Here is a 228,067-nt window from a genome sequence, read left to right on the forward strand (position 1 = left end):
CGTTCTTGACGCGCCGATCGGAGGGGCTCGGCTCGCGGCGCACCAGGCCGCGCTTTTCCAGCCGGTCGACGATTCCGGTCATGTTGGAGGCGTCGCAGGTCAGCGTGGTGGCCAGCGTGCTCATGGAGGAGGGTCCCCGGCGCAGCACGTTGAGCGTCTTGCCCTGGCTGGCCGTGAGGTTTTCGCTCGCGGCGGCGACCGTGAAGTCGCCGTAGTAGGCAGCCAGGGACACCGAGAGCAGCTCCATGAGCCGGGAGGTGTCGACGCGAGAAGGTGCTGTCATGAGCGTCACCTTACGCCTGAAAACTTGACGATCTCAAATATTGATGGCTACGGTCTCGCCCATTATTTGAAGTTCTCAAGCTTCGATGTTCTCAAGTAGTTCGTCGAGCTCTCACGTAGGGAAGAGATCCGTGCCTCACGCGCAGCAGACGGCGCCCCCAGGACGACCGCAGTGTCGGCCGACTTGAACCCGCAGTCTCCTTGAACCCGCAGTCTCCGAAAGGCATGTCACGATGACGACGTCCGACCACACCCAGCACGCGCCCGCTGCCACCTCGGTCGATCACCGCACCGCGGTCGCGGCGGAGACCGCCCGGTTCGTCGCGGCGGTCAAGGACGCCGACCTGGCCACGGCGGTACCCAGCTGTCCCGGCTGGACGCTGGCCGACCTGGTCAGGCACACGGGCAGCGTCCACCGCTGGTTCTCGGTCCTGCTGCGGGCGCGCATCCAGGAACCCCCGCGCACGCGTGACGTGGACCTTCAGCTCCCCGGCCAGGAGGACGGATACGTCGACTGGCTGGCCGAGAGCGCGACCGTGGCCGCGGACGCCTTCGCGGTCACCGACCCGGACCTGCCGATGTGGGCCTGGGGCGCCGACCAGCACGCCCGATTCTGGGCACGCCGGATGCACTTCGAGACCCTGCTGCACCGGGCCGACGCCGAGGTCGCACTCGGACTCCGGCCCGCGATCGACCGCCCGGTCGCGGTGGACGGGATCGACGAGTTCCTCGTCAATCTGCCCTTCGCCACCTTCTTCGCGCCCAAGGTGGCCGACCTACGTGGCTCCGACACGACCATCCGCTTCCGCACGACCGACGGGGACGACGCCTGGGTCGTCCGCCTGCGACCCGACGGCTTCGGGCTCGACTCGGCTCACCCGATCGCGGTCCCCACTGACGCGACCGTCCAGGGAACCGCGGCCGACCTGCTCCTCCTCGTCTACGGCCGACTGCCCTACCAGGCAGAGGCCTTCGCCCACGAGGGCGACGAGCACTTGCTGACCCACTGGTTCGCCAACTGCGCATTCTGAGCAGGCGCCGGCCCCCTCACACGCTCGCCAACTGTGCCTGGCGACACCGCCGTAGGACCAGGTGGAGCCCTTCGACATCTCGAAGTGCAGCTGCGGCCCGGTCGCGTTGCCGATGGCGCCGACCTTGCCGAGCTGCCTTCCAGTACTGACCTTCTGACCGGCCTTCACCTGCCGTTCCGAGAGATGGCAGTACGTGGAGATGTCGCCGTTGTCCGCGTGCAGCCGATCCATTGCCCGTAGGCTTTCCCGTCCGGTTCCGGCTTCCAGGCGTACGGACCACGTGCGTAGAAGCCGAAGGTGACCTTGTGCCCGAGCACGGGCGACGGCACCTGTGCCTGGAAATGGACGTGGTGGCCGAGGGTGGTGGGGGAGGTGCAGCCGGGGTTGCCGTCGGCGTCGGTTCCTTTGAAGCCCTGGGCGAGTTGTTCGGCGCGGCAGGCGGCGCGAGCATCCGCATGACCACCGTCCTGACCCGCCATCCCGCCCACGTCCAGCTCCGCGCCCTGGACCGCCGCGAGATCTCCGGCCGCGAGCTGTTCGATCTCCACCTCGATCGGGTCGACGCCATACCGTCAACGCCGCTGTCACTCGGGACGACGCTGCGGCCAGGGCTGCTGCCTGCGCTGCCGACGAACGCCGCGCCCGCGGTGAGAACACCGGCCTCCTTGGCGGACTCCCGCTCACGGTCAAGGACAGCTTCGAAACGGTCGGCCTGCGCACCACCGGCGGAGCCGAGGAACTGGTGGAATACATTCCTGACCGGGACGCCGACGCAGCCGCGCGACTTCGACACCAGGGCGCGGTGATCACGGGCAAGACCAACACTCCGGCGTACTGCCAGGATCTGCACACGGACAGCTGTCTGCGGGGGGCTGCGGCAGGACTCTTGATGACCTGATGCCGACTTTACTGACGCCCCGTCAGGCTGGGGTGAGGGGCTCCTTTCGCGGCTTCGGCGCTTGCGGAGGCGTTTGGGATGCCGGGTTCGGCTGCGTCCGCGACCGGCCCCCGCCTACGATCCGTCAGCAGGTCGGCACGCCGTGAGAATGCGGGAGGGCGCGGGGGATGCAGGAGCGGCAGCGGATCACCGCCTGCCGGAGCGAACTGGATGCTCTCGCCGAGGAGTTGGGCAAGCAGCTCCAGGAGGCAGGCCGAGCGGCACGAACTGGCGATCGCGGAGCGGAGTGTTGAACTGCCTGGCCGAGCAGGCCCGGGCCGACGCCGGGCTGTCGCTCCGGCATCGGCGAAGGTGGCCGGGCGGGCAGTCCTGCTCATCCCGCACCGCGGCGACGCGGCCGACGAGGGCGGGCTGCCCGGCGACTACCGCAAGACCCTGGCGATCGTGCGGGAGGCGGACGGCCCGGTGCAGGTCAGGACGGTCGGCGAGCGGCTGGGGCTGGACGCCTCGGCACACGGCAAGCTGGAACCTTTGCGGGCGAAGATGACCAAGCTCGCCGCCCGGGGCTGGCTGCACAAGCGGGGCGACGGGCGGTTCACGGCACGTCCGTAGGCGCGCGGGGCGGGCCCGTAACTGACGGGCTCCCGACGGCAATGGGGATCGCCCTCCTGCTAGAGCACTAACGGCCGCTGAAGAAGTCGGTGAGGGCGGCGGCGACGGCCTCGGGCTGCTCCTCGGGGATGTAGTGACCGGCGTCGGGCACGATGACGCCGGTCACGTTCTCGGCCCACGGGCTGATGGAGGCCGCCATATCCGGGATCGAGCCGTGGCTGCTGGAGATTCCGAGGACGGGCGCGGTCAGTCGCCGTTGCTCGAGTGCCGCGCGGTTCTTGCGCGCGGACTCGGCGGCGTCGCGGTAGTAGGCGAGGCCGGCGCGCAGGCCGCCATCGACGGCGAGGGCCGCGCCGTAGTGGTCGAGCTCTGCTTCCTCGAACGCGTCGGGCGCGAGGGACTTGGTCTTCAGGAACCAGCTGATGTACTCCCGCTCGCGGCCGGCTATCAGCGTCTCGGGAAGATCGGGCACCACATGGAACGCGAAGTGCCAGGTCTTGAAGGCCAGAGTCGGGTCGAGGGGGATCGCTTCCGGCATGGTGATACCGGGAATTCCGGCGTCGAGCAGCGCGACCCCGTGCAGTCGGCTCTCGTAGTTCAGGGCGAGGGAGAAGGCGACCCAGGCGCCGATGTCGTGCCCGGCGAGCCAGTAGTCCCGCACGCCGAGAGCGTTCACGGCGGCCTGGATGTGCGCGGCGACCGTGTGCGTGTCGTAGCTGAGCTCCGGATGCTCGGAATTGCCTTGGCCCGGCCGGTCGATCGCTATGACCCGGAACCGATCGGTGAGAGCAGGCATGACCTTTCGCCAGGCCCACCACGTCTGTGGGAACCCGGTGAGCAGGACGACGGCCGGTCCGTCCGGCCGACCGCCTTCGACGGCGTGCAGGCGGACGCCGTCGGCGTCGACCCAGCGGTGCGTGAATCCGGCCAGGTCATGCAGGGGCAGGGCGGGGACGGGGTTGGTCATGCGAATCCTCCATCGAGGCGGGTGGACCGTGACTCGACGCTAGCACGTCTTGAACTGATCAGTCCAAGATGAGAGGATGGGCCGCATGGCAGGCAAGAAGCAGTTCGACATGGACACGGTGCTCGACGCCGCGATGCTCCAGTTCTGGCGCTCCGGCTACGCCGACACCTCGCTCGACGACCTGTCCCGGGCGACCGGCTTGAACCGCAGCTCGATCTACTCCTCGCTCGGCGACAAGGACGCGCTCTTCCTTCGCTGCCTGGATCGCTACGCCACGCGCTACGGCGACAAGTTCGACGCCGCCCTCTCGTGCGCGGCCGAGGACCCCGTCGCCGCGGTCCGTGCGTTCTTCGATGTCACCCTGGGGCGCATCGCCGACCCCGCCGTGCCCGACGGATGTCTGATGGCTCAGTCGGTCATGGCGAGTCCGGCGCTGAGCCCGAGCGTCGCAGAGCGTGTCAAAGAGTTGTTCGGCCTACAGCGCCCGCGCCTGCGCACCGCGCTGAAGGCCGGCGGAATGTCCGACGAGAACGCCGAGGACTTCGCCGTACACGTAGCGGCCGTGAACCAGTCTCTCGCGGTGATGGGTAGGGCTGGGGCGAGCTCGGAGCAACTCCGGGCGATCGTCGGTGTGACCGTCGACGCGCTCGCGCGGGCGCTGAGACCGGTCGGATAGCTGGCATATCAAATGCTCGGTGGCCAGGGAGTTCAGCAGGCTGCTGACGATCTCGGCCGGATTCGATGCGGTTGCTGTGCCGTGCCAGGTCGCTGACCGGTCTTTCGTAGGGGCGAGGGTCCACTTGATGTCGTGGCCTTCGGCGTCGTGGTCGAACAGGGCGCGCAGGGTGAGTGCAACTGCTGGAGCCTGGCCGCGCATGGCTCGGTGGACTGCCGCTGCCGGACAGCGCCCGCCGGGCGGTGGCCGACCGGCTTGAGGTCATCAATGCGCTCCAGGTGGTCATCGACCTGCTGGACGCCGTGCTCGCCCCAGCTGGCGAAGGCGGACCCGCGGGTCAAGGCCGTCACCGAGCTGCCCGGCGTCGGCCCGCTCACCGCGCTGGTCATCGTGGTGGAGGTCGGTGACATCGCGCGGTTCCCCCGGCCCGCAAGCTCGCGTCCTGGGCCGGGCTCACGCCCACGGTCCGCGGTTCGGACGCACCGTGCGCTAAGGGCACATCTCCAAGCAGGGTGACCCCTGGCTGCGCTGGATCATGAACCAGGCAGCGCAGACAGACGGCCCAGCGCACCGGCCGTATGCGGCAGTCAGTTATGACATGGCCGATGGTGCCGCGGCGACAAACGGTCAAGACTCCACCGGCTGGTACTTCGACGACACCGGCTACCGGTGCCGTGTCGTGGTCAGGAACCACAACGACCAGGAGACTTGCAACGCCGGCCGAAGCGTCTGAAGCAGGCACACGACCACTGCCGACGCAGCGGCCCCTGCCTTTCCATGTTCCTCCCGCAGCCTGCCGCCGCGGGAGGAACGCACGCACCGGCCCGACGGGGTACGGCAACAAGCTCCGACTGCCAGCACGAACGCTTCCGTGATGCGCTTGGCCGGCGCCAGCCAGGTGTTGGCGCCGACGACGCCGTCCGGGGGAAGCTTGTTGCGGGCCTGGAAGGCGACCACGGCCCCGTGGGTGGCCGCGCCGAAGGCGCCGTCCACCGGCAACGCCGCGCCATGGGCTCTCAGCTCGGCCTGTACCGCGCTGACGGCGGGGCCGCGATCGCAGTGCTGGACAGTGGTGACCAGGGCGCGCCAGGTCCTGGCACCGACGTCATTCGACGGGCAGCGCGTGTGTGTGAAGTGCGCGGCGTGCACGCACACTTGGGAGGTATCGGTTTCCGGAAAGGACAGTGCATTCATGGGCCTGACCCGTCGGCTTCTCATGCTGCTCTTCGCACCCCTGCTCGCCCTGATGGTGGCGCCCGTGCTGGGGACCGGTTCGGCAGTCGCCGCACCGGAGGCGAAGACGATCTCGATCGCCCAGGCCCGCGGCCTGCCGGTCGGGACGGTGGTCACCGTGGCGGGCTCGGTGACGACTCCCTCCGGTGCCTTCGAATCCAGCTTCGGCGACAAGGGATTCGGGCTCCAGGACAGGACCGCCGGAATATACGTCAGCCTGCACAGCGACGTGCATGCGTCCCCGTACCGGTGCGCACGCATCACCGGCACGCTGCGGGACAGCTCCGGACTGCTGACCCTGGTCCCGGCAGATCCTTCCGATGTCGAGCTCGGTCACAAGGGCCGGCCGGTGAAACCGGAGCGGGTCGGCACCGCCGGGGTCGGAGAGGCCACCGAGGGGCGGCTCGTCAAGGTCGTCGGCAGGATCACTCAAGCACCCACGAGCGACCTCCCCTACGGGTACAAGCTGTCCGTCGACGACGGTTCGGGTCCCGTGCCGGTCTTCGTCAATGTGCAGACGGGCATCGACGTCTCCGGCCTGAAGCAGGGGCAGAGGGTGCGGGTGATCGGCTTCAGCAGCCAGTTCGGCACCCACTACGAAATCGATCCGCGGTCGCCGCACGACATCGCGGTGGTCGGGGCCGGCTAGGTCCTGTCTGGAGTTCGGATCACGCTTCGGTGGATCGTCCTGCGTACCGAGGCCCGGTCTTGACAGATTGTCAGTCATGGCGCGAGGCGATCTCACCGACGAGCAGTGGGCCCTGATCGAGCCCCATCTCCCGATCGCCGCAGTCGGGCCCATCTCCGACCTACGGAACTTCAGCGCGGTGATGTGGCGCTCCCGCACCGGCAGCCCCTTGGCGCGACCTGCCGAACGAGTTTGGGCCCTGGCAGAACACTTACGACCGCTTCCGCATCTGGGTGGGGCAGGGAGCCTTCCAGCAGTTGATGGAGGCGTTGATCGCCGCAGCCGCCTCGGACGCCTCACCGAAGCCCATGCCGCCACGGGTTGCCCGGCCGGCTCGGCGGCCCAGCGTACTGTGGCCGCCCCCGTCGGGCATGCGGCCGAGTTCCTTGACGACCGAGCCACCTGATGGCGCGTCAGCACCATCAGGGCCCGCACCGACGCCGTCGCGTACCACGGATGGATTCGCCTCTCGGTCAGGAGAGAACTGGTTGCAGGGCGGTAGCCCCTGGAGCCGCTCTCCGATAACGTACCGACTAGACGGTACGAATGGGTGTGCCCCACACGCCGTCGCGTGCTCGATGAACAGAAACGCTTCATCCGACACAGGACGGCCAACCCCTCATGACGCAGAACACGGACCGCGACAGTCTGGCCCTCGCACGCCAGACCTGGAGAATCCTTGAGCCCTACCACGGAGCCGTCTACTTCTCGCCCGAATCCACAGGCCAGTACGCAGAGTTGGGCGTCGACGCCAGGACGGGGTACTTCGCGTCCCGCTCCGCGGCACTCGGCGCCGCTCCGGCGGATCTGGTCATCGCCACGTTCTACAACTTCAATCCCCAACTGGTGCGCCGAGCCATACCCGCGGCATGGGAGGCCGCCACGCCGCAGCGGTTCGCCGCCGCCCGGCTCGCCGGGATCGACGCCACGCTCCGTCGTATCCTCGGCGCGGACATCTCCTCACCGGCGCTGGCCCGCGCAGCGGAACTGGCCCGTACCGCTGCTGAGGTGACCGTGCGCCATCCACAAGGCCGCCCTCTCTTCGCCGCGCACGCCGCACTGCCGTGGCCGAGCGCACCCCACCTCGTGCTCTGGCACGCGCAGACTCTGCTGCGGGAGTTCCGTGGCGACGGCCACGTGGCGGCACTACTGGCTGCCGGACTGAGCGGGCTCGAGGCTCTCGTCACGCACGCCGCCACAGGCGACATCGATGCAGAGGTACTGCGCGACTCGCGGGCATGGACGCCAGAGCAGTGGGGGCAGGCCGTCCAGAACCTGAGTGAGCGCGGATGGCTCGACGATGGACCCCACCTGACCTTGACCGAGGACGGTACGCGGCGCAGGGCGGAGATCGAGCACACCACGGACAGACTGGCGGCCCTCCCTTACATCACGCTCGGCCCTTCCGCCTGCGCCGAACTTCGTTCACTGGTGAGGCCGTTCAGCCTCGCGGTGGCCAAGGAGCTGCTGCCCTGGGCAGTCGACCGCCTCAGCGAAGAGAGCGCATGAGAGAAGAGAGGGAGGTCGGGAATTGTCGGCAGCGGCCCATCTCGCCGGCGCCATCTACCTGACCTGCCGCATCTGGGCCAACTTCACGCACTGGCTGACCAACCGGTCCCTCAGGTCGATCGCGAGGGCGACGTGGGCGTCGATGCTGGAAATCACGTGGGGTGTCGTTTCTTCTTCCGGTGGCCGCGCCTTCGGGCCCGGTCACCGGCGTGTGTGGAGTGCTATCGGGTTGCTCGCGCGGTGCGGGAGGCGGACCCGGCCGTGGTGATCGGCGGGCCGGCACGGGGGTTGGGCGTGGGACGCGGTCATGGAGTGGGGGCCGTTCCGGTGGTGTGTTGCCAACGGGTGCGGACCGCGCCGGTGCCGGCGAGGCAGCGGCGCGCGCCGACGACGAGCTGGCACGGGGTGTTCGCCGGGGCGTCGGCGTACGCCTCGATGTGCCGGCCGGTGAGATCGGCAGTGGTCAGGAGGGAACGCTGTAGGGCGCGCTCGCCCCAGTGCTCCACGGATCCAGCTGGTTCGGCCAGCATGCGGAGCACCTCGCCCGGGTCGCTGCAATGCCTGAGGGTTTGGCGGTTCGTGGTGCGCAGAACGGAGTGGTGGGCGGCGGGATGGTGGGTCCCCTGCAGCCGAGTCCTGGAAACGTACGAAGCTTCGAGATCTCGCCTGCGTCTGAGTGCTCCGATGCTGACTTTTGCTGACTTTGCGGGGCTCTCACGCTTCTGACCTGCGGAAACGTCGACATGCTCCGCTGCCTGCTCCGGAGCTGCCGCCTGTGCCGTTGAAGCCGCGGGGCAGAGTGCGTTGACCTGTAGGAATGCCTGCGTGTTGGTAGGCGCTGTCGAGTTGGGCGCAGCCGGGCAGTGCCTGCCGCGGTCGACCGCTTGCTGGAGGGCGCCGCCCGCCGGTCCCCGACGCGCGGGCCCAGGGCGCACGGTCCGCAGCCGCAGCCGCAGCCACACTCCGAGCGGTAGGCACAGCGCCGCAAACTACGTCGCGGCCGGCCCCGGCACCCTCCTGCGCTACCGAACCCGCGAAATCGGGGTCGAGTTCTGCTGCCGCGCTGCACAGGGAGCACAGCCGGGTACTGGGATGCTCTGCGGCGTCCAGCGCCTGGTCCAGGGTCAGCAGCGGTGTACCGGCGAGTGCTTCCTCGCGCTCCGGCGCCTGAGGGTGGTGGCTGTTCGGCCAACTCTGGCGCTGACGTCTCGCACGGCGCACTGCTGCACCAGGGTGCTCGCTGCGCCGTGCCCAAGGGAGATCATGAAGACCGCCGCCGCGTCACTGGAGATCATCAGCACACCGTTGAGGATCGGGGCCTTCCGCCGGAACACGTGGCCGGCATGGTCGTTGATCCGCGTCAGTGGTCCTGGCGTACCCGTCAGGAAAGACTCCACTGCTGGCTCGTCGCGCCCGTGCCCGTTTCCTGCTCCACGGCAGCCCCGCTCGTGGTCGAGGCGTTCGCGACACCGATTTCCAGGTCGCTGCCCACGCCGGCGAGCATGTAGGTGCTGCCGGTGTAGCTGCCGACCAGGTCGAGGAACCACTGCTGGTTGGTCCCGCCGTTACAGGTCCACTGCTCCAACTGGACCCCGGTGCCGGTCGATTGGTTCGGTACGTCCAGGCACAGGCCGCTCTTGACGCTCTTGAGCGTGTAGATGTTGTCCGCCACCCGAGTGAGGTTCCACTGCTGGTTGGTACCGCCGGTGGACGGCCACTGGATGATCTTGGCGCCGTTTGCCGTGGAGCCGCTCGACACGTCCATCAGCAGGGAGCTGTTGAGGTTCTTCAGGGTGTGGATGCCCTCAGCGGGGACCCCGCTGTCGGCAGTCCAGGTTCCCGCTGAGGTGTCGAGTGACCAGGTGGGGTACTGGCCGAGGTTCACCGTGGTGCCCCTGATGGTCAGGGGCAGCCAGATCAGTTTCGACGCACCGAGGTCGGAGGTGTTCCAGCGGTCGCCGGCGTAGATGTAGGTGGTGCCGGAGGAGCCCTGGACGGTGATGACGTTCGCCGTCTGGCTGCCGTAGGTGTGGGTGCCGGGTGCGGCCAGGTTCCGGAAGGACGACCAGGGACCGCCCAGTGACGTGGCGGTGGCGTAGATGTTGTCGTTGAGGCTCCAGCCCGTCAGGTGGGAGCCGAAGACGTAGTAGGTGCCGTCTTTCTTGATCATGGCGGGTGCCTCGACGCTGCCGCTGCTGCCGCCGCTGCCGAGCACGGTCACCGCGCTGTCCACGGACAGGTAGTCGGCGGACAGTTTGTCGATGCGCAGGCCGTTGTTGCGGTCCTCGCTCAGCAGATAGGCGGTGCCGTCGGTGTCCTGGAACAGGCCGAGGTCGCGGCTGAGGTTGCCCAGCGGCCGGAAGCTTCCCCGGTAGGTGTAGGGGCCGCAGGGGGTGCTGCTGGTGGCCACGCCGACCTTGGCTTCGGAGTAGTTACTGCTGTCGATGTGCATGTACATCACGTATGTGCTGGTCGACTTGTTGTAGATGACCTTGGGCCGCTCCACGACGCGGCTGGGGCCGAGGTCGCCGCTGCTCTGCCGGCTCAGGGCCTGGCCCTGGTAGGTCCAGTCGGCGAGATTGGTGGAGGAGTAGCAGGTGATGTCCTGGAAGGACGTGTCCGACGAGGTCTCGCCGGTCTTGTCCTCGCCGTAGCCGTACCAGGTGTTTCCCGCCTTGATGATGCCGAGGCCGTGCAGCTGCAGGGTGTTGCCGTTCTGGTCGGTGCGTGCGGCACCCGTGGTGAACGAGACCGTGGCCGCGTGCGCCTCGGTGGCCGGGAGCAGCAGCGCCGCAAGGCTTCCCAGGAGGGTCAGGAATGCTGCGGCTCCGCGCCGCCATCGTCCGGCGGGGGGCCGGGGAACTCCCTTGAACATGTGCGTCCCTCTCTGCCGAGGTTCGACGATGCCTTGATGTCGCGGGGACCCATGAGAGTCGTGGCACGTTCGTGGCGTCAAGAATCGCGTTCGACTTTGTTTAATCGTGACCGGCTCTGGGGGTGCCTATTGGGGCTTGTCGAGGTCGCAAGTCGCCCGGACTGTCCAGGATTTCGGACAAGTGGGCGGCATGTACGAGGGGGTTGACCTTTGGGTCGGGGGAGGCATACAAACATCGCGACGGTCAGAATCTGTTACTTGCTGGTTGAGTTTGTTGGAAACCATATCCAAGCGAGGTGGACCGACTGTGGACATGTCAGGGCGTCAGGAGCCTTCCCGCCGCAGAGTGCTCAAGGGCGCGGCCGTCACCGCCGCAACGGCCGCGCTGGGCATCGGCAGCACATATCCGGCCGAGGCCGCGGACGCCTCCGTCACCGCGACATCGCTCGACGGCACCACCAGCATCACCATGTCGCTGACGGGCGGCTCGCTCCGGTGGTCGGCCCGGCGTAACGGCGCGACAGTCGTGGCCAGTTCGGCCATGGGGCTGCGGCTGAGCGACGGAACCGCCCTCGGTACCGACGCAGTTCTGACGAACTATCAGCACTGGCACGTCGACACCACCTGGAACCCGTTGTACGGGCGCAACGCGACCGTCTCCGACGCCTACCAGGAGATGCGCTGGAACCTCCGGGACAACCGCACCTCCATCAACTTCGGTGTCCAGATCCGGGCCTACGCGACCGGCGTCGCATTCCGTTACGTCCTGCTGGACCCGGGCACGGCCACCATCGCCGACGAACTGACGACGTTCGTCTTCCCCGACGGCACACTCGTCTACAGCGCGCGGGACGAGGACGACTACAACCCGGTCGCGCCCGGCTCCATCCCGTCCACCGGAACCTCCTCCACGGACACCGGTCCCCTGACCGACCTCCCCCTCACCGCGACGTACAGTGGCGGGCTCATCGCCTGCGTCTGCGAGTCGGCCCGCATCAACTGCCCGAGGATGATGCTCAGTTCGGTCTCGGGACAGCCAAACACCCTCGCGACGTACCTGATGCGGCACACGGCCCGCGGCTCCGGAGCGGTCCAGACGACCTCCACCGTCACCACACCGTTCGCCACGCCCTGGCGCGCCGTGGTGATCGGCTCCACCCACGCCGAACTGGTCGACAACGCGGAGCTGGTGCTCAACCTGGCCCCGGCCGGCGCACTCGCCGACACGTCGTGGATCAAGCCGGGCAAGGTCTTCCGGTGCAATCTGACCACCGCGGACGGGCTGGCGGGCGTCGACTTCGCCGTCGCCCGCGGCCTGCAGTACATCGAGTACGACTCGGGGTGGTACGGCCCGGAGCACACCTCGACCGACGCCACGCAACCGATCTCCGCCATCGACATGCCCAAAGTCATCTCCTACGCCGCCGGCAAGGGAATCGGCGTCTTCCTCTACGTCAACCCCCTCGCAATGAGCAGCCCGGACAGCCTGTTCGCCCTGTATCGGAGCTGGGGCGTGGCGGGTGTCAAGCTGGGCTTCATCAACGACGGCACCCAGGCGATGACGAACCAGATCATCGCCTGGGCCAGGACGGCGGCGACGCACAAGCTGCTGATCGACATGCACGACGACGTGCGGCCGTTCGGCTACGAGCGGACCTATCCCAACTGGATCAGTATGGAGGGCGTGCGGGGCAACGAGCACTTCCCGACCGCCACCCACAACGTCACCCTGCCCTTCGCCCGCAACATCGGCGGGCCGATGGACTACACCATCTGCTACGGCCAGTCCCGCGACCGGACGACCAACGCCCACCAGATGGCGATGGCCGCCGTCTACTACCAGCCCCTGGACTTCCTGTACTGGTACAGTGCTCCCTCGCAGTACTCCACCCCCTCCAAGTGGCCCGGGCTGCCCTGGTTCGACGCCATCCCCACCGTCTGGGACCAGAGTCGGACCCTCGCCGGTTCGATCGGCGAGTACATCGCCGTTGCCCGGCGCAGCGGCACCACCTGGTACTTGGGGGCGATGACCAACGAGACCGCCCGAACCCTCTCGATTCCGCTGTCCTTCCTCGGTAGCGGCACCTACACCGCGACGATCTACGCCGACGGAACGCCGGGCAGCAGCCCGTACCAGACCCCCGTCGCCGTAAGCACACAGACCGTGACCTCGGCGACCACGCTGCGCGTAGCGATGGCCCCCGCGGGCGGCCAGGCGGTCGTCCTGAGCCATGGATGAGCGACCGTAACCTGGGATATCGCCGGATCGGGGCCGCCCCGGAGTCCTCGGCGTATCGCGTGCCTTGTGCCGGCTGGGGCAGCAGCTTTCCCAGTCGGTGGCCGTCACCCTGCGCAGTGCGGCCCTTCGGCTGACGCCTTCCCCCGCTGCGATGCGTGTGATCCTGCGGCATCACGGCTGTGTGATACCACGCCTGGCCCTCGGAGGGTCGATGCCGACCGGCAGGGCAGCCGCCGGGAGCGTCGACGCCTGGCGCGTAAACATGCCATGTTTAGGCAGGGAGAAAACGGAAGTTACTAAGCAGAAAGGGGCAAAAGTTTAGCCGAGAGGCGCTTTTCATCCCTGCACGCCCGTTGACACGGGCATGGTGAATGCCGCACCTTCATGCGTGACATCAGGCACACACAGCTCTGGGGTCTCCGAGAGGATCCGGGAACCGAAAGGGCACGCGGCGGTGCTGCGGTACGGGAACGGAGTGAGGACATGCCGTCGGGAAGCTGCTCCACGAGCCCCCTGGAGTCCGCAGACTCTGTCGCCAGACTCTGTCGCCGTTCGCAGCGGGTGACGCGCTCCATCCCCCCGGGCGCTCGCAGCAGACATCGTCGGCCCCAAGCCGTGGCGCCGCGTCAGCCGCCAGCTGATGGCGTCCGGTTCGGGGTGCGTCGCTTACGTCGCACTCACCGCCACCGGAAGTCCGCCCGCCTGGTCACCGGCCCTGGTCTCACACCACAGCTCTGACGGAGGTATCACCGTGATCAACAGACGCCAGTTTCTGGCGAGCGCCACGGGTGTCGCGGCGGCAGCGGTCGCAAGCAACGTCCTCGCAGCCGGCACCGCCCGTGCCGCGACCACGTACACCGCCACGTGGGCCTCGGTCGACCAGCACAACCCGTCTCCCGAGTGGTTCAAGGACGCCAAGTTCGGCATCTACTACCACTGGGGCGTCTTCAGCGTTCCGGCCTATGGGAACGAGTGGTATGGGCGCCGCATGTACATCAGCGGCGATCCGTGCAACCAGCACCACGTCGCCACGTACGGCGACCCGTCGGCGTGGCCGTACCACAACTTCATCAACGGCGCGAACGACCTGAACGGCAACTTCAACAAGTTCGCCCCGAAGCTGAAGTCCGCGGGCGGGAACTTCGACCCGGACGAGTGGGCGCAGCTCTTCGTCGACGCCGGCGCCCGGTTCGCCGGCCCGGTCGCCGAGCACCACGACGGGTTCTCCATGTGGAACAGCTCGGTCAACGAGTGGAACTCGGCTGTCAAGGGCCCCCGGCTCAACCTGCTCCAGCTGTTCACCGACTCCATCCGCGCCAAGGGGCTGAAGCTCCTGGTGGCCATGCACCACGCGTTCAACTTCAACGGCTTCTACGACCACGTGCCCGCGCAGTCCGACCCGAGCCTGCAGAAGCTGTACGGACAGTTGGGCACCACGGCCGAGAACCAGCTGTGGTACGACAAGCTCAAGGAGGTCATCGACCTCGCCCAGCCCGACATCATCTGGCAGGACTTCGACCTGAACAAGGTCGACCAGACGCAGCGGCTGAACTTCCTGTCGTACTACTACAACCAGGCCCAGGCGTGGGGCCGCGAAGTCGTCGCCACCTACAAGGACGGCTTGAACGGCCACGGCGAGGTCTTCGACTACGAGCGCGGCGGCCCCGGGGACATCACCGCCCCCTACTGGCTCACCGACGACAGCATCTCCAGCTCCAGCTGGTGCTACACGAACGGCATCGGCTACTACAGCATCCAGCAGATGCTGCACTCGCTGATCGACCGGGTCAGCAAGAACGGCAACATGCTGCTCAACATCGCCCCGATGGCAGACGGCACGATCCCCCAGGCCCAGAAGGACATCCTCCTCGGCATCGGCGACTACCTGCGCCGCTTCGGCGAGTCGGTCTACTCGACCCGGGCCTGGACCACGTACGGCGAAGGTCCCACGCACATGGGCGGCGGCGCCTTCACCGCCCCGAAGGTCGGAACGGCGCAGGACATCCGCTTCACCCGGAACAAGAACAACACCGTCCTGTACGCCACGGTCCTCGGCTGGCCGGGCAGCACGCTGACGATATCGTCGCTCAACTCGGCCCGGATCAACGCCAGTTCCCTGACCTCGGCGAAGCTGCTGAACTCCACCGCCGGCAGCTACACGGACCTGCCCACACCGACGCAGGACTCGGCCGGGCTAAACGTGACCCTGCCGTCGTCGTCGGCGCCGTTCGCCGCCCTCGCCTACGTCGTGAAGCTGACCTTCTCCGGCCAGATCCCGCCCCTGCAGCCGCTGTCCGGGGCTGTGCTCTACCAGGACGTCAACTACTTGGGCAACTCCTCCGTGCTCCAGCTCGGCAACTACACCGCCGACCAGTTGTCGCTCGCCGGCCTGCCGAGCCGCAGCCTGTCCTCGCTGAAGCTTGCCCCCGGCTACCAGATCATCGGCTACTCCGGTGACAACTTCACTGGCACCGCCTGGACCTTCACCGCCGACAACGCCGATCTGCGGAACACCGGCAACAACGACGCCGTCGTGTCGATGAAGGTGCAGTTCAACCCCTCGGCGTGGTTCAGGATCACCAACATCACCGACGGGCTCGCGCTGGACAGCGGCGGGAACGTCCCCAGCGGCTCCAACCTCAAGCAGTGGACCTGGAACGGCAGCACCAACCTGCAGTGGCAGGCCGTCGAGCTCGGCACCGGCTACTACAAGCTGGTCAACCGCGCCAACGGCATGGTCGCCGACGGCGGCGGCGCCACCACGAACGGCTCCCCGGCCCTGGAGGCGACCTGGACCGGCGGCAACAGCCAGCAGTGGCAGCTCAAATACCAGGGGGGCGACAGATACTGGATCGTCAACCGCGCCACCGGCCTCGTCCTCGACGGCGGCGGCAACGTGCCCTCGGGCTCCGTCACCAAACAGTGGTCCGGGAACAGCAGCACCAACGTGCAGTGGACCTTGACCAAGGTCTGAGCGGGCGGCTTCTGCGGGGGCCGGGGCAGTTGCTCCGGCATCGGGCAGGGTGACCTTGCGGGTGTTCCGTGCCGTGGGGACGAGTCGGCCGTTGCGAGCCCAGCAGCAGAGTTGCGAGGTGAGGCTGCTGAAGGGGCGCCCCGAGGTCCGAGGTGTCGTGCGATGTCGCGTGTGTGCATGGCCTGTTGGAGTCCCCAGCCAGGACCTGGCAGACCTGGCCCCGGCGACCGGAGGGGGCTCGGCCGGGATCGTGCGTACGGGCGAGGGCCGGTGGATGCACAGCGATCTCGCAGGCCGAACAACGGTTGAGGCTAGCCAGTGACGCGGTGGAAGGTCCATCGCTGGTTGGAGCCGCCGGTGTCGTGGTACTGGATCAGTGCGGGACCGTCGGCCGTACTGCCTCCGCTGACGTCGAGCACCTTGCCGCTGTTGCGGTTGACCACCAGGAACTCGCCACCGGTCTGCGGGCGCAGCTGCCACTGCTGGCTCGTCCGGCCGTCGGCGGTCGTCTGCACGACCCGCGCGCCGTCCGCCAACGAGGACCCTCCCACGTCGAGGACCTTGCCGCTGCTGACGCACATGATGGTGTGGTAGCCGTCCGACGTGGACTGGAAGGTCCACTGCTGGTTCGTTACGCCCTTGTCGGTCCACTGGAGCACGGCGGCGCCGTCCGCCCTGGAGGCGCCGGAGACGTCGGCGACCTTGCCGCTGCGCACGCTGACGCACTTGTAGGCCCTGGTGGGTGCGATGGTGTACTGCACCCAGTCCACGTCGACGTAGCCGGTGCCGTTGGGGTTGTAGGTGTAGAGCCCGACACGGTCGCCGCGGTAACCGCCCCACGTGAGCTGGTAGGTGCCACCGAACGAGGTGAACGAGCTCCCGTCGAGGCTGTAGGAGAACCGGCTGACCCCGTTGACGTCCCAGGTGGTGCGCAGCCACACGGCGTTCTGGGTGATCACCGGACCGTAGGCCAGGCTGCCGCCGACGTTGTGCGCGATCGTCGTGGTGGTCCCCGAACGCCGCACACCCAACCCGGCGTAGGTGGCCGCGTAGTGGCACAGCCCGGTGTGCTGGCCGTCGGCGAGGCCGGCCAGTTCGAGGCGGACGGTCACCGTCGCGCCGCCCGCCGTGCGCAGTGTGCGTTGGGTGAGGGTGTTGCCCACCTTGGTCAGGTTGTCGGCCGCGAGCGGTGTGAACGCCTTCAGCCGCAGGAAGCCGGGGCGTTCGGTCAGCGACCAGTGGTCCGCGCGCGGCTGGTAGTACCACTCCCACTGCGGCTTGAGGCGGGTGTCGGTGAACAGGTCACTGGCCACCACGGAGGGCAGCGCGTCGACCGGCGCACCGGGCGTGCCGCCGGCGGGCACCTGACCCGTCCACACCATGTTGCCTATGCCGTCCGCGCCCACCTGGCCCAGGATCGGCCAGCCGTCCACCCAGGTCACCGGCAGCAGGGACAGGGGACGCCCCTCCCAGTCGCCGTGGCCGTGATGGGTCACGAAGTACCAGTTGTCGTCCGGAGCCTGCACGAGCCCGCCCTGGTTGGGCTCGCGGTCCACCGAGACGTTGACGTGCTCCAACTGCCGGGTCTCGAACGGGCCGTAGAGGCTGGAGCCGCGGTTCATCATGAGCACCCGGCCCTCGGACTTCACCTCGCTGTACAGGTGGTAGTAGAGGCCGTTGATCTTGTAGAGCTTGTTGGCCTCGCTGCCCGGTGACTGGTGGATGACGGTGGACGGGCCGACCAGCGACTTCCCGTCCTCGGACAGTCGGAACAGGTGGATTTTGTAGCCGTCCGAGTAGTGCGTGGTGACCAGATAGCCCTGGCCGTCGTCGTCCCAGAACGGGCACGGGTCGTCCCAGCCGGAGGTCCGCCACACCGTCGTCAACGGCTCCCAGGGCCCGGTCGGTGACGGCGCCGACGTCATGAAGAAGCCTTCGTCGGGGGTGTTGAAGTACACCCAGTACCGCCCCGCATGGTAGCGGATGGCCCCGGCCCACACGCCGCGGCCGTAGCGGTTCATCCGGTCCCAGTTCAGCAGCGGTCCGATGCTGGTGAGATCGTCGACGGCGCCGCCCAGTGTCCGCCAGTTGACCAGGTCCTTCGAGTGCAGGACGGCCACGCCGGGCGAGTACCCGAACGTGCTGGTGATGCCGTAGTAGTCGGCGCCGACCCGGATGCAGTCCCAGTCGCTGAAGTCGCCCGGGAGGATGGGGTTGACGTAGGTGCCGTCGCCCTGGTCGCCCCATGTTCCTGCCGGAGGCACGGCTGCCGCCGCCGGGCTGGGGGGCAGCAGGCCCGGTAGCACAAGGGCCCCGGTGCCGACCGCGGCGAGTCGGCCGAGCTGTCGTCTGGTGATGTCCACGATGTCCGTCCTTGGTCAGGAGTCATCACTTGGATGGGCGGTGTTTCGGCGCGAGTACGCGGTACGCCGTGGTGGAGGTTGGCCGGGGACGGTGCCGGCCCGTGTTTCGCCGGCACCGTCCCCCAGGTCCTCAGTCCACGTTCACTGCCTGCCACAACTGGCTGTCGGCGTTCGTGTCCGTCGTCTGCACGAGCTGAGCGCCTGCTGCCGTCGACGAGCCGGACACCGCGAGCAGCTTGCCGCTGTTCACGTTCTTGATCTTGTAGTAGCCGTTTCCGGCGGCGACCAGGGTCCAGTGCTGGCTCGCACCGTTGTTGTCGGGCTGCTGGATGACGGTCGCGCCGTCCGCGGTGGACCCGTCGGTGACGTCGAGCAGCTGACCGCTGTTCTCGTTGACGATCTCGTAGCTGCCGCCACCGACCGCGGCCCACAGCCAGCGCTGGTTCTGCGCTCCGGTGTCGTTCCACTGGAGGACGTTCGCTCCGGCGGCAGTCGATGCGCCCGAGACGTCGATCGCCTTGCCGCTGTTCTTGTTGAGGATCTTGAAGAGCACGCTCGTGGCGGGGAAGGGGAGGGAGGCGAACGCGTCCAGGGCGCAGACGGTGTTGGAAGAGGCCGTGTTCTTCGTTCCGGCGCACACGACCTTGATCGTGTGGGGGCCCGCGGCGAGATCCGTCTTCTCGAACAGGGGTACCTGCTTCGTCACCGTCGAGGCATAGGCGTCGATGCCCGACTGCGCCAGGGTGCCGTCGACGTAGACGTCGACCTTGCCCATGTTCGGCTGTTTCATGCTGAGATACCGCACGCCCGAGCCGGTGAACGAGTACTGGACGTAGTCGCCCGCCCTGTTCGTGTACTTCTCGGATCCGTTGAAGTCGCGGGAGTCGTTCCAGTTCGACCAGCCGGAGGAGTAGGAGAGACCGGAGTCCTTGTCGTCGACGAAGGCATATCGCTGACGTACGAGGGACTTCGACGCGGGGGACGCGTTCCCCTGGGTGTCCACGACGTAGAGGCGGTAGTCGCCGGGCTTCGGCGGGACGGCGATGGTCGTCGCGGTTCCGGCTGCTTTCGTCATGGTGGGGCCGACGGCGAACGTCGTCGTACCGGAAGGAGCCAGCCAGAGAGCTTTGGTCGCGTCACCGAGGGCGCGGACCGGGATGGACGACACGCCCTTGCCGGTGAACGTGCTCGCGGGCAGGACGTAGTCCTGCAGGCCCAGGTTGCTGCGGGGGACGATGTCCTTGTAGGCGTTCTCCAGGCCGGAGTTCACGGCGATGTCGTAGGCCTGCGACGGCCACACGTTGTCCGGATACGCGTGCACGTCCTGGATGGTGCTGTTCGGGACGTTCTTGTTGGACATCTTGTTGACGGTGCCGTAGGTGTTGGTGATGCTCAGGTCGTGCTGCCGGCCCCAGGTGCCGGAGTTGATGGTGTAGGCCAGGCCCGGGTCGACGTCGAGCACGTTGTCGTGCTCGTTGAGGTAGGCGGAGCCTTCATCGGGGTGCATGCCGTACTTGTGGCCGGCCGGGACGCCCTGGATGTAGTTGTCGCTGATCTCGGTTCCCGGCTGGCTGCCCAGCGTGTAGATGGGAGCGGAGTCGCCGAGCACCTGCATCGTGTCGACGATCTGGTTGTGGCTGATGGTGTTGTTCTTCGCCGTGGTGGTCGGCACGCCCGGTTGGATCGAGTTCGCTGAACCGTCGAAGTTCCACCACCCCCAGCCGAGCGTGATGCCCGCCCACGGGGACTTCTCGATCCGGTTGTGCTGCACGGACAGGGAGTCGACGAAGTACGCCGACACGGGGCTGGACCCCTCGAACAGCACCGCGCTGTCGTAGAGGTAGTTGTCCGTGATCGAGATGTTCTTGCAGACTCCCTCGACGTTCGCCGGGTACTTCTCGTGGTTGGTCGAGGTGTAGTCCCCGATGTACACGTGCTGGGGATGCCCCACCGTGATGGCGGATCCGGCGATGTCGTTGACGTAGTTGCCGGTCAACTGCGTGTCCGTCACGTCGTTGACCATGTTGATCCCGTCGGCGCCGGTGTGCTGCACCGTGTTGCGCGAAAGAACGATCCCGTCGGCGTTCTCGATCTGGATGATCCCCGGCGGCAGGTCGACGTTGCGGTAGGTGTACGCGTGGAAGTTCTTCCTCGCGTACACGGTCGAGCTCGCGTTGCCCTGCTGGCCCTGCCGGAAGACGGAGCCCGCGACATTGACCAGGTTCCAGTCGGAGTGCTCGACCGTAAGCCCGGAGAACGTGATGTTCCGGGCGTGGTCGGCCGTGGACGTGCCGGCGATCCTGATGAGGGTGGACACGTTGTTCGGCGCGAACACCTGCGCCGACGTCATGTCCTCGGAGCCGGCCTTGTAGTAGTACAGCGTGTGCTTCGTCTTGTCGAAGTAGAACTCGCCCGGCTGGTCCAGGAATTCGTACGCGTTCATAAAGGTGTGGGTGCCGCCGCCGGCGTTGAAGTTGCCGTTCGGCGGTCCCTGGGCGATGGCGGCACCCGGCTGCTGGAACAGGGCCACGCGATTGGCGCCGTCGGAGCTCGTGGTGATCTGGCGGACTCCCACGATGGCCGTGGTCCAGGTCGTCGCCGATTTGATCTCCACGTCGTCCTGGTTGGAGGCGACGGCGGGCAGGTCGGAGAGGCTGTACTTGGCTCCGTCGCACTGCGAACCCGACTCCCAGGCCCAGGGAGCCTGGCCGGCCGTCACGGTGTAGGTCCCGTAGCACCCGGCCGAGTTGATCGTCTTCGAGGCCATCTGGGCGCGCTTGCCGTTGACGTAGAGCGCGCGGAGCTTGTTGTCGCGGTTCAGCGGGGCCTTCCAGATGTTCCCGCTGTGCTGTGTCCAGCCGGTGACCTGAACGCCTCCGTTCAGCACCGGCTTCTCGTTCTGGTAGGCGGCGTACACGACATGGTGGCCGTTCGTCCCGGAGTCGGCCGGCGTGAAGCTGATGGTGTTGCTCACCGGGTAGTTGCCGCCGCGGAGATAGACGTCGATGTCTCCGGTCATGTTGCTGTTGACGGTGCGCACGACGTCCCGTGCGTGCTGCAGGGTCTTGAACGGGGCTGTGATCGTCCCGGGGTTGGCGTCGTCGCCGTCGGGGGCGACGTAGTAGGTCGCCTGAGATGCGGCCGAAGCCTGGGTCGGCGTCGTGAGGGATGTCAGCAGCACCGCGGAGAGCGCCGTCGCAAGCACTGCTGACAACTTGCGGATGGTGGAGGTGGCGGGCGTCATAGTCTGCCCCTCCTGTTGTTTCGGACGGTTGGGGAAGCAATCATGTGGCGGCTCCGGAGTGTTGTCGGTGTGGTTGACGTGGCGTGGGCTGTGCAGTCGCTCGGTCGGGCGGCACAGGTGGTCGTGGCGCAGCAGGAGACAGGGCCAGGGGGTGGGGCAGCCGTACGAGGGTGGAAGCAGGCACCGTCCAGCGCACGGTCACCGCGTCGCCTCTATCGCCTCAGCACGGCAGGCATGCGCACCCAGGCGTCCAAGTCGCCGTGGACGCTGTGCAGATCGGTGCCGTGGATACCGACATGGGCGGGGGCCGGCTCCACCTCACCCGGACCGGGCGGCGAACCGGCCGCGTAACGCACGGCGAGGGTCATCGTCTTCTCCAGAGTTCCTTCAGCAGGAGCATCGACGGTCAGCGGCAGCCGGGAAGGCGGTAGAAGGCGGTCGCGGTGCCGGCGAGGAGCGCGTGGATCTCGTTCTGGGAACAGTCGGTGAGCAGTTCGTCCACGGTGGCGGCCCAGCGGTTCCAGCCGCCGGCGAGGTTGGCGACCGGCCAGTCGGAGCCGAACATCAGCCGGTCCGGGCCGAAGGCGGTGATCAGGATGTCCCAGACCGGGCGGATGTCGGCGGTGGTCCAGCTGTCGTGGTCGGCCTCGGTGATCAGTCCCGACAGCTTGCAGACCACTTGCTCGTGTGCGGCCAGCCGTTGCACCTGATGTCGCCAGTCCGCCAGTTCGTGCCGGGCGATGTCCGGCTTGCCCGCATGGTTGAGTACTTGGGGCAGCTCGGGGAAACGCTCGGCCAGGTCGACCGCCTGGTCGAGCTGGTGGCTGCGGACCAGTACGTCGTAGGAGAGCCCGCGGTCCCTGACCACCGTCAACCCCCGCTCCACGTCCGGGCGTTGCAGCCAGCCCGGGTCTCGCCCTGGACGAGATGGCGCAGGGAGCGCAGATACGCGCCGCCCGGTCCGGCGAGCAGCCGGTCGAGCACCTCGCCGATAGCCGGTGACGTCAGGTCTGCCCAGCCGACCACCGCCTCGATCAGCGGCTCCTGCTCCGCGAGGGTGAGCAGGTCCTCGGTCTCGGGCACGTCCGGCATGCACTGCACGGCCACCGTGCCGTGCAGGTGACGGCCCGCGATGGGACGGGTCGCGGTGGAGCGCAGTTCGCCGGAGGTGAAGGTACGGCTGATCGATGCCAGGGCGGGGTCGTCGAGCCAGGGCTGTGGACGCCGGTCGAGGTCCCACAGATGGTGGTGCGCATCGATGAGGACGGGGGCAGGGGCGGTGGTCATGGCGGGTTCCAAGTCGGGTCGGTCTGGCGTGGGCCCCTCAGTCGGTGGCGTCTTCGCCGGGCGGGCGGAGGTGCCAGATCTCGGTCAGTTCCGTCCACTGGCGTGCGTCGCCCCGGTCGGGCCAGGGTTCCTGGCAGGGGTCGGTGAGTTTCCACCATTGCTGGGTTTCGGGGTCGATTTCGAGGATGGCCATGTCGGCCTCGAAGTCCTCGCCGTGGTACTCGAAGTAGGCGAACAGCACATCGCTGTGGAGGAAAATGCTGTAGTTGCGGATGTTCGACCGGTGCAGGGCGGCTTGGACGCCGGGCCAGACGGCCGAGTGGAGTTCGAGGTACTCCTTGCGGTGCTCGGGTCGGAGCCTGATGGTCTGGGCTACGCGCTTCATGCGGTTTCTCCTTCCGCGCCCGGTGAGGGCGGGGCGGCCGGGGTGTCGAACGGGGTGCGGTAGCTGGGTGTGTTGGCGCGCAGCTGGAGGCGCAGGGTGAGCTTGACGCGGCTTGAGGCGGGCAGACGGACCATCAGGAAGGTGCTGTCACAGACCTGCTCCGACTCGGTGACGACGGGCTCGGTGTGGCCGTAGTCGTACATGTCCCCGATCCAGGTGTCGTCCTGGCAGGTGGTGTACCGGACGGCGGTGATGGTGTGCTCGGCGAAGGCGCCGGCCTGGACGATCACCGAGTGCTCGGTTTCGGGGGAGAGGTTCACCAGCTCGACGGTGGTCGCTTCGGGATCGATGGAGGTGACCAGCGCGGCCACGTCCGGCGGCAGGCCGGCCCGGCGGGCCTCGGCGTCGTGGTACCGCAGCCGGGCCTGCTGCAGGCCGCCGTTGTACAGCACCTGGGGACCACCCCAGGTCAACTGCACGAGGGCCTCGGTGACCACGGGGTTGCACAGCTGCCACACGTGGATGTCGGCCTCGGGCACATCCAGGTCGCGGTAGCGGTCGATACGCCGCAGGCGGTGGCGGACCTGGGCCTGGGCGGTGGTTAGGATCCGCTCGGGGTAGCCGGGGTCGTCGCCGGCGAGGAAGGCGAACCAGGCCTTCTCGTGCCCGGACTCCTCCTTGGCCCGGAACGGCCGGACGGTGCGCCAGTCGATGCCGTCGGCCTCACGCAGCCCCTCCAGCCGGGCGCGGTCGGCGTCGGAGGCCGTGTGGTGCCACAGGGCCACCGGGACCGGCGGGGTGGCAGGGTTGTAGTCGAACCAGCCCGAGTCGTTGTGCCGGAAAGGCAGGTGCGGAGTGGGGGTGTGCATGTCGGGGCCGAGTTCGACCGCCCACTTGGAGGGGAGGCTGGAGTCCGCCTCGGTGTGGGGCATCACCTTGCCGCGGCCGATGAGGGCGTCGAGCGAGGTCGCGACCATGGAGAGGTAGTCGTCGTCGCCGGTGACCGTGGCCGCCGCGAGCGCCGCCACACAGGCCGCGTGGCCCACGCTGTGCCAGCCGTGCGGCCAGGACCAGCCGTAGTGGCCGCCGTACCAGCGGCCCTCCAGCAGGCTGCCGACGACGCCGTCCGGACCGGCGTTGTCCGGGATGAGACCGCCGTTCGCCTCGGTGCGCTCCCGCCACGCGCCGACGTACTCGACGATCCAGTCGCGGTAGCGGTCCTCGCCGGACAGGATCCAGGCGTTGAGGACGAGTCCGGCAGCGGCGAGATTGACCGCGGTGTCGCCGACGCCCATTCGATCCCGCATCTGGGCGCCGAGGCGCGGGTCCGAGGAGAGTGGGTACGGGCCGCCGTCGGCCTCGGGGATCCAGTCGAGGGGGAAGCCGTACGTCTGCGCTTCCTTGAGCAGCCACGGGTAGACGTCGCCGTCGAACAGACCTGTTCGGTCGGGGTCGCTGCCGTTGTGCGGGCGGGTGATGACGCGGTGCTCGGGGTCGTAGTTGCCCTTGGCCGGGTCGACGTACAGCTCGGCAAAGCGCAGGGCACGTTCGGACCAGCGGTCGGGGGCGGCCATGCACAGGAAGTAGAGCAAGAGCAGGCTCTCGCCCTGGTGGAACCAGTCGTAGCCGCGCTCGAACTCGTCGTGCAGCATGCCGAGTTCGGTGAGCTGGCGGGTCACGCCCTCCCAGTGCTTCTCACTGGCGGGCAGCAGATCGTCGGCGCCGCCGAGGAGGTAGAGCTGGGGCCAGTTGAAGAACACCTCGTAGAAGGGACCGGCCGGCCGCAGGGGGCGTCCTCGGCCGAGGTGCGGTCCGCAGAGCTGTGGTCCATGGGAGATCTCCGTTCGGGTGGGCGGCAGGACGGCGCACGCCGGGGACGACGGCCGGGCGGTCGGGACGGGCCGCTATTCCTTGGTGGCGCCGGCGAGCATCCCGCTGACCAGGAAGCGCTGGGCGAAGAGGAAGACGATCAGCACGGGCGTGATGGCGACGAGCGTCGCCAGTGCCAGCTGCGGACGCTGGATCGCCAGGTCACCGACGGTCGGATTGAAGGACGGGACGTTGCTGAGCAGGGTGCCGACCCCCACCTGGATGGGCATCTGGCTGCTCTCGGGGAGCATGACGTACGGCAGGAAGTAGTTGGTCCAGTTGGCGACGAAGCTGAAGAAACCCACGAGCGCGATGACCGGGGTCGCCAGCGGCAGGGCGATGTGCCAGAAGACGCGGAACTCCGAGCAGCCGTCCATCCGTGCCGCGGCCAGCAGGTCCTTCGATACGGCCGTGGTGAAGTAGATGTACGTCAGGTACACGCCGAACGGGTAGAACGAGTACGGCAGGATGATCGACCACATCGTGCCGATCAGGTGCACCGCGTTGATCTCCAGGAACAACGGCACCACCAGGGTGGCGTTCGGCATGAGCATCACGACCAGGGTGGCCACCAGCAGGGTGTGCCGACCACGGAACTCGGTCATGGCCAGGGCGTATCCCGCGGGAACGGCCACACCGAGAGTGATGACCAGCGAGATCACCGCGTAGAGCGCGGAGTTGCCGAGCCACTGCATGACGGCGTCGTCCTGGAACGCCCTGAGCGCGTCCCAGTTGGCCTTGAGCGCGTGGAAGGAGCCGAAGGACAGCGGGTTGTCGTGGACCAGCTGCTGGTCGGTCTTGGTCGCCGCGAGGACGAGCCACAGCACCGGCAGCACGAAGAACACGACGAACACCGCCAGTACGGTGCCGGTCTGCAGCTGTGACGCCACGTGCCGCAGGGGACGGGGACGCCGCCGCTCCGGAGCCCGGTGATGCGTTCGGCTCATGACGCTCGGTTCCCCTTCCGCATGTGGGACGGCGACCGAGATGGCAAAGGACTTATTCGGCATCGAAGAACCCCGACCGTGCGACGAAGACGGCGGCGACCGACACACTGACGACCAGGAGCTCCACCGAGACGGCGGCCGCGCCGTTGATGTTGTTCATCTGGAAGGCGAAGTCGTACGTCAGCTGGTTGAGCGAGTAGTCGCGTCCGGCCACGCCCACGCTGGCGAGGGAGAGCAACTGGGGCTCGACGAACAGCTGGGCGCCGCCCGCGAACGCCAGGATCACCATGTACACGATCCACTTGCGGAGCATCGGGATCTGCACGTGCCAGGCGGTCTGCCAGGCGCCCGCACCATCGATGCGCGCGGCTTCCATCACGTCCGTGGGGATGTTGTTGAGCGCGCCGTACATGACGACGATCCAGCCGCCCGCGCCGGTCCAGAACGCGATGATCGTGAACAGCAGGGGCAGGTTGCCGGGCGCGATCACCTCGCCGAAGGTCTGGAACCCCAGCACGCCCAGCAGCGATCTGACCGGGCTCACCGTCGGGTCGAGCATGAACAGCCACACCAGCACGCTCGCGGCGCCGGCGAGCGCTCCGGGGATGTAGTAGAGGAAACGCAGGGCCTTGCCGGCCGGCCCGGAGGCCAGGCTGTGCAGCAGCAGTGCCAGGGCCACCACGAACACGACGAGGGACAGCAGCCAGAAGGCGAGGTAGACGGCGACATGGCTCACGGCGTCCAGGAAGCGGAAGTCGTGTGCCGTGCTGACGAAGTTGGCGAAGCCGGTGACCGTGCCGCCGGCGTCGGTGAAGGCGAAGTAGACCGCGTAGGCAGTGGGGAGCACGCCGAAGGCGACCAGCAGGACCACGTAGGCGGCGACGAAGGCCATACCGGCCCGGCTCTGCCGGGCGGTGCCGCGAGGGCGCCGGGTGGCAGAGCCGGCCCGCGAGTGGGTGAGGGTCACTGCGAGACCTTGTATCCGTTGGACTTGGCGTACTTGACGATGGAGTCCTGCCAGGCGGGCAGCATCGAGACGACGCTCTTGCCCTGGGTCAGGGCCGGCTTGACGGTGGCGGCCCAGATCGCCTCCTGGCTGAACTGGCCCGAGCCCCAGCCCGGCCAGACCTGGGAGGACGCGGTCTTGAGGGCGTTGAGGTCACTGGCGAAGTAGCCGGAGGCGTTCTGCCCCTTCAGCCAGACCTCGGCGGCCGGTGCGTACGCGGGGAAGCCCGGCGCCTTCTTGCCCTGATAGGCGTTGTCGGCGGTGACCCACTTCAGGAAGTCGGTGGCCGCCTTGACGTGCTCGGAGTGCTTGGACAGCAGCCAGGTGCCGCCGCCGACGTTGCCGGTGGACGGCGAGGTCTCACCCTGCCACTGCGGCATGGGCGCCACCGCGATCTGCTTGCGCCGCACTTGCTCGCCCACAGGTAGATCTCGGGGGTGAAGGAGTCGCCCGCGTCGCCCACCAGGTAGCCGGGGTGCTCCTTGGCCACCTTCTCGCCGAGTTGCTGGTACTCCTCCCAGGTCGTCGGAACCTGGTAGCCGAACTTCTTCAGCAGCGGCGCGTTGTACCAGAGCACTGCCTGCGAGAGGTCGTTGCGCAGACAGTAGACGGTGCCGTTGACGGTGCAGACGTCGTTGGCGCCGTCGGCGAAATCGGTCAGGGTCGCGGTGGGGATCAGGCCCTTGTTGAGGGGCGCGGCGAAGCCCGCGTCGACCGCCCAGGTCACCTCGTTGTTCTGGGAGCTGAAGACGACGTCCGGCCAGCCCTTGTGGGTGCGGTTGAAGAGCTGGACCTTGGTCTGGAGATAGTTGGAGCCGTTGGCGTCGCCGTCGTAGGTGACGATGTCCAGCTTCACGTCCGGGTGCTGCTGCTGGTACAGCTTCGCGGCCTCCACACGGGTCGCGTCCACCCAGACGGTCAACGCACCCTGCTTCTGCGGCACCTGGGCGAAGCCGTCCTTGGTCGTCGTACCTGTGGTGCCGCCGCCGCAGGCGGTCAGGGTCAGCGCCGCGGCGGCCGCGCAGCCGGCCAGCAACGCCCCACGACTCTTGCTGGACACCCTCTCCCGGCCGGACGAAGGCTTGTTGACGGTCATGTGCGACTCCACTGGTTTCGCAGGGCGCCCCGAGTGGATGAGCAGGTGGGGCGGGGATGGGCGACGCCGGCCGTACCGGTCGGGCGCCGAGGACCGCGGACGGCCGTCCCGCTTGCCGTCGCGGAAGAAATTAGCCGCCTTATTCAGGGGCCCGTCAAGGGTTTGTGCAGCCTTCTTCTCGGCGATTTGCGTGTGGCACGGCAAAGCAGAAGCAAGAAACACCCCAAAAGTCACCGTATAAAGTAGTTAGAGACCCCGCTTCATGATGTGGATCTACTGGCTTGATGAGTACGACTCATTGACGCTTGGGATACGATGAGCGCGGCTCCACAGCGATCAGCCGCCCAGTTGCGTCAGCCAGGAGGCAGGACAGATGAACGACACGCCCGCGGCCCGGACGGCCTCGCCGGCGCAGCCACCTCCCGTTGCGGCGGCAGCGGTGAACGGCGCGGACACGCGGCCCGACTACCGGCCCGGCTACGAGGTCGTGGCGGAGCGGATCCTCGAGTTCATCGCCGAGGCCCGGCTGGTGGCAGGTGACCGGCTGCCCACGGAGAACGATCTGGCGCAGAGGCTGAACACCAGCAGGGCGGTGGTGCGGGAGGCCGTGAAGATCCTTTCGGCGCTCGGCCGGGTCCGGGCGCACAAGGGGCGCGGACTGTTCGTCGCGGACGACGAGGGCATGCTCCTCACCAGCCGCTGGGGCGGCTTCTTCCGGCCCGTCGACCTCGATCACGTGCTCATGCTGTTCGAGTTCCGCCGGGTACAGGAGACGGCCGCGAGCAGTCTGGCCGCCACCCGTGCCACGCCCGCCGAACTGCGGACCATCGAGGTTGCCGTGCAGCAGTGCCGGCACGGGTTCACCCATGGTCAGGTCGACGTGTTCAACCAGGCGGACGAGGACTTCCACATGGGCGTCGCCGTCGCCTCGCACAACGCCTTCCTCGTCAGCGCGGTGCGTGACGCACGACGACTGCAGCGGCAGTCCAGCGCGATCGGCATCCACGACACGCTCGGTGAAGGCACCGAGTCCGCGGTCGTGGAGCACGAGGTGATCTACCGGGCCATTCGCGACGGCCGGCCCGACGAGGCGGCCGAGGCCACGGCGGCACATCTCGACAGAACACTCGAGGACTACCGGCGGGAGATCCAGCGACGCCTGTTCGGTTAGGTGACTGACACGATCGTGGGGCCGGGGCGGCCACCGCTTTCCGAGGCAGAAACCCGGGTACATCGGCGTATCGATGTCGTCGACCACGGGACACCGCTTTCCTGCCGGGAAGCAGGAGCCCCTCCTTCCCGGCAGGAAAGTCAGTCACCAAGCACGAGCCGAGGCTCCGTTCGCGCCCGTCGGCCCCCGCACGTCAGGCCAGGCCGAACCGCTCGGCGTGTACTTGCCGTTGGGGGACCTCCAGCCTGCGGAGGGTGCTGAGCACGGCAGAGGTCATCGCGGGCGGGCCGCACACGTAGACGTCGCGTTCTGTTACGTCGGGGACCAGGGCACGGAGACTGTCCGGCTCGAACGGCGATGCCCCCTCCCCTCTGGTGCCGGTGAGCAGGTGCAGCCGCCCGCCCCGGTCGGCGACCAGGTCCCGTACCTCGTCGACCAGCACGGCGTCGCTCTCACTGCGCACCCGGTAGAGCACGATGACGTCGCCGGCCGATTCCTCCTCCAGCAGGGCTCGAATCGGCGTGATGCCGATGCCTCCGGCGATCAGCAACGCACCGGACCGGGTTCGGTGCATCGAGGTGAACGCGCCGTACGGACCCTCGACGAACGCGCGGCTCCCGACGGGGAGGTGCCGCAGGCCGGCGCTGGTGCTGCCGACCGCCTTGGCGGTCAGGCGCAGCGTTCGGCCGTCGGGTGCCGCCGACAGCGAGAACGGATTCGCCAGCCACCAGTGGTTGTGCCCGGGGAACCGCCAGATGCAGAACTGGCCGGCCCGAGCAGGCAGCCTGTCGAGGTGGCGGCCGGTGACATGCACCGACACCACGTTGTCCGACTCCAGTACCACCGCCGCGACCTCGAATCGGTGGTGGACGTTGCGCCACACGGGCATGACGAACCGCCCCGTGACCAGGGCACCGAATGCGAACAGCCACAGGGCCCACCAGTAGATTTTCGCGGGCGCGGAGGAACTGAACGTCGTGGTCTCCTGCAACTGGTGGACTAACGCCAGCCCCAACGCCACGTACAGCAGCAGGTGCAGGCCATGCCAGACCTCGTAGCGCAGCCGCTGCCTCACATACCGGGCGGAGACCACTGCGACCACGACCACGACCGCCGCGGCGCACATCCCGAGCAGGGAGGCCGGCACGTCTGCCAGTGAGAAGAACGTCTTCGTCATCGACGTGTGACTGAGCCGCGCGAACCCCAGCACCACCAGCACGGCATGGCTGAGGATGGTCCACAGCAGGGTGAAGCCGACCCACCGGTGCCACACCGTCAACCTGTCCATGCCGATACGGCGGTCGAGCCACGGCAGCCGGGCCACCAGCAGCAACTGGAACAGCATCAGCACGGCGGCGTGCAGGCCGAAGAACTTGGCGACCGTGAGGACCCCGTTCTGGCCGGTCCCGGCGCTGAGGAACAGGACCTCGACGATCATCAAGTTGACGATGACAAACGTCCACAGCGCCCGGCGCGCCGCAACGACCGGAGGTATGGTGCCTTGCCGCACCTGGGTATATGTCGCTTCCACCGCTTCCTCTTCTTGTCTTATGACCCATTCGCGCCCGGCCTGCGAGATCGCGAGAAGCCGGGCGGCCTTGAACCTGTTCCGGCCCCGTTCGGCGCAAGAACAGAGAGTGCCGCTTCTGCCTGGCTGAGCCGAGGCGTGGCGGCCTGGGCGGCTGTACCGGTAACAGCCACCGTGAGGGCGCCTGGCGCGGTCGCGGCGAGAAACGTCCGGCGGTAAGGCGGGCCTCCTGCGGGCGTCGCAGAGGTGCCGTCGAAGGCGTCCGGCATCTGAGTGACTCCTCACCCGGCGGCCGGCCTCGGTCGCCTTCGCCGGGCAGGCTGGTTGATTAAGGTCTTAACCACAAGCCGTCGCAGGGTTGTTGGGAAACATGGGGTGCGCATGACGAGCTCGCGTGTCTGGCGGCGTCCCACGCTGGATGCCGTGGCCGCACGTGCTGGTGTGTCCACGGCCACGGTGTCGAACGCGCTCAACGGCACCGGGCGGCTGTCCGAGGCGACCAGGCAGCGTGTGCTGGCCGTGGCACGCGAACTCGGTTACGCCCCCGCCAGCACGGCCCGTGCCCTGGCCCGTGGGGGGACCGGAGTGCTCGGCCTGACCATGACCACGTACGGCGACCTGCCCGTCCCGTACACCGAGATCCCGTACTACGCACAACTGGTGCTGGGCGCCATGGCGGCGGCGCATGAGCGCGGCTTTCTGCTCCAGGTGATGCCGAGTTCGATGTCACCGTGGATGTGGCTGAACACGGCGATGGACGGCGTCATCCACGTCGCCCCGCGCGCGGACGACCCGGTGGGTGCCATCCTGCGGGAGCGCGGCATACCGATGGTCACCGATGGCCGGCCGCTCCAGCCGCACTGGTACGACGCGTGGGTCGACACGGACCACGAAGTGGGCCTGGGCCTGCTGCTCGACCACCTCACCCAGTCCGGCGCCCGGCGGATCGGGCTCTCCCTGCCCCTGCACGACGACGCCTACCCGCGCCTGATCGCACACGCCTACCGGTCCTGGTGCGACGAACACCGCATGCCCGCCCTCGTGGAGGAGTACGCCGCACTGCCCGACTACTTCACGTCCGAACAGGACGCGGTCGGCCGGCTGCTCGACCACGGTCCACGACCGGACGCCGTCATCGGCGTGTACTCCGACTCCGGTCACAACATCCTCGCCGCCGCTCGCCGCCACGGGCTGCGGGTGCCGCGGGACCTGCTGGTGGCGTGTATCAGCGAGGATCCGGACTACGCGACGACCACTCCGCCGGTCACGGCGCTCAGCCTTCGCCCGGACCGGATAGGCGCCGAAGCTGTCGACCTGCTGATCGCCGTCATCAACACCCGCAGCGGCGTGGAGCGGCGTCGGCTCGTGCAACCCGTGCTGGCTCCTCGCCGGTCCACCCGGCGCCCGGCGACGGATGCACGACGAAGAGGACGACCGGAGTGGATCCAGTGACCGCTGGAGTCCTGCCACGCCCAGCCGCCGCGGCACCGGCCTGATACGGCACAGCGGCGGCCTCGGCGCCGTGGGCGGAAGCCGCGGGCCGTGCACCATGTCAGCGCCAAGGTGCTCCGGCCCGCGACCTCCAGGTCGTCAGCTCCAGGGAGAGGCCGTGAGCCAACTGGTGTCCTGGGCCCAGAACTTCGTGGAGTCCCAGGCGTTGGAGCCGCCGTTGCCGGCTATGTAGCCCGTGTAGGAGTAGTGGCGGATGTACTTCGTCGGGAAGTTGACGGACTGGAAGGAGGTGCCGACCCCGCTGTTGCCCGCAGTGGGGCAGAAGGTGGCGTCCTTCGCGAACGAGCTGCCGCCGGTGTCGGCGCTCACGTAGAGCTGGGAGGCGGAGTGGCGCAGGAACTGGCCGGGGTTGTTGGCGGACTCGAAGGTCAGACAGCTGCTGTCGGCCAGGCCGGCGCGGACGATCCAGGTGGCGTCCGCCTTGTCGGTGGCGGAGCTGGAGGCGTTGATGCTGGAGATGACGACCTTGGTGTCGGCGTCGTCGTGGCGGAGGTAGTGGGAGGTGCAGCAGGGGGCGGTGGTGGCCCGGAGGGAGATCCGGGAGCCGGGGGTGAGGGTTCCGGTGCTGGTCGAGCCGCTGTTGTAGCCGGCGGCGGTGATGTTGGCCTGTACGGCGTTCTCGGTGGCGTCCGAGGGGTAGCCCGAGGTCATGACGCCTTCGTAGAAGGTGCCGGCGCCTGTGTTGCTGTTGTCGCCGCCGATGCCGAGGATGATCGCGCCCTGCTTCTTCATCGGGTTGTAGCCGGAGACGTTGGGGCGCACGCCGCTGTAGTAGGTGGACAGGCTGCCCGACTGGGCGTTGCCTCCGCGGATGGCCCACTGGTTCGGGCCGCCCTTGACGATGGCGGTCCGGAACCGGCTGTTGACGCTGGGGTCGCCCGCGTTGAACCCGCGGTTCACGCCGGAGAACAGGCCGTTCTCCAGGTCTGCCATGACCCAGGGGCCGTTGCCGCTGCCCCAGCCCCAGCCTTTGCTGTTGCCGAAGTAGATGGCCTCCATGGTGCCGTTGCCGTCGTCGTTGCCAGTGGTCTCGGCGTTGCCGTAGTCGAAGCAGCAGCCGGCGTTGTAATGCGTGCCGTCGAAGATCGCGTACATGCCCTCCGGCTGGTCGCCGGTCGCGATGCCATGGGTGTTGTTGTTGCGGTAGCCGGTGCCGGGGGCCACGTAGACGCCGTACGCCTTGTGTCCGCCGACGGTGACCGGCGCCTCGAACGCGTTGGCCAGGTTGTCGTTCCCGCCCTCGGCCGGGCCGGGCCAGTGGCCCTTGAGTGCCTGAGTGAGGTTGTTGCCCTTGCCGGACTGGTCGTAGAGGACGGTGATGACGCAGCTGGTGCCCGCGCAGAAGGAGTCCTGCGCGGCGGCGTCGGCGTATCCGCCGGCGCTCAACAGGCCGATGTCCTTGGTCGCGTTGTCGGAGGCACGCTTGACCTGGTACAGCGGGCCGTTGTACGTCGCATACAGGGCGCGGGTCGTGCTGTGTGCGGCAACGCAGGGGGTGCCGCCTGCGGCGTAGAGGTCGCATGGCTGCTGGGTGGCGGCCTGCGAGGTGGTGGCCCCGGCGGTGAGCAGGCCGGCGGCGAGGGCGGCGGTGGCACCGGCCGCGAGGAGCGCGCGTCTGACGCTGCGGACCCACGGTGGCTTGATCATGAAGTACTCCTTCACAGGGGTGAGGTGAGGCGTCGACGAACCCCCGCTGTCCGGATGGTCGGACAGTGTCCGACTGTCCGGACAGCGGGGGCGCCTTGACGCTTCCGGGTCCGGTGCGGTTTCGGCTCTCTCAGGCACCGGCACCTGCGCCGGGGCTGGCTGTTCGTCAGCTCCAGGGGGCGGCGGCGAGCCAGGTGCTGTCCTGGGCCCACGACGACGTGGTGTCCCAGGCGTTGGTACCGCCGTTGCTCGCGATGTAGCCGGTGAAGCGGTAGTGGCGGATGTACTTGGCCGGGTAGTTGAAGGACTGCAGGGAGTAGCCCGTGCCGCTGTTGCCCGGCTTGGAGCAGAAGGTGGCATCGGCGGCGAACTGGCTGGTGCCGGCATTGGGCTGGAGGTGGAGCTGGAACGCGTAGTGCCTGAGGTAGCTGCCGGGTGTGTTGGCCGACTCGAAGGAGACACAGCTGCTGTCGGCCAGGCCGGCGCGGACGATCCAGGTGGCGTCGCCCTTGTCGGTGGTCGAGCTGCTGGAGGTCACCGGCGCGATCACGACCTTGTCGTCGCTGGTGTCGTGCTGCAGGTAGTCGCCGGTGCAGCAGGAGGTGGTGGCCTGCAGCGACACCTTCGCGCCCGGGGTGAAGGGGTTGGACGTGTTGGTGCTGTAGCCGGCCGCGGCGATGTTGGCCTGGACCGCGGCGTCGGTGGCGTCGGAGGGGTACCCCTTGACCATGGCGCCCTCGTAGAAGGTGCCTGCGCTCGCGTTGCGGTTGGTCTGGCAGCAGTCGCCGCCGCTGCCAAGGATGACGGCACCCTGCTTGTGCATCGGGTTCCATCCGCTGGGCAGTGCGCCGCTGTAGAGCTGGGTCAGGCTCCCGGACTGGGCGCCTGCGCCCTTGAGCGCCATCTGGGTGGTGCCGTTGTTCTTGAGCATTGCGGTGACGAAGCGGCTGGTCTGGGAGACCTGGTTGGGGTTCCACGTCTTGCTGCCGCCGGAGAACAGGCCGTTCTCCAGGTCCGCCTGCACCCACGGTCCGGTTCCGCTGCAGCCGCCGAACCAGCATTCCGTGCCGAAGTTGATCGCGTCCATGGCGCCGTTGCCGTCGGCCTTGTGGTCGATCTCCGTGTTGCCGTAGTCGAAGCAGCAGCCGTTGTTGACGTGGGTACCGCTGGTGACCATGTACTCGCCCTCGGGTGAACTGCCGGTCGGCACACCCCCGGAGGAGTTGTACGCGAAGTAGCTGTTGCCGGGGTTGATGTAGAGCGCGTACGCCTTCTGGCCGCCCACGCTCACCGCTTCGGTGGTCGCGACGGCCGCTGTGTCGGCGCCGCCGGTTCCGCCGGGGCCCTGGTAGACCAGGGTGTTGCCGCCGCCGGTCTGGTCGTAGACGCGGGTGATGGTGCAGGTGGTGCCCGCGCAGAACGAGTCCTGTGCCGCGGCGTTGGCGACGCCTCCGGCCGACAGTACGCCGATGTCGTGCAACGTACTGTCCGACGTCCGCTGCACCTGGTAGAGCGGGCCGTTGTAGGAGGCGAACAACGCGCGGGTGGTGCTGTGCGCCGCGACGCACGGCGTGCCGCCCGCCGCGTAGATGTCGCAGGGCCCTTGTGCAGCGGCCTGCGAGGCGCCGCTGAAGGCGACGAGGCCGGTGAAGGCGAGCGCCGCCGCGGTCAGGCAGACAACCACCCCGCGGCGCAGTTTTCGGAATATGAGCAGCGCAGGCACCATGTACTCCCTTGTTCATCGTTACGGGGACAGCAAGCCGCGCCCCCAGCAGGGTTTGCCATGGGCTCTGGGGGCGCGGGTTGATGGGCTGAGGGCGGGCGGACGCGTCCGGGCGGGGAATCCACCGACGCGTCTGGTCACCCTGTCACTGGATCGTCCAAGCCTGGTTGGACTGGTTCAGCGGCATCCACTGACTGACGGCGGCTCCGTTGGCCGTCGATCCACCACCGACCTCCAGGACCTGCCTGCTCTCGAAGTTGCGGATGACGTACCCACCGCTGGTCGGCTCGAAGTACCACAGCTGGTTGTTGCCGCCGTTGTAGGTGTACTGCTGCAGCGCGGTCCCCGTCCGGTGACTGGAGGCGTTGATGTCGAGGGCCTTGCCGCTGTTCCGGTTCACGATCCTGTAGAGCTGACCGCTGACCGGAACGATGTTCCACTGCTGGTTGGACCCACCATTGCTCGGCCACTGGATGACGCTCGCGCCGTCGGCGGTGGAGTTCTGGTTCACGTCCATCAGTTGGCCGCTGTTGACGTTCTTGAACGTGTAGTACGTCGATGCGTTGACGTTCGGCGTACCGGTCGCGTCCTCCAGCGCACCGCCGGCCTGCTGCACACTGAAGTCCGCGATGAAGAAGTACGCGCCGTCGGTCTTGGCGACCCGCACATAGCGGAACTTCTGACGGACGTCGATGTTGCCCATGAGTGTCGAGGCGAGCGGCAGCGTGTCCGTCTGGCGTCCCACGACGGTGTACGTGGCGAACGACGGGTCGTTGGAGGCCCGGATTTCGAAGTGGCCGCGCGTCTCCGACTGGTCCAGGTCCTGACGGGTCGTCAGGGAGAACTGTCCGAGCTGGTAGGCCTGCCCCAGGTCGACCTGCCACCACGCCGAGGTGTCGCTGCCGGTCGGCGACCAGCCGGTGGCACCGTCGTTGTCGTTGGCTTTGGCCGCTCCCCAGGCGGAACTGCTCACCGAGGAGGAGGACGCCGGCTTGTTGTAGGCGAGGTTGAGCTTCGCCGCCAGCCCCCGGTAGGCGGACTCGAGACCGGAGGCCTTGATCACCGCGTCGCCGGACGTCGTGTTGTTGGTGAGCGTGACGTTGGAGCCGTTGCGGTTCTGGTTGATGAATCCGTCGGTGTGCGACAGCACGTTGTTCGAAAGGGTCATGTTGTTCGACCCCTCGTCCAGGTACATGCCGGACACGGCCGAGCCGCAGGCGGACGGCATGCGTATCACGTCGTGGATGTAGTTGCCGTTGAAGACCGTGCCCGGGTCGTTCGAGAGGTGGTAGACACCGGCGGAGTCGCAGAGCCGGTTCATCACGTTGCCGATCCGGTTGTAGCTGACGCTGTTGCTGCCTTCGGCGTTGGCCGCCGACTGCCAGCCCCAGCCGAGCGAGATGCCGGCCCACGGAGTGTCGGAGATGCCGTTGTGGTCGATGGTGGTGCTGTTGACGAAGCCTGCGTTGATGCCCGCCGTGCCCAGGTAGTCCTCACCGACCCTGGTGATCAGGTTGTTCTTGACGGTGACGTTCTTGACCACCTCCCGGGCGTCCTCACCGGCAGGTGAGGTGGGCGGGTTGTAGACGGTGTGGAACTCCACGGTCGGGTCGGAGAACTTGCCGACCATGATTCCGTTGCCGGCGATGTCGTGGACGAGGTTGCCGGTCACGGTGCTGTCGTGCACGCCGTGGTGCAGGTCGAGGGCGGTGGCGCCCAGCTGTGTGAAGGTGTTGCCGGTGAAGGAGAGGCGGTCGGCGTTCGACGCCTGGACCCCGGCCGGCGGGCGACCCACGTACTGGTTGTTGGAGGTGTCGGCCGACAGGTTGTAGTTGCCGCCCTGGCCGTTGAGGTAGCCGTTGTTCGTCGACTCCATCCAGGTGGTCCCGGTGAAGGTGAGCCCGGAGAAGCGCAGGTCGTGGGCGGGACTGTCGAGGTTCGTGCCCTTGATGTCGAAGAGGGTCTGCAGCGTCGGGGCCTGCACGCCGGCCGTGGACATGTCCTCGCCGGGGCGGGGCTTGTAGTACACGGTCTGCGCGGCGGTGTCGACGTAGAACTCGCCCGGTTCGTTGAGGAACTCGTGGGCGTTCTCGAAGTGCAGGGGAGAGCCGTTGGAGAGGACCGGGAAGGGGCGCGGGAAGAGGATGCCCGCCTCGTGGTCCTGGATCGACACGTCGGCGGTGCCGTTGGCGGAGCTGATCGACTTCAGTCGCAGGTAGCTCTCGCCCCACTGCGTTTCCAGCATCATCTCGACCTGGTTGAGGTGGCCCCAGTTGGAGACCTGTGAACTGAGCACCTTCAGCAGCTTGTTGGTCTTGTCGCTGCCCTGCAGCTGGAAGTCCGAGCCGAGGTCGGGGAAGCGGGCCCGGGTGGCGCGGACCCCGTTGACGTACAACTGCCGGAAGTCGAGGGTGCCAACAGGCGCCTTGTACTCGCCGTTTGCGGCCGCGGTCCATCCGGTGATCGCCTTGCCGCCGGTGATGACGGGCGTCTCGCCGTTGTACGCCTGGTAGACGACTGTGTGGCCGTTCGTGCCCGAGTCGCTGGTGCCGAAGGTGATCGGGGCGGTGAGGGGGTAGGTGCCTCCGCGCAGGTTCACGACGATGTCGTCGGACATGTTCGCGTTGACGGCTCGGACCGCGGCCTTGGCGGCCTGGATGGTCTTGAAGGCTGCGGCGGTGCTGGTTCCCGAGTTGCTGTCACTGCCGTTGACAGGGTCGACGTAGAAGTTCGTGGTGGCCGCGTAGGCGGGTTGAGCGGGCAGTACGGCCGCGAAGACGACAGCCGCCGCTGCGAGCGCCTTGACTGTCCCGGCTCCGATGCGTGGGGGTCTCATCTGTGGTGTCCCTCCTCCGAACCCCTGCTCCTATGAGTTGCATTTATCAATGCAAGGAAGCGGTGCAGTCAAGACGATAGGCATGCCTATTTTTCACTGGCGCAACACGAATGACATGCGGAGGCATCGGGATCGGCGTAGTGCGCACCACCTGCAGCACGGAATTATCCCAGGTGACGGCGTTATTAGTGCTGGCCATCGACCGCCGGGTGCGTCTCGCCCGGCCTATTCCAGCGAAGTCGCCGAGTCTCCGAAATAAGTAGTACTCATTTAGTGGGTCCTGTCGCTGTCAATCTCCTTGAGCGCCGCCGTGACCGTAAGTGCCGTGCCTGAACCTCCGCGGGGCCTATGGGGTATCACGCTCCGGCGCCTCTGCGAAACATGGCATGTCTCGGCAGAACCAATCGTCGCCAAGACGAATAAAACGGTTTCATCTGCGCTCACTCTAAGTACTTTCATCCACTTACCTGTTGACACAGAGCAGTGACGTCATCGAACTTCATGCGTAACTCACCCGGGAGTACACCTATGTCGTCAGGAAGAACACTGTCCCGTCGTAGCCTGCTGGGCGCCGCGGGCGCTGCTGCGGCCGCGAGCGCGCTGCCCGTGGTTCCCGGCTTCTCCGGCCTGCTCCCTCAGGCGGCGGCCGCCGCGGACATGCAGACCAATCTCAGCAACCTGGTGAACATGCGGTTCGGCATGTTCAACCACTTCAACATGGGCACGTTCACCAACCAGGAGTGGGCCGCCCCGAACCAGAACCCGGCTCTGTTCGCACCCACGGCGGTCGACTGCGCCCAGTGGGCGGCGGCCGCGGCGGCGGCGAAGATGAGCTACGGCGTCCTGACCACCAAGCACCACGACGGCTTCTGCCTGTGGCCCAGCGCCTACAACACCTACAACGTCGCCAACAGCTCCTACAAGCACGACGTCGTCGCGCAGTACGTGACCGCCTTCCGGGCCCAGGGCCTCAAGGTCGGCCTGTACTTCTCCATCTGGGACCGCACCTACAACGTGCAGGCCTACGACACCCGCCACAAAGTCGCCTCCGACCAGGCCGTCCAGCCCGGCGACATCACCTACATCCTCAACCAGATCACCGAACTGCTCACGAACTACGGCACCATCGACATGTTCGTCACCGACGGCTACGCCTGGCAGATGGGCCAGCAGGCCGTTCCCTACCAGCGCATCAGGGAACATGTGAAGTCCCTGCAGCCCGACATCGTGATGATCGACCACGGCGGACTGTCGGTGCCCTACCTCGGCGACGCGATCTACTTCGAGGAGCCCCTCGGCATCACCTCACCGACAGGCAACACCTACGCCTCGCTGCAGGGCCAGACGATCAGCAACGGGTGGTTCTGGCATCCGACGACGCCCACGACCGATCCGATGAGCAGGGACTCCATCCTCTCCCATCTGACGGACCTGGAGCCCAAGTACACCTCGTTCATCCTCAACTGCCCGCCCAACCGCAACGGTGTGCTGGACACCAACATCGTCAACCGGCTCGCCGAGGCCGGCGCCGCCTGGAGCGGCCCCAACACCTCCCGGCCGCCCCTGCCCGCACAGATGCTCCGCGCCGAACACCCGGTCACTCCCGTGGCCGCCTACGCCACGGATTACCACACCGGCGAAGGCCCGATGAACGCCATCGACGGCCTCAGTGACAAGAACTTCGAGACCTGCTGGTCCACCTGGAACCTCCCGCTGCCCCAGACCATCACCATCGACCTCGGCGGCGTATGGAGCAACATCTCCACCCTCGAGTACCTGCCCAAGCAGTGGAGCCGCACCAACACCACCGACGGTGACATCACCGCCTGCACCATCTCCACCAGCACCGACGGCACCGCCTTCACCCAGGTCGCCACCGCCCGCTGGGCCGGCGACCGCACCCCGAAACTCGTCGAATGGGCGGGCCGCAACGCGGGCTTCGTCCGTATCCAGGTCACCGCCGGCACCGGCGGCTACGCCAACATCGGCAACCTGCGCATCGGCGGCCGCAGCGCGACACCCGCCCTGGTCTCCACCCTCTTCCCCGGCGACAGCACCGTGTACCGCCTCGTCGCCCGCCACAGCGGGAAGGTCGCCGACGTCTCGGGTGCCAAGACCGCCAACAACACCGCCATTCTGCAGTGGCCCTGGCAGAACCACGCCAACCAGAAGTGGACCATCGCCCGGGCCGACAGCGGCTACTACAAGATCCGCAACGTCAACAGCGGCACGCTCATGGAAATCGGCGGGCTCTCCCGCGTGGACGGCGCTGGCGCCGATATCTGGGGCGACGCCAACGCGCCCCAGCAACACTGGGCCATCACCCCCACCGGCGACGGCTACTACCTGCTCACCAACCGGCTCAGCGGCCAGTCCCTCAACGTCGACAGCGGCTCCACCGCCGACGGAGCCGCCATCAACCAGTGGACCTACACGGCCATCCCCCAACAGCAATGGCAGATCATCCCCTCCTGACAGAGGATCGGAAGAAACGTGTATCCGGCGCACACAGGCGCCGGATATGCGCACTTCTCGGGCGACCGGTGCCGGTCAGTCCGAGTTCACTGCGTCGGGCCTGCCGGGTCGCCGCAGGCCGGATCATCGACGATCTCGGCCCCCGGCCTGGCAGTTCACGGCCTGGGAGGACCCGGCTCGGTCAACTCCCTGGCGGGGTAAGGGCGGTGGCCGGTGATGTCACCGATCCGCAGACGGTGAACGCGCTGGCCGAGGACTCCGGAGCGCACGGGATCGCTATCGCACCGGGCTGGAACTCCCGTCGTCGGGAACGACGGACAGGCCCGCATCTCCTACGAGGACTACGCCGCAGCCCTCGTCGACGAGATCGAAGGACTCGCGCCGTCTCAACCGGCGCTTCACCGCCGGCTCCTGAGCCGAGCGCCTGACCCGTGCATCCGTAGGGCCAGGCGCTCAGCTACCTGTCAGTGCAGGGGGAGCGTCCGGGTGTGTTCGATGCGTACGGCGTCCAGGGACTGGGAGTTGAGGCCCAGGAGCCGCAGGATCGTCGGGGCGATCTGCGTGGTCCGCACCGACTCGCCTACCCGAACTCCCTGCGGGGTGGCGGCGCCGGAGACGATGAGCGGTACGTCGAGGTCGTCGGCGTGGGCGCCGCCGTGTTCGGCGATCTTGCTCTTGCCGCCGGTGTAGACGACGCCGTACTGGGTGATGCCGAACAGGTCGGGAACGCGGGAGTCGCCCGGGCGGGCGTGGAAGTAGCGGGCGGCCTCGGCGCCCGCGTAGAGGGTCTTGAGGCCGCCGGCCGTGAAGGGCTTGGCCGTGCCGTCGATGCCGTTGCCGGTGCCGGACTGGCCGAGCAGGTACGTCTTGGTGAAGTCGGTGGCGGCCTTGGAGCGGTCGGTGAGCCAGAGGAGCATCGCGTCGTCGTCCACGGCGTGCGCTACCAGGTCGCCTGCGCCCGGGTGGGCGGCCTTCCACGCGGCGTTGAGCCCGTCCAGGAGGGCACCGTCGTCGATGCGGGTCAGCGCCTTCGGGTCGGTCGGCGACTGGCCGTGCTTGGCCGAGAGGATGACTGTCGTGCTGCGGTCCAGGTGCTGCTTGTGGAGTTCGGCGAGGAACGCCCCGACCTGCTGGTCTACGAAGTCGAGGTTCTTCGCCAGCAGCGGCCCGGGAACGCCCTTGGCCTGGTAGCCGCCCGTCAGCCCGTCGGAAGAGGGGAGCTTCTGGGCGGTCGACACCGACTGGAAGTTCATGCCGAAGACCGCCGGGGTACCGACCCGGTGGGTGCGGCCGTGGTCGTATCCGTCGATCTCGTTCAGCACGGCCTGCACCTTGTAGCCGTCGTACTGTTCGGTCGCCGCGTTGTCCTTCGTCCAGTCCTTCCCGGCGGGGTAGCCGATGGCCTGGCTGTTGATCTCGGGGGCGAACAGGTCCTGGATGCCGTTGCCGGCCGGGCCGTTGAGGATCTCGTACGCGACGTGCTTGTCGGACCACGCGGTGCGCAGCCCGGCCTTGCGGGCCACGTCGAAGACCGTGTTCACCTTCAGGTAGCTGTGCGGGTAGAGCGGCGTGCACGTCTTCGGGTCGACCGGCAGCTTCGACGGGTCGATGAGGCTCGCGGCGTCTCCGGTCATCTTGAGAATGCTGCCGGGCAGTCCCGCGAGGCCCTGGCCTGCGTCGAGGGAGTCCTTGTTCTTGTCGAGGTCCTCGGTGAGGTCGACTTCGGCACCCCGCTCGGCGCCCGCGCAGGAGGTGGTGCCGGCCGGGAGGAGCGCGGTGTCGTAGGTGTCGTCGTAGTAGACACCGGTGGTGCCCGGGTTGCCGCCGGTGAGCTGGCCGACCATGCCGGGGAACGAGTCGGACGGGACGGTGGTTCTCGCGTGGGTGTACTCCACACCGCTGCCGGCGAGTCGGGCGAGCGCCGAGTCGGGGTGGCGGTCGATGTACCAGGCCAGGTCGGACTGGTGCAGGCCGTCGACGGACAGCAGTAGGACGTGCCGGGCGCGAGCGTGTGCCTGCGCAGGCGCGTGTGCCGCGGCGGGTGCGGTCGCCGTGGCGGTCAGGGCGCCCGCGGCGGCAAGCGCGGCGGCGGCCGCGGTGACGGTACGGGCGGGACGGACTGGACGTCGGAACAACGGTGCTCCTCGGTTGTACGGCGCGGGGGGCGGCGAACCGTGCAACGACATGGGAAGGGCACAACGTGTACGGGAGCGGACGTACGTGCCGGGTCCTGCCCAAGAAACGCATCGGCGCACGCAAAGAGGTGCGCTGCCGTCAGGTTCCGGCCGCGCACGGCGCAGGTGCCGTCGGAGGACGTGACAAGGCGGACGGCGGCTCTGCCGTGGCCGCGCGGTCGAAACCCGCCATGCCCGGGCGGGAACAGCTCCTGACCGCAGGCCGACGACCACCACCGCGATCCCCAGGTGCCCGCTGGAGTCCGGACAACTCCCGTACGGCCGACGGGCCTTCCCGCATCGCCGCGAGCACGGCCGGCATCAAGCCGCCCAGCCGCCACGGGGTTGTGCCGCCCCAGCACCCGCACCGCGAGCACCGCACCTGATCAGCGGAGGGCACCGTTCACCTGGACCTCGATCGGCAGCGCCTCAACGGCCCCCTGGGAGCAGCTCGCCCGCGGCCCGTTCCACGTCGTCCTCCGACACGAGCACCAACTGCGCCGCCTGTCCCAGTGGGACGAAGCTGTCGACGCTGGTGACCCGTCGTACGGCGCCGGTGAATCCGGCGTCGATCAGGGCGGTGACGACTCCCTCCGAGACGCCTCCCGTGCGGCGGGTCTCGTCGACCACCAGGACGCGGCCCGTCGCATGGGCTTCCCGCAGCAGGTCGTCGACCGGCAGCGGGGCCAGCCAGCGCAGGTCGACGACCCGGCAGCCGATGCCCTGTTGCTCCAGTCGGCGTGCGGCCCGCAGCGAGATGCGCAGACCGTTGCCGAAGGTCACGAGGGTCAGGTCCGTGCCTGTGCCGTAGGTGCGTGCCCGGCCGATCGGTACGTGCTGTGCGGCGGGAGGGTAGGCGGTGAGCCAGGCATTGTCCCCGTCTTCGTGGAGATCCCGGTTGTGGTAGAGCGCGATCGGCTCGAGGAAGGCGCTGACGGTGCCGTCCACCTTCGCCGCCGCCACGCACGTGCGCAGCATCGCGGCGGCGTCGTCGGGGCGGGACGGGGACGCGATGACCAGGCCGGGAATGTCACGCAGGACGCCGACCGCGTTGTCGTTGTGGAAGTGACCGCCGAAGCCACGCTGGTAGCCGTAGCCGGCGATGCGCACCACGAGGGGGTTGCGGTACTGGCCCTGGGAGAAGAACTGCAGCGTGGCGGCCTCGCCGCGCAGTTGGTCCTCGGCGTTGTGCAGGTACGCGAGGTATTGGATCTCCGCCACCGGCAGCAGCCCGGACAGGCCCGCTCCCAGCGCGAGGCCGAGGATGGCCTGTTCGTCGAGGAGGGTGTCGAAGACCCTGGCGGTGCCGAAACGCCGCTGCAGGCCCCGGGTCAGTCCGTAGACCCCGCCCTTGCGGCCGACGTCCTCGCCGAACACGACCATCTCCGGGTTGCTGCCGAGCAGGTCGGCGAGTGTGTGGGTGATGGCCTGGGCGACGGTGACGGGCTCGCCCACGGGCGCCGCGGATGCTTCGCTCGTACGGCGTGCTGCAGCCGCCACTAGTTCGGTGCGGCGGGGTGCGATGGCGGCGGCGATCTGTGTCGCTGTGGTCAGGGGCTCGCTCTCGAGCGCCTCCTTGGCGACGCCGAACACCCGCGCGCCCACCTCGTCGTAGCGTTCGAGAATCTGCTGGGGACTGAGGACGCCTGCCGCCGTGAGCAGGCGGGCAGTGGCCAGCAGCGGGTCGCGCCGCAGATCCGCGGCGACGTCGGAGGGCATCCGGTAGGCGGCTTCGGCGTCCGAGCCCGCATGGCCGAGGAAGCGCACCATCGACAGGTGCAGGAACGCGGGTTGGCGGTGCTTGCGAACGTGGGCCACGGCCTCGCGCGCGGTGTCGTAGGCGGCCTGCGGATCACAGCCGTCCGCGGCGAAGTAGGCAAGAGCGGGCCGGTTGCCGTAGGCGCGCCGCACCCAGTCGGGCGGGGTCGGCACGCTGATGCCCAGGCCGTTGTCCTCGCAGACGAACAGGATCGGCATCGGCAGCCCCTGGTAGGCCGCGTGGCAGGCGCTGTTGATGGCGCCCGCCGCCGTGGAGTGGTTGACCGAGGCGTCACCGAAGGAACAGCACACGACTGCGTCCGCGGGCCAGGCGCACTCGGTACCGAGCCGCTTGGCGCGGGCGATGCTCCACGCCACCCCGACCGCCCGCGGCAGATGGGAGGCGATGGTCGACGTCTGTGGGACGACGGCCAGTTCGCGGCGCCCGTACACCTTGTGCCGCCCGCCGGCGATCGGCTCCTCGGCTCCGGCGGCCACCCCCAGCAGCATGTCCCTGACCGCGTCGACGCCGCCGGCCTGCCGGGCGCGGGCGCAGTAGAAGGCGCCGGAGCGGTAGTGCAGCAGCGCCGGGTCGGTGGGGCGCAGCGCGAGGGCGAGTGCGGCGTTGCCCTCGTGGCCGCTCGATCCGATGGTGTAGTAGCCGCGGCCCTGCTGCTGCATCCAGCGCGCGGCGGCGTCGGTGTGCCGGCTCTCCAACTGGGCGTCGAACAGGTCCAGTGCGGTACGGCTGTCCAGTGGGCCCGCAGCCCGGGCGGCAGACCGGAGACCGGCCACCGCCTCGCGGAAGTGCCGGTCCAGGTCCTCGACGCCGCTCACAGGCGGAATTCCATGTCGGGTTCGAGCGTGGCCACGTCCATCTGCGCCTTCTGCAGCCGGCCGGAGTGGTCCCAGTTCATCGACTGCCAGCGGGTGAACTGGTCGAGTACCCACTGCCCCGACTGGCGGGAGCCGTTGCCCGACTTGCCGTTGCCGCCGAACGGCAGGTGCGCCTCGGCTCCGGAGGTGGTGTTGTTGACGCTGACCATGCCCGCGGAGATACCCCGCCGGAACGTCCACACCTCGTGCGGGTCGCTGGTGTAGATGGCGGCGGACAGCCCGTAGCCGTGAGCGTTGGCCAGGTCGAGGGCCTCGTCGAAGTCCCGGTAGGTGGCCACTGCGACGATGGGTCCGAAGGTCTCGCTGAGGAACAGGTCGTCGTCGCGGCGCACTCCGTCGACGATCACCGGGTGGTAGAACATGCCCGCGTCGGGGTCGCCGACGAAGCCCTTGCGCGGGTTGTCGGCCGTGATCCGCCCGATGCCGTCGGAGCCATAGGTGCGGTGGTGGTCCTTGATCCAGCCGAGGAAGGTCTCGTAGCGCTGCGCGAACCGCTCGTCGAGCATCGGGCCGTAGAGGACGTCCTCGAACGCGTCGCCGATCCGGGCCGCGCGGCTCGCGCTGTCGAAGCGGGCGAGGAAGTCCTCGTGCACGGACTCGTGGACGAGGAGCGTCCCGAGGGAGGTGCAGCGCTGTCCCGCGGTGCCGAATCCGGAGAACAACGCCCCCTCCACGGCCAGGTCGAGGTTCGCGCTCGGCGTGACCACCTGGGGGTTCTTGCCGCCCAGTTCCAGGCAGGGGGTTTGAAGGTGGCGTCCGCACAGGGCGCCGATCTTCTGGCCGACGAGCGTGGACCCGGTGAAGCCGACCTTGTCGACCAGGCCGCCGTCGAGGGAGGCCTCCAGGCCGGCGTATGTCTGCTCCCCGTCGGCGAGTACGAGGTTGAGTACGCCGTCGGGCAGGCCGCCGCCGTGCACGAACAGCTCGAAGAGCGCCTTGGCGCTCGCGGCGGCGTACTCGGCGGGCTTCCACACCACGGTGTTGCCGGTGACGAGCGCCGGTACGAGATACCAGGCCGGCACGGCCACCGGGAAGTTGCCCGCGGTGATCACCGCGACCGCGCCGACGGGGTTGCGGAAGGTGAACAGCTGCTTGTCGGGCATCTCCGAGGGCACCGTCTGCCCGTACAGCCGGCGGCCCTCGCCCAGGAAGAAGTCGCAGGTGTCGATGATCTCCTGCACCTCGCCGAGCGCCTCCGCGAGCGGTTTGCCGATCTCTTCGGTCACGATGCGGGCGAGCCGGTCCTTGTTGGCCTCGACGAGCCGCCCGATCTTTCCGATCGCGGATCCCCGCACCGGCGCCGGGACGTCGGCCCAGGACCGCTGCGCCGCCTTCGCGGCCTGGGCGGCCTCGACGAACGTCGAGGCGTCCCCGAGCGAGATCTCGGTGACCAGCTCGGCGGTACGGCCGGGATTGGGGCGCTGAAGAGTCCCGCCGGGAGCGCCGGCGACCTGTTGGCCGGCAACGATCGAGGCGACGGAACGGGCCATGACATTGCTCCTTGTCCGCTGGGAGGCGGCGGTGTCCGCCGGGAGGGTCAGTGCAGGCCGGCAAGGACCCGGTCGAGAGCCCGCAGGGCGACTGCGAGCTCGTCCTGGGTGATGGACAGGGCGGGACGGAAGCGCACCGAACGCTCCCCGCACGGCAATGCGATCACCTGCTCCTCGGTGCGCAACCGGCGTACCGCCTCGTCACGGACGCCGCTGTCCGGCAGGTCGACGGCGCTCATCAGTCCGCGCCCCCGCGCGTTGGACGCCACCGCCGCGTGCCGGGCTTCCAGATCACGCAGTTCGGCCAGGAACCACGATCCCACGGCGGCGGCATGGGCCACCAGGTCGTCCCGCTCGATGATCTCCATGATGCGCCGGGCCCGCACCATGTCGACCAGCCCGCCGCCCCAGGTCGAGTTGATCCGCCCGGAGACCCGAAGGACGTTGTCGGGCACCTGGTCCACCCGGCGGCCGGCCATGATGCCGCCGAGCTGGACCTTCTTGGCGAAGGCCACGATGTCCGGCTCGAGGCCGAGTTGCTGGTAGGCCCAGGTGGTGCCGGTGATCCCCACACCGGTCTGCACCTCGTCGAGCACGAACAGCGCGTCGTACTCGTGGCAGAGCGCCTGCATCGCCTGCAGGAACTCCGGGCGCATGTGGTTGTCGCCGCCCTCGCCCTGGATCGGCTCGGCGATGAAGCAGGCGACGTCGTGCGGGTTGGCCTCGAAGGCCCGCCGCGCCTGTCCGAGGGCCCCTCGCTCGGCCTCCGCCACCTCGGCAAGGTGGCGCTCGAGGGGGAACCGCATCGCGGGGACGTCGATGCGGGGCCAGTCGAACTGCGGGAAGCGGGCCGTCTTGTTGGGCTCGGTGTTGGTCAGCGAAAGGGTGTAGCCGCTGCGGCCGTGGAAGGCGTGGCGCAGGTGGAGCACCTTGGTGCCGAGTTCGGGGGAGCGGCCCGCGGCCTCGTTGCGGCGGCTCTTCCAGTCGAACGCCGTCTTCAGGGCGTTCTCGACGGCGAGCGCCCCGCCCTCCACGAAGAACAGTCGCGGCAGCTCCGGATCGCCCAGCACCCGGGCGAACGTCTCGACGAACTCGGCGTAGTGCGTGGTGTACATGTCGGGGTTGGCGGGCTTGTTGGCCGCCACCTGCGCAAGCAGGGTCATGAACTCCGGATCGTCGACGATGCCCGGTGCGTTGAGCCCCAGCGGAGCGGACGCGAAGAACGAGTAGAGGTCGAGGAACTTCTCGCTGGTACGTGCGTCGACAATCCATGAACCCCGACTGGCGAGCGGGTCGAGCACCAGCTTGAAACCGTCGGTCAGCACATGACGGCCGAGTCTTTCGTGCACCTCGCCCGGGTGGATCGTCGACGCAGCAGCAACCGTCATGGGGCACCTACTCTCGATAGCCGCGAACAGGAGATGTTTCGTCAGTCACGAGGAGTAACGAAATTATCTTAGGTGTGCCGCCGAGATCGCCGCAAGATTTCGTGCACGGGGAGATATGGATGCCACCGGCAGCGGCATGTCCGGCGGCTCGGCCCCTGTTACCGATCATGACTTAGGCCGATTGTCAGTGGTGCGTCCTACTCTCGCCATATGACCTACAGCGTCTGGCACAGGGGCCTCGGCATCACGCTCGACCTCACCGAGGCGGACCTCGGGCACCCCGAATACCCGCGGCTGCTCGACGAGATCTACGGCAATTACCAGCCGGATCTTCTGTACTGCCTGGAAGCCCATGAGGACGAGGGCTTCATCTGCCCCGGCTTCATGGCCATCCGCAAGGTCAACGGCCGGCCGCACGCCATGCACGTGGCCAAAGGGGAACGCCCCGAGACGAAGGCCGAAAGCGATCTCCACAAGGCGCTCAGGGAATACACCGTCAAGGTCGCCTCGGGGGAGGGATTCCGGGTCACGGGAACGGAGGGGGCCGAGAGCGGAAAGCACCGCACGGACGTGACCGTCGAAGGCGGCAGGCGCCGGCTCGCGTACGAAATACAGCTTGCGGCCATAGCCGGCGGTTCCGTCGACGAACGCACCCGCAGCGCATTCCGGGACGGGCTCACCCCGCTGTGGCTCGTCAACAACGAGAACGCGATCCCCATCGACCGTGCGCCCTGGGCCCGGCTGAACGTACAGAGCTGGCGGGACGTGACCGACCGCGCGGCCCTGCCGGTGCGCGGCGGCATCAAGCAACTGCACATGTCCCGCTGCGACTGGAGCAATCCGGTCCCCTGCCCCCAGCAGGGCGCCGGCCGGTGCGGCGGTCGGCATGCGCTCTGGGAGCCCGTGCGCGGCCTTTACTACGACGACGTCATCCGGCGCACGGCCACGGGTGAACTCGTCTCGCTCTACCTGCCCCACCCGGCGGGCCGGCGCGGCTGGCACATGTGGGTCACCCCGACGGACAAGGACGAGTTCCTCGAAGGCCGCCCCGAACCCCTGCCCGGCCAGTCGGCGGTGCTCCGTGCGGGCGGGGAGGGTCTCGTGCCCGCGCCTCGGACCGGCGCGTGGGAGGCGGGTGACCACCTGGAGGCGGGTCTTCGCAGCGAGCTCACCCGGGCGCGTGACGACGAACGGCCCATCGACGCCTCGCTGTGGCACACCGAGCCGGGATCGTCCGAATTCTCGCGGCCCTTCACCGTGGGCGAATTCGTCATACCCGGCGATCTCGTCGCAGCCCGGCGGACCTTCACCCGGGCGCTGGAGCACTGTGCGGACATCGCAGCGCGCCTGCCCAGCGGCGCGGACATCGCGGCCGGGCGGGCCGAGATCACCGCGGAGCAGCGGGAGCGCCTCGCCGACGCGCGGGAGCGCTGCCGACGCCTCGCCGAGGAAATGCACACGCACCCCTGGTGGGAGACGGTCGGCGACCGTCATGCCGCACGGGAGGCGCTCACCCATGCCGCGACCCACGACACGACGTCCTGGACTTTCCGTCCAGAGGCTGGACCAGTAGTCTAAGCGGCATGGCTGATGAGCACGTCCACGACGCCGAGCGGGATGCGATCCTCGCGGCCCTGTGCCCCGTCGTCGACGGGATCGCCGCGACGTTCGGCCCCGTGTGCGAGGTGGTCCTGCACGACTACCGGAAGCCGGAGAAGTCGGTTGTCGCCGTCGCCGGCGAGGTGACCGGACGGGCCGTGGGCGGCGCGATGAGTGAGATCGGCATGAAGGTGCTCGCGCGCGGCGACGAGGCGGCCGACGACCTGAACTACATCACCCGCACCGGGACCGGAAAGCTGGTCAAATCGTCCACCATGGTGCTGCGCGACTCCACCGGAGCGGTGTTCGGCGCCCTGTGCGTCAACGTGGACATCAGCGCGGTGAACGAGGCCCACGCCCTGCTCGGCGCACTCGCCGGCCTCGGCTCCGGGCCTGCCGAGCCGCCGGTCACCGCCTTCGGCAACGACATCGACTCCGTGGTGGACGCGATCCTCGACGCCCACCGGCTCGGGCGGAACCAGAGCTGGGCCGCACTCGACCGGACCGAGCGCCTGGACCTGTTCCGCAGGCTCGACGAACACGGCGTGTTCGCCGTGCGCCGCGCGATCGAGCAGGTCGCCGCCCGGGTCGGCATCTCCCGCGCCTCCGCCTACAGCTACCTCGCCCAGGCCCGAGCCGCCACCGACCCGACCCCCGCTGGAGGACACGCGTGACGACCACCACCCCGCCGGTCACCCTCGACACCGTCCGCGACGCCGCCGACCGGCTCAAGGGCGTCGCCCACCGCACCCCCGTACTGCGCTCACGCACGCTCGACGCACTCGTCGGCGCCGAGGTCTTCCTCAAGTGCGAGAACCTCCAGCGCGTCGGCGCCTTCAAGTTCCGCGGCGCCTACAACGCGGCCTCCCGACTCACCCCCGAGCAGCTGACCCGCGGCATCGCCGCCTACTCCTCCGGCAATCACGCCCAGGCCGTCGCCCTCGCCGCCCGCGAACTGGGCACCACCGCCGTCATCGTCATGCCCGAGGACGCCCCACGCTCGAAGGTGGACGCCACCATCGGCTACGGCGCCGAGATCGTGACGTACGACCGCTACACCGAGGACCGCGTCGCCGTCGGCGAGGCCCTGGCCGCCGAGCGGGGCCTCGCCCTCATCCCGCCCTACGAGCACCCGCACGTCATGGCCGGGCAGGGTACCGCCGCGCTTGAACTCCTTGAGGAAACAGGGGAGTTGGACGCACTGATCGTGCCCGTCGGCGGCGGCGGACTGATCGCCGGGTCCGCCACCGCGGCCAAGGGCCTGCACCCCGCGATCCGGGTGCTCGGCGTCGAACCGGAGGCCGGGGACGACACCAAGCGGTCCCTGGAGGCGGGCCGGCGCGTCAGCATCCCCGTGCCGCGCACCATCGCCGACGGGCAGGCTCTCGACACGCCCGGCGAGCTGACGTTCTCCGTCAACCGGCGGCTCGTCGACGGCATCGTCCTCGTCTCCGACGACGAGATCCGCGACGCCATGCGGTTCGCCTTCGAGCGCCTGAAGATCGTCGTCGAGCCGAGTGGAGCCACTCCGATCGCCGCCCTGCTCGCCGGGCGTGCGGGTTCTCTGCCGCGCCGGATCGGTGTCATCGTCTCCGGCGGAAACGTGGACGCGGACCGCTTCGCCCGGCTGTGCGGCCGGGCGACGGCGTCATGACCAGAACTCGTTGCCCTTGTCGATGTCCGCTACGCACTCGTCGAGGTCGGTGATCTTGTCTCCGACGATCCGGAAGACGATGGCTCCGTCCTCGTCGATCCGCTTGTCCCCGCGCTGGGCGGTGAAGTGGTGCATGGAAACCGCGTGGCCGCGCCCGTCCACGAGGACGTTGCGCAGCTCGACCTTGAACGTGCCGCCCGTGTCCTCGTAGAGCCGGCGGTAGTAGTCGAGGACCGCGTCGATTCCCTTGCAGTCGCCGGACAGCTGGTGGCTTCCGGGTACATGGTGCGTGGCGTCGCCCGTCATCATCGAGCGCAGGGTGTCCATGTCGCCGCGCGAGAAAGCCTCGTAGCCCGTGCGGACGAGTTGTGCGTGGGGGTGTTCAGCCACGGTGATCGCCACCTTTCTGGTGGTTCGGCGAAAGCGGCCTCGCACCATTCTCCGCTTGTTCGACCGAGTTGTCCGCTCATCGACGTTTTCTCCGCATCCCGGATGGCGGTCCCGGCTGGACCGGCGGACGATGGTGTGGTGGGCGGGGCTCGCAAGGAAGGGAGCCGTCATGCTTGAGATCAAGGCCGTCGAGAAGCCCGACGAGCGGCGCGATTTCCCGCGCGGACACCTCGAAGCCGTACACATGACCGGACTCGACTTCGCGGTGGGGACCTTCGAACCGGGCTGGAAGTGGTCGGAGTCGGTGGCACCGATCGCCGGGACGGACACCTGCCAGGTCCATCACAACGGCTACTGCGTCCAGGGACGCATGCGGGTACGCATGGACGACGGCGCGGAGCAGGAGGTCGGACCGGGCGACGTGTTCGTGATATCGCCGGGGCACGACGCCTGGGTGGTCAGCGACGAGCCGTGCGTGGTGTACGACTTCGCGGGCCAGATGGCGAAGGACTACGCGAAGTCGAAGGGCTAGCAGTCACACCGGCAGCAGGCGCGCGATGAGCGCGCCGAGCTGCCGGGCGTTGCGGCACTCGTGCATCTCCACCAACTCCGCGTACTCGGGTGCGGCGGAGTCGCCCGTGCCCCACTGGGCGTGCGGCTCGGCGTTCAACCAGTAGACCCGGCGGGCCCGTTCGGCCACCTGCCGCACCGCCGCCAGGTTCGGGTCGCTCATGTTCGTACGGGCGTCGCCCAGCACGAACACCGTCGTGCGCGGGCCCACCGCGTCGCCGTACCGCTCCGCGAACTCACCCAGTGCGACGCCGTAGTCGCTGCTGCCGTGCCAGCCCGTGAGCGTCGCCTCCGCCCGGATACGGGCGCCCAGCCCCTCCGGGTCGGCCGCACCGTGTTCGAGGAGCCGGGTCACCTCGTCGAGCCGGTTGACGAAGGCGAACACCCGCACCTTGCTGAACTGGTCGTGCAGCGCCTGCACCAGCAGCATCGTGAAGTCCGAGAACCCGGACACCGACCCCGACACATCGCACAGCAGCACCAGTTCGGGCCGAACGGGGCGGCGCCTGCGCAGCACCGGCTTCATCGGCACCCCGCCCGTGGACAGGGAACCGCGCAGGGTGCGCCGCAGATCGATGCTGCCGCGGGCGGCGCGGCGCCGGCGGGCCGCGAGCCGGGTGGCGAGCTTACGGGCCAGCGGCTGAACCGTCCTGCGCAGCTCGGCGAGCTGGAGCTTCCCGGCGTACAGGAAGTCGACCCGGTCGGGCGTCGTGGCCACGGCACGCCGGGCGAGCTCGTCCCGGTCGCGCCGCTCGGCGATCCGGCGCCGCGCCTCCACCGCCACCTGCCTGCGGAACGTCTCGATGCGCCGCCGGATCTCCTCGTCGAGCAGCCGGTCGGCGAACCCGGAACTGCCGTTTCGCGCCTGGACGTTCTCGCGGACGCGGGCGAGGAGGGTCTGCGGGCGAAGCCGGTCGAGCGTCTGGTACGACGACCAGCCTTGCGATCCCGGGGATGCACCGTATCCGCCGAAGCCGTCGACCGCCTCCGCCGCCAGCTGCCCCATCAGGACGACGTCGCCCGCGGCGAGGGCGGAAGCGAGCCGTTCCCGCAGATCCTCCCGGTCCGCGGGCTCCGTCTCCGGCGCGCCGACGCCCCGCGGGAAGTACAGGTCGAAGACCGGGTCGAACACCTGCCGCTGCACCGTGCCGTGCAGCAACGTCGCGGCCAGTCCCTCCCGCAGCAGCTCACGGTCAGCCAGGCCCAGCGCCGCCACCGCCTGCGCCGCGTCCACGGTCTCGCCGGTGCCGATCCGTATGCCGTGCGCGCGCAGCGCCCCGACCAGAGAGGTGAGGCGCTCCGCCACTCCGGGGGCGGTCACACGGCGTCCAGGTCGAGCTTGGCGGCCGCCTTGAGGACGTCCTCCTGATGCTTGAGCAGGACGCCCAGGCTGTCGCGCACGACGCCCTCGTCGAGGGTGTCGGCCCCCAGCGCGAGCAGCGTGCGCGCCCAGTCGATCGTCTCGGCGACCGAGGGCGCCTTGCGCAGATCCATCGCGCGCAGCGCACCGACCACCCGCACCACCGAGCCGGCCAGCGCCTCGTCCAGACCGGGCACCTTCAGCCGTACGATCCGACGCTCCAGCTCCTCCTCGGGGAAGTCGATGTGGAGGAACAGGCAGCGACGGCGCAGCGCCTCGGACAGCTCACGGCTCGCGTTCGAGGTCAGAACGACGAAGGGGCGGCGGGTCGCAGTGATCGTACCCAGCTCGGGGACCGTGACCTGGAAGTCGCTCAGCACCTCCAGGAGCAGGCCCTCCACCTCGACGTCCGCCTTGTCGGTCTCGTCGATCAGCAGCACCTTCGGGTCATCGCCGCGGATGGCCGTGAGCAGGGGACGGGTGAGCAGGTACTCCTCGCTGAAGATGTCCGTGCGGGTCTCGTCCCAGGTCTCGTCGCGGCCCGCGCTGATGCGCAGCAGCTGCTTGGCGTGGTTCCACTCGTACAGCGCCCGGGACTCGTCGACGCCCTCGTAGCACTGCAGCCGGACCAGCCGCGCGCCCGCCACCTCGGCCACGGCCTTGGCGAGCTCCGTCTTGCCGACCCCGGCGGGGCCCTCCACCAGCAGCGGCTTGCCCAGGCGGTCGGCGAGGAAGACGGTCGTGGCGACCGCGGGAGAGGCGAGATACCCGGTGGCGGCGAGACGTACGGAGACGTCGTCGACGGATGAGAACAGCAACGGGGCCTCCAGCTCGGCAGGGATCGGACAGCTCGACACGGATCGCAACCACTATCTAAGCGCTTGTTCACCCACTCTGTCACGCGTCCGAAGGCGGCCGCCGAAGCAGCCGCCCCCTGGTGCGCAGATCGTTCTCATACGGCCAGAACCACCGCCCCGACCGCAGGAGCGCGCAGCACCCGCCGGGCCGTGACCAGGCTCGTCCCCAACTTCCCCTCCTCCTGGCCGACCACAGACACCTCCAGAACGCCGACTTCATCGTCCCGGTCGTCAACGCTCCCGCGAGGGCGGCGAGGACGCCGCCAAGGCACTCGGCAGGCTCAACACAGTCCGCACAACAGGTGACTTGGCGTCCATGAACCAACAGGTCGACAGCTGGGGCGGTCGGCGAAGGACGTGGCGCGGACCTGTCCGAAGGACAAGGGGCTGCTGATAGCAAGGGGCGCCGGTGGTCAGGCCGCAGAGCGGCGTCGGCCCTCCAGCAGGGGCGGCCCCCAGCGGGTGGGTGTGTGCAGGACGGCGCTGCCCAGCCGGTGGGTGCTGACCAGGCCCGCGTCCCGCAGGACCGTCGTGTGGTAGCCGGCGGTGGCCGGGGACATGCCCGTACCGCGGGCCAGCTCCGTCGTCATACGGCCCCGGCGACATGGCCGAGGATCTCCGCCCGGGTCCGCCCCAGCAGCGCGACCAGCGACTGCGACGGTGTCCTGCTGCCCTCGGCCGCCGGGTCGGCCACGTCCAGCGCCGCCTGGTGTGTCATGGGATAGACGACGACCGGGGGCAGACGGGCGTCCTTGAGCACCGTCGGTTACCGCCGGCAGAAGAATGACGGGAGCACAGCACCCCCCGCCCCCGCAGGTGCACGTCCCGCTCCACGCGCAGCCCGCCGATCGTCAGCACCGGCGACTGCCAGCGCAGTTCCGGGTGCAGTGCGCCCAGCAGACCGCCGGGGTCACCGTAGGCCGGCGGCCTGGCGTGGGCGGCGGGTTCGGTGTCGAACCGGGTGCGTACGTGGTGCCGGTACGGGGCCAGACCCTTCTGGAAGTAGGCCCGCAGATTGCCCGCCAGCCATGTCGGATACGCCATGTGAGGTCAGCGAGGAGGAAGTCCGTTGTCAGTGGCGCCTTGTACGTTGCGGGCATGGGGATCTATCTGGTCAGTGTCGATGCGCAGGAGTGGTTCGACGCCGACGAGGAGGAGGGCGGCCGAGGAGCCGTCGCCTCCGCGCTCGACGAAGAGTTGAGACGGCGCGGCCTGCCGCCGTACACCTCGGTGCCCGAGGAGTCGGAGTTCGTACGCGGCTCGGGGATGTCGTTCGAGGAGAAGCTGGTGCCTCCGATGGACGGCTTCAGCGCGCTGTGCCGCTCGCATCTGTCACGGGCGGAAGAGGAGGTGCTCTGCGGCTGGACACTGCTGGTGCCGCTGTCCCTCGACGAGGAGATCTGGCTGCCCGTCAACTCCGCCTACACGGACGAGACGATGGTCGCCGGCGCTCCCCAGGTGCTCCGCCTCGCCGAGCGACTGGCGAAGGCCGTCGAACTGCCGGTGGACGAGATACCGGCGACCAGCGACAACCTGGATCTGACCATGTGGTTCCTGGACGGACCGGCGAAGGACCTGGCCGCCGCCCGGCCCGGACCGTGGAGTGAGGACCTGGACGCCGCGTTCTATGTGGCGGTGTATCTGCGGGCCGCCCAGCACTCGCTGCGCCGCGGCTGCCCGATCGCGTACTGCTGACAGGTACGTCCCTGACAGGTACGTCCTGACGGGACGCCACGGTCCGTGACGTCGGTGACCGTGCCGGTGCGGTGGGGAGGGGCCCCGGGGGCGGGCACACATCGGTACACCTGGCGCACCGGACAACAACGGGGGACTCCACCGGTGGTGGAGCCGGAGCGCACCCGACAGTGAAGAGAATCCCGGGAGGGCGTTGAACGCCCTCCCGGGATCTCGTTGTGTCGGGTCATACGGGGTCGTAGGAGGGTTCCAGGTCTTGTTCGGCTTCTGGCGTGGCGGCGGGATCGCCGCGGGTGTTGGAGGCGCGCAGCGCGATGGCTCCGGCTGCCACGAGGCAGAGGGCGCTGACGAGCAGGGCCCGCTGGAATCCGGCGGTGAGTGCCTCCGGGGGCGGGGTGTGGGCGGCGAGCAGGTGGCTGGTGCGGCTGGTCGCGATCCCGCTGAACACCGCCAGGCCGAGCGCTGACCCGAGCTGGAAAGAGGTGGTGATCAGGGCTGCGGCCAATCCGGCCCGATCCTCCGGCACGCCCGCGTTCGCGGCCGTCTGCACGCCGGCGTACAGCAGCCCGAGCCCGGCTCCCATGACCACCAGCGGGGTGAGCAGGTTGCCGAGATAGGTGCCATCCACCGGAATGCGGGACAGCCACAGGATGCCACCGGCGGCGAGCAGCGCACCGGAGACGATGATCGGACGGGTACCGGTCCGGACGAACATCTTCGTCGCCACCGTCGACCCGAACCCGATGCCGACGCTCACCGGCACATACGAGAGCCCGGACTGCAGCTGGGAGTAGCCCAGGACGTTCTGCATGTACAGAGTGACGAAGAAGAACATCGAGTAGAACCCGGCCCAGGCGATCACCTGCGTGGCATCGGCCGCGGCCAGGCCCTTGATCCGGAAGATCGACAGCGGGACCAGCGGATGGGCGCGCCGCTGCTCATTGACCACGAACGCGGCCATCAGCACCGCCGATGCGGCCAGCCCGCCGACGGTGCGGCCCGCGCCCCAGCCCTCGTCCGGCGCCTTCACCAACGTGAAGATCAGCAGCAGCATGCCGGCGGTGACCAGCACCGCGCCGACCACGTCGAAACCGCCCGGCACGGACCGGCCGTGGTCGGCCTTCAGGATCCTGAACGTCCCGAACAGCACCAGCGCGCACAGCGGGAGGTTCACGAAGAACACCCACCGCCAGCCGAATTCCTGGGTGAGCAGCCCACCGAAGAGCAGGCCGACCGCCGAGGCCATCCCGCTGATCCCGGCCCACGCGCCCAGCGCCTTGTGCCGGTCCGAATCCTGGAAGGTGGTGGTCAGGATGGACAGCGCCGCCGGGGACATCATCGCGGCCCCGAAGCCCTGGGCGAGGCGGGAGCCGACCAGCAACCCCTGGTTCTCGGCCAACCCGCAGGCCAGCGAGGAGGCCGCGAACAGCGCGGTCCCGGCGATCAGCAGCCGCCTCCGCCCCAGCAGGTCCCCGGCCCGACCGCCCAGCAGCAGGAACCCGCCATAAGTGATCAGATAGCCGCTGACCACCCACTGCAGGTTCTGCACCGAGAAGCCCAGATGCGTACGGATGGTCGGCAGCGCGACGTTCACGATCGCGCCGTCCATGACGTCCAGGAACGTCACCGCGCACAGCAGCGCCAGCGTGACCTTGCCGCGCCCGGTGGCCAGGAACGACCCCCGCGGCGGTGCCGTCGATGCGGTCATGGCGTCGCTCACGACCCCGCGACTTCCATCACGGGGCCGACCTCGACCCCGCCGCCCACCCGCAGCACCGGGCAGTCCTTGGCCAGCGCCAGCGCGCAGCCCAGGTCCTCGGCGGACACCACCGAGTAGGCGACCATCCGGGAATCGCTCCCGCCGACCTCGCCGAGCGAGGCGTAACCGGTCACTGCGTTGCCCACGTCCACCAGGGCCGAGCCCAGCCCGCCGAACCAGGCCTGCCACTCGGCCGTCGTGCCGGCGTGGGGCTTGTAGTCGGAGGGCACACGGAAGGAGAAAACGTACTTGGCCATGTCTGTGGTCCTGTTCTGGGTCCGGGGCGCGCCCCGGACCGGGACCGCCTCCAACCGGGTAGACGCCGCCGCCCGCCGGAAATTGGTCGGCGCAGCGCCGCCCAATTCGCCGGACCGACGGCGTCTTCATCTCTGAGCGAGCCGAACGCACCCGACGGAGAGAAAAAGAGCGAGGATGCATGCCGATGGAGATGGACACGACGGACCTGATCGCTCGGGCCCGGGCCGGCGACCACCAGGCGTTCCGCGACCTGGTACAGGGCCACTCCCACGAGTTGCAGGTGCACTGCTACCGCATCCTGGGATCCCTGCAGGATGCCGAGGACGCGCTCCAGGAGACCCTCGTGTCCGCCTGGCGTAATCTCGGCGAGTTCGGCGAGCGGTCCTCGCTCCGGACCTGGCTCTACAAGATCGCGACCAATCGGTGCCTGAGCATGTTGCGCGCCGACAGCCGCCGCCCCCGCAGCGCCGCCCCGCTGCCCGAGACCGACCTGCCCGAACCCACCGGCGCCGGCGACGCCCCGGCCTGGCTGGAGCCCTACCCCGACGTCCTGCTCGACCACCTCGTCGACCGGCGCCCCGGACCGGAGGCCCGCTACGAGACCACCGAGGCCATCTCCCTGGCCTTCATCACCGCCCTGCAACTGCTGCCACCACGCCAACGCGCCGCCCTCGTCCTCCGCGACGTCCTGGGCTACCACGCCGCCGAAGTCGCCCAGATGCTCGGCACCACCCAGGAAGCCGTGAGCAGCGCCCTGAAACGCGCCCGCGCCACCGTCGACAACCACCTCGCCGACCCCAGCGGCAGCGGCAACGGCGGCACCGGCAGCCGCAGGCCTGCACCCCAACCCGACACCGCCGCCGAACAGCGGCTCGTCGCCCGGTTCACCGACGCCCTGGAACGCGCCGACCTGGACGCCCTGATCGAACTGCTCGTCACCGACGTCAGACTCTCCATGCCTCCGGCCATGCTGGAATACCGCGGCATCGAAACCGCGCAGCGCGTCCTGGCCGCCGTCACCTTCCGCCCCGGCCGCTCCTACCGCGCGGTGCCCACCCGCGCCAACGGCCAGCCGGCCTTCGGCTTGTACCTGGCAGACCCCCACGCCGGTGTCTACCGCGCCTACTGCCTCCTGGTCATCACCACCGCCGCCGACCACATCACAGCCATTACCAGCTTCAGCACCGACGTCATGACGCGCTTCGGACTGCCCCGAACCCTCCCCGAAACGGATTGACAGACTTCTGGCGCCACCCTGTTGTCCCACACCTGAAGGCGGAGCCCGGATGCCTGCCGCACGCTGATTCACCGAAGTTCCGGCGCGGGACGCCGTGGCGTCGCTGTCCCACCGGCGCGCCACGAACACGTTCAGCGCCAGACCTTCAGCAGCCGCAGGGCGGCGCAGGCCGCCGTCGGTCGCGTCCGCCTCCACCGACCGACGCAGCATGGCAGTCGTCCTGTCGCGGTCGGAGCTCCGCTCGTCAGCGGAGTCCCAAGACGAGCGGCGGGCTCCGTGTTGAACGCGAGCGCGCAGGGACGGCGACGGACCGCCGACTGACCCACCGCACCCGCCGACATTGCGGAGGCTACGGGTTGACGTCGGCGCTCGCCCGACCGCTGACCAGCACCACCTCCAGAGTGCGCGGACCGTGCACCCCCTCGACCCGGTCCAGCTCGATGTCGCTGGTCGCCGACGGACCGGAGATCCACGTCAACGGGCGGGCCGGGTCCAGGCGTTCGAGGGCCTGGGGCACGGACGAGACGACCTGCTCCGGGACCCGTACGACACAGATGTGGTGGTCGGGGACGAGGGTGATGCGGCGGCGGCCCTGGTCCGGGCTGCCGTCCAGGACGATGGTGCCGGTTTCGGCGATGGCGACCGCGCACCCGGTGACCACGCTCTCGACCTTGTCCAGCTCGTGCGGGGTGCTCACGGCGCGGTCGTGAACGCGGGTGGGATCGGCGGCCGACATCCACTCCGGCGGGAGTCCCGGGGGCACGAGCACATACTGGGGTCCGCGCTCGGCGAGCAGCCGCATGATGAGGTACGGCAACTCCTCCGGATCCGTACGGTGCACAATCGCCCGGTAGTCCGCCAGGTTCTCGGCCAGCAGATCCACCGTCTGTTCGACGCTCCGCGCCCCGTGCTCCCGCAGATAGTCGCGCGAGACAGCCTGCTCGTACTGGGGGTCCCTCCCAGGCCCTTCAGGCACTGGGGGAGTGTCGTCCTGTGTTACGTCCGCCAGTGCCCGCCGCACCCGGCCCAGGATCCGTTCCCTGCTGCTCACTTCGCGCCTCCCTTGCCACCCTGTGTGCGCTGCCACCAGTCGCGGAACGGTTCCGCCGGAACCGCCGGCAGATCCCGGGTGCCGCTCCACGCCTTGCCCGGCCCGGGCAGCGTCCGCGGATGCACCCGACGCGTGCGGGAAGCGAGCCGCTGGCCGGTGCGCAGGGCGCCCGGGTGCGTGAACGCCCAGCGTGCCGCGCGCATGGTCGCCCGCTCGGCCGCATGCCCCTTCGCGGGCTGCAGCACCACCTTGTTGCCCTCGCGGGTCACCTGCCCGCCCTCCACGACCCGCTCCCGCAGATGGACCAGGACCTCCGGGATGTCGATGGCGACCGGGCACACCTCGTAGCAGGCACCGCACAATGACGACGCGTACGGCAGGGAGGCGTCGATCTCGCTTGCGGTGCCCCGGAGTTGGGGGCTGAGGATGGCGCCGATCGGCCCCGGGTAGACCGAGCCGTAGGCGTGGCCGCCCGCCCGCTCGTACACCGGGCAGACATTCAGACACGCCGAGCAACGGATGCAGCGCAGGGCCTGGCGGCCGACCTCGTCGGCGAGGGTGTCGGTGCGGCCGTTGTCGAGCAGCACCAGATGGAAGGTGCGCGGTCCGTCGCCGTCCGTGGTACCGGTCCACATCGAGGTGTACGGGTTCATGCGCTCGGCGGTGGAGGAGCGGGGCAGGGTCTGCAGGAACACCTCCAGGTCCTGCCAGGTCGGCACGATCTTCTCGATGCCGACGACCGAGATCAGCGTCTCGGGCAGAGTCAGGCACATCCGCCCGTTGCCCTCGGACTCGACGACCACCAGCGTGCCGGTCTCGGCGACCATGAAGTTGGCGCCGGAGATGCCGACCTTGGCGCGCAGGAACTTCTCCCGCAGGTGCAGCCGGGCGGCCTCGGCGAGTTCGGCGGGCGTGTCGGTGAGGCCCTCGGGGGCCGGGCGGCCCCACTCGCTCATCTCCCGCTTGAAGATGTCCCGGATCTCGCCGCGGTTGCGGTGGATCGCGGGGACCAGGATGTGTGAGGGCCGGTCCTTGCCCAACTGCACGATCAGTTCGGCGAGATCGGTCTCGTAGGCGCGGATGCCCTCGGCCTCGAGGGCTTCGTTGAGGCCGATCTCCTGGGTGGCCATCGACTTGACCTTGACGACCTCCGACTCGCCGGTCGCCTTCACCAGGGCGGCCACGATCCGGTTGGCCTCGTCGGCGTCGGCGGCCCAGTGCACGATGCCGCCCGCGGCGGTGACCGACTCCTCCAGCTGCTCCAGATACCGGTCGAGATGACGCAGCGTATGGTCCTTGATCTGCTTGCCCGCCTCCCGCAGCGCCGCCCAGTCGGACACCTCCGCCACGGCCTTCGCCCGCTTGGCGCGGATGGTGTGCGTGGCGTGCCGCAGATTGCCGCGCAGCGTCGGATTGTTCACCGCCTCGTGCGCGGCCTTCGGAAAGGCCGGCATCCCCACGAACGTTCCGCTCATACGGCCGGCTCCTCCTCCGTGCTCGCCAGGATCTCCGCAATGTGCACCGGCCGCATACCGCTACTGAGCCGTGTCATCGTCCCGCCGATGTGCATCAGACAGGAGTTGTCGGCCGCACACAGCACCTCCGCGCCGGTCGACTCGGCGTTGCGCACCTTGTCCGCGCCCATCGCCGCCGACACGTCGGGGTTCTTCAGGGCGAAGGTGCCGCCGAACCCGCAGCACTCCTCGGCACCCGGCAGCTCGACCAGTTCCAGGCCCTTCACGGCCTGGAGCAGCCGACGGGGACGGTCACCGAGCCCCAGACCCCGCAGCCCGTGGCAGGTCGGGTGGTATGTCACATGGTGCGGGTAGTACGCGCCGACGTCCGTCACACCGAGCACGTCCACCAGGAACTCGGTGAGCTCGTACGTCTTCGGGACCACCGGAGCCAGCGTCGCCGCGAGCGTGTCCCCGCGCCCCTCGGCCCGCGCCCGCTCACCCATCCGCGGATACAGCTCCCGCACCATCGCCCCGCACGAACCGGACGGAGTCACGATCGCCTCGTACCTTCCGAAGACATCGGAGAAATGCCGCGCCAGCGGCTCCGCCTCATGCCGGTACCCGGTGTTGTAGTGCGCCTGCCCGCAGCAGGTCTGGGCCATCGGGAAGTCGACCTCGACGCCCAGCCTGGTCAGCAGTTTCACCACGGCGCGCCCGGTGTCCGGATAGAGCGTGTCGTTGACACAGGTCAGGAACAGGGCGACACGCATCGCGGCTCCTTGTGATCGATCATCGGATGAGTGAAGCGTAGTCGGGGGAGGAGGCCAGGGGGAGACCCTGCTCACCCTCCGGTGATCCGGGTCTGCGCCTCGCGCCACCGGGCGGTGTCGCCCCGCGGCTCGTAGCGGGTCAGCGGCTGGGTGCGCGTGAGCAGGCGCCGTCCTCCCGCGAGGTCGCCGACCAGCCCGTGCGTCCGGGCCTGGACCAGCACGTTCCCCAGTGCTGCCGCTTCCGTCGGACCTGCCACCACGGGCAGCCCGCACGCGTCGGCGGTCAGTTGGCACAGCAGCGCGTTGCGGGTGCCACCGCCGACGACATGGACGACGTCCACCGGGTGCCCGGCCAGCCGCTGGGCGTCCTCGACCGCCCGGCGGTGGGCCAGGGCGAGCGAGTCGAGAATGCAGCGCGTGATCTCCGCAGGCGATTCGGGCACCGGCTGCCCCGAGGCACGGCACGCCTCGGCGATCCGCTCCGGCATCCGCCCCGGCGCCAGGAACGCCGCATCCCCCGCATCCACCACCGACCGCAGCGCCGGCACCTTGGCCGCCTCCCGCAGCAGCCCGCCCAACTCCGGCTCACCCCAGGCCCGTACGCACTCCTGGAGCAGCCACAACCCCATGATGTTGCGCAGATAGCGGACCGTGCCGTCCAGCCCCAGCTCGTTGGTGAAGTTGGCGGCCCGGCTCTCCTCGCTCAGCACGGGCGCGTCCAGCTCGAGACCGGCCAGCGACCAGGTCCCGGTGCAGATGTACGCGAACCGCTCGCCGTCAGCCGGTACGGCGGCCACCGCGGACGCCGTGTCGTGCGAACCGACCGCCGTCACCGGCACCGGGCCCCGCAGCCCGGTCTCCTCCAGCACCTCGGGCTGCAGCACCCCGGCCGGATCCCCGGGCTGCCGCAGCGGCGCGAACAGACCCAGGTCGACGCCCAGCCGGGAGGCGACCCCGTGCGACCACCCCCGCGTCCGGGGATCGATCAGCTGGGTCGTCGAGGCATTGGTGAGCTCGGTGCCCTGCTCGCCCGTGAGCCAGTAGGACATCAGATCCGGGATGAGCAACAACCGTTCGGCATGGGCCAGTTGGGCCGTCTCCCGCGCCGCGATCAGCTGGTACAGGGTGTTGAACGGCGCGTACTGCAAGCCGGTCGCCGCATACAGCTGCTCGGCGGGCACGCTCGCCCACACCTTCTCCGCGACGCCCTCGGTACGCGAGTCGCGGTAGTGCACGGGATTGCCGAGCAGCGCCCCGTCCTGGTCCAGCAGCCCGTAGTCCACGGCCCAGCTGTCGATGCCGACGGAATCCACCTGCCCGGCCGCCCGCAGCCCGTCCAGGACACCCCCGTACAGGGAGAGGATGTCCCACCGCAGCCCCTCGGGCACCCGGACCGGCCGGTTGGGGAAGCGGTGTGCCTCGGTCAGCTCCAGGCTGTCAGAGCCGACGCGGCCGACCATGACACGCCCGCTGGACGCGCCGAGGTCGACCGCGGCGTACGACTTCACGAGCGCGTTCACCGCAGGAAGGCGGCCGCGACGCCGGCGTCGACCGGCACGTGCAGCCCGGTGGTGTGGGTCAACTCCCCGCCGGTCAGTGCGAACACGGCGTTCGCGACATGCTCCGGCAGCACCTCACGCTTGAGGATGGTGCGCTGGGCGTAGAACTCGCCCAGCTTCTCCTCCGGCACCCCGTACACGGCTGCCCGCTGGGCACCCCAGCCGCCCGCGAAGATCCCGGAACCGCGCACCACACCGTCCGGGTTGACCCCGTTGACTCGGATGCCGTGCTCGCCCAACTCGGCGGCGAGCAGCCGTACTTGATGAGCCTGATCGGCCTTGGTGGCCGAGTAGGCGATGTTGTTGGGCCCGGCGAAAACGGCGTTCTTGGAGGCGATGTAGACGATGTCGCCGCCGAGCTCCTGCGCGATCATCACCCGAGCCGCCTCCCGCGACACGAGGAAGGAGCCACGGGCCATGATGTCGTGCTGCAGGTCCCAGTCCCTGGCCGAAGTCTCCAACAACGGCTTGGAGATGGAGATTCCGGCGTTGTTGACCACCAGATCGACCCCGCCGAAGGCGAGCACGGCCGCCTTGAAGGCCGCGGCGATCTGCTCCTCGTCCGTCACATCCACGGCGACGGCGACGGCCTTGTCCGGGCCGCCCAACTCCTCGGCCACGGCGGCCGCGTTCTCCGCATTGAGATCGGCGACGACGACACACGCGCCCTCACCGACCAACCGCTCCGCGATGGCCTTCCCGATGCCGCTGCCCGCGCCCGTGACGAGCGCGACCCGCGTGGCGAGCGGCTTGGGCTTCGGCATCCGCTGGAGCTTGGCCTCCTCCAGCGCCCAGTACTCGATGCGGAACTTCTCCGACTCCTCGATCGGCGCATATGTCGACACGGCCTCGGCCCCGCGCATCACGTTGATGGCGTTGACGTAGAACTCGCCGGCCACCCGCGCGGTCTGCTTGTCCTTGCCGAAGCTGAACATGCCCACACCCGGAACCAGCACGATCGCCGGGTCGGCGCCGCGCATCGCGGGGGAGTCGGGCAGCGCGTGCCGCTGGTAGTAGGCGGCGTACTCCTCGCGGTACTCGGCATGCAGCTCCTTGAGCCGCGCGATCGCCTCCTCCAGGGGAGCGGCCGGCGGCAGGTCGAGCACGAGCGGCCGTACCTTCGTACGCAGGAAGTGGTCGGGGCAGGAGGTCCCGAGCGCGGCCAGCCGCGGATGCTCGGCCCGCGCCAAAAACTCCAGCACGACCTCGGAGTCATTGAAGTGCCCGACCTGCGGCTTGTCCTGCGAGGCCACGGCCCGGACGTACGGTGCGAGCGCGGCGGCCCGCTCCCGCCGCTCGGCCTCGGGCAGCGCCTCGTATCGGTCGAGCACCGACCCGAACGGCTCCGGCCTGCCCCGCTCGGCGAGGAACGCCTCGGCGGTGCGGATGATGTGCAGCGAGTTCCGCTCGCACTCCTCGGAGGTGTCACCCCAGGCGGTGATCCCGTGCCCGCCCAGAACACACCCGATGGCCTGCGGATTGGCCTCCTTGACCGCCGCGATGTCCAGCCCCAGCTGGAACCCGGGCCGCCGCCACGGCACCCACACCACCGTGTCGCCGAAACACTCGGCGGTCAGCTTCTCCCCGTCGGCGGCACAGGCGAGCGCGATCCCGGAGTCGGGGTGCAGATGATCGACGTGCGCGGCGTCGACCAGACCGTGCATCGCGGTGTCGATGGAGGGAGCGGCACCCCCCTTCCCGTGCAGGCAGTAGTCGAACGCGGCGACCATCTCGTCCTCGTGCTCCACACCCGGATAGACCCCCTGCAGGGCCCGCAACCGATCCAGCCGCAATGCGGCGAGCCCGGCCTCGGTGAGCGTGCCGAGGTCACCACCGGACCCCTTGACCCACATCAACTCGACGTCACCGCCGGTCACGGGGTCGGTGTCGGTGCCCTTCGCGGAGGTGTTGCCCCCGGCGTAGTTGGTATTGCGGGGATCAGCACCGAGCCGATGGGAGCGAGCCAGAAGAGCAGCAGCTTCGGGATGGGATGCCATGTCCATTCAGTCCTTCTGGAGATACGTGCGGATCAGCGCCCCGATAGGGGCGCGGGGCTGTATTGATGTGCGGCTTCGCCGCGCGGGCGCGACGAGCCCCGCAAAGGGGTGCGGGGCTGTGCAAATTGGCGGCTCCGCCGCGTGGGCGCGACCAGCCACATCCGGCCCGCAGCCGGCAAACAACAAAACCCGGCAGAGGAGTGGCAGCGTTCAGGCTCCCCATCCGGCTTGCTGCCCGCCGACCCGTTCCTCGACGATCTTTTCGGCCCATCCGGAGTGGCGGTAGGCGGCGATGGGATTGGGGTCGAGCCCCATCTCCTGGCGGACCTCGGCGAGCAGCGGGCGTACATCCGTGTTGTACGCATCCATCAGCACCGCATTGGCTTCGAGCACGTCGCCCGTCCGCTGGGCTGCCCCCAACGCCTCCCTGTCCACCAGCAGTGCCTTGGCGGTGGCTTCCTGGACGTTCATGACGGAGCGGATGATGGCGGGGATCTTGGCCTCGATGTTGTGGCACTGGTCCAGCATGAACGCGACCTTGTCGGTGTATCCGCCGCCGCGCACGACTTCGTACATGATCCGGAAGAGCTGGAAGGGGTCGGCGGCGCCGACCATGAGGTCGTCGTCGGCGTAGAAGCGTGAGTTGAAGTCGAACCCGCCGAGTTTGTTCTCGCGCAGGAGGGTGGCGACGATGAATTCGATGTTGGTGCCGGGAGCATGGTGGCCGGTGTCGACGACGACCTGTGCTTTCTCGCCGAGCTTGAGGCAGTGTGCGTAGGCGGTGCCCCAGTCGGGCACGTCGGTGGCGTAGAAGGCGGGTTCGAAGAACTTGTACTCCAGCAGCATGCGCTGCCCGTGCCCGAGCCGGGCGTAGACCTCGGCCAGGGCTTCGGCGAGTCGGTCCTGCCGGGCGCGGAGGTCGTCCTGTCCGGGGTAGTTCGTGCCGTCGGCGAACCACAGCTTCAGGTCGCTGGAGCCGGTGGCGTCCATGATGTCGACGCATTCCAGCAGGTGATCGAGAGCCTTACGCCTCACCGCCGCATCCGGGTGGCAGATGCTGCCCAGCTTGTAGTCGTCGTCCTGGAACGTGTTGGAGTTGATCGCCCCCAGCTTCACGCCGTGGTCCTCGGCGTACTTCGCCAGGGCACCGTAGTCGTCCACCTTGTCCCACGGGATGTGCAGCGCCACGGTCGGCGCCACTCCGGTGACGGCGTGCACCTGGGCCGCATCGGTCAGCTTCTCCTGCGGCGTGCGGGGGACACCTTGCTGTGCGAACACCTTGAAACGGGTCCCCGAGTTCCCGTACGCCCACGACGGCGTCTCGACTGCCTGGGTCTTCAGCGCGGCCTTCACCGCGGCGAGCTCGGTCACTTGAGGGCTCCTGTGACGTCTGGCCGGAACGGCAGTTGGATGAATCGATTCAGGACGGGAAGCTTAAAGCTCCCCGCAGGGGTGTCAAGCATTCCGGCAGAGGCTGTTGCCCGTGGCCTGACCGTGACCTTTGGCTCTCGAAGGGCTCTCGAAATTTTTTCGAGGCCCACCCATTGACGTGACATGGCCGACGCGCCTAACGTCCCGGCAACCAAGTTGAAACCTTTCACGACGTCGTGAGCCCCTTGTCGGCGTCGTCGAGGAGCCTCCAATGACCCACCCGTCCGACACGGGTCCGGCCCCGGTGCTGGCGCTCGAGGACATCTCGAAGTCCTTCGGCGCGGTGCGCGCCCTGCGGGACGTTTCCCTGGAGTTGTTCCCCGGTGAGGTGCACGCACTCGCTGGAGAGAACGGCGCGGGCAAGTCGACCCTGATCAAGACCCTTGCCGGTGTGCACCGGCCCGATGCCGGCCGGGTGCTGCTCGACGGTGAGCCCGTCGTCTTCCACGGGCCCGGCGACGCCCGCGACGCCGGCATCGCCGTCATCTACCAGGAGCCCACGCTCTTTCCCGACCTTTCGATCGCCGAGAACATCTTCATGGGCCGCCAGCCCCGGCGCGCCCTCGGCCGTATCGACCACAAGGCCACCCACGCGGCGACCCTGACGCTGATGCAGCGACTCGGCGTCGAACTCGACCCCGACCGCCCGGCCCGCGGCCTGTCCATCGCCGACCAGCAGATCGTCGAGATCGCCAAGGCCCTCTCCTTCGAGGCCCGCGTCCTGATCATGGACGAGCCGACCGCCGCCCTCACCGGCAGCGAGGTGGCCCGCCTCTTCGGCGTCGTGCGCACCCTGCGCGAACAGGGCGCCGCGGTCCTGTTCATCTCGCACCGGCTGGAGGAGATCTTCGAGATCTGCCGGCGGGTCACCACCCTGCGCGACGGGGCCTGGATCTCCAGTGAGCCGATCGAGGGCATGACCGAGGACGACCTCGTACGGCGCATGGTCGGGCGCGACCTCGACGAGCTGTACCCCAAGCAGGACGTCGCGCCCGGTGAAGTCGCCCTGAGTGTACGGCGGTTGACCCGGGAAGGCGTCTTCACCGACGTCTCCTTCGATGTGCGGCACGGCGAGATCGTCGGCCTCGCCGGGCTCGTCGGCGCCGGCCGTACGGAGGTCGCCCGAGCGGTCTTCGGCATCGACCGGTGGGACGCAGGCGAGGTCGAGGTCCAGGGGCGCAGGCTCACCAACGGCGCGCCCTCCACCGCCATGGCCGCCGGGCTGGCCCTCGTTCCCGAGGACCGGCGCGCCCAGGGCTTGGTGATGGACATGTCCATCGAGCGCAACATCGGCCTCACCGGACTTCGTACGACCGTGAAGGCGGGCCTCGTCGACCGCGGCGCCGAGCGCAGCCGGTCCCTCGACTGGGCCGTCAAGCTCCAGGTCAAGTACGCCAGGATCGCCGACACGGTCAACACCCTGTCCGGTGGCAATCAGCAGAAGGTGGTCCTCGCCAAGTGGCTCGCCACCGGCCCGAGGGTGCTGATCGTCGACGAGCCCACCCGCGGCATCGACGTCGGCACCAAGGCCGAGGTGCACCGGCTGCTCAGTGAGCTGGCCGCCGACGGCGTGGCCGTCCTGATGATCTCCTCCGACCTGCCCGAGATCCTCGGTATGGCCGACCGCGTGCTCGTCATGCACGAGGGCCGCCTCACCGCCGAGATCCCACGCGCCGAAGCCACCGAGGAAACCGTGATGGCCGCAGCCACCGGGAGGGCCGCCGCATGACGGTGACCACTCCCAACGAAACCCCCGTGGCCGAGGTGCCCAGGTCCAGCGGCACCCGGCTCGTCGACCGCGTCTTCAAGATGCGCGAACTGGCCATCCTGGTCGTCTTCCTGGTGATGATCGCCATCACCCAGATCGGCAACAGCGACTTCCTGTCCGAGCAGGGCATCAAGGACCTGCTGCTCAACGCGACCATCCTGGTGCTGGTCGCCACCGGCCAGTCCCTGGTGGTGATCACGAGGAACGTCGACCTCTCGGTCGGTTCCACGCTCGGCATCTGTGCCTTCGCAGCCGGTGACTATCTGCACGGCGGCGGCAACTCGCTGATCGCCATCCTGCTGGCGGTGCTGCTGGGCGTGGGCTTCGGCCTGCTCAACGGCCTGCTCGTCAGCCTCGGCCAGGTGCCCGCCCTCGTCGTCACCCTCGGCACGCTCTACATCATCCGCGGCGTCGACTCCATCTGGGTCGGCTCCCGCCAGATCACGGCGGCCGACCTCCCCGGCGGCTTCGTGAACTTCGGCTCCGGCGGCATCTCCGCGGTGCCGTGGCTGGCGCTGATCGCGCTGGCGGTGCTGGTGGCGACGGCGTACTACCTCAAGCACTTCGGCAGCGGACGCGAGCTGTACGCGCTCGGCTCCAACCCCGAGGCGGCGCGGCTCGCCGGCATCCCCGTCCGCAAGCGGATCCTGGCCGCGTACACCTTCTGCGGTGGCCTTGCCGGCCTCGCGGGCGCGATGTATCTGGCCCGGTTCGGCAACGTCGACTCCGGGACCGGCAACGGCTACGAACTCACCGTCGTCAGCGCGGTCGTGGTCGGCGGAGTCGTCTTCACCGGCGGCTCCGGGAGCGTGTACGGAGCCGCGCTCGGTGCCCTGCTGTTGACCTCCATCAACAGCGTGCTGCCCGCCCTCGGCGTCAGCTCCGTGTGGGTGCTCGCCATCAACGGCATCCTGCTCATCCTCGCCATCGCGGTCGACCGGGTCGTCGCGCTGCGCGTGGCCTCCGCCCTGAAGAAGAGGAACGCCCGCCATGCCTGAGTCACTGACGCGCGCGGTCCGCTGGGACACGGTCGTCGGCGCGCTCCTGGTCGTCCTGTTGCTGCTGTCGTTCAGTACGGTCGACGGGTTCGGCAACGCCCTGAACCTGTCGTTCCTGATCGGCAACACCCTGCCGATCGCCCTGATCGCCCTGCCGATGACCCTCCTCGTCGTCTCCGGTGAGATCGACCTGTCCGTCGCCTCCACGGCCGGCCTCTCGGGCGCGGTGATGGGCAAGCTGTGGAACGACGGCATGGCCATCGAGACGATCATCCCGCTGTGCCTGCTGCTGGGCGTGGTGTGCGGGCTCGTCAACGGGCTCCTCGTCACCCGGCTCGGGCTGCCCTCCCTCGCCGTCACCATCGGCACCCTCGCCGCCTACCGGGGCATCGCACAGATCGTGCTCGGCTCCGACGCGGTGACCGACTTCCCCACCCAGTACCTGGACTTCGCGGCCGGACGCATCGGGAACACCTTCATCCCGGAGGCCTTCCTGCCCTTCCTGGTCCTGCTCGCCATCGCGGTGGTCGTCCTGCACGCCACCCCGTTCGGACGCTCGCTGTTCGCGATCGGCGCGAACGAGGAGGCCGCGCGGTTCGCGGGCATCCGCGTCAGGCGGCACAAGCTGATCCTGTTCACGGTGACGGGGTTGATGGCCTCGCTCACCGGGATCTTCTGGGCCCTGCACTACGCAAGCGCCCGCTACGACAACGCCACCGGTCTCGAACTCTCCGTCGTCGCCGCGGTGTTGCTCGGCGGCATCGACTTCGACGGCGGCAAGGGCACGCTCGGCGGCGCGATCGCGGGAGTCTTCCTCCTCGGCGCACTGCAGAACGTGATGAGCCTGCTCAACGTCTCCGCACAGTCGCAGATTGTTGTGACCGGTGTGCTGCTTGTGATCTCCGTGCTCGGGCCGCGAGTTGTTCGGCAGATCTCGATTGCCAGGGCAGCTGCGCGCTCAGCTGGATAGGTAGTTCGTCGGCTGCGGGCCTGTTGTCGCTGGTCGCGCAGTTCCCCGCGCCTCTGAAGGCGCGCGTCTAGCTCACCCTCGTATCAAAGGACTCCATGCCATGCGTAAGTCATCGATCCGCCGCGCCTGCGCGGCCCTCGCCGCCGGAACCTCCCTCGCCCTTGCCCTCACCGCCTGTGGCGGCACCACCAAGAACAACTCCAAGAGCGACGACGCGGCGGCCACCTCGACCGCCAAGGCCGACCCGAATGCCGCGCTCAAGAAGGGCCTGACCGTCGGGTTCCTGCCCAAGCAGGTCAACAACCCGTACTTCACCTCCGCGGACAAGGGCGGCGAGAAGGCCCTCACCGAGCTGGGCGGCAAGTACAAGGAGGTCGGCCCCTCCAGCGCCACCGACACCGCCGGCCAGGTCTCCTACGTCAACACGCTCACCCAGCAGCAGGTCAACGCGATGGCCGTGTCCGCGCAGGACCCGGGCGCCCTGTGCACCGCGCTCAAGCAGGCCATGAAGAACAACATCAAGGTCGTCACCTACGACTCCGACACCAAGCCCGACTGCCGCAACGCGTTCGTCTCGCAGGCCTCCGCCGAGGACCTGGGCCGTACCGAAGTCCAGCTGCTGGCCCAGCAGATCGGCTACAAGGGCGACATCGCGATCCTGTCCGCCGCGCAGACCGCGACGAACCAGAACGTGTGGATCGACTTCATGAAGAAGGAGCTGGCGGACCCGAAGTACAAGAACATCAAGCTGGTCAAGGTCGCCTACGGCAACGACGACGCCCAGCAGTCCTTCCAGCAGACCCAGGGCCTGCTCCAGCAGTACCCGAACCTGAAGGGGATCATCTCCCCGACCACCGTCGGCATCAAGGCGGCCGCCCAGTACCTGTCCGGCTCCAAGTACAAGGGCAAGGTCAAGCTGACCGGTCTCGGCACCCCGAACGACATGCGCAAGTACGTCAAGAACGGCACCGTCGAGGGCTTCGAGCTGTGGGACCCGTCCAAGCTCGGCGACCTCGCGGCCCGTACCGCCGTCGCGCTGGCCTCCGGTCAGATCACCGGCAAGGAGGGCGAGACCTTCAAGGCCGGCTCCACCGAGTACACCATCGGCAAGGACGGCGTGATCACCCTCGGCAAGCCGACCGTGTTCAACGCCAAGGACATCGACCAGTTCAACTTCTGAGCCCTTCCACCCCTGCGGGAGCTGGTACTTCATGCAGCGCGTCTGTTTCCTCCTCAAGGTCCGCGAGGACCGGCTCGCCGAGTACCGCGAACGCCATGCCGCCGTGTGGCCGGAGATGATCGAGGCGCTCTCCGCCACCGGCTGGCACAACTACTCGCTCTTCCTGCGCGACGACGGCCTGCTCGTCGGCTACCTGGAGACCGAGGACTTCGACGCCGCGATCGCCGGCATGGAGGCCACCGAGGTCAACGCCCGCTGGCAGGCCGAGATGGCGCCGTTCTTCGAGTCGCTGGACGGCGCCCGGCCCGACGAGGCCATGAAACCGCTCACCGAGGTCTTCCACCTCGCCTGACGTCCCCTCGCCCCCTGCTGGAGCCGCTCATGAGAAGACGTACCGTGCTCGCGACCGCCATACTGGCGGCCGTGGCAACGCCGGGCATCGCACGGGCCGCCGATCCCGGCCCCTCCGTCAGCAAGAAGAGCACCACCCAACTCGACGGTCAGGCCATCTTCTTCGTCTCCTACGACGGCCTCGTCAACAACAACTCGTTCCAGAAGAACGGCCTGTTCACGTACAAGGGCTACCAGTACGCCGCCTGGTACACCTCCACCGGCAACGCGGTGGTCGGCCGACGGGTGCTGGGCGGCTCCAGCTGGTCGACCGTGACGCTGTCCCATGTCCTCAAGACCAGCGACTCCCACAACGTCATCTCCATGGGCGTCTCCAAGGCCGACGGCCGTCTGCACCTCAACATGGACTCCCACAGCGACGGCTACTTCTACGTGAAGTCGATCGCCGGCCTCCTCGACAACCCGGCGACCACGTCCTGGACGTCGTCCGTCTTCGGCGCAGTGCAGACCTCGCTCGACGGCCTCGCGCTCACCTCCCAGTTCACCTACCCCCAGTTCGTCTCCACCCCGGAGGGCAAGCTGCAGCTCAGCTACCGGGTCGGGATCTCCGGCAACGGCCGCAACGCCCTTGCCGAGTACGACGGTTCGACGTGGACGGCACTGGGGGAGTGGTCCAGCTCCACGGGTACCTACACCAGCTCGCACGGCTCGTCGACCGCCCGCAACATGTACCTGCACGGCATCGACTACGACGTCAACGGCCGGCTTCACTCCTTCTTCACCTGGCGCGAGCAGAACGCCGCAGTGATGTGCAACAGCGGCGGCATCACCAACCACGACACCGGCTACGTCTACTCCACCGACCGCGGCCGCACCTGGCGCAACGACGCCGGCACCGTCGTGGGCACGACCGGCAGCTCCGACACCGTCGCCGTCACCGACAGCGGACTGGTAGTCGACTCCCTCAACCCCGACCACTCGCTGATGAACCAGGAGAGCCAGTTCACCGACTCCTCCGGCCTCCCGCACGCGATCATCAGCTATGTCCCCGGCCGCTTCGGCCAGTGCACCACCAACTACGTAGCCGACCGCACCGCCAACGGCCGCGCCTTCCACGTCCGCAAGAACTCCTCCGGCACCTGGCAGAAGACTGAGATCCCCGTTGTACTGGGCTCCAGCCAGCGCACCAAGCTGATCCTGGACAAGTACGACAACGCCTACGCGATCTTCCCCTTCGGCCGTATCGTCGGCGCCTCGAAGGCCTCCGGATACACGGACTGGACGCTGCTGTACGACGGCAGCGATCTCAACGCCTTCGGTGAGGTCGTGATCGACGAGCTGCGGGTCAGGGCGGACAACGTCCTGTCGTTCATGTACCAGGAGAAGTCGAGCGGTACGACCCCCTCCCCGCTCCACGTCGTCGACTTCGCTCTGCCCGCGTGACCGGGCACGATGCGCCGAACGATGACGGTAATGTGAAGGCCTTCCGGCCGAATCACGTCCCCTTGGAGGTCCCTGTCCGATGAGCCAGTCGGTGGGTATCAAGGACGTCGCCCGCGCCGCCGGAGTCTCCGTCGGCACGGTGTCGAACGTGATCAACCGTCCGGACACGGTCGCCACGGAGACCCGGGCCCGGGTACTCTCCGCGATCGACCGGCTCGGCTACGTCCGCAGCGAGTCCGCGCGGCAGCTGCGCGCGGGCCGCAGCCGGATCATGGGCCTGCTCGTCCTGGACATGGGCAACCCGTTCTTCGTGGACGTCGCGCGCGGCGCCGAGCGTGCCGCGCGCGACGCCGGGCTCGGCGTCATGGTCTGCAACAGCGCCCAGAGCGCGGGCGAGGAGGCCGAGTACCTCTCGCTCTTCGCCGAGCAGCGGGTGCGCGGCGTGCTGCTCACCCCCGCCGACGCGACCGGCCGCAACATCGAGACGTTCCGCCGGCACAACATCCCCTTCGTCCTGGTCGACCGGGTTGCCGAGGGCACCACCGAGTGCTCCGTCTCCGTCGACGACGTGGCAGGCGGTGCCCTGGCCGTGCGCCACCTCGTCGACGCCGGGCACCGCACCATCGCCTACGTCAGCGGTCCGCCCGGCCTCAACCAGGTCCGCGACCGCCGCACCGGTGCCCTGAACGCCCTCGCCGAGGCCGGCCTCGGACCGGACTGCCTGCGCGAACTGCCCACCGAGCGGCTCGACGTGGCGGCCGGCCGGGACGCCGGCGCCCGTCTCCTCGGCCTCGCCGACCGCCCCACCGCCGTCTTCTGCGCCAACGACCTCCTCGCCCTCGGCGTCCTGCAGGCCATGTACGCGGCCGGCATAACGGTCCCCGACGACCTTGCCATCGTCGGCTACGACGACATCGAGTTCGCCGCCGCCGCGGCCGTCCCGCTCACCTCGGTACGCCAGCCCGCCGTCACCATGGGCGCCCTGGCCGCCGAGCTGCTGCTGGAGGAGACGGAGGCTGAGACCGGGACGAAGCGGCACGAGCACCGGCGTGTCGTACTCCAGCCGGAGCTCGTCGTACGACGCTCCAGCCTGTCCGCCCGCTGATCGCCCGGTCAGTAAGTTTCATGATCCCAGGGGTCCGCCGCCGGACGAACATGTGGTGAAGTGGGACGCGGCCCGAAACCCGTCCGTCCCTGGAGACCCGTTGACCGCCACCTACCGCCAGCCCGGCGTCGTCCTCACCGACCGCCACTTCACCGTGCCCCTCGACCACGACGACCCGGCAGGGGAGACGATCGAGCTCTACGCCCGTGAGGTCGTCGCGAGCGACAAGGCCCAGCAGAACCTGCCCTGGCTGGTCTACCTCCAGGGCGGCCCCGGCTTCGGCGCCAACCGCTTCGTGGGCAGGCAGTCCTGGCTGGGCCGCGCCCTCAAGGAGTACCGCGTCCTCCTCCTCGACCAGCGCGGCACCGGCCACTCCACCCCCGCCAACCGCCAGACCCTCCCGCTGCGCGGCGGCCCCGCCCAGCAGGCCGACTACCTGGCGCACTTCCGCGCCGACGCGATCGTCCGTGACTGCGAGGCGATCCGCGCCCAGGTCACCGGCGGCGCCCGCTGGACGGTCCTCGGCCAGAGCTTCGGCGGCTTCTGCACGGTGAACTACCTCTCCACCGCCCCCGAAGGCCTGACCGCCGCCGTGATCACCGGCGGCCTGCCCTCCCTCGACGCGCACGCCGACGACGTCTACCGCGCCGCCTACCCCCGCATCGAACGCAAGGTCACCGCCCATTACGCCCGCTACCCGCAGGACGTCGAGCGCGCCCGCCGCATCGCCGACCACCTCCTCACCCACGAGGTCACCCTCCCCGGCGGCTACCGCCTCACCGCCGAGGCCTTCCAGTCCCTCGGCATCGTCCTCGGCGGCAGCGAGGGCAGCCACCGCCTGCACTACCTCCTGGAACACGCCTTCGTCCGCACCCCGCAGGGCCCGGCACTCTCCGACGCGTTCCAGGAGGACGTCCAGGGCCTCCTGTCGTACGCCAGCCACCCCCTCTACGCCCTCGTCCACGAGGCGATCTACGGCCAGGGCGAGCGCCCCACCGCCTGGTCCGCCGAGCGCGTCCGCGCCGAGTTCCCGCAGTTCGACGCCGCGAAGACGCTCGCGGGCGACGGCCCGCTCCTGTTCACCGGCGAGTCCATCCACCCCTGGATGTTCGACTGCGACCCGGCGCTGCGCCCCCTGCGCGAGACCGCCGACCTCCTCGCCGCCCGCACCGACTGGCCGCCCCTCTACGACCCCGTGCGCCTCGCCGCCAACGAGGTCCCGGTAGCGGCGGCGGTCTACCACGACGACATGTACGTCGACACGACCCATGCCCTCGAGACGGCCCGCACCATCCGCGGCCTGCGGACCTGGGTGACCGACGAGTTCGAGCACGACGGCGTGCGTGCGGGCGGGCCGCGGGTGCTGGACCGGCTGCTGGCGCTGACGCGTGACGAGGCATGAGAATCACCGGGAGTGATGTCGGCGTCACGCACTAGTCTTCGACCATGACCGAGCCGAAGATCACCGAGTTGCAGCCCATGCCCGCCGACTGGCAGCGAGCCCTCGCCGTCGTCGCGCACCCGGACGACCTCGAGTACGGGTGCTCGGCGGCCGTCGCCGCCTGGACCGACGAGGGCCGCGAGGTCGTCTACGTACTGGCCAGTCGCGGCGAGGCGGGCATCGACACACTGGAACCCGCGAAGTGCGGGCCGCTGCGTGAGCGGGAGCAGCGGGCGAGCGCGGCCGTGGTGGGGGTGACGCAGGTGGAGTTCCTCGACCACAAGGACGGCGTGATCGAGTACGGCACTGCCCTGCGCCGAGACATCGCCGCCGCGATCCGCCGGCACCGGCCCGAGCTGGTGATCACCCTCAACCACCGGGACACCTGGGGCGGCATCGCCTGGAACACCCCCGACCACGTGGCTGTCGGCCGCGCCACGCTCGACGCGGCCGGCGACGCCGGCAACCGGTGGATCTTCCCCGAGCTCGTCGAACAGGGCCTGGAGCCCTGGAACGGCGTCCGCTGGGTCGCCGTCGCAGGCTCCGCCTCGCCCACGCACGCGGCGGACGCCTCGGCCGGAATGGAACGCGCGGTGCACTCGCTGCTCGAACACCGCAGCTACATCGAGGCGTTGACCGACGACGACCCGGAGACGTATGTCCGCGGATTCCTGACGGCGAACGCCACGGCGACGGGGGAGCGGTTCGGGGGCCGGCCGGCGGTCGCGTTCGAGGTCTTCAGCCGATAGGCACAGCCGACGAACATGGGGGAGCACATGAACGGCACAGAAGCACTGGCCGACCGGTTCGAGGAGCACCGGGGCCACCTGAAAGCGGTCGCCTACCGCATGCTCGGTTCGGTCGCCGAGGCGGAGGACGCCGTCCAGGAGAGCTGGCTGAAGCTGAGCCGCAGTGATGCGGACGGCATCCACAACCTGGGCGGCTGGCTGACCACCGTGGTCGGACGGGTCTGTCTCGACATGCTGCGCTCCCGGGCCTCGCGTCGCGAGGATCCCATCGACGAGACCTTCGTGCCCGATCCCGTGATCAGGCCCCTGTCGCAGATCGACCCCGAGCAGGAGGTGCTGCAGGTCGACTCGGTGGGGCTCGCGCTGCTGGTGGTCCTGGAGACCCTGGAGCCCGCGGAGCGGCTGGCGTTCGTGCTGCACGACATGTTCGCCGTGCCCTTCGACGACATCGCGCCGATCGTGGAGCGCACTTCGGCGGCGACCCGACAGCTGGCCAGCCGGGCCCGGCGCCGCGTGCAGGGCGCCACCCCGTCCTCGGAACCCGACCTCGGCAGACAGCGGCAGGTCGTCGACGCCTTCATGGCGGCCGCCCGCGCCGGTGACTTCGAGGCGTTGGTCGCGGTCCTGCACCCCGACGTGGTGCTGCGGGCCGACTCCGGTGCGCTGGTCGGGGGCGCCGCCGCGTCCAAGCTGGTGCGCGGGGCGAAGCCGGTGGCCGAACAGGCGCTGCTGTTCCGGCAGTTCGCGCAGTTCGCGCGGGTGGTGCTGGTCAACGGGGAGATCGGTGTCGTCAACGCGCCCGAGGGCCGGCCGCTGTCGGTCATGGGTGTCACCGTCGGCGACGGCCGGATCGTGGCCCTGCACATCCTGGCCGACCCGGAACGGCTCGCCCGCCTGGACCTCGGCGCGTTCGACTGAGGGTCAGGCGGCCACGGCCAGCGGACGGAGGGTGCGGTGCGGGTCCACGACCCGCCCGTCCGGCAGCAGTTCACCGGTGTCGTCGAACACGATCGTCCCGTTGCACAGCAGGCTCCAGCCCTGTTCGGGATGGGCGGACACGATCACGGCGCTGTGGTGGTCCGCGCTGTCAGAGGTGGGGCACGTCGGCCGGTGACTGCACATGATCTCTCTCCTCGATCCGTCTGGCTCCCGCCTGAAGTGGGCTCGTATCTGTGATAGCCGAGCTTGTTTTCCGTTGAATGAGGAGACCCCCACAGCGCCGGAAACTCATCGGTGAGGTTCGGTTTCCCACAGGTCGTTTTCGGCGGGATCCGCAGCGGAGTCTCTGTCACACCGGCGTGGGAGCGTGGGACATGGACAAGCAGTGCGCGTCGAGCCGAAGGGGGCCGGGTCATGGCCGACGTCGATTCGCAGTTCCTGCGTGGCCTGTTCGACGAGGAGGGCAGTCTGCACACCGCGGGCCGCACGGCACTGTACCGGCTGTACGGCCTGGAAGGCCTGCTGTACGTCGGCATCTCGATCTCCCCGCTCACCCGCGTGCGCACGCACCTTCGGGAGCAGTCGTGGGCGTCGCAGGTCGTCGGGATACGGATCGAGTACCCGGCCGACGCGGAGGCAGCCGAACGCGAGGCCGTCTGGACCGAGCACCCCAGGTACAACGTGATCTTCAACGGCCAGAGTCCGCCCGCCCCGCCGGACCGGGCATCGCGCCTCCGGACCGAACTCGCCCTCGAACGACGCCGGTTGGCGGAGTTCGAGTCAACCGTGCCCGAGTCGTCGGCTCACTTGAGGCTCATAGCCCGCGGAATCAAGGCGAAGCAGGCGAAGATCGCGAAGCTGGTCGAGAACATCGAGAACATCGAGAAGGCCGAGAACACCGAAGCCGCACGTCACCACGTCCCGTACCGGAGCAGGCGGATCGGGTCATGACAGCCGCTCACCGAAGCCGTTCTCCGCAAGGACCAAGGAGGCGACTCCACGCCCGACCTGCGCCAGCCCCACCAGCAGGTCGGCGCAGTCGATCAGTTGCGAGCCGGCCTGCTCGACGCGCGCCTCGGCCAGCGCGATCGCCTTGCGCGAGTACGGCGTCCAGGCGATCCGCTCGGCCGCCTGCGAGGCGCCCATGCTCAGCCGCTCGCCGACCGAGCGGTGGACGGCCTCCGCCGACACGCCGGACTCCTGCAGCAGCCGGGTGGCGCTGTTGCCCTCCGCGGTCAGCCCCCACAACAGGTGCTCGGTCCCGATGTAGTTGTTGCGGTGCTGCACAGCCGCTGCCTTGACGTGGGCCATCGCCCGCCGGAGGTCCTCGGTCATCGTCTCGGGGCTGTAGCGCTTGTGGGGGGCCTGGAAGCGTTGCTGCACCGCCTGCCGGGTCACCCCGAGTGCCGCTCCGATGTCCGTCCACGACACGCCGTGCATCCGGCAGTGCTCCACGTAGTCCTCGACCAAGTCATCGGCCAGTGCCTGGAGTTGGCCGGATATGGTGGCGGCGGCGGTCAGTAGCGCCAGCCAGTCGGGCTGTTCCTGGTCACCGGGGCGGTGGGCGGTGGCGCAGGTGCGGTCCACTTCGGCGATGAGCGCGTCCAGATCGGGGAGAGTCATGAGGCAAGTGCGCCTTGACAAAATCCATTTGTCAAGGCGCACTTGCCTCATGGGAGTTGAGGAGAGAACAGTGCGCGAGGACGAACAGCCGCTGTCGGGCGGGAACGTCAGCGACGGCGTCGTCCGCATCGGCGACACCGTGCGCCGGCCCGCAGGTCCGTGGACGCCCGCGGTACATGCTCTGCTCACGCACCTGCACGAGGCCGGCTTCCATGCGGCCCCGCGCCCCCTCGGGATCGACGACCAGGGGCGCGAGGTGCTGACCTTCGTGCCGGGCGCCGTGATCTGGCCCGACCGGTTCGCCCTGGTGGAGCCGACAGTGGGGCTGGTCCGCGTGGCCCGGCTGGTCCGGGACTTCCACGACGCCGTAAAGGACTTCACGCCGCCGCCCGACGCCCGCTGGCAGGTGCTCGTTCCCGCGGAGGGCGCAGACATCATCGCTCACCAGGATCTGGCGCCCTGGAACCTCGTGGTCGGCGGTGAGGAGGAGTGGGCCTTCATCGACTGGGACACGGCCGCCCCCGGCTCCCGCCTCTGGGACGTCGCCTATGCCATACGCGGCTTCGTGCCCCTGTCCGCCCATCCCGACTGGCGGAGCCCCGACGCAGCCGCCCGTCTGCGCCTTTTCGCCGACGCCTACGGACTCGACGAAACCGAACGGCGCACCCTCGTACCGATGCTGGGCCGCCGCACCCGAGCCATGCACGACTTCCTGCGAGACCAGTCGGACCGGGGACATCAACCGTGGGCGAGACTCTGGGCGGAAGGCCACGGGGACGCGTGGCGTGGCGATGCCGAATACATGGAAGAGCGCCAGGAGCGGTGGAAGCGAGCGCTGCTGTCCGGCTGACGGTCACGGATCGTCAGCCGACCGTGCCAAGATCCGCGGCGAACCAGTGCTCCGGCCGCATACGCACCACGACGTGATCGGCGAGTTCGTCCTCGGCAAAGGCCACGAACTCGTCGAGTGCCGCCCCCGACAGATAGCGCCCGGCCATCTCACGGTGCAGCGTGCCGCTTCCCTCGGCCACCTCGGCGACCGGTCCTTCGACCGAGACGTACCTGGTCGTCGGCTCCGTGCGCTGGACCATCAGACTGAAGCGGCCCGCCGCCCTGATCAGGGTCATCTTCCGGGAGTCCGCGCCGGTGAGGATCCACGGCAGTCCGCCGCGCTCGTAGGCGTACCAGATCGGCACCACCAGCGGCCCGCGGTCGTCACCGGCGGTGACACCCAGCGCGGCCACATGCGGCTCAGCAAGGAAACCTTCCCGTTCTTCGCGTGAAAGCGCCATACGACGACTGTACGTACGGCCACCGACAGCGGTCCGCCGCACCCGGTTAGGCTTGGCGTCATGCCAGATCAGACAGCCGACCGGGCCGAGCTGCGCGGCGACTGCGAGCGTTGCTTCGGTCTCTGCTGTGTCGCCCTGCCGTTCGCCGCCTCCGCCGACTTCGCGATCGACAAACAGGCCGGCACGCCCTGCCCGAACCTGCGGGAGGACCACCGCTGCGGCATCCACGCCCGGCTGCGGCAGCAGGGCTTCAGCGGCTGCACGGTCTATGACTGCTTCGGCGCGGGCCAGAAGGTCTCGCAGGTCACTTTCGGTGGACGGGACTGGCGCACGGGCTCGCGGGCGGACGCCCGGCGCATGTTCGACGTGTTCCCGGTCGTACGGCAGCTGCACGAGCTGCTCTGGTACCTCACCGAGGCCCTTGCCCTGCCCCCGGCCCGCCCCGTCCACGCCGATCTGCGCCGTGCCCTGGACAAGACCGAGGAGCTCACCCGCCAAGCCCCCGAGCAGCTGGCCGCGTTGGATGTGGGCGCGCACCGGCAGGACGTCAATACGCTCCTGCTGAAGACCAGCGAGCTGGTACGGGCGGGTTCCGGCGCCCGCGGCCGCAAGAAGGACCGCCGCGGCGCCGATCTGATGGGCGCCCGCCTCAAGGGCGCCGACCTGCGCGGTGCGAACCTTCGCGGCGCCTACCTCATAGCCGCCGACCTGACCGGCGCCGACCTGCGCGGCGCGGACATGATCGGTGCCGACCTGCGCGACGCCGATCTCACCGACGCCGACCTGACCGGCGCCTTCTTCCTCACCCAGCCCCAGCTCAACGCCGCCCGCGGCAGCGCCGGCACCCGGCTGCCGGACTCAGTCACGCGCCCCGTGCACTGGACAGCGCAGCTCTGACGGATCCTCGTCCAGGGCCTCCCCGGAAGAGACCCCGGCGGTGACGGTGCGCCGCTCCAGGTGCAGCCGCAGCCCCTCCGGCATCAGCGTGAGCCGCTCGGTCACCTTCAGCCGGTAGCCGGGGTCGGGGCGCAGGTCGTAGCGGCGCAGCAGCAGGCCGAGCACCAGCGTGGCCTCGTGCAGCGCGAACTGCCGCCCGATGCACGCCCGCGCTCCTGTCCCGAACGGCTTGAAGGTGTGCGGGGCCCGGGACCGTACGGCCTTCGGGTCGAAGCGGTCCGGGTCGAACCGCTCCGCGTCGCTGCCCCACACGTCCGGGTCGCGGTGCAGCATCGCGGTGAGGACCAGCGCCCAGGCGCCCCGCCGCATCGGATGGTCCCCGGCCAGCACGGTGTCCTCGCGGGCCTCCCGGGCGAAGGCCGGAGCGGTCGGCCACAGCCGCAGCGCCTCGTCCAGCACCCGCCTCACATACCGCAGCTTGGCCACCTGGTCGTAGCCGGGCACGGCCGCATCGCCCCAGACGGCGTCCACCTCGGCCCTGGCGCGGGCCGCGATCTCGGGGTGCCGGGAGAGGTAGTGCAGGGCGAAGGAGAGCGCGCCCGAGGTGGTCTCGTGGCCGGCCACCAGGAAGGTGATGACCTGGCGGCGCACGTTCTCGGCGGACAGCCGCTCCCCGGTCTCGGGGTGGGCCGTCTGCAGCATCCGGTCCAGCAGATCCCCGTCTCCGCCCTCGCCCGACGCGCGTCGGGCCCGGACCAGGTCGTCGACGGTGCGGTTGAGATACGCGATGTCGGCCTCGTTGCGGCGCGAGGCGCTTCGCAGCAGGAACGGCGCCAGCGGCGACGGCACCGTGTTCAGACGCTGGGCGTACGTCAGTGTGCCCACCATCGCGGTCACGAACGGATGCAGCCGGGGCCGCTCGAAGGAACCGAAGTCGTGCCCGAACCCGGTGCGTGCGATCGTCTCCAGCGTCAGCTTGGTCATGTCACCGGGCACGTCCACCGCCCGGCCCGCCGCCAGCTCGCGGTCCCAGTGGTCGGTCAGTCGCTCGGCCACCGCCAGCATCATCGGGTGGTAGCCCTCCATCGCCTCCCGGCTGAAGCCCGGGGCGAGGACATCGTGCGCCAGTTGCCAGTTCGGCTCGTGGTTGTACGCCGTGAACAGCGCGTCCCCGACGACCGGTCGCAGATTGGCGACCCCGAGGCCGACATGCTTGGCGAAGCGCGACTCGTCCGCCATGTCGGCCGCCGGCTCGGCGCCCCACACGAACACGAACTCCTTGCCGAACGCCTTGCGCCGGAAGATCGGCCCGAGCTGCCGTGCGTAGCGCATGGAGTCCTGGACCGGCGCGCGCCGGTCGGCGCCGAGCACATCGCCGAGCAGGGGGAGCCGGTGTGGGGGATGCGGAATGCGGTGCAGCTCGGGCCAGCCCTGTTCGGCGCCCCGGAACCCCTTGGGAAGCGTGGCCTGTGTTGCCGGTTCGGCCCCTGACGTCGTCTCCGCCATGACGCGTTCTCCCTTGAATCAGCGGCAGGTCGAGCTTTCGTACAGCTGCTTGGCGCATCTGTTGTACGTGGGTTCAATAGCGTGTCCAGTCTGATCCCGCTGTTGAACCGACGTCAAGTAAAGTGCGGGCATGGCCGCGAACCAGGGCGAGCGCACGCGCCGTCGGCTCAGCACCGAGGAGCGCAGGGAGCAGCTGCTGTCGGTGGGGGCGCGGCTGTTCTCGGAGAGCCCGTACGACGAGGTGTGGATCGAGCAGGTCGCCGAGATCGCCGGTGTTTCGCGCGGGCTGCTGTACCACTACTTCCCGACCAAGCGGGACTTCTTCGCCGCGGTCGTCGAGCGGCAGAGCGAGCGGATGCTGCAGATGACGGCGGCCGTGCCCGGTGTCCCGGCGCGCGAACAGCTCGCCGCCGGACTCGACATCTTCCTGGAGTACGTGCACACCCACGCGCACGGCTTCCGCGCCTTCCACCGTGCGGACGCGGCGGGGGACCAGGCCATCCGCCGGGTCTACCAGCGGGCACTGGCCGCCCAGGAGCGGCAGATCCTGGCCACACTCGCCGCCGACCCCGAACTCGGCCCGGTCGCGCAGCAGCGCGCCGACCTCAAGCTGGCCGTCCGCGGCTGGCTGGCCTTCACCACGGCCGTCTGCCTGGAGTGGCTGCGGGGTTCGGATCTGACCCGGGAACAGGTGCGCGACCTGTGCGCCCGGGCGCTGCTGGGCGTCATCGCACCCTGAGGCGCACACGCTTCGGCCACCTCGTGGTTGGCGTACACCCCGATCTTCGATAGGTTAGGCAAGGCTTACCTAAGGAGGTTTGGGATGGGTGACAGCCCCAACTGGACGGCCGCGCCTGCCGCGGCCGAACGGGCACGGTCGGTACTTGCGGCCGCCTGGTCCTGCGCGGTGACCGCGGACGGCGGTCGCGAGGAGTTCGTCGGCGCGCACAGCGTGGACGAGGACGGCCGGGTGCTGCTGCACGTGCCCGAGGACAGCGCCCTGCTCGCGGCCGCGATCTGCGCACCCCGCGGAGAACCCCATGCGGTGCTGGAGTTCGCCGACGTCGCGCCCGTCCCGGTACGCCACCGGATCCGCGCCCGGCTCTGGCTCGCCGGCTACTTCCTCCCCGAGGACAGCCACCTGGCCTTCCGGGCCACTCGGATCGTGCTGCGGCAGTCGTCCGGCGCGGTGGTCGTCGACCTCGATGATTTCGCCGCCGCCGAACCCGACCCGCTCGCCCTCGCCGAGGCACACCTGCTCACCCATCTCGCCGACTGCCACCCCGACGCCGTCGAGCGGCTCACCCGGCTCGTCGACCACGCCGGCCTCCACGGCGCGGTCCGCGTCCAGCCCGTCGCCGTCGACCGGCACGGACTGACGCTGCGCATCGAACGCAACCGAGCCCACGGCGACGTACGACTTCCCTTCCATGCACCCGCCGACGACGTCGGACAGCTCACCGAACGCATGCACGCCCTGCTCACGCAGGCCGGCGCCGCCTCCTGCCCGCGCGCCCTACAGCGGCAGCGCACAGACGGCGACGGGTGAGGCGAACGGCTCGCCCGCGAGCCGCAGGTCACCGCTCTTGCCGTCCACGTGGAAGACGCTGACCGTGCCGGACTTCTGGTTCGCCGCGAACAACAGTGTCCCGTCCGGCGAGAAGGCGATCTGGCGCGGGAAGTCACCGGACACCGGCACCGTGCCGAGCAGCCGAAGCCGGGCACCGTCCGCCTCGACGGCGTAGCGCGCGAGGCTGTTGTCGCCGCGGTTGGCGAGATAGGCGTAGGAGCCGTTCGCGGTCACCAGGATCTGCGCCGGGTAGTTGGTGCCCGGGCCCGAGCCCGTGGACTGCGGCTCGCCGACGGTCAGACGTCCGGTGGTGACCTCGTACGTGCAGACCGCGACCGTGTTGTCGACCTCGTTGGCCAGATAGGCGTGCCGTCCGCCGGGGTGGAAGGTGAGATGGCGCGGACCTGCACCGGGCCGGGTGTGCGCCTGCCCGACCTCGGTGAGGGTGCCCCGGCGTTCGTCCAGGCGGTAGGTGTAGACGGTGTCCGTGCCCAGGTCGACGGCGAGCACATGGCCGCCGTCGGGGCTGGTGATGAACTGGTGGGCGTGCGGGCCCTGTTGGCCCGGTCCGGGGGCCGGAGCCGAGTGCGTGACCACATCCGTGCGCTCGCCCAGCGCTCCCGACTTGTCGATCGGGTGCACGGCCACACTGCCCGACGTGTAGTTGGCGCTCAGCAGCCAGCGGCCGCTCGGATGTACGGAGAGGTGGCAGGGTCCCGCTCCGCCGGTGCTGCGGGCACCCAGGATCTTGCGGTCGGCGAGGCGTACGGCGGTCACGGCGCCGTCGTCGTGCTCGTTCACCGTGTACAGCGTGCGGCGGTCCGGGTGGAGCGCGAGATACGACGGGTTGACGATGCCCGTCAGGGTTCCGGTTCCGGTGATACGGCCGGACGTGGGGTCGTACGTGGCGAGGCGGACGCCCGTGCCACCGCCCTCGACCGTGGTGTAGGTGCCGAGGTACAGCGGCTGGGGGCCGGAGGTCTTCTTGGCCGGGTGCGGGACGGAGGGCTCGGCGGAAGGCCGCTCGGCGGCGGGCGCCGCCCGGTCGGGCGTCGTGGTGGTGTGGGCGGCCGCGTTCTTGGGTGGCGCGGGTGCCGGCAGTGCCGTCACCGCGGCCGCTCCCGCGAGCGCGCCGACGAGGCGGCGCCTGCTCCAGCCGCCGCCCGCCGCTCCTGTCCCACTGCCCATGTCCACACCTCAGGTGGTCGCTCGCCTCGATCGTGACAAGCCACCATGACCCGCCCCGGCGGGTGTGCGCAAGAAGGGCAACGGCCGTTGCGCAGGGTGCAATGCCTGCGGGCTTACCAGTCGCCGTCCTCGACCGGCTTGCCCGGCGCGTCCTTCAGCGGATTGACCTGCTGCGGTGCCGGATCCTGCCAGGGCTCGTGGTCGTCGCCGAGCCAGTCGCCGACCGGTTTCACGCCCTCCAGCGCGTCCGTGGGTGTGAGATCCCCCGCATCCTGGTCGTAGTACTCGTACCAGGGCAGTCCGGCCTTGGTGTACTCCGCCCGGTTCACGGGCGACGGCGGGGGAGCCTCGCCGGTGATGCGGCGCCACTCCGGAGGCGTCACCAGGTGCACGAACACCCGCCCGGCGGGCTGCTCCGCCCAGTCCTCGAGCGGCCGGTCGTCCCGGTAGACCTCCTGCCGCATCGAACCGCCGACGCCGAGCCCCATGGCCGCGGCGGGACGCGCACGGCCCGCTGGAGCCGCCACCGGCACCGGGCCGCCCGGCGCGGCCGCCGCCATGGGCAGCGCCGCTCCGTAGCCCCCGGCCGCCATGCTCGTCCGCCGCAGCTCAGAGCGGCGCCGCTGCTCCTCGCGCCACTCGACCAGCTTCCGCTCGGTGAGGGGGAAGGACTGCAGTTGTACGCCGCCCCAGGTCTCCTCGCCCGTGACCTGGCCCTCGACGGTCGCCCCCAGGCCCAGCGGAACCGCCACGAACTGGCGGACCGTGCCCTTCCCGGAGTTGATGCCGTCCAGCCAGGGCTGGCGCGGCAGCGCGAGATAGTTCTGCGGTTTCCGGGACAGCCGGTCGCTCCACGGCTTGCCCGAGACCGCGCACACCTTGCCGACTCCGACCTGCAGGGCGGCAGGCTCCGTGGTCCCTCCGAAGCTCAGCCACATCGCCTCGCGCAGATACACCGGCAGCATCACACCGCCCCGCGCACGCCACTGCTCGGGCACCGTGTCGAGGAAGTCCGCGACCCGCCGCACCGGAAACTCGCCCAGCCCTGGCGGCAGCGGATGGGTGCCCGTCTCCGGCAGCCGCAGGGTGCGCACGAACCGCACCGCCACACCGCCCGGCAACCGCAGCGTGTTCCCGTCGATCCGCACGCTCGTGTCCGTCATCCGCCCGCCCCCTTGTCTCCGGCCCCGGACACGTACGCCGCTCCGGTGACTCCGTCAGCTAGAACGACGCCCGGCGCCGTCAGGGTTCCTGCGCAGCACCTCCGGAACCCGCAGCCGCTCGGAATCGCGCAGGCTCTCCCGCAGCCTGGTCAGCCGCGGCATGCGCTCGCCCTGTTCGCGGGACGTGCGGTCCAGCTCCTCGAAGAGGCGCCGGGAGCGGTGCTCGGTGTCCATCTCGTCGAGGATGCGGTTGACCTCGGTCAGCACGGCGCCGTACAGCTGCCAGCTGCGGGCGTCGCGCTGGACCTCCTCCAGCAGCAGCTGGGCGAGCTTGTCGCGGGTGGCTGCGGCCTGCCGCAGCTCCGCGGCCAGCCGGGATTCCGCCGACTCGGCGCTCTCACTGACGTGGCTGGTGACCAGCACGGCGAAGCTGACCACGGCGTCGGCGATCTCCGACAGCAGCCGCTCCACGGCGGCCCCCGTCTCGGGCGCGAACAGCGGCTCGGGATCGCGTTCCTTGGCGAGGTCGGTGAAGGTGCGGGCCAGCACCCGCAGCACCACCGTGCAGATCTCCAGCGTGTCCAGCCCCGTGCGCAGCACCACCCGGTGCAGCAGCCCCTCCCGCACGCGGGGATTGAGCCGCAGACTGTCCTCGGCCTGCCTGAGTGCCGCGTCGACCTCGACGATGTCGTGATCGAGCCGGCGTGCCTCGTGCAGCCTCTCCGTCGCCCGCTCGACGGGCGTGCGGCCGGCGGCCTCCTCGCCCATGCGCAGCATCAGCTGCCGCACCCGGCGGGCCAGCCCCTCGATCGACTCACCGGCCTCGTCCACCCACACGGGTGGCGCGAGCAGCAGATTGCAGCCGAACCCGACGACCGCGCCGATCAGCGTCTCCACCACCCGGGCCCAAGCCGTGTCCCCATGGGTCGTCACCCCGAGCACCAGCATCGCGCTGATCGCCACCTCGGGCACGTACTCCTCGACCCGCACCAGCCGTCCCACCGCCAGTGAGGCAATGATCAGCAGGGCCAGACTCCACCAGGTCAGGCCCACCAGAAGACTGAAAGCGATGGCGACGAGGACGCCGGCCACGACCGAGTTCACCCGGCGGATGCCGTTGGTGAGGGTGGCGTACAGGGTGACCTGGACGACCAGCAGCGCGGTCAGCGGAGCGGTGAGCGGTGCCGGCTCGGGGCTGAGGCGCAGTGCGACGACGTACGCGATCGTCGCCGCGGCAGCCGCCCGCAGGGTCTGCACGACCATCGGGTCCCGGCGGCGCTTCACAAAGCGCACGAGAGACGCCGTCCACTCACGTACATCTCGCATCCTCGGGCCGTGCCCTTCCTGTCCTTGAGGACCGTGTCATTGAGGACCGTAACTGTCCGCAAGGCAGCCTAGATTGTTCATGTCGGTCGAAGGGTGACAGGAGGGGAACAATCATGGAGCACACCCAGGGCATCGAGGTTCTCACGCGGGCGCACGCTTATCTCGCCGAGGTGGTCGCCGGAGTGCCCGAGTCGGCGTGGGGAGCACCGACGCCGTGCACCGAGTGGACGGTACGGCAGGTCCTCAACCATGCGCGGATCGACCAGCAGGCCTACGGGCTCGCGATCACCGGTCGCCGCCCGGACTCGGACCCGTTCCAGCCGGCCGACGCCCTCGACGGAGATCCGGTGGCGGAGCTCGACAAGGTGCTGCGCGCGGTGGCTGACGCGTACGCGGGACTGCCTGCCGACGCCGAACAGGCGCCGACTCCGCTGGGCCCCATGCCGGTGCCGCTCGCCGCGGCCGCAGCGGCCATGGACGCGGCCGTGCACGCCTGGGACATCGCGGTCGCCACGGGCCAGGACCGGCCGCTGAGCGGCGAGCTCGCCGAGGGAATCCGGCCGGCGGCAGACCGGCTCGTCGATCGTCTCCGGGACGCGTATCAGGTGTTCGCGCCCGCGCGGGCTCTCGCGCCGGACTACGACAGTGCCGAGGCGCTGCTCGCCTTCCTGGGCCGCGACCCGCACTGGTCGCCTACGGCGTCCTGACGCGCACGGCGCGGCGCAGCCGAGTCGACGGCCGGCAGCCCACGCCCACCCGCAGGGCAAGCCTCCGATGATGAAAAGGCATCGGACCCCCATCGTCCTGACCCCGCTCATGACCTTGCGCATCACAGTGGCCGTGACCGATGCGACCGGCGCGCCCGTCGGCGCGCCCTCGCGCGGATGATTGTCGGCCCCAGAACGGATCGTCGACCGCGTCCGGTACCGCGACTACGTCCGCGATGTGGGCTCGGCCGGCTCATCGGCCCGCGAGTGGCCGGCGCGCGCCCCGACCCCTGCAGGCACCGCTGCCTGAACGGCCCTACGGCCTCGCGCTCGCCCGCACCCACGGCGTCCTGACCAACCATCACCGGGCGGGGGCGCCCCGGCTGCGGGACCGGTAGCCGGCGACCTTTGCGAGATTGCCGCAGCGGTCCATGGAGCACCAACGGCGGCGCCGGGCCTGGGAGTCGTCCAGGAACAGCAGCGAGCAGCCTGGGTTCTCGCACTCCTTGACCCGCTCCAGCAAGGGGCTGCGCACCAGGAGGACGGCATCGCGGGCCACCGTCGCCAGAGCCGCGCGGGCCGGCTGCCGGGCCGTCCAGCGTACGGCGCCCAGCTGAGGGGCCAGGTCCGGGCGGGCCGCCGCCTCGTTGATCAGCTCCACGTCGGCCGGTTCCGGTTCCTGCCCGGCCATCGACGTGCGCACCAGGCGGTAGAGGGCCTCGCGCAGGACGCGGGCGCCCGCCAGATCCCGGTCGGTGACCCGCACCGGCTCGCCGTCCGCGGCCAGCTCCGCCTCCGCGAACCAACGAGCCAGTGCGGCCGGGTCCGGGAGCCGCTCGAGTGCAGCGGACGAGTGCCGCCGACCGAGCGTCGCCACGAAGTTCAAGCAGGGACGGCCGCCGATGAACGGGAACGCGAGTGCCGGGTCGGGGGCGGAGGTGCCGGTCATACGGGAGAGCGTACACCGGTTCATGAGGTGTCGTCCGTGGCTGAACCCCCTTGACACCGGTTGAAGCGGTGTTGGATCGTGACACCACTTCAACCGGTGTCAGTCGCGTCGGCGGCTGTGGCAGGAAGCGAGTGCGGTATGCGTGCGGTACGGATCGACGAGTTCGGCGGGCCCGAGGTGCTGGTGCCGGTCGAGGTGCCCGACCCCGTGGCGGGGCCCGGCGAGGTGCTGGTGCGGGTCGCGGCGGCGGGCGTGAACCGCGCCGACGCGCTGATCAGGAAGGGCGTCTACCACCGGGCCGGACGGCCGCCGCTGATTCCCGGCGTGGAGGCGGCGGGCGTCGTCGCGGCGGTGGGGGAGGGGGTGACCGGCCTGGAGGTCGGGCAGCGGGTCATGGCTCTGGACGGAGTGAACGCCCCCGGGTTCTACGCCGAGTTGGCCGTCGTGCCCGCCACCCAGGTCACCGCCCTGCCGCACGGCGTCGGCCTGACCGAGGCGGCCACACTGCCCGTCGCCTGGCTCTCCGCCTGGTACTGCCTTCGCCACCTCGCCCGGGTCACCAAGGAGGACACGGTGGTGGTGAAGGCGGCCGCGAGCGGGGTGGGCAGCGCGGCCGTGCAGATCGCCGCGGAGGCGGGCGCGCGGGTCATCGCGTTCGCCGGCTCGGCCGAAAAGGCAGCCTGGGCAGGGCAGTTCGGCGCCCAGGTCACCGTCGACACCTCCGCCCACCCCGACGACGCGGAGGTCGAAGAGGTGCTGCGGCTGACGGACGGCCGCGGCGCCGACCTCGTCCTCGACACCGTCGGTGGCCCGGCGTTCGCCCGCAGTCTGCGCCAAGTGGGCCACGGCGGCCGGGTCGTCGCCCTCGCCAACGTCGCCCTGGAGCCGAGCACCGTAGACACCCGCGACTTCTACCCGAAGAACGCCGCCATCCTCGGCTTCCAGCTCACCAACCTCCAGATCCACGGCTACGACCCCCGCAACGATCTGCGTGAGCTCGCCGAGCGGGTCGCCTCCGGGGCGTACCGGGTCCCCGTCGAAACCGTCGTACCTCTCGAACAGGCCCGTGCCGCCCACGAGTTGCTGGAGCGGCGCAGCAACCGCGGCAAAATCGTCCTGGCGGTGGCCGACCTCTGAGTGATCTCATGGGGGAGCCTCCCGGACTCCTCGGGGCGCCGGGGGATCGGCCCGAGAAGGGAAACGAGTGGATTTCGGGAATGTCGGCTCACCGCGGGCGCGGCAGGCGCTGCGCCATGTCGCCGGCCGCTCGACGGGTCCGGCCCTCGGCGCCGACCTGCGGATCACGCTGAACTTCCACCCCGACCGGCTCGTCGGGGGGCTGCCCATCCTCCAGGCGCTGGCCCAGGACGGCGCCTACCACTCACAGTTCGTCACCGGCACCAGCAACGGCGGGCTCACCGCACACCCCGGCGGTGACCGCTGGCGCTGGGAGAGCCGGATCTTCGGCGGCGCCTACGACGACGCCGACCCGCACGAGCGGCCCGTGTACGGCGCGCTGAACTTCCGGCGCCAAGTGGTCGGCGCCGCCCCGCGGTTCGGCTCCTCGCACTTCCGGCTCACCGCCGAAGCGCTTGCCCGCACGACCTTCTGTTATCCCGACAGCGCGGCAGAGCCGGCCGACTTCGGGGTGGCCGCCGGCATGTCGCTGATCGCGCTCGCCGAGGCCGACGAGCAGGACGCCCTCAACGACTACATCGAGGCCCAGGTCCACGGCGGCGTGCTGCTCGCCGCGCACATGGAGGCGCTCGTCCTGGACGAGAGCTACCGCGGCACGTCCGTCGAGGCCGCCGCCCGGCTGCTGCCCTGCCCCGTCGAGTGGCACCCCGGCTACCGGCTGAGCGTGGCGCAACTGCAGGAACACGCCGACTACCGCGGGGCGGAGTACGCGGAGCTGGGCGCCCGGATCGCCGAGGACGGCCACGTCGACCCGCGGATCATCGGCGCAGCCGCCCGCACCGGCCGCCACGAACTGCAGGACCTGAAGATGGTCTGGCACACCCTCGCCCGCTTCGGCGCACCCGAGGGAGCGGGCACTGCCTACGCGCCCGGCGGCCACACCCCAGGGGCGAGGACGCCGAGCGCATAGGCGCGCGCCACCAGTTCGGTACGGTTCGACGCGCCCCAGCGCGAAGACAGCCGCCGCAGGTGATAGGTGACGCCGTCCGCGCTGAGGCCGGTCTCCTTCGCGGCCCTGGCAGTGGTGGCGCCCCCGGCGAGCAGCGCCAGGATGCGGGCCTCCACCGGCGCGACCCGCTCGGGGTCGTGGGTGAGCGGCTCGCGTTCGCCCCGCACCCGCAGCATCACCAGCAGGGCGGGCGTCTCCTCGACGGTGTCGCTGACCGGGTCGGCGGTCAGTTCCCCGAACCGCTCACCGCCGCCCGGCCCCTCCCAGCACACCGACACCTGATACCGGGACCGGTGCCGCAGCCGCAGCGCCTGCGCGATCCGCTCCACCTGCGTGGCCTCCTGCGGCCGGAACAGCTCCAGCACGTCACGGCCGCGCAGCCGCCCCGGGGCCGCACCGCACTCGGCCGCCATCGCCGGGTTGGCCAGCAGGACGGCGCCGTACGCGTCACACACGGCGACGGGCACGGAGACCCGGTCGAAGAGCGTCAGGGCGCGATTGCGCCACATCACGGCCTCCCGACGGCCCTCTTCCACCAAGACCTCCTGCCACCCGCACGACGGCGACCCGCACGACGGCGAGGCGCACTGCATGCACTACACAATCATGTGGCGAGCCAGGCCGCCTGATCCGGTCCCAGCAGACCATCGTCCAGTGAGCCGCTCGCCAGCAGGACCGAGGTGTGCTCGGGCAGCCGGTACGGCCCGGCCGAGAGGTTCACCACGCACACGAAGCCGGGCTCGCGACCGAGGGCCAGCACGCCGGCTGGAGCGTCGAGCCAGGTCAGGCTGCCGTCTCCGAGGGCCGGGTGGTCGCGGCGCAGGCGCAGGGCGGCGCGGTACAGCTCCAGCATCGAGCCGTCGACACCGTCCTGCGCGGCCACGCTGTGATCCGCCCAGCCGTCCGGCTGCGGCAGCCAGGGCCCGGCCGTCGTGCCCTCCGGGCTGAAGCCGTACGGTGCACGCCGCCCCGACCACGGGATCGGCACCCGGCAGCCGTCGCGCCCCCGGTCGGTGTGCCCCGACCGCTCCCACACCGGGTCCTGGAGGACGGACTCGGGCAGGTCCTCGACCTCCGGCAGTCCGAGCTCCTCGCCCTGGTAGATGTAGGCGCCGCCGGGCAGCGCGAGCATCAGCAGGGCGGCGGCGCGGGCCCGCCGGGTGCCCAGGGCCAGATCCACGGGGCCCTCGGGCCGGTAGGGCTGGTTGGCGACCCAGCGCCGGACGACCCTGCGGCCGTAGCGGCTGGGGTGGCGCATCACGTCGTGGTTGGACAGCACCCAGGTGGCCGGGGCGCCCACCGCCCCGAGCATGGCGAGGGAGTCGTCGATGACGGCCCGCAAGTCCTTCGCGTCCCAACTGGACATCAGGAAGTCGAAGTTGAACGCCGTGTGCAGACCGTCCCGGCGGACGTAGGCGGCGAGCCGCTCCGGGGTGTCCGCCCAGGCCTCGGCGACGAACGAGCGGTCACCGGGGAACTCGTCGGCCACCCGGCGCCAGGCGCGGTAGATGTCGTGCACCTCGTCCCGGTCCCAGTGCGGATGGTCCAGATGCCGCCGCGGCCCCTCGGGCGCCGCTTGCGGGCGGGGCGGCAGGTCGGGCAGCTCGGGATGCTTGATCAGCCCGTGCGCCACGTCGATACGGAAGCCGTCCACGCCCCGGCTGAACCAGAACCGCAGGATCGACTCGAACTCCTCCCGCACTTCCGGGTGTTGCCAGTTGAGGTCCGGCTGCTCGGGGGCGAACAGATGCAGGTACCACTCCCCGTCGGGCAGCCGGGTCCAGGCCGGGCCGCCGAAGCAGGACACCCAGTCGTTGGGCGGCTCGGCGCCGTCCGCACCGCGGCCGGCCCGGAAGACGTAGCGTTCCCGCTCCGGGCTGCCCGGCCCGGCCGCCAACGCCGCCCGGAACCAGGCGTGCTGGTCGGAGGTGTGGTTGGGCACGATGTCCGGGATCACGCGGATCCCGTGCCGGTGTGCCTCGTCGATGAGCAGTTCCGCCTCGGCGACCGTGCCGAACAGCGGATCGATCCGACGGAAGTCGGCGACGTCGTAACCGTGGTCGGCCATCGGCGACCTGTACCAGGGGTTGATCCAGATCGCGTCCACGCCGAGCGACTTCAGATACGGCAGCCGCGAGCGGATCCCCGCGATGTCGCCGACGCCGTCGCCGTTGCCGTCGGCGAAACTGCGGACGTAGACCTGGTAGATGACGGCGTCGCGCCACCAAGGTGCGGTGCTGGTGGACATATGGGTGCGTACTCCTCGTACATCAGTAGGGAGGGAGGGCTATTTGGCCGCGCCCGCCGTGAGGCCGGCGACGATCCGGCGCTGGAACAGCAGCACCACGACCACGAGCGGAACGGTGACCAGGACGCCGGCGGCCATCTGGCTGCCGAACGGTGTCTCGAACTGGGTCGCCCCGGCGAACTTGGAGATCGCCACGGGCGCGGTCTGGATGTCCGGCTTGTTCGTCATCGACAGCGCGATGAGGAACTCGTTCCAGGCCGCGATGAACGTGATGATCGCCGTGGTGAAGATGCCGGGCGCGGCGAGCGGAATGATGACGCGGCGGAAGGCCTGAGCACGGGTGCAGCCGTCGATCATGGCCGCGTGCTCCAGCTCGTCGGGCATCTGCCGGAAGAACGCCGTCAGATTCCACACCGCGAGCGGCAGCGTGAAGGACAGACTGGGCACGATCATCGCCTGGTAGGTGTTGATCCAGCCGAAGCCGACGAACATCTTCAGCAGCGGCACGACGATCGACACCACCGGGAACATCGACGTGGCAATGATCAGCGTCAGCACGAACCGTTTGAAGCGGAACTCCAGCCGCGCCATCGCATACGCCGTGAACGTCGCCAGCAGCAGTGCACACACGGTCGTGATGCCCGCCACGACAAGACTGTTGAACAGAGCCCGGGTGAAGTTCTCGGACGGGTCGAGCACGGCACGGTAGTTCTCGAACGAGATCCGGGCCGGGAACGGGGAGTTGTCGAAGATGTCCGAGGTGCGGCGCAGACTGGAGACCAGCATCCAGTAGAAGGGTGCCAGGCAGTAGGTGACGACCGCGGCCACCCCGAGCCAGAGCAGTGCTCTGCGCAGGACCGGGTGCAGGGTGGTGGGGTTCATGCGGCCACTTCCTTGGGGCGGCGCGGCACCACGTCGGCGCCCAGCAGCCGCACGAACGCCAGCGCGATGAGGAAGACATAGACGAAGAGGATCACCGCATACGCGGCGGCCGGCCCGAAGCGCACGTTCGCGGCCTGGTCCTGGGCGAGCATGGACAGCGTCTCCACGGACGTCTTCTGCGCGCCGATCAGGATGTACGGAAGGTCGAACATGCGCAGCGCGTCGAGCGTGCGGAACAGCACCGCCACCAGCAGCGCAGGCTTGACCAGCGGCAGCGTGATGCTCCAGAACTGCCGGGCCACGCCTGCCCCGTCCATCCGTGCCGCCTCGTACACCTCCTTCGAGATCACCTGCAGTCCGGCCAGCACCAGCAGCCCGATGAACGGAGCCGTCTTCCACACATCGGCCACGACGACCGCGACCTTGGCGTGGAACCCCTCGGTGGTCCACAGGATCTGACGGCCGATCAGGGCGTTGGCCACACCGTCGCTGTTGAAGATCCAGCGCCACAGCAGACCCGTGACGGCGGTGGGGATGGCCCAGGGCACGAGGATGGATGCGCGGACGACCGCCCGGCCGCGCAGCGCCCGGTGCATGATCAGCGCCATCGCGATGCCGAGCACCGTCTCCAGGGCGACCGTGGTGACGGTCAGGAAGGTCGTGTTCCAGAAGGCGTTCCAGAAGCGGTCGCCCGCCGCCCCGAAGATCACCGTGTAGTTGTCGGCGCCGACGAACGGGTCGTGGTCGCGCACGAAACCCGTCCTGGGGTCGAGCCCCGGGGTGCCGTAGAAGGAGTCCTTCAGCGCCACGATCGTCGGATACAGCACGACGACCGCCAGGACCAGCAGCGTCGGCGAGACGAGGAGGGCCGCGATCCTGCCCTCTCCGGAGGTGGCCGTGCGGCGGCGGCCCAGGAGGGCTCGGCCGGCGTTCCACCTGCGCGACCGCGCTGCGGGCCGGTCGACGCTCTCGGGCGGATTGTGGGTGGTCACCATGGTGCGATTCCTCACTTCCCCGCCGCCTGTTGCTGCAGGTCCTTCTGCAGGTCCTCGAGCGCGCTCGCGCTGCTCTTGGCTCCGGTCAGCGCGGCGAAGGCCTCCCGCTGGACGGCCGCCGTGACATCGCCGTAGCCGAAGACCCGTGGCCGCGGCACCGCGTGCAGGATCGACCGCTTCAGGACGGGCAGGTACGGATACTTCTTCACCAGGCGCGGGTCCTGGTACAGGGCCTGGTAGGTGGGCGCGGCCGGGGCATAGGCCAGCGTGAACCGCTGGGTTGCCTGGCTGGTGAAGAACCGGATGAAGTCCAGCGCGGTGGCCTTGTTCCCGGCCGAGGCGGACAGCGCCAGGTTGTGGCCGCCCAGGCTGGAGGCGCCGGGACCGTTCAGACCGGGCAGGGGTGCGACGGCGAACTTCCCGGCGACCTTGCTGGAGCCGTCCTTCTTGTTCGCCAGCGGATACATGTACGGCCACTGCCGCTCGAAGACGAGCCGGCCGGACTGGAAGGCGCGGCGGGCGTCCTCCTCCTGGTAGGTGGCGGCCTCCTTGGGGATGGTGCCGTCGCGGAAGGAGCGGACCAGGAAGTCCAGGCCCTTTCCGGCCTGCGGGGTGTCGAGGTGCGGGCGTCCCTGGGCGTCGGTGACGACCCCGCCCGCGGAGTTCACCGCCTCGGCGAAGTTCACCGTCAGGCCCTCGTACTTCTGGAACTGCCCGGCATAACAGGACACGCCCTTGGCCGCGGGCAGTTTGCGCACCTTGGCGCAGTCCGCCTTCAACTCCGCCCACGTGACCGGCGGTTGGGTGATGCCGGCCTGCCGGAGCAGATCGGTGCGGTAGTACAGCATGCCGCCGTCGGAGCTTGCCGGGACGGAGTAGAGGCCGCCGCGATACATGCCGGTCGCCACGATCGGCCTCAGCATCCTCCCCAGCGGGAAGCGGTCCTCGGGCAGCCGGTCGACCCACCGGTGTGCCGCGAACTCCGAGGTCCACACGACGTCCAGGGACAGCACGGTGAACGCGTCCGACCTCGTTGCCGCGTTCTGGATCATCTGCTGCCGCTGGGCGTCGGGATCGGTGGGCAGCTGGACGAAGGTGACCTTCTCGCCCGGGTGCAGCTTGTTCCAGCGGTCGAGGACCGCCCGCACGGTCCCGGTGTTGTCGGCACCGGCGACGTAGGTGATGGGGCCGCGGCTCGTACTCGACGCGGAGCCGCCGCCGGTGCCGCACGCGGCAACGGCGGCCAGCCCCGCGCACAGAGCACCGGAGCGCCGCAGCGCTCTGGTCTTCCTGTTCTTCAAGGTCACTCCCTGGCAGCGGTTGCAGATAAAAATATGCAGGTCAGAGCGCATCGCCGTTAGATCTGCTCAAGTAATTGGTTCTCGCTGAGACAACGCTTGCAAGCTAGGAGCAAGCCCGGCGGCACGTCAATGCGTTACGCACTAGTAATGCCGTGACAGCGCTGTCACGAAGGAGGGCAGCCCGGTGCACGCTTGTGCTAACGTCCGCCCATGCCAGCAGCTCAACGGCACTCCACGATGTCCGATGTCGCGGAACGGGCCGGGGTCTCCACATCCACCGTCTCCCGCACCCTGCGCGGACTGTCGAGCGTCTCGCCGGACGTCCGCGCCCGCGTCGAACAGGCCGCCCGCGAGCTGAACTTCGCGGTCTCCCGGCAGGCCTCCAGCCTGGTGACCGGCAGGACCGGCGTGGTGGCGGTGCTCGTGCCCACCCTCAAGTCGTGGTTCATGGGCTCGGCCCTGTCCAGCCTGGGCCCGCTGCTGCGCGCCGCGGACATGGAGCTGGCCCTCTACGTGATACCCGACCTGACCGAACGCGCCTCGTTCTTCGAACAGCTGCCGGCCCGGCGCAACGCCGACGCCCTGCTGGTCCACTGCTTCGACCTCACCGAGGAGGAGAGCGCACGGCTCGACGACCTCGGGATGCCGGTCATCTACGTCAGCCAGCACGCCGAGGGACGCCCGAGCGTGTACGTCGACGACGCGGCCGGTGCCCTGAGCGGCACCCGGCATCTGCTGAACCTGGGCCACCGCCGTATCGCCTTCATGCAGAGCCCGGGCGCCACCGGCTTCTCCTTCAGTTCCCACGCGAGGCTGCACGGCTACCGGCAGGCGCTCGCCGAGGCGGGCATTCCCGTGGACGACTCCCTCGTGGTGGCCGCTCCCGCCGAGGACAAGCGCGCCGTCGCCGAAGCCCTGGGGCAGCTGCTCGGCCTGCGCGAGCCGCCCACCGCGGTCTTCGCCGAGCAGGACGAGCTCGCCGCCACCCTGATCTGGACCCTGCGCAAGGCCAGGATCGAGGTGCCGGAGGCGATGTCCGTCCTCGGCTTCGACGACCAGCCGCTGGCCGAGTGGTTCGATCTCACCACGGTGGCCCAGTCGCCCTCCGAGATGGGCCGGGTCGCCGGCGACCTGGTCCTGCGGTTGATCAACGACCCCGAGGCGGACCACGAGCGGCACATCGTCCTGCCGACCCGTCTGATCCCGCGGGGCACCACCGCCCGGCCCTCCGGACCGCCGGCGCAGGACGAGAACCCCTCCTGAGGGCTTCCGCAAGCCCCCGGGCGCATTCTTGACTACACGATCATGTAGTCCCGTGGCGCGGACGGCCGGGTTCGCTCGACCAACCTTGATCGCAGTACTTCCGTACCGCGAAAGGCAGTTGTCGCGCCATGCCCCCCACCGCCCTGCACCCCCACACCGCAGACACCCTCCCCGGGGTCCCCCTCGTCGACATCACCGCCACCGGACCCGGCCGCACGCCCATCCAGCAGGTCATGGACCTCATGCGCGAGCACGGCCCGGTCCTCGTGCGGCGGCTGCACGGCAGGGACACGCTGTTCGTCGGCGACCTGGACCTGGTGGCCGACCTCGCCGACGAGACCCGCTTCGCCAAGCACGTCGGGCCCGCCCTGGAGAACGTCCGCGAGTTCACCGCCGACGGGCTGTTCACCGCGTACAACGACGAGCCCAACTGGGCCAAGGCGCACGACATCCTGATGCCCGCCTTCGCGCTCGGCTCGATGCGCACCTACCACCCCGTGATGCTGAAGGTGGCCCAGCGGCTCATCGCGTCCTGGGACCGGGCCGCCCACGAGGGGCAACCCGTCAACGTCCCCGACGACATGACCCGGATGACCCTCGACACCATCGGCCTCGCCGGCTTCGGCTACGACTTCGGGTCCTTCGGGCGGGACGAACCCCACCCCTTCGTCGAGTCCATGGTCCGCTGCCTGGAGTGGAGCATGACCCGGCTCGCCCGCACCCCCGGCCAGGACTACTCGGCCGCCGACGGCGCCTTCCGGGACGACTCCGTCTACCTCGCCCAGGTCGTCGACGACGTCATCGCCTCCCGCGCCGGCACCGACCAGACCGGCGCCGAGGACCTGCTCGGCCTCATGCTCAGCGCCCGGCACCCGGCCGACGGCACCACCCTGGACACCGCCAACATCCGCAACCAGGTCATCACCTTCCTGATCGCGGGCCACGAGACGACCTCCGGCGCCATGTCCTTCGCCCTGTACTACCTCGCCAAGCACCCCACCGCACTCCAGCTCGTCCAGCGCGAGGCAGACGCCCTGTGGGGCGACCGGGCCGACCCCGAGCCCACGTACGACGAGATCGGCAGGCTGACCTACACCCGCCAGGTCCTCAACGAGGCCCTGCGGCTGTGGCCCACGGCCGCCGCCTTCAGCCGCCACGCCCTGCAGGACACCCTGCTCGGCGGCCGGATCCCGCTGCGCGCCGGGCAGGCCGTCACCGTGCTGGCCCCGATGCTGCACCGCCAGCCCGTCTGGGGCGACAACCCCGAGCTGTTCGACCCCTCCCGGTTCACCGCGGAGGCGGAGGCGGCCCGCCCGGTGCACGCCTTCAAACCGTTCGGCACCGGCGAACGCGCCTGCATCGGGCGGCAGTTCGCGCTGCACGAGGCGACCATGCTGCTGGCGATGCTCGTGCACCGCTACCGCCTGCACGACCACGCCGACTACGCGCTCCACGTCAAGGAGACCCTCACCCTCAAGCCCGAGGGCTTCACCCTGACCCTGACCCCGCGCACCACCGCCGACCGCGAACACGGCGTCCTTCCCGGCGCCCGCCCGGCCGAGACCCCGCAGCGTCTCGACCCGCACCCCCTCGCTGCCCGCGTCCGCCCCGGCACCGGCGTCCTCTTCCTGCACGGCAGCAACTACGGCACCTGCCGCGAGCTCGCGGCCCAACTCGCCGACGAGGCCGGCGAGATCGGCTGCGAGACCGAGGTCGCATCCCTCGACGCCCATGCGGGCGGCCTGCCCACCGACCGGCCCGTCGTCATCACCGCCGCCTCGTACAACGGCCGCCCCACCGACGACGCCACCGCCTTCGCTGCGTGGCTGGATGGCGCCCACGACCTGACGGACGTCACCTACGCCGTCCTGGGCGTCGGCGACCGCAACTGGGCCGCCACCTATCAGCACGTCCCGACCCGCATCGACGACCGCCTCGACGAACTCGGCGCCACCCGTCTCGTCGACCGCGCCGCCGCCGACGCCTCGGGCGATCTGACCGGCGCCGTAAGGGACTTCACGGCGCGGCTGCGCACGGCCGTCCTGGAGCGGTACGGCGACCCGGACGCCGCGGCGGCCACCGAAGAGCCCACCACGGCGTACGAGGTCCGCACCCTCACCGGCGGCCCCCTGGATGCCCTCGCCGAGCGGTACGGGCTCCTTCCCATGACGGTCACCGAGGCCCGCGATCTCACCGCCCCCGGCCACGCGCGCCGCAAGAGGTTCGTCCGCGTCGCCCTCCCGGACGGGACCGCCTACCGCACCGCCGACCACCTCACCGTGCTGCCCGTCAACGCCCCGGCCCTCGTCGACCGCGCCGCCACCGCACTCGGCGTCGACCCCGATACCGTCCTCGACATCCGTGCCACCCTCCCCCGCCGCGACGGCCTGGCAATCGACCGTCCCTTGACGGCTCGTCAACTACTCGCCCACCACGTCGAGTTGCAGGAACGGCCCACAACCGCCCAGCTGGCCGCGCTCGCCGCCACCAACCCCTGCCCGCCCGAGCGCGCCGCCCTGGCCGCCCTCCCCGGCGACGACCCGCGCACCCTTGTCGAGCTGATCGAGGACCACCCCGCCCTGCGCGGCGCCCTCGACTGGCCGCAGCTCCTGGAGATCCTGACCCCGCTGCGGCCACGCCACTACTCCATCTCCTCCTCGCCCGCCGTGGACCCCGGCCACGCGGACCTCATGATCTCCCTGCTCGAAGCCCCCGCACGCTCCGGCAAGGGCGTCTACCGGGGGACCGGGTCCGGGCACCTCGCCGGCATCGAACCCGGCGAGACGATCCTCGCCCGGATCCAGCCGTGCCGGGAGGCCTTTCGGGTGGACCACTCGGCGCCGGTGATCATGGTCGCCGCGGGCACCGGCCTGGCCCCCTTCCGCGGAGCCGTCGCCGACCGCACGGCCGCGCTCGCCGCAGGCGCCGAACTCGCCCCCGCCCTCTGCTACTTCGGCTGCGACGCGCCCGAAGCGGACTTCCTGCACGCCGAGGAACTGCGCGCCGCCGAGGCCGCCGGGGCGGTGTCGGTCCGCCCCGCCTTCAGCACCGCAGGGACCTTCGTGCAGCACCGCATCGCCGCCGAGGCCGACGAGGTCTGGCAACTGCTCGGCGCCGGGGCCCGGGTGTACGTCTGCGGCGACGGTTCGAAAATGGCACCGGGTGTGCGGGATGCGTTTCGTACCCTGTACCGGGACCGCATGCCCGGCGCCGACCACGCGGCGGCCGAGGAGTGGCTCGACGCACTGATCGCGGACGGCCGTTACGTCGAGGACGTGTACGCGGCCGGCTGACCGAAGGAAGAGGTGGGTGGGCGCACGGTGGTGGACTCCTGGGAACGGGCCCGGCGCATCCTGGAGGGCGCACGGATCCCTCCCGGCCGGCTGGCCCACCTGCGCCCCCTCACCGGTGGCACCTACAACGCCGTCGAGGAACTCCGGCTCATCGACGGCAGCCGCTACGTACTGAAGGTCGCGCCGGACACCCCGGGGCTGCGCTACGAGAGTCGGCTGCTCGTCGCCGAGGCGGAGTTCTACGGCGGCGCCGAAACGGCCGGGGTGCCGGCGCCCCGGCTCGTCACCCTCGACGACGACAGCGCCGTACTCCTGATGACCGCATGTCCCGGCGATCCGTGGGACGGATCCTTCACCGAGGCCGAACGGGCGTATCTGCGCACGGAGTTGGGCCGCCAGGTGGCCGCCCTGCACCGCGTCACCGGAACCGCCTTCGGCTATCCGTCCGGCGCACTCGGCCCCCTCGCCCCCGACTGGCGGACCGCCTTCACCGGGATGCTCGACGCGATCCTCGACGACGCCCGCCGCTTCGCTGCCCGGCTGCCCAGGCCGGTCGACGAGATCGCAGTCACGCTCCGCGCCGCGTACGACGCCCTCGACGAGGTCACCGTCCCCGCACTCGTCCACTTCGACCTGTGGGACGGCAACATCCTCGTGGAACGCTCGGCGGACTCCGTCCGCATCGGCGGGCTCATCGACGGGGAGCGCATGTTCTGGGGCGACCCGCTCGCGGAGTTCGTCTCCCTGGCGCTGCTGGGGGACATCAGGAAGGACGAAGCCTTCCTCTCGGGTTACCGGGAGGGCGGCGGGCGCGCCGAGTTCGACCGCCCGGCCCTGCTCCGCCTCGCCCTCTACCGCGCCTACCTCTACCTGATCATGCTGGTGGAGACCGTGCCGCGGGCGATGGGGGAGGGGGACATCCAGTGGCGCGAGGAGGCCGTCGCACCGGAGCTCTTGGCCGCCCTCGACGAGATCGAGGAGGACATCTCTTAGCTCACATCGTGAACTAAGGGTTGGAGGAATGTCGCGCCAAGTCTGTCCGCAGAGGTATGTTGCAGGTCGGACAGGGCGCGAAGGGAACCACATGGCGGGGCGGAACGGGCGCACGGTGCGCGACCTCAGGCGGGCCAACCGCGCGGTCGTGCTGCAGCGGCTCTACTTCGACGGACCCCTCAGCCGCTTCGAGCTGGGCCCGGTGACCGGGCTGAGCTCCGGCTCGGTCAGCAACGTCGTCGCGGACCTGGTCGCCGACGGCCTGGTCGAGGAGGCCGGCAGCGTCGACTCCGACGGCGGCCGCCCCCGCACCCTGCTGCGCGTGGCACCCGGCGCCGGTCACATGATCGGTGTCGACGTCGGCGAGACCCGGGTGCGCGTCGAGCTGTTCGACCTCACCCTCACCGAACTCGCCCGCGCCGAGCGGCCCCTGGAACAGCAGCGCTACGACGTCGAGGTCATCGTCGGCCACATCCGCGACGGGATCGCCGAAGTGCTCGCCGGCGCCGGCATCGACCCCGAACAGCTCCTCGGCGTCGGCATCGGTGTCCCCGGCATCGTGGAGCGCACCCCCGGCAGCGGCGCCGTCGTGCACGGGCAGACGATCGGCTGGGACGCCGTCCCACTGGAGGCACTGCTCCGCTCGACCTCCCAACTCCCGGACGGCGTCCGGTACTTCATCGACAACGGCGCCAAGACCCTCGGCCAGGCCGAGATGTGGTTCGGTGCGGGGCGCGGTGCGCGCAACGCGATCGTCGTGCTGTTCGGCTCCGGTGTCGGCGCCTGCCTGGTCACCCCCGAGGTCGAGCACGGTCGGGCGGTGGAGTGGGGCCATCTGACCGTACGGGTCAGGGGGCGCCGCTGCCGTTGCGGTGCGCTCGGCTGCCTGGAGGCGTATGCGGGTGCGGAGTCCCTGCTGGAGCGCTGGCGGGAGGAGGGGGGACGGCCCCCGGAGGGCGCGGATGAGGAGACGGCGCTTACGGCGATGCTCGCCGCGGCCTATCCCTCCGGGGGTGGTGCGGCTGATCCGGTTGCCCTGGCCGTGCTGGAGGAGACCGCCGAGTATCTGGGTGCCGGGCTGTCCGACCTGATCAACCTGTTCCAGCCCGAGCGGATTCTCATCGGAGGGTGGGCGGGGTTGCAGCTGGGAGCGCGGTTCCTGCCTGCGGTGCGGCGGCATGCGGCCTCGTATGCGCTGCGGCATCCGGCCGAGAAGGTGACCATCGAGCTCGGGCGGCTCGGGCCCGACGCTGTCACCGTCGGTGCGGCGATTCTGCCTCTGGCGGACTTCTTCGCCCGGGGCGGGCGGCGGCTGGAGCCGGCGCCCGAGGGGCCGGTGCCGGCGTGGCAGACGGCGCTGGAGGAGCGACTCTGAGAGTGCCGCGGAGGGCAGTGTGTCGTCTGCGGCGTCGTCGTGGCTTGTCGCGCCCACGCGGCGGAGCCGCATATCGACACAGCCCCGCGCCCCCTCGGGGCGCACCCCCAGGTTTCGCCGGTCGACAGCGGAGGTACTCGCGAGTCGCTCGAACGACGTGAAGGGAGTGCGCCGTGGCCGATCGGCATGACGCAGGCCAGGGCGGCGAGCCCGTGCCGCGGGATCTGCCCGACCAGCAGGTCGGCGAGGGCGAGGACCCGCTGGACATCCCGGTTCCGGAGGTGGACGCCGACGAGGCGGACGACGAGGTGCCCGACACCGACGAGGCCGGTACCGGGCGCCGGGACGGTCCCCGTTCGGCCACCGTCCACCCCGAGCACCCCGCTCCGGACGAGTCCTCCGCCTGACCGCGACAGGGAGCCGGCATGGGTATCGGCGACCGGGTCCGGGCGTGGCCCGTCCACACTGATGTGCTGGCCGCCGACACCGCCGTGCCGGCCTGGCACTCGTCGCCGGACCCACGAGCGAGAACGCACCGGCCCGGTGCGCCGCCGCCCTGGCGGCGCTCGCCGAGGCGGCCGTCACCAGGGCGGCGGAGAAGCGTCTGGGCATGGTCGCCGAGACCTGGCAGGAGGGCCGGGCGGGCGCGCTGCTGCGGGCGGCGCAGGAGCTCACAGCCGGCGGTGCGGTCACCGGCGCCCTCTTCGGCGGGCGGCGCGGTGCCGCGGTGGCCTCCGGGCTCGCGCTGCTGGCGGGATCGGCGTGCACCCGCTTCGGTGTGTTCGCGGGGGGCATCGCCTCGGCGGAGGACCCCAGGTACACGGTGGTGCCGCAGCGCGAACGGCTCGAGGTCGAGCCTGCGTAGGCCTGCGCCGAGCCGGTGCCGCGGGCGGTCAGCCCACCTTGCGTCCCCGCAGCGGCTCGGTCCGCGCCCCCTCGCCGTGCTGCAGGCCCTGCAGGAACTCCTCCAGGACTTCGGTCGCCTCATGCTCCGGATGCCAGCCCAGCTCGGCACGCGCGCGCGTGCAGTCCATCAACGGCAGCCGCAGGACCGCGTCGAACAGATGTGGCGACGCGGGCAGCAGATGCAGCCCCCAGGCGGCGGCGATCGCCGAGCGGGCCGCGACGCGGGGGAGCCGGACCGGGCGGGTGCCCAGCATCTCGCCGAGCAGTTCGGCGTCGACCCACGGCTCGGCCGCCAGGTTGAAGGCGCCGCGGACCTCGGAGCCCAGCGCGAGAACGTAGGCCTTGGCCGCGTCGTCGGTGTGCAGCGCCTGGACCCGCAGACCGTGGATATCCGGGAGGAAGCGCAGCATCTCCGGGCGGGCCAGCGGGCCCGGCAGGAGGCGGCCGCCGAAGATCCGGCGCTGTTCGCTCGCCGACTCGCGCTTGAAGAGGAAGGCGGGCCGCATCCGGACCACCCGCACCTGCGGATGATCGCGTTCGAAGGTGTCCAGGGCGCGCTCCAGATAGGCCTTCTCCCGGCAGTACGCGGCATCCGGCCAGCCGTGCGTCGGCCACGACTCGTCCACCGCGTGATCCTTCGGACCCGGAGAGTAGGCGCCCACCGACGACGCGTGCACGAGCGTCGGCACCCGGGCCGCCGCCACCGCCTCGAACACCCGGATGCTGCCGAGCACGTTCGTGCGCCAGGTCGTCGCCGGATCATGCGTGGGCTGGAACGCCCACGCCAGATGGACGACCGCGTCGGCGTCCGTGAACTCCTTGACCAGATCTGCCTGTTGGGACGCCAGATCGACCGCGGACCACTCCGTCCGCGCCGGCGTCCACTCGGGAATCCGCCGGGCCAGACCCAGCACGGACCCCACCTGTGCATCCTCCGAGAGGAGGCGCACCACACTGGTGCCGACGTTGCCGGTGGCACCAGTGACCACGATCCTGCTGCCCACTGCGCTGCTCACCTTCGGCTCCTTCCGGGCCACACGTCCGAAACGGGGTGACCGAGTACCCGGCCGGGGCGTGCGCACGCGGACTGCGCCCCATGACCTCGCAGGTAATCGACGCCCGTAGCGGCCCCCGGAACCATGGAGGACGTACCCACCCCACCGGATCGCAGGAGGACCTCCCATGCCGTACTTCGCCGGCCCCGCCGACGGCACGCAGCTGCACTACGTCGACTACGGACCGGCCGACGGCCCCGTGGCCGTCTTCGTCAACAGCGCCTACCTGGGCACCGAGATGTGGGAGTTCCAGATGCTGCCGCTGGCGGCCGAGGGTTACCGCTGCGTGGGTCTGGACCGGCGCGGGCACGGACGCTCCGACGACGTGTGGAACGGCTACGACCTCGACACCCTCGCCGACGACCTGTACGGCCTGCTGGACCACCTGGACCTGAGCGCGGTGACCTTGATCGGCCACTCCCTGGGCAGTGCGGAGATCGTGCGCTGCCTCACCCGCCACGGCAGCGGCCGGGCAGCCCGCGTGGCGCTCGTGGCCGGCATCACCCCGGGCGTGGCCCGCACGGTCGACAACCCGGACGGCTGGGACCCCGCGGTCATGCGGGCCGGCAACGCGGCCTTCCTGCGCGACCGGGCTGCGTTCTTCAACGACCCCGACGCACTGCGCGACTTCTTCGCCCTGCACCGGCCGGGCAACGACGTCTCGCCCGCCTACGTCCGCTACCTCAGCGACCGCTGCCTGGTGTCCACCGCACGGGCCTCCAGCGCCGTCCAGGAGACGATCGTCACCCTCGACGTCGCCCCCGAACTGGCCAAGCTCGAACTGCCGTTGCTCGTCCTGCACGGCACCCACGACGTCTCGGCACCCCTGGAGACGACCGGCCGCCGCGCCGCCGCACTCGCCACCGACGCCACGCTCAAGGTCTACGAGAACGGAGGCCACGGCCTGTTCGTCACCCACGCCGAGCAACTCACGGCAGACCTGCGGGAGTTCATGACCGGCTGAGCTCCGAAGGCTGCGGGACGGGCGTCCGGGAGATGATCAAGACATGAGCGAGATCATCCTGATGTCCGACGCCCGGGTCGCCGCCGTCCCCGTCGCGGAGAACGGCGAACCCCTCGTCGACGTACGAGACAGGCTCCTGGTCGACGACCGCAAGCACAAGGACTCCCACGGTGCCGAGGTCCATCTGCGCCGGGGCGTCCTCGACCGCCTCCTCGCCGCCCAGGCCCTGCTTCCCGAGGGCCTGCGCCTGCTGTTCGTGGAGGGATACCGGCCGCCGGCTCTCCAGCGCCGCTACTTCGAGCGCTACGCCGACGAACTGCGCGCCGCACATCCCGACTGGCCCGCCGACCGCATCCGCACCGCCGCCAGCCGCTATGTCTCCCCGCCCGAGATCGCCCCGCACAGCGCGGGCGCGGCCGTCGACCTGACCCTGGCCGATGCCGATGGCCGCGAACTCGACCTGGGCACGGAGATGAACGCCAGTCCCGAGCAGAGCGACGGCGCCTGCTACACGGAGGCCGCCGACATCACGGGCGAGGCCCGCGTCCACCGTGCCCTGCTCGGCGGGGCGCTGACGGCATCCGGGCTCGTCAACTACCCCACCGAGTGGTGGCACTGGTCCTACGGCGACCGCTACTGGGCCCTGGCGACCGGCGCACCCGCCGCCCTCTACGGGCCCAGGGAACGGAGTGGCTCCTAGGCGAAGGCGTTCACGCCCGTCAGCTCCGCGGACAACTCCCAGAGTCGGGCCGCCTGTTCGGGGTCGATCGCCCAGTCCTTGACGCCGCTGGTCCCGCCGTCGACCGCGAGTTCGGCGATGTCGCAGTCCTCCAGGTAGACGCCGCCGAGGCCGTCCAGCTGGGCCGAGGTCGCCGCCCACGTCTGGGTGGCCGCGCCCTGCGGCGGGGTCTTGAAGCCCTCGGGGTTGAGGGTGTTGCCGTCCTCGTCGATCCAGCCGCGCTCGACCATCTCCGCCTTGGGGATGTGTCGCTGCAGCGGGGTGAGGATGCCGCCGGGGTGCAGGGAGAAGGTCCGCACGCCGGCGTCGCGGCCGAGCTTGTCGAGGTGGACGGCGAACAGGACGTTCGCGGTCTTGGCCTGCCCGTAGGCCTGCCACTTGTCGTAGCCCTGCGTCCAGTGGACGTCGTCCCAGCGCATGCCCGAGAAGTGGTGGGCGCGGGAGGAGACGGAGACCACGCGGGCGCCGCCGGGCGCGATCGCCGGCCACAGCCGGTTGACGAGGGCGAAGTGGCCCAGGTGGTTGGTGGCGAACTGGGCCTCCCAGCCCGGCCCCACCCGGGTCTCCGGGCACGCCATGATCCCGGCGTTGTCGATCATGATGTCGATGTTCCGCCCGGAGGTGAGGAACCGTTCGGCGAAGGCGCGCACGCTCTCCAGGTCGCCGAGGTCCAGCTCGTCCACCTCGACGCCGTCGACCCCGGCCAGCGCCTCCTCGGCGGTGGCCCGGCGGCGGGCCGGGACGACGACCCGGGCGCCCGCCTTGGTCAGGGCGCGGGTGGTCTCCAGGCCGAGCCCGGAGTAGCCGCCGGTGACGACGGCGAGCCTGCCGGTCAGGTCGACTCCCTGCAGGACGTCGTCGGCCGTGCTCGTGGCGCCGAAACCGGATCCGATCTTGTGCTGTGCAGTGCCAGTGCTCATGCCGAGAACGCTACGGATTGGAGTGCTCTCGAAGTCAAGCGCGGACCCGCGTGGGCGGGCGCGGGCGTGAAAGAGCCCCGACCGGACGGGGGAGGCCGGTCGGGGCTCGTCAAGTGGTGGGCACGGATGGCGGTCGCCTCTCGGCGAAAGGCTCCACAGGGCTTCAGCCGAACGATCGTCCCTGTGGGCGAATGGTGAGGCCCGGGGACACTGTCCCATCCGCACCCACGGTTGGTTCAACGGCGAACTACCGCTTGGTGTTCCGGTGTTCGGCGCCCTGTGTGGTGATCTGTGTCACCCGTATGTGCCCTTCAGCCCAGCGGGCTGTTCTCCAAGGCGGACAGCAGGTGCGCGGGGTCGTCGTACACGGCCTCGGCTCCCGCCTCCTCCAGGTCGGCGCGCGGGATGCCGCCGCACAGGACGCCCAGGCAGCGCACGCCGGCGTGGCCGCCCGCGCGCATGTCCCACACGGTGTCGCCGACGAAGACCGCCCGTTCCGCGGGCACCCCGGCCAGTTCCAGGGCGTGTTCGACGGGCTCGGGGGCCGGCTTTCCCTCCTCGACGTCGTCCGCGCTCGCGGTGGCGGTGATGGCGTCGTCGGCACAGATCGCGCGGCGGAGCGCGGAAAGTTCCGGGCCGCTCGCGGAGGTGGCCAGCACCACCGTCCAGCCGTCGTGGTCGAGGCGCCGCAGCAGTCGGCCGGCGTCCTCGAACGCGGGCAGCCGGTCGAAGTACTGGCCGTACAACGCCTTGTGCGCGGCGCTGAGTTCGGCGTCCCGGTCCGTGTCCCGCCGGTCGCCCAGCAGCCGGGCGACGAGGTCCTCGGAGCTCAGGCCGACGGAGCGGTGGATGGCGTGCATGGGCACCTTGTGGCCGGCCTGCCGGAAGGCCTCCCACCAGGTCGCCACGTGCAGGTGATTGGTGTCGACGAGGGTTCCGTCGACGTCGAACACGGCCGCCCGTTCCATGCCTGCTCCCTTGCTCTTCTGCTGCTCGAGTACCACGTCAGGGACCTGCCACTCCTGCGGGCGTGCGCCGCGAGCGGGTCCAGGCCAGCAGCTCGTCCAGGCTCCAGGTGTTCACCACGCACCCGGCCGGTACGCCGCATTCCTCGGCCCGGGCACAGCCGAGGATCTGCCAGTCCAGCTGGCCGGGCGCGTGCGCGTCGGTGTCGACCGAGAACAGCACTCCCGCCTCCAGCGCCCTGCGCAGCAGCCGCCGCGGCGGATCGAGCCGCTCCGGCCTGCTGTTGATCTCCAGGGCGGTGCCCGTCTCGGCGAGCGCGGCGAACACCTCGTCGGCGTCGAAGTCCGACTCGGGCCGCCCCCGCCCGGTCACCAGCCGCCCCGTGCAGTGCCCCAGCACATCGGAGTGCGGATTGCGCACGGCGGCCACCATGCGGCGGGTCATCGCGCGGGCCTCCGTGCGCAGCTTGGAGTGCACCGACACCACGACCACGTCGAGCCGCTGAAGCAGCTCCGGCTCCTGGTCCAGCGAGCCGTCGTCGAGGATGTCGCACTCGATGCCGGTGAGCAGCCGGAACGGCGCCCACGTGGTGTTCAGCTCCGCCACCACGTCCAGCTGTTCCCGCAGTCGCTCGGGAGACAGACCGCGCGCCACGGTCAGCCGGGGGGAGTGGTCCGTCAGCACGGCCCACTCGTGCCCGAGGGACTTCGCGGCCCGGCCCATCTCCTCGATCGGGCTGCCGCCGTCGGACCAGTCCGAGTGCAGATGGCAGTCCCCGCGCAGCCTGGCCCGCAGTGCCGCACCGGCCCGGTCCTCGCCCGGTGCATCCTCCTCGCCCTCCAGCTTGCGCAGATAGCCGGGCACCTGCCCGGCCAGCGCCTCCCGGACGACCTGTGCGGTCTTCGGGCCGACGCCCTTGAGCGACTCCAGCGACCCGGTGGACGCCCGCTCGCGTACCTCCTCCGCGGTCAGGGACGTCAGGACGCGGGCCGCCGTACGGAACGCGCGGACGCGGTACGTCGGCGCCAGGGACCGCTCCAGCAGGAAGGCGATCCGCTCCAGTGCCTCGACGGGATCCATGGTGACCTCCTCCTCCAGGGTTCCCCAGTGCCGGGCACCCCGCACCGTTTGTCCCGTGCGCACCCGGGTACTGCGATGCGCACCCGCGCAATGCCCAGGAGGAGGCCGGCGATGTCCACATCAGCTCCCGCCAAGGTCGCCGTGGTCACCGGCTCCGACTCCGGCATCGGCCGCGCCACCGCCGTCCGGCTGGCCCGGGCGGGCATGGACGTCGGCATCACCTGGAACAGCGACCTCAAGGGTGCCGAGGAGACCGCAGAGGAGGTCCGCGCCCAAGGGCAGCGGGCCGCCGTGGCCCAGATGGACCTCACCCGGCTGCCCACCGCCGCCGGCACCGTCGACGAGCTCTGCCACCGGCTCGGCCGCCTCGACGTGCTGGTCAACAACGCCGGGACGGGCACCATGACGCGCTTCCTCGACCTGGAGCTCGACACGGTGCGCGAGGTCGTCGAGGTCGACCTGATCGGCCCCTTCCTGTGCGGGCAGCGGGCGGCGCGGCACATGATCCAGCAGGGCGACGGCGGCCGGATCGTGAACGTGACCTCCGTCCACGAGCACCAGCCGCGGGTCGGCGCCGCACCGTACTGCGCGGCCAAGGGCGGCCTCGGACTGCTCACCCAGGTCATGGCCCTGGAGCTCGCCGAGTACGGCATCACCGTCAATGCGGTCGCGCCCGGCGAGATCGCCACCCCGATGACCGGCCAGGAGGACACCGACGTGCACACCGAGCCCCGCCCCGGCATCCCCGCCGGACGGCCCGGTGACGCCCGCGAGGTCGCCGCAGTCATCGCCTTCCTCGCGAGCCCCGACGCCTCCTACGTCACCGGTGCCTCCTGGAGCGTGGACGGCGGCATGCTGCGCATGGGACCGCAGGCCGGCTCCCACCTCAGGAGCGACGACTGGCGGCGTCCCTGAGCCGACCGGCGCGGGCCCGCACACCACCTCCAGCGACTGTCCCGGTTTACCCGGGTCCGCTGCGGCTGCGGATTCCGCGACCGGGACCAGACCGGCACGCCACTGAAGGACCCCGAGCACCTCGCCCGCATCCGGGCCCTGGTCCTCCCGCCCGGCGGGACGTGTGGATCTGCCCGTGGCCGGGCGGTCACCAGGTCGTCGGCACCGACGACGCAGGCCGCCGCCAGTACCTGCACCACGAACAGATCCGCGCCCAGCAGGAGCCGGCCGAGCACGAACAAGTGCGGGAGGTCGCCCGTGCCCTGCCCGAACTGCGCGCCAGGGTCGCACTGGACCTCGCCGCACGCGGCCTTCCCGTCCTGGGGCACCGCCTGCGCCGTGCGCCTGCTCGTCCTCGGCTTCTTCCGCATCGGCCGCGTCCGGCACACCGCCCGGAGCGAGACCTACGGCCTGACGACGATGCTGCGCGAGCACGTCACCTGCGGCCGTGTGGGCCCTCGTCGACGACCAGCCCCACGCGGTCGTACGCGCCCTGCTGCGCCGCCGCAGCGGCGGGGTCCGGCTGCTGGTGTACCGGAACCGGCACGCCTGGCACGACCTGCACGGCGACGACCTCAGCGAGGCGCTGCGCCGACTGTCCGGCACCGAGATCACAGACCGGCCGCGCGACCCTCGCCCCGTGCTCACCCGGCTGGGTGAACACGGGGACGTCGGCCGTCCCGCGACGCACGGCGCCGTCGAGGCGGCGGTGCTCGATCTGCTGCAGCGCTGACACTCCCGAGCAGCCGGGGCCCGATGCGTCCTACGCTCTATTGCATGACCGAACAAGCAGCTCCCTACATCTCCCATCCGCGGATCATGGTCCTCGGCGTGCAGCCGGGCACCCCGCCGTTCCGGATCGTGGAGATCGACGGCGAAGTGATAGGTGAGGCCAAGTCCGTCACCGACGTCCTGGAGGCGGCCGCCGCCTTCGGTATCACGGTGCACGACATGGACGACCCTGACGTGGTCCGCTGGGTCGGCGGCGACAAGTTCACGTGGAGGTTGCACTGACGGCTCGGCTCAGCCGACCGTCCACTTCTGGTTGGCGCCGCCCGAGCAGGTCCAGATCTGGAGCCGGGTGCCATTGGCCGAGTTGTTCCCGGTCACGTCGAGGCATTTGTTCGCCTGCGGATTGACGATGTCGTTCGCCCCGGTGACCGTCCACTTCTGGTTCGGGCCGCCGGTGCAGTCCCACAGCTGGACGGTCGAGCCGTCCGCAGTGCCGTTCCCGGTGACGTCCAGACACTTGCCGAGCGCGCGCAGGGTGCCGTCCGAGCCCACGGTCCACTGCTGGGCCGCGGTGCCGTTGCAGTCGTAGAGCTGGACGGGGCTCCCGTTGGCGGAGTTCGCCCCTGCGACGTCCACGCACTTGCCGGCCAGCCCCCTGATCGCCGCCCCGGTGGCCGAGTCGCTGGTCGTGACCGACACCGAGTCCACCACCAGTTGCTGCGGGAAGGACGTCGAGCCGTCCGGGTCGCCGGGCCAGTAGCCGCCCACCGCCAGGTTCAGGATCAGGAAGAACGGCTTGTTGAACACCCACGTCCTGCCGCCCAGGTCGGCGGGTGTGCGCCGCTGGTAGACGTTGCCGTCCACGGACCAGGTGATCGAGTCGGGCGCCCAGTCGACGGCGAAGGTGTGGAAGGCGTCCGCGAAGGCCTGCCCGTTCGGGAGGGAGTAGGCGGCGCCGATGCCGCCCGAGCCGGAGTAGCCGGGGCCGTGGATGGTGCCGTGCACGGTGGACGGCTCGTAGCCGACGTTCTCCATGACGTCGATCTCGCCCGAGTCCGGCCAGTTGACCGGCGTGCCCAGCATCCAGAACGCGGGCCACATGCCCTGCCCCCGCGGGATCTTCATCCGCGCCTCGACGTGCCCGTACTGGGCGTTGAACTTTCCCGAGGTGTTCAGCCGCGCCGAGGTGTACTGGCACGTTCCGTACCAGCACTGGTAGTTGGCCGGGTTCTCGCGCCGCGCCGTGATCACCAGATGGCCCTGGCCGTCCAGGGCCGCGTTCTTGTTGCCCGAGGTGTAGTACTGGCGCTCGTGGTTGTTGACGTTGTCTCCGGTCTCGGTCTGCCACTTCGAGGAGTCGACCGCGGCCCCGGCCGGCCCGTCGAAATTGTCGGAGAACGCCACCGCAGCGGCGGCCGCCTCGGGTGGATCCGCCTGCGCCGCACCGGTCGCGGCGGACGCGACCAGCACGGCGGACAGGGCGGCGAACAGACATCTGCGCAGCAGGCGTGGGGAGGCCACGGCACTTCCTTCCGTACGGCGGCCGGGCGCACGAAGGCGCCCGGCCGCGGTGGGGGGTGAAGGCGTCGCCTCTTGATTTAAGTGTTGAGATAAGGGAGCGTCAATACCTTGGTACGGACCAGTAGTTGAGGCGGTGGCGCTATGCGTCCTTTGCCTGCTTCGCCCCCCGTCGCGGCAGCCGCTCCCGCGCGTGCACCGCCCGGCTCAGCCGCCGCCCCAGCAGGACGTAACCCACCAGCGCGCCAGTGGTGTTGAGGATGACGTCGTCGATGTCGAAGGCACGCCCCTCGACCAGTGCCCCCTGCGCGAACTCCACCAGCAGCATCACCACCGCGGTCAGCAGCAGTACTCGCAGCAGCCCGCGCGCCCGCGGCGCGACGACCGGCACCAGGATGCCGAACGGAACCCCCAGCAGCACATTGCCGCCGATCTGCTTCACCGCGTCCCGCAGGGCCGGCTGGTCCAGATAGGCCCTGAGGGTGCTTCCCGGATGCAAGTTCGTGTGGGCCATCGACACCGAGGCGGGGGAGGGCTCCAGGGTCAGCCGGGCCAGCACCACGGCGAACGCGACCATGAACCCGAAGGCGCACAGCATCGCCAGCAGACGTATCGGCAGGGCCAGCACATGCCGCTGACGAGGAGCCGGCCGCGACTTGCTCCCGGGTTTCGCGGAATTCTTCGCCTTCTCCGACTTCTTCGCCTTCCTTGGCCACTTCCCCTTCGTGGACTTCTTCGGCTTCTCGGACGTGTCGGTCTTGGTGGTACGCAGGCGCAACGCTGAACGTGGTCGCAAGGCTGCACGGGCCATCAGGTCCTCCAGTCTTCAACTTCCCTGCGTTGTAAGGCGGTTACCCACTCGGTAGCCGAGAATGCCGCCGCCCGGCCGGCCCTGCCCGGATGTCCCCGCGGTTTCCCTTCCTGCCGTAGGGGCACTCCGGCGGTGGAAGCCAGCGCGCCGCCGCCCGAGGCGCCCGCCGCGATGTTTGGATGCCGCGGGACGGACGTACCGGACATCCCGCCCGTGGCGGTGTGCGAACAGAGCCCGAGGAGGTGGCGCATGACCCCGCGAACGGCCCTGTTCACCGCGGTCGAGCTGCTGGGCTGGTGGCTCGCGCTCGGCCTGCTGTGGCTGGTCCTCATCAGCACCGTCGACACGCTGGAACTCGTCGTCGGCGCGGGCTCCGCCTTCGTGGGCGCCTTTGCGGCCCGGGGCGCACGACGGGCGGTGAGCGGGACGTGAACGGCTGGACGCTCGCCGCCACCGTGGGCCTCGCCGGCGGACTGGGCACCGCGCTGTGGGGCGTGGCCACCGGTCCGCTGCGCCGCCGGGTCGTGGCCCAGAACCTGTCCACCGCACTCGCCTGCCCGGGCCTGCTGCTCCTCTCCCAGGCCTACCACCGCCCGTCCTACGTCGACCTCGGTCTCGTCCTGGCCCTGCTCGGACCGGTCGGCACCCTCGTCTTCGCCCGGCTGCTCGCCGAGGACCTCGCCGAGGGCCCGCCGCGCGCCTGGGGACCGACCCTGACGGTCGCCGGGCTCGGCGCGGCCGCCGTGATCGCCCTGTGCGTCGCCACCGGGCCCAGCCGCGCCATGGTGAAACTGCTGGTCATCGGCGCATTGCTGATCAGCGGCAACATCCTCGCCTCGCGGGCCCTGTCCGGCGGATTCCGGGGGGTCGGCGGTGGCTGACGCGGTGATCGTCGTGGCACTGCTGCTGGTCGCGGGCTGCGCCACCGCGGCCGTTGCCACCCGCGACCCCATGCGCCAGGCACTCGTCCTGTCCCTGCTGGGCATCGTCCTCGCCGTCCTGTTCACCGTGCTCCAGGCGCCCGACGTCGGGCTCTCCCAGCTGGCCGTCGGCTCCGCGCTGACACCGCTGCTGCTGATGCTCACCGTCCGCAAGGTCAGGCGCCGCGCGCAGGGCAAGGAGCGTGAGCGGTGACCCGTCGCGCCCGGCTGTGGGTGCTGCTCGCGGGCGGTGCGGGCCTGGCCGCCCTGCTCGTCGCCGCCTGCCTGCGCCTGCCGCACTTCGGCGGCGACCGCCACCCCTACGGCGACCGGGCCGTGCACGCATCCCTGGCCCGGCGGACCGCCAACACCATCTCGTCCGTCAACTTCGACCAGCGCGCCTTCGACACCCTCGGCGAGATGGCCATCCTGTTCTCCGCCGTCCTCGGCTGCGTGATGCTGCTGCGCCAGACCCGCGACGAACACCGCGCCCGCCCCGAGCCCGCCGAGGTAGCCCTGCCGGTGCGCCGCTACGCCCTCGTCGTCCTGCCCGTCGCCCTGCTCAGCGGCCTGTACGTCATCGCCCACGGCCAGCTCAGCCCCGGCGGCGGCTTCCAGGGCGGAGTGGTCGCCGCGACCGCCCTGCACCTGCTCTACCTGGGCGCCGACTACGCGGCCCTGGAACGCATCAGACCGGTGGGCGCATTCGAGGTCACCGACGCCCTCGCCGCCTCCGCCTACCTGGTCACCGGCATGGCGGGACTGATCGGGGGCACCGCCTTCCTCGCCAACACCCTGCTGCCGTACGGCACCTTCAACACGTTGTCCTCCGGCGGCACCGTCCCGCTGCTGAACGCAGCCATCGGCATGGAGGTCGCCGGCGCGGTCGTCGTGCTGCTCGCCCGCTTCCTGGACCAGGCCGTCGAGATCGAGGAGGAGAGCGGCACATGAGAGCCGTGATGGACGTCCTGCCGTACCTGGTCGCCGCCTGGGTCTTCCTGGCCGGCTGCTACGGCCTGGCCACCAGCCGCAACCTGATCCACGCCGTCGGCTGCCTGTCCGTGTGCCAGGCCGGTACCTACGTGCTGCTGTTGTCCGTGGGCTACCGCGACGGCGCCACCGCGCCCGTGTTCTCCGACGTCAAACCCGGTTCACGGCCGGTCGTCGACCCGGTCGTGCAGGCGCTCACCCTCACCGACGTCGTCGTCGGCGCCACCGTCACCGCGCTGCTGCTCGCGCTCGTCATGCAGATCGCCAAGCGGCACGGCACCGTCGACCCCGACGAACTCTCCGAGCTGCGCGGCTGATGAACGACCTGCTGCCCCTCGTCGTCGCCGTGCCCCTGCTGGGGGCGGCCCTGCTGGTCGCCGCGGGCCGCCGGCTGCCCCGGGTGGTCGCCGAGTCCACCGCTTGCGCCGTCTGCGCCGGCACGGCCGGGCTCGCGATCACACTGCTGCTCAACTCCTCGCCGCCCATGACCGAGTGGGTCGGCGGCTGGCAGCCCGTGAACGGCGAGAGCGTCGGCATCGTCCTGACCGGCGACGGACCGGGCCTCGGCATGGCCTCGCTCGCCTCACTGCTGACCCTGGCCGCACTGGCCTACTCCTGGCACTACTTCGACGAACCGCCCCGCCGCCACGCGGGCTCCTTCCCCGCGCTGATGCTGCTCTTCCAGGGCGGCATGTGCGGCTTCGCGATCGCCGGCGACCTGTTCAACATGTTCGTCTGGTTCGAGCTGATGAGCGCCGTCGCCTACGCCCTGACCGGCACCCGCGTCGAGGAGGCCAAGGCCGTCCAGGGCGCGCTGACCTTCGCGGTCGTCACCTCGCTCGGCGCGTACGCCATGCTGATGGGCCTCGGACTGCTGTACGCCCGTACCGGGGAGCTGGCGATGACCCAGATCGGGCGCGGTCTCGACCGGCACGGCGGGCCCGATGCGCTCGTCCTCGCCGGATTCGTCCTGGTCCTCGCCGGACTGCTGGTCAAGGCCGCCGCCGTACCCTTTCACTTCTGGCTCCCCGACGCCCACGCCGTCGCGCCGACGCCCGTGTGCATGCTGCTGTCGGGCGTGATGGTCGAACTCGGCACGTACGGCGTCTGGCGGCTGTACGGGACGGTGTTCTCCGGGCCGGGCGGGGTGCCGGCCGAGGCCCTGACGCGGGTGCTCGTCGTGCTCGGCGTGCTGACGGCCGTGATCGGCGCCGTCATGTGCTGGTACCAGCGGCACCTCAAACGGCTGCTCGCCTGTTCGACGGTGGCCCACACCGGCCTGTTCCTCATCGGGATCGGCGTCCTGAGGCCCGAGGCGGACGACGGGGTCGCGCTGTACGTCCTCGGCCACGCCGGTGTGAAGGCCGCCCTGTTCGCCTGCACCGGCATCCTCCTCGACCGGTACGGCAGCGTCGACGAGCACGCTCTGCACGGCCGCGCCCGACGCCTGCGCGGACTCGCCGTCCTGTACGCCGCCGGGGCCCTCGGTCTCGCCGGGCTGCCCCCGTTCGGCACCGCACTCGGCAAGTCCGTCACGGAGGAGGCCGTCGGCGGCCCTCTCACCCTCGTGTATGTCGCCGCGAGCGCGGTGACGGCCGGCGCGGTGCTGCGGGTCGCCGCCCGCGTCTTCCTCGGCCTCGGCCCCAAGCCGCCCGACCAGGGCGAGTACGAGACGACCGGCTCCGGCGAGCAGCCCGAGACCGGCCACCGCATCAGCCGGGTTCCCGGCCCGATGACGGTTGTGCCGACCGTGCTGCTCGCCGCCGCTCTGGCCGTGGGGGTGGCCCCGGGCTTCGCCGGGGTCGTGGCACACGGCATGAGCGAGGCGGGGTCCGGCGGGGTGGTGGTCGCCACCCCGCAGTGGACCCTGCCCGGTGTGCTTCTGGGCCTGGCCTCGACCCTGCTCGCTCTGGGCCTTGCCGCCGTGGCCGTCACCCGTCCGAAGCTGCTCGCCGCCCCGGACTGGGCGCTGCCGTTGCGGCGCCTGCAGTCCGGGCACGTCGGGGACTACGTGGCCTGGGTACTGGTCGGGGCCGCTCTGCTCGGCGCGCTGGCCCTGCCAGGGGTGTCAGGGGGTGGCTGATCAGCTGCCGTAGCTGACATGCACCTCCTTGAAACCGAGGGAACGCAGCAGTCCGTCGAGCATGTCGGTGGTGTTGGTCTCGGCGCGCCGGGTCAGGCCGCTGTCCTTGGCCGCGTCACCGATGTGCTTGACCGCCAGTTTCTGTACGGCCTGTTCACTGTTGGGGTTGTCCGAGAAGAGGTCGCCGAGCCGGTCGAGGAGGCCGCGCTGCTTGGAGACGGCGTAGGAGCGGTCGGGGTCGAGGGCCGGCTTGCCGAGCGCCGCGTGCGGCAGCCGGAGCGTGGCGGACGTACGGTCGCCGTTGACCGTCACGTCGTCCTTGCCGACCTTGCCGAGGTCGACGTACGCGTCGACGGTGCCCGCACCGATGTACAGCGTGCGGGAGCCGCGGATCGCGTCGGGCAGGTACTTGGTGTCCTTTTCCAGGTCGACGACGACCTGGAAGTTGCCGGAGGCGGCGTCGTAACGGCTCATGTCCTGGATGGACTGGAGCAGTGCGGGTCCCGAGCGGTCGTGCGTTTCGGTGCCGAACAGGTCCTTGAGGCCAGGGAGCACACTCAGCCGGATCCCGGCGAAGAACACCACGAGCACCAGCACGACGGCGCTCACCGCCTTCGCCCAGCCGGGCATGCGCCTGGACACGCGCCTGATGGGAGTCGTCATGGCGACGGCCCTCCTTCCTACTGTCCGCATGCCCCCCAAAACCCTTGTCAGACCGGGCCGTTGGCTGAATGGCACCGCTGACGGAGGCGTGCAGGGCGCACTAGCGTGGAGAAAACTCTCCGTACCGGCGCGCCTGGAGTCCCGGATGAGTACACACAGCACGTCCCGGTCCCTCTGCCCCATGCACCGCATCGACCTCCCCGAACCCGGACCGCCCCGCCCGGCCACCCTCGCCACCGGCACCCCGGTGTGGCTGGTGACCCGTTACGCCGACGTACGCCAGGTGCTCATGGACCCCCGGTTCAACAGGAGTTCCCTGCACGCCGAGGACGCCCCGCCGCTGCTCGTCGTCCCGAACCTGCTGGACGACCCGAACGGGCTCCTCAACCAGGACGGCGAGGCCCACCAACGGCTGCGCGGCACCGTCCAGCGGGCGTTCACGCCCCGCGCGATCGCCCGCTGGCGGCCCTGGGTGGCCTCGGTGGTCGAGGCGCTCCTCGACGACTTCGCCGCGCAGGACCCTCCCGCGGACATCATCGAGGGCTTCACCCGCCCGCTGCCCGTCTCCGTCATCTCCCGGCTCATGGGGCTGGACCACGTGGACCGCGAGCGCATCCGCCACTGGGCCGACCACGCGCTCTCCGGCGGCGCGCACACCCGCGAGCAAGTCGTCGCGGCCATGCACGAGTTCGGGGCCTTCGCCGCCGACCTGGTCGCCCAGCGGCGCAAGACCCCCGGCGACGACCTGGTGAGCGGCCTGGTGGCGGCGGGCGACAGCCTGGACATCGACGAACGGCAGCTGGTGACCCTGGTGTGCGGACTGGTGGTCGCCGGTCACGAGACCACCATGACGGCCCTCGGCAACATCGTCGTCTACCTCCTCACCGACCGGCAGGAGGCCTGGCCCGGCCTCGCCGAGGACGAGGAGACAGCGGCCGTGGCAGCCGAACAGCTGCTGCGCGCCGTCCCGCTCAGCGAGGGGCGCGTGCTGCCCGGCCTGATCCGCCGCGCCGTCGAGGACACCGAGGTCGGCGGCGTGACGATCCCGGCGGGCAGTGTGGTCGCCGTCCAGACCAACGCCGCCAGCCGCGACCCCGACGTGTTCCCGCCCGGCCCGCCCGACCTGTTCACCCCGCTGACCGCCCCCAGCGTCATCTTCGGCGCCGGCCCCCACCACTGCCTCGGCGCCTGGCTCGCCCGCCTGGAACTCGGCCTCGCCCTGCACCGCCTGGCGGCCCGCTTCCCCGACCTGTGCGCCGAGTTCACGTCCGGGACGATCGAGTGGCGGGAGGGCCAGATGACCCGCAGCCCGAGGCGTCTGCCGGTGTCGTGGTGAAGTTCCCTCATGGGCTCCGCGGCACGGCAGCGCCCCAAAGGGGCGCGGGGAACTGCGCGACCAGGCACAACGGCGCCGCAGACAATCAACGACCTATCGCGGCACAACCGGCGGAGTCCTTACCGTAGCTCCCGATCACCCGATCGACGCGACCACCACACCCCCTCGCCACGCGTAAGCCCCGGCAGCCGCAGCTCGACCTCCCGCACCCGCCGGGCCGGCAGCTCGCCCGTGATCAGCCATGCCGTCGAGCCGCCGGTCGTACCGGCGAACTTCGCCCCGCACGAGGCGAGTTGGGCCGTGACGGGTGCGAGCGCGTCGAGCGGGATCTCTGCTTCGAACGCGTGGTACGGCTCGTACAGCCGGGTCCCCGCCCGCTGCAGCGCGCGGCGCAGCACGACCGGGGTGAGGCCCCGGAAATCCGCGGCCGTGCTGATCGGCGCGCAGTAGCCGGAGCGGATCAGGGTGACCCGGTAGTCCGTCACGGCGGCACCGTGCAGGCCGGTCTCCATGGTGGCGTGCACCGTGTCCTCGATGGCCTGGTGGAAGGCGCGGGGGAGTGCGCCGAGTTCCGTCTCGTAGGTGAACACCCCGCCCGAGCCGCGCAGCCCCGGCTCGACCCGCAGCCCGATCGTCGCCCAGTAGCGCGTACCGAGGTGCCACGGCATCTCCTCCGAGGCCTCGCCGACGCCCCGCGGGCGCTCCACGAAGCGCACCCGGCCCGGCTCGAAGTCGGCCTCGATGCCGTAGTCCTGGGTGAGCGTGGCTGCCAGGACCTCCATCTGCACCTCGCCGTACAGGAGGAGGGTGGTGGTGCCGGCGGAACCGGGGCGGGCGTGGATCAGCGGGTCCTGGTCGGCGAGGGCGAGCAGGGCGGTGCGCAGCGCGGTCGCCTGCTCGGGGCGCCGGGCCCGCACCAGCGTCTCCAGCGTGGGCGGCGCGAACTGCGGGGCACGGTCGGAGAGTTCCCCGAGGCGGTCGCCCACCCGCACGCCTGCCAGACCGGTGAGCGCCGCGATGTTCCCGGCGGTGAGCAACGGTCCGGCCCCGCCGATCACGTCGAGACGGTTCACTCGTCCAAAGACCTCCGTGGTGCGGCCGTCGGCCTCGCGCCGCAGCAGGGTGAGGCGCTGCCGCGGCGTCACCTCACCGTCGTGGAGCCGCAGATACGCCGTCCGTTCGCCGCCCGGCCCGGGGCGTACCGCGAACACCGTGCCGCGCGGGCCGGCGCCCTCGGCCGTGGGTGCCGGCGGGATCAGCCCGACGACGCCCTCGACCAGCTCGGCCACGCCCTGTCCGCCGAGAGCCGAGCCGAAGAAGACGGGGTGGAAAGAGCCCTCGGCGGTGCATGCGGCGAGCACCTTGCGCAGGTCGTCGGGTGTGGGGCCGGGGCCGTCCACGACCGCCGCGAGAACCTCCGGGTCGACCTCGGCGAGTGCCTCGGCCAGCTGCGGGTCTCCGGGCGGGCGTGCCGTGACGCAGGCGTCGGCGGTGCCGATGCCCGTCACGTCCGTGAGCGGCGCGACGTACGGCGTCAGCCTGCGCCTGATGTCGGCCAGCAGGCCCGCGGACCGGGCGCCTGCGCGGTCGATCTTGTTGACGAAGACGAGCGTGGGCAGCCGCAGCCGCCGCAGCGTCCGCATCAGCACCCTCGTCTGTGCCTGGACGCCCTCCACGGCGGACAGCAGTAGAACCGCCCCGTCCAGGACTTCCAGGGCACGCTCGACCTCGGCGATGAAGTCGGAGTGTCCGGGGGTGTCGATGAGGTTGATCTGGGTGTCGCCGACAGTGAACGCGGCGACCGCGGAGCGGATGGTGATGCCGCGCTGCCGCTCGATCTCCCCGTCGTCCGTACGGGTGTCACCGCCGTCGACGCTGCCGAGCCGGTCGATCGCTCCGTGGTCGAACAGCAGCCGCTCGGTGAGGCTGGTCTTACCGGCGTCGACGTGGGCGAGAATTCCGATGTTCAGGGTGTGCATGCGGGGTCGAGTCCTCGAAAACCGTGGGCCGATGGGGGCGCTGGTTGATTCCGAGGAGTCGGCGCATGGGATCTCCTGAGGTGAGGGACTCGGACGCGGACATCATGGCGCGCGGCGGGTGGTGTGCCGCAACCGAATTTCCGCGCTCAATGGCGGTCAGTAGCATGAACCCGTCCCCCGGAATGATCACGCGAGGAGCAGATCGTGCGAGACATCTCCGTGTTCAGCGGCAGCGCCCACCCCGACCTGGCCACGGAGGTCTGTGCGCATCTCGGTGTGCCCCTCAGCCCCACCCGGGTCAGCCGCTTCGCCAACGACTGTCTGGAGGTGCAGCTCCAGGCCAACTGCCGCGAGCGGGACGTCTTCCTGATCCAGCCGCTGGTCCGGCCGGTCCAGGAGCACCTCGTGGAACTGCTGCTGATGTGCGACGCGGCCCGTGGCGCGTCGGCGGCGCGGATCTCCGTCGTCATGCCGCACTATTCCTACGCCCGCTCCGACAAGAAGGACGCGCCCCGGATCTCCCTGGGCGGCCGGCTCGTCGCGGACCTGATGGTCGCGGCGGGCGCGAGCCGTGTCCTCGCCATGACGCTGCACTCGCCGCAGGTGCACGGTTTCTTCTCGGTGCCGGTCGACCATCTGCACGCCCGGCGCGAACTGGCTGCGTACTTCCGGCAGTACGACCTGTCCCGTACGACCGTCGTCTCGCCGGACCTCGGCAACGCCAAGGAGGCGGCCGCGTTCGCCCGGATGATCGGCGCCCAGGTCGCCGCCGGCGCCAAACAGCGGTTCGCCGACGACCAGGTCAGTATCAGCACCGTGATCGGCGAGGTCGCGGACCGGGACGTCATCGTGCTGGACGACGAGATCGCCAAGGGCAGCACGGTGATCGAACTCCTCGACCGGCTACGAGAGTTGGGACCGCGGTCGATCCGGGTGGCCTGTACGCACGGCCTGTTCGCGGCCGGGGCGCTCAAGCGGATCGGCGAGCAGCCCGACGTACTGGAGATCGTGTGCACCAACACCGTGCCGGTCCCTGAGGAGGAGCGCACCGAGAAGCTGCGGATCCTGTCCATCGCCCCCGCCCTCGCCGAGGCCGTGCGCCGCATCCACAACGGGGAGTCCGTCAGCGCCCTGTTCGACGCGGCGCGAAGCGAATAGACATGAGGTAGCGAGCAACGCTCGGCATCACAGGGATGCTCAGGAGGGGTTGCAGTGGCGAAGGCGAAGTTCGAGCGGACCAAGCCGCACGTGAACATAGGCACGATCGGTCACATCGACCACGGCAAGACGACGCTCACGGCGGCCATCACGAAGGTGTTGCACGACAGGTTTCCCGACCTGAACCCGTTCACGCCGTTCGACCAGATCGACAAGGCGCCCGAGGAGCGGCAGCGCGGCATCACGATCTCCATCGCCCACGTGGAGTACCAGACCGAGCGCCGGCACTACGCGCACGTCGACTGCCCCGGCCACGCGGACTACATCAAGAACATGATCACGGGCGCCGCCCAGATGGACGGCGCGATCCTGGTCGTGGCGGCCACGGACGGACCCATGCCGCAGACCAAGGAGCATGTGCTGCTCGCCCGGCAGGTGGGCGTTCCGTACATCGTCGTCGCCCTCAACAAGACCGACATGGTGGACGACGAGGAGATCCTGGAACTCGTCGAGCTGGAAGTGCGTGAGCTGCTCAGCGAGTACGAGTTCCCTGGCGACGACGTCCCGGTCGTCAAGGTCTCCGCCCTCAAGGCCCTCGAGGGCGACGAGCAGTGGGCCCAGTCGGTGCTGGACCTGCTGGACGCCGTCGACACGGCGGTCCCCGAGCCGCAGCGCGACGTGGACAAGCCGTTCCTCATGCCGATCGAGGACGTCTTCACCATCACCGGCCGCGGCACCGTCGTCACCGGCCGGATCGAGCGCGGGGTGCTGCACGTCAACCACGAGGTCGAGATCATCGGCATCCACGAGCAGAAGACGAAGACGACCGTCACCGGCATCGAGATGTTCCGCAAGCTGCTCGACGAGGGCCGGGCCGGCGAGAACGTCGGACTGCTGCTGCGCGGTGTCAAGCGCGAGGACGTGGAGCGCGGGCAGGTCGTCATCAAGCCCGGCACGGTCACCCCGCACACGGAGTTCGAGGGGCAGGCGTACATCCTGTCGAAGGACGAGGGCGGCCGGCACACGCCGTTCTTCGAGAACTACCGCCCGCAGTTCTACTTCCGCACCACGGACGTCACCGGTGTGGTGACCCTGCCCAAGGGCACCGAGATGGTCATGCCGGGCGACAACACCGGCATCCATGTCGTGCTGATCCAGCCGATCGCCATGGAGGAGGGCCTGAAGTTCGCCATCCGCGAAGGCGGTCGGACGGTCGGCGCGGGTCAGGTCACCAAGATCCTCAAGTAGGGAGCCTCACAACGAACCGGACGTGGCCTCGGGCTGTCCCAGGGCCGCGTCCAGGGTCGGGTGTGCGGGCAGCAGTCGGGTCAGTCCGGTGACCCGCATGACGCGCAGGGTGAGCGGGTGCGTGCAGACGAGCCGCAGCTCGCCGCCTTGGTCGAGGACCCGGGCCCGGGCCCGGTAGACCAGGCGTAACCCGGAGCAGTCGAAGAAGTCGACCGGCCGCAGGTCGATCACCAGGCGGACGTCGGGGTGTGCCGTCACCCGGTCCAGAAAGGGGGCGATCTCCAGGGCCGCGGCGATGTCGATCTCGCCGCGGAACTCCAGCACCGTATGGCCCCGGTCGTGATGGACACGCAGATGCCGGGTCAGCGGGGCGGGCTCCTGGTGCACGACGACAACGCCTCCAACCTGCTCCGTCCGCTGCGGGGTTGCAGGTCACCGGGGGCCGGGGTGACATCGTGCAGCGAGCGTACGAGCGCAGACGATCCCCCGGGTCCCTGGTGAGCGCAAATCCGTTCTCCGCCCTGCAAGTTACCCTCGATGGAGTGAATTTGAGCATGTTCGATTGACATATGTCTTCGAATTGCGATGAAGCACTCCCGCGATGGGCGTGACCGCCCTACGACAGCGCGTGCCAGGCCTTGGAGAGCGCCTGGCGCAGCTGCTCGGTCTGGTGCGCCGTGAGGTCCTGGACCATCCGCTCCTCCAGCTCCCGCACGGGTTCCGTGAACTGCTCGAGCAGCTCCCGGCCGGCGTCCGTCAACAGGATCAGCAGCTCGCGCCGATTGCGCGGATTGCGCTCCCGGCGCACCAGCCCGCGGCCCTCCAGGGACCGTACGAGATCGGCGATGGACTGGGCGGTGACGAACGAGTCGCGGGCGAGCTGCGCGGCCGACAGCCCGTCGTGGCGCTCCAGGACGGTGAGCGCGGTGTACTGCAGCGCGGTGATCCCGGACGGCTTCACCAGCTCGTCCAGGTGTGAGCGCACCACCAGCTCCACCTGCTTCACCATGTAGAGCAGTGACGGGGACGTCTTGGTCGCCTGGGTGTCGAGCATGAGTTCAGCCTAGAGCATTGACAGGAAACCTGTCTGTAATGAGACTGCGAACCAACAGGAATCCTGTTGGTTGAAATCTTGGCAATGAGGCTGAGGAGTGGTGATGACCGCCTTCGAGATCGAACCCGGACGGCTGTTTGTCGGGGGGCAGTGGCGCGAGGCCGCCGACGGAGCGCGCACCGAGGTGGTCGACCCGTCCCGGGGCGCGGTCGTCACCACCGTCGCGGAGGCGGGCGCCGCCGACGTGGACGCGGCCGTGCGTGCCGCCCGGGAGGCCTTCGACGGCGGCGCCTGGTCCGGGCTGAGCGGACGCGAGCGCGGCCGGATCCTGCACCGCGTCGCCGAGCTGATCCGCGAGAACGCCGATGAACTGGCCCGCCTGGAGAGCCTGGACGTCGGCAAGCCCATCTCCCTGTGCCACGCGGTCGACATCACCAACTCGGCGAACGACTACGAGTACTTCGCCGCCCTCGCCCACTCCCTGGACGGCGCCGTCCGCGACACTCCCATGAACGCCCTCGCGTACACCAAGCGTGAGCCGATCGGCGTGGTCGCCGCGATCACGCCCTTCAACTTCCCGCTGATCCTGGCCGGTTCGAAGATCGGCCCCGCGCTCGCGGCCGGCAACACCGTGGTGCACAAGCCGGCCGACGAGACCCCGCTGAGCGCCCTCTACATGGCCCGGCTGTTCCAGCAGGCGGGCGTACCCGACGGCGTGGTCAACGTGGTCACCGGCGCGGGCCCGGTCGCCGGCGAGGCGCTGCTGCGCCACCGCGGTGTCGACAAGGTCGCCTTCACCGGCTCCACCGCGATCGGCCGCCACGTGGCGAGCACCGCCGGCGAGGCCCTCAAGCCCGTCACCATGGAACTCGGCGGCAACGCCGCCCACATCGTCTTCGAGGACGCCGACCTGGAGAAGGCCGTCGGCGCGATCATCAAGGCCTTCGTCTTCAACACCGGCCAGTTCTGCATGGGCGGCCCGCGCCTGCTCGTCTCCCGCCCGGTGTACGCCACCGTGCTCGGCATCCTGACCGACGCCGTGCCCGGCGTCCCGGTCGGCGACCCGCGCAACCCCGAGACCGTCGTCGGACCGATGGCGGGGGAGAAGCACCTGAAGAAGGTCGAGGAATACGTCGACATCGCCCGCAAGGAGGGCGGACGCATCGTCTGCGGCGGCGAACGGCTCGACCTCGACGGCGGCTACTACTACCGGCCCACGGTCATCGCCGACCTGTCCAACGACTCCCGCGTCGTCCAGGAGGAGATCTTCGGCCCGGTCCTCACCGTGCAGCCCTTCGACACCGAGGACGAGGCCGTCGAGCTCGCCAACTCCACGCCGTACGGCCTGGCTTCGGGCATCCAGACCAGCAACCTCGCCCGCGCCCACCGCATCGCCGGCCGCCTCCAGGCGGGCATCGTCTGGATCAACGACTGGGCCATGCTCGACCCCGCGGTGCCCTTCGGCGGCGTCAAGGACTCCGGCTTCGGCCGCGAGTACGGGCCCGAGGCCCTCGCCGCCTACACCAAGGTCAAGTCCGTCGTCGTCTCGCTCGACTGAGCCCGGCCGAACACGCCCGAACACGCCTGAACATCAAGGGAGTTCGTACGATGTCCATCACCACCCGCGCCGCTGTCGTCGAGTCCGGCGGTGCGCCCTTCACGCTCGCCGATGTCGAGCTCGACGAGCCCGGGCCCCACGAGGCGATCGTCCGCATGGTGGCCACCGGCCTGTGCCACACCGACCTCGGCGTCGCGAGCGGCGGCCTGCCCTTCCCGCTGCCGGGCGTGCTCGGCCACGAAGGCGCCGGTGTCGTCGAGGCCGTCGGCCCGGCCGTCACCGGCATCGCGCCCGGCGACCACGTCGTGCTGTCCTTCACCTCCTGCGGGGAGTGCCGCAACTGTCACGGCGGCCACCCCGCGTACTGCGCGACCTGGCTGCCGCGCAACCTGATCGGCGGCCGCCGCGCCGACGGCACCAGCACCATCAGCCGGGACGGCACCCCGCTCGGCGGCCACTTCTTCGGCCAGTCCTCCTTCGCCGAGCGGGCGCTGGTGGACGAGCGCAGCCTCGTCAAGGTCGACGCGGATGTTCCGCTGGAGTCGATCGCACCGCTGGGCTGCGGTGTGCAGACCGGAGTGGGCGCCGTCTGGAACGTCCTGAAGCCCGTGACGGGCAGCACGATCGTCGTCCTCGGCGCCGGCGCCGTCGGCCTGTCCGCCGTGATGGCTGCCGCCCTGACTCCCGCCACCCGGATCGTCGCGGTCGACAAGGTCGGTGAACGCCTGTCCCTGGCCAAGGAGTTGGGCGCCACCCACACCGTCAACGTCGGCGAGGCCGACCTCGGCGAGGCGCTCGCCGAGATCACCGGCGGCCAGGGTGCCGACGGTGTCGTCGAGACCACCGGCAGCGTGGCCGTCCTGCGCCAGGGCGTCGACGCGCTCGCCGCGCGCGGCACGCTGGTCGTCGTGGGCGCCCCGCCCTTCGGCAGTGAAGTCGCCCTGGACGTCAACGGGTTGCTGGGCGGCAAGCAGGTCGTCGGGCTCACCCTGGGCGACGCCGAGACGCAGACCTTCATCCCGTCCCTGGTGCAGTTGGTGAAGGAGGGACGGCTCCCGCTGCACCGCCTGATCAGCACCTATCCGTTCGCGGATATCGACCAGGCGGTGCGGGACATGGGCGCGGGCAAGGCGATCAAGCCCGTGCTGACGTTCTGACTCAGTCGACCGTCAGGACCAGCTTTCCCGTGGTCCGGCCGGTGTCGCCGAGCCTGTGTGCCTCGGCGGCATCGGCCAGCGGGAAGGTACCGGCGATGGCGGGGCGCAGCTTCCCCGCCTCCACCAGCTCCGCGATCGCCTTCAGACCGCTGTGCGAGGCGTCCACCAGCATGCGCAGCGCCCGCACCCCCAGCCGCTCCGCCTCCTCGTCGAAGTCCTTCGGACCGACGGGCAGGATCGAGACGACGATCCCACCCGGGCGCAGCACGCGCAGCGAGCCCGTCGAGGTGTCCCCGCCGATCGTGTCCAGGACGACGTCCACGTCCTTCACGGCCTCGGCGAAGTCCGTCTCCCGGTAGTCGATCGCCTCGTCCACTCCGATCTCGCGCAGGAAGTCGTGCTTGCCCGCGCTCGCCGTGCCGATCACATGGGCGCCGCGGGCCTTGGCGATCTGCACGGCCACGTGCCCGACCCCGCCGGCCGCCGCATGGATCAGCACGCGTTGTCCGGGCTGGACGTCGGCGTACTCCACCAGGGCCTGCCACGCGGTCAGGGAGACCAGCGGCAGCGCGCCCGCCTGGACGTGGTCGATCGAGGCCGGCTTGTGCGCGAACCAGCGCGCCGGGCCGGTGACGTACTCGGCGTGCGAGCCGTGGCCGAACGGGTACGACAGCATGCCGAAGACCTCGTCGCCGGGCTTGAACCGGGCCACGCCGATCCCGACCGCCTCGACGACCCCGGAGACGTCCCAGCCCAGCACGAACGGCGGCCGGCCCAGGAAACCGCCACTCGCGCGGTGCTTCCAGTCGGTCGGGTTGACGCCGGCGGCGCGCACGCGGACCAGCACCTCGTTGGTGCGTGGCTCGGGCCGCGGCAACTGCACTTCCTTCAGTACCTCGGGACCGCCGAGGACGTCCTGGCTGATGGCTCGCATCGTGTTCACATCGCTCATGGTCACCCAGCCTGCCGGGGTCCGCCCGGCAAGAAAATGGCACGATTGCCAACCTTCGATAAGATCGTGCCATGACTGGTGAACGGCGGATGGAACGGGTCGTGGTGCTGGCCCTGGACGGCGTGTACCCCTTCGAGCTGGGCATCCCCAGCCGCATCTTCGGCGCCGCCGACGGCCGCTACGAGGTGCTCACCTGCAGCGTCGACGGCCAACCGGTACGCTCCTGTGCCGACTTCACCATCGGTGTGGAGCACGGTCCCGAGATCCTGGCCACGGCCGACACGGTGGTGGTCGCCTCCATGACCCCCTCGCGCATCCCCACCGAACTGCCCGCGGAGGTCGCCGCCGCCCTCGCCCGCATCCGCCCAGAGGCGCGGATCGTCTCCATCTGCACGGCCGCCTTCGTCCTCGCGGCGGCGGGCCTGCTCGACGGGCGGAGGGCCACGACGCACTGGCAGGTGACCGACGCCTTCCGGCAGCGCTATCCGCAGGTGGACCTCGACCCCGACGTCCTCTTCGTCGCCGACGGCCGCATCCTCACCTCGGCGGGTGCCGCCTCCGGCGTCGACGTCTGCCTGCACATCGTCCGCACCGACCACGGCAGCGAGCTGGCCAACGCCGTCGCCCGCCGCTGCGTCGTACCGCCGTTCAGGGACGGCGGTCAGGCCCAGTACATCGAGCAGCCGGTCCCGGAGAGCGGGGCCGCGAGCACCGCCGCCACCCGCGCCTGGGCCCTCGGACGCCTCGACGAACCGCTCACCCTGTCCGACCTCGCCGCCCACGCCCGGATGAGCCTGCGCACCTTCGCCCGCCGTTTCAACGAGGAGGTCGGCCTCAGCCCCGGCCGCTGGATCGTCCAGCAGCGCGTGATCCGCGCCCGGCACCTGCTGGAGTCCAGCGACCTGTCCGTCGACCAGATCGCCGGCCGCGTCGGCTTCGCGACGGGCGCGTCCCTGCGCCAGCACCTGCACGCCGCGATCGGCGTCTCCCCGCAGGCCTACCGGCGCACGTTCCAGACGGCCGCCCGCTAGTCGCGAACGTTCCGCACCACCGCCGCGTCGCAGGACCGTAGGCCCGCGAGCGGAACAAGGGGTGGGGGATGCGCGCAAGAGTGGTGGCAACGACGGTGCTGGTCGCGTCGGCGGCGGTGGCGTGCGGCGGTGAGAAGGCGCAGGATCCCGTGGTTGACGGCACGGTCCCCGAGGCGCCCTACAGCGGGCCGCTGCACGTGCCCGTGAAGCATGTCGACGAGGACGGTGTTCGTGCTGTACGGATCGCGTCGGGCGCCGCGGGCCGGGCCCTGGAGTGCGACGGGCAGATCTACTCCGGCGGCGGCAGCGACCCTGGAGCACGGGCGACGGCGGCAGGACGCCGGAGGAAGGGCTCAAGGCGTACTTCGAGATCGAGCAACCCGACGTCCCCCGCTACGGCTACCGGGTGGAGCGCAAGGAGGAGGACCGCGTCCTGTACTCCTTCGACGTGGCCGACAGGACCAAGGTCGCCGTCGTCGTCGCCAAGGACCAGAAGAACCGGCCGGGTTGGGGCCCGGAGACCAGCGCCTCCTGCGACCCGTCCGAACTCCCGGCGAGCTTCACCGACCGGCAGTGGTACGAGATCTGGACCGACCGGCACGGCAAACGGGTGCGGATCACCGAGGTGAACAGCAGCGTCGGCCCGGCCCATTGCGACTGGCAGAAGGCACACTTCCTGTCGCTGGGGGAGGGGAAGAAGGGCAGGCTGTACGCCCGCGATCCCGACGGAGTACTCCCCGACTCCATGCTCACCTCCCCGTACGACTCGGACGTCCGCATGCCCGCCGACGCCCACGACACCGGATACCGCTTCCGCGACCGGCAGTTGTGGCTGACCGGCGATCCAGGCAGGGCGTACGTGCGCACGCCCGACGGGGTGGAGGCCTGGCCGCTGGTGAAGGCGGGCATGGGCTGCGCGTGAGCAGCCGTCACCGGCTCGCGTGCAGGGCGACCAGCAACTGCCAGACCTCGTCGGCGATTTGAGCCGCGTCACCCTCCAGCAGGCCGTGCAGCCAGTCGGCCAGCACGCCCGCGAAGGTGGCGGCCACGGCCGATGCGACCAGCGGCGCGTCCGCCGCGCCCGCCCGTTCGCGCTCGCGCAGGCTGTAGGCGCGCAGGTCCCGGTGCAGCACCCGGCCGAGGGGGCCGCCGCCCCCCGGCGTCAGCAGCTCGCGATACAGCCCGGCGTGCGGGGCGAGCGAGGCGAAGAACTCGGCCAGCGCGGGCGGCGCGTGGACCGGGTCCGGGCGGCCCTGCCAGGAGTGCAGCGCCTCCACCGCCTCGCGGACGACGTCCGCACAGGCGTCGACCGCCAGCGCCTCCAAACCGTCGTAGTGGACGTAGAAGGTGGCCCGGCCGACCCCGGCCCGCCGCACCAGCGCCGCCACTCCCACCTCCGCGAGGGGCCGCTCGGCGCACTCCGCGAGGAGCGCCTCCCGCAGCCGCGCCCGGGTGCGCGCGGCCCGCGGGTCGTGGGGCGCGCGGGGGGTCACTGCGCGATCAGTACGGCGGCCAGGGCGAGCGCGCCGGGCAGTGCCTGCGCGAACAGGATGCGGCGGTTGGCCGTGACGGCGCCGTAGACCCCCGCGATGACGACGCAGCACAGGAAGAACACCTGGGCGCGGAAGCCGGTCGGGTCCGCCGCGATCAGGCCCCAGACCAGACCGGCCGCGAGAAAGCCGTTGTAGAGCCCCTGGTTGGCGGCCATCGGCGCGGTGGCCCGCGCCATCTCCCGGTCGAAGCCGTGCAGCGCCCGCCCGGGCTTCTTCTGCCACAGGAACATCTCCATCACCAGGATGTAGGCGTGCAGGGCGGCCACCAGACCGACCAGTATGTTCGCGACCGTTTCCATTGCAGGGCTCCGTCATCCTTGTTTCGACTTCCTGGACAGGTGCCCACTATAGCGGGACAGGTGTCCAGGAAGTGTCACTGTCGGTGCCCGCCGATAGCCTGCGCGCATGACTGACCGACAGGTGATCGTGCGGCGCGCTCGCGCCAAGGACATACCGGGCCTCGTCGCCTCCAGCGCCGGGTTGTTCGCCGAGGACGGCGGCACCCGGGACAGCAGCGTGAACGTCGACTGGCCGCGCGAGCACGGCGCGCGGTCGTTCGCCGCGGCCCTGGAGGACCCGGCGCGCCTCGTCCTCGCGGTGGAGTACGACGGGCAGGTCGTCGGACACCTGATGGGATCCGTCACCGGGCCCACCGAGAAGCGGACCGTCACCTCCGCGACCCTGGTCAGCATCTATGTCCGCCCCGAGCACCGGCGCGCGCGAGCCGGAGACCGGCTGGTGGAGGAGTTCCTGGACTGGGCCAGGCGGCAGGGAGCCGAGCACGCCGAGGTGACCGCCTACGCGGCGAACACGGACGCCATCCGGTTCTACGAGCGGGGCGGCTTCGCCGCCATGACGGTCACCCTCCGCCAGCCCCTGTAGCGCCGCGGCGCAGCTCCAGGGCGCGCAGGGCCAGCTGCATCTCGAACTGGGCCGCCGGGTCGTGCAGTTGGGAGCCGAAGAGCTCGTCCAGCTGGCGCATGCGGTAGCGCACCGTCTGGGGGTGCACGGCCAGCCGGACGGCGACCTCGCTGGCGTTGTGGCCGCACTGCAGCCAGCTGAGCAGGGTCTCCGCCAGGCGCTCGCGCTGCGGTGGCCGCACCTGCTCCAACGGGCGCAGCCGGTGCTCGGTCATGGCGTCGATCAGAGCGTCGTCGCGCAGGAGCAGCAGCGTGGCCAAGTGGTCCTGGCAGCGCACCATTTCGGTGTTCGCGAGCACGCCCCGCCGCACCAGGTCCAGTGCCTCGGACGCCCAGCGCAGCGATCGCGCACCCTCCTGCAGGGCCACCGTCGGCCCCATCGCCGCCCGCCGTCCGTGCAGCGCCCCGGCCACCGCCCGCGCCCGGCCGGGACCCTCCGGATCCGGCACGACCAGCACGGCCGGCTGGACGTCGAAACGGGCGAGGAACTCCGGCGCCACGATCGGCTGCGCCCCCGCCTGCGGGCGCTGGTCGACCGCGACCACCGCGAGCGCGCGCGGCACCGGCCAGCGTGCACTGTGCGCAAGTTCCGCGATGGCCTCTGCGGAGGCGGGCGGATCCGCGGTGAGCAGGTCGAGCAGCCGCGTACGCCGCTGCTGCAGCTCACCGGCCGCGTGCAGCCGCGCCTCCGTGTAGCCGGCGGTCGTCGCGGCCGCCATCTCGTCCAGGTGCAGGAACAGCGCCTCACCGAAGGCCGCCAGCACATTGCGCGGCAGCAGATCCGCGTCCACCAGCGCGTTCACCCGCCGCCAGGTCACCCGCGCACCCAGCCGCAGCGCCGACTGGAACGAGTCGAGGCTGCGCCCCTCCTCGGCCTCACCGCGGCCGATGCGCTGATACGTCGCCTTCACCGGCTCCCAGTCCGTGTCCGGCTTCGCCATCCGCTCCAGGAATCCCTGCAGTGCATGGTCCACGCCGAGGTGCACACCCTGCATGTACGTGTCGTCGGCGGGGCGCGCGTACTCGGGGATCCCGGTCCTGATCGCCCGTACGACCTCCTCGGTGATGTCGGCGAAGAACGGTCTGAGGTGGTGGTGCAGGCCCGCCGGCAGCGCGTTGAACGGACCGCGCGGCTCATCCACCGGCACAGCGGCTCTCTTCGGCACGGCGCGACGATACCCGTCAGTAATCCGTCAGGGCTTATCAGCGGCGGACAGGTATGGGCATGTGAATTGTCACCACATGACAAGTTTGCAGGTCCGCAAAGGGATTTGTCGATGTGTGGCTGCTGGCTGAGAGTGATGGAACCCTCACTTCCGCCAGCTGTTCGAGGTTGATCCTTTCGGGTTCAAACCCGATAAGCTCCTGTGCGGCGCTGCGAGTTGAATCGATCGCGATCGGTCGTCCCGTGGTGCTTCATGCAACAGTGCGCTCCCCCTTGCACACCCCCCTGTTCGTTCGTGTTGCTTGTTAAGGATGCAGATGGAACTCGCCACTCCGCCGCCGGCGGCGCGGGCCCCTGTCGCCTGGTACAGCTGGTGGTTGATGCCGCTGGCCTTAGGAGGCGGGACAGTTGCCGCCACGTTCATGAGCTCCGAGCGAATCGCCGCCGGTGTCGCGGGCGTCGCGGCCACCGCCGCAAGCGCCGTGTGCGTCCGGCTGCTGATCCGCACCCGCACGCAGTTGAGCCGCACCGAGGGCTCCTTCCGCACCACGCAGGCCGAGCACTCGCAGCAGTGGCAGCAGCATGTCGCGGGCCTGGAGCGGAAGTACGCCGCCGAGCGCGGCGCCCTGGAGGCCCAGCTGGGCGACCAGTCCGGCGCCTACGAGGCGCAGCTGGCGGAGCAGATCTCGACATACGAGGCCCAACTCGCCGAACAGGCACGAGCCTTCGAGGGACGCCTCGCCGACCAGGCCAAGTCGTACGAGGCCCAGCTCGCCGACCAGGCCGAGGTCTGGCAGGAGCAACTCGCCCACCAGCACCAGGCGGTGGCCCGGCTCGCGAACGAGCAACTGCCCGAGGCGCTGAAGCAGCTGCGTGCCGGTGACGCCATCGACGACCTGCTGCCCGAGGCGGGCCAGTGCGCCAAGGTCAGCGCCGATCTCCAGGCCGAACTGCGCAAGGTGCTGCGCACTGCCCTGATCGGTGTCGAGGAGGAGTTCAACCGCTCCACCACCGCCGAGCAGGCCGTGATCAGCATCGGCAACCGCATTCACGTGCTGACCAGCAAGCTCCGCGGCCGGCTGCACGAGATGCAGGGTGAGCACGGCCGCCTGCCGGCCGTCGCCCGCGGGCTGATGGAGCTGGACCAGGAACTCGGCCCCGCCGACTCGCTCGCCGCGAGCATCGGCGTGCTCGGCGGCTCGGACCGGCCGGGCCGGCAGTGGCAGGAGCCGCAGCGCCTGCTCAGCGTGGTGCGCGGCGGCATCGGCCGGATCAAGGACTTCCACCGCGTCGAGGTCCGTCATCTGCCCGAACTCGGCGTCGACGGCGGTCTGGTGGACCACCTCACGCTGATCTTCGCCCAGCTGCTGGACAACGCGGCCCGCTACTCGCCGCCGAGCGAGCCCGTGCTCGTATCCGGCAAGGAGGTGCCCAACGGCGTCGGCATCGAGATCCAGGACTCCGGCAAGGGCCTGAACGAGGAGAAGAAGCGCGAGGCCGAGGAGGCTCTCACCGGCACCGCGGCCGGACCCGGCATCGGTGGGATCTCCGAGGACGCCAACATCGGTCTGCGCGTCGTGGGCGCCCTCGCCCGCCGCTACGGCATCCGCGTCACCTTCGCGGACTCGCCCTGGCTCGGTACTTCGGTGGTGGTAGTGGTCCCGCACAAGTACTTCAGCCCGCTCCCCGCGGCTGCTGCGACGACTGCCACGACCACTGCGTCGACCCCGGCGGCCCAGCCCGCGGCGGCCGCGCCGGTGTCGGCGGCCGCGGCCGCCCAGCCGGTGGCCGAGCCTTCCGAGGCGGTGGAAACCACTCCCGGCGGACTGCCCCGGCGCCGCAGCAAACGGCACGAGCAGGAGGGCGCGGCGCGGCACCAGCCGGTCGACCGCACCGAGACCTCGGTCTCCGCCGTCCCGCCGGACGCCTCGTTCACCGGCCTGGCTGCCTTTGCCACCGCCGGCCGCGAGGCAGACGAGGAGTCCACCACGGAGGACACGGTGGCCCTCGGCCGCCGGTCCACCGAGCACCGCACTGAAGAGAGCGACTAGTCCACATGACGCAACAGGGAACCGACGTGAGCTGGGCGCTCCGCGATCTGGTGGAGTCCATCCCGGAGATCCGCTTCGCCCTCGTGGCCTCCAGCGACGGCAAGGCCATCACCTCCTTTGGCGCCGAAGACCCCGACGACGTGGACCGGTTCGCGGCCGTGGTGGCCGGCCTGCAGGCGCTGGCCCAGCCGGTCGCCGAGCAGTTCCCCAGGTACGCGGGGCATCTGCGGCTGGCGATGATCGAGGTCGACGGCGGGCATCTCTTCGTCGTACGGGCCGGTGTGGAGACGTATCTCGGGGTCCTGGCCCGCGAAGGCCTCGACCAGGGGCTGCTCGGACACCAGATGAGGGACCTGGCCCGGAGGATGGGCGAGCTCCTCGGCACCACTCCGCGCCTGGAGGAGCACTCTGGATGAGTGCTCCCCGCAGGCCCACGGACCCGTCCGGTCTCGAGCGCTACTACGTCCTCACCGGGGGGCGCAGCGGACCGGGCGGTTCGGCGTCGAGTCTCGACGTGGCGACCCTCATCGTCTCCCTGGCCGCCCCCGCACCGGGTATGCAGCACGAGCACGAGGACATCCTCCGGCGCTGCCGCGACCCGTTGTCGGTGGCCGAACTCGGCGCCCACCTGGGACTGCCCTTCAACATTCTTGCGGTGCTGCTGGCGGATCTGCTCGAGGCAGGCCGCGTCGAAGCCCGTGACCCCATACCGGCACACGACGCCGGCCGCGGGCCCGACCTCGCGCTCCTTGAGGAGGTACTCAGTGGACTTGAAAGGCTTTGACCATCCCGGCTCACCCGGCGGGGGCGGCACCCGCTCGGTGAAGGTGATGATCGCCGGCGGCTTCGGCACCGGGAAGACCACCATGGTCCGCTCCGTCAGCGACATCAAGCCGTTGACCACCGAGGAGACGCTCACTCAGGCAAGCGCCGACGTCGACCACCTCATCGGCGTCGCCGACAAGACGGAGACCACCGTCAGCCTGGACTTCGGCAAGATCAGCCTCAACGACAGCCTGATGCTGTACCTGTTCGGCACCCCCGGCCAGGAGCGCTTCTGGTTCCTGTGGAACGGCCTGTTCAAGGGCGCCCTCGGCGCGGTGGTCCTGGTCGACACACGGCGCCTGGCCTCCAGCTTCCGGGCCATCGAGGAGATGGAGCGGCAGGACGTCCCGTTCGTCGTCGCCCTGAACGTCTTCCCCGACTCCAAGGACTACCCGGTCGAGGAGATCCGCGACGCCCTGGACATCCCCGAACACATCCCGGTCGTGGCCTGCGACGCCCGCGACCGTGCCTCCAGCCGTGACGTGCTCGTCGCGCTGATCCAGCACCTGAAGGACCGCTCCGCCGTCGCAATGGAGTCCCGATGAGCGCCCAGCCCTTAAACGATCCCGACACCCCGAGCGGGTGCCCCGTCGCCCACGGGGCCGACCTCACCCGGCTGTTCGGGCCGGAGGCGTCGACCGACCCGTACGGCATCTACGAGCGGCTGCGCAAGGAGCACGGCTCGGTGGCGCCGGTGCTGCTCGAGGGCGACGTCCCCGCCTGGCTGGTCCTGGGCTACCGCGACAACCGGCGAGTGCTGGACAACCCCCGCCAGTTCAGCCGGGACGCGCGGATCTGGCGGGACTGGCGGGAGGGGCGCATCCCGGAGACGCACCCGCTGATCCCGATGGTCGGCTGGCGGCCCGACTGCGTCTCCCAGGACGGCGAACCGCACCGCCGACTGCGCGGCGCGGTGACCGACGGGCTGCTCGCCGCGTCCAGTCGCGGCATCCGGCGGCACGCCACGTACTTCGCCAACAAGCAGATCGACGCGTTCGCCGACGCAGGGCGCGCCGACCTGGTGGCCGACTACGCCGAACACCTGCCGATGCTCGTGCTCACCCGGATCCTGGGCCTTCCCACGGCGGACGGCCTGCGCCTGGTCGAGTCGTGTGCCCAGGTCTTCAAGGGCGGCGAGGGCGCCCTCGAGCACAACGAGCGGATCATGCAGATCCTGTCGGAGCTCGCCGAGCGCAAGCGGGCCGAGCCGGGCTCCGACTTCGCCACGGCCCTCCTTGAGCACCCGGCCGGCCTCGACCACGACGAGGTCGTCAGCCATCTGCGCCTGGTGCTGATCGCCGCACACACCACCACCAGCAACCTGCTGGCCCGGGTCCTGCAACTGGTCCTCACCGACGCTGCCCGGCTGTCCGGTCTGGTCAGCGGGCAGCTGAACATCTCCTCCGTGGTGGAGGAGGTCATGTGGGACACCCCGCCGCTGGCCGTGCTGCCGGGCCGGTTCGCGGCCGCCGACCTGGAGCTGGGAGGCCATCACATCCAGGAGGGAGAGCTGCTCGTCCTGGGCCTGGCCGCCGGCAACGTCGACCCGGAGGTACGGCCCGACTCGGCCGTCGCCGTGCAGGGCAACCAGTCGCACCTGGCGTTCAGCTCCGGACCGCACGAGTGCCCGGGGCAGAACATCGGCCAGTCCATCATCGAGATCGGCGTGGACGTCCTGCTGCACCGGCTGCCGGGCCTGCGCCTGGCCGTGCCGTCGGAGGAACTCTCCTCGACCGCCTCCACCTGGGAGCTCCGGCTCGACAGCCTGCCGGTCGAGTTCTCCGTCTGACACCACCGCTGCCCGGCCGGAACCCTCCGGCCGGGCAGCGCCGTGTCAGCCGTCGAGCCAGTCGCCCTCGACGCTCGTGGGACGGTATCCCGTGGCGTTCCAGAGAAAGTGCGGGTGGGCGCCGCCGAACATGTAGGCGAGCAGGGCGGTGTCCTCCCTCCCGGTCAGAGGGTCGTGCAAGGTGTGAAACCTTTCGGACCCGACCACGCCGGAGTCCTGTTGGATCTGACGAGCGCGTTCCGGGGACGGCTCGGCAATGGATGCCTCCACGGCGGCGACGTAGGTGCGGCGCAAGATCTCCCAGGCGCTGTCGATGTTGCCGTGCCAGGGGCCGTGCAGTGCTTCGAAGGCATGGAGCTCGGCGTCGAAGAGGGGCCACGCCTGCGGGTGTTGGGCCCGGCAGCGCGCGGACAGCTCGGCGGTCCGGGCGCCGAGTGCCGGCACGGTGGGCCGCGGGGCGATCGTGAGGGTGGTGCCGTCGGTGAGGATGCCGCTGCACGGGTTGGGCTGCAGGTCGCACAGCGGGCAGTCCTCGGCCGGAGGGAGGCCCTGGGTGATGCCGTCGAACCACAGGGCGTGGCGGCCCGTGAGCCCCATCCAGACGATGGTGGTGGTCATCAGCCAGGTGTTCCACATCGGGTCGTGCGCCTCGGGCGTGCAGCCGTACTTGACGATGGCTATCGCGCAGGCGGCGTAGAGGGCCTTGGTATGGGTGGGCATGTCGGCGAGCCAGAAGTTGCTGATCTCGCCGGTCAGGGCGTCGGCTCGGACGTCGGCCATGTCGTCGATGACGCGGCACAGCAGCAGGGAGGCGAGGTTCTCCTCCTGCCAGAGTTCGGTGTCGGGTGCGACGTGCCAGAACAGGCAGTCCAGCATCTGCAGGGCCGAGTAGGTGCTCTGGCTGAGTGGGCTGGTCTGCGGGAGCACGACGCTGCCCGCGTGGTGCTGTTGGAGCCAGTACTCGTCGACGGACCGCTTATGGGCTGCGAAGAGTCCGGAGACCAGGGCCCGTGCGCTGTTGGTGCTGAAGTTCTCGGCCAAGCGCTCTTCGACGTGCTGGGTGAGGCGCGTTGTGTCGATGGTGTCGATCACGCGCTTGTATTCGTGGAAGACGAGGATGTCGTCCTCGAATCGGTGGCGGTGGCCGAGGTCCCATTCGAGGTCGTTCATCTGCCGGGTCCAGGACCATCCACCGGTCAGGACGCTGTCGAGTTCCCGGCGGTACGGCCAGGTCTTGGAGGTGAGGGGACGACCGGCGCTCTGCCGCCAGCGGTAGTCGTCAAGGGTGCGTGCGGGGGGTGTGGGCAGCCGACGGCACAGCGGGCATGAGCAGGCGGTGGTCTGCTCCTCCTCGCGCGGCGGGGTGAGGGCCCGGCTCCTCCAGGCCCCTTCCAGCATCGTGCAGGTCAGTCGGCACATCTCGATATCGGTGCTGACCTGGGGGAAGGCCGCTTCTATCACGCGCAGGCTGGTGTCGAGGTGCCTCAACCTGGCGTAGCCCTCCGCATCGGGCGCGAGGAAGGCGGGCCGCGCCAGATGGAGAGCGCCCTCCAAATGCAGCGCGGTACTGGAGTGGGGGGACCCGAAGGCGTCCAGCCGCTGCCGAGCGGCATCCTGGCTCCTTCGGTACTGCTCCGTGCTCCCCTTGATGCGTTTCTCCAAAAGGCGAGCCAGGGCGTTCGCCGCTTCCGTGGGCTGGAGCGGGGTGCTTGGCTGCGCCGGGAGCAAGCTGTCGGCGGACGCCTGCGGAACAGTACCTACGACTCGAGATTTCACACCGGTCTCCCATCAAGCTGTGGACATGACAAAACAATCGATCGACCGTGGTGGTCGGCCGGAGGTGTCAGAGGGTTTTCTGTGCCTTCCGTGACGGCGTCGCCGGACAGCCGGACTCATGCGACCGGCTCGGGCTCCTGCTGCGAACGACCGCGAGAGGCGGCGCCGCTGCGTTGACGGCCGAGGGAGGGGAGTGGGGTCGCCTACTGTCGCGGGCGGTCAGGCGTAGTGCGACCACCGGACAGGGCCATGTCCCGGATCCGGCACAGAGGGCGCTCCTGGGCGTACTCCAGATGTCTGCTGACGGGAGTGTCGAAGGGGAGGTCGAACGAGGCGTCCTGAGGCATGCGGTTCCTTCCGGGAGACGGCGATGCAGAGTCCCCCCGGCCCTGCGAACGGGTGGCCGAAATGGCCACCCGTGTCCTCGAACTCAGCTTCTATGGCCGAAAGTTGAACCGAGAAGCGATACGAGGCTGCCCAGAGCCTAAATGATCTACGCGTGACCTCGCCGTGATGTGCGTTACTGCTTATGCCTCATGAGCTGCGTACACTGCCTCCCCTCCCACATAGGTCAGCGCCACACCCGTCTGCGCGATCGCCTCGGGCGGCCCGTCGAACGGGTCGCGGTCCAGGACCACCAGATCGGCCAGCGCGCCGACCTGGATCCGGCCGGTGTCGTCGAGATGGTTCACATGGGCCGATCCCGCGGTGTACGCGGCCAACGCATCGGCGAGGCCGATGCGTTCGCCCGGCAGGAACACGGGGGCGTCGTCGCCGTCCGGTGTCACACGGTTGACCGCGACATGGATCCCCTGCAGCGGGTCGGGGCTGCTGACCGGCCAGTCGCTGCCCGCCGCGAGCCGGGCCCCGGAGCGCAGCAGCGCACCGAACGGGTACTGCCACGCGGTCCGTTCGGCCCCCAGGAAGGGAATGGTCAGCTCGTCCATCTGCGGTTCGTGCGCGGCCCACAACGGCTGGATGTTCGCCGTCGCGTCGAGACGGGCGAAGCGCGCCACATCGTCGGGGTGCACGACCTGAAGGTGCGCCAGATGCGGCCGGGTGTCGCTGGGCCCGTTCGCGGCGCGCGCCGCCTCGACGGCGCCCAGGGCATCGCGTACGGCCCGGTCGCCCAGCGCATGGAAGTGACACTGGAACCCGAGCGCATCCAACTCGGTCACGTACTTGGGGAGTTGACCGCGGTCGATGAAACTCTTGCCGCGATTGGCGGTGGCGCAGCCGCACTTGTCCAGATAGGGATCCAGCAGGGCGGCCGTCCCGTTCTCGGCGACCCCGTCCAGCATCAGCTTCACCGTGCCGGACCGGAACCGGCCGCCGCTCAACTCGGCCCGTTTCTGGACGAGTTCGGGAATCTGCTCGGCCCCGCGCTCGCGGTCCCACCACAGCGCACCCACCACACGAGCGGTCAGCGAACCGTCCCGCGCGGCCGCCAGATACGCCCCCGAGGGATCGTCCATACCGAGGAAATCCCCGACCAGCGCGTCCTGCCAGGCCGTGATGCCGAGCGCATGCAGATGGCGCTGCGCATGCAGCAGCGCCGTCAGCCGGTCGGCCGCGGTGGCCGGGGGAGTCAGCCGCCCGACGAGCTGCATCGCCCCCTCCTGCAGGGTGCCGCTCGGCTCGCCCGCCGCGTCCCGCTCGATGCGCCCGTCGGCCGGGTCCGGAGTGTCACGGCCGATGCCCGCCAGCCGGAGGGCACGGCTGTTGACCCAGGCGCCGTGATGGTCACGGTTGGGCAGGTAGACCGGCCGGTCGGGGACGACGGCGTCCAGGAGTTCCTTCGTCGGCGTACCGCCCTCGAAGGCCTCCATGGACCAGCCGCCACCGAGGATCCACTCCCGCTCGGGATGCGCGTCGGCATACGCGCGGACCGCGGCGAGCGTCTCGTGCGCGGTCCGTGCCCCGGTCAGATCGCACTGACTCAGTTCCAGCCCCGCAGGGATCGGATGGACGTGCGCGTCCTGGAAGCCCGGCAGCAGCAACCGCCCGGCCAGGTCGACCACTTCGGTCCGCGGCCCGGCGAGTTCGTGGACCTCGTCGTGCCCGACGGCGGTGATGCGGTCGCCGGTGACGGCCACGGCGGTGGCGGTGCGGCCCTCGGGGGTGAGGACCGGGCCGCCGGTGAACAGGAGATCTGCGTGCATGTTCCTTTTCCTGGTGAGTGTAGGAGCAGGTCGAGCGACTTCCGCGGGGTTCGGCAGCGCCCCTGAAAGGGGCGCGGGGCTGCATCGATGTGCGGCTCCGCCGCGTGGGCGCGACAAGCCACAGTGCTGCCGCAGCCGAAAGACGGCATACCCCGCGTGGCGCCTAGTGGGCCGTAGGAAGCAGCTGCGGCGCATCCGCGTCCGTGCCGTCGCCCGTGCGGAAGTACGGCGACCTGCGCACCCACTTGGCCCACGCGGCGGCCACGAAGCCCGACGTGATCATCGCCATGGGAGTCAGGAGCAGGAACCAGCCGTTGTCCGCGCGGAGTTCGAGATGGTCGGTGGAGGTGTAGAAGGACCAGCCGAGATAGCCGCCGAGTCCGAGCAGGGCCACGGCGCTCAGCGCGGGCAGCACGACCGCCCGTACGCCCTGGCGCCGGTCCTCGCGCAGCAGCGAGCGGAAGCGCACGGCTGCCGCCAGGGCCGTGAGCGCGTACGACAGGGCGACCACGATGCCCACCGCGCTCACCGTCGCCATGATCATGTCCGCGAGCCGCGGAATGACCAGGGCGAGGGCCGCGATCACCGTCGCGAGCGCGCCGATGAGCAGCGTCCCGGCGGCCGGAGTCCCGTACCGGGAGCTGACCTTGGACCATACCGGCCCGAGGGTGCGGTCCCGGCTCATCGCGAACATCGCCCGGGCCGTCGGAATCACACCGGCCTGCAGCGAGGCGACCGCCGAGAACATCAGCGCCACCAGGGGGAGCGCGGCCAGCGGCTGGGAGGCCAGCCGGTCCCCGAAGAACGCCAGCCCCTGGGCGCCGTGCCCGGCCAGCTCCGGCTCGGACAGGACCCGTTGGAAGGCGACCGAGCCGATCAGGAAGAGGGTCAGCATGGTGACCAGCGTGATGATCCCGGCGCGGGAGGCGTCGCGCGGGTCGCGCACCTCCTCGTTGACGCTGAACGCGGCCTCGAAGCCCCAGTAGCAGAACACCGACAGCAGCAGTCCCTGCGCGAGCGCCGACGCCGACGGGATGGCGAACGGGTCGAACCAGCTCAGGCTGAAGGCGTGCGGCCCGTGGACGATGCCGTATCCGCAGAACCCGAGCAGGACGACGTACTCGAAGACCAGCAGCCCGGTCTGCAGCCGCGCCGCGGTCCGGATGCCGGTGACCGCGGTGAGGGTGACCGCGACCAGGACCACGATGCCGACCGCCGTCGTCTGTACCGTCGAGTCCGGGTCCAGGGCGAGCCCGGCCAGCCGGTGCAGCCCGGCCTCCCCGGCGAGCTGGATCAGTGCCGAGCCGGTCACCGCGGTGGTGTACGCGAGGAACGCCAGCGTCGCCACGATGTTCACCCAGCCGACCATGAAGCCCAGCCACGGGCTGAGTGAACGGCCCACCCAGACATAGCCGTTGCCCGCGTTCGGTTCCACCCGGTTCAGCCGGGAGAAGGCACCCGCGATGCCGAGGACCGGCAGGAACGCCAGCAGCATGATCGCCGGGAGGTGCAGACCCACCACGCCGGCCGTGACGCCCAGGCCGATGCCGATGCTGGTGGTGGCGGCCGTGCTGGAGGCGGCGATGGCGATGCCGTCGAGGACACCGAGGGACTTGCGCAGCGCGGGCCGCGCTGGTGGGGCTGCACCGAAGGGCTGGTCGGACATGGCCGGTCTCCGCTCGCACCTGGGGGCCCGGTCGGCCCCGGTGAACGCACATGAAACTGCCCGGGGACTTAACAGGTCAACGCTGTTGTCATAAGGTGCGGGCACCGGACACAGGGAGGCAGTCCATGAGCGAGCGCGTCGTCCCGCCCACCGCCCGGCAGCGCAGACGCCCCACCAAGCAGGGCGTCGTCCTCTCCGGGGAACTGATCGTCGCCACGGCGCTCAGGCTGATCGAGGAACACGGCGCGGAGGCCCTGTCCGTCCGCCGCCTCGGCCGCGCCCTCGGTGCCGACCCGAGCTCGCTGTACCGCTACTTCCGGCACACCGACGACCTGATGCTCGCCATCGCCGACGAACTCATCGGCCGTACCCTGCGCAGCTGGCGGCCCACCGGGGACTGGCGCGCCGACCTGCGCGACCTCGGCCTGCGTATGCACGCGGGCGCCCTCGCCCACCCGCGGGCGGCCGTCCTGAGCTCGTACCGGGTGACCGGGCGGGCGTACGAGATCCAGGCCGTCGAGACCATCCTCGGCGTGCTGCGCGACACAGGCTTCCCCGATGCCGAGGCGGTGCGGATCTACCACGCCTTCGTCGACCAGTCCCTCGCCTTCGGCGCCCTCGACTCGGCGACCATGGCGCTGCCGAAGGCCGCCCAGGAGGCGGAGGCGGCCGTCTGGCGTGCCACCTACGCACGGCTGCCCGCCGACACGCACCCGCACATCGCCGCGACGGCCCGCCACCTCGTGGCCGACATGCCCCGCAGCTCCTATCCGGCCGCCCTGGACCTGCTGTTGAGCGCGGCGGCTGCCCGGCTGGCGGAGATCCGGGCACACCCACGCGAGGCGGGGGAGCGGCCGGCCGCCGACTGAATCCGCCGGACCGGGATATCCGTGAGGTACAGGGCCGCGGGGCACGAAGTCCCGCGCCCCGGACCGTTCGGAGGAGACATGCCACTGGTGGAAGCGGGCTATCTGGTGCTCGACTGCCTCGAGCCGGAGAAGCTCGCCGTGTTCTACAAGGAGCTGCTGGCGGCCGAGGAGACGGACGCGACCGCCAACCGCGTGGAGATCAGGGGCGCCGACGGCACCCGGCTGGCCTTCCGCCGCGATGTGAACGCGACGCCACCGAGCTGGCCGCGCCCAGAGAACTCCCTACAGGTCCATCTGGACTTCATGGTGGAGGACCTGGACGCGGTGGAGCGCAAGGTGGTCGAGCTCGGCGGGCGCCCCCTGGATACGAAGGACGCATCCGGCCCCTTCGTGGAACGCGGTTACGCCGACCCCGCGGGCCACTCCTTCACCCTGCGCCGCGTCACACCGACGGCGCCCAAGCAGGGCTGAGACATTCAGGGTCTGTCCGGCGGACCGCCCCGCGCCCTGAAGGGGCGTGGGGCGGTGTCGATTTGCGGCTCCGCCGCGGGGGCGCGACCAGCCGCGATGGCGCCGCAGACGATCGACGCCACATCGCCGCACATCCCGCGGAGCGCCTAGTCCCGGCCGCCCTGGTCGCCCGCCGGCCAGACGCCCGTCGAGCGCTCGATGGCCTTCGCTCCCGTGCGGTCCACCGCACTGCGCACCACGGCGAACAGGGCGCCCTGTACCGCCGCGGCCAGCAGGATCTCTCCCCAGCCGCGGTCGCGGTCCAGGGCGTCGGGCGCGTCCTCCTCGTGCCGCAGCGCCATCCACGTCTTGCGGAAGGCGAGCCCGGCGATCGCCCCGCTGGCCCAGCCCATGGCGAACCCCAGGGGCTTGTAGGCGAGGGGCAGCTTCAGTTTCCTCTTCTTCGTCTTGGCCACGTCTGTCTCCTTCGTCGGTCAGGGCCGCCCCGGCGCGGCAACCTCCTCGTCCGCCGGCACGGGCCCGGGCGGCGTCCCGTCGCCGAACGGCCGGCCGGCCAGCTCCTCGCGGTGATGAGGCGTCAGCCAGCCGGACAGGTCCGGCCCGAGAGGCACGATCCGGGTCGGGTTGATGCCCGTGTGCACCTGGTAGTAGTGCCGTTTGATGTGGTCGAAGTCGACGGTGTCACCGAAGCCGGGCGTCTGGTAGAGGTCGCGGGCGTACGCCCACAGGACCGGGTTCTCCGCAAGCTTGAAGCGGTTGCACTTGAAGTGGCCGTGGTAGACGGCGTCGAAACGGACCAGGGTGGTGAACAGCCGGATGTCCGCCTCGGTGATCGTGTCGCCGACGAGATAACGCTGCCGGGCGAGCCGCGGAGTCAGCAGCTCCAGGCGGCGGAAGACACCGGCGCAGGCGGCCTCGTACTCCTCCTGGTCCGTGGCGAAACCCGCCCGGTACACGCCGTTGTTGACGTCCTCGTAGACGTCCGCCATCACCGAGTCGATCTCGTCGCGCAGGGCGTACGGGTACAGGTCGGGCGCCCCGTCGCGGTGCAGCGCCCGCCACTCGGTGGCCAGGTCCAGGGTGAGCTGCTGGTAGTCGTTGGTGACCAGCTTCCCGCTCGGTACGTCGACGATCGCGGGCACGCTCACGCCGCCCGGGTAGCCCGTCTCCCGCCGGTCGTAGGCCTCGCTGAGGAAGCGGATGCCGAGGACCGGGTCGCGGCCGTCCGGGTCCAGCGTGAAGCGCCAGCTGCGGTCGTCCTGGATCGGGTCGGCGATGCCCAGCGAGAGGGCCTCCTCGAGCCCCAGCAGGCGGCGCGAGACCAGCGCCCGGCTCGCCCACGGACAGGCACGGCCGGCCACCAGCCGGTAACGGCCCGCCGCCACCGGCCACCCGTCCCGGCCGTCGGCCGTGATCCGGTCCGTGAAGTGGCTCTTGGACCGCTTGAACCTCGTCTGCCCGTAGGTGCTGTTGCCCCCGCCGCCCATGATTCCTCCCTGCGTCGCGTGTCCCCTGGTGACCGGGTTCCCCCCATTCCCTCGATTCCCCCGAATTCCGCCTGCGCGGTGTGAGCCGCCACGAGAGGGGCAGTCGGCGAAGGTGAGCGGGACATCCTCGACATCCTCTGACGACAAGGCGGACCGCAGGACACACGTCACCGTGCTGGTGGCGCTGGCCGCCAATCTGCTGATCGCGGTGGCCAAGGCCGTCGGCGGCCTGGTGGCCGGATCACCGGCGCTGCTCTCGGAGGCGGCGCACTCGGTGGCCGACAGTTTCAACGAGGTCTTCCTGCTGGCCGCGCTGCGCCGCAGCCGCCGCCCGGCCGACAAGCGGCATCCCTTCGGCTACGGCAAGGAACGGTTCTTCTGGTCGCTCCTGGCAGCCGTCGGGATCTTCGTCATGGGCGGCTGTTTCTCCTTCTTCCAGGGCGCCGAAGCCCTGAAGAACGGTGCTGAGGAAAAACTGAGCGGCTATGTCGCGGGCCTGATCGTGCTGGGCGTCGCCTTCGTCGCCGAGGGTGTTTCCCTGCTGCGGGCCCTGCACCAGGTGCGTCGCCAGGGCGGCGGCATGGCCGGCATGCGCGACCCGGCGCTGCGCACGGTGGTCGCCGAGGACGGCACGGCGGTGCTCGGTGTGACGCTGGCCGCCGCGGGCATGGCCCTGCACATGGTCACCGGTCAGGTGGTGTGGGAGGCGTCCGCCTCGCTCGGGATCGGCGCGCTGCTCGTCTTCGTCGCGTACCACCTGGGCCGTGAGGCCCGCGACCAGCTGATCGGGGAGGCGGCCGACCCGGAGACGGCGGCCCGCATCCAGGACCTGCTGGAGGCCGAGTCGGAGATCGACAGCGTGGAGGCGCTGTTCACGATGAAGACGGGCCTGGACACCGCCCTCGTGGCCGCCCGCGTCGACCTGATGCCCGGCCTGGACAGCGAGCGGGTCGAGGAGGTCGCCGACCGGATCAAGCGGTCCCTGGCGCAAGCCGTGCCCGAGGCCGACGAGATCTTCCTCGACATCACCGACCGGCCGGCCCGTGAGGCACGAGAAAGCCCCGCCGCGACGGGGGAGCGCGGCGGGGCCTGACGCACGCGTGCCCGGCGGCACCCGGTTCATGCGTCCTCGAACGAAGATTTTTCTCCGGCCCGGTTCAGGGGCCGGTCGGGAGGCTGGTGGAGGGCCCGGTTCCGGGACATCCGAAACCGGCCCGGATCAGTGCTCCCCGTCGGCCGGTTCCAGCACGAACACCGGGATCTGCCGGTCCGTCTTCTTCTGGTAGTCGGCATACGGGGGATACGCCGCCACGGCACGCTCCCACCACTCGGCCTTCTCCGCGCCGGTGACCTCACGGGCCGTCATGTCCTGCTTGGACGGCCCGTCCTGGAGCTCCACACGGGGATCTCCCTTGACGTTGTGGTACCAGACCGGGTGCTTGGGCGCGCCGCCCTGCGAGGCGACCAGGGCGTACCGACCCTCGTGCTCCACGCGCATCAGAGGCGTCTTGCGGATCTTGCCGCTCTTCACACCCCGGGTCGTGACCAGGACGACGGGCAGGCCGGTGTCCAGCAGCGTCGTCCCCTTCGTGCCGCCGGAGCTCTCGTACAGCTCCACCTGATCGCGTACCCACTGCGTCGGGCTGGGTTCGTACTGGCCCTCAAGAGGCATGTCATCCGTCCCATCGTCGAGTTCTGCGGCTGACTGGCACCGTGCTTCAACACCAGTGCACGCAAGATTCATCCATACCGCAGTGCCCGTCGGCGTCGTGATCACGCCATTCGACGCCCGTGGAGTCACCGGCCGCCCCCGCAACGGCAGCAGGCACGGCCGGATTTCGCGGCGGCCATTGCCCGCCCCGGCCGAATCCAGATGTACGAGCGAGCATCCCCGGCCAGAATGCCCGCGCCACCGATCTGGCCGAACTTCACGTCGTCCCATAGATGCCCCGGGCATCTAATGAAGATCTGCACGACGCACTCTTCGTCTGCGAGGTCTTCCATGACGGAAACGGAACCCGTCGCGTTCCCCCAGGACCGGACCTGCCCCTACCACCCGCCCACCGCCTACGACCCCCTGCGCGCCACCCGCCCGCTGAGCCGGATCACGCTCTACGACGGCCGCCCGGCCTGGCTCGTCACCGGGCACGCCCTCGCCCGCGACCTGCTCTCCGACCAGCGCCTGTCGACCGACCGCACCCATCCCGACTTCCCGGCGCCGACCGAGCGGTTCGCCGCGGTGAAGAACCGGAGGGTCGCGCTGCTCGGCGTCGACGACCCGAAACACCGAACGCAGCGGCGGATGATGGTGCCCAGCTTCACCCTCCGGCGCGCCGTCGAGTTGCGGCCGCAGATCCAGCGGATCGTGGACGAGCGGCTCGACGCGATGATCGAGCAGGGGCCGCCCGCCGAGCTGGTGAGCGCCTTCGCGCTGCCCGTGCCGTCGATGGTGATCTGCGCGCTGCTCGGCGTCCCGTACACCGACCACGAGTTCTTCGAGGGACAGTCACGCCGGCTGCTGCGCGGCCCCACGGTCGACGACGTGCAGGACGCGCGGGGCCAACTGGACGCCTACTTCGAGGAGTTGATCGATACCAAGCTGAAACAGCCGGAGCCCGGCGAGGGCGTGCTGGACGAACTCGTCCACCAGCAGCTGCGTGAGGGGGTGCTCGACCGCCAGGAGGTCATCTCGTTCGCGACCATCCTGCTGGTCGCCGGCCACGAGACAACCGCCAACATGATCTCCCTGGGCACCTTCACCCTCCTCCAGCACCCGGAGCACCTGGCCGAGCTGCGCGGCAACGCGGAACTCGTGCCCGGCGCCGTCGAGGAGCTGATGCGCATGCTGTCGATCGCGGACGGCCTGCTGCGCCGGGCCACCGAGGACATCGAGGCCGGCGGCACGACGATCCGGGCGGGCGACGGCGTGGTCTTCGCGACCTCGGTCATCAACCGCGACGAGGACGTCTACCCTGCCCCCGACACCCTCGACTGGCACCGCTCCGCCCGCCACCACGTCGCGTTCGGCTTCGGCATCCACCAGTGCCTCGGCCAGAACCTGGCCCGCGCCGAGCTGGAGATCGCCCTGCACACCCTCTTCGACCGGCTGCCCACGCTCCGTCTCGCCGCCCCGGCCGAGGAGATCCCCTTCAAACCCGGCGACACGATCCAGGGGATGCTGGAACTCCCCGTGACCTGGTAAGAGGCTCAAGGCCATGCACACCGACACGCACATCGAGATCGACAAGGACGTCTGCATCGGCGCGGGCCAGTGCGCCCTGGCCGCGCCGGGCGTCTTCACCCAGGACGACGACGGATTCAGCACGCTGCTGCCGGGACGGGAGGACGGCGGCGGCGACCCGATGGTGCGGGAAGCGGCCCGGGCCTGCCCGGTCGGCGCGATCACCGTGGCCGAGGGCTGAGAGCCTGCGGCTCAGCCCGCCAGCAGCAGCCGTGCCGCCTCGCGCGCCTGTCGGGCGGGCTCGGTGCTCTGGGTGATCCGGGCGGTGACCATGGCGCCCTCGGCCGGCAGGAACAGTTGCCCGGCCAGGGCGCCGTGCCGCCTCGCGTCCGCCACGAGCCCGGTGGGCTCAGCCCGCCAGCAGCAGCCGTGCCGCCTCGCGCGCCTCTCGGGCGGGCTCGGTGCTCCGGGTGATCCCGGCGGTGACCATGGCGCCCTCGGCCAGCAGGAACAGCTGCCCGGCCAGGGCGCCGGGCAGCCTCGCATCCGCCACCAGCCCGGCGAGATACTCCCGGAACGCCCGCTTGTGCGCCCGTACCTGGGCCGCCACCCGGGCCGAGGAGGAGCCCAGCTCACCGTAGGAATTTATCCACGCACACCCGCGGAAGCCGTCCTCGCCGAACCACAGCTCCAGCCAGTCGAAGACCGCCAGGATCCGCTCCTCGGCCCCCTCGCGCCGCGCCACGAACTCGGCTAGCCGGCCGCGCCAGCGCACGTCGCGCCGCTCCAGATATGCCTCCACCAGCTGCTCCTTCGCCGGGAACAACTGGTAGAGCCGCTTGAGCGAGACGCCCGAGGCGCCGCGGATGTCGTCCATACCGACGGACTGGATGCCCCGCCCGTAGAACAGCTCCTCCGCGGCGTCCAGCGCCTGTTCCCGGGCGACTGCACTGTCCATGACGGCCATGCGGCGTACGACCTCCCCTTGACGTGCTCTCTTGACGCGAGAACGAGCGTTCTCCTACGGTAGCAGCCCCGGGGAGAACGCTCGTTCTCCGCCGCTGTCCGCCCGTCGAGGAGGAATCCATGGCCGCCGACCGCCCGCCCCTGCCCCCCTTCACCCGCGAAACCGCCGCACAGAAGGTCCAGGCCGCCGAGGACGCCTGGAACACCCGCGACCCGCACAAGGTGGCGCTCGCCTACTCGGAGGATTCCGTCTGGCGCAACCGCGACACCTTCGTCACCGGCCGTGCCGAGATCGTCGAGCTCCTGACCGCCAAGTGGGAGCGCGAGCTGGACTACGCGCTGCGCAAGGACCTGTGGGCCTTCGACGGCAACCGCATCGCGGTCCGCTTCCAGTACGAGTCCCGCGACGCCGAAGGCCAGTGGTGGCGCTCCTACGGCAATGAACTGTGGGAGTTCGACGAGCATGGCCTGATGACCCGGCGCGAGGCCGGCATCAACGACGTGCCGATCGAGGAGAAGGAGCGCCGCATCCACGGCCCTCGGCCCGAGGCCGAGCGAGGGCGGTCCTTCCCGCTCCAATAGCGTTGCCGGTGAGTAGGGTTCGCGGATGACCGAACAGGCCGAGAAGCCCTTCCTCTACGTCGTCGTGTGCGCGGCCGGGATCGCAGCGGACATCAGCAAGCTGATCACCGCCGCGCAGGAACGGGACTGGGAGGTCGGTGTCATCTCCACACCGGTCGCCATGAACGGCTTCTTCGACACCGCCGCCGTCCAGGCGCAGACCGGCCGCCCCATACGCTCCGCCTGGCGCACCCCCGGCGACCCGCGCCCCTTCCCGCCGCCGGACGCCGTCGTGGTCGCGCCCGCCACCTTCAACACCGTCAACAAGTGGGCGGCCGGGCTCGCCGACACCCTCGCGGTGGCCACCCTGTGCGAGGCGTACGGTCTGGGCGTCCCGGTCGCCGTGCTTCCTTGCGTGGCCGACGCGTTGGCCGCCCACCCCGCTTACCAGGACAGTCTCGTACGGCTGCGCGGGATGGGCGTCCGGTTCGGCGAGCCCTACTCCGGTGAGCCGGAAGAGCACGGTCGGCGACCGGAGTTCGGCTGGGAGCGGGCGCTGGACCTGATCGAACGGCGGTGACGGTTCAGGCGCAGCGGACCGTCGGACCCGCCAGCATGCCCCCGGTGTACAGCGCCTGCCCCTGCGGCATCCAGTAGCCCAGCTTGGACACGACCGTCGAGCATGTGGACCCGACCGACGCGCGGACCACGACCGTGGCCGGGTGACCCGGCTGCAGGTCGGTGAGGGCGCAGTCGAGGGCGTACGCGTTCCTGGTCGTCGCGGGATAGCGGCCGGTCAGCGGATTGACGCAGCGGGCGTCCGACGTGGACAGCCGCACCCCCGAACTCTCCTGCCCGATCAGCCCGAACCGCGCGCTGCCGTCCCCCTGCTCGCTGTCGCGGAAGATCCGGTACGTCAGTGTGGTCGCCGCACCGCGCTGCAGCGTGGCCCGGTCGACCTCGATGCGGTGCGTGGCCGGCGGCTTGGGTGCGGTCAGGGTCAGCGTGGCGTGGACGGTGCCGTGCAGGTCCAGTCCCGCGGGCGACGACTTCACGCGGACGTCGGCCGTCACGTCGTACGTCCCCGGGCCGGGATAGTCGCCCGAACCGGGAAGCTTCCCGGAGACGGCCGTCACGCCGCCCTTCCGTGCGGTCCAGGTGCCCGAGGTCAGACAGGCTAGATCGTCGTCGTCCTCTCCAGGACCGCTGCAGGTCGCCGGGGCCGACACCCCCATCGTCGGGGTGCCGCTGCCCGCGCACAGGCTGACCACGGCACGCTGCCCGTTTGCGCCCCGCAGGATCCCCGCGGGTGCGCACAGCGTCGCAGGTTCCGGCGGCGGACTCGGACTGCTCCACGCGGGCGAGACCAGCATGAGGGGCAGGGTGAGGGGCAGTACTGCCGCTCCGATCAGGAGCTTCAGCTTCGTCTTCGTCGCACGTGTCGGCACCGGGTTCCTCCCGCAGGGCCACGACCGGCCGGGCGCCGGTCACCTGCGCCGAGGATGCGCGTGCGCGCCGACCTCCCGGCGGCTCCCACGCCGGGCGGTCACCTGCGGGCAGCAACGGCCGGTGCCCCGGCCGTCCGGAGGCGAGGTACTTGGAGCGCGGGCGAAGCCGTACGCTCCCCTTCGTACCCATCCCGAAGGCAGGAGCAGCAACGATGCAGTACGTGAAGCTCGGTTCGACGGGCCTGGACGTGTCGCGGGTCTGTCTCGGCTGTATGACCTACGGCCTGCCCGACCGCGGCGTGCACGAGTGGACCCTCGACGAGGAGGCCTCGCGTCCGCTGATCCGGCAGGCGCTGGAGGCCGGGATCAACTTCTTCGACACGGCGAACGTCTACTCCGACGGCACCAGTGAGGAGATCGTCGGCAAGGCGCTGCGCGACTTCGCGAACCGCGACGAGATCGTGCTGGCCACGAAGGTGCACGGCCGGACGCGGCCCGGGCCCAATGGCAGTGGGCTGTCCCGCAAGGCGATCATGACGGAGATCGACCACAGCCTGAGCCGGCTCGGCACCGACTACGTCGACCTCTACCAGATCCACCGCTTCGACGCGCACACCCCGGTCGAGGAGACGATGGAGGCCCTGCACGACCTGGTGAAGGCGGGCAAGGTGCGCTACATCGGGGCGAGTTCGATGTTCGCCTGGCAGTTCTCCAAGATGCAGTACACCGCCGAGCGGCACGGCTGGACCAAGTTCGTGTCCATGCAGAACCACTACAACCTCCTCTACCGCGAGGAGGAGCGCGAGATGCTGCCGCTCTGCGCCGACCAGGGCGTCGGCGTCCTGCCCTGGAGCCCGCTCGCCCGCGGCCGGCTCACCCGGGACTGGGGCACCGTGACGGAGCGCAGCGCGGGCGACAACTTCGGCAGCCGTCTCTACCCGGAGGGCGACCGCACCATCGTCGAGGCCGTCACCCGCATCGCGAACGACCGCGCCGTCCCGCGCGCCCAGGTGGCCCTCGCCTGGCTGCTGCACCAGGACACGGTGGCGGCCCCGATCGTCGGCGCCGCCAAGCCGCACCACATCGAGGACGCCGTGGCCGCCGTCGAACTCGAGCTCAGCGACAAGGAGATCGAGGAGTTGGAGGCCCCTTACTCCCCGCACCCCATCGTCGGTCACAGCTGACCAAGCCGGCCGGCCACGACGAGCCCGCAGGCGATCGACGGCCCGTCGCGGCACGTCCCGCGGAGCGCTCAGTGGGGTCCGTGCGGTGCGAACTCCGTGCCGCACGGGCCCGCGCCCTCGCTCTCCGCCAGGACCACTCGCTCGCCGTCCATCGACAGCGTGCGGTAGTAATGCCCGATGCGCTCCGCCGACCGGCCCACGTAGTGGCCGATGAACGACCGGCGGAACCGGTCGCTGGTCCCGTTGGGCTGCGAGCCGTGCACCAGGCTGCCGTTGAAGAACAGAACGTCCCCCGGCGCCATGTCGACCGGCACGGCCGCAAGGCCCGGCGGCGGCGGAACGTACTCCCGCGCGAACGACACCTCGGCGTCCGCCTCCTCCGGGCAGAACAGGTCCATCCGGTGCGTACCGGGGACGACCTCCGGGCCGCCGTTGTCCCGGCCGATCACGTCGCAGGCGACCCACGCCGCCACACAAGTGCCCGGCTCCACCCGCAGATAGAAGTTGTCCTGGTGCAACGCCTGCCCCCGCGCGCCCGGCGGCTTGAAGTAGAACATGCTCTGGGCGGCCAGGACCTCCTCGCCGAGCAGCACCTCCAGCGCCCTGCGCAACCGGGCGTCGAGAAGCACGCGCAGCGCCGTCCCGCTGATCTCGTGCGGATGCATCACCCTCGGGTACGCCGCCAGCGGGTCCCCGGACGAGCGCGGCTCGAAGTGCCCGGGCACCGGCCCGGCCGCGTGCAGCGCCGCGAACTCCGCACAGAGCCGGTCGATCTCGTCGGGTCCGAAGAGTCCCCGTACGACGGTGAACCCGTCCTCCTGGAACTGCCTCAGCCCGTCCTGGGTCAGGATGGAAGCGCCGGCGGCGCCCATATCCATGGCTGTCATACATCCGCTCCTTCGGTCGGGTGCCCTCGGCTCATCACGCTAGGTCGCCGCGCGCGTCAGGAGGATGCCCGTGAACGCTGACGGATTGCCCGAGACTGCTGCACCCGGCGATCCCGCCCCGCCACCGGGCCTCGTCGTCGTCGGCCGCTACGACCAACTGGAGGGCTACGGCGTCAACCGACCGCGCGGCGCGGACAGCTGGCTGTTCACCTGGACCACGGGCGGACACGGCCGGCTGCGCCAGGGCGGAGCCGAGACGCGGGCCGGTGCGGGGGACCTGGTGGTGCTGGCCCCGGGTGTCCGGCACGAGTACGCGGTCGAACCGGCCGCCCGCAGCTGGCAGTTCTGGTGGGTGCACTGCCAGGCACGTCCGTCATGGGCGCCGTGGCTGCGGCCGTACGACACCGGCGACGGACTGTTCGTCGTCACCCCGACCCCGGCCGCCCTGCACGACCGGGTCGACGCGGCCTTCCGCCGGATGCTCGCCGACGCCCGCTGGACCGGCACCGAGTCACCCCCCGCCGCCGCGCCCGACGACCGGGTGGCCGTGGCGCACGGCACCGCGGCGCGGGAGCTCGCCCTGTCCTCCCTGGAGGAGATCGTCCTGCTCACCGCCGCCACGGCGCGCACACCGGCGCCGCCGCCCGGCGTCGACGGCCGGGTGCGCCGCGCCGAGGCGCTGATCGCCGCCGACCCGGGCGCCCCGCACACCGTGCGCTCGCTCGCCGAAAGCGTCTCCCTGTCGCCCTCCCGGTTCGCCCACCTGTTCACGCGGCAACTCGGCCAGTCCCCGATGCGGGCCCTGCGCGAGGCCCGGCTCCGGCACGCCGCCCGGCTGCTGGAGAGCACCGACCTGTCCGTGGACCGGGTGGCCGCGGCCTCGGGATTCGCCAGCCCGTTCCACTTCAACCGGGTCTTCCGTGCCCGCTACGGAGTACCGCCCGGCGCCTACCGGCGAGGCGGCTCAATGGTTGAAACGTGAGCGGCAGTACTCCGTCCGGCCCACCGCATGTGCGGTGGAACGCCTGCTCAATGGTTGTGGAGCGAGCCGGTGCGCCGACCAACTGTATCCCGTTTCCAATTGCCGCGCCGACAGCCTTGACCGTTCGTCAAATCTGGTCGTCGGGCCCGCAAACCTCAAAACCGCTGGATCTCTTGTTAGGGCTCCCTGACCTGTGCAAAGGTGTGCCTGTCGGCGCACGGACAATACATTTTCCTGCTGTGTGCACGAGGCCGCTCCCGTTCGACCTACGCTCCAAAAGAGCTTCCCCAGGTGGGCGTTGGAGCTGCCGAATCCTGTACCCATACCAATTGGTATGGACTTTATGACGCATGCCCCCGAGAGGAATGCAGCCGTGAAAGACGCGGGCCTGTCGAATTCCCCCACGCCCGACCGCCGGTTCTTCGTGACGGACGAACAGCTGAGCGCAGAACTGAAGAAGTGGACGGGGACGACGCCCGCGCTGCAGCCCGTCGGTGAACTCCTCGACCGGCACTGGGAAGCTGCGTTCGCCTATGCCCGGCTGTGCACCGACGGCGCCGCTTCGGCGGGAATGCTCACGACCGCCGCATTCACGAGGCTCTTCGGCGAAACCCTGCGGCAGAACGGGCCCACCTCCGCGTGGCGGCCCCAACTCCTCGTCACCGTCCGCCGGATCGCCGCGGAGTGGGACAACGACCACCGACGGGAACACCTCCACCCCGAGCTGTGCACCGAGGGCGGAGACCGCGTCGCGGCCCGTCTGCTCCCGCCGTCCGACCGCCGCCTGCTGTCCGGGGCGTTCCAGCGGTTGCCCCAGTCGGCCCGCTGTCTGCTGTGGCATGTGGAGGTCGAGGCCGAGCCGCTGGGGATACCCGCCGGCCTGCTGGGCATCGAGCAGGAGGACGCGCGCGTCGAACTGGAGCGGGCCCGCGAACGGCTGCGTGAGGAGTGCCTCCAGGTCCACCGGGAACTCGCCCCCGAGCAGGAGTGCCGGCGCTATCTGCGAATGCTCGACGTGACCTACCGGCGCGGCGGAGTCGAGATCGACCCCGACCTCAACGCCCACCTCGCGGGCTGCAGGCACTGCAGCCCCACCGCCGACCAGCTGGCGCAGTTCAACCAGGGACTCGGCCTCGCGCTGGCCGAGGCGGTGCTCGGCTGGGGCGCGCGGGCCTACGTGGAGTCGCGGCTGGCCTCGTTGACCGAGGAGTCCGGCGCCCTCCCCCCGGAGGTCCCGGTCCCGCCGATCTCCGGCGAGCCGTTCGCTCCCACTTACGCCCCCACCCACGCTCCTGGCACCGGCCCCAGACCCGGCGGCCGCTCCGCCGCCCGCCGCGCCGCCCACAAGGCCGCCCGGCACGCCGCGGCCCGCCGCCGCAATCTCGCCGCGGCCGTCGTGACGGTGAGCGGTCTGGTCGTCCTCCCGCTGGTCCTGTGGTCCGTCCTCGGCTCCGGCGACGGCACCACCACGGCCGACGGCGACCACCCCTCCGAGACCCCCGCCAGCGGCACGGGCACACCGTCCGCGGGCCCCTCCTGGGTCGGCACCAGCACGGGCTCCCAGGGCACCATGCGCGGCAAACTGCACAACGCCGACTCCGGGCTGTGCGTCGCAGTCGTCGGCAAGAAGGCCGTCAAGGGAGCCGAGACCGAACTCGCCGACTGCTCCTCGGCATCCGTCCAGCAGTGGACGTACGAGACCGACGGCCGCCTGCGCAGTGCCGCGGACCCCGACCTGTGCCTGGACTCCCATCTCGGCTACTCGGTGCAGCTCGCCCCGTGCACGGGCGCCTCCGAACCGGGCGCCAGGAACATCCGCTACGACTTCACCCTGCAGGGCACCCTGGTGCCGCGCTGGAACCAGGACCTGGCCCTCACCCCCGCAGCAACCGACGGATCGGGCGCGCTGGTCGTCAAGACCCGCGACGACGGCACCGTCCAGCACTGGGCGTTCGACACGTCCAAGGCGGACCTCCAGATGCAGGTGGTCAACTGGGACGCCGACAACAGCCCGACGCCCTCGCCGAAGGCCACTCCCAAGGCCGCGAAGACCCCGAGCCCCACGCCCACGCCGACCGCTGCTCCCACGACCGCGCAGCCGACGCCGACGAGCCCCTACCCCACGAGCCCCTACCCCACGAACCCCTACTGCTACTACAACCCGTCCTACTGCGGATGGGGCGGCTACGGCTCGGGCTCCGGGTACGGCAATGGTTATGGATACGGCGGTGGCGGCCACCGCTGACCGGCAGGCTCAGCCGGCCACCTGGAGCGACAGCCACAGCGCCGCCACGGCCGCGACGAGCGCGGCCGGGGTGGCGAGCAGGCCGAGCCGGGTGAACTCCCCGAGCTGCACGTCCTGACCGTGCCGTTGCACGATGCGCCGCCACAGCAGCGTCGCCAGCGATCCCGCGTACGTCAGGTTCGGGCCGATGTTCACCCCGAGCAGCACCGCCAGCACCGCACCGGGCCCGGCAGCGGCGGTCAGCGGCAGCAGGACCAGCACCGCGGGCAGATTGTTGATCAGGTTCGCCAGTACGGCGGCCAGCGCGGCGATGCCCAGCAGCGCGAGCAAACCCGAGCCGCCGGGCAGCACATGGCCCAGCGCGTCGGCGAGCCCGTTGTCGACCACCGCCCGCACCACGATGCCGAGCGCCAGAACGAACGCCAGGAATGCCGGCGACGAGGCCCGCACCACCGACAGCGGCGTCGCCTTGCGCCGTACGAGCGCGCGGCCGGCCAGCACCAGCGCGCCCGCCGCGGCCACCCATGCCGGGTCGATGCCGACCGCTGAGGCCACGACGAATCCGCCCAGCGTGCACCCGACGGTGACCAGCGCGAACAGCGGCAGCGCGGGTGTCTCGCCGGGTTCGGGGGAGTGGACGGACGCGGCCAGGTCGTCGTCGAAGAACCGCCGGAAAACCAGGTACTCGGCACCGATCGCGACCAGCCACGGCAGAGCCATCAGCGCCGCGAACCGGGTGAAGCTCAGCCCGCTCGCCTCGAACGCCAGCAGATTGGTGAGATTGGAGACGGGCAGCAGCAGCGAGGCCGTGTTCGACAGGTGGGCGCACGCATAGAGATGCGGCCTGGCCCGCACGCCCGCCCGGGCGGCGGTGGCGAGCACCACCGGCGTCAGCAGCACCACCGTGGCGTCCAGGCTGAGGACGGCCGTGATCGCCGAAGCCAGTACGAAGACCGCGACCAGAAGCCGCCCGGGAGAGCCCGCCGCCCGCCGGGCCATCCACGCCCCGCACGCCTGGAACAGGCCCTCCACATCACAGAAGTGGGCCAGCACCAGCACGGCGGCGAGGAAGCCGACGACGGGGCCGAGGCTGGCGGCCTCCTGACGGGCATGGTCCAGGGAGATCGCGCCGGTGACGATCACGATCCCCGCGGCCGGGACCGCCAGCACGGCCTCCGGCAGGCCCTTCGGGCGCAGTACCGCCCAGGCGAGAACCGCGACGAGCAGGGCGGCGGAGAGTATTTCGGCGAGCGCGGTGTTCAGAGCAGGGTCCTTCAGGGCGGATCAACGCGGGAGCCTCAATGAAAACAGGTCACGGTAAGAGGTCCGCCGGGGGCCCTGTCCGCTCAGGGGCCGGTGCCCGGGCTGAACACCGTCAGGAACACCGAGGACGCGTTGCCGGACACGGGGACCTGACCGCCCTTCCACGCCACCGTGAGATGGTCCCGCTCGTCGGGCGGCGTCACCAGCAGCGAGGCGGGGGTGGCCGGGTGGGCTCCGCTGACCTCCGGGTTGGAGAACGTCAACCCTGCCCAGGCACTCTTGCCCGGCGCCAACGTCACCGTCGTGGGACTGCCCGAGGAGCGCTTCGGGTCCGGGCCCAGCTGCCGGCCCGACGCATCCACGAACGCGGCACCCGGATAGCCGCGCACCGTGCAGGTGCGGGAAGAGGCGTTGGTCAGGACGACCGGGAAGTTCTCCTGCCCGGCACCGGGGTCGTTCCGCCCGACGGTCGCCCGCAGTTCCGAGGTGTGACAGCGGCCTCCCGTGGTGCCGGCCTGCGTGGACTGCGCCGGCGACGCGGTCAGGGTGGCCTCGCCGGGAGCGGTGTTCGACGCGGAGGCGGACGCGCTCGCCGAGTCGGTGCTGTGGTGGCCGCCGGTGGCGGGTGCGGCCGTACCGGGCAGCGTCGTCGGAGCGCTCGCCGCGCCGCCGTCGCCGCTGCTGCCGCAGGCTGTCAGCAGACCGAGCACCGCGACCGCACTCGCGAGCAGGGCCGCCCGGTGGACGGAGGGGGACTTCTTCGCCATGTGCCTCAACACTCCCGGTGATTCCTCGAACACGTCGTGGCGTGTACGTACGGCGCTCTGTGCCCCGTCATGCAGGTCCGATGCGCGCGGGGACGAAAAAGTTCGCGCGCGGGCCCGAGTGTTCCGCGTCAGCTTCCGATGCGCACGGAGGCCAGGACGCGGTCGGTCGCCGGCTTCCGGCCACTCTGCCGGATCTGCACGTACACCCGAGTCTGCGCGCCGCCGTCCGCCGGGGCGAGTGCTGCCTCCGTGACCGAACCGCCGCCCGGGCAGCCGTTCCAGGTGCGGACTCTGCCGTGCCAGTCGGTGCCGGTGTAGGCGCGGGCGCCGTCGTAGTGGCAGCCGGGGTGGGTGAGGGCGTTCACCGCGCCCGTGAGGTCGCCGTGCTCGCTCAGGCCCACCAGCACGCCGTTCACCTCGGCCGTCAGGTCCTGCCACGCGGTCAGGCGGTCCGCGACGGCGAACCCGGGCTCGCGGCCGGACGGCAGGCCGAGCGCCCGCGGATCCCAGCCCGAGTCGCGCACCTGCCGGTCCCAGCCGCGGGGAACCTCGGCGACGACCCTGCCGGTCGTGTCCGAGACCCGCACGTCCGTGGCGGGTGACTGTCGGTTGACCAGCGCCAGTGTCACTCCGACGGCCGCGACCACGGTCACGGCGCCCGTCAGGGTGAGGGCCCTCCGGTGTCTTCGGGGCCGGTGACCGGAGACGGCGAGCCGTTCCAGCTCCTGAGCGAAGGCCTCGGCATCGGGCCAGCGGCGTCTGCGGTCCGGCGCCAGCGCCCGCATCAGGGCCCGCCGGACGGCAGGAGCCAGATCCGGTCGCAGCCGGTCAGGCCGTACCACCCTGCCCGGCTCACCCGGAACCGCGCCGGTGACCAGGTGGTAGGCGACCGCGCCCAGGCTGTACACATCGGCCCGGGCGTCGATGCCCACGCCGGGTTCGGCCTGCTCGGGCGGCCGGTATCCCGCCGAACCGGCGGCCTGCGTGAGCCCGGACGCCTGCGCGAGGCTCTTGGCAAGACCGAGGTCGGCGAGCAGCACCCGCGACCCGCCGTCGGGGGAGGAGCACAGCAGCACGTTGCTCGGCTTGATGTCCCGGTGCACGATCCCCGCCGCATGCAGCGCGGCCGCGCCACGGGCGGCCAGCGCCGTCAGCCGCAGCGCCTCCGGCACCGGCAATGCACCGCCGGCCGGCAGATCGGCGAGGGTGCCGCCGTCGGCGTACTCCATCACGAAGTACGGCCTGCCGTCCGGGAGTTCACCGATGTCGTAGACCTGCACCACCCGGTCCGAACCCGCCCTGCGCAGCATCCGCGCCTCGGCCAGGAACCGCTCCCGCACATCGAGCCGGTGGGACCAGTTGTCGGCGAGGACCTTGACCGCCACCAGCGCGTCGAGCTCGTCGTCATGGGCCAGCCAGACCGTGCCGAACGCGCCCGTACCCAGGCGCCGTTCGAGGCGGTAGCGGCCGATCCGCTCGACGGAATGCATACGACTATCATGCCTGGACGTGGATCGTTTCCGAGGAGAGCCCCAGGTCGCGCCCACCGAGGACCTGGCCCGCAGCGCCGCGGCGGGCGACCCGGCGGCGCTGGAGGAGCTGCTCCAGGCGATCAGGCCCGAGATCGTCCGCCGCTGCGGCCGGTTCCTGCCCTGCCGCGAGGACGCGGAGGAGGCCGCCCAGGACGTCCTGCTCCAGGTCGCCCGGAAGATCTCCACCTTCCAGGGCCGCAGCCGCTTCAGCACCTGGCTCTACACGGTCGTCGCCAACTGCTGCCGCCAGAAGTACCGCGAACTCAAGCGGCGCTCGGCCGAAGAGCCGGCCCCGATCGACGCGGGCGAGCTCGCCGACCCGCGCACGACCAGCGTCATCGCCGGCTCCCGCCTCGACCTGCTGGAGGCACTGGACCGCCTGGAGCGCGAGCACCCCCAACTCGTCGAGCCGCTGGTCTACCGCGACATCTGCCAGCTCGACTACGCCGAGGCAGCCGAGCGCACCGGCATCCCGCTGGGCACCTTCAAGTCCCGCCTTCACGAGGCCCGCAAACACATCAGACCCTGGCTGACGGAAGCGCCCTGAGCGGGGCGGGCGAAATCCGGGGGGTGCGGCAGCGCCCCTGAAGGGGCGCGGGGCTGTGTCGATATGCGGCTCCGCCGCGTGGGCGCGACCAGCCACAACGAAGCCGCAGCCGCAATACAACCCATCACCGCAGCCCGGGAGCGTTACTCCTCGAGCAGCCCGATCTCCGCCCAGATAGTCTTCCCGTCGGCCGTATGCCGGCTCCCCCACCGCTGCGTGAGCTGAGCAACCAGCAGCAACCCCCGCCCGCCCTCGTCCCACGTCTTCGCACGGCGCAGATGCGGCGCCGTGTGGCTGGTGTCCGACACCTCGCAGATCAGCGTGGCCTCGTCGTGGATCAGCCGCAGCCGGATCGGGTGCGCGCCGTAGCGGATCGCGTTCGTGACGAGCTCGCTCACCACCAGCTCGGCGGTGAACCCCGCGTCCTGCAGCCCCCAGGTGTCCAGCTGCTCGACGACCTGCTTGCGGATCGGCGCGACCAGCGCCGGATCGGCGGGGATGTGCCAGGTCGCCACCTGCGAGGCCGGCAGCCCACGGGTACGGGCCAGCAGCAGGGCCACGTCGTCCAGGGCACCGCCCGAGGGCAGCAGGGCGTGCAGCACCCGGTCGCAGGTCTCGTCCAGCGAGTCGGAGTACGTCTCCAGCGCGTCGCACAGCATCTGGTGGCTGGCGTCGACGTCCCGATCGCGGGTCTCGATCAGCCCGTCCGTGTAGAACGTCAGCACGCTGCCCTCACGCAGGTCCAGCTCGGCCGACTCGAACGGCAGCCCGCCCAGCCCCAGTGGCGGCCCGGCCGGCAGGTCCACCTGTTGCGGAACGCCGCCCGGCGGCACCACGACCGGCGGCGGATGCCCGGCCCGGGCCAGCGTGCAGCGCCGCGACACCGGGTCGTAGACCGCGTACAGGCAGGTGGCGCCGACCTCGCCCGGGCTGCCGTCGTTGCCGGCCTCCGCGGACAGCCGGACGACCAGGTCGTCCAGGTGGGTCAGCAGCTCGTCGGGGGCGAGGTCTATGTCGGCGAGGGTGCGCACGGCGGTGCGCAGCCGCCCCATGGTGGCCGAGGCCTGGATGCCGTGCCCGACGACGTCCCCGACGACCATGGCGACCCGCATCCCCGACAGCGGGATCACGTCGAACCAGTCACCGCCCACACCCGCCCGGGCCGCGGGCAGATAGCGCGAGGCGGCATCCACGGCGGCGGTGCGCGGCAGTGAGCGGGGCAGCAGGCTGCGCTGCAGGGCGAGGGCGGTCTCGCGTTCGCGGGAGAAGCGGCGGGCGTTGTCGATGCAGACGGCGGCCCGTGTGGTGATCTCCTCGGCCAGCAGCACGTCGTCCGCGGAGAAGGGGTCCGGCCGCCGGAACCGGGTGAGGACCGCGACACCGAGGGTCTGGCCGCGGGCCCGGATCGGCACGGACATCGTGGAGTGGATGCCGTACTCCTTGACCCGGTCGGCGCGTGTCTTGTGCCAGCTGAGCCACTGGTCGAGTGCACCCGAGGAGACGGACGCGACGATCGTGCGGCCCGCGACCAGCGAGTCGGCCTGGGGAGAGCCGGCGGGGTACTGCTCCAGCTGCCCGGGCTGGAGGACCGCCTCGGGCGTGCCCGGATTGACCGAGAGGTGCGCGGCGCGGCGCAGTCCGATGGGGGCGGTCAGGCTGAGCGGGGGCTCGCCGCCATGCTCCTGGAGGTCCAGCAGGTCGACGCTGACCAGGTCGGCCAGGGCGGGCACGAGAACGTCCGCGAGCTCCTGCGTCGTACGGGTGACGTCGAGAGTGGATCCGATGCGCACACTCGCCTCGTTGACCAGCTGCAGCCGCTCCCGGGCGAGGTAGTTGTCGGTGAAGTCGTGCGCCGCGAGGCACACGCCCCGCACCCGCCCCTCGGCGTCCTTGAGCGGCGCCAACCGGGCCAGCCAGGCGTGCGCGCTGTCCTCGCCGCCGGTGCGCATGTACGTCTGGACGTCCAGCGGGCGCCCGGTGGTGAGCACCTGCACCATGTGTGCCTCGAGTTCCTCGCTCTGCGGCTTGCCGCCGATCTCGGCCAGGCGAAGCCCCCGCACGCGTTCCTCGGGCAGGCCGATCACATCGGCCATGGCGTCGTTGACCCTTCTCAGCCGCAGCCGTTCGTCGTACACGGCGACCGCGCAGGGCGACTGGGTGAGCGCCGCACTGGTCAGCGGGTCGTCGGGCGAGTGCGGGGTGCCTCGGTCCAGCGGGGTGAACAGGAGCCACCGGCCGGGATTCTCGTTCCGCGACGGACGATGGTGGGCGAGCAGCCAGACGGAGACCTCGTGGCCGTCGCGGTGGCGCAGTGCGACGGTGCCGTCCCAGCGGGACCCGGCAGGCGCCAGGACATCCTTGTCGACCAGCAGGTTTCGGCCGGGACGGCCCACCACCTCGGCGACCGGCCAGCCCAGCAGCCGCTCCGCGCCCGCGTTCCACTCGAGAAGCGTGCCGGATTCATCGATGACAGCCCGCGCCGTCGCGGCATCGTCGAACAGATACTCCGGGCTCATCGTCGCCACTCCATCGCGAACACTCACAGTGAACCGCCGGGTCACTTGAGTTTCCAGCCTAGTCCGTCGGCGAGCCGCCCGGACGGGAACCCCCTTGGGCGCGCGGCGGGCCGGTCAAGGGGCAATTCCGGCCGTTGTGACCCGTGGGACAGAAGGAGGCTCCCGCACCCTTGACGGCCGTGTGTGGCGTCACGTCAGAATCTGTTTGTTCACGATCAGTTGTGAGTACTTCTGGGCCCTGACGAGGGGAGCCGCCGTGACAGTGACTCGAAGATCGGTTCTGATCGCTTCCGCCGCCGCGCCGGCGGCCGGGGCGCTTCTCGCCACCCCGGTGGCCCGGGCCGCCGGGGCCGCCGCGGGCGGATCCGGCCGCCGTACCGTCGCCCTGCGCGACGGCTGGCGTTTCGCGCTGGTCGACCCGGACGGGATCACCGATCCGACCGGCGCCTACGCACAGGCCGCCGACCCGGGCTACGACGACTCGGGCTGGCGCGAGGTGGCCGTGCCCCATGACTGGAGCATCGAGCAGACCCCGACCACCGAGCACGGCACCACCAGCGGCACCGGCTTCTTCCCCGGCGGCCTCGGCTGGTACCGCCTCGCCTTCACCCTGCCGCCCGCCTTCGCCGGCAAGCGGATCTCGGTGGAGTTCGACGGCGTCTACATGGACTCCTACGTCTACTGCAACGGCACTCAGGCCGGCCGGCGCCCCTATGGCTACACCGGCTTCGCCTTCGACCTGACCGACCTGCTGCACACCGACGGCACCACCGAGAACGTGATCGCCGTCAAGGTGCAGAACCGGCTCCCCAGCAGCCGCTGGTACTCGGGCAGCGGCATCTACCGCGAGGCCCGCCTGGTCGTCACCGAGCCGGTGCACGTGGAGCGCTGGGGCACGTACGTCACCACGCCGGACATCACCGCGGAGCGGGCCGTCGTACGCGTACGGACCTCGGTGGTGAACGAGTCGGGTGCCGCGAGCCAGGTCGAGATCCGTTCGACGGTCAAGGATCCCGACGGCCGTACGGCGGCCCGCGCCGCCACCACGGTGGCGGTCACCGACAAGACGGCGGAGACCCACGAACTCACCGTCCCCGAGCCCGAGTTGTGGGACTTCGCGGCCCCGCACCGCTACACCCTGGAGACCGAACTGCGCGCCGGCGGCAAGGTCGTCGACACCTACCGCACCGCCTTCGGCATCCGCACCTACCGCTTCGACCCCGACGAAGGCTTCTCCCTCAACGGCACCCACACCAAGATCAAGGGTGTCGACCTGCACCACGACCAGGGTGCCCTTGGCGCCGCGATCAGCATCGACGCCGTGCGCCGGCAGCTGACCATCATGAAGTCGATGGGCGTCAACGCCTTCCGTACCTCGCACAACCCGCCCTCGCCGCAGATCATCCAGGTCTGCGAGGAACTGGGCATCGTGATGATGGTGGAGGCCTTCGACTGCTGGCGGACCGGCAAGACGAAGTACGACTACGGCCGGTTCTTCGACGAGTGGTGCGAGAAGGACGCGACCGAGATGGTCCTCGCGGCCCGCAACTCGCCCGCGGTGGTGCTGTGGTCCATCGGCAACGAGATACCCGACTCCACTTCCACCGCCGGACTGGCCATGGCGGACCGGATCATCGGTGCCATCAAGGCGGCGGACGACACCCGGCCGGTCGTCATCGGCTCGAACAAGTACCACGGTGTGCCCGCCACCGGCTCCGCGGCCGACCTCATGCTCGCCAAGCTGGACGGCCTCGGCCTCAACTACAACACCGCCAAGTCGGTCGACGCACTGCACGCCAAGTACCCCAAGCTCTTCCTCTTCGAGTCGGAGTCCTCGTCGGAGACCTCGACCCGCGGCTCGTACCAGGAGCCCGAGCACCTCAACACCGGCGAGAACCACACGCCGGGCAGACGCGAGGTCTCCTCCTACGACAACAACCTCGCCTCCTGGACCATGAGCGGCGAGTACGGCCACAAGAAGGACCGGGACCGCAAGTGGTTCGCCGGGCAGTTCCTGTGGTCCGGCATCGACTACATCGGCGAGCCGACGCCGTACGACGTCTTCCCGGTCAAGGCGTCCTTCTTCGGCGCGGTCGACACGGCCGGCTTCCCCAAGGACATGTACTACCTCTTCCAGAGCCAGTGGATCAGCGAGCCCATGGTCCATCTGCTGCCCATGAGCTGGAACCACCAGGAGGGCGACACGGTGGAGGTGTGGGCGTACTCCAACGTCGACACCGTCGAGCTGTACCTCAACGGCAAGTCCCTCGGCACACGCACCTTCGACACGAAGAGGACCACGGACGGCCGTACGTATCTGGAGACCACGGAGGCCACCGGCGACGACAAGACCTTCACCAGCGGTCCCTTTCCCGGCAGTTACACCAGCCCGAACGGCAGCGCCGGCAAGCTGCACCTGACCTGGAAAGTGCCGTTCCAGCCGGGCGAGTTGAAGGCGGTGGCCCGCAGTGACGGCAAGGTGGTCGCCACCGACGTGCTGCGCACGGCGGGCGAACCGCATGCCGTGCGGCTCACGGTGGACCGCAAGTCCCTTGCCGCGGACGGGCGTTCGCTGGCCTTCGTGACCGCGGACGTCGTCGACGCCGGCGGGGTGGTGGTGCCCGACGCCGAGCACCTGATCACTTTCGGTGTGACGGGCGGATCCCTTGCCGGGCTCGACAACGGCCGGGAGGAGAGCGCCGAGCGCTACCAGGCCACCACCCGCACCGCCTTCCACGGCAAGGCCCTTGCCATCGTGCGGGCCGGCACCAAGGCCGGCACCCTGAAGGTGACCGCACGCGCGGAGGGACTTCGGGCAGGAACGGCAACCGCGCACACCACGCCCGCCCGGGCGGCCGCGACCACCCCGGCGGCCGCTTTCGGACCGGAGCACCCGGCGCCCCCGAACTACCCGTACGCGGACGCCAGTTACTCCGGCCGTCCGGACACCCTCCCCGCCGCGATGCTGGACGGCGACTCGGCCACCGGCTGGTCCAACGCCTTCGCCAAGTCGGCCACGGCCCTGCTGCCCGCCTTCAACGGAGCGCGGGAAAAGGACTGGGTCTCGGTGGACTACGGGCGGGCCCGGACCTTCGACCGGGTGGAGGTGTCCTTCACCGTTGACGCGACGCACAGCCTGCCCGCGTCGATCGAGGCGTCGGTGTGGGACGGCCACCGGTACGTGCCCGTCACCGGAGCGGCGGTCGACTGGGCCACGGCCTCGGACGCGCCGACGGTCCTCACCTTCGACGCGGTGCGCGGCTCCCGCCTGCGGCTCTCGCTGACCAGCGCTCACCCGGGCGAAGCCCTCGGGGCCGTGCGGATCAGCAAGTTGGCGACGCCGGGCGGCTGAGCAGGGCGGAATGGTCCGGGCGGGAAACCAGTCCCGTCCGGACCGTTGACGGAGTGTCATGGCGCCGACAAGCATGAGCTGCGTCCGCATCTGGGAGCGCTCCCACCCCGTTGGGTCCGGCGAGCGTCACCCGTACCTCAGCCCGAGGAGCCCAGACGTGAAACGACGCAGAACCATTTTGCTGACCCTGACGGCCCTGTTGGGGACGGCGCTGACGGGGGTGCCGGCCCATCCGGCCGCCGCCGACGAGGTCGAGCAACTGAAGAACGGCACCTTCGACACCACCACCGCGCCCTGGTGGACGACCACCAACGTCACCGCGGGCCTGTCCGGCGGACAGCTCTGCGCGGACGTGCCGGGCGGCACCACCAACCGCTGGGACGCCGCCGTCGGCCAGAACGACGTCACCCTGGCCAAGGGGGAGTCGTACAAGTTCAGCTTCACCGCGACCGGTTCGCCCGAGGCGCACGTGGTGCGGGCGGTCGTGGGGCTCCAAGTGGCGCCCTACACCACCTACTTCGAGGTGAGCCCGCAGCTGAGCGTCTCCGGCAACACGTACTCGTACACCTTCACCTCACCCGTTGACACCACCCAGGGCCAGGTCGCCTTCCAGGCCGGTGGCAGCGCGGACGCCTGGCGATTCTGTATGGACGACATATCGCTGCTCGGCGGTGTCCCGCCCGAGGTGTACCAGCCGGACACCGGACCGCGGGTGCGCGTCAACCAGGTCGCCTATCTGCCCTCCGGGCCCAAGAACGCCACCCTCGTCACCGACGCCACCGGGAAACTGCCCTGGCAGCTCAAGGACGCCGACGGTGCGACGGTCGACCACGGCTGGACCGTGCCGCGCGGGGTCGACGTCTCCTCCGGGCAGAACGTCCACTCGATCGACTTCGGTGACTACCGCAGACAGGGCAAGGGCCTCACGCTGGTCGCAGACGGGGAGACCAGCCGCCCGTTCGACATCGGCACCGGCGCCTACGAGCAACTGCGCCTCGACTCGGTGAAGTACTACTACACGCAGCGCAGCGGCATCGCGATCCGCGACGACCTGCGGCCCGGGTACGGCCGAGCCGCCGGGCACCTCAATGTGGCGCCGAACCAAGGCGATGACCACGTTCCCTGTCAGCCGGGCGTGTGCGACTACACGCTCGACGTCACCGGCGGCTGGTACGACGCCGGCGACCACGGCAAGTACGTCGTCAACGGCGGCATCGCCACCTGGGAGCTGCTGAGCACGTACGAACGCGAACTGCTCGCCCGCACCGGGGAGTCGGAGAAGCTGCGTGACGGCACCCTCGCCGTCCCGGAGAGCGCGAACAAGGTGCCCGACATCCTCGACGAGGCCCGCTGGGAGCTGGAGTTCCTGCTGAAGATGCAGGTTCCCGACGGGCAGCCGCTGGCCGGCATGGCCCATCACAAGATCCACGACGAACAATGGACCGGCCTGCCCCTGCTGCCCAGTGACGACCCGCAGAAGCGTGAACTGCATCCGCCGTCCACCCAGGCGACCCTCAACCTGGCGGCCACGGCCGCCCAGGCGGCCCGCCTCTACCGCCCCTACGACCGCGCCTTCGCGGCGAAGGCCCTCACGGCCGCCCGCAAGGCCTGGACGGCGGCGCTCGCGCACCCCGCCATGTACGCCTCCGCCAGTGACGGCACCGGAGGCGGCGCCTACGACGACACCAACGCGACGGACGAGTTCTACTGGGCGGCGGCCGAGCTGTATCTGACCACGGGTGAGAAGGAGTTCGCGGACTACGTGCGCAACTCCCCGGTGAACACGGCCGACATCTTCGGCCCGCTCGGCTTCGACTGGGGAAGGACGGCGGCGGCGGGCCGCCTCGACCTCGCCACCGTGCCCAGCAAACTGCCCGGCCGAGACAAGATCCGCCAGTCCGTCGTCAAGGGCGCCGAGCGCTACCTGGCCACCCTGAAGTCACAGCCGTACGGCATGCCGTACGCACCCGACAACAACGTCTACGACTGGGGCTCCAGCCACCAGATCCTCAACAACGCCGTCGTCCTGGCGACGGCGTACGACATCTCGGGTGCCGCCAAGTACCGGGACGGCGCGGTCCAGAGCATGGACTACATCCTCGGCCGCAACGCGCTGAACATCTCGTACGTCACCGGCTACGGCGAGGTCAACTCCCACAACCAGCACAGCCGTTGGTACGCCCACGAGCTCGACCCGAAGCTGCCGAACCCGCCGCACGGAACCCTGGCGGGCGGGCCGAACTCGTCCATCCAGGATCCCTACGCACAGAGCAAACTCCAGGGCTGTGTCGGTCAGTTCTGCTACATCGACGACATCCAGTCCTGGTCGACGAACGAGACGGCCATCAACTGGAACGCGGCCCTGGCCCGGATGGCGTCGTTCGTGGCGGACCAGGGCTGAGGCTGTTCAGGGCTGCGACTCGTGGTCCACAAGCTCGGGTTGCGGCTTGTGTTCCACGAGTTCCCCCTGCCGCCGGTGCGCGGTGAGGGTGTGCAGCTCGGCCTGATCGAGCGGCTGGTGCACCTCGACGTACTCGCCGTGCGGCAGCCGCTTGATCAGGCCGGTCTCCCGGCCGTGCAACACCAGCTCCGCGTCCCGGAGTTGCAGCCCCAGACAGATGCGGCGGGTGACGACGAAGACGACCGCCGGCAGGACGAACACCGCGACGCGGACCGTCCAGGTGACCGTGTTGATCGACAGGTGCAGACGGGTGGCCACGATGTCGTTGCCGCCGCCCGCCAGCAGGATCAGATAGAGGCTGATCCAGGCCGACCCGATCGCCGTGCGGACGGGACGGTTGCGCGGGCGGTCCAGAAGGTGGTGCTCGCGTCTGTCGCCGGTCACCCGCGCCTCCAGGAACGGGTAGATCCCGATGAAGACGAGGAGCAGCGGGAAGACCACGATTGGGATCAGTACGCCGAGGACGAGCGTGTGGCCCCACAGGGTGATCTCCCAGCCCGGCATCACCCGGACCAGACCCTCCGCGAAGCCCAGGTACCAGTCGGGCTGCGCGCCGGTGGAGACCTGGTCGGGGCGGAAGGGGCCGTACACCCAGACCGGGTTGATCGTCGCCACCGCCGCGATGAGGCTCAGCGCGCCGAAGACCAGGAAGAAGAACCCGCCCGCCTTCGCCAGGTACACCGGCATGAACGGCGTGCCGACGACGTTGCGTTCGGTCCGCCCCGGCCCCGCGAACTGCGTGTGCTTGTGGTGGACGACCAGGATGAGGTGCGCCACCACGAGCGCCGCCATGATGCCGGGGATCAGCAGGACGTGCAGCGAGTAGAAACGGGCCACGATGTCGTGGCCGGGGAACTCGCCGCCGAACAGGAACATCGACAGATACGTCCCGACGACCGGAACCGACAGCAGGGCGCCGTTGACGAAGCGCAGACCCGTGCCCGACAGCAGGTCGTCCGGCAGCGAGTAGCCGAACAGCCCCTCGAACAGGCCGAGGAACAGCAGCAGCCAGCCGAACAGCCAGTTGATCTCACGGGGCTTGCGGAACGAACCCGTGAAGAAGTGCCGCATCATGTGCGTCAGCATCCCGGCGACGAAGACCAGCGCCGCCCAGTGGTGCAGCTGACGGATCAGCAGCCCGCCGCGCACGTCGAAGCTGATGTGCAGCGTGGAGGCGTACGCCTCGGACATCCGCACGCCGTTGAGCGGGACATAACTGCCGTGGTACGTCACCTCGTTCATCGACGGATGGAAGAACAGGGTGAGGTACACACCGGTCAGGACCAGCACGACGAAGCTGTACAGGCAGATCTCGCCGAGCAGGAACGACCAGTGGTCCGGGAACACCTTGCGCAGGTACTTCCTGCCCAGTGAGTGGATGCCGAGGCGTCCGTCGAGCCAGTCGGCAACGCGCTCGCCCCGGCCCGATGTGTCCGTGGCTGTCACTCGTCCTCCTCGTCGTCGTCCTTGTGCACGTGCGTGAGCTTGTCGGGGTTGGTGACGATGTAGACGCCGTTCACCCGGTCGCCCTCGGGTGTGAGGTCCATGACCATCACGGCGTACGGCGAGTCGCCCTGGAACAGCACCGCGGCGTCGTCGCCGTTGACCCTGCGGTAGCGCAGGTCGAGCTGCTGGGGACCGCGCCGCGCCGCGTACGAGGTGATGAGGCGGACCGCCTTGTCCCGGCCGTGCACCGGGCGCAGCCCCGCCGGCTTGCGGTTGCCGCCGCCGTCCGTCCACACCGTGACGTCCGGCGCCAGGATCTCCATCAGCTCGGCCAGGTCCCCGCCGAGCGCGGCCCGCACGAACCGCTCGGTCGCCTCCTGTCGGACGCGCGGGTGCGCCCGGTAGCGCGGCCGGCGGGCGAGCACATGGTCCCGTGCGCGATGCGCCAGCTGCCGTACGGCCGCCGGGGTGCGGTCGATGATGTCCGCGATCTCCGTGTGGGCGTAGCCGAACACCTCGTTCAGGACGAACACCGCGCGCTCCAGCGGGGTCAGCGCCTCCAGGACCACGAGCATCGCCAGGGACACGGACTCGCCCCGCAGGACCGGGTCGTCGGCGCTCGCTTCGTCGGCGACCAGTGGCTCGGGCAGCCACGGGCCGACGTATGTCTCGCGGCGGCGGGTGATCACGGCCTGCCGCTGCAAGGCCTGGTTGACGGCGATGCGGACCAGGTAGGCGCGCGGGTTGGTGATCCCGTCGGTGCCCCGGCCCGACCACGCCAGCCAGGTCTCCTGCAGCACGTCCTCGGTGTCGGCGACGCTGCCCAGCATGTTGTAGACGAGGCCGAAGAGCAGCTCCCGATGGTTCATGAAGACATCGGTCGCCTCGTCGGTGACCGGACTTCCGGTGCTGTGCGTCATGTGTGGCCTCCCCGGTGCCGCGCTCACTACTTCGAGGGCCGGGAGGGGGGCGAATGTGACATGGCGCCGGCTGAATGTGACCTAGATCTCAGCAATTCCCCGCCGTGTCACACCCGCCCGCCGCCCCGCCCTCTTGAACGCGAGTCCGACACGAGTCCGACCGCAAGGAGACCGACATCGTGTTCAAGAAATGGCACGGCAACCCGTGGGCGATCCTCATCACCCTCTCCCTCGGGTTCTTCATGACGCTGCTCGACCTGACGATCGTGAACATCGCGATCCCGCAGCTGGGCGAGGACCTGAACGCGTCCCTGGACGAGATCCTGTGGGTCGTCAACGCCTACACGCTGGCGCTGGCCGTCCTGCTGATCACCGGCGGGCGCCTCGGCGACCTGCGCGGCAAACGCAACCTGTTCGCCGCCGGGGTCGCCCTGTTCACCCTGGCGAGCCTCGCCTGCGGCCTCGCCCGGGACCCCGCCCAGCTCATCGCGTTCCGGGCAGTGCAGGGGCTGGGCGCGGCGCTGCTGATGCCGCAGACCCTGTCGATCATCGCCGAGGTGTTCCCGGCCGACCGGCGCGGGGTGGCCATGGGCATCTGGGGCACCGTCGCGGGTGCCTCCGGCGCGCTCGGCCCGATCCTCGGCGGGGCGCTGATCACCCACCTCAGCTGGCGGTGGATCTTCTACGTCAACCTGCCGATCGGGGCGGTCGTTCTGCTGATGACCCTCGCGATCATCCCCGGCGCGAAGCGCACCGTCCGGCACCGCTTCGACACCCTCGGCGTCCTGCTCGCCTCGACTGCCCTGTTCTGCCTGGCCTTTGGGCTCACCGAGGGCCAGCGCTACGACTGGAACCGCTGGATCTGGAGCCTGTTCACGCTGGCCGCCGTCCTGTTCGCCGCCTTCCTGCTGCACGAGCGCGGCCAGCAGGCGAACGAACCCCTCGTCCCGTTCGCGCTCTTCCGGGACCGCAACTTCACCCTGGTCAACCTCGTAGGCGTCACGGTGGCCTTCGGCATCGTCGGCATGTTCCTGCCGCTGACGATCTACCTGCAGTCCGTCCTCGGCTTCAGCGCCCTCAAGTCCGGTCTGGTGCTGCTGCCCGTGGCACTCGGCTCGTTCGTGACGGCGGGGCCCGCCGGAGCACTGTCCGACAAGGTCGGCGGCAAGTACATCCTGATGAGCGGGGTGCTCGCCTGGGCGGGTGGGCTGACCTGGGTCGTGACCGTCGCCGACGTGGGCTCCGGATGGCTCGCCATCGCACTGCCGCTCTTCCTCACCGGGCTCGGCATCGGCTGCACCTTCGCGCCCTTCGCCACCGAGGTCATGCGGGGCGTCCCGGCGCGGCTGGCCGGAGCCGCCTCCGGCGTCACCAATGCGCTCAGGCAGGTCGGCTCGGTGCTCGCGGGCGCCGTCGTCGGCGCCGTGCTGCAGAACCAGCTCGCCTCCGCGCTCACGGACCGGGCGCGCGAGAGCGCCGGACGGCTGCCCGCCGCCTACCGGGACTCCTTCGTCGCCGCCTTCTCCAAGGCCGAGTCGGACGTCGGCGCACGGCAGCAGGGCGGCGCGCCGCACGGGGTGCCGCAGGACGTCGCCGAGCGCATGCGCGCCCTCGGCGGACAGGTCTTCGGTCACGGCTTCGTCGACGCGATGGGCCCCGCCGTGTACGTGTCGGCCGCCGTACTGCTGGCCGGAGCGCTCGCCTGTCTCGCCGTACGACGCCACCGCGGCCCGTCCGCCAACCCCCATGCCCTGCCGATCAACGAGACCGAATTGGAGGAAGCCGCCCGATGAGTATCGACTTCACCGCCATGTACGCCTCCCACGACGCCTTCCGACGCGACCTGGAACGCCTCGCGCAGGCCGTCGCCCAGGGCCGTGCGCACACCCCCGGCGTGCGCGCCGGATGGGAGAACTTCACGCACCAGCTGCACATCCACCACACCGCGGAGGACAGCGACCTGTGGCCGCGCGTGCGGGAGCGCGTCGCGGGGCGCCCGCGGGAACTCGCCCTGCTGGACGACATGGAGGCGGAACACTCCCGCATCGACCCGCTGCTGGCTGCGGTCGACACCGCTCTGGACGACCAGGCGCCCGAACTGCCCGATCTCGTAAGGGCGTTGACGGCCACCCTCGACGACCACCTCAAGCACGAGGAGGACAGCGCCCTGCCGCTGATGCAGGACGTCCTGACGGCCGCGGACTGGGCCGCCTTCACCGGCCGCATCCGCGAGACGCAGGGCCTGCGCGGTGCCTCGGTGTTCGTACCGTGGATCGTCGACGGCACCCCGCCCGCGGACCGTGACCGCTTCCTCGGCGCCCTGCCGCCACCGGTACGAGTTCTCAACCGCCTGTTCTGGCAGGGGAGTTACCGCCGCAGGGGACTGTGGTCCGGGGCCTGAGGCGCCCTGAAGGGGCGCGGGGAACTGCGCGACAAGCCACGACGGGCCCGCGGGCGATCGACGGCTCGCGGCCCCGCGGCGGAGCGCTCACGCGTCGTGGAAGACGATGCCCAGCGCATGCCGGCGGCCGGAGCGTACGGTGCTCACACCGTGCCGCACCGCTCCGGCCGACCAGCCGCGCCGCGTCCGCACCGGCCGGTCCCGGGTGGTGAAGACCAGCCCGTGGCCCTGCCGGAGCGGGGTCGCGGTGCCCCGGGACTGGGCCCGCGGCCGCTGCTCGACCATCAGGAACTCACCGCCGGTGTAGCCGCTGCCGTACTCGTCGAGGCCGACGACCACCTGGAGCGGGAAGAGCATGTCGCCGAACACGTCACGGTGCAGGGCGTTCCAGTCGCCCTCGGTGTACCGCAGCAGGATCTGCGCCGACCGGTCCTGTCCGGCCGCGTGACACGCCGCCAGCCACTCCTCGAGGGAGTCCGGCCAGGGCGCCGGACGGCCCAGCCGCGCCGCCCAGTCCCGCGCTATCGGCAGCAGCCGCGGGTAGAGGGCGGCTCGCAGGGTGGCCACCGGTGCCGGCAGGTCGTGGGTGAAGTACCGGTACTCGCCGGAACCGAAGCGGTGCCGTGCCATGTCGACGGTGGTCCGGAACAGTTCCGGTTTCTCGTACAGCGCGGCCAGGTCACGGCACTCGGCGGGCGTCAGCAGCGGCCCCGTCGGCGCGCTGCCGTGCACGTCCAACTCGGCGGCGAGGGCCGCCCAGCCGGTGCCGGCGACCCGGCTGCGGGCCTGAGCCTCGGTGAGAGTCATGCCGTCCCCTCCCGTCACCCCAGCATCGGCTGCAGCGCACCCTCGTGGGTGAGCAGCCGCACCTTGGCCTCGACGCCGCCCGCGTATCCGCGCATCGAACCGTCGGCGCCGATCACGCGGTGGCAGGGGCGGACGATCAGTAGCGGGTTGGCGCCGATCGCGGCACCCAGGGCCCTGATCTCGGACCTCGGCACATCGAGCCGCGCGGCGAGCTCCCCGTATGTCGTCGTGGTGCCGTACTGGATCTCGTCGAGCGCCTGCCACACCCGCTGCTGGAACTCGGTCCCCTCGGGGGCGAGGCTCAGCTCGAAGCGGGGGAGCCGGCCCGCGAAGTAGGCGGAGAGCTGCCGGGTGGCCTCCCCGAACGCCTCGTCGTCGCGTCGCCAGCCGTCACGGACGACGGGCGCGCTGCGCTGCCCCGGCAGGGACAGCGAGGTGAGGGCCGTGCCCTCGCCCACCAGCAGCAGCTCACCCACCGGACTGTCGATCTTCGTGTACGTCTTCATGGCTCCAGTCTGCTGCGCCGGGCCTCCCGGAACCGGCGGGAAACGGACATGGTCCTCAGCCGGGTCCGGCCCCTGGAGGTACCGTCGAAAAGGTGCTGTGACCAGCGACTATTTACGAGTGAGTACCCCGGCGGTACCGTGAAGGCATGCCAGCTCTGAATGTCGAGTTCAGCGACCGCGAACTAGAGGACCTGCGGCAGATCGCCAAGGAGCGCGGTACGTCGATGAAGGCCCTTGTGCGCGAGGCGGCCGCGGCGGACATAGCCCGGCACCGTGCGTTGCAGGAGGGCGCGGAGGCGTTCCGCCGGTTCTTCGCCTCCCATGCCGACGAGTTCGCCGCCGCCTTCCCCGACGACGAACCCGCCCACGCCGGTGAGGGGCGGGTCGCCTGACCGATGGCACCCGTCATCCATATCGACGTGCCCTGGCTGCTCCAGCGCCACGAAGAGGTCCTGCCGGACCAGCCCACTGTCAACGACTTCTCCGCCCTGGTCGCCGCCGTGGCCCGCCACCGCGTGGACCCGCCCCGCCTCGGCGTGGACTCCGACCCGGCCTGGCGTGCCGCCGCCCTGCTGCACACCCTCGCCCTGCTCAAGCCCCTGCCCGCGGCCAACGCCCGCTTCGCCTGCGCGACAGCCGTGGCGTACATGTTCGTCAGCGGCGTCGGCATCGATCCGCCCTACGGCGCCCTCGTCGACCTCGCCCGCGATCTGATCTCCGGCAAGGCCGACGTCTACGGCGCGGCCGACCGGCTGCGCTCCTGGCAGATCTGAGGGCCGCCGACCGCAACCGAGACGACCCGCCCCCGGGGCCGCCGACCGAGGGCGGGAGGAACAAGGCCGGCGGCCCGTGCGGCGCAGGAGAGCCGCCGTCCTGCGCAGGGCCTCCGAGAAGGGCCGCTACCCAGTGCACTACGGAGTGGTGCACGCCGGGAGCGTGCGCGGTGCTCCGGCGCGTGCGCCTGTTTCACACGGGGCGCATGGAATGACGAAAGCTCATGCGGGTGAGGCGAGTTGTCGCCGTTTCTGACCAACCTTCAAAGCGGCGGATGTTGCCCAAGTGCCTTGTTGGCCATGAGTGTGTTGTGCAAGGGTGAACTATCCGTGCGGGGGGTGTAATGGCCGGGTGTCGATCGGCCAATCGGAAAAACGGGCCGGACGGACATACCTGAATTCACGCCCTCCTGTGTGTCCCATGCGCGTGGGAAGGAATCCGCTCAGTGCCCACCCCCCACCCACCTCGTCCCCCTTACCCGCCGCCCGGCGGCGTTCCCGGAGAATCCGACGAGTACCTCGCCACCCGGCTCAGGGGCCGTCCCGACGGCGAGGTCGCCCAATCCGTCGCGCTGCTGATGGCCCGGCACTGGCAGCCCGCCCGCGACTACGCGGCCATCTGCCTCGCCTCCCCGGCCGACCTCGCCTCCCCGGCCGACCTCGCCTCCATGGTGACGGCGGCCGCCTTCCACCAGGTCCTCGACCGGCTGGCGCTCGGTGAGCCCGCGCTCGCCCTGCGCCCCCGGATGCTGGTGGCCGTGCGCGAGACGGTCCGCGTGTGGTCCGCCGAGGACCGGATATCCAGTGTTCTGCCGGAGCTGCAGAAACCCTCCGGCGGCCGCGGTATACGTACGACGAAGTCCATGACGCCCGAAAACCGCAGGCTCGCCGAGCGGTCATTCCAGGCCCTTCCCGGACTCTCCCGGTGCTTGCTCTGGCACACCGAGGTCGAGGCGGAGTCCATAACCGTTCCCGCCGCTCTGCTCGGCATGGATACCGACACCGCGTCGGTGGCACTCGAACAGGCGCGTGAAAAATTCCGAGAAGGTTGTGTACATGCCCATCGGGAACTCGCGCCGAGCAAGGATTGCCGGTTCTACAACCGTCTCCTCGATGTTCCGATTCGCCGGGGCGGGGCCCTGCTGCCGGATGTTCAGCAGCATCTGGCGGAGTGCCCTTACTGCCGTTCCGCTGCCGAACAACTGAGCCATTTCGAGGGCGGTTTGGGGGTTCTCCTCGCCGAGGCGGTGCTCGGCTGGGGCGCCCGCCGCTACCTCGACTCCCGTCCCGCCCGTGCGCGGCAGTCAACGCACACGAGCGGCTCCGCGCGGCACGGCGGCGGACGCCCGCGCATCCTGCCCCGTATCCCGCTGCCCGGACGCCGGCCGCCAGGGGCGCCGCGGAACTCGCGGGCGCTGCTGACCGGGGTGGGCGTCGCCTCCGCCGGGCTGCTCGCCACGCTGTTCGCGGCCGGCCTGTGGTCGCACGACGACGGCGTCGACCCGGCCGCCTCCACCAGTGCCGGCGGCGGCACGGCGCCGGGCGTCGGCTCCCAGTCGTCGCCCGGAACCGCCCAACTCCCCACGGCCCCGGGCCGGTCGAGACTGCGCAACGCGGGCGCCGACCTCTGCCTCGACATCACGGGCAAGGTGAAGGCCGGCGCCGGGACCGAACTGGCGGCGTGCTCGGACGCCGTCACCCAGCAGTGGTCGCTCGAGAAGGACGGTCTGCTGCGCAGTGGGGCCGACCCCGGCCTGTGTCTGGACTCGCACGTGGACGCCGGCGTGGCCGTCCTCGGCAAGTGCGCCGCCGGGAAGGACAAGCGAGGCGATGACGTCCGCTACGACCTCACCGTGCAGGGCGAGTTGCTGCCCCGCTGGGACGAGCAGCTCGCCCTCGCCGCCACGGCCGGGGAGCCGGGCGCGGACGTCGTCGTCAAGGTCCGCGACGGCTCCCCGGCGCAACGCTGGCCGGCCGATCCGACGGCGACGGCGACCCCGGGCTCGCTGTCGGTCACGGGGACGGGGACGCCTGCGGCTCGCCCTGCGGAGTTGTTTGAGAAGAGCGCCTGATAGCTCGGGGGCGGGAGATTCTGGCGGCTGCGGGTGCGTCGTGGCTTGTCGCGCCCTGCGGCGGACGCATATCGACATAGCCCCGCGCCCCTTGGGGGGCGCGCCCACCGGGCGCCCCCCAAGGGAAGGGCGACTCCTAGCACACGATGTCCCGCGGCTGCCCTCCCGCCAGGAAGCCGGCGACGTTCTGCACGGCGGCCAGTGCGATGCGGATCAGCGTTTCGCGGGTCACCCCGCCGACGTGCGGCGAGAGCACCACGTTCGGCGACTTGAGCAGGCGCAGGGCCGGGGTGGGCGGTTCGGGGTCGAAGACGTCGATGCCCGCCCCGGCCAGGGCGCCCTTCTCCAGCGCGTCCGCGAGGGCGTCCTGGTCGATGAGGGCGCCCCGCGCCGTGTTGATCACGAATGCGGTCGGCTTGAGGAGCGCGAGCCGCTCGGCGTCGAGCAGATGCCGGGTCTCGTCGGTGAGCGGCGCGTGCAGGGAGACGTAGTCGGCCGTGCGCAGCAGCTCGTCGAGCGGGACATGGCGGGCCCCGCCGAGCCGGGCCTCCGTCTCCTCGGACAGCCTGCGGCGACCGGCGTAGACGATGCTCATGTCGAACGCGACCGCACGGCGGGCGACTTCCTGCCCGATGCCGCCGAGCCCGACGATGCCGAGCGTCTTGCCGCACAGTTCGGTGAGGGAGCGCTGCAGACGGGGCAGTGCCCAGTCCGCCTCGACGAGTGCCGTGTGCGCGGGGATCAGCTGCTTGGCCAGCGCCAGCATGAGGGCGAAGGTCTGCTCGGCCACGTTCTGCGACTCGGCGCCGCTGGAGCCGATGTTGCACACGAGTACGTCCCGGGCGCGGGCGGCGTCCACGTCGACGTAGTCGAAGCCGTGGCTCGCGCACTGCACCAGCTTCAAGTCCGGTGCGGCGGCGAGGTGTCCGGCGGTGACGGGGGAGAGCGCCGTGATGATCACGTGTGCTGCGCGGAGGGCGGCCGGGTCCTCGTCGGTCGCCTCGACGACGGTGACGTTCGCCTCACCGGGGAAGAGCGTGGCGAGTCCGGCGCCGGCGGCGCGGCCGCCGACATGCGGTGCGATCACGGCGAGAATGTTCTTCGGGGCTGTCATACGGATTCCTCGATGAGGTCGGCGGAGCCGATCGTGGCGGGCGTGGCGTGTCCGGACAGGGCGAGCGTGAGGTCGAACTCGGCGAGCAGACAGCGGATCACATGCTCGACGCCCGACTGTCCGTCGAGACCGAGCCCGTACACGTACGGCCGCCCCAGGAGCACCGCCCGCGCGCCGAGCGCGAGTGCCTTGAAGACGTCGTCGCCGGTGCGCACGCCGCTGTCGAACAGGACCGTCAGCCGGTCGCCGACCGCCTCGGCCACCCGGGGCAGCGCATCGGCGGCCGCGACGGAGCCGGCCACCTGGCGGCCGCCGTGGTTGGAGACGACCACGCCGTCCATTCCGGCGTCGGAGGCCAGCCGGGCGTCGTCCGGGTGCAGGATGCCCTTGAGGACGATCGGGCCGTCCCAGTTCTCCCGCAGGAACGCCAGGTCCGGCCAGGTCTTGCCGGGGTCCGCGAACATGCCGACGAAGTGCAGCACGGCTGCGTTCGGGTCCTCGTGCACCGGTTTGGCGAGACCGGCCTGGAAGGCCGGGTCGGAGAAGTAGTTGGCGGTGCCGACGCCGTGCAGGAAGGGCAGATAGGCCTGGTCGAGGTCGCGGGGCCGCCAGGCCAACAGCGGTGTGTCGAGGGTGACGACCAGCGCCGTGAACCCGGCCGCCTTCGCCCGGTTCAGGAAACTCCGCGTCACCTCACGGTCCTTGGCCCAGTACAGCTGGAACCAGCGTTCCGCGTCGCCCATCGCCTCCGCGACCTGCTCCATCGGTGTGCTGGACGCCGAGGACAGGATGTACGGCACGCCCTGCGCGGCGGCGGCCCGGGCGGCTGCGCACTCCGCGTCCGGGTGCATGATCGACAGCACGCCGACCGGCGCCAGGGCCAGCGGGGCGGGCAGCGCGCGGCCCAGCACCTCGACGGACAGATCCCGCTCGTGCACGTCCCGCAGCATCCGCGGCACGATCCGGCGCCGCTGGAGCGCCGCCCGGTTGGCACGCGCCGTGCTGCCGTCACCCGCACTGCCCGCGACATAGCCGACGGGCCCGGGGCCGAGCCGCTGCTCGGTCAGCTCCTCCAGCCGGGTCAGATCGGTGGGCAGTCTCGGTACGGCGCCCGACATGCCGCCCAGATAGATCTCGTACTGGAAGTCCGCCCAGTGCTTGGCCATGGGTACGTCCCGCCCCTCGTCGCTGAGAACGCGTTGCACCCCGACGATACTGGCGAGTAAGCGCAGGTCCGTCCACCGGGGCGGACCCGCCGATCAGGGCCGGGGGCCGAAACCGGACTCCTGCAGAATCAAGGCCGGATCGCGCGGCCGAGCGATGCCGGCTCCTCAACTCCTGCTCCCGGCCCCGTGATCGGCGGCACGGCGACCTCGACGGTGCGGGCCAGCCGCGCTCCCTCGGGCCCGTACACGGCGCGCGGCTCGGGGAAGATCCGCAGCAGCGCCAGATACAGCACCGCGGCCACCACCAGCGACAGCGGCAGGCTGATGTCGATGCCGTTCGCGAGGTCGCCCAGCGGGCCGACGAACTGGCCCGGTATGTCGGTGAAGAGCACGCCGATGAGCGCGGACACCCACCACGCGGTCATGCCCCGCCAGTTCCAGCCGTGCGCGAACCAGTAACGGCCGCCGCGCTGACGGCGGTTGAAGACCTGGAGGGCCTCGGGGTCGTACCAGCCGCGCCGGGTGAAGAAGCCCAGCATCATGACGACCATCCACGGCGTGGTGCACGTGATGATCATCGTCGCGAAGGTGGAGATGGACTGGACGAGATCGAGCCCGAACCGGCCGATGAAGATGAACGCGATCGACAGGACGCCGACCAGCACCGTCGCCTGCACCCGCGACAGCCGCGGGAACACCGAGGAGAAGTCGAGCCCGGTGCCGTAGAGCGAGGTCGTCCCCGTCGACATGCCGCCGATCAGGGCGAGCAGACACACCGGCAGGAAGTACCAGGTCGGCGAGATGGCGAGCAGTCCGCCCACGAAGTCGGGGGCCGCCGGATCGACGTACTTGGGGGCCTTCGCGGCGAGGATGCTCGCGGTCGCCAGACCGAAGACGAACGGCAGCAGCGTCGCGAGCTGCGACAGGAACGCGGCACCGATCACCCGCCGGCGCGGGGTGCTTGCCGGGATGTACCGCGACCAGTCGCCGAGAAACGCCCCGAACGACACCGGGTTGGACAGCACGATCAGGGCCGCGCCGATGAACGAAGGCCAGAACAGGGACCTGGTCGCCGCGTCCGCCGAATCCGTGAAGACACCGGCGTACGACGGGTCGAAGTCGCCGGCGAAGGCGATCGCGCCGAGCAGGAACAGCACGGTCGCCGAGGCCACCGCGACCTTGTTGACGAACAGCATGAACCGGAAGCCGTACACGCACACCGCGAGGACCAGGCCGGCGAACAGCGCGTACGCGACGACGTACGAGAGGTTGCTGCGCTGCAGGCCGAAGAGCCGGTGCGCACCGCCGACCAGGGCGTCCCCGGAGCTCCACACCGAGATGGAGAAGAACGCGACCGCGGTCAGCAGCGACAGGAACGAGCCGACCACGCGGCCGTGCACGCCCAGGTGCGCGGAGGACGAGACGGCATTGTTCGTGCCGTTGACCGGGCCGAACACCGCCATCGGGCACAGGATCAGCGCGCCCGCGAGGACGCCGAGGAGGGTGGCCGCGAGGCCCTGCCAGAAGGAGAGGCCGAAAAGGATCGGGAAGGCGCCAAGGACACAGGTGGAGAAGGTGTTGGCGCCGCCGAAGGCGAGCCGGAACAGGTCGAGCGGGGTCGCGGTGCGGTCCGCGTCGGGGATGCGCTCGACGCCGTGGGCCTCGACCTCGGTGAGGGACGGCGGCGTGCTGGGGGAGTCGGACGGGGGCGAGGACAAGGTGGCTCCAGCGGGGACGGGGCGGTGGAGCGCTTTGTGGCGCGGCGGGGTGGACGGCCGGTCGCCGCCGCGAGGGTGTGCGGCGGGCAGGGCGGCCGTCCTCTCGGCGGTCTGCCGACCGTAAGGCGGTGTGCAAGCCCCGTGCCAGAGGACGGTTCATCCATCTTTCGCGTGGAGAGTGTACGAATCCTCCATCAAATGTCGTCGGTCGGTGTGTCCGTCGAACGGTCCGTGGCGGCGTCCTGCGGTTCCGTGTCCGGGCCCTGTGCCCGCACCCGCTGGACGTGTTCGAGGGATTCACGCAGCTCGGCGAGCCAGTCGTCGGTGTGCCGCTGGACCAGGCGCACACACCACGCGAGGGCGTCGCTTCGGCTGCGGGCGACCCCGCCGGCGATCAGGGTGTCGAGGACCTGGCGTTCCGGCTGGCGCAGCCGGGTCATCACGGGCGCGGCCACGTGGGTGAACAGGGTGCGCTCGCCGCCGCACTCCACGCCCCAGGAGACCTTCCGGCGGAAGCGGTGTTCGGCCTCGCGGGCCACTTCGATGCGTGCATCCCGGGTGCGCTCCCGGAACTCCTGGATCCGGCCCTGGACGGCGGCCTCCCGTTCGGCGTCCGAAGCGCCTTCGGCGAGCCGCGGCGCGGGGATGCGGCCGATCACGGTGATCTCCTCGCGGTCGACCGTGAGCTCGGCCAACTCCTCGAAGAGGTCCTCGGGCAGACGGCCGGCGAACCAGCCTCGTAGCTTCTCTCGTTGCTCTGTCGTAATCATGTAATGACGATTACTCACCATTGCGATGAACGCAAGGGGGTGCGGAGGAGTCCGCCGACAGCTCAACCGGAATGTTTCAGGCCTATTAACGAAGCGCAGGAAATCAGCCACTTGGCTGCTTCGGGCGATCAAGAACCGCTCAGTTTCGGGGTTCACCCGGTCGAATTCCGTGACTTCACGCCACTGCTTCAACACGCAAGGTTACTGAAACGCATGGGGTCGAGGTGTGTTTCCGCGGCGGACTCGGCAGACTCGCGCTCGCCGGTCCGGCACCAACCCAGAACGGGCCGGCACACCCTCGAATCCTGCGGAAGGATGCACACAATGCGGAACACCGCGCGCTGGGCAGCCACCCTCGCCCTCACGGCGACTGCCGTCAGCGGACCCCTGACCGGGGCCGCGCTCGCCGCCCCGGCCGCCGCCCCCGCCTCGCTCTATGCCCCCTCGGCCCTGGTGCTCACCGTCGGCCACGGCGCAAGCGCGGCCGCCGCGACCCCGCTGCGGGCCGTCACCCTGAGCTGCGCCCCGACGGCCTCCGGAACTCACCCGGCCCCGGCCCTCGCCTGCGCCGAGCTGCGCGGGGTCGCCGGTGACCTCGACGCCCTGAGGGCGCAAGAAGGCGTGATGTGCAACAAGCTGTACGACCCGGTCGTCGTCACGGTCGACGGCGTCTGGCAGGGCCAGCGTGTCTCCTACGAACGGACCTTCGGCAACGAGTGCGTGAAGAACTCCTACGGGAACAGCGTCTTCGCGTTCTGAGAGACCGGGATCGCGGAGCCCTCGTGCACACCTGAAGAGGCGCGCAGTTGGGGAGTGCGAGTCCCTTGTCGCGGGGTACCCGTCGATCTCGAACCAGGGGTCGGCCGGGCGGAGTGGGGCCGCCCGCCGACTCCTGGCATCAGTTCCGCCCCTCCCCGGGGATCGCGGGGAGGGGCGGAAAGCGTCCCAGCAGTCCCGCACCGCTCAGCAGTCGGTGGATGGCGGGTGCGTCGGAGACGATGCGGAGCCGGCCGCCGCGCTCCCGGGCGCGCGACTCGGCCCGGCACAGCACACGCAGGCCCGAGCAGTCGAAGAACTCGACCTGCCGCAGGTCGACCAGCACATCCGGGACCGGCACCGCGGTCGCCGCGTCCAGGTGTTCCTGGAGGAACTCCGCGGTCGCCAGATCGATCTCACCCGCGACCAGGACCACGGTGAACCGGCTGCCGGCCCGAGTGCGGGCATGAGGGTTCGCCGCGGGCGGTTCGGAAGCGCGGTCGTGCGCATGCGGCGTCATGTCCGCTCCACCTAGGCAAAGGGCGCATTTGATCTCGGTAGTTACCCCGGCGGGTGGGGGAACATCCCCGACACGCCGAGCGCAAGATCTGGTTCACTCGACCTGGTGAATTGTGATGGAGGGGCTTGACGTTTTGCGGTCGCAACGGAGCTGAAGAGTCTTGCTTCAGCGTGTCGGGGCCGCGATGCGCAGAGGCAGCAGATCCGGGGAAGCGGGCGCCTCGTCGAGACTGTTGATCTTCGCCCACCAGGATCTACCGTCCTCGATCTGTCGCAGCAGGATGCCTTCGCGGATCGCCCAGGGGCAGATCGTGACCACTCTGAGGCCGGTCAGCTTCATCGAGGTGTGGGCGACCACCGCGCCGGCCAGGCTCTGCGCGGCGCGCGGCGCAGAGATGCCGGGGAGCCCGGCGCGTTCGGCGGCCGGCAGTGCGGCCAGACGGCCGATGGCGAGCCGTAGGTCCGAGCGCTCCAACTGCCGTTCCACGAACGGGCCGTGGCGCCCGGGCGGCGCTCCGCACAGCCGTCCCAGCTGCTGGAAGGTACGCGAGGTGGCCACCGCTGTGCGCGGACCTTCCCAGCGGATCCGCGCGGCAACGTCCCGCAGTTGGTGCCGGACCTTCCGGCGCAGCGCCCGCAGCTGCTCCTGCGGCGGCGGATCCTGCTCGTGGAAGAACTCATGGGTCAGCCGTCCCGCGCCCAACGGCAGCGAGGCCACGAAGTCGGGCAACCGGCCGCGCCCGAAGGCCACTTCGAGCGAACCGCCGCCGATGTCCAGCAGTGCGAGGGGCCCCGACCGCCAGCCCATCCAGCGCCGCGCCCCGAGAAAAGTCAGCTCCGCCTCGACCTCGCCGGGCAGCGTGCACAACCCGACCCCGGTCCGGGTCCGGACGGTGCGCAGCACCTCCCGGCGGTTCGGAGCCGCACGCACCACCGCGGTCGCAAACGCCAGCGGTGCGGTCGCCCCCCAGCGGGCCGCGGTCCGGCTCGCGTCGGCGACCGCCCCGGCGATGCGGTCGATGTCCTCCTCGGGAATGCTGCTCCCCGGCCTCACATGTTCGGACAGCCTCAGGCGCCACTTGGCGGTGTGGACCGGCAGCGGCACCCCGCCCTGAGCATCCGCCACAACCAGCCGGACCGTGTTCGACCCCACATCCACCACGCTGATTCGCATGGGCCAGGGGGTACCCAATTCGGGGCAGGCCAACGCCCGTCAGTCCCGGCGCCAGGGTGTCAGTCGCGGCCACCAGCCCGGCACCGCGCGCCGGTAGCGGGTGTACTCGGCGCCGAACCGGCGGGTCAGCGCGGGCTGCTCGTACCACGTCGCGAACGCCCACATCGCCCCTCCCGCGCAGGCGCCGTACCCGAACAGCAGCGGCCGGGCGAGCAGCAGGCCCTGACCGCCGATCGCCGCAAGCACAGCGACGTACATCGGATTGCGGACGTACCGGTACAGCCCGCCCACCACAAGGTGCTCGGGCGGCGCGACCGGCGCCGGCGTACCCACGCCCTCGACCACGAAGCGGACGTAGGCCGACAGCAGGACAACTGCCCCCGCGGCGAGCGGGAGCAGGCCGAGCACGCGCACGGGCGGCCACCAGTCGCCCGCCCGCCAGCCGGTCAGCCACCACGGCAGCAGGACGACCACGCTGCCGGGCGCGAGGAACAGGAAGACCGTGGCCCCGAGTGCCGCCGCCGTTCTGCGCATACGGCCACCATGGCAGCGAGGAGGGGCCGCCGTCTCCCTGCGGACGGCGGCCCCTCGGCCCCGTGCGGCTCTGGCCGGTGCGGCTCGGAGCGGATCGATCACATGTGGACGACCGGTGCGGCGTCCGCGTCCTGCTCCGGGACCCCGCGGCGGAAGAGTACGAAGGCGATCACCGCGCCGGCGGCGAACAGGCCCGCCGACCACCAGAAGGCGGTGGTGTAGCTCTGGATCGTCGCCTGGGCCTGCACCAGCTTGCTGGTCGCGTCCTTGCCGGCCAGGTAGTCGGTCGCCGCGCTCGCGGCCAGGGTGTTCAGCAGCGCCGTACCGATCGAACCGCCCACCTGCTGCATGGCGTTGACCGTGGCGGAGGCGACGCCCGCGTCCTCGGCGGCCACCCCGCCGGTGGCCAGTTGCATGGCCGCCGGCATCACGAGGCCGAGGCCGACACCGGTGACGATGAGCTGAGGCAGCACCGCGCTGACGTAGCTCGAACCGACGCCGATCCCGGTCAGCCAGGCCATGCCGACCGCGGCGATGGCGAAGCCCAGCGGGACGACGACCTTCGGCCCGATCCGCGGCACCAGGGCCGTGGTGCCGAGCTGCGCCGCCACCATCAGCGCACCGACCATCGGCAGGAACGCCACACCGGTCTTGGTCGGGCTGAAGCCCAGGTTCAGCTGCAGGTAGTAGGTGAGGAAGAGGAACACACCGAACATGCCGCCGCCGGAGATCAGCACCGCGAGGAACGAGGCCGCCCGGTTGCGGTCCAGCAGGATGCGCAGGGGCAGCAGCGGGTGTGCGGCCTTGGTCTGCCACCAGGCGAACGCTGCGAGCAGCACACCGCCCGCGATCAGGAAGCCCCAGGTCAGGCCCGAACCCCAGTCGTGCGTCTCGGCGTTGGAGAAGCCGTAGACCAGCGAGAACAGACCGGCGGCGACCAGCACGGTGCCCGGCACGTCCAGCTTGGAGTTCCCGGCATCGCGGTGGTTGGTCAGCAGCAGCCAGCCGCCCACGAAGGCGACGACGGCGATCGCGACGTTCACGTACAGCGTCCAGCGCCAGTCGAACGCGTCGGTCAGGACACCGCCGAGCAGCAGGCCCACCGCACCGCCGGCGCCGGCGATGGCGCCGTAGACGCTGAAGGCCCTTGCGCGCTCTCGGGCGTCGGTGAAGGTCGTGTTGAGGAGGGAGAGTGCGGCCGGCGCGAGCAGCGCGCCGAAGGCGCCCTGCAGAGCACGCGCGGTGACCAGCATGCCGAAGCCGTTCGCGGCACCGCCGAGCGCGGAGACGGCGGCGAAGCCGACCACACCTATGAGGAAGGCCGTCTTGCGGCCGAAGAGGTCGGCGATACGGCCGCCGAGCAGCAGCAGGGAAGCGAACGACAGCGCGTACGCGGTGACGATCCACTGCCGGTTGCCGTCGGAGAAGCCGAGGTCGGCCTGGGCCGAGGGCAGGGCGATGTTCACGATGGTGGCGTCCAGCACCACCATCAGCTGTGCGACGGCGACGACCGCGAGGATCCACCATCGCTTCGACGAGGCGGCGGGCGCGGCCTCGACCGCCCCTCTGGGGGCGCTGTCGGTCAGGGTCTTCTGAGGCATGGGAGAACCACTCCAGGGAAGTCGTTCGGGAAACCTTGAACGAAACGGTTTCGTACACCAGCAGACTAGACCCCTCACGAGCGAAACGGCAACGTTTCGCCAGGTGTGGTCTTCCTTGCATATACCTTGACAGGCATATAACCGCAGAGGCATATTGAGGCCATGTCCGATGCCGCCTTCTGGACCGCCCTCGCCGATCCGCACCGGCGGGCCATCGTCGCGCTGCTCCTGGAGCGGCCGCGGCCCGTCGGAGAGATCGTGGAGGCATGCGGTCTGAGCCAGCCGGGCACGTCCAAGCATCTGAAGGTGCTGCGCGAGGCGGGCCTGGTGCGGGTGCGGCAGGAGGCGCAGCGTCGCGTCTACGCGCTCGACCCGGCACCGATCGCCGAGCTCGACGCATGGCTAGCCCCGTACCGCAGGCTGTGGAACAGCAGCCTGGACGCCCTGGGCCGCCGCCTCGACGAGACGGCGTCGGACGATCCCGAGGAACCCGTCCCGAAGGACTGAACCACCATGGCCGCTGATCTCACCGGCACCTATCTGACCCTGGACGACGGCCGCCCGGCCGTCCGCTTCAGCCGTACCTACGACCATCCCATCGAGCGCGTCTGGCAGTTCGTCACCGACGCCGAGGAACTCGCCCACTGGTTCCCCTCGCGCGCCGAGATCGACCCGCGACCCGGCGGCACGATCAACTTCAGCGGCGACCCGAACATGCCCGAGTCCACGGGTCGGGTGCTGGCTCTCGACGAGCCGCGTCACCTGTCCTTCGAATGGGGCGGCGACGAGCTGCACTTCGACCTGGAGGCACTGGACGCCAAGCGCACCCGCTTCACCCTCACCAACGTCCTGCAGGCCGCCGACACTGCCGCCCGCAACGGCGCCGGCTGGGAGGTGTGCCTGGCCGCCCTCGACGCGAAGGCGCGGGGGGAGCGGTCCGAGGGGCCGCACGCCGGGGCGAGCGCTCCCTGGAAGGAGTTCTACGAGGGGTACGTCGAGGCCGGTGTGCCCTCCGGGGCGCCGGTGCCCGGCCTCGACTGACGCTCTTCGGGAGCTTCCCTCACGCCATCTGCCGCCGCACCAGCTCGTGCAGCCGCCCGTTCGTGTCCGCGAGCAGCTGTGCCGGCGGGCCCTGCTGGGCGACCTTGCCGTCCTCCATCACGATCACGCGGTCCGCGTCCAGGACGGTGGAGAGGCGGTGGGCGATGACGACGCGGGTGGCATTGAGGGCCTTGGTCGACTCGATCACCGTGCGCTGCGTCTCGTTGTCGAGGGCGCTGGTCGCCTCGTCGAAGAAGAGGATGCGCGGCCGGCGGATCAACGCCTGCGCGATCATGAGGCGTTGACGCTGGCCGCCGGAGACGGCGCCACTGCCCTGGACGATCGTGTGCAGTCCCATCGGCATCCGTTTGATGTCCTCGGCGAGCCCCGCCATCTCGGCCGCCGCCATCGCCTCCTCCGGCGTGTACGGCTCCGTACCGCAGATGACGTCCAGGATGGAACCGGTGAACGGCTGCGCGTGCTGCAGCACGACACCGCACTGCCGGCGCACCGCCGACTGGTCGAGCGCGCCGAGGTCCTGTCCGTCGTACAGGACACTGCCCGAGACCGGCTTGTCGAAGCCGATCAGCAGCCTGAGCAGCGTCGACTTGCCACAGCCGCTGGGGCCGACGATCGCCACGAACTCACCCGGGCGTATCTCGAACGACACGTCGTCCAGGACCAGCGGACCGTCGTCCGTGTAGCGGAAGGACAGCCGCCGGGCCTCGATCGCGCCGGACAGCGGGCCCGGCCGGGTGCTCGCGGTGCGCACCTCCGGCGTCGCCTCCAGCACCGGCTTGATCTCCTCGAACAGCGGCAGCGCGGCCACGGTCGAGACGAATGCGCTGGTCAGCTGGGTGACGGAGGTCAGCACCATCGTCACCGAGGTGTTGAAGGTCAAGAACGCGGCCGCCGACATCACCCCGCGCGCCGGACCCGCCAGCAGCATGAACATCAGCAGGGTGCACAGCGGCAGATAGACCGCGCCCATCACCGTGGTGAGGTTCTTGATGCGGCCGACCTTCTGCTGAAGTTCACGGCTGTGCGCGAACTCCGAGGCCCAGGCCGCGTAGGCGTAGTTCTCGGCCGCCGCCACCCGTAGTTTCGGCAGACCGCGCAGGGTCTGGAAGGCCTGGTTGTTCAGCTTGTTGCTGAGCACGACCAGCTTGCGCTGCCAGCGCACCTGCCACAGGCCGAGCCCGAGGAACACGCCCGCGATGACGACGAGCATGCCGATCGCCGCCAGCGCCATCGACGGGCTGTACCAGAACAGCAGCCCCAGGTTCATCGCGCCGACGGTCACCGACTGGGCGATGACGGGCCCGAGCCCGGCCATCATGCGGCGGATCGAGCTGATGCCCATGGCCGCGCTGGCCAGCTCGCCGGTCGAGCGTTCGGTGAAGAACTTGGTGGGGAGCCTGAGCAGCCGGTCCCAGACCGCCGGCTGGAGCGTGGCCTCGATCCGGCCCTCCAGGCGGAGCATGGTGAGGTTCTCCAGCAGCATGAAAGCCGCCGCCACGACGCTGGTGAGCATCACGGCCAGACAGACCTGCGCGATCAGGCCCGTCTGCGCCTTCGGGACGAACTCGCCCAGCACCTTGCCGGTGGCGATCGGCACCAGCGCGCCGATCGCCACCGTCACCAGACCGCTCAGCAGCAGGTTGGTCAGGTCGCTGCCGGTACCGCGCATGCTGAACCGCAGCAGCCGCAGGGGGCTCAGCGTCCGTTCGGGCAGCGGGCGGTAGAACATCACCGCGCGCGGCTCGAACTCCTCCGCGTTGTCCTTCTCGATCGGCGTCTCACGTCCGGTCGCCGGATGTACGGCGACGTAGCCGCCGCGCCGCCACAGCAGCGCGACCGGCGCACCCGACAGGGCACGGTGGCCCACCAGCGGACCGATGTTGTCCCGCCACCAGCGTCCGTCCAGACGCACGGCCCGGGTGCGGACCCGGGAGGCGATCGCCACGAGTTCCACCGGATCCAGGCGATCGCTCTCGGTTCCGCTCTGCGCGGGTTCGGCAAGCTGGATCCCCGCCGCCTCGGCGACCAGCTTGCACGCCGCGTACGAGGCGTCCGCGTCGGCGGCCGTGGTGCGCTTGCCGGACGACTTGCCGATGGAGGCCAGCAGCGTGCGGTCGGCCTGGGCACGCACCGCCTCACCGGCCTTGATACCGGCGGCCGTCCGCGTCTCGTGCGTGCGCTCCAGCTGCTCGATCCAGCGGTCCAGCGTGGTCAGCAGCCGGTACTGCTGGTCGACCATGCTCTGCCAGACCGCAGGGTCCATCAGCAGGTCGGCGGCCGCCTCGGCGCCGTACAGCGAGCCGTACTGCACGCTCCCCGGCGGCACCTGCATCCAGAACACGTCGTCGTCGGTCACCTCGGCGGCCGACCCCTCGGTCGCCATCGGTGCCTGGAAGAGGACGGACAGGCTGCGGCCGACGCCGAGGGCGAGGGCGTATTCGAGGGGGCTGGTCGTCGGCGGGACGTACTGGGCGTTGCCGTACTCGTCGTAGGACCAGGTCTGGGTGTCGGCCGTCTGGTACAGCTCGCGCAGGCCGATGCGGTGGACGACGCAGTCCCTCAACGGGCGTGCGACAAGGGTGTGTTGGGGGCCCGGGACCGGGCCCAGGATCAGCGAGCCCGCCTCCAGGCGGCCCAGGTGGTGCCAGTGGCCCTGCTGCACGGCGTCCACCGCGAACAGGTCGAGGCTGCCGGCCGCGACCAGCCACAGCACCTGCGGGCCCTCCAGGTCGAGCCGGGTCAGGCCCGAGCAGTCGACATAGGTGCCCATGGAGCCGAGGGCGCCGAGAACCAGGTCCCCTTCGTGTGCGGTCGTCATCTCATCGCTCCCTGACCAGCGCCGCGTACGCGCCGCCGCGCGTCACCAGGTCCTCGTGCCGCCCGCGTTCCACGATCGTGCCGTGCTGGAGTACGACGATCTCGTCGCTGTCGCGCACCGTGCTGAGCCGGTGTGCGATCACCACGCAGGCACAGCCGCGCTTGCGCAGGTTGTCCATCACGACCTGCTCGGTCTCCGCGTCCAGCGCGCTGGTCACCTCGTCGAGGACCAGGATGCTGGGCCGGCGCACCAGCGCCCGGGCGATCTCCAGGCGCTGACGCTGCCCGCCGGAGAAGTTGCGGCCGTCCTGCTCGACCTTGCTGTGGATGCCGCCCGGCCTGCGCGTCACGACGTCGTAGAGCGCGGCGTCCCGCAGCGCGTCGACGACCGCGTCGTCCGGGATCGACGGGTCCCACAGGGCCACGTTGTCACGCACCGACCCCTCGAAGAGGAAGACCTCCTGGTCGACGAAGGAGACCGAGGCGGCGAGCGCGCCGCGCGGGATGTCGTCCAGGCGCTGTCCGTCTATGCGGATCACGCCCTCCCAGGGGGTGTACAGGCCCGAGATCAGGCGGGAGACCGTGGACTTGCCGCTTCCCGAGCCGCCGACCAGGGCGACCTGCTGGCCGGGACCGACCGTCAGGTCGAAGCCGGTGAGCAGCGGCTTGTCGAGCGGGTTGTAGCCGAAGGTGATGTTCTGCAGCTCGACGTGGCCGTGCAGACGGCGCGTGGAGTCGCCGGCGCCGGGGCGGCCGAAGAGGGGGTCGGCCTGGAAGTTCTCGACGTCCTTCAGCCGGGCCACGTCGGCGGCGAAGTCCTGGATGCGGCCCGCGACGCCGTTCAGCCGGGTGATCGGCGCGGTGAAGCGGGTGACCAGGGCCTGGAAGGCGACCAGCAGCCCCACCGAGATACCGCCCTCGACCGCGCGCATGCCGCCGATCCACAGGATCAACGCGCTGTTCAGCGAAGCAAGCGTCGGCGCCACCACCCCGAGCCAGGCGCTCGGCACACCGAGCCGCTGCTGCTCCTCCAGGGTGGTGGCGTGCTGACCGGCCCACTTGCGGAAGTAGCCGTCCTCGCCGCCGGTCGCCTTCATCGTCTCGATCAGCTGCAGGCCGGTGTAGGCGGTGTTGGTGAGCCGGGCGCTGTCGGCCCGCAGCTTCGCCGTCCGGGTGGCGCGCAGCCGGATCACGACCCGCATGGCGACGATGTTCAGCAGGGCCACGCCGATGCCGAGGAACGTCAGCTGCGGGTCGTACGTGTAAAGCAGCACCGCGTAGAGCACCACGACCACGGCGTCCACGCCCGCCGCCGCCAGGTCGCGGGCCAGGGTCTCGGCCACCTGGTCGTTGGACTGCAGGCGCTGCACCAGGTCGGCGGGGCTGCGCTGCGCGAAGAACGTCACCGGCAGCCGCAGCAGATGCCGTAGGAAGCGGGCGCTGGAGAGGGTGGAGGAGATGATGCGGCCGCGCAGCAGGTTCGCCTGCTGCAGCCACGTCAGCACGACTGTGAGCAGCACGGACGCGCCCATCGACGCGAACAGCACACCCAGCAGCGAGGTCTTCCCGCCGATCAGGAACTCGTCGATGTACGTCCGGCTGAGTGCGGGCACCGCCGCGCCGACCAGGACCAGCAGCAGGCTAGCCAGCACCGCGGCGGGCATGGTGCCCGCGGTGCCGCGCAGCCGGGCCGGCATCGCGCCCAGGATCCCGGGCTTGCGACCGCCCTTGCTGAAGCCCTCACCGGGCTCCATCACCAGCACGACGCCGGTGAAGCTGCCGTCGAAGTCCTCCATCGGCACGAAACGGCGGCCCTTGCCGGGGTCGTTGATGTACACGCCGCGGCGGCCGAAACGGCGCCCCATGCCTTCGTAGACGACGTAGTGGTTGAACTCCCAGAACAGGACGGCCGGCGTCTTCACCTCGGCGAGGGCGGCCGTGTCCATCTGCATGCCCTTGGCCGTCAGACCGTAGCTGCGCGCCGCCTTCAGCAGGTTGCTGGCGCGCGAGCCGTCGCGGGAGACACCGCAGGCGATGCGCAGCTCCTCCAGCGGGACGTGCTTGCCGTAGTGGCCGAGGACCATCGCGAGCGAGGCGGCGCCGCACTCCACGGCCTCCATCTGCAGGACCGTCGGAGTACGGACGGTCTTCGCCTTGCCCTTGGGGACGGGGCGCTTGGGCGGAGCGGCACGGCGCCTGCTCCGCGTCTCCTGTGCGGTGCTCACGGCAGCAGCCAATCGACGGGACGCTGATCGGCCAGCCGGATCGAACCCGAGGCCAGGGTCATGGAGGTGAGGCCGAAGGGCGGCCCGTCCGCGGACGACCACTTGTAGCCACTCTTCGTGCCCGACGCCTTGTCCAGCTTGACCAGTACGGCCACCGGGCGGCCCTTCTTGGTGAACTGCTCGCCCAGCTGGCTGTCCCCGAGGAACGCGGCGATCTGCTGGGCCGACTGCGCCGAGCGGTCCACCGACTTCACATGACCGCGCAGTACGCCGTACGTCTGGGTCGGCACCGACGAGACAGTCAGGTCCACGGCGGCGTTCGCGGGGATGGAGGCCGCGTTCTCGGCAGGCACGTACACCGTGGCGTACAGCGGATCGCCGGCGTGCGCGACCTTCTCCACGGCGGCGACGTTCGCGCCGGTCTGGATGATCTGGCCGATGGTCGCGGCGAGCCCGGTGATCCGGCCTGCGGCGACGGTACGGACGACGGTGTCGCCCTGGGCCGTACGCACCTTCAGGACCGGGGAGCCGGCCGGCAGCCGCTCGCCCTGCTCGGCGAGAACCGCCGTGACCTGGCCTGCGACGGGGCTCTGCAGGATGTAGCTGCCCTCACCGTGCGTGAGGATGGCGGGCGCGCCCACCGTGGAGGTCACCGAGCCGGTCACCGCCCACACGGAGGCGGCCGCCATCGCGACCACCGTCACCGACAGGACGAGCCAGCCCTGAGGGCGGGCGAAACGCACCGGAAGATCGAGCTCCTCCGGCGACTGGAGCTTGGCGAGGGCCTGCTGGCGGAACTGCACGGAACTTTCCCTCACCTGAAAACGAGAGAGGACCGGCTCGCACGAGCCGGCTGGTTCAAGAGCCTGTGTGAGGCTCTTACGGCAACCGAAGGCCCCGGAGTCGCGATACGACTCCGGGACTCGACGATCACAAAAGGCGCGATCAGAGACCGGCGACCAGGTTGGTGACCGGAGCGGTGTTCAGGCCGGTCACACCCTCGACGGTGCCGACGACCGTGTCGACCGTGCTGGAAACGGGAGCAATGCCGTCCAGCGCACCGGTGACGGAGTTGACAGCGTTGATCGACAGGCCGCCGGAAACGGCGTCGAGCTCGGCGTCCGAGATCTCAACGGTCTCAACACGGGGGGTGGAGTTCATGATGGAACTTCCCTTCGTATGGATATTTCACAAGGGGGGAGCGGCCCCCCTCTGGGACAGAGCGACGGCCGCGACCGCAGGCGCCGGGCTCCCGTTTCCGGTGACCCTTCGCGGCCCCTGCGGTGCGATGGATCAAAGCACGCTGCGGGCACGCCCTTCCAATCAACCAATGGCCTCACCAGGCAACTTGAGCCCCAGAGGCGCCCATCCGTGCAGGCTTGCGCACGGGTCGGTAGCGAGTTCTTCACATGCGTCACGACATCGGTTCGTCCGCGGCCTTGCCGCCCGCGCGACGAATGCGACACTCCCGTCCCAATGGCTTGGCGGAGGCCTTCGGCGTGTGCAGAACCTTCGCGCACGGTGACTTGGTTGCGTATTGGATGTGCAGATTCCCTGAAACCAGGATTCCGATCAGTGTTCTGAACGGGCCGTTGTCGATCGACTGCGGACCGTGTCGGCCCGGAACTGCTCAGCCGGGAAACGCTCAGCCGAGAAGTGCGTAGACCGTGCTGGCTCGTGCCGCGAGTTCACCCGAGGCCTCGGCGGTCATCGTGATGTCCGCGAATGCCATGCGGCGGCCCAGTTTGGTGAGGACCGCTTCGATCAGGACATCCGAACCCGTCACCGCGCGCTGGAACGACGTCGACTGCTGGACCGTCGTCATCGGTCCGAAGGTCCCGCGGGCGGCCGACACGGCGATCACGGTGGCCGTGTCTGCGGCGGCCATCAGCGCCTGCCCCGACAGCCCGCCGCCTTCCCGGGCCAGCCGGTCCGACCAGGGGAGTCGTAGCGTCGCCCGGTCGTCGGCGAGGGCCTCGACCGTCAGGCCCAGTTCGAGGACCCAAGGGGCGAAGTTGGCGGAGAGGATCTTGTCGGCTTCGGCGGTGGTCATCGTCATATGGGCGATTGTTCCCCGCGCAGGTTCGTCAGACGCGGGTCATGGCCGATTCGGCATTGTGCAAAGCGAGTTGGCAAACGGAATTGAACGCACCGTGCGACCCGTGCGTACCAACAGCCATCCAGGCGCCCGAACAGAACAGCTGCCGCACGGCGGCACAGACTCCGGTCCCCCAGGAGGTCGAGAAGTTTGAGTCACAAGCGAATTCCGAAGCGCAAGGCCGCGATCGCGGCAGGCAGCGTCGCGGCGCTCGGCGCAGCCGCCATCCTGCTGCCGAACGCCAACGCGTCGCAGGACGGCTCGTCTACGACTGCCGCCCCCAAGACCCTGAAGGCGACCGACGCCTCGAATCTCGCCTCGCAACTCCAGAACCTGCTCGGTGACGCCTTCGCCGGTTCGTACTACGACTCCGGCACACAGCAGCTCGTCGTCAACGTCATATCGGGCGAGAAGAACAACGTGGTCGTCCAGGCGGAGAAGGCGGGCGCGAAGGTCCGCGAGGTCAAGAACAGCCTTGCCGCACTGAAGGCGGGCGCACAGACCCTGAAGGCCGATGCCACCATTCCGGGCACCGCCTGGGCGATCGACCCGAAGACCAACAAGCTGGCCGTCACCGCCGACTCCACGGTCACCGGCGCCAAGTGGGACAGACTGACGTCGACGGTCAAGAGCCTCGGCGCCGACATGGCCACCGTGAAGAAGTCCTCAGGCGCCTTCAAGACGAAGGTGTCGGGCGGTGACGCCATCTTCGCCCAGGCGCAGGGCGGCACCGTGCGCTGCTCCCTCGGCTTCAACGTCAAGGCCAGTGACGGCAGTCCGGCCTTCCTGACCGCCGGCCACTGCGGTGTGGCCGCCAAGCAGTGGTCCGACTCCGAGACCGGGCAGCCCATTGCCACCGTCGACCAGGCCACCTTCCCCGGCAACGGCGACTTCTCCCTGGTCAAGTACGACGACCCGAACACCCAGGCGGCGAGCGAGGTCAACACCGGCGACGGAAAGACCGTCCAGATCACCCAGGCCGCGGACGCCACCGTCGGCGAGACGGTCTTCCGGATGGGCAGCACGACCGGCCTGCACGACGGCCAGGTCACGGGCCTCGACGCCACGGTCAACTTCCAGAGCGAGACCGACCCCAATGGTGTCGACACCGTCACCGGCCTCATCCAGACCAACGTCTGCGCCGAGGCCGGAGACAGCGGTGGCTCGCTGTTCACACAGGACGGCAGCGCGGTCGGAATGACCTCCGGCGGCAGCGGCGACTGCACCGCCGGCGGCGAGACCTTCTTCCAGCCGGTGACCGCGGCCCTGCAGGCCACGGGCGCGACGCTGGGCGACGGCGGTGCGGGTGCGGGCGCGGGCGCGGGTGACCAGGCCGGCACCGCCGACCCGTCCGCCTCGGCCGGCGACCAGGCGGGCGGCGGCGACGCGGTAGGCGGCGGCGACCAGGCGGGCACCGCAGACCCGTCCGCGACGGCCAGTGATGGGGCCGGGGCCGGGGTCGGCGACCAGTCCGGGAACGGCGTCGGCGACCAGTCCGGTGCCGGCGCGGGCGATCAGAGCGGCACCGGCGCGGGCGACGGTTCGTCGTCCCTCACCGGGTCCCAGTGATCGAGTCCCGCTCAGCGATCTAGCGCACTCATCGAGCGCGGACCCACTGATGGAGACCCACTGATCGGCCTCCAGCGCGCTTCCGGTCGACGGTGGACGGTCCGGCCCTCCGGCGGGAGGGCCGGACCGCGTCGTGTCAGCGCCCGTTCCGACGACTTCATCGGGCCCGGAGCAGCAACAGCGCCACGTCGTCGAGCCGTTCGCGTGCGGCCGTGCTGTGTTGGACGAGATGGTCGGCGAGCTCGTCCAGGGGCAGCTCGCCGGCCTCGGTGAGGCGCTCACCGAGGCCGGCGAGGGCGTCCTCGATGTCGACGCCGGGGGATTCGATCAACCCGTCCGTGTAGAGGGCGAGTACGGAGCCGGGAGCGAGGTCGACCTCCGTCGTCGGGTAGGCGGCGGAGCCGTCGATGCCGAGCAGCGGGCCGCCGGCGAGGTCGAGCACCCGCACCCGCCCGTCGGGGCGGCGCAGCAGTGGCGGCGGATGGCCCGCCCGCGCCATCACGGCCCGCCCGCGCGCGGGATCGAGCCGTAGATACAGACAGCTGGCGAACAGATCGGCGCCCAGATCGATCAGCAGCCGGTTGGTGCTGCCCATGACCTCCTCGGGCGCCTGCCCGACGGTCGTGTAGGCGCGCACTGCGGTGCGGATCTGGCCCATCAGCCCGGCCGCGGTCACGTTGTGGCCCTGCACGTCCCCGATCACCGCCGCCGCCCCGCCCCCCGTCGGCACCAGGTCGTAGAAGTCGCCACCGATCTCCATGCCGTGCGTGGCGGGCAGATAGCGGGAGGCCGAGTCGATCCCGGCCAGCGGCGGCAGGGAGTGCGGCAACAGGGCCGCCTGCAGGCCGTGCGCCAGCTGGTGCTTGGCGTCGTAGAGCAGGGCTCGCTCCAGGGCCTGCGCGATCAGTCCGCCCAGGCTCGTCAGCACCGCCCGCTCGTCCGCCGGGAACGGATGCGGTTCGGCGTAGGCGAGCACACAGGTGCCCACCGGGCGTCCGGAGGCGATCAATGGCAGATAAGCCCAGGCCGCGAAGCCGTCCGGGGTGGCGTGCCGCGACGGATACAGCCGCTCCAGCTCCTCCCGGGAGTCGAAGAACGCCGGCACCCCGGTGTTGAGGGCGTGCGTGCCAGGGGTCGGCTCCGCCAGCGGCAGACCGTCGAACCGCTCCACGAGGTGCGCGTCCGGATAGCCGCGGTGCCCCAGCACATGCAGCCGCCCCGCCCGGGAACCGAGGACCACCAGCGCCTGGCTGCCCACGGCCGGCGCGATCTCGTCCGCGACCAGTTGCACCACGTCCTGCACCCCCACTGCCTCGGTCAGCGCACCGGCCAGCGTCAACACCTGGGAGATGGTGACCAGCCGGGAGGGGGTGTCACCGGGCTGGGGGCCCGCCCGGTTCATCTCCGCCACCGCCCGCGCCCGGGTGACGCGGACACTGAGCCCGGTCGTACTGGGATACATCCGGAAGGACAGCCAGTCCCCGGGCGGGCGCAGCGCCACGAACGACGTGCTCTGCTGGCTCATCAGCGCGGCCCGGTAACGGTCCTCGTACACCGGGTCGTTGAGCCAGGGCACCGACGCCCACAGCTGCGTGCCCAGCAGCCTGCTGACCGGGAGCCCGATCAGCTCGGCCGCCGCCGCGTTGGCGAAGGCGACCCGGCCGTGCAGATCCAGCGAGCACAGGCCGTACGGCAGCCGCGCCACCATCCGTGCCGCCTCCACCGTGCCGAGCGTGCCGGCCGCGCCGCCCATCGGCAGTACGCCGAGCAGATCGGGCTCCGGCAGCAGCGTGCGGCTCTCCTCGAGGGCCCGCTCCAGCCGCTTCGCCAGCCGATCGCAGGCCGCCGTCAGATGCTCCCGCTCGCGGTCGGACAGGTCGGGCGGATGAGTGCCGGGCCAGGTCACGAAGACCGCGCCGTACGCCGTCGAGCCTGTGGCCACCGGCACCGCGGCCAGGGCGAAGGGATACGGCAGCACCACGGCGATGCGCGGATAGCGGGCCGCCATCTCCTCCTCGCCGCCCACCCACACCAGGCGCCGCTCCCGCACCGCCTCCGAGACCGGGATCGGCGCGCTCAGCCCCACTCGCTCCCATGGCGCGGCGAAGGCCCGGGGCAGGCCCGCCATCACGGCCATCTCCAGTACGGGTTCGGCGGGCGACAGCAGATACACCGCGCCGGAGTGCGCATGGACGTCGTCCATCATCGACGCCAGCGCCAGGGACAGCAGCGGTCGACCCACCCGCGTCCTCGTGGCCGCCGGCGCCTGTGCGGACGTCTGCCCGTCGGACACGCCGACCACCTCCTCGCACGGCCGGGCGACGGGTCCCAGGGATCAATCTGCCCCCTGACGGCCACTCGCGCACGGCGAGCGCCGGCCGGGACACCACCGCCGACCCCGCGTACGGGCACACGACTACCCCTGGCACGGTGAAGAGACCCGCGTACCCCCTTGCCCCCGGAGCATGCCCCCTCAGTTGATGCGCGGAACGGTGTGCGGGCGCCGTGTGTGCGCCCCCGCGCCCCCTCTTGGCCGGTTCTTCGCGCCCATGAACGGTCGCGGGCGCCAACAATGGGCACGCGTTCAACACCATGCGACCGCAGACGGACGGCTGAGGGGCGGGCAGTGATCCGGGTACTTCTGGTACATGACGAGTGTCTGGTGCGATCGGTGCTGGCGGAGTGGCTGCGCCGGGAACCCGACCTCGGAGTGGAGGACACGGCCTGGCACAGCGCACCCGGCCGAGTGAGATCCCTCCGGCCCGATGTCTGCGCGGCAGACCTGGAGTGCGCGGACGCGTACGGCATACCTCCGCTCGGTGATCTGCGCTCCCGCGGCGCGGACGGGGTACCGCCGAGACTTCTCGTGCTTGCCAGTGCGAACAGGCCCGGCCTGCTGAAACGGGCGATCGAGGCGGGGGCGCTCGGCTACGTCGACAAGGAGGCCTCACCGGAGCACCTCGTGCACGGGATCCGTCGGGTCGCCCAGGGGGAACGTTTCGTCAACGACTCTCTGGGCTTCGGGTTCCTCAAGGCCGCCGAGATGCCGCTGACCCGGCGGGAGCTGAGCGTGTTATCCCTGGCCGCCGAGGGTGCGTCCGTCGCGGAGATCGCCGGGAGCCTCCACCTGTCCCACGGGACCGTGCGCAACTACATGGCGGCCATCACCCGCAAGACCGGGGCCCGCAACCGCATCGACGCGATCCGCATCTCGCAGGGGGAGGGCTGGCTGTGACGGCACGGGCGTCCAGCTGCCGACGAGCTCCCGGTACAGCGGCGAGGTCTCCAGCAACTCGTGGTGGGTTCCGCACGCCGTGCCCCGCCCGTCCATGACCAGCACACGATCCGCCCGCCGCGCCGAGCTGATGCGGTGGGCGACCACGACGAGGGTGCCGCCCGGCCGCTGCGCGAAGGCACGCTCGGCGCGCTCCTCGGCCTGCGGATCCAGATGACAGGTCGCCTCGTCGAGCAGGGCTAGCGGGGCGTCCGACAGATAGGCCCGGGCCAGCGCGATCAGCTGCCGTTCGCCCGCGGAGAGCGCCGCGGGGTCGACCTGGGCGCCGGGCCCGCCGAGCGCGTCGACCAGCGGACCGAGCCCGAGGACGTCGGCCGCCGCGAGCAGTTCCGCCTCGGGCACGGGGTCCTGCCGGAAGTGGGAGAGGTTCTCGGCGACGGTCCCGGTGAAGACGTACGCCTCCTGAGGAATGAGCACCCGCCGCTGAGCGGCCGCAGCCGAGGGCACCGGCTCCCCACCCACCCGGATCGTCCCGCGACGCGGCTCCAACAGCCCCGCGACCAGAGCGGTGAGCGTGGACTTCCCGATCCCGCTGGGGCCGACGACGGCCAGGTGGGAGCCGGGAGGGAGGACGAGATCGAGGTTCTCGATGACGGGGGTGGCGGTGGGGCCGTAGGCGAAGGTGACGGAGGTGAGGGAGAGAGCGGGGGTGGCTTGGGCGGTGGGCGTGCGGGCGGGAGTCGATCGGTGTGAGGCGGTGGTCGGATGTCCGCGTTCTTGCCCGTCGGGTGGGGCCGGCCTGTCGCGGGGGTGGTCTTCGGGGGTTGCTGGGGCGGCGGCCGTGTCGTCGGGTGGCGAATGAGGTGGGGCAGGGGTCGGCGGTTCGGCGTGCCGGTCGAACGCGGGCAGGGGCTTGCGGGGCTGGTCGTCGGGGGTGGCCGACGGGTTGGGCTGCTCGGGGGGTGCCGGCCGGGACACGGGCGACGCGGGGTGGTCATGGTGGCCGTCCGTTGCGGTTCGGTCCACGTGCGGTCGGTCGGCGCTGGGCCGGTGGGACGGGGTCGTCAGGCGGCGCAGGACCACCGTCAGGCGGGAGCCGCTCGTGCCCAGGCCGTGGATCAGGTTGCGGAGGGCCGGGAGGAGGGACTGGGTGATGTAGGCGAGGGCGCCGACCAGGGCGCCCGTGGTGACGCCCCGGGACAGCAGCCAGGGGCCGGCGGCGAGCAGCAGCACGAGCGGGAGCTGGCCGCCGACGGCGAGCGATGCGATGCGCAGGACGCCCCAGCGGGCCAGGGAGCGGGCGGCCCGGAGTTCGGCGTCGACCAGTTCCCCCGTGTCGGCGGCGATCCGCTCCTCGGCGCCGGTGGCCGTGATGTCCCGCAACCCCGGGCAGACGGCACCCAGGCGGTCGGCCAGGGCCTCGTCGGCGACGAGGAACGCCTTCTGCCGGCGGGCCAGCGGCCGCAGCGACGCCGCGAACAGGGCCACCCCGGCCACCAGCGGCGGCCCGACGACCAGCAGGAGCAGCGGGGCGAGCGAGAACAGCCCGACGAACGCCCCCACCGCGGTGAACACGAACGAGCGCGACACCATCACGAGCCCGGCGAAGGTGTCCCGCGCGATCTCCACCTGCTGGGTGAGCCCCGACAGCGCCCCGCCGTCGGCCTCCCGCACCCCGCGCCCGACCACCCCCTCGACCAGCCGGTCCCGCAGGGGTTCGACCAGCGCGGCGACGGCCGCGTAGACCCGTCCGGTCCCGTACGCCCCCACGACGACACCGAGCCCGGCCACACCGAGCCAGGCCAGCCCGACCTCGGCCCGCCCGGCCAGGAAGCCCGCGTCGAGTGCCCGGGCCGGGGCGTACCCAGTGACAAAGGTCTGCCCCGTCTCCAGCACGGACCATCCGCCGAGCCGCACCACGACACGCCAACGGTCCCGCAGAAAACGCACGCCACGCGCACCGATTCCCCCGGCCGGTACCGCGCTTCGCCGCGCAACGACCCGGTTGTTCATACCGGTGCCCCGTCTCCGGCCACGACCAGGAAGCCGACGCCCACCCAACTCCTCACATGCGCCCTCGGCGCATGCCCCTGGCCCCTCAGCACATGAGAACCGTGCGTCTGGATGCTGTCGCGCCAGGTCCGCACCCGGCTCCGGGGCCCCCTCCGATGGGCGGCGCCAAGGCTTGTCCCCACCGCCCGCACTCCGCCCCGCCGACGCCCGCAACCCCCCTGGTAGCCCCCGCCGTTCACGCCCGCCCCCCGTCTCCGAACACCGCCCGATACCCGGCCATCCGCCACAACTCCGCATGCGTGCCCACAGCCCGCACTCGCCCCCCGTCCAGCCACGCCACCGCATCCGCCCGCGCCGCCGTGGACGCCCGATGAGCGATGAGGATTCGGGTGCCGGCCGGGCCCCGGGTGAGGGACTCGGCGATCTGTGCCTCCGTCACCGTGTCGAGGCTGGAGAGGGCGTCGTCGAGGATGAGCAGGCGGCCGTCGTGGGCGAACGCCCGGGCCAGGCCCAGGCGTTGGGACTCCCCGCCGGAACGGGGTGCGTCGGCGCACGCGGTGGCGTAGCCCTTCGGCAGGCGGTGTACGAAGTCGTCGGCACGTGCCAGGCGGGTCGCCTCGCGAACGCGTGCGGGGGAGGGGGGCTGCAGGCCGAGCGTCAGCGCGTCCTCGATGGTTGTGCCCAGGAGGGCGGGGCGTTCGAAGGCGTAACCGACCGATCCGCGAAGGTCTTTGTGGGTCAGCTCGCGCAGGGCGACGCCATCGAGCAGGATCTCTCCCGCGTCCGGCTCGGCCAGGCGGCCGGCGAGTGCGGCGAGCAGCGACTTGCCCGTGCCGGAACGGCCGACCAGGGCGAGTGTCGTGCCGCCGGGTACGACGAGGTCCACACCGTCGAGGACGGTGCGTTCGCCGCGCCGCGCCGTCACGCCGCGCAGTTCCAGGTGGCCGGGGCCGGGCGGCAGTCGGCGTTCGCCGTAGGTCACGGTCGGCTCCGCCAGTACCTCGTCGAGGCGCCCGGCGGCCGCCCTGGCCCGGGCCAGACTCGCGAACTGGCCCACCAGCACGCCCACCCCCGCCGCGAGGACCGCGTACCGGGAGGCCGCGAGCACCTCGCCGACCGACAGCCGGTGCCGGGTCAGGAGCAGCCCGGCCACGGCGACGACGCCCAGCTGCAGCAGCGGCGCCACGGCACTCGCCTGCGCTGCGGCCCGCCCCTGCACCCGCCACATGCGATGGCCCGCGCGGGACAGTTCGGGCAGGGGCCGCAGGATCCGCGCCGCCTCCTTGTCCGCCGTGCCCGCCGCTTCGATGGTGCGGTGGCCGGCCACCGCCTCCGCCAGGGCGCCCGCGATGCGCCCCTGCACCTGCTGGTAGTCCGCCACACAGCGTGTCGTGTCACGGGCGAAGGCGCGCAGCAGGAGCGTCAGGAGCGGCCCTCCGGCCAGGAACACGGCCGCCAGCCACGGGTCGATCAGGCCGAGCGCCACCACGCCCCCGAGGGGACCTGCCAGCGCGGCGAGCAGTGCGGCGCGGGCGGCCGGAGCGGTCCCCGCCTGGGCCGCGTTGCCGACGAGACGGGCGACCAGGTCGCCGGGCCCGAAGCGGGCGGTGGCACGCGGGCCGACGGCCAGCACATGCCCCGCCAGCCGTCGCCGCAGCCACGCCGTCGTCCGGGCGTCGACGGTGCCGCTCAGCACGGTCTCGGCGGCGTCGAGCAGGGCGAGCAGCAGCACGATCCCCGCGCAGTACAGCACCCAGCGGGTCGCCGGGGAGTGGGCCAGAAGGAGGTCGAGGGTGCGGCCGAGCGCGGCCGGCAGGAGAAGCCCGGCACCGGTGGACGCCGTGCTCATCAGGCAGAGGGCGATGCAGCGCGCGCCGCTGTGCCGGGTGGCGGAGTTCAGCAACGCGGCGGGGGGTGCGGCGTCGGCACGAGTCGTCATACGGCTGCGGCCTCGCATCCGGGGTCGGGAGAGCGCAGGACCCCGGGCGGCCCCTCCCTCGCGGGAGCGGACCGCCCGGAGCCGTGGGTGCACGGTGCGTCAGAGACAGAGCAGAACGCTCGCCGCGCTGATGCAGGAGAGCAGGCTCGCGGTGCTGGCGCCGCCACCGCCGGTGTGCTCGTCGGATTCCATCGTCTGCAGGTCGAGCAGTGCCATTTCGTGTCCTTTCATCGATGTCCATCCGTGGGGACGGGGTTGCGTCACGACTCCGTCAGGTTGCGGAGCCGCGTCATCAGGGCCGCCGCAGCGGCGGGAGGAACGGCAGGTGGGCGCTGTCACCGGTGGCCGCCGCGAGCGCGAGCAGGCACCCTGCCGTTCCGGTGGCGAGGTCCATGGACAGCCGCATCATCTGGTGCCCGGGGAAGGCCAGTTGGCCCTCGTACGCCATCGCGTACCAGCCGAGCGCGGCGATCTGCTCGGCCAGGTGACGGTCCGTGGCGCTCGGTTCCGTGGTGCGGCCGAGGTGCAGGATCATTCCGGCGCGGCCCTGGAAGAGGCCGGGCTGTGCGTAGAAGCGTGAGGTGGCGGCGGTGAGGATGCCGGAACGCGCCTTGTCGAACTCCGCGTCGGCGGCGTGTGCGAGATAGTCGTCCAGGACCATGCCGAGTCCCGAGCTGCCGTCACCGAGGTAGGGCAGGGTCCGCCAGCCCTCGTCGACCTCCAGGCCGCCGCTCTTCTGGACGACACAGCAGTCCAGGTCCCGGCGCAGCGCCACTCCGGCCGCTTCCAGCAGTCCCGCGTCGCCGGTCCGCTCGTACTGCCGCAGCAGGAACAGCGCCGGTCCGCTCGCACCCCGCAACAGCCCGGCCCGCTGCCGGGGCATGTCGGGGCGCGGCTCGGCAAGGCGTCGTACGACGATCTCGGCGGCCTCGGCGGCCCGCTCGTGCAGCTCCGACTCGCCCGTCGTGCCTGCCAGGTGGCCGAGGACCAGGCCGAGGCCGGCCAGGCCGCCGTGCAGGGTGGAGGAGAGGTTCTGCCACTTCTCGGCGAGGATGCCCTCGACCAGATCGAGGGCCCGCTGCCGGTGGCCGAGCCGGTCAAGGACGTGCGCGACGCCGGCGAGTCCGTCGTACAGGCCGAGCGGTGTGCCGGGCGGTGGCGGGGCCGTACGGTCGAGGAGCCAGCGTTCGCCCTCCTCGTACCGCTCGGCGCCGGTCTCGGCCAGCGCGTACAGCACTCCCGCCGCGCCGTGGGCGAGCCCGAGCCCGCCGCCGTCGGAGAACTGGGCGATGTCACCGGGGAAGAGCCGGTCCTCGCGCTCCGGGGTGGCCGAGGCGAGGATCGCCTTGACCATCGAGTCACGGCTGTGCGGCCAGTCGCCGGGCCGCACCAGCGCCGGGGCGCCCACACCGGCGCCTCGCGTGATCTCCGCGACCGCCTCGTCCAGGAACTCCCGCGGCACGTCCGGGAATTGCTCCGCGATCACCTCGGCCAGGTGCGCCGCCTTGCCCCGGTCGACCACGAACAGGGTGGTCACGGGCAGGAACAGCGCGAGCCGTAAGCAGGCCAGCGCATAGCGGTCGACGTCGGTGCCCGTCCGGTCGGGCGGGGCGAAGAAGCCGGGGTGTGCGACCACCTGACGGCCGTTCTCCGCCACCGGCGCCGCCGCCTCGAAGTCGAGCAGGAACACCGACTCCTCGTCCGGCGCGACCATGATGTTGAAGACATGCAGGTCGTTGAAGACGATCCCGCGCGCGTGCACCGCCTCCACCGCACGCTCGACCGCCCCGTGGATGCGCACCGCCCACGCCGTGTAGCGCGCGACGGCCTCCGGGTCCGGGTCCGGGGTGAGCAGCGGATGCCGTTCGGCGAAGAAGGAGTTGAGCGTGCGCCCCTCCAGGAAGTCCATGACCAGGAACCGGTGCTCGCCCAGCGTGAACCAGTCCCGCACCTCGGGCACCACACCGGTCCCCGCCACCTGCTCCAGTGCCTGCTTCTCGCGCTCCAGCCGGGCGATCGCGTCCGCACCGTCGGAGGCCAGCCCCGCGTGCGGCCGCCCCTCCTTGAGGACCACCTTGTGCCCGTCCCGGGTGTCGGTGCCGGCGTACACCCCGCCACCGTTGGAGAAGTGCAGCGCCTTCTCGATTCGGTACGGCAACTCGCCCACCGTCGTGGTGTTGCGGGCCGCCAGATGCGGCTCCAGGAACGCCGGCAGCGTCACCCACTCAGGCACCTGGAAGGACGGCGCCCGCCGGTCCGGCACCAGCGTGCCCGCTCCGTCCCGCACCGCCGGCACGAGCGAGCCCCGCTCGTCGACGACGAAGGTGCGCGCGAACGCGCCGTAGCGGACGTAGAGCGGGCCGTCGTGCCAGCGCAGATCGGTGAGGATGTACGGCCCCTCGAAACCGTCCAGCAACCGGCCCAGTTCGCGCAGCACCTGGTGGAGCTGCTCCTCGTCGGCCGGGTAGACGGTGACGAACTTGCCGCTGGTGTCGCGGGCCGCGTACTTGGTGTTGCGTAAATGCAGCAGGTGCGGTCCCGGCACGAACTTGAACGGGATCCGGCGCGGCACGCAGTAGTCCCATACGATCGCCGCGATCCGCTCCGCGTTCGCCCGGGTGGCCGAGGCGTGGATCTTCCAGCCCTGCGCCGGGCCCGGCAGCGCGCTGCCGTCCGCGCCGAGCGGCGTCAGCGTCAGCCAGTCGCCGATCCGCGCCGCATCCCAGCCCGCCGGCACCTCACGACGCGCGGTCTCGAAGAGCGGCGCCGTCTGCTGTCCGGCACCGGCAAGCCGGTCCGGCGTCTCGTAGAAGTGTCTGTCCGCGAGTGCGTACACCTCGTACCGCTTGTCCATGGATCCCCCTCCGTGGCCCGGCACCGACACTTCCAGCCGTCCGAGGGCCCGGGACAGTCACGCCTGTCACGAGATCACCGTGCGATACGCATGCGTTAAGACATGTTCGGCACGTTTCGAGTGAGCGCGCCCGATGACCTCCACGGAATGCTCACAGGGGCTGCGCAGGCGTCCCATACGCGCTGTAATTGCGGACGTGGTCAGTGAGGGCGGCGAGGCACGCAGAACGAGAACTCTGCGCGCCGAAGGCGCCCTGAAAGCGCTCACGTCCGGTCCCGCCTCACCCGAGCGGGTGCGCCGGGTCCTGGAGCAGGCGCTCGTCTTCGGCGGGGCGGCTTTCGCCGGCCTGTACACGCCGGAGGAGGACGGCGACCTGCTGTGCCTGGTCGAGTCGGTGGGCGTTCCGAGGACGCTGTTCGGGCTGCGCGACAGCTACCCGCGCTCCGGCAGCTCCCCGGTGGCCGACAGCCACCGCTCGGGGAGCCCGGTGTGGCTCGGGCCCGAGGAACTCGCGGGGGACGCCGAGACGCGGCGGACGCCGCCGCGGGACTTCCACCTGGCGGTGCTGCCCGCGCGCGGGGACGGGAACGGCGGCTGTCTGCTGGCCGTCGGCGAGCGGCCGGACGGCTTCGACACCGAGGACCGCAAGTGCCTGGAGCTGATCGCCGACGCCGTCGGCTGTCCCGCCCCCGCCCGCTCCGCCGAGGGCGACGAGCTGCCGGCCAACGCGTTCAGCCTGGCCATGGACAGCGGCCGGGTGGAGGTCGGTGACGACATCCTGCGGCTGTTCGCCGTCACCCGCGCCGAGTTCGACGGCAGGGTCGAGACCCTGCTGGGCCTGACGGTCCCGGAGGACCTGCCCTCTCTGATGTCCGTGGTCGAGGCCGACCACATGTCCCTCGGCGACCGCGAGCTGGAGTTCCGGGTCCTGCAGCCCTCCGGCCCGCCCAAGTGGCTGCGGCTGCGCGGGCGTCTGCTGCCCGGCGGCGAGGGCCGGCCCGCCACGCTCGTCGGCACGGTCGCCGACGCCTCCAAACTGCGCTCCGAGATCACCGACGTGGCCCGCGTCCAGCGCCTCGCCGCCATGCTCGCCACCGCCGGGACCGTCCGCGACGTCAGCCAGGCCGTCGTCTCCGCGCTGCGTAAGCCGCTGCAGGCCGACCGGATCGCGCTCGCCGAGCTGGAGGGCGACCGGCTCGTCGTCACGGTCCTCGAACCGGCCGATCCGGAATCCTGGCCCGAGCTGTGGCGCCTGGAGTGGCGCACCGAGTGGCCCGACGCGCCCGTGCGCGCCATGCCCACCCTGGCCGCCGCCCTGCGTGAGGGCCGGGCCCGCATCTGGCCCGCCGGCACCCCTCTGGAACCCGCCCTCGCCGACGTCGGTCCCGGCGGACTCGCCGTGCTGCCCCTGCCCGCCGGCAACCGCATGGCCGGCGCCTGTCTGATCGGCTGGGACGCCCCGCACGACTTCGGCCCCGACGAGCGCGCCCTGCTCACCGCGTCCGCGGGCCTCGCGGGTCAGGCCCTGATGCGCGCCCACGCCTTCGATGCCGAACACGAACTGGTCGGCATGCTCCAGCGCCAGCTGCTGCCGCGCCGCCTGCCCAAGCTGCCCGGTGCGGTCGCCGTCGCCCGCTATCTGCCCACCACGGCGGGCCTCGAGGTCGGCGGCGACTGGTACGACGTGATCCCGCTGCCCGACAACCACGTCGCCCTCGTCATCGGCGACGTCCAGGGCCACAACGCGAGCGCCGCCACCCTCATGGGCCAGATGCGCACCGCGCTGCGCGCCTACGCCGTCGAGGGCCACCCGCCGGACGTGGTCGTCTCCCACGCCAACCGGCTCCTGACGGACATGGAGACCGACCTCTTCGCCACCTGCTGCTACGTCGACGTCGACTTGGAGGAGGGCTCCGCCTGGTACGTCCGCGCAGGCCATCTGCCGCCGGTGCTGCGCCACCCGGACGGCAGCACCGAGGTGCCCGAGTCGGACGGCGGGCCGCCGCTCGGCGTCGTCGCCCAGGCCGACTTCCCGATGAGCGTGCTGCGGCTGCAGCCCGGCACGGTCGTCGCGCTCACCACGGACGGCCTCGTCGAGTCCGCCGAGGCCGACATCGACGACGGCATGGAGCGGCTGGCCCAGCAACTGTCCGTCTCCGACCCCGGCCACCTCGGCCTGGTCGCCGACGCCCTCCTCGGCAACGCCCGGCGCAGCGACGACGTCGCCCTGCTCCTGCTGCGCTACGACGGTATGGCGCTGCGTCCGCTGCGCGACAGCTGGACGGTCTGGCGCGTGCCCGAGGCCGTCGGTCACACCCGTCGCTTCACCCGCCGCACCCTCCGGACCTGGGGCGTGACCCGCGACGACATGGATGCCGTACTCCTGGTGGTCTCCGAACTCGTCACCAACGCCCTGGTGCACACCGACGGCCAGGTCCGCCTCGACCTCACCCTGCTCGACAACCGGCTGCGTGTCTCCGTCGCCGACGCCTCGCCCCGCACCCCCGTGAAGCCGACCAGCATCGGCTGGGAGGCCACCGGCGGCCGCGGCATCCTCCTCGTGGAGGCCATGTCGGAGGCGTGGGGGACCGTGCCGGTCAGCGGCGGCAAACAGGTGTGGGCGGAGCTCGTGCTCAGTTCGTGACGTTGGCGGTGATGAGGCGGAGGAGCTGTTTGGTCAGGGCGTCCTGCTCGGGGGTCAGGCCCATGGCGTCGCCGATGGCGAGGGGCACCCGACCCGCCCTTTCCCGCAGCTGAGCACCGGCCTCGGTGAGGCGGAGGGCGACCGACCGCTCGTCCTCGGCGCGGCGTTCGCGGCGCAGCAGCCCGTTCGCCTCCAGCCGCTTCAACAGCGGGGACAGGGTGCTGGACTCCAGCTGGAGCGCGACCCCCAGGTCACGTACGGAGATCGAGTCCTGCTCCCAGAGCACGAGCATGACCAGGTACTGCGGGTAGGTGAGGCCGAGTTCGTCCAGCAGTGGGCGGTAGCGCGCGGTGACGGCGCGGGAGGCGGCGTACAGGGCGAAACAGAGCTGGTCGTCGAGGAGGAGCGAGCCCTCGCCCGGTTCCGCTGCCGCCGGTCCCACGGTGTGGCTCCCGGTTGCTGTCCTGTGCACGGCGATCACCAGCCTGTCTTTCGGGTCCGTTCGATTGTATCGGGGGCCAATAGATGTTGCACGTATTAGTTGTGCACGACTTAATCGCACGCTACTCTCCATGGTGTGCCGCAGTCCGCGGCACCCCAACCGAGGAGGCCGTCATGACCGGCACCACCGCACCCCGCCCCGTCCTCGAGCCCGCCGCCCAGGCCTTCGCGGAGGCCACCGCCAACCCGCCCTACCTGTTCGACCTCGGCCCGGCCGAAGGACGCAAGACCGTCGACGAGGTGCAGTCCGGCGACATCGAGAAGCCCCCGGTCGACGAGGAGTGGGTCACTGTCCCCGGCGGCCCCGCCGGCCAGGTCCGCGCCCGCATCGTCCGCCCCGCCGGGGCCACCGGCCCCCTCCCGGTGATCGTCTACATCCATGGCGCGGGCTGGGTGTTCGGCAACGCCCACACCCACGACCGGCTGGTGCGCGAACTCGCCGTCGGTACCGGCGCCGCGGTCGTCTTCCCCGAGTACGACCTCTCGCCCGAAGCCCGCTATCCGGTCGCCATCGAGCAGAACTACGCGGTGGCGAAGTGGGTCGTCGAGCAGGGCACGGCCAAGGGCCTGGACGGCTCCCGCGTCGCGGTGGCCGGCGACTCCGTCGGCGGCAACATGACCGCCGCCCTGACCCTGATGGCCAAGCAGCGCGGCGACGTCCGGCTGGCCGCGCAGGTGCTGTTCTACCCGGTCACCGACGCGAGCTTCGACACGCCGTCCTACCACCAGTTCGCCGAGGGCTACTTCCTGCGCCGGGACGCCATGCAGTGGTTCTGGGACCAGTACACGACGGACGAGGCGGAGCGCGCCCAGATCACCGCATCCCCGCTGCGGGCCTCCACCGAACAGCTCACGGGTCTGCCGCCCGCCCTCGTCATCACCGGCGAGGCCGACGTCCTGCGCGACGAGGGCGAGGCCTACGCCAACAAGCTGCGCGAGGCGGGCGTCCCGGTCACCGCGGTCCGATACCAGGGCATCATCCACGACTTCGTGATGCTGAACGCCCTGCGCGAGACCCATGCCGCGGAGGCCGCCATCAGCCAGGCGATCAGCACCCTTCGCGGGGCGCTGGGCACTGCCTGAGCGTCGAACTGGGGGCTGTGCGCGGCAGGTTCCCGTGCTCGCAGGCCGGATGCGGCGTTTGACCGGGTCGCCGGAGGGGACCCGGTCGGCGGGCACTGAAGCAGAAGGAAGATGAACTGCCGTGACGCCGCACACCACAGACAAGCTTGTGATCCGTCGACCGGAGACCGGTTGGGCGCGGGCCCGGCGGCTGCGGGGCAAGGGTGTCGTACGCACCTGCATTCCGGCGGTTCTCGAACAGGGCACCACCCGAACGGACCAGTCCGGCCCGGAGGGCAACATCGTGCGGGGCGAGGACTGACCGGGCCGTCGGCCCGGACCGGCTGATTGGTCGCGATCCCTTCCATAGGGATCGCGACTAAGGTGAAGCAGATGAAGGCTCTCGTGCTGTCCGGCGGCGCCGGAACCCGACTGAGGCCGATCACGCACACATCGGCCAAGCAGCTCGTCCCTGTGGCCAACAAGGCCGTCCTCTTCTACGGGTTGGAATCCATTGCCGCGGCCGGCATCACCGAGGTCGGCGTCATCGTGGGAGACACCGCCGAAGAAATCCAGGAAGCGGTCGGCGACGGATCCAAGTTCGGTCTGGAGATCACCTACATCCCCCAGGAGCGGCCCCTCGGGCTGGCCCATGCGGTACTGATCGCGCGGGACTGGCTCGGCGACGACGACTTCGTGATGTACCTGGGCGACAACTTCATCGTCGGGGGCATCAGCGACCTCGTCGACGAGTTCCGCACCCACCGCCCCGACGCCCAGATCCTGCTCACCCAAGTGGCCGACCCGCGCGCCTTCGGCGTCGCCGAACTCGACGCCTCCGGCCAGGTGGTGGGCCTGGAGGAGAAGCCGGAGAACCCCAAGAGCGACCTCGCCCTGGTGGGCGTCTACCTGTTCACGCCCCTGATCCACGAGGCGGTGCGTGCCATCCGGCCGTCCTGGCGCGGCGAACTGGAGATCACCCACGCCATCCAGCACCTGATCGACAGCCGCGCCGACGTGCGCTGCACCGTCATCAAGGGCTACTGGAAGGACACCGGGAACGTCGTCGACATGCTGGAGGTCAACCGGACGGTCCTGGAGTCACTCGACCGCCGGATCGACGGCGAGGTGGACGAGCATTCCGAGACGATCGGGCGCGTGGTCGTGGAGGAGGGCGCACGCGTCGTGAACTCGCGCATCGTCGGCCCCGTCGTGATCGGCGCCGGCACCGTCGTCGAGGACTCCTACGTGGGCCCCTTCACCTCCGTGGCGGAGAACTGCCGGATCACCGACAGCGAACTGGAGTTCTCCATCGTGCTGCGCGACTCCTCGATCCTCGGGGTGGGCCGGATCGAGAACTCCCTGATCGGCCGGCACGTGGAGGTGACACCCGCCCCGAGTGTCCCCAGCGCCCACCGACTGGTCCTCGGCGACCACAGCAAGGTGCAGATCCACACATGAACCTTCTCGTCACCGGCGCCGCCGGATTCATCGGCTCCTGTTACGTCCGCACCCTGCTGGCCTCCGAGGCGTCCGAGGCGCTGCGGGTCACCGTGCTGGACAGACTCACCTACGCCGGCAACCTGGACAACCTCGATCTCGACCACCCCCGGCTGGAGTTCGTCCAGGGCGACATCCGTGACGCCGAACTCGTCGACAAGCTCATGACCGACGCGGACCACGTGGTGCACTTCGCCGCCGAGTCGCACGTGGACCGCTCGATCACCGGCGCCACCGACTTCGTACTGACCAACGTGGTGGGCACCCAGACCCTCCTCGACGCCGCCCTGCGCCACCGGGTGGAACCCTTCGTGCACATCTCCACCGACGAGGTCTACGGCTCCATCGACTCCGGCTCCTGGCCCGAGGACCACCCGCTGCAGCCCAACTCGCCGTACTCGGCCTCCAAGGCCTCCTCCGACCTGCTCGCCCTCGCCTACCACCGCACCCACGGCCTGGACGTCCGCGTCACCCGCTGCTCCAACAACTACGGCCCGCACCAGTACCCCGAGAAGGTCATCCCGCTGTTCGTCACCAACCTCCTGGACGGCAGGAAGGTCCCGCTCTACGGCGAGGGCCTCAACGTCCGCGACTGGCTGCACGTCGAGGACCACTGCCAGGGCGTCGACCTCGTACGCACCAAGGGCCGCCCGGGGGAGGTGTACAACATCGGCGGCGGCACCGAACTGAGCAACAAGGAACTCACCGGCCTGCTGCTGGAGGCCTGCGGGGCCGACTGGGACCGGGTCGAGTACGTCGAGGACCGCAAGGGCCATGATCTGCGCTACTCGGTCGACTGGAGCAAGGCCCGCGAGGAGCTCGGCTACCGTCCGCGCCGCGACTTCGCCACCGGCCTCGCCGACACCGTCGCCTGGTACCGGGACAACCGCGCCTGGTGGGAGCCCCTGAAGCGGCGGTCGGCATGAGGTGGCTCGTCACGGGGGCCGGGGGCATGCTCGGCCGCGACACGGTCGACGAGCTGGTCCGGCGCGGCGCGGACGTCATGGGGCTGGACCACAAGGCCCTCGACATCACCCAACAGGACTCCGTCGAGGGGGCGTTGACCGGCCACCGCCCCGACCTGGTCGTCAACTGCGCCGCGTACACAGCGGTCGACGACGCCGAGACCGAAGAGGACCGGGCCCTGCGGATCAACGGCGACGGGCCCCGCAATCTCGCCCGTGCCTGCGCGGCCCACGGCGCCCGCCTGATCCACGTCTCCACCGACTACGTCTTCGCGGGCGACGCTCATACCCCGTATCCCGAGGATCATGCCACCGCCCCGCGCACCGCTTACGGCCGCACCAAACTCGCCGGCGAGCGTGCCGTGGCCGCGGAGCTTCCCACATCGAGCGCAATCGTGCGAACGGCTTGGCTCTACGGCGTCCACGGGCGTAGTTTCGTCCGCACGATGATCGACCTGGAGTCCCGTCACGACACCCTCGACGTCGTCGACGACCAGCGCGGGCAGCCCACGTGGAGCGCGGACGTCGCCGCACGTCTCGTCGACCTCGGCCCGCATGTGGGCCGGGGTGCGAGCGGTGTCTTCCATGCCACCAGCTGCGGCGAGGCCTCCTGGTACGAGCTGGCCCGAGAGGTCTTCGCCGGCCTCGGCGTGGACCCCGACCGGGTGCGGCCCGTGGGCAGCGGGGCCTTCCCGCGGCCCGCCCCCCGCCCCGCGTACAGTGCCCTCGCCCACGGTCGTTGGCAGGAGCTGGGTCTGCCGCCGCTGCGCGACTGGCGATCCGCCCTGCACGAAGCACTTCCCCTGATCCGCAAGGAGTCTTCTTCGTGAAACGCCATGAATTCCTGCGGGGTCTGCACAAGGCCACCGCGAACCGCAACTACCTGGAGATCGGAGTCAACGACGGCCGCAGTCTCACGCTGTCCCGCGTCCCCAGTATCGCGGTCGACCCCGCGTTCAAGGTGGTCACGGAGATCCGGTGCGACGTCCACCTGGTGAAGGCCACCAGCGACGACTTCTTCGCCCGCGACAACCCCCTCGGCCACCTCAAGGGCGGCCGCCACCCCGTGCGCAACCTGCGCCGGGGTCGCAGCCCGCTCGGCTACTGGCGGCGTACCACGCTCGACCTCGCGTTCATCGACGGCATGCACCTGTTCGAGTACGCGCTGCGGGACTTCATCAACATCGAGAAGCACTCGGACTGGTCCAGCGTGATCGTCTTCGACGACATGCTGCCGCGCAGCATCGACGAGGCGGCCCGCGACCGGCACACCAACGCCTGGACCGGCGACGTCTACAAGATCATCGAGATCCTGAACCGCTACCGGCCCGATCTCGTGACCGTCCTCGTCGACACCCAGCCCACCGGCCAGCTGATCGTCTTCGGCGCCGACCACAAGAGCACGGTGCTGAAGGACAAGTACGACGAGATCATCGCCGAGTTCCAGGTGCCCGACCCGCAGAAGGTGCCCGAGGCGGTCCTGGAGCGGGTGAAGGCGGTCACGCCCGAGACCCTGCTGGGGGCAGACTTCTGGCGCCCCCTGGCCCGCGCACGCAACCGCGGCCTCAGCCGCTCCCGCGGCTGGGAACCGCTGCGCTCGGCCCTGGAGGGCCTGTCGGTCAGCCGCTGAACGGCCGGCCGCGCAACTCCTCGTAACGGGAGATGCAGGCGTCGTACGACGGCAGGAGCCCGGTCCGCCGGGCCTCTGCCAGCGACGGCGCCTGCGCGTCCTTCGGCGACAGCACCGCAGGGATGCCCTCGGGCCAGGCGATGCCCAGATCCGGGTCCAGGGGGTGCACGCCGTGCTCACGCCCCGGGGTGTACCCCGTCGAGCACAGGTAGACCACGGTGGCGTCGTCCGTCAGGGCCATGAAGGCGTGCCCGAGGCCCTCCGCGAGGAACACGGCGTGCCGGGTGTCCTCGTCGAGGCGCACCGCCTCCCACTCGGCGAAGGTGGGCGAGCCGACGCGCAGGTCGACCACCACGTCGAGGATCGCGCCGCGCACGCAGGTGATGTACTTGGCCTGCCCGGGCGGCACGTCCGCGAAGTGCACCCCGCGCAGCACACCCCAGCGGGAGACCGAGCAGTTGGCCTGTGCGAGCGAGAGGTCGTAGCCGGTGGCCTCGCGGAACTCCTCGCCGCGGTACCACTCGTGGAAGCTGCCCCGTTCGTCGGGGAAGATCTTCGGCTCCAGCGCCCACGCGCCCGCTATGCCCAGTGATCGCACGCTTTCACGCCTTTCCTGCCTTGGCTGCCCGGGACGCCGCGCGCCGTTTGAGGACCGCGGCGAGCGCACGCCGCGCCCTGCGGGCCAGCCGCCGAACCGCCGTGGGCCTGGGAGTCCGTACCACCTTGATCGAGTTCGTGTCCGCGCGCAGGGCGAGCGGCAGCGGGAGGAAGCGCGGCTCGGCGGCGTCCGGGGCCGCGCACAGAGCGGTCCGCCAGGTCGCACCGCTGAGGTCGGCGACGGTCGGGGCGGCCTCCAGCAGGGCCCCGCCCCCGGCCGGGGACAGTGTGCCGGGCACGTCCACCGACCTGTCGGGTGAGGTCAGCCGCAGCAGTACGGCCGTCTCGGCCGGGACGTGCAGCGGCAGGGGCGCGTGCAGCCGGCCCCCGGATACGCTCACGGCTTCGGGGTCGAGCCGGCCGAGGCCGAGGCGCTGGTTCGCCCGGTCGACGTCCAGCGAGAGATTGCCGTGCTGGTCGGTCCAGTACGGCAGGACCACCCGCCCGCCCACGACCGCCGCGGACGTGGCGGCGCGGGCCTTGCGCGGGCCCGGGCCCACGCGCGACGTCTTGCTCCAGCCGCCCAGCCTGACGCGGGCGTACGTGTCCCACAGCCCGGCGCGCAGCGGCGAGCCGTCCACCGCGCCGGCCGGGTCGACGGTGGCCGTCGCACGCAGGACCAGCCGCACCTGCCCGCTGTCCTCGACCGGCACGATCTCCCGGGTGACCTCGACCGGCTGGAAGTACTGGGCGGCGCTCGAGCGTTCGCGCACCAGCAGGTCAACGGTGGCCTGTCCGAACCGGGCGACGGTGTCGGCGCCCACCCAGGCGACCGCCTCCTCGAGATCCGCGGGTGGGCCGTCCAGCGGGGTGCGGACCCCGCCGCCGGGGAACGTCAGCGGCGCACCGCCCGCCGTGAGCTCTGCGACGAAGTCGAAGCGCAGCCTGCCGTCCTGCCACTCGACGGTCCCGGGCCGGGCGGAGAGGCGGAGCCCGGTCTCCCACTCGGCGAAGGCCACCACGTCGTCGTACCGGTCGGCGGCGACGAGCGCGGCAACGACCTGCTGCGTCGGCTGCAGTCCGGCGGCGACACCGGGGCCGAAGCGCTCGACGACGACCTGGCGGATCTCCTCGAACTGCTTGCGCCGGTAGTCGTCCGGCTTGGCGAGGAGGCGGTTGCCGCGCAGCCGCTCCACCATCTCCACGCGCAGCCAGCGGCGGTGCAGACTGTCGCGCACCTCGCCCGGCTCGGTGTACTGCTCGACGACGTCCAGCGCCTCCCGCAGGTTCTTGAAGTACCCGACGGGGTCGAACTGTTGGAAGCCCGCGTTGGAGGAGTCGTCGCGCCGGAGGTGGTAGTAGCAGACGTAGTCGCCGATGACGGACACGTTGGCCGCGCGCAGATACGCCTCCGTCACGAAGACGTGGTCCTCCAGCCGTCGTCTGCCCTCGGGGAAGCGCAGGCCGATCTCGTCCAGGAAGGCCCGGCGGAACATCTTGTGCGGGGTGAGGCTGTCGATGAGCGGGGCGTCCCGCACGCTGGCCCGCGGCCGGTTGCGGCGGAACAGCTCCACCGGCACCCCGCGGCCCTGGCCGGCCATCTTGCCGACGACGACGTCGGCGCCGTTGGCCACCCCGTAGCCGTACATCCGCTCCAGGGCCTCGTCGGCGAGGCGGTCGTCGTTGTCGACGAACATGACGTACTCGCCCTGGGAGGCGGCGATACCGACGTTGCGGGGCTTGCCCGACCAGCCGGAGTTCTCCTGGTGGATCACCCGGACCCGGGGCTCCTCTGCGGCAAGCGCATCGAGCCGGGCCGGGGTCTGGTCGGTGGAGCCGTCGTCGACGAAGATCACTTCGTACTCGTCGGGTGGCAGTGACTGCTTCAGCAACGAGGTGATGCAGTCCTCGATGTAGGGCCCCGGGTTGTAGACGGGGACGATGACGCTGACCTTGACCGGCATCGGGCTTCCGAGCCCCCTCGGGTCGCTCGCCGAAAGTGTGGGTACGGGTGGGCAGATGCTATCTCCGCCGGGAGCTTCGTCCCACTCCGGGCCCGCCTTGAGATCGTTTCTACGGGCCGGATCAGTCGTGCGTCTTGGCCAGCAGCTCCAGGATCTCGGCCGTGGTGCCCGTCTCGCCCAGCCGCGGGAAGATCCGCTCGATGCTGCCCCGGTGGGCCTCGGGGTCCATGTCGCTCATGGCGTCGGTGGCGAGTGTGACGTGGTAGCCGTGCTCGTGCGCCGCGCGGGCGGTGGACTCCACGCCGATGCTGGTGGCGATGCCGGTCAGCACGATCTGCGTGACGCCGCGACGGCGCAACTGGACGTCGAGACCGGTGCCGTGGAAGGCACCCCAGTTGCGCTTGGTGACGGTGATGTCGCCGGGGTGACCGGCCAGTTCGGCGACCACGACGTCCCAGCCCTCAGGGAAGGTGCCGCCCGGGCGAGGGGCCTCGGTACGGCCGGGGACCGTGTCCGCTCCGTCGGCGGCGAAGGAGACCCGGACCAGCACCACGGGCAGACCACGGGTGCGGAAGGCGTCGGCGAGTTCGACCGTACGGGTGACGACGTCGGCGCCGGTGTGCGGCTGGACGGGCGCGGCGACGATGCCGGCCTGGAGGTCGATCACCACGAGGGCGGTGCGCGGGTCGAGGGCGGTGACGGTCATGGATCAGGCCTTTCGTTGCGGGACGAGGGTGTCGAGTGAACGGTCGGGAAGAGAGGACGCGAGGAGCAGCGTCGATCCGGCGAGCATGAACACGGCCAGGTCGTGCATCCCGGAGGTGTCGGCGCGGTGGGGGAAGAAGGCCGCGTTCGCGGCGGCCGCGGCCAGCGCGCCGAGATAGCCGAAGGTGCGCAGCAGCCCGGCGGCCGAGGCGGTGCGGGCCGGCTCGGCCTGGCGGTACAGGGCGTTCTGGATGGCGAGTCCGAGGAGGCCCTGCGGCACACCCATCACCGCTCCGACGAGGAGCAGCGCCCAGACAGGGGTTCCGGAGCCGACCAGCAGCAGCGTGGCGCAGCCTGCCATCTGCACGAGGCTGCCGACGACGAGCTTGGCCCGTACGGCCTCCCGTCGACCGGTGACGGCGGAGACGGCGAGCCCGGTGGCCGACAGCGACAGCAGCACCAGTCCCGTGGTCGCGGCGTGCAGCCCGCGCCCCTCCTCCAGCCACTGGGTGAACCCGTACATGAAGGCGTACGCCGTCGTGTAGGCGAGCAACTGGCGCACAAACGTGACGATCAGCGGGATGTTGCCGCCGAGGACGCGCAGGTCGACGAACGGGTCGGGCACGCGCAGCTCCCGCCCCGCGAAACCCGTCGCGGCGACGGCGGACACGACCGGCAGATACCACCGATCGAGCCGCAGGCCCGTCAGGAAGACCATCAGCGAGACCAGCATGACCGCGAACAAGGCCATGCCGGGCAGGTCGACACCTCGTCCCCGGCCTGGTGGCCGCCGGGGAGTCCTCGGCAGACGGCGCGTGCCCAGGACCAGACAGACCACGGACAGCGGCACGTTGACGGTGAAAACGGCCCGCCAGCCACCGAAGCCGATCAGCAGACCGCCGAGGGCGGGACCGATCACGGCCACGACCTGGTTGGCCATGGCGAGCGCGGTCAGTACCCCCGCCGGGCTGTCCCGGCCCGTGCGCTCGGCCTCGCTCCGCGTCAGCTGCATCGCCGCCGGATACGCCGCCGACGTCCCGAAACCGAGCAGCACGCGCGCGCCGATCAGCGCACCCAGCGAGGGAGCGAGCGCGCCGAGGAGTCCGGCGATCCCCACCAGGCCCGTGCCGATCAGATACAGGTGGCGCGGCCCGTACATGTCCACGAGCCGCCCGACGACCGGCTGCCCCACCGCGGTGGCCAGGTACAGGGCCGAGACCAGCCACACCGTCTCGGCCGGCGGTGCTCCGAAGGCGACGCCGATCGGCACCAACGCCACTGCGATCATCGAGGAGTTGACCGGGTTGAGTACCGAACCGACCAGCATCGGCGCGATCAGCCGCCGGTCGAACTCGGTGGGGGAGGGGCGGCTGGTCCGCGCGCTGCCCCCGATGCCGGGCAGTCGGGGTATCACGGCTGCGTGAGCCGTTCCAGCAGCGCCAGTCCATCGAGGACCGTCCGTCGTTCGTCCTCGGTGTAGCGGTCCTGCAGCGCCCGGGCCAGCCATTCCTCACGCGCCTGCCGGTCACCCTCGACCCGCAGACGGCCCGCGTCGGTCAGGGTGACGAGCTGGCGGCGGCCGTCGTCGGGGTCGGGGCTGCGCCGGATCAGCCCCTGCCGGTCCAGCGCGGCGAGCGTGGTCGCCATCGACTGCGGCCGCACACCCTCCGCCGTGGCCAGCGCGCTGGCCGTGGCGGCCCCGTGCTTGGCCACCAGGGTGAGCGCGGAGACCTGGGGCGGTGTGAGCTCGTCGTCCTCCGCGACCTCCCTGATACGGCGCCGCAGCCGGCTGAACACGACCCGCAGATCGCGCGCCGCACGGGCGGCGGAGTCGCCGATGCCCTCGGAAGGGTCGATGGCCTGTGTGTCCATGCGCCGACAATAAAACCGTAAGGTGAAACTGTCCAGTCCAGACTGAACAGCTCTACCTGTAGATCTCATGCTGTGCCAGTCAACTTGGCTTGTTCCCAAGCGCGTTGGACTACCTTGTGCGTCGACAGAGGAACGCCGACGAGGGGAGCGGATCCGAATGCACGAGCATCCGACAGGCGGCATCGCGCCGGTCGACTCCTCCGTGGCGCACCCCGCGCGCGTCTACAACGCCTGGCTGGGCGGCCGGGACAACTACCTCGCCGACCAGGAGGCGGCCGAGCTGGCCGCCGCCGCCAATCCGCAGATCGTCCCGGCCGTCCGGGCCAACAGGGCCTTCCTCGGACGTGCCGTGCGCGAGCTGACCGCGCAGGCCGGAATCCGTCAGTTCCTCGACATCGGCACGGGCATCCCCACGGCGGACAACACCCACGAGGTGGCCCAGCGCCTCGACCCCCGAGCCCGGGTGGTCTACGTCGACAACGACCCGGTCGTCCTGGCCCACGCCAGGGCGCTGCTCGTCGGCACCCCGGAAGGAGCGACGGACTATCTGGAGGCCGATCTGCGCGACGTCGAGCGCATCCTCACGGCGGCGCAGGAGACGCTGGACCTGTCGCAGCCCGTGGCGCTCATGCTGGTCGCGATCCTGCAGTACGTCCCCGACGCGGACGACCCCCACGCCATCACCCGGCGCCTCCTCGACGCCCTCGCCCCCGGCAGCCACCTCGTCCTCTCCCACCCCGCCGCGGACATCGGCGCCGAGGCGGTCGCCGCGTCGATGCGCGTGTACAACGAACGGGCCGCCGACCATGCCGGTGCGACACCTCGCACCCATGCCGAGGTCACCGGCTTCTTCGCCGGAACGGACCTGCTCGACCCGGGCGTCGTCGAACTCCCCGACTGGCACCCCGGCCCCGGGGACGTCCCGGCACCCGGCCTGCCCATGTGGTGCGGCGTCGGCCGCAAACCCTGAGCGACGCACCGGGCGGCTCACCCTGCGGCGCAGGCGCCCTCTCTAGGCTGACTGTGTGCGCCTTCTGCTGACGACCGACACCCACCTCCCCAAACGCGCCAAGCAGCTGCCCGAGCCGCTCCTGGCCGAACTCCCGCGCGCCGACGTCGTGTTCCACGCCGGGGACTGGGTCGACACGGCCACCCTCGACCTGCTGGAGGCCCGCTGCCGCAGAGTCGTCGGCGTGTACGGCAACAACGACGGACCGGCGCTGCGCGCCCGGCTGCCCGAAGTGGCGTACGCCGAGCTCGACGGAGTGCGCTTCGCAGTCGTGCACGAGACGGGCCCGGCACAGGGCCGGGAGGCCCGCTGTGCCGCCCGGTTCCCCGACCTCGATGTGCTGGTCTTCGGGCACAGCCACATCCCCTGGGACACGACCGCCCCCGGCGGCCTGCGCCTGCTCAACCCCGGCTCCCCGACCGACCGGCGGCGCCAGCCCCACTGCACCTACATGACCGCCACCGTGGCCGACGGCCTCCTCACGGACGTACAACTGCACCGCCTGCCCCCGAGGTAGCCACCGGTTTCGGGACAGCGGGGCGGGGCACCCGGCCGCGGCGGCCGTAGGTGCGCATCCGGCATCCGGCGGCGTTGTCAGACCCTCCTGTTACGAACCGAGCAGGGCGAGCACCGCGGCGGCCGCGTAGAAGCCCGCTGCTCCGAGGGCGACGGCGTGGAAGCCCCGTACGAAAAGTGTCTCGTCACCGGGCTGTCCGGCGACCGCGCCCGCCACCGCGATGCCTATCGCACCACAGTTGGTAGCCCCATAGGGCGCCGCCTACCCCTCGGACGGCGCTCCGCACCCCGAAATTCGATGGACGTCCGGCCGTCGCTCCGCTGAGATGGGCGGCGTGCTGATCGACGCAACTCTCGTACGCCGTCTGCTCGTTGCCCAGTTCCCGCAATGGGCCGAGTTGCCGGTCGCCCCGGTGCCGCAGTCCGGCATGGACAACGCCACCTTCCGGCTCGGCGGCGAGCTGTCGGTACGTCTGCCGCGCTACGCGCACTGGGTCGGCCAGGTGGAGCGCGAGCACCGCTGGCTGCCCCGCCTGGCCCCGTACCTCCCGCTGGACGTCTCCGAGCCGCTCGCCATGGGAGAACCCGGCGAGGGCTATCCCTACCCGTGGTCCGTGTACCGGTGGCTGGACGGCGAGACGGCGGCCACCGAGGCCCTGGCCGACCCGGTCGGCACCGCCCTCGACCTCGCCGAATTCATCACCGCCCTGCAGGCCGTCAACCCGACAGGCGGCCCCGGCCCCGAGCAGAGCAACGCCTTCCGCGGTGTGCCGCTGGGCGACGAGCGCGACTCCGTGGCCGCAGAGGCCCGCGTGCGGCCCAAGCTCGAGGCGCTGAAGAAGGCGGGCCTCGTCGATGCCGACGCGGTGACTCAGGTGTGGGAGGCAGCCCTCGCCGCGCCCGCCTGGGAGAAGCCGCCGGTGTGGATCCACGGCGACCTCGACGCGGGCAACCTCCTGACACAGAACGGCCGGCTGAGCGCCGTCATCGACTTCGGCACGCTGGCCGTGGCCGACCCCGCCGTGGACCTGGTGCCCGCCTGGAAGTTCCTGCCCGCGCGGGCACGGGACGTCTTCCGCGAGGCGGTCGGCGCCGACGACGCGACCTGGGCGCGGGGCCGCGGCTGGGCCCTCGCGGGATCCCTCCCGGTACCCGACGACCCCTTCTTCCGGGACCACCCGGCCCGGATCACGGCAGCCCTGAAGCATCTGGAGGCGATCCTCGCGGACTACCGCAGCACCGCAGGCTGAGGGAGATCACCCCCGCCGCCACCGCCGTACCCGCGTGAACACAACCGCCACCACGACGGCCGCCGCCACAGCCACCGCCGCCCGCTTGGCCACCGGCACCCCGGCCGCACGGAACAGGTCCAGGGGTTCGATCTCCTCCGGCGGCTCCACCACCGCCGCGGCAGGCTCGGGCTCCACGATCCGCTCCGACAGGCACTGGGCGAACTGGCCGACGAGCCGGTCACCCACCTCCGCCATCACACCGCGCCCGAACTGCGCCGGTCGCCCCGTCACCGTCA

The 228,067-nt window shown here is 70.5% G+C and carries 202 protein-coding genes and 9 pseudogenes (2 of these 211 cut by a window edge); 101 read left to right on the forward strand and 110 right to left on the reverse strand.

All coding sequences use genetic code 11. The annotated features are described in order from the left end of the window. Positions 1-283, reverse strand: partial view of a MarR family winged helix-turn-helix transcriptional regulator gene (locus IH68_RS0120810; protein WP_030937392.1) — the 5' portion only. The gene continues 155 nt to the left of window position 1, outside the view; only the first 283 of its 438 coding nucleotides appear in the window; the start codon lies at positions 281-283; the stop codon falls past the left edge of the window. A 232-nt stretch (positions 284-515) separates the two neighbouring features. Between IH68_RS0120810 and IH68_RS0120815 the strand changes: the two genes are divergently transcribed. Next, on the forward strand, positions 516-1,313 hold the full coding sequence (locus tag IH68_RS0120815) for a maleylpyruvate isomerase family mycothiol-dependent enzyme (RefSeq protein WP_030937394.1): 798 nt from the start codon (positions 516-518) through the stop codon (positions 1,311-1,313). A gap of 164 nt (positions 1,314-1,477) precedes the next feature. On the opposite strand, the gene IH68_RS49960 is transcribed toward IH68_RS0120815, so the two are convergent. Continuing rightward, the gene (locus IH68_RS49960) at positions 1,478-1,861 is read right to left on the reverse strand and encodes a hypothetical protein (protein WP_051833609.1); all 384 of its coding nucleotides are present in this window, start codon (positions 1,859-1,861) and stop codon (positions 1,478-1,480) included. Between the two features lie 77 nt (positions 1,862-1,938). Here IH68_RS49960 and IH68_RS58125 point away from each other — a divergent pair. Continuing rightward, positions 1,939-2,211: pseudogene (locus IH68_RS58125) on the forward strand (amidase family protein); the annotation flags it as partial. Between the two features lie 351 nt (positions 2,212-2,562). Then, positions 2,563-2,823 (forward strand): hypothetical protein, encoded by a 261-nt coding sequence (locus IH68_RS0120825; protein WP_030937396.1) that lies wholly within the window; start codon positions 2,563-2,565, stop codon positions 2,821-2,823. Between the two features lie 67 nt (positions 2,824-2,890). Here the strand turns inward: IH68_RS0120825 and IH68_RS0120830 are convergent, their stop codons facing one another. After that, complete coding sequence (locus IH68_RS0120830) at positions 2,891-3,790, reverse strand: alpha/beta fold hydrolase (RefSeq protein ID WP_030937398.1); 900 nt, start codon at positions 3,788-3,790, stop codon at positions 2,891-2,893. Positions 3,791-3,875: 85 nt separating this feature from the next. Between IH68_RS0120830 and IH68_RS0120835 the strand changes: the two genes are divergently transcribed. Continuing rightward, positions 3,876-4,466: a TetR/AcrR family transcriptional regulator gene (locus IH68_RS0120835; protein ID WP_030937400.1), complete on the forward strand. Its 591-nt coding sequence runs from the start codon at positions 3,876-3,878 to the stop codon at positions 4,464-4,466. Positions 4,467-4,493: 27 nt separating this feature from the next. On the opposite strand, the pseudogene IH68_RS59805 reads toward IH68_RS0120835, so the two are convergent. Next, positions 4,494-4,667, reverse strand: a pseudogene (locus IH68_RS59805) (hypothetical protein); the annotation flags it as partial. A 66-nt stretch (positions 4,668-4,733) separates the two neighbouring features. On the opposite strand from IH68_RS59805, the gene IH68_RS59810 reads away from it, so the two are divergent. Continuing rightward, positions 4,734-4,982, forward strand: coding sequence for a transposase (locus IH68_RS59810; RefSeq protein ID WP_078912537.1), 249 nt, complete (start codon positions 4,734-4,736; stop codon positions 4,980-4,982). A gap of 147 nt (positions 4,983-5,129) precedes the next feature. Here the strand turns inward: IH68_RS59810 and IH68_RS58130 are convergent, their stop codons facing one another. Next, on the reverse strand, positions 5,130-5,660 hold the full coding sequence (locus tag IH68_RS58130) for a peptidoglycan-binding domain-containing protein (RefSeq protein WP_159403705.1): 531 nt from the start codon (positions 5,658-5,660) through the stop codon (positions 5,130-5,132). On the opposite strand from IH68_RS58130, the gene IH68_RS58135 reads away from it, so the two are divergent. From IH68_RS58135 to IH68_RS0120855, 3 genes are all read left to right on the forward strand, one after another. Further along, on the forward strand, positions 5,659-6,348 hold the full coding sequence (locus IH68_RS58135) for a hypothetical protein (protein WP_030937404.1): 690 nt from the start codon (positions 5,659-5,661) through the stop codon (positions 6,346-6,348). The genes IH68_RS58130 and IH68_RS58135 overlap by 2 nt on opposite strands. 218 nt (positions 6,349-6,566) lie before the next feature. Continuing rightward, positions 6,567-7,070, forward strand: coding sequence for a hypothetical protein (locus IH68_RS59815; protein ID WP_420719002.1), 504 nt, complete (start codon positions 6,567-6,569; stop codon positions 7,068-7,070). After that, on the forward strand, positions 7,009-7,896 hold the full coding sequence (locus IH68_RS0120855) for an SCO6745 family protein (RefSeq protein ID WP_030937406.1): 888 nt from the start codon (positions 7,009-7,011) through the stop codon (positions 7,894-7,896). Before IH68_RS59815 ends, IH68_RS0120855 begins: the two co-directional genes overlap by 62 nt. Before the next feature lie 221 nt (positions 7,897-8,117). Here the strand turns inward: IH68_RS0120855 and IH68_RS0120865 are convergent. Beyond that, positions 8,118-8,450: pseudogene (locus tag IH68_RS0120865) on the reverse strand (replicative DNA helicase); the annotation flags it as partial. Between the two features lie 827 nt (positions 8,451-9,277). Next, positions 9,278-10,771: an RICIN domain-containing protein gene (locus IH68_RS0120875; RefSeq protein ID WP_030937423.1), complete on the reverse strand. Its 1,494-nt coding sequence runs from the start codon at positions 10,769-10,771 to the stop codon at positions 9,278-9,280. A gap of 313 nt (positions 10,772-11,084) precedes the next feature. Here IH68_RS0120875 and IH68_RS0120880 point away from each other — a divergent pair, with 313 nt between their 5' ends. Continuing rightward, positions 11,085-13,010: a glycoside hydrolase family 97 protein gene (locus IH68_RS0120880; protein WP_051833612.1), complete on the forward strand. Its 1,926-nt coding sequence runs from the start codon at positions 11,085-11,087 to the stop codon at positions 13,008-13,010. Between the two features lie 751 nt (positions 13,011-13,761). Then, on the forward strand, positions 13,762-15,984 hold the full coding sequence (locus IH68_RS0120885; RefSeq protein ID WP_420718999.1) for an alpha-L-fucosidase: 2,223 nt from the start codon (positions 13,762-13,764) through the stop codon (positions 15,982-15,984). 311 nt (positions 15,985-16,295) lie between these two features. Here the strand turns inward: IH68_RS0120885 and IH68_RS0120890 are convergent, their stop codons facing one another. The 9 genes and pseudogenes from IH68_RS0120890 to IH68_RS49970 all read right to left on the reverse strand — a co-directional run bounded on the left by IH68_RS0120890 (position 16,296) and on the right by IH68_RS49970 (position 28,181). Then, positions 16,296-18,347, reverse strand: coding sequence for a family 43 glycosylhydrolase (locus tag IH68_RS0120890; RefSeq protein ID WP_030937429.1), 2,052 nt, complete (start codon positions 18,345-18,347; stop codon positions 16,296-16,298). A 130-nt stretch (positions 18,348-18,477) separates the two neighbouring features. Then, positions 18,478-21,591 carry an RICIN domain-containing protein gene (locus tag IH68_RS0120895; RefSeq protein WP_037885014.1) on the reverse strand — a complete coding sequence of 1,038 codons (3,114 nt, stop codon included), beginning with the start codon at positions 21,589-21,591 and terminating at the stop codon, positions 18,478-18,480. A 127-nt stretch (positions 21,592-21,718) separates the two neighbouring features. Next, positions 21,719-21,959, reverse strand: a pseudogene (locus IH68_RS59820) (Zn-dependent alcohol dehydrogenase); the annotation flags it as partial. A 38-nt stretch (positions 21,960-21,997) separates the two neighbouring features. Next, a pseudogene (locus IH68_RS49965) lies at positions 21,998-22,878 on the reverse strand (amidohydrolase family protein). A 37-nt stretch (positions 22,879-22,915) separates the two neighbouring features. Beyond that, on the reverse strand, positions 22,916-23,263 hold the full coding sequence (locus IH68_RS0120910) for an L-rhamnose mutarotase (RefSeq protein ID WP_030937433.1): 348 nt from the start codon (positions 23,261-23,263) through the stop codon (positions 22,916-22,918). Continuing rightward, complete coding sequence (locus IH68_RS0120915) at positions 23,260-25,023, reverse strand: hypothetical protein (protein ID WP_234341450.1); 1,764 nt, start codon at positions 25,021-25,023, stop codon at positions 23,260-23,262. Before IH68_RS0120915 ends, IH68_RS0120910 begins: the two co-directional genes overlap by 4 nt. A 144-nt stretch (positions 25,024-25,167) precedes the next feature. Beyond that, the gene (locus tag IH68_RS0120920) at positions 25,168-26,022 is read right to left on the reverse strand and encodes a carbohydrate ABC transporter permease (RefSeq protein WP_030937437.1); all 855 of its coding nucleotides are present in this window, start codon (positions 26,020-26,022) and stop codon (positions 25,168-25,170) included. A 109-nt stretch (positions 26,023-26,131) separates the two neighbouring features. Continuing rightward, complete coding sequence (locus IH68_RS0120925; protein WP_030937439.1) at positions 26,132-27,046, reverse strand: carbohydrate ABC transporter permease; 915 nt, start codon at positions 27,044-27,046, stop codon at positions 26,132-26,134. Then, positions 27,043-28,181, reverse strand: a pseudogene (locus tag IH68_RS49970) (ABC transporter substrate-binding protein). Before IH68_RS49970 ends, IH68_RS0120925 begins: the two are co-directional and overlap by 4 nt. Before the next feature lie 373 nt (positions 28,182-28,554). Here IH68_RS49970 and IH68_RS0120935 point away from each other — a divergent pair. Further along, positions 28,555-29,352 carry a FadR/GntR family transcriptional regulator gene (locus tag IH68_RS0120935; RefSeq protein WP_030937441.1) on the forward strand — a complete coding sequence of 266 codons (798 nt, stop codon included), beginning with the start codon at positions 28,555-28,557 and terminating at the stop codon, positions 29,350-29,352. Positions 29,353-29,545: 193 nt separating this feature from the next. On the opposite strand, the gene IH68_RS0120940 is transcribed toward IH68_RS0120935, so the two are convergent. After that, positions 29,546-30,883 (reverse strand): ferric reductase-like transmembrane domain-containing protein, encoded by a 1,338-nt coding sequence (locus IH68_RS0120940; protein WP_420719000.1) that lies wholly within the window; start codon positions 30,881-30,883, stop codon positions 29,546-29,548. 420 nt (positions 30,884-31,303) lie between these two features. On the opposite strand from IH68_RS0120940, the gene IH68_RS0120945 reads away from it, so the two are divergent. Next, on the forward strand, positions 31,304-32,332 hold the full coding sequence (locus tag IH68_RS0120945; protein WP_234341452.1) for a LacI family DNA-binding transcriptional regulator: 1,029 nt from the start codon (positions 31,304-31,306) through the stop codon (positions 32,330-32,332). Positions 32,333-32,470: 138 nt separating this feature from the next. Here IH68_RS0120945 and IH68_RS0120950 read toward each other — a convergent pair whose 3' ends face one another. The 3 genes from IH68_RS0120950 to IH68_RS0120960 form a co-directional block, all read right to left on the reverse strand. Beyond that, positions 32,471-34,039, reverse strand: a complete 1,569-nt coding sequence (locus IH68_RS0120950) for an alpha-L-arabinofuranosidase B (protein WP_030937446.1) — start codon at positions 34,037-34,039, stop codon at positions 32,471-32,473. A gap of 166 nt (positions 34,040-34,205) precedes the next feature. Further along, positions 34,206-35,765: an alpha-L-arabinofuranosidase B gene (locus IH68_RS0120955; protein WP_030937447.1), complete on the reverse strand. Its 1,560-nt coding sequence runs from the start codon at positions 35,763-35,765 to the stop codon at positions 34,206-34,208. A 142-nt stretch (positions 35,766-35,907) separates the two neighbouring features. Continuing rightward, the gene (locus IH68_RS0120960) at positions 35,908-38,598 is read right to left on the reverse strand and encodes an RICIN domain-containing protein (RefSeq protein WP_030937448.1); all 2,691 of its coding nucleotides are present in this window, start codon (positions 38,596-38,598) and stop codon (positions 35,908-35,910) included. A gap of 528 nt (positions 38,599-39,126) precedes the next feature. On the opposite strand from IH68_RS0120960, the gene IH68_RS0120965 reads away from it, so the two are divergent. Next, positions 39,127-41,073, forward strand: a complete 1,947-nt coding sequence (locus tag IH68_RS0120965) for an RICIN domain-containing protein (RefSeq protein ID WP_030937449.1) — start codon at positions 39,127-39,129, stop codon at positions 41,071-41,073. Positions 41,074-41,537: 464 nt separating this feature from the next. Here IH68_RS0120965 and IH68_RS0120970 read toward each other — a convergent pair whose 3' ends face one another. From IH68_RS0120970 to lat, 4 genes are all read right to left on the reverse strand, one after another. Beyond that, positions 41,538-43,208 carry an alkaline phosphatase family protein gene (locus tag IH68_RS0120970; protein ID WP_051833614.1) on the reverse strand — a complete coding sequence of 557 codons (1,671 nt, stop codon included), beginning with the start codon at positions 43,206-43,208 and terminating at the stop codon, positions 41,538-41,540. Positions 43,209-43,676: 468 nt separating this feature from the next. Further along, on the reverse strand, positions 43,677-45,842 hold the full coding sequence (locus tag IH68_RS0120975; protein WP_030937451.1) for a thiamine pyrophosphate-dependent enzyme: 2,166 nt from the start codon (positions 45,840-45,842) through the stop codon (positions 43,677-43,679). Continuing rightward, entirely contained in the window at positions 45,839-47,392 is a 1,554-nt protein-coding gene (locus IH68_RS0120980) for an aldehyde dehydrogenase family protein (protein WP_030937452.1), read from the reverse strand. The genes IH68_RS0120975 and IH68_RS0120980 overlap by 4 nt, the downstream gene beginning before the upstream one ends. A gap of 47 nt (positions 47,393-47,439) precedes the next feature. Further along, on the reverse strand, positions 47,440-48,780 hold the full coding sequence (gene lat, locus IH68_RS0120985) for an L-lysine 6-transaminase (RefSeq protein ID WP_030937453.1): 1,341 nt from the start codon (positions 48,778-48,780) through the stop codon (positions 47,440-47,442). A gap of 210 nt (positions 48,781-48,990) precedes the next feature. Here lat and IH68_RS0120990 point away from each other — a divergent pair, with 210 nt between their 5' ends. From IH68_RS0120990 to IH68_RS0121000, 3 genes are read left to right on the forward strand one after another with little or no spacing between them, the layout of a single operon-like run. Then, the gene (locus IH68_RS0120990) at positions 48,991-50,358 is read left to right on the forward strand and encodes a hypothetical protein (RefSeq protein WP_030937455.1); all 1,368 of its coding nucleotides are present in this window, start codon (positions 48,991-48,993) and stop codon (positions 50,356-50,358) included. A gap of 5 nt (positions 50,359-50,363) precedes the next feature. After that, on the forward strand, positions 50,364-51,053 hold the full coding sequence (locus tag IH68_RS0120995) for a helix-turn-helix transcriptional regulator (protein WP_030937457.1): 690 nt from the start codon (positions 50,364-50,366) through the stop codon (positions 51,051-51,053). Beyond that, a complete protein-coding gene (locus IH68_RS0121000; RefSeq protein WP_030937459.1) occupies positions 51,050-52,033 on the forward strand; it encodes a threo-3-hydroxy-L-aspartate ammonia-lyase in 984 nt (327 codons plus the stop codon). The genes IH68_RS0120995 and IH68_RS0121000 overlap by 4 nt, the downstream gene beginning before the upstream one ends. On the opposite strand, the gene IH68_RS0121005 is transcribed toward IH68_RS0121000, so the two are convergent. Beyond that, positions 52,028-52,423, reverse strand: coding sequence for a nuclear transport factor 2 family protein (locus IH68_RS0121005; RefSeq protein WP_030937461.1), 396 nt, complete (start codon positions 52,421-52,423; stop codon positions 52,028-52,030). The genes IH68_RS0121000 and IH68_RS0121005 overlap by 6 nt on opposite strands. A gap of 169 nt (positions 52,424-52,592) precedes the next feature. Between IH68_RS0121005 and IH68_RS0121010 the strand changes: the two genes are divergently transcribed. Then, the gene (locus tag IH68_RS0121010; protein ID WP_030937462.1) at positions 52,593-52,955 is read left to right on the forward strand and encodes a cupin domain-containing protein; all 363 of its coding nucleotides are present in this window, start codon (positions 52,593-52,595) and stop codon (positions 52,953-52,955) included. Positions 52,956-52,958: 3 nt separating this feature from the next. Here IH68_RS0121010 and IH68_RS0121015 read toward each other — a convergent pair whose 3' ends face one another. Continuing rightward, on the reverse strand, positions 52,959-54,314 hold the full coding sequence (locus IH68_RS0121015) for a VWA domain-containing protein (protein ID WP_030937466.1): 1,356 nt from the start codon (positions 54,312-54,314) through the stop codon (positions 52,959-52,961). Further along, positions 54,311-55,171: an AAA family ATPase gene (locus tag IH68_RS0121020; protein WP_030937474.1), complete on the reverse strand. Its 861-nt coding sequence runs from the start codon at positions 55,169-55,171 to the stop codon at positions 54,311-54,313. The genes IH68_RS0121015 and IH68_RS0121020 overlap by 4 nt, the downstream gene beginning before the upstream one ends. A gap of 215 nt (positions 55,172-55,386) precedes the next feature. On the opposite strand from IH68_RS0121020, the pseudogene IH68_RS58145 reads away from it, so the two are divergent. Continuing rightward, positions 55,387-55,603 (forward strand): annotated as a pseudogene (locus tag IH68_RS58145) (ABC transporter substrate-binding protein); the annotation flags it as partial. Between the two features lie 20 nt (positions 55,604-55,623). Here IH68_RS58145 and IH68_RS55390 read toward each other — a convergent pair. From IH68_RS55390 to IH68_RS56425, 3 genes are read right to left on the reverse strand one after another with little or no spacing between them, the layout of a single operon-like run. Further along, positions 55,624-55,800: a helix-turn-helix domain-containing protein gene (locus tag IH68_RS55390; RefSeq protein WP_107057505.1), complete on the reverse strand. Its 177-nt coding sequence runs from the start codon at positions 55,798-55,800 to the stop codon at positions 55,624-55,626. Then, positions 55,797-55,928, reverse strand: a complete 132-nt coding sequence (locus IH68_RS59165) for a hypothetical protein (RefSeq protein WP_267883738.1) — start codon at positions 55,926-55,928, stop codon at positions 55,797-55,799. Before IH68_RS59165 ends, IH68_RS55390 begins: the two co-directional genes overlap by 4 nt. Beyond that, entirely contained in the window at positions 55,925-56,254 is a 330-nt protein-coding gene (locus IH68_RS56425) for a hypothetical protein (RefSeq protein ID WP_159403706.1), read from the reverse strand. Before IH68_RS56425 ends, IH68_RS59165 begins: the two co-directional genes overlap by 4 nt. 54 nt (positions 56,255-56,308) lie before the next feature. Between IH68_RS56425 and IH68_RS0121035 the strand changes: the two genes are divergently transcribed. After that, complete coding sequence (locus IH68_RS0121035; RefSeq protein ID WP_030937476.1) at positions 56,309-56,905, forward strand: hypothetical protein; 597 nt, start codon at positions 56,309-56,311, stop codon at positions 56,903-56,905. Between the two features lie 226 nt (positions 56,906-57,131). Here the strand turns inward: IH68_RS0121035 and IH68_RS0121040 are convergent, their stop codons facing one another. Together IH68_RS0121040 and IH68_RS0121045 are read right to left on the reverse strand one after the other, a co-directional pair. Next, positions 57,132-58,625 (reverse strand): MFS transporter, encoded by a 1,494-nt coding sequence (locus tag IH68_RS0121040; protein WP_030937478.1) that lies wholly within the window; start codon positions 58,623-58,625, stop codon positions 57,132-57,134. Next, positions 58,622-58,921, reverse strand: a complete 300-nt coding sequence (locus IH68_RS0121045) for a hypothetical protein (protein WP_030937480.1) — start codon at positions 58,919-58,921, stop codon at positions 58,622-58,624. The genes IH68_RS0121040 and IH68_RS0121045 overlap by 4 nt, the downstream gene beginning before the upstream one ends. 185 nt (positions 58,922-59,106) lie before the next feature. On the opposite strand from IH68_RS0121045, the gene IH68_RS0121050 reads away from it, so the two are divergent. Next, positions 59,107-60,159 carry a sigma-70 family RNA polymerase sigma factor gene (locus IH68_RS0121050; RefSeq protein WP_199931904.1) on the forward strand — a complete coding sequence of 351 codons (1,053 nt, stop codon included), beginning with the start codon at positions 59,107-59,109 and terminating at the stop codon, positions 60,157-60,159. A 349-nt stretch (positions 60,160-60,508) separates the two neighbouring features. On the opposite strand, the gene IH68_RS0121055 is transcribed toward IH68_RS0121050, so the two are convergent. From IH68_RS0121055 to rhaI, 6 genes are all read right to left on the reverse strand, one after another. Beyond that, positions 60,509-61,210: a LutC/YkgG family protein gene (locus IH68_RS0121055; protein WP_030937484.1), complete on the reverse strand. Its 702-nt coding sequence runs from the start codon at positions 61,208-61,210 to the stop codon at positions 60,509-60,511. Further along, the gene (locus IH68_RS0121060; RefSeq protein ID WP_030937486.1) at positions 61,207-62,685 is read right to left on the reverse strand and encodes a LutB/LldF family L-lactate oxidation iron-sulfur protein; all 1,479 of its coding nucleotides are present in this window, start codon (positions 62,683-62,685) and stop codon (positions 61,207-61,209) included. Before IH68_RS0121060 ends, IH68_RS0121055 begins: the two co-directional genes overlap by 4 nt. Then, a complete protein-coding gene (locus tag IH68_RS0121065) occupies positions 62,682-63,437 on the reverse strand; it encodes a (Fe-S)-binding protein (RefSeq protein WP_030937488.1) in 756 nt (251 codons plus the stop codon). The genes IH68_RS0121060 and IH68_RS0121065 overlap by 4 nt, the downstream gene beginning before the upstream one ends. A 71-nt stretch (positions 63,438-63,508) precedes the next feature. After that, positions 63,509-64,957: a rhamnulokinase gene (locus IH68_RS0121070; protein ID WP_030937490.1), complete on the reverse strand. Its 1,449-nt coding sequence runs from the start codon at positions 64,955-64,957 to the stop codon at positions 63,509-63,511. After that, positions 64,954-66,993, reverse strand: a complete 2,040-nt coding sequence (locus tag IH68_RS0121075) for a bifunctional rhamnulose-1-phosphate aldolase/short-chain dehydrogenase (protein WP_030937492.1) — start codon at positions 66,991-66,993, stop codon at positions 64,954-64,956. The genes IH68_RS0121070 and IH68_RS0121075 overlap by 4 nt, the downstream gene beginning before the upstream one ends. Positions 66,994-67,203: 210 nt before the next feature. Then, entirely contained in the window at positions 67,204-68,364 is a 1,161-nt protein-coding gene (gene rhaI, locus IH68_RS0121080) for an L-rhamnose isomerase (protein WP_030937494.1), read from the reverse strand. A gap of 271 nt (positions 68,365-68,635) precedes the next feature. Here rhaI and IH68_RS0121085 point away from each other — a divergent pair, with 271 nt between their 5' ends. The 10 genes from IH68_RS0121085 (at position 68,636) to sigJ (IH68_RS0121130) (ending at position 79,347) form a co-directional block, all read left to right on the forward strand. Continuing rightward, positions 68,636-70,153: a sugar ABC transporter ATP-binding protein gene (locus IH68_RS0121085; protein WP_030937496.1), complete on the forward strand. Its 1,518-nt coding sequence runs from the start codon at positions 68,636-68,638 to the stop codon at positions 70,151-70,153. Next, entirely contained in the window at positions 70,150-71,190 is a 1,041-nt protein-coding gene (locus tag IH68_RS0121090) for an ABC transporter permease (protein WP_030937498.1), read from the forward strand. Before IH68_RS0121085 ends, IH68_RS0121090 begins: the two co-directional genes overlap by 4 nt. Beyond that, complete coding sequence (locus tag IH68_RS0121095; protein ID WP_030937500.1) at positions 71,183-72,160, forward strand: ABC transporter permease; 978 nt, start codon at positions 71,183-71,185, stop codon at positions 72,158-72,160. Before IH68_RS0121090 ends, IH68_RS0121095 begins: the two co-directional genes overlap by 8 nt. A gap of 100 nt (positions 72,161-72,260) precedes the next feature. Continuing rightward, positions 72,261-73,340, forward strand: coding sequence for a rhamnose ABC transporter substrate-binding protein (rhaS, locus tag IH68_RS0121100; protein ID WP_030937501.1), 1,080 nt, complete (start codon positions 72,261-72,263; stop codon positions 73,338-73,340). A gap of 31 nt (positions 73,341-73,371) precedes the next feature. Further along, positions 73,372-73,692 (forward strand): L-rhamnose mutarotase, encoded by a 321-nt coding sequence (locus IH68_RS0121105; protein ID WP_030937503.1) that lies wholly within the window; start codon positions 73,372-73,374, stop codon positions 73,690-73,692. Positions 73,693-73,721: 29 nt separating this feature from the next. Beyond that, positions 73,722-75,134 carry a BNR repeat-containing protein gene (locus IH68_RS0121110; protein WP_030937504.1) on the forward strand — a complete coding sequence of 471 codons (1,413 nt, stop codon included), beginning with the start codon at positions 73,722-73,724 and terminating at the stop codon, positions 75,132-75,134. 79 nt (positions 75,135-75,213) lie between these two features. Beyond that, the gene (locus IH68_RS0121115) at positions 75,214-76,239 is read left to right on the forward strand and encodes a LacI family DNA-binding transcriptional regulator (protein ID WP_030937505.1); all 1,026 of its coding nucleotides are present in this window, start codon (positions 75,214-75,216) and stop codon (positions 76,237-76,239) included. A 100-nt stretch (positions 76,240-76,339) separates the two neighbouring features. Beyond that, a complete protein-coding gene (locus IH68_RS0121120) occupies positions 76,340-77,641 on the forward strand; it encodes an alpha/beta fold hydrolase (RefSeq protein ID WP_030937508.1) in 1,302 nt (433 codons plus the stop codon). 44 nt (positions 77,642-77,685) lie between these two features. Beyond that, positions 77,686-78,429, forward strand: coding sequence for a PIG-L deacetylase family protein (locus IH68_RS0121125; RefSeq protein ID WP_030937510.1), 744 nt, complete (start codon positions 77,686-77,688; stop codon positions 78,427-78,429). 27 nt (positions 78,430-78,456) lie between these two features. Continuing rightward, a complete protein-coding gene (sigJ, locus tag IH68_RS0121130) occupies positions 78,457-79,347 on the forward strand; it encodes an RNA polymerase sigma factor SigJ (protein WP_030937516.1) in 891 nt (296 codons plus the stop codon). 3 nt (positions 79,348-79,350) lie between these two features. On the opposite strand, the gene IH68_RS0121135 is transcribed toward sigJ (IH68_RS0121130), so the two are convergent. After that, on the reverse strand, positions 79,351-79,551 hold the full coding sequence (locus IH68_RS0121135) for a DUF5999 family protein (RefSeq protein WP_030937518.1): 201 nt from the start codon (positions 79,549-79,551) through the stop codon (positions 79,351-79,353). A 231-nt stretch (positions 79,552-79,782) separates the two neighbouring features. On the opposite strand from IH68_RS0121135, the gene IH68_RS0121140 reads away from it, so the two are divergent. Next, on the forward strand, positions 79,783-80,319 hold the full coding sequence (locus IH68_RS0121140; protein WP_051833616.1) for a hypothetical protein: 537 nt from the start codon (positions 79,783-79,785) through the stop codon (positions 80,317-80,319). Here IH68_RS0121140 and IH68_RS0121145 read toward each other — a convergent pair. After that, the gene (locus IH68_RS0121145) at positions 80,314-80,991 is read right to left on the reverse strand and encodes a Clp protease N-terminal domain-containing protein (RefSeq protein ID WP_234341454.1); all 678 of its coding nucleotides are present in this window, start codon (positions 80,989-80,991) and stop codon (positions 80,314-80,316) included. The genes IH68_RS0121140 and IH68_RS0121145 overlap by 6 nt on opposite strands. Before the next feature lie 49 nt (positions 80,992-81,040). Here IH68_RS0121145 and IH68_RS0121150 point away from each other — a divergent pair, with 49 nt between their 5' ends. Continuing rightward, on the forward strand, positions 81,041-81,841 hold the full coding sequence (locus tag IH68_RS0121150) for an aminoglycoside phosphotransferase family protein (RefSeq protein WP_051833618.1): 801 nt from the start codon (positions 81,041-81,043) through the stop codon (positions 81,839-81,841). Positions 81,842-81,854: 13 nt separating this feature from the next. Here IH68_RS0121150 and IH68_RS0121155 read toward each other — a convergent pair whose 3' ends face one another. Next, positions 81,855-82,283 carry a pyridoxamine 5'-phosphate oxidase family protein gene (locus IH68_RS0121155; RefSeq protein WP_030937527.1) on the reverse strand — a complete coding sequence of 143 codons (429 nt, stop codon included), beginning with the start codon at positions 82,281-82,283 and terminating at the stop codon, positions 81,855-81,857. A 60-nt stretch (positions 82,284-82,343) separates the two neighbouring features. Between IH68_RS0121155 and IH68_RS0121160 the strand changes: the two genes are divergently transcribed. After that, the gene (locus tag IH68_RS0121160; protein ID WP_030937529.1) at positions 82,344-83,180 is read left to right on the forward strand and encodes a pentapeptide repeat-containing protein; all 837 of its coding nucleotides are present in this window, start codon (positions 82,344-82,346) and stop codon (positions 83,178-83,180) included. Here the strand turns inward: IH68_RS0121160 and IH68_RS0121165 are convergent. After that, positions 83,142-84,686, reverse strand: coding sequence for a cytochrome P450 (locus tag IH68_RS0121165; RefSeq protein WP_030937531.1), 1,545 nt, complete (start codon positions 84,684-84,686; stop codon positions 83,142-83,144). The two genes, IH68_RS0121160 and IH68_RS0121165, sit on opposite strands and share 39 nt — an antisense overlap. Before the next feature lie 130 nt (positions 84,687-84,816). On the opposite strand from IH68_RS0121165, the gene IH68_RS0121170 reads away from it, so the two are divergent. Together IH68_RS0121170 and IH68_RS0121175 are read left to right on the forward strand one after the other, a co-directional pair. Beyond that, entirely contained in the window at positions 84,817-85,425 is a 609-nt protein-coding gene (locus IH68_RS0121170) for a TetR/AcrR family transcriptional regulator (RefSeq protein WP_030937533.1), read from the forward strand. An 84-nt stretch (positions 85,426-85,509) separates the two neighbouring features. Further along, positions 85,510-86,235, forward strand: a complete 726-nt coding sequence (locus IH68_RS0121175) for a DUF2470 domain-containing protein (RefSeq protein WP_030937536.1) — start codon at positions 85,510-85,512, stop codon at positions 86,233-86,235. Here the strand turns inward: IH68_RS0121175 and IH68_RS0121180 are convergent. The 3 genes from IH68_RS0121180 to IH68_RS0121190 all read right to left on the reverse strand — a co-directional run bounded on the left by IH68_RS0121180 (position 86,203) and on the right by IH68_RS0121190 (position 89,933). Then, a complete protein-coding gene (locus tag IH68_RS0121180) occupies positions 86,203-87,444 on the reverse strand; it encodes a lactonase family protein (protein WP_030937539.1) in 1,242 nt (413 codons plus the stop codon). The two genes, IH68_RS0121175 and IH68_RS0121180, sit on opposite strands and share 33 nt — an antisense overlap. Positions 87,445-87,557: 113 nt before the next feature. Beyond that, on the reverse strand, positions 87,558-88,607 hold the full coding sequence (locus tag IH68_RS0121185) for a hypothetical protein (RefSeq protein ID WP_030937542.1): 1,050 nt from the start codon (positions 88,605-88,607) through the stop codon (positions 87,558-87,560). Positions 88,608-88,661: 54 nt separating this feature from the next. Then, positions 88,662-89,933 carry an FUSC family protein gene (locus IH68_RS0121190; RefSeq protein WP_030937543.1) on the reverse strand — a complete coding sequence of 424 codons (1,272 nt, stop codon included), beginning with the start codon at positions 89,931-89,933 and terminating at the stop codon, positions 88,662-88,664. 113 nt (positions 89,934-90,046) lie between these two features. Between IH68_RS0121190 and IH68_RS0121195 the strand changes: the two genes are divergently transcribed. Beyond that, on the forward strand, positions 90,047-90,640 hold the full coding sequence (locus tag IH68_RS0121195) for a TIGR03086 family metal-binding protein (RefSeq protein WP_030937544.1): 594 nt from the start codon (positions 90,047-90,049) through the stop codon (positions 90,638-90,640). A 361-nt stretch (positions 90,641-91,001) separates the two neighbouring features. Here IH68_RS0121195 and IH68_RS0121200 read toward each other — a convergent pair whose 3' ends face one another. Further along, a complete protein-coding gene (locus tag IH68_RS0121200; protein WP_063763533.1) occupies positions 91,002-91,589 on the reverse strand; it encodes a CGNR zinc finger domain-containing protein in 588 nt (195 codons plus the stop codon). A gap of 138 nt (positions 91,590-91,727) precedes the next feature. Between IH68_RS0121200 and IH68_RS0121205 the strand changes: the two genes are divergently transcribed. Both IH68_RS0121205 and IH68_RS0121210 read left to right on the forward strand, forming a co-directional pair. Next, positions 91,728-92,726: a quinone oxidoreductase family protein gene (locus IH68_RS0121205; RefSeq protein WP_030937546.1), complete on the forward strand. Its 999-nt coding sequence runs from the start codon at positions 91,728-91,730 to the stop codon at positions 92,724-92,726. Positions 92,727-92,793: 67 nt separating this feature from the next. Then, a complete protein-coding gene (locus IH68_RS0121210; protein ID WP_030937547.1) occupies positions 92,794-93,696 on the forward strand; it encodes a DUF3626 domain-containing protein in 903 nt (300 codons plus the stop codon). Here IH68_RS0121210 and IH68_RS0121215 read toward each other — a convergent pair. The 5 genes from IH68_RS0121215 to IH68_RS0121235 form a co-directional block, all read right to left on the reverse strand. Beyond that, positions 93,648-94,244, reverse strand: coding sequence for a PAS domain-containing protein (locus IH68_RS0121215; RefSeq protein ID WP_420719003.1), 597 nt, complete (start codon positions 94,242-94,244; stop codon positions 93,648-93,650). The genes IH68_RS0121210 and IH68_RS0121215 overlap by 49 nt on opposite strands. A gap of 95 nt (positions 94,245-94,339) precedes the next feature. Continuing rightward, positions 94,340-95,983, reverse strand: a complete 1,644-nt coding sequence (locus IH68_RS0121220) for a glycoside hydrolase family 13 protein (protein ID WP_030937556.1) — start codon at positions 95,981-95,983, stop codon at positions 94,340-94,342. A gap of 39 nt (positions 95,984-96,022) precedes the next feature. After that, on the reverse strand, positions 96,023-96,865 hold the full coding sequence (locus tag IH68_RS0121225) for a carbohydrate ABC transporter permease (RefSeq protein ID WP_030937557.1): 843 nt from the start codon (positions 96,863-96,865) through the stop codon (positions 96,023-96,025). Then, positions 96,862-97,860, reverse strand: a complete 999-nt coding sequence (locus tag IH68_RS0121230; protein WP_078912541.1) for a carbohydrate ABC transporter permease — start codon at positions 97,858-97,860, stop codon at positions 96,862-96,864. Before IH68_RS0121230 ends, IH68_RS0121225 begins: the two co-directional genes overlap by 4 nt. An 11-nt stretch (positions 97,861-97,871) precedes the next feature. Beyond that, positions 97,872-99,161 (reverse strand): ABC transporter substrate-binding protein, encoded by a 1,290-nt coding sequence (locus IH68_RS0121235; RefSeq protein ID WP_234341458.1) that lies wholly within the window; start codon positions 99,159-99,161, stop codon positions 97,872-97,874. Positions 99,162-99,371: 210 nt separating this feature from the next. On the opposite strand from IH68_RS0121235, the gene IH68_RS0121240 reads away from it, so the two are divergent. The 6 genes from IH68_RS0121240 to IH68_RS49980 all read left to right on the forward strand — a co-directional run bounded on the left by IH68_RS0121240 (position 99,372) and on the right by IH68_RS49980 (position 106,950). Continuing rightward, positions 99,372-100,424 carry a LacI family DNA-binding transcriptional regulator gene (locus IH68_RS0121240; RefSeq protein WP_324607677.1) on the forward strand — a complete coding sequence of 351 codons (1,053 nt, stop codon included), beginning with the start codon at positions 99,372-99,374 and terminating at the stop codon, positions 100,422-100,424. Between the two features lie 128 nt (positions 100,425-100,552). Next, positions 100,553-103,717 carry a cytochrome P450 gene (locus IH68_RS0121245; RefSeq protein ID WP_030937561.1) on the forward strand — a complete coding sequence of 1,055 codons (3,165 nt, stop codon included), beginning with the start codon at positions 100,553-100,555 and terminating at the stop codon, positions 103,715-103,717. Between the two features lie 27 nt (positions 103,718-103,744). After that, entirely contained in the window at positions 103,745-104,710 is a 966-nt protein-coding gene (locus IH68_RS0121250) for a phosphotransferase family protein (RefSeq protein WP_030937562.1), read from the forward strand. A gap of 91 nt (positions 104,711-104,801) precedes the next feature. Then, complete coding sequence (locus IH68_RS0121255) at positions 104,802-106,085, forward strand: ROK family transcriptional regulator (RefSeq protein WP_030937563.1); 1,284 nt, start codon at positions 104,802-104,804, stop codon at positions 106,083-106,085. A gap of 173 nt (positions 106,086-106,258) precedes the next feature. After that, positions 106,259-106,492 carry a hypothetical protein gene (locus IH68_RS0121260; protein WP_030937567.1) on the forward strand — a complete coding sequence of 78 codons (234 nt, stop codon included), beginning with the start codon at positions 106,259-106,261 and terminating at the stop codon, positions 106,490-106,492. Positions 106,493-106,695: 203 nt separating this feature from the next. Then, the gene (locus tag IH68_RS49980) at positions 106,696-106,950 is read left to right on the forward strand and encodes a hypothetical protein (RefSeq protein WP_030937568.1); all 255 of its coding nucleotides are present in this window, start codon (positions 106,696-106,698) and stop codon (positions 106,948-106,950) included. 28 nt (positions 106,951-106,978) lie between these two features. Here the strand turns inward: IH68_RS49980 and IH68_RS0121270 are convergent, their stop codons facing one another. Beyond that, positions 106,979-108,007, reverse strand: coding sequence for an SDR family oxidoreductase (locus IH68_RS0121270; protein WP_030937569.1), 1,029 nt, complete (start codon positions 108,005-108,007; stop codon positions 106,979-106,981). Positions 108,008-108,173: 166 nt separating this feature from the next. Here IH68_RS0121270 and IH68_RS0121275 point away from each other — a divergent pair, with 166 nt between their 5' ends. After that, positions 108,174-109,010, forward strand: a complete 837-nt coding sequence (locus tag IH68_RS0121275) for an alpha/beta fold hydrolase (protein ID WP_030937570.1) — start codon at positions 108,174-108,176, stop codon at positions 109,008-109,010. A 43-nt stretch (positions 109,011-109,053) separates the two neighbouring features. Further along, positions 109,054-109,710, forward strand: coding sequence for a M15 family metallopeptidase (locus tag IH68_RS0121280; RefSeq protein WP_030937571.1), 657 nt, complete (start codon positions 109,054-109,056; stop codon positions 109,708-109,710). Here IH68_RS0121280 and IH68_RS0121285 read toward each other — a convergent pair. From IH68_RS0121285 to IH68_RS0121295, 3 genes are all read right to left on the reverse strand, one after another. Next, entirely contained in the window at positions 109,707-110,669 is a 963-nt protein-coding gene (locus IH68_RS0121285) for an SDR family NAD(P)-dependent oxidoreductase (RefSeq protein WP_030937572.1), read from the reverse strand. The genes IH68_RS0121280 and IH68_RS0121285 overlap by 4 nt on opposite strands. Positions 110,670-110,980: 311 nt before the next feature. Next, the gene (locus tag IH68_RS0121290) at positions 110,981-111,637 is read right to left on the reverse strand and encodes an HAD family hydrolase (protein ID WP_030937573.1); all 657 of its coding nucleotides are present in this window, start codon (positions 111,635-111,637) and stop codon (positions 110,981-110,983) included. Positions 111,638-111,674: 37 nt separating this feature from the next. Further along, a complete protein-coding gene (locus IH68_RS0121295) occupies positions 111,675-112,715 on the reverse strand; it encodes a PHP domain-containing protein (RefSeq protein WP_030937574.1) in 1,041 nt (346 codons plus the stop codon). A 111-nt stretch (positions 112,716-112,826) separates the two neighbouring features. On the opposite strand from IH68_RS0121295, the gene IH68_RS0121300 reads away from it, so the two are divergent. From IH68_RS0121300 to IH68_RS0121310, 3 genes are all read left to right on the forward strand, one after another. After that, the gene (locus IH68_RS0121300; protein ID WP_051833623.1) at positions 112,827-113,630 is read left to right on the forward strand and encodes an SDR family oxidoreductase; all 804 of its coding nucleotides are present in this window, start codon (positions 112,827-112,829) and stop codon (positions 113,628-113,630) included. A 487-nt stretch (positions 113,631-114,117) separates the two neighbouring features. Next, positions 114,118-114,402 carry a hypothetical protein gene (locus tag IH68_RS58150; RefSeq protein WP_234341460.1) on the forward strand — a complete coding sequence of 95 codons (285 nt, stop codon included), beginning with the start codon at positions 114,118-114,120 and terminating at the stop codon, positions 114,400-114,402. Positions 114,403-114,446: 44 nt separating this feature from the next. Further along, positions 114,447-114,683 carry a hypothetical protein gene (locus IH68_RS0121310; RefSeq protein WP_030937576.1) on the forward strand — a complete coding sequence of 79 codons (237 nt, stop codon included), beginning with the start codon at positions 114,447-114,449 and terminating at the stop codon, positions 114,681-114,683. Positions 114,684-114,692: 9 nt separating this feature from the next. Here the strand turns inward: IH68_RS0121310 and IH68_RS0121315 are convergent, their stop codons facing one another. Together IH68_RS0121315 and IH68_RS49990 are read right to left on the reverse strand one after the other, a co-directional pair. Further along, positions 114,693-115,922: a lectin gene (locus tag IH68_RS0121315; protein WP_030937578.1), complete on the reverse strand. Its 1,230-nt coding sequence runs from the start codon at positions 115,920-115,922 to the stop codon at positions 114,693-114,695. A 139-nt stretch (positions 115,923-116,061) separates the two neighbouring features. Further along, positions 116,062-116,730, reverse strand: a complete 669-nt coding sequence (locus IH68_RS49990; protein WP_078912543.1) for a VanZ family protein — start codon at positions 116,728-116,730, stop codon at positions 116,062-116,064. A 249-nt stretch (positions 116,731-116,979) separates the two neighbouring features. Here IH68_RS49990 and IH68_RS0121325 point away from each other — a divergent pair, with 249 nt between their 5' ends. From IH68_RS0121325 to IH68_RS0121350, 6 genes are read left to right on the forward strand one after another with little or no spacing between them, the layout of a single operon-like run. Then, positions 116,980-117,162, forward strand: coding sequence for a hypothetical protein (locus IH68_RS0121325; RefSeq protein WP_030937584.1), 183 nt, complete (start codon positions 116,980-116,982; stop codon positions 117,160-117,162). Beyond that, positions 117,159-117,611 (forward strand): monovalent cation/H+ antiporter complex subunit F, encoded by a 453-nt coding sequence (locus IH68_RS0121330; protein ID WP_030937586.1) that lies wholly within the window; start codon positions 117,159-117,161, stop codon positions 117,609-117,611. Before IH68_RS0121325 ends, IH68_RS0121330 begins: the two co-directional genes overlap by 4 nt. Next, positions 117,604-117,864 carry a Na(+)/H(+) antiporter subunit B gene (locus IH68_RS0121335; protein WP_030937587.1) on the forward strand — a complete coding sequence of 87 codons (261 nt, stop codon included), beginning with the start codon at positions 117,604-117,606 and terminating at the stop codon, positions 117,862-117,864. The genes IH68_RS0121330 and IH68_RS0121335 overlap by 8 nt, the downstream gene beginning before the upstream one ends. Next, positions 117,861-118,601 carry an MnhB domain-containing protein gene (locus tag IH68_RS0121340; protein ID WP_030937589.1) on the forward strand — a complete coding sequence of 247 codons (741 nt, stop codon included), beginning with the start codon at positions 117,861-117,863 and terminating at the stop codon, positions 118,599-118,601. Before IH68_RS0121335 ends, IH68_RS0121340 begins: the two co-directional genes overlap by 4 nt. Before the next feature lie 8 nt (positions 118,602-118,609). Next, the gene (locus IH68_RS0121345; RefSeq protein ID WP_030937593.1) at positions 118,610-118,957 is read left to right on the forward strand and encodes a sodium:proton antiporter; all 348 of its coding nucleotides are present in this window, start codon (positions 118,610-118,612) and stop codon (positions 118,955-118,957) included. Then, on the forward strand, positions 118,957-120,723 hold the full coding sequence (locus IH68_RS0121350; RefSeq protein WP_030937595.1) for a complex I subunit 5 family protein: 1,767 nt from the start codon (positions 118,957-118,959) through the stop codon (positions 120,721-120,723). The genes IH68_RS0121345 and IH68_RS0121350 overlap by 1 nt, the downstream gene beginning before the upstream one ends. Here IH68_RS0121350 and IH68_RS0121355 read toward each other — a convergent pair whose 3' ends face one another. Next, positions 120,724-121,386 carry a DUF4230 domain-containing protein gene (locus tag IH68_RS0121355; RefSeq protein WP_030937597.1) on the reverse strand — a complete coding sequence of 221 codons (663 nt, stop codon included), beginning with the start codon at positions 121,384-121,386 and terminating at the stop codon, positions 120,724-120,726. Positions 121,387-121,531: 145 nt separating this feature from the next. On the opposite strand from IH68_RS0121355, the gene IH68_RS0121360 reads away from it, so the two are divergent. After that, positions 121,532-122,722 carry a cytochrome P450 gene (locus IH68_RS0121360; RefSeq protein WP_030937599.1) on the forward strand — a complete coding sequence of 397 codons (1,191 nt, stop codon included), beginning with the start codon at positions 121,532-121,534 and terminating at the stop codon, positions 122,720-122,722. Between the two features lie 119 nt (positions 122,723-122,841). Here the strand turns inward: IH68_RS0121360 and otr(A) are convergent, their stop codons facing one another. After that, the gene (gene otr(A), locus IH68_RS0121365) at positions 122,842-124,701 is read right to left on the reverse strand and encodes a tetracycline resistance ribosomal protection protein Otr(A) (protein ID WP_030937601.1); all 1,860 of its coding nucleotides are present in this window, start codon (positions 124,699-124,701) and stop codon (positions 122,842-122,844) included. Positions 124,702-124,905: 204 nt separating this feature from the next. Between otr(A) and IH68_RS0121370 the strand changes: the two genes are divergently transcribed. Together IH68_RS0121370 and tuf are read left to right on the forward strand one after the other, a co-directional pair. After that, positions 124,906-125,859 carry a ribose-phosphate diphosphokinase gene (locus tag IH68_RS0121370; RefSeq protein ID WP_030937603.1) on the forward strand — a complete coding sequence of 318 codons (954 nt, stop codon included), beginning with the start codon at positions 124,906-124,908 and terminating at the stop codon, positions 125,857-125,859. A gap of 54 nt (positions 125,860-125,913) precedes the next feature. Continuing rightward, positions 125,914-127,107 (forward strand): elongation factor Tu, encoded by a 1,194-nt coding sequence (tuf, locus tag IH68_RS0121375; RefSeq protein ID WP_030937604.1) that lies wholly within the window; start codon positions 125,914-125,916, stop codon positions 127,105-127,107. A 6-nt stretch (positions 127,108-127,113) separates the two neighbouring features. Here tuf and IH68_RS0121380 read toward each other — a convergent pair whose 3' ends face one another. Further along, on the reverse strand, positions 127,114-127,494 hold the full coding sequence (locus IH68_RS0121380) for an anti-sigma factor antagonist (protein ID WP_030937606.1): 381 nt from the start codon (positions 127,492-127,494) through the stop codon (positions 127,114-127,116). A gap of 229 nt (positions 127,495-127,723) precedes the next feature. Next, the gene (locus IH68_RS0121385) at positions 127,724-128,161 is read right to left on the reverse strand and encodes a MarR family winged helix-turn-helix transcriptional regulator (RefSeq protein ID WP_030937608.1); all 438 of its coding nucleotides are present in this window, start codon (positions 128,159-128,161) and stop codon (positions 127,724-127,726) included. A 103-nt stretch (positions 128,162-128,264) separates the two neighbouring features. On the opposite strand from IH68_RS0121385, the gene IH68_RS0121390 reads away from it, so the two are divergent. Together IH68_RS0121390 and IH68_RS0121395 are read left to right on the forward strand one after the other, a co-directional pair. After that, a complete protein-coding gene (locus IH68_RS0121390) occupies positions 128,265-129,719 on the forward strand; it encodes an aldehyde dehydrogenase family protein (protein ID WP_030937611.1) in 1,455 nt (484 codons plus the stop codon). A gap of 50 nt (positions 129,720-129,769) precedes the next feature. Beyond that, complete coding sequence (locus tag IH68_RS0121395) at positions 129,770-130,876, forward strand: NAD(P)-dependent alcohol dehydrogenase (protein ID WP_030937614.1); 1,107 nt, start codon at positions 129,770-129,772, stop codon at positions 130,874-130,876. A gap of 1 nt (position 130,877) precedes the next feature. Here IH68_RS0121395 and IH68_RS0121400 read toward each other — a convergent pair whose 3' ends face one another. Then, on the reverse strand, positions 130,878-131,828 hold the full coding sequence (locus IH68_RS0121400; protein ID WP_030937615.1) for an NADP-dependent oxidoreductase: 951 nt from the start codon (positions 131,826-131,828) through the stop codon (positions 130,878-130,880). Positions 131,829-131,899: 71 nt separating this feature from the next. On the opposite strand from IH68_RS0121400, the gene IH68_RS0121405 reads away from it, so the two are divergent. Continuing rightward, positions 131,900-132,859 carry a GlxA family transcriptional regulator gene (locus IH68_RS0121405; protein WP_030937616.1) on the forward strand — a complete coding sequence of 320 codons (960 nt, stop codon included), beginning with the start codon at positions 131,900-131,902 and terminating at the stop codon, positions 132,857-132,859. Positions 132,860-132,927: 68 nt separating this feature from the next. Further along, positions 132,928-133,781 (forward strand): annotated as a pseudogene (locus IH68_RS49995) (hypothetical protein). Positions 133,782-133,788: 7 nt separating this feature from the next. Here IH68_RS49995 and IH68_RS0121415 read toward each other — a convergent pair. Beyond that, positions 133,789-134,352: a TetR/AcrR family transcriptional regulator gene (locus tag IH68_RS0121415; protein WP_030937617.1), complete on the reverse strand. Its 564-nt coding sequence runs from the start codon at positions 134,350-134,352 to the stop codon at positions 133,789-133,791. Next, positions 134,349-134,711 (reverse strand): DUF1304 domain-containing protein, encoded by a 363-nt coding sequence (locus tag IH68_RS0121420; protein ID WP_030937618.1) that lies wholly within the window; start codon positions 134,709-134,711, stop codon positions 134,349-134,351. The genes IH68_RS0121415 and IH68_RS0121420 overlap by 4 nt, the downstream gene beginning before the upstream one ends. Before the next feature lie 106 nt (positions 134,712-134,817). On the opposite strand from IH68_RS0121420, the gene IH68_RS0121425 reads away from it, so the two are divergent. Next, a complete protein-coding gene (locus IH68_RS0121425) occupies positions 134,818-135,294 on the forward strand; it encodes a GNAT family N-acetyltransferase (protein WP_030937620.1) in 477 nt (158 codons plus the stop codon). On the opposite strand, the gene IH68_RS0121430 is transcribed toward IH68_RS0121425, so the two are convergent. After that, positions 135,272-136,498, reverse strand: coding sequence for a PucR family transcriptional regulator (locus tag IH68_RS0121430; protein WP_234341462.1), 1,227 nt, complete (start codon positions 136,496-136,498; stop codon positions 135,272-135,274). The two genes, IH68_RS0121425 and IH68_RS0121430, sit on opposite strands and share 23 nt — an antisense overlap. A gap of 316 nt (positions 136,499-136,814) precedes the next feature. Here IH68_RS0121430 and IH68_RS0121435 point away from each other — a divergent pair, with 316 nt between their 5' ends. The 5 genes from IH68_RS0121435 to IH68_RS0121455 are packed head-to-tail and all read left to right on the forward strand — an operon-like array spanning position 136,815 to position 141,162. Continuing rightward, positions 136,815-138,548, forward strand: coding sequence for an ATP-binding protein (locus IH68_RS0121435; RefSeq protein WP_037885020.1), 1,734 nt, complete (start codon positions 136,815-136,817; stop codon positions 138,546-138,548). Between the two features lie 5 nt (positions 138,549-138,553). After that, positions 138,554-138,964: a roadblock/LC7 domain-containing protein gene (locus IH68_RS0121440; RefSeq protein ID WP_030937627.1), complete on the forward strand. Its 411-nt coding sequence runs from the start codon at positions 138,554-138,556 to the stop codon at positions 138,962-138,964. Beyond that, complete coding sequence (locus IH68_RS0121445; protein ID WP_030937628.1) at positions 138,961-139,332, forward strand: DUF742 domain-containing protein; 372 nt, start codon at positions 138,961-138,963, stop codon at positions 139,330-139,332. Before IH68_RS0121440 ends, IH68_RS0121445 begins: the two co-directional genes overlap by 4 nt. After that, entirely contained in the window at positions 139,313-139,918 is a 606-nt protein-coding gene (locus IH68_RS0121450) for a GTP-binding protein (protein WP_030937629.1), read from the forward strand. The genes IH68_RS0121445 and IH68_RS0121450 overlap by 20 nt, the downstream gene beginning before the upstream one ends. Further along, positions 139,915-141,162 carry a cytochrome P450 gene (locus IH68_RS0121455; RefSeq protein ID WP_030937630.1) on the forward strand — a complete coding sequence of 416 codons (1,248 nt, stop codon included), beginning with the start codon at positions 139,915-139,917 and terminating at the stop codon, positions 141,160-141,162. The genes IH68_RS0121450 and IH68_RS0121455 overlap by 4 nt, the downstream gene beginning before the upstream one ends. Positions 141,163-141,207: 45 nt before the next feature. Here the strand turns inward: IH68_RS0121455 and IH68_RS0121460 are convergent, their stop codons facing one another. The 4 genes from IH68_RS0121460 to IH68_RS0121475 all read right to left on the reverse strand — a co-directional run bounded on the left by IH68_RS0121460 (position 141,208) and on the right by IH68_RS0121475 (position 146,766). Next, positions 141,208-142,716, reverse strand: a complete 1,509-nt coding sequence (locus IH68_RS0121460) for a hypothetical protein (RefSeq protein ID WP_030937631.1) — start codon at positions 142,714-142,716, stop codon at positions 141,208-141,210. 425 nt (positions 142,717-143,141) lie between these two features. Continuing rightward, complete coding sequence (locus IH68_RS58155; RefSeq protein WP_234341468.1) at positions 143,142-143,285, reverse strand: hypothetical protein; 144 nt, start codon at positions 143,283-143,285, stop codon at positions 143,142-143,144. Between the two features lie 180 nt (positions 143,286-143,465). Beyond that, positions 143,466-145,100, reverse strand: coding sequence for an amidohydrolase (locus IH68_RS0121470; protein WP_030937633.1), 1,635 nt, complete (start codon positions 145,098-145,100; stop codon positions 143,466-143,468). A gap of 163 nt (positions 145,101-145,263) precedes the next feature. After that, on the reverse strand, positions 145,264-146,766 hold the full coding sequence (locus tag IH68_RS0121475) for an APC family permease (RefSeq protein ID WP_030937636.1): 1,503 nt from the start codon (positions 146,764-146,766) through the stop codon (positions 145,264-145,266). 125 nt (positions 146,767-146,891) lie between these two features. Here IH68_RS0121475 and IH68_RS0121480 point away from each other — a divergent pair, with 125 nt between their 5' ends. Continuing rightward, the gene (locus tag IH68_RS0121480; protein ID WP_030937638.1) at positions 146,892-147,635 is read left to right on the forward strand and encodes a TetR/AcrR family transcriptional regulator; all 744 of its coding nucleotides are present in this window, start codon (positions 146,892-146,894) and stop codon (positions 147,633-147,635) included. 78 nt (positions 147,636-147,713) lie between these two features. Continuing rightward, positions 147,714-148,106 carry a VOC family protein gene (locus tag IH68_RS0121485; RefSeq protein WP_030937640.1) on the forward strand — a complete coding sequence of 131 codons (393 nt, stop codon included), beginning with the start codon at positions 147,714-147,716 and terminating at the stop codon, positions 148,104-148,106. A gap of 146 nt (positions 148,107-148,252) precedes the next feature. Here the strand turns inward: IH68_RS0121485 and IH68_RS0121490 are convergent, their stop codons facing one another. Together IH68_RS0121490 and IH68_RS0121495 are read right to left on the reverse strand one after the other, a co-directional pair. Continuing rightward, positions 148,253-148,561, reverse strand: a complete 309-nt coding sequence (locus tag IH68_RS0121490; RefSeq protein WP_030937642.1) for a DUF4235 domain-containing protein — start codon at positions 148,559-148,561, stop codon at positions 148,253-148,255. A gap of 18 nt (positions 148,562-148,579) precedes the next feature. Beyond that, entirely contained in the window at positions 148,580-149,593 is a 1,014-nt protein-coding gene (locus tag IH68_RS0121495; RefSeq protein WP_030937644.1) for a glutathione S-transferase family protein, read from the reverse strand. 112 nt (positions 149,594-149,705) lie between these two features. Between IH68_RS0121495 and IH68_RS0121500 the strand changes: the two genes are divergently transcribed. Next, positions 149,706-150,686 carry a cation diffusion facilitator family transporter gene (locus tag IH68_RS0121500; RefSeq protein ID WP_234341475.1) on the forward strand — a complete coding sequence of 327 codons (981 nt, stop codon included), beginning with the start codon at positions 149,706-149,708 and terminating at the stop codon, positions 150,684-150,686. Between the two features lie 126 nt (positions 150,687-150,812). On the opposite strand, the gene IH68_RS0121505 is transcribed toward IH68_RS0121500, so the two are convergent. After that, positions 150,813-151,265 (reverse strand): nitroreductase family deazaflavin-dependent oxidoreductase, encoded by a 453-nt coding sequence (locus tag IH68_RS0121505; RefSeq protein WP_030937649.1) that lies wholly within the window; start codon positions 151,263-151,265, stop codon positions 150,813-150,815. Positions 151,266-151,595: 330 nt separating this feature from the next. Here IH68_RS0121505 and IH68_RS0121510 point away from each other — a divergent pair, with 330 nt between their 5' ends. Both IH68_RS0121510 and IH68_RS0121515 read left to right on the forward strand, forming a co-directional pair. Beyond that, positions 151,596-152,795, forward strand: a complete 1,200-nt coding sequence (locus IH68_RS0121510) for a cytochrome P450 (protein WP_030937652.1) — start codon at positions 151,596-151,598, stop codon at positions 152,793-152,795. 13 nt (positions 152,796-152,808) lie between these two features. After that, the gene (locus IH68_RS0121515; RefSeq protein WP_030937664.1) at positions 152,809-153,015 is read left to right on the forward strand and encodes a ferredoxin; all 207 of its coding nucleotides are present in this window, start codon (positions 152,809-152,811) and stop codon (positions 153,013-153,015) included. Positions 153,016-153,026: 11 nt separating this feature from the next. On the opposite strand, the gene IH68_RS56435 is transcribed toward IH68_RS0121515, so the two are convergent. Further along, on the reverse strand, positions 153,027-153,170 hold the full coding sequence (locus tag IH68_RS56435) for a hypothetical protein (protein ID WP_159403708.1): 144 nt from the start codon (positions 153,168-153,170) through the stop codon (positions 153,027-153,029). Between the two features lie 13 nt (positions 153,171-153,183). After that, positions 153,184-153,732 carry a TetR/AcrR family transcriptional regulator gene (locus tag IH68_RS0121525; protein ID WP_030937666.1) on the reverse strand — a complete coding sequence of 183 codons (549 nt, stop codon included), beginning with the start codon at positions 153,730-153,732 and terminating at the stop codon, positions 153,184-153,186. 128 nt (positions 153,733-153,860) lie between these two features. Here IH68_RS0121525 and IH68_RS0121530 point away from each other — a divergent pair, with 128 nt between their 5' ends. Both IH68_RS0121530 and IH68_RS0121535 read left to right on the forward strand, forming a co-directional pair. Beyond that, entirely contained in the window at positions 153,861-154,322 is a 462-nt protein-coding gene (locus tag IH68_RS0121530; RefSeq protein ID WP_030937668.1) for a nuclear transport factor 2 family protein, read from the forward strand. Between the two features lie 25 nt (positions 154,323-154,347). Further along, positions 154,348-154,881 carry a flavoprotein gene (locus IH68_RS0121535; RefSeq protein WP_030937670.1) on the forward strand — a complete coding sequence of 178 codons (534 nt, stop codon included), beginning with the start codon at positions 154,348-154,350 and terminating at the stop codon, positions 154,879-154,881. Between the two features lie 4 nt (positions 154,882-154,885). On the opposite strand, the gene IH68_RS0121540 is transcribed toward IH68_RS0121535, so the two are convergent. Next, entirely contained in the window at positions 154,886-155,749 is an 864-nt protein-coding gene (locus IH68_RS0121540) for a hypothetical protein (RefSeq protein WP_234341477.1), read from the reverse strand. A gap of 212 nt (positions 155,750-155,961) precedes the next feature. Here IH68_RS0121540 and IH68_RS0121545 point away from each other — a divergent pair, with 212 nt between their 5' ends. Beyond that, positions 155,962-156,933: an aldo/keto reductase gene (locus tag IH68_RS0121545; RefSeq protein ID WP_030937674.1), complete on the forward strand. Its 972-nt coding sequence runs from the start codon at positions 155,962-155,964 to the stop codon at positions 156,931-156,933. Between the two features lie 68 nt (positions 156,934-157,001). Here the strand turns inward: IH68_RS0121545 and IH68_RS0121550 are convergent, their stop codons facing one another. After that, positions 157,002-157,820: a phytanoyl-CoA dioxygenase family protein gene (locus IH68_RS0121550; RefSeq protein WP_030937676.1), complete on the reverse strand. Its 819-nt coding sequence runs from the start codon at positions 157,818-157,820 to the stop codon at positions 157,002-157,004. Between the two features lie 64 nt (positions 157,821-157,884). Between IH68_RS0121550 and IH68_RS0121555 the strand changes: the two genes are divergently transcribed. Together IH68_RS0121555 and IH68_RS0121560 are read left to right on the forward strand one after the other, a co-directional pair. Continuing rightward, entirely contained in the window at positions 157,885-158,802 is a 918-nt protein-coding gene (locus tag IH68_RS0121555) for a helix-turn-helix domain-containing protein (protein WP_030937679.1), read from the forward strand. 373 nt (positions 158,803-159,175) lie between these two features. After that, the gene (locus tag IH68_RS0121560; RefSeq protein WP_030937681.1) at positions 159,176-161,047 is read left to right on the forward strand and encodes an RICIN domain-containing protein; all 1,872 of its coding nucleotides are present in this window, start codon (positions 159,176-159,178) and stop codon (positions 161,045-161,047) included. Positions 161,048-161,056: 9 nt separating this feature from the next. Here the strand turns inward: IH68_RS0121560 and IH68_RS0121565 are convergent, their stop codons facing one another. The 3 genes from IH68_RS0121565 to IH68_RS0121575 all read right to left on the reverse strand — a co-directional run bounded on the left by IH68_RS0121565 (position 161,057) and on the right by IH68_RS0121575 (position 164,567). After that, entirely contained in the window at positions 161,057-162,310 is a 1,254-nt protein-coding gene (locus tag IH68_RS0121565; RefSeq protein ID WP_199931909.1) for an SLC13 family permease, read from the reverse strand. A gap of 83 nt (positions 162,311-162,393) precedes the next feature. Next, positions 162,394-163,077 carry a DUF4232 domain-containing protein gene (locus IH68_RS0121570; protein ID WP_030937685.1) on the reverse strand — a complete coding sequence of 228 codons (684 nt, stop codon included), beginning with the start codon at positions 163,075-163,077 and terminating at the stop codon, positions 162,394-162,396. Between the two features lie 128 nt (positions 163,078-163,205). Beyond that, positions 163,206-164,567 (reverse strand): serine/threonine-protein kinase, encoded by a 1,362-nt coding sequence (locus IH68_RS0121575; protein WP_030937687.1) that lies wholly within the window; start codon positions 164,565-164,567, stop codon positions 163,206-163,208. 19 nt (positions 164,568-164,586) lie between these two features. Between IH68_RS0121575 and IH68_RS0121580 the strand changes: the two genes are divergently transcribed. Then, complete coding sequence (locus tag IH68_RS0121580) at positions 164,587-165,156, forward strand: RNA polymerase sigma factor (RefSeq protein WP_030937689.1); 570 nt, start codon at positions 164,587-164,589, stop codon at positions 165,154-165,156. A 143-nt stretch (positions 165,157-165,299) separates the two neighbouring features. Here IH68_RS0121580 and IH68_RS0121585 read toward each other — a convergent pair whose 3' ends face one another. Further along, positions 165,300-167,672, reverse strand: coding sequence for a SpoIIE family protein phosphatase (locus IH68_RS0121585; RefSeq protein WP_030937691.1), 2,373 nt, complete (start codon positions 167,670-167,672; stop codon positions 165,300-165,302). Positions 167,673-167,928: 256 nt separating this feature from the next. On the opposite strand from IH68_RS0121585, the gene IH68_RS0121590 reads away from it, so the two are divergent. Together IH68_RS0121590 and IH68_RS0121595 are read left to right on the forward strand one after the other, a co-directional pair. Beyond that, positions 167,929-171,024, forward strand: a complete 3,096-nt coding sequence (locus IH68_RS0121590; protein ID WP_030937693.1) for a glycoside hydrolase family 2 TIM barrel-domain containing protein — start codon at positions 167,929-167,931, stop codon at positions 171,022-171,024. 157 nt (positions 171,025-171,181) lie between these two features. Continuing rightward, complete coding sequence (locus IH68_RS0121595; protein ID WP_030937695.1) at positions 171,182-173,425, forward strand: glycoside hydrolase family 9 protein; 2,244 nt, start codon at positions 171,182-171,184, stop codon at positions 173,423-173,425. Between the two features lie 6 nt (positions 173,426-173,431). Here the strand turns inward: IH68_RS0121595 and IH68_RS0121600 are convergent, their stop codons facing one another. Then, on the reverse strand, positions 173,432-174,931 hold the full coding sequence (locus IH68_RS0121600) for a cytochrome b (protein WP_030937697.1): 1,500 nt from the start codon (positions 174,929-174,931) through the stop codon (positions 173,432-173,434). Beyond that, positions 174,928-175,851 carry an RNA polymerase sigma factor SigJ gene (gene sigJ, locus IH68_RS0121605; RefSeq protein ID WP_030937699.1) on the reverse strand — a complete coding sequence of 308 codons (924 nt, stop codon included), beginning with the start codon at positions 175,849-175,851 and terminating at the stop codon, positions 174,928-174,930. Before sigJ (IH68_RS0121605) ends, IH68_RS0121600 begins: the two co-directional genes overlap by 4 nt. A 179-nt stretch (positions 175,852-176,030) precedes the next feature. Between sigJ (IH68_RS0121605) and IH68_RS0121610 the strand changes: the two genes are divergently transcribed. Then, the gene (locus IH68_RS0121610; protein WP_030937701.1) at positions 176,031-177,644 is read left to right on the forward strand and encodes a DHA2 family efflux MFS transporter permease subunit; all 1,614 of its coding nucleotides are present in this window, start codon (positions 176,031-176,033) and stop codon (positions 177,642-177,644) included. Further along, positions 177,641-178,252 (forward strand): hemerythrin domain-containing protein, encoded by a 612-nt coding sequence (locus IH68_RS0121615; RefSeq protein WP_030937703.1) that lies wholly within the window; start codon positions 177,641-177,643, stop codon positions 178,250-178,252. The genes IH68_RS0121610 and IH68_RS0121615 overlap by 4 nt, the downstream gene beginning before the upstream one ends. 87 nt (positions 178,253-178,339) lie before the next feature. On the opposite strand, the gene IH68_RS0121620 is transcribed toward IH68_RS0121615, so the two are convergent. Both IH68_RS0121620 and IH68_RS0121625 read right to left on the reverse strand, forming a co-directional pair. Next, entirely contained in the window at positions 178,340-179,059 is a 720-nt protein-coding gene (locus tag IH68_RS0121620; RefSeq protein ID WP_030937706.1) for a 2OG-Fe(II) oxygenase, read from the reverse strand. A 14-nt stretch (positions 179,060-179,073) separates the two neighbouring features. Beyond that, complete coding sequence (locus tag IH68_RS0121625) at positions 179,074-179,565, reverse strand: methylated-DNA--[protein]-cysteine S-methyltransferase (protein WP_030937708.1); 492 nt, start codon at positions 179,563-179,565, stop codon at positions 179,074-179,076. A 146-nt stretch (positions 179,566-179,711) separates the two neighbouring features. On the opposite strand from IH68_RS0121625, the gene IH68_RS0121630 reads away from it, so the two are divergent. The 3 genes from IH68_RS0121630 to IH68_RS0121640 all read left to right on the forward strand — a co-directional run bounded on the left by IH68_RS0121630 (position 179,712) and on the right by IH68_RS0121640 (position 182,410). Next, positions 179,712-179,957, forward strand: a complete 246-nt coding sequence (locus tag IH68_RS0121630; protein WP_030937710.1) for a hypothetical protein — start codon at positions 179,712-179,714, stop codon at positions 179,955-179,957. A gap of 3 nt (positions 179,958-179,960) precedes the next feature. After that, positions 179,961-180,338: a hypothetical protein gene (locus tag IH68_RS0121635; RefSeq protein ID WP_030937712.1), complete on the forward strand. Its 378-nt coding sequence runs from the start codon at positions 179,961-179,963 to the stop codon at positions 180,336-180,338. A gap of 446 nt (positions 180,339-180,784) precedes the next feature. After that, positions 180,785-182,410 carry an RICIN domain-containing protein gene (locus tag IH68_RS0121640; protein WP_030937714.1) on the forward strand — a complete coding sequence of 542 codons (1,626 nt, stop codon included), beginning with the start codon at positions 180,785-180,787 and terminating at the stop codon, positions 182,408-182,410. A 136-nt stretch (positions 182,411-182,546) separates the two neighbouring features. Here the strand turns inward: IH68_RS0121640 and IH68_RS0121645 are convergent, their stop codons facing one another. The 4 genes from IH68_RS0121645 to IH68_RS0121660 form a co-directional block, all read right to left on the reverse strand. Continuing rightward, entirely contained in the window at positions 182,547-183,524 is a 978-nt protein-coding gene (locus IH68_RS0121645) for a 2-hydroxyacid dehydrogenase (RefSeq protein WP_030937716.1), read from the reverse strand. Then, the gene (locus IH68_RS0121650; protein WP_030937718.1) at positions 183,521-184,690 is read right to left on the reverse strand and encodes a lactate 2-monooxygenase; all 1,170 of its coding nucleotides are present in this window, start codon (positions 184,688-184,690) and stop codon (positions 183,521-183,523) included. The genes IH68_RS0121645 and IH68_RS0121650 overlap by 4 nt, the downstream gene beginning before the upstream one ends. A gap of 128 nt (positions 184,691-184,818) precedes the next feature. Continuing rightward, entirely contained in the window at positions 184,819-186,408 is a 1,590-nt protein-coding gene (locus IH68_RS0121655; RefSeq protein ID WP_030937719.1) for a purine-cytosine permease family protein, read from the reverse strand. Between the two features lie 194 nt (positions 186,409-186,602). Next, the gene (locus IH68_RS0121660) at positions 186,603-187,178 is read right to left on the reverse strand and encodes a hypothetical protein (RefSeq protein ID WP_030937720.1); all 576 of its coding nucleotides are present in this window, start codon (positions 187,176-187,178) and stop codon (positions 186,603-186,605) included. A 324-nt stretch (positions 187,179-187,502) separates the two neighbouring features. On the opposite strand from IH68_RS0121660, the gene IH68_RS0121665 reads away from it, so the two are divergent. Next, positions 187,503-187,937, forward strand: coding sequence for a protease inhibitor (locus tag IH68_RS0121665; RefSeq protein ID WP_030937721.1), 435 nt, complete (start codon positions 187,503-187,505; stop codon positions 187,935-187,937). Between the two features lie 139 nt (positions 187,938-188,076). Here IH68_RS0121665 and IH68_RS0121670 read toward each other — a convergent pair whose 3' ends face one another. The 4 genes from IH68_RS0121670 to IH68_RS0121685 form a co-directional block, all read right to left on the reverse strand. Beyond that, on the reverse strand, positions 188,077-188,454 hold the full coding sequence (locus tag IH68_RS0121670) for an STAS domain-containing protein (protein ID WP_030937722.1): 378 nt from the start codon (positions 188,452-188,454) through the stop codon (positions 188,077-188,079). A gap of 165 nt (positions 188,455-188,619) precedes the next feature. Beyond that, on the reverse strand, positions 188,620-189,627 hold the full coding sequence (locus tag IH68_RS0121675) for a hypothetical protein (protein WP_030937724.1): 1,008 nt from the start codon (positions 189,625-189,627) through the stop codon (positions 188,620-188,622). Positions 189,628-189,666: 39 nt separating this feature from the next. Continuing rightward, a complete protein-coding gene (locus tag IH68_RS0121680) occupies positions 189,667-190,161 on the reverse strand; it encodes a methyltransferase family protein (protein WP_030937726.1) in 495 nt (164 codons plus the stop codon). 98 nt (positions 190,162-190,259) lie between these two features. Beyond that, positions 190,260-191,762 (reverse strand): MFS transporter, encoded by a 1,503-nt coding sequence (locus tag IH68_RS0121685; protein WP_030937728.1) that lies wholly within the window; start codon positions 191,760-191,762, stop codon positions 190,260-190,262. Between the two features lie 162 nt (positions 191,763-191,924). Here IH68_RS0121685 and IH68_RS0121690 point away from each other — a divergent pair, with 162 nt between their 5' ends. Next, positions 191,925-192,269 (forward strand): ArsR/SmtB family transcription factor, encoded by a 345-nt coding sequence (locus tag IH68_RS0121690; RefSeq protein WP_030937730.1) that lies wholly within the window; start codon positions 191,925-191,927, stop codon positions 192,267-192,269. 6 nt (positions 192,270-192,275) lie between these two features. Next, positions 192,276-192,803 carry an SRPBCC family protein gene (locus tag IH68_RS0121695; protein WP_030937732.1) on the forward strand — a complete coding sequence of 176 codons (528 nt, stop codon included), beginning with the start codon at positions 192,276-192,278 and terminating at the stop codon, positions 192,801-192,803. A 19-nt stretch (positions 192,804-192,822) separates the two neighbouring features. On the opposite strand, the gene IH68_RS0121700 is transcribed toward IH68_RS0121695, so the two are convergent. The 5 genes from IH68_RS0121700 to IH68_RS0121720 form a co-directional block, all read right to left on the reverse strand. Further along, complete coding sequence (locus IH68_RS0121700; protein ID WP_030937734.1) at positions 192,823-195,642, reverse strand: NHLP bacteriocin export ABC transporter permease/ATPase subunit; 2,820 nt, start codon at positions 195,640-195,642, stop codon at positions 192,823-192,825. 1 nt (position 195,643) lies between these two features. After that, positions 195,644-197,866, reverse strand: coding sequence for an NHLP family bacteriocin export ABC transporter peptidase/permease/ATPase subunit (locus tag IH68_RS0121705; protein ID WP_030937736.1), 2,223 nt, complete (start codon positions 197,864-197,866; stop codon positions 195,644-195,646). Beyond that, complete coding sequence (locus tag IH68_RS0121710; protein WP_030937738.1) at positions 197,863-198,669, reverse strand: HlyD family efflux transporter periplasmic adaptor subunit; 807 nt, start codon at positions 198,667-198,669, stop codon at positions 197,863-197,865. Before IH68_RS0121710 ends, IH68_RS0121705 begins: the two co-directional genes overlap by 4 nt. Positions 198,670-198,811: 142 nt before the next feature. After that, positions 198,812-199,027, reverse strand: a complete 216-nt coding sequence (locus tag IH68_RS0121715) for a hypothetical protein (protein ID WP_030937741.1) — start codon at positions 199,025-199,027, stop codon at positions 198,812-198,814. A gap of 484 nt (positions 199,028-199,511) precedes the next feature. Next, positions 199,512-199,925, reverse strand: a complete 414-nt coding sequence (locus tag IH68_RS0121720) for a PaaI family thioesterase (protein WP_030937742.1) — start codon at positions 199,923-199,925, stop codon at positions 199,512-199,514. 189 nt (positions 199,926-200,114) lie between these two features. On the opposite strand from IH68_RS0121720, the gene IH68_RS0121725 reads away from it, so the two are divergent. After that, positions 200,115-201,533: a S1 family peptidase gene (locus tag IH68_RS0121725; RefSeq protein WP_030937744.1), complete on the forward strand. Its 1,419-nt coding sequence runs from the start codon at positions 200,115-200,117 to the stop codon at positions 201,531-201,533. A 157-nt stretch (positions 201,534-201,690) separates the two neighbouring features. On the opposite strand, the gene IH68_RS0121730 is transcribed toward IH68_RS0121725, so the two are convergent. After that, positions 201,691-203,835: a PP2C family protein-serine/threonine phosphatase gene (locus IH68_RS0121730; RefSeq protein WP_030937746.1), complete on the reverse strand. Its 2,145-nt coding sequence runs from the start codon at positions 203,833-203,835 to the stop codon at positions 201,691-201,693. Between the two features lie 270 nt (positions 203,836-204,105). Here IH68_RS0121730 and IH68_RS53295 point away from each other — a divergent pair. After that, positions 204,106-204,684: pseudogene (locus IH68_RS53295) on the forward strand (response regulator transcription factor); the annotation flags it as partial. Here IH68_RS53295 and IH68_RS59420 read toward each other — a convergent pair. From IH68_RS59420 to lanKC, 4 genes are all read right to left on the reverse strand, one after another. Beyond that, positions 204,607-206,781: an ATP-binding cassette domain-containing protein gene (locus IH68_RS59420; protein ID WP_030937749.1), complete on the reverse strand. Its 2,175-nt coding sequence runs from the start codon at positions 206,779-206,781 to the stop codon at positions 204,607-204,609. The pseudogene IH68_RS53295 and the gene IH68_RS59420 overlap by 78 nt on opposite strands. A gap of 235 nt (positions 206,782-207,016) precedes the next feature. After that, the gene (locus IH68_RS0121745; protein WP_030937753.1) at positions 207,017-208,720 is read right to left on the reverse strand and encodes an ABC transporter ATP-binding protein; all 1,704 of its coding nucleotides are present in this window, start codon (positions 208,718-208,720) and stop codon (positions 207,017-207,019) included. Positions 208,721-208,819: 99 nt separating this feature from the next. Beyond that, a complete protein-coding gene (locus IH68_RS0121750) occupies positions 208,820-208,936 on the reverse strand; it encodes a SapB/AmfS family lanthipeptide (protein WP_030937754.1) in 117 nt (38 codons plus the stop codon). A gap of 76 nt (positions 208,937-209,012) precedes the next feature. Further along, positions 209,013-211,574, reverse strand: coding sequence for a class III lanthionine synthetase LanKC (gene lanKC / locus IH68_RS0121755; protein ID WP_030937755.1), 2,562 nt, complete (start codon positions 211,572-211,574; stop codon positions 209,013-209,015). Between the two features lie 196 nt (positions 211,575-211,770). On the opposite strand from lanKC, the gene IH68_RS0121760 reads away from it, so the two are divergent. Further along, complete coding sequence (locus tag IH68_RS0121760; protein ID WP_030937756.1) at positions 211,771-214,218, forward strand: SpoIIE family protein phosphatase; 2,448 nt, start codon at positions 211,771-211,773, stop codon at positions 214,216-214,218. Here the strand turns inward: IH68_RS0121760 and IH68_RS0121765 are convergent. Then, positions 214,208-214,660 (reverse strand): MarR family winged helix-turn-helix transcriptional regulator, encoded by a 453-nt coding sequence (locus tag IH68_RS0121765; RefSeq protein ID WP_030937757.1) that lies wholly within the window; start codon positions 214,658-214,660, stop codon positions 214,208-214,210. The genes IH68_RS0121760 and IH68_RS0121765 overlap by 11 nt on opposite strands. 173 nt (positions 214,661-214,833) lie before the next feature. On the opposite strand from IH68_RS0121765, the gene IH68_RS0121770 reads away from it, so the two are divergent. The 6 genes from IH68_RS0121770 to IH68_RS0121795 all read left to right on the forward strand — a co-directional run bounded on the left by IH68_RS0121770 (position 214,834) and on the right by IH68_RS0121795 (position 219,876). Beyond that, positions 214,834-215,802 (forward strand): alpha/beta hydrolase, encoded by a 969-nt coding sequence (locus IH68_RS0121770; RefSeq protein ID WP_030937758.1) that lies wholly within the window; start codon positions 214,834-214,836, stop codon positions 215,800-215,802. 121 nt (positions 215,803-215,923) lie between these two features. Then, positions 215,924-216,103, forward strand: coding sequence for a hypothetical protein (locus IH68_RS0121775; RefSeq protein ID WP_030937759.1), 180 nt, complete (start codon positions 215,924-215,926; stop codon positions 216,101-216,103). A 71-nt stretch (positions 216,104-216,174) separates the two neighbouring features. Next, complete coding sequence (locus IH68_RS0121780) at positions 216,175-217,242, forward strand: glucose-1-phosphate thymidylyltransferase (RefSeq protein ID WP_030937760.1); 1,068 nt, start codon at positions 216,175-216,177, stop codon at positions 217,240-217,242. After that, positions 217,239-218,207, forward strand: coding sequence for a dTDP-glucose 4,6-dehydratase (gene rfbB / locus IH68_RS0121785; protein WP_030937761.1), 969 nt, complete (start codon positions 217,239-217,241; stop codon positions 218,205-218,207). Before IH68_RS0121780 ends, rfbB begins: the two co-directional genes overlap by 4 nt. Further along, positions 218,204-219,076 (forward strand): dTDP-4-dehydrorhamnose reductase, encoded by an 873-nt coding sequence (rfbD, locus tag IH68_RS0121790; protein ID WP_030937762.1) that lies wholly within the window; start codon positions 218,204-218,206, stop codon positions 219,074-219,076. The genes rfbB and rfbD overlap by 4 nt, the downstream gene beginning before the upstream one ends. Beyond that, positions 219,073-219,876 (forward strand): class I SAM-dependent methyltransferase, encoded by an 804-nt coding sequence (locus tag IH68_RS0121795; protein ID WP_030937764.1) that lies wholly within the window; start codon positions 219,073-219,075, stop codon positions 219,874-219,876. The genes rfbD and IH68_RS0121795 overlap by 4 nt, the downstream gene beginning before the upstream one ends. On the opposite strand, the gene IH68_RS0121800 is transcribed toward IH68_RS0121795, so the two are convergent. The 5 genes from IH68_RS0121800 to IH68_RS0121820 all read right to left on the reverse strand — a co-directional run bounded on the left by IH68_RS0121800 (position 219,866) and on the right by IH68_RS0121820 (position 225,014). Continuing rightward, positions 219,866-220,474: a dTDP-4-dehydrorhamnose 3,5-epimerase family protein gene (locus tag IH68_RS0121800; protein ID WP_030937765.1), complete on the reverse strand. Its 609-nt coding sequence runs from the start codon at positions 220,472-220,474 to the stop codon at positions 219,866-219,868. The two genes, IH68_RS0121795 and IH68_RS0121800, sit on opposite strands and share 11 nt — an antisense overlap. Positions 220,475-220,478: 4 nt before the next feature. After that, positions 220,479-222,437, reverse strand: coding sequence for a glycosyltransferase family 2 protein (locus tag IH68_RS0121805; protein ID WP_030937767.1), 1,959 nt, complete (start codon positions 222,435-222,437; stop codon positions 220,479-220,481). Positions 222,438-222,558: 121 nt separating this feature from the next. After that, positions 222,559-223,143 carry a hydrolase gene (locus tag IH68_RS0121810; protein ID WP_030937769.1) on the reverse strand — a complete coding sequence of 195 codons (585 nt, stop codon included), beginning with the start codon at positions 223,141-223,143 and terminating at the stop codon, positions 222,559-222,561. 3 nt (positions 223,144-223,146) lie between these two features. Further along, entirely contained in the window at positions 223,147-224,556 is a 1,410-nt protein-coding gene (locus IH68_RS0121815; protein WP_037885021.1) for an MFS transporter, read from the reverse strand. Next, positions 224,553-225,014: a MarR family winged helix-turn-helix transcriptional regulator gene (locus tag IH68_RS0121820; RefSeq protein ID WP_030937773.1), complete on the reverse strand. Its 462-nt coding sequence runs from the start codon at positions 225,012-225,014 to the stop codon at positions 224,553-224,555. The genes IH68_RS0121815 and IH68_RS0121820 overlap by 4 nt, the downstream gene beginning before the upstream one ends. A gap of 157 nt (positions 225,015-225,171) precedes the next feature. On the opposite strand from IH68_RS0121820, the gene IH68_RS0121825 reads away from it, so the two are divergent. Beyond that, positions 225,172-225,984, forward strand: coding sequence for an SAM-dependent methyltransferase (locus tag IH68_RS0121825; RefSeq protein ID WP_030937775.1), 813 nt, complete (start codon positions 225,172-225,174; stop codon positions 225,982-225,984). 55 nt (positions 225,985-226,039) lie between these two features. Further along, complete coding sequence (locus tag IH68_RS0121830; RefSeq protein ID WP_030937776.1) at positions 226,040-226,540, forward strand: metallophosphoesterase family protein; 501 nt, start codon at positions 226,040-226,042, stop codon at positions 226,538-226,540. 90 nt (positions 226,541-226,630) lie between these two features. Here IH68_RS0121830 and IH68_RS59170 read toward each other — a convergent pair whose 3' ends face one another. After that, complete coding sequence (locus IH68_RS59170) at positions 226,631-226,756, reverse strand: hypothetical protein (RefSeq protein WP_267883739.1); 126 nt, start codon at positions 226,754-226,756, stop codon at positions 226,631-226,633. 118 nt (positions 226,757-226,874) lie between these two features. Between IH68_RS59170 and IH68_RS0121840 the strand changes: the two genes are divergently transcribed. Then, a complete protein-coding gene (locus tag IH68_RS0121840) occupies positions 226,875-227,789 on the forward strand; it encodes an aminoglycoside phosphotransferase family protein (RefSeq protein WP_078912570.1) in 915 nt (304 codons plus the stop codon). A 6-nt stretch (positions 227,790-227,795) separates the two neighbouring features. Here IH68_RS0121840 and IH68_RS0121845 read toward each other — a convergent pair whose 3' ends face one another. Further along, positions 227,796-228,067, reverse strand: the 3' end of a protein-coding gene (locus IH68_RS0121845; RefSeq protein ID WP_030937780.1) for an SRPBCC family protein. Its footprint extends 334 nt past the window's final position; only the last 272 of its 606 coding nucleotides appear in the window; its start codon lies beyond the right edge, outside the window — the gene reads right to left on this strand; it ends in the stop codon at positions 227,796-227,798.

This window comes from Streptomyces sp. NRRL S-646, from assembly GCF_000720765.1.
In the GTDB taxonomy this organism is placed as follows: Bacteria; Actinomycetota; Actinomycetes; order Streptomycetales; family Streptomycetaceae; genus Streptomyces.

Coding starts and splice junctions, on each gene's coding strand:
- IH68_RS0120815 (WP_030937394.1), top strand. CDS start 516: ATGACGACGTCCGACCACACCCAGCACGCGCCCGCTGCCACCTCGGTC.
- IH68_RS0120830 (WP_030937398.1), bottom strand. CDS start 3,790: ATGACCAACCCCGTCCCCGCCCTGCCCCTGCATGACCTGGCCGGATTC.
- IH68_RS0120835 (WP_030937400.1), top strand. CDS start 3,876: ATGGCAGGCAAGAAGCAGTTCGACATGGACACGGTGCTCGACGCCGCG.
- IH68_RS59810 (WP_078912537.1), top strand. CDS start 4,734: ATGCGCTCCAGGTGGTCATCGACCTGCTGGACGCCGTGCTCGCCCCAG.
- IH68_RS58135 (WP_030937404.1), top strand. CDS start 5,659: ATGGGCCTGACCCGTCGGCTTCTCATGCTGCTCTTCGCACCCCTGCTC.
- IH68_RS58130 (WP_159403705.1), bottom strand. CDS start 5,660: ATGAATGCACTGTCCTTTCCGGAAACCGATACCTCCCAAGTGTGCGTG.
- IH68_RS0120855 (WP_030937406.1), top strand. CDS start 7,009: ATGACGCAGAACACGGACCGCGACAGTCTGGCCCTCGCACGCCAGACC.
- IH68_RS0120875 (WP_030937423.1), bottom strand. CDS start 10,771: ATGTTCAAGGGAGTTCCCCGGCCCCCCGCCGGACGATGGCGGCGCGGA.
- IH68_RS0120880 (WP_051833612.1), top strand. CDS start 11,085: ATGTCAGGGCGTCAGGAGCCTTCCCGCCGCAGAGTGCTCAAGGGCGCG.
- IH68_RS0120895 (WP_037885014.1), bottom strand. CDS start 21,591: ATGACGCCCGCCACCTCCACCATCCGCAAGTTGTCAGCAGTGCTTGCG.
- IH68_RS0120910 (WP_030937433.1), bottom strand. CDS start 23,263: ATGAAGCGCGTAGCCCAGACCATCAGGCTCCGACCCGAGCACCGCAAG.
- IH68_RS0120935 (WP_030937441.1), top strand. CDS start 28,555: ATGAACGACACGCCCGCGGCCCGGACGGCCTCGCCGGCGCAGCCACCT.
- IH68_RS0120950 (WP_030937446.1), bottom strand. CDS start 34,039: ATGATCAAGCCACCGTGGGTCCGCAGCGTCAGACGCGCGCTCCTCGCG.
- IH68_RS0120955 (WP_030937447.1), bottom strand. CDS start 35,765: ATGGTGCCTGCGCTGCTCATATTCCGAAAACTGCGCCGCGGGGTGGTT.
- IH68_RS0120960 (WP_030937448.1), bottom strand. CDS start 38,598: ATGAGACCCCCACGCATCGGAGCCGGGACAGTCAAGGCGCTCGCAGCG.
- IH68_RS0120965 (WP_030937449.1), top strand. CDS start 39,127: ATGTCGTCAGGAAGAACACTGTCCCGTCGTAGCCTGCTGGGCGCCGCG.
- IH68_RS0120980 (WP_030937452.1), bottom strand. CDS start 47,392: ATGGCCCGTTCCGTCGCCTCGATCGTTGCCGGCCAACAGGTCGCCGGC.
- lat (WP_030937453.1), bottom strand. CDS start 48,780: ATGACGGTTGCTGCTGCGTCGACGATCCACCCGGGCGAGGTGCACGAA.
- IH68_RS0120990 (WP_030937455.1), top strand. CDS start 48,991: ATGACCTACAGCGTCTGGCACAGGGGCCTCGGCATCACGCTCGACCTC.
- IH68_RS0120995 (WP_030937457.1), top strand. CDS start 50,364: ATGGCTGATGAGCACGTCCACGACGCCGAGCGGGATGCGATCCTCGCG.
- IH68_RS0121010 (WP_030937462.1), top strand. CDS start 52,593: ATGCTTGAGATCAAGGCCGTCGAGAAGCCCGACGAGCGGCGCGATTTC.
- IH68_RS55390 (WP_107057505.1), bottom strand. CDS start 55,800: ATGACGACGGAGCTGGCCCGCGGTACGGGCATGTCCCCGGCCACCGCC.
- IH68_RS59165 (WP_267883738.1), bottom strand. CDS start 55,928: ATGACACACCAGGCGGCGCTGGACGTGGCCGACCCGGCGGCCGAGGGC.
- IH68_RS56425 (WP_159403706.1), bottom strand. CDS start 56,254: ATGGCGTATCCGACATGGCTGGCGGGCAATCTGCGGGCCTACTTCCAG.
- IH68_RS0121035 (WP_030937476.1), top strand. CDS start 56,309: ATGGGGATCTATCTGGTCAGTGTCGATGCGCAGGAGTGGTTCGACGCC.
- IH68_RS0121045 (WP_030937480.1), bottom strand. CDS start 58,921: ATGGCCAAGTACGTTTTCTCCTTCCGTGTGCCCTCCGACTACAAGCCC.
- IH68_RS0121050 (WP_199931904.1), top strand. CDS start 59,107: ATGGAGATGGACACGACGGACCTGATCGCTCGGGCCCGGGCCGGCGAC.
- IH68_RS0121060 (WP_030937486.1), bottom strand. CDS start 62,685: ATGAGCGGAACGTTCGTGGGGATGCCGGCCTTTCCGAAGGCCGCGCAC.
- IH68_RS0121065 (WP_030937488.1), bottom strand. CDS start 63,437: ATGCGTGTCGCCCTGTTCCTGACCTGTGTCAACGACACGCTCTATCCG.
- IH68_RS0121075 (WP_030937492.1), bottom strand. CDS start 66,993: ATGGCATCCCATCCCGAAGCTGCTGCTCTTCTGGCTCGCTCCCATCGG.
- IH68_RS0121085 (WP_030937496.1), top strand. CDS start 68,636: ATGACCCACCCGTCCGACACGGGTCCGGCCCCGGTGCTGGCGCTCGAG.
- IH68_RS0121090 (WP_030937498.1), top strand. CDS start 70,150: ATGACGGTGACCACTCCCAACGAAACCCCCGTGGCCGAGGTGCCCAGG.
- IH68_RS0121095 (WP_030937500.1), top strand. CDS start 71,183: ATGCCTGAGTCACTGACGCGCGCGGTCCGCTGGGACACGGTCGTCGGC.
- rhaS (WP_030937501.1), top strand. CDS start 72,261: ATGCGTAAGTCATCGATCCGCCGCGCCTGCGCGGCCCTCGCCGCCGGA.
- IH68_RS0121105 (WP_030937503.1), top strand. CDS start 73,372: ATGCAGCGCGTCTGTTTCCTCCTCAAGGTCCGCGAGGACCGGCTCGCC.
- IH68_RS0121110 (WP_030937504.1), top strand. CDS start 73,722: ATGAGAAGACGTACCGTGCTCGCGACCGCCATACTGGCGGCCGTGGCA.
- IH68_RS0121115 (WP_030937505.1), top strand. CDS start 75,214: ATGAGCCAGTCGGTGGGTATCAAGGACGTCGCCCGCGCCGCCGGAGTC.
- IH68_RS0121125 (WP_030937510.1), top strand. CDS start 77,686: ATGACCGAGCCGAAGATCACCGAGTTGCAGCCCATGCCCGCCGACTGG.
- sigJ (WP_030937516.1), top strand. CDS start 78,457: ATGAACGGCACAGAAGCACTGGCCGACCGGTTCGAGGAGCACCGGGGC.
- IH68_RS0121135 (WP_030937518.1), bottom strand. CDS start 79,551: ATGTGCAGTCACCGGCCGACGTGCCCCACCTCTGACAGCGCGGACCAC.
- IH68_RS0121140 (WP_051833616.1), top strand. CDS start 79,783: ATGGCCGACGTCGATTCGCAGTTCCTGCGTGGCCTGTTCGACGAGGAG.
- IH68_RS0121145 (WP_234341454.1), bottom strand. CDS start 80,991: ATGACTCTCCCCGATCTGGACGCGCTCATCGCCGAAGTGGACCGCACC.
- IH68_RS0121150 (WP_051833618.1), top strand. CDS start 81,041: ATGGGAGTTGAGGAGAGAACAGTGCGCGAGGACGAACAGCCGCTGTCG.
- IH68_RS0121155 (WP_030937527.1), bottom strand. CDS start 82,283: ATGGCGCTTTCACGCGAAGAACGGGAAGGTTTCCTTGCTGAGCCGCAT.
- IH68_RS0121160 (WP_030937529.1), top strand. CDS start 82,344: ATGCCAGATCAGACAGCCGACCGGGCCGAGCTGCGCGGCGACTGCGAG.
- IH68_RS0121165 (WP_030937531.1), bottom strand. CDS start 84,686: ATGGCGGAGACGACGTCAGGGGCCGAACCGGCAACACAGGCCACGCTT.
- IH68_RS0121170 (WP_030937533.1), top strand. CDS start 84,817: ATGGCCGCGAACCAGGGCGAGCGCACGCGCCGTCGGCTCAGCACCGAG.
- IH68_RS0121175 (WP_030937536.1), top strand. CDS start 85,510: ATGGGTGACAGCCCCAACTGGACGGCCGCGCCTGCCGCGGCCGAACGG.
- IH68_RS0121180 (WP_030937539.1), bottom strand. CDS start 87,444: ATGGGCAGTGGGACAGGAGCGGCGGGCGGCGGCTGGAGCAGGCGCCGC.
- IH68_RS0121185 (WP_030937542.1), bottom strand. CDS start 88,607: ATGACGGACACGAGCGTGCGGATCGACGGGAACACGCTGCGGTTGCCG.
- IH68_RS0121190 (WP_030937543.1), bottom strand. CDS start 89,933: ATGCGAGATGTACGTGAGTGGACGGCGTCTCTCGTGCGCTTTGTGAAG.
- IH68_RS0121195 (WP_030937544.1), top strand. CDS start 90,047: ATGGAGCACACCCAGGGCATCGAGGTTCTCACGCGGGCGCACGCTTAT.
- IH68_RS0121200 (WP_063763533.1), bottom strand. CDS start 91,589: ATGACCGGCACCTCCGCCCCCGACCCGGCACTCGCGTTCCCGTTCATC.
- IH68_RS0121205 (WP_030937546.1), top strand. CDS start 91,728: ATGCGTGCGGTACGGATCGACGAGTTCGGCGGGCCCGAGGTGCTGGTG.
- IH68_RS0121215 (WP_420719003.1), bottom strand. CDS start 94,244: ATGTGGCGCAATCGCGCCCTGACGCTCTTCGACCGGGTCTCCGTGCCC.
- IH68_RS0121220 (WP_030937556.1), bottom strand. CDS start 95,983: ATGTCCACCAGCACCGCACCTTGGTGGCGCGACGCCGTCATCTACCAG.
- IH68_RS0121225 (WP_030937557.1), bottom strand. CDS start 96,865: ATGAACCCCACCACCCTGCACCCGGTCCTGCGCAGAGCACTGCTCTGG.
- IH68_RS0121230 (WP_078912541.1), bottom strand. CDS start 97,860: ATGGTGACCACCCACAATCCGCCCGAGAGCGTCGACCGGCCCGCAGCG.
- IH68_RS0121240 (WP_324607677.1), top strand. CDS start 99,372: ATGCCAGCAGCTCAACGGCACTCCACGATGTCCGATGTCGCGGAACGG.
- IH68_RS0121245 (WP_030937561.1), top strand. CDS start 100,553: ATGCCCCCCACCGCCCTGCACCCCCACACCGCAGACACCCTCCCCGGG.
- IH68_RS0121255 (WP_030937563.1), top strand. CDS start 104,802: ATGGCGGGGCGGAACGGGCGCACGGTGCGCGACCTCAGGCGGGCCAAC.
- IH68_RS49980 (WP_030937568.1), top strand. CDS start 106,696: ATGGTCGCCGAGACCTGGCAGGAGGGCCGGGCGGGCGCGCTGCTGCGG.
- IH68_RS0121275 (WP_030937570.1), top strand. CDS start 108,174: ATGCCGTACTTCGCCGGCCCCGCCGACGGCACGCAGCTGCACTACGTC.
- IH68_RS0121280 (WP_030937571.1), top strand. CDS start 109,054: ATGAGCGAGATCATCCTGATGTCCGACGCCCGGGTCGCCGCCGTCCCC.
- IH68_RS0121285 (WP_030937572.1), bottom strand. CDS start 110,669: ATGAGCACTGGCACTGCACAGCACAAGATCGGATCCGGTTTCGGCGCC.
- IH68_RS0121290 (WP_030937573.1), bottom strand. CDS start 111,637: ATGGAACGGGCGGCCGTGTTCGACGTCGACGGAACCCTCGTCGACACC.
- IH68_RS0121295 (WP_030937574.1), bottom strand. CDS start 112,715: ATGGATCCCGTCGAGGCACTGGAGCGGATCGCCTTCCTGCTGGAGCGG.
- IH68_RS0121300 (WP_051833623.1), top strand. CDS start 112,827: ATGTCCACATCAGCTCCCGCCAAGGTCGCCGTGGTCACCGGCTCCGAC.
- IH68_RS0121310 (WP_030937576.1), top strand. CDS start 114,447: ATGACCGAACAAGCAGCTCCCTACATCTCCCATCCGCGGATCATGGTC.
- IH68_RS49990 (WP_078912543.1), bottom strand. CDS start 116,730: ATGGCCCGTGCAGCCTTGCGACCACGTTCAGCGTTGCGCCTGCGTACC.
- IH68_RS0121325 (WP_030937584.1), top strand. CDS start 116,980: ATGACCCCGCGAACGGCCCTGTTCACCGCGGTCGAGCTGCTGGGCTGG.
- IH68_RS0121345 (WP_030937593.1), top strand. CDS start 118,610: ATGGACGTCCTGCCGTACCTGGTCGCCGCCTGGGTCTTCCTGGCCGGC.
- IH68_RS0121350 (WP_030937595.1), top strand. CDS start 118,957: ATGAACGACCTGCTGCCCCTCGTCGTCGCCGTGCCCCTGCTGGGGGCG.
- IH68_RS0121355 (WP_030937597.1), bottom strand. CDS start 121,386: ATGACGACTCCCATCAGGCGCGTGTCCAGGCGCATGCCCGGCTGGGCG.
- IH68_RS0121360 (WP_030937599.1), top strand. CDS start 121,532: ATGAGTACACACAGCACGTCCCGGTCCCTCTGCCCCATGCACCGCATC.
- IH68_RS0121385 (WP_030937608.1), bottom strand. CDS start 128,161: ATGCTCGACACCCAGGCGACCAAGACGTCCCCGTCACTGCTCTACATG.
- IH68_RS0121390 (WP_030937611.1), top strand. CDS start 128,265: ATGACCGCCTTCGAGATCGAACCCGGACGGCTGTTTGTCGGGGGGCAG.
- IH68_RS0121395 (WP_030937614.1), top strand. CDS start 129,770: ATGTCCATCACCACCCGCGCCGCTGTCGTCGAGTCCGGCGGTGCGCCC.
- IH68_RS0121400 (WP_030937615.1), bottom strand. CDS start 131,828: ATGAGCGATGTGAACACGATGCGAGCCATCAGCCAGGACGTCCTCGGC.
- IH68_RS0121405 (WP_030937616.1), top strand. CDS start 131,900: ATGACTGGTGAACGGCGGATGGAACGGGTCGTGGTGCTGGCCCTGGAC.
- IH68_RS0121420 (WP_030937618.1), bottom strand. CDS start 134,711: ATGGAAACGGTCGCGAACATACTGGTCGGTCTGGTGGCCGCCCTGCAC.
- IH68_RS0121425 (WP_030937620.1), top strand. CDS start 134,818: ATGACTGACCGACAGGTGATCGTGCGGCGCGCTCGCGCCAAGGACATA.
- IH68_RS0121435 (WP_037885020.1), top strand. CDS start 136,815: ATGGAACTCGCCACTCCGCCGCCGGCGGCGCGGGCCCCTGTCGCCTGG.
- IH68_RS0121440 (WP_030937627.1), top strand. CDS start 138,554: ATGACGCAACAGGGAACCGACGTGAGCTGGGCGCTCCGCGATCTGGTG.
- IH68_RS0121445 (WP_030937628.1), top strand. CDS start 138,961: ATGAGTGCTCCCCGCAGGCCCACGGACCCGTCCGGTCTCGAGCGCTAC.
- IH68_RS0121455 (WP_030937630.1), top strand. CDS start 139,915: ATGAGCGCCCAGCCCTTAAACGATCCCGACACCCCGAGCGGGTGCCCC.
- IH68_RS58155 (WP_234341468.1), bottom strand. CDS start 143,285: ATGCCTCAGGACGCCTCGTTCGACCTCCCCTTCGACACTCCCGTCAGC.
- IH68_RS0121470 (WP_030937633.1), bottom strand. CDS start 145,100: ATGCACGCAGATCTCCTGTTCACCGGCGGCCCGGTCCTCACCCCCGAG.
- IH68_RS0121475 (WP_030937636.1), bottom strand. CDS start 146,766: ATGTCCGACCAGCCCTTCGGTGCAGCCCCACCAGCGCGGCCCGCGCTG.
- IH68_RS0121480 (WP_030937638.1), top strand. CDS start 146,892: ATGAGCGAGCGCGTCGTCCCGCCCACCGCCCGGCAGCGCAGACGCCCC.
- IH68_RS0121485 (WP_030937640.1), top strand. CDS start 147,714: ATGCCACTGGTGGAAGCGGGCTATCTGGTGCTCGACTGCCTCGAGCCG.
- IH68_RS0121495 (WP_030937644.1), bottom strand. CDS start 149,593: ATGGGCGGCGGGGGCAACAGCACCTACGGGCAGACGAGGTTCAAGCGG.
- IH68_RS0121505 (WP_030937649.1), bottom strand. CDS start 151,265: ATGCCTCTTGAGGGCCAGTACGAACCCAGCCCGACGCAGTGGGTACGC.
- IH68_RS0121510 (WP_030937652.1), top strand. CDS start 151,596: ATGACGGAAACGGAACCCGTCGCGTTCCCCCAGGACCGGACCTGCCCC.
- IH68_RS0121515 (WP_030937664.1), top strand. CDS start 152,809: ATGCACACCGACACGCACATCGAGATCGACAAGGACGTCTGCATCGGC.
- IH68_RS0121525 (WP_030937666.1), bottom strand. CDS start 153,732: ATGGACAGTGCAGTCGCCCGGGAACAGGCGCTGGACGCCGCGGAGGAG.
- IH68_RS0121530 (WP_030937668.1), top strand. CDS start 153,861: ATGGCCGCCGACCGCCCGCCCCTGCCCCCCTTCACCCGCGAAACCGCC.
- IH68_RS0121535 (WP_030937670.1), top strand. CDS start 154,348: ATGACCGAACAGGCCGAGAAGCCCTTCCTCTACGTCGTCGTGTGCGCG.
- IH68_RS0121545 (WP_030937674.1), top strand. CDS start 155,962: ATGCAGTACGTGAAGCTCGGTTCGACGGGCCTGGACGTGTCGCGGGTC.
- IH68_RS0121550 (WP_030937676.1), bottom strand. CDS start 157,820: ATGACAGCCATGGATATGGGCGCCGCCGGCGCTTCCATCCTGACCCAG.
- IH68_RS0121555 (WP_030937679.1), top strand. CDS start 157,885: ATGCCCGTGAACGCTGACGGATTGCCCGAGACTGCTGCACCCGGCGAT.
- IH68_RS0121570 (WP_030937685.1), bottom strand. CDS start 163,077: ATGGCGAAGAAGTCCCCCTCCGTCCACCGGGCGGCCCTGCTCGCGAGT.
- IH68_RS0121575 (WP_030937687.1), bottom strand. CDS start 164,567: ATGCATTCCGTCGAGCGGATCGGCCGCTACCGCCTCGAACGGCGCCTG.
- IH68_RS0121585 (WP_030937691.1), bottom strand. CDS start 167,672: ATGAGCCCGGAGTATCTGTTCGACGATGCCGCGACGGCGCGGGCTGTC.
- sigJ (WP_030937699.1), bottom strand. CDS start 175,851: ATGACGCACAGCACCGGAAGTCCGGTCACCGACGAGGCGACCGATGTC.
- IH68_RS0121615 (WP_030937703.1), top strand. CDS start 177,641: ATGAGTATCGACTTCACCGCCATGTACGCCTCCCACGACGCCTTCCGA.
- IH68_RS0121620 (WP_030937706.1), bottom strand. CDS start 179,059: ATGACTCTCACCGAGGCTCAGGCCCGCAGCCGGGTCGCCGGCACCGGC.
- IH68_RS0121625 (WP_030937708.1), bottom strand. CDS start 179,565: ATGAAGACGTACACGAAGATCGACAGTCCGGTGGGTGAGCTGCTGCTG.
- IH68_RS0121630 (WP_030937710.1), top strand. CDS start 179,712: ATGCCAGCTCTGAATGTCGAGTTCAGCGACCGCGAACTAGAGGACCTG.
- IH68_RS0121635 (WP_030937712.1), top strand. CDS start 179,961: ATGGCACCCGTCATCCATATCGACGTGCCCTGGCTGCTCCAGCGCCAC.
- IH68_RS0121645 (WP_030937716.1), bottom strand. CDS start 183,524: ATGACAGCCCCGAAGAACATTCTCGCCGTGATCGCACCGCATGTCGGC.
- IH68_RS0121650 (WP_030937718.1), bottom strand. CDS start 184,690: ATGGCCAAGCACTGGGCGGACTTCCAGTACGAGATCTATCTGGGCGGC.
- IH68_RS0121660 (WP_030937720.1), bottom strand. CDS start 187,178: ATGATTACGACAGAGCAACGAGAGAAGCTACGAGGCTGGTTCGCCGGC.
- IH68_RS0121665 (WP_030937721.1), top strand. CDS start 187,503: ATGCGGAACACCGCGCGCTGGGCAGCCACCCTCGCCCTCACGGCGACT.
- IH68_RS0121670 (WP_030937722.1), bottom strand. CDS start 188,454: ATGACGCCGCATGCGCACGACCGCGCTTCCGAACCGCCCGCGGCGAAC.
- IH68_RS0121675 (WP_030937724.1), bottom strand. CDS start 189,627: ATGCGAATCAGCGTGGTGGATGTGGGGTCGAACACGGTCCGGCTGGTT.
- IH68_RS0121680 (WP_030937726.1), bottom strand. CDS start 190,161: ATGCGCAGAACGGCGGCGGCACTCGGGGCCACGGTCTTCCTGTTCCTC.
- IH68_RS0121685 (WP_030937728.1), bottom strand. CDS start 191,762: ATGCCTCAGAAGACCCTGACCGACAGCGCCCCCAGAGGGGCGGTCGAG.
- IH68_RS0121690 (WP_030937730.1), top strand. CDS start 191,925: ATGTCCGATGCCGCCTTCTGGACCGCCCTCGCCGATCCGCACCGGCGG.
- IH68_RS0121695 (WP_030937732.1), top strand. CDS start 192,276: ATGGCCGCTGATCTCACCGGCACCTATCTGACCCTGGACGACGGCCGC.
- IH68_RS0121700 (WP_030937734.1), bottom strand. CDS start 195,642: ATGACGACCGCACACGAAGGGGACCTGGTTCTCGGCGCCCTCGGCTCC.
- IH68_RS0121715 (WP_030937741.1), bottom strand. CDS start 199,027: ATGAACTCCACCCCCCGTGTTGAGACCGTTGAGATCTCGGACGCCGAG.
- IH68_RS0121720 (WP_030937742.1), bottom strand. CDS start 199,925: ATGACGATGACCACCGCCGAAGCCGACAAGATCCTCTCCGCCAACTTC.
- IH68_RS59420 (WP_030937749.1), bottom strand. CDS start 206,781: ATGAACAACCGGGTCGTTGCGCGGCGAAGCGCGGTACCGGCCGGGGGA.
- IH68_RS0121745 (WP_030937753.1), bottom strand. CDS start 208,720: ATGACGACTCGTGCCGACGCCGCACCCCCCGCCGCGTTGCTGAACTCC.
- IH68_RS0121750 (WP_030937754.1), bottom strand. CDS start 208,936: ATGGCACTGCTCGACCTGCAGACGATGGAATCCGACGAGCACACCGGC.
- lanKC (WP_030937755.1), bottom strand. CDS start 211,574: ATGGACAAGCGGTACGAGGTGTACGCACTCGCGGACAGACACTTCTAC.
- IH68_RS0121770 (WP_030937758.1), top strand. CDS start 214,834: ATGACCGGCACCACCGCACCCCGCCCCGTCCTCGAGCCCGCCGCCCAG.
- IH68_RS0121780 (WP_030937760.1), top strand. CDS start 216,175: ATGAAGGCTCTCGTGCTGTCCGGCGGCGCCGGAACCCGACTGAGGCCG.
- rfbB (WP_030937761.1), top strand. CDS start 217,239: ATGAACCTTCTCGTCACCGGCGCCGCCGGATTCATCGGCTCCTGTTAC.
- rfbD (WP_030937762.1), top strand. CDS start 218,204: ATGAGGTGGCTCGTCACGGGGGCCGGGGGCATGCTCGGCCGCGACACG.
- IH68_RS0121805 (WP_030937767.1), bottom strand. CDS start 222,437: ATGCCGGTCAAGGTCAGCGTCATCGTCCCCGTCTACAACCCGGGGCCC.
- IH68_RS0121810 (WP_030937769.1), bottom strand. CDS start 223,143: ATGACCGTCACCGCCCTCGACCCGCGCACCGCCCTCGTGGTGATCGAC.
- IH68_RS0121820 (WP_030937773.1), bottom strand. CDS start 225,014: ATGGACACACAGGCCATCGACCCTTCCGAGGGCATCGGCGACTCCGCC.
- IH68_RS0121825 (WP_030937775.1), top strand. CDS start 225,172: ATGCACGAGCATCCGACAGGCGGCATCGCGCCGGTCGACTCCTCCGTG.